Source organism: Nonomuraea turcica (assembly GCF_030718205.1).
In the GTDB taxonomy this organism is placed as follows: Bacteria; Actinomycetota; Actinomycetes; order Streptosporangiales; family Streptosporangiaceae; genus Nonomuraea.
Genome location: NZ_JAUZQF010000005.1, coordinates 53,567 through 284,252, shown reverse-complemented (window position 1 = coordinate 284,252; position 230,686 = coordinate 53,567). Strand labels below are relative to the sequence as shown.

The window sequence follows — 230,686 nt, the reverse complement described above, 5'->3', positions numbered from 1 at the left end:
TCGTCCAAGGGCAACCCACTGGCAGAGGGCTTCAGCTACGCCAAGGAGTTCGAGAAGCTCGAGGTCGAAGCCCTCAAGCAGGACATCATCGAGGTGCTCACCACCTCGCAGGACTGGTGGCCGGCCGACTTCGGCCACTATGGCGGTCTCATGATCCGGATGAGCTGGCACGCCGCGGGCACCTACCGCATCCAGGACGGTCGGGGCGGGGCCGGCGACGGCGCTCAGCGTTTCGCCCCGCTCAACAGCTGGCCCGACAACGCCAACCTCGACAAGGCCCGCCGGCTGCTGTGGCCGGTCAAGCAGAAGTACGGCCAGAAGATCTCGTGGGCCGACCTGCTCGTGCTCGCCGGCCACGTCGCCCTGGAGTCGATGGGTTTCAAGACCTTCGGCTTCGGCTTCGGCCGCGAGGACGTCTGGGAGCCGGAGGAGATCTTCTGGGGTCCGGAGGACGCCTGGCTCGGTGACGAGCGCTACGTCACCGACACCGAGATGGTGCCGCACTTCGGCGCGACCGAGATGGGTCTCATCTACGTCAACCCGGAGGGTCCCCGCGGCAACGCCGACCCGGCTGCGGCGGCGCATTTCATCCGCGAGACCTTCGGGCGGATGGCGATGAACGACGAGGAGACTGTCGCTCTCATCGCCGGCGGCCACACGTTCGGCAAGACCCACGGCGCCGGCGTCGCGGACGACCACGTGGGGCCGGAGCCCGAGGCCGCGCCACTGGAGGCGCAGGGCCTGGGCTGGCTGAGCAGCTACGGCACCGGCAAGGGCGGTGACACGATCACCAGCGGTCTCGAGGTGACGTGGACCGACCGGCCGACGCAGTGGAGCAACCGTTTCTTCGAGATCCTCTTCGGCTACGAGTGGGAGCTCACCACGAGCCCCGGCGGTGCGAAGCAGTGGGTCGCGAAGGACGCCGAGGCGATCATCCCGGACGCCCACGACCCGTCGAAGAAGCACAAGCCGACGATGCTCACGACCGACCTGGCGCTGCGCGTCGATCCGACGTACCAGAAGATCTCCCTCCGCTTCATGGAGAAGCCCGACGAGTTCGCGGTGGCCTTCGCCAAGGCCTGGTACAAGCTGCTGCACCGCGACATGGGTCCGGTCAGCCGCTTCCTCGGACCGTGGGTCGCCGAGCCCCAGCTGTGGCAGGACCCGGTGCCGGCCGTCGACCACGAACTCGTGGGTGACGCCGACGTCGCTTCCCTCAAGACGAAGGTCCTGGAGTCCGGCCTCACGACCGCTCAACTGATCTCCACAGCCTGGGCCTCCGCCGCGAGCTTCCGGTCCACCGACAAGCGCGGCGGCGCCAACGGCGCCCGGCTCCGTCTCCAGCCGCAGCGCAGCTGGGAGGTCAACCAGCCCGAGCAACTCGCGACAGTCCTGGGCACCCTCGAGGGCATTCAGCGCCAGTTCAACCAGGCCGGCGGCGCGAAGATCTCGCTCGCGGACCTGATCGTGCTGGCCGGCTCGGCCGCCGTCGAGAAGGCGGCACGCGAGGCCGGCGTGGAGGTGACGGTGCCGTTCCGCCCGGGCCGCACCGACGCCACCCAGGAGCAGACCGACGTCGAGTCCTTCCGGGTCCTCGAGCCGCGGGCCGACGGGTTCCGCAACTACCTGCGTTCCGGCGAGAAGACCCAGCCGGAGGTACTGCTCGTCGACCGTGCCTACATGCTGAACCTGACCCCGCCTGAGATGACCGTCCTTATCGGCGGCCTGCGTTCCCTCGGAGCCAACTTCGGCGGTACCCAGCACGGCGTCCTCACCGACCAGCCCGGCGTGCTCACCAACGACTTCTTCACCAACCTGCTCTCCCCGGGCGCCCGCTGGAAGGCATCGGAGTCCGAGGAGCATATGTACGAGATCCGCGACGTCGCCACCGATGAGGTGAAATGGACCGCCACCGCGATCGACCTCATCTTCGGCTCCAACTCCCAGCTACGAGCCCTCGCGGAGGTCTACGCCGGTCAGGACGCCCGCGACAAGTTCGTGGCCGACTTCGTCGCAGCCTGGACCAAAGTCATGGAACTCGACCGGTTCGACCTCGCCTGACTCGTCTCCACCCGACGAGCCCGGCCGAGCCACCATGATCGGCTGGGCTCGTCCGCCAGGAATGTGGAGTCAGGCCCCGACAACGCGGCTCTCAGCCACGGTCCGCCCGGCTCGCCGGACGGACGCGGCATCAGCTTCCACCGGGTCGCCTCCCGGCCTCGGGCGGCAGGCGACGAAGCTACGCTGAAGTCCGCTTTACTCACATAGAGAGCCGCAGACGCTGCGCGGCCGCGCGTCACCTGGGCATCAGGCAGGTGACGGCAGCTCGACGTCGACCACGACGGGGAAGTGATCCGAGGCGTCGGTGTTCAGCACGGTGGCCGAAGTCGCCCTGACGTCGGGCGAGGACATGACGTAGTCGATGCGCGTGCGCGGGTTGTCCGTGCTGTAGGTGAGACCGGCGCCCTGGCCGGCCGTGTCCCAGGCGTCGGCCAGGGACTCCTTGAGCGTGACCATCTCGGCGGAGTCCGGCAAGGCGTTGGTGTCGCCGGTGAAGATGATGGGGCCGGGCGACCCGGCGAGCAAGTCCCGGATGGCGGCCACCTGGGCGATGCGCTCGACCTGGGAATTGTGCTGGAGGTGCGTGGTGAGGACGCGGACGTCGACGCCGCGCACCTTGATCCGCGCCGCCAGCAGACCTCGCTGCTCCCCGCCTTGTGGCCGGGGGAGCAGCGTGTTCCGCCACTCGCGGATCTTGTAGCTGGACAGGATGGCGGTGCCGTACTGCTGCCTTTCCGCGCCGGGCTCGGGGGGATCGCGGTCGATGTTCGCGCCGAAGACGGCGTGCATGCCGAGCCGGGTGCCCAGCCACTTCGCCTGGTCCACGAAGTCGGAGCGCACGCTGTGGTGGCGGTCCACCTCCTGGAGGCCGATCACCTGGGCGCCGGAATCCTGGATGACCTGCGCGATCCGTTCGAGGTCCAGCTTGCCGTCGTTGCCCACGCCATGGTGGATGTTGTACGTGGCGACGCGTAACTGCCGGACGTTGTCGGCGTGGGACGGGGTGGCGCCGAGGGACAGGACGGCGATGAGCACGACGATCAGGGCGCGGACGCGGGAGTGTGTCACGGTTCTCCTTGTTGTAGCCAGGCCGCCGTGTCGGGCGGGAGCAGGCCGTGGGCCAGGTCGCCGCTCAGCAGCAGCACCCGGGTGTGCGGGGGTAGTTCGATCGGCGCCCGCGACAGGTTGACCACGCAGGCGAAGCCGGGGTCGCGGGTGAAGGCGAGCACGTCGGGCCCCGCGGGCAGCCACGTCATCGTGCCGTCGCCGAGGGCGGGCTCGTCTCCGCGGATCCGCAGCGCGGTCCGGTACAGCGACAACATCGAGTCCGGGTCACGCTCCTGCGCCGCTACCGTGAGCGCGCGCCACTCCGGCGGCTGCGGCAGCCACGTGCGTGCCGGGCCGAACCCGAACGGCGGGTCCGCCCCCTCCCAGGGAATCGGCACTCTGCACCCGTCGCGGCCGAGCTCCGCCCCGTTCGTACGGCGGGTCACGGGATCCTGTCGCAGCTCCGCCGGGATGTCGAGGACTTCCCACAGGCCGAGCTCGTCCCCCTGATAGAGGTAGACGCTGCCGGGCAGCGCCATGGTGAGCAGCGCGGCGGCCCTGCCCCGCCGGGTGCCCAGCGCGAGATCGGCGGGCTCGTCGCGGGTCCGCTGGGTGTATCCGGTGTCGCTCCGGCCGTAGCGGGTCACGTGCCGGGTGACGTCGTGGTTCGACAGCACCCAGGTCGGAGGCGCCCCCGCGGGCCCGTGCGAGGCGAGCGTGGAGTCGATGACGGCGCGCAGCCGGTCGGCCTCCCACGGGCTGCGCAGGAAGGGGAAGTTGAACGCCGTGTGGAGCTCGTCGGGGCGCAGGTACAGGGCGAAGCGGGCGGGGTCGCTCACCCAGATCTCGCCGACGAACATCCGTTCGCCCGGATAGGAGTCGAGCAGCTTGCGCCACGAGCGGTAGATCTCATGAACCTCCGGGCGGTCGGCGTGCGGCAGGTCCATCGGATCGGGGCCGGGACCGAGGCCGGGCAGGCCGTCCGCCTTCACCAGCCGGTCGGCCACATCGATGCGGAAGCCGTCCACGCCGCGCTCGAGCCAGAACCGCAGGATCGACTCGAACTCCGCCCGCACGTCGGGGTGCTCCCAGTTGAGGTCGGGCTGGGACGAGTCGAACAGGTGGAGGTACCACTCGCCGTCGGGCACCCGGGTCCAGGCGGGTCCGCCGAAGCGCGACGGCCAGTCGTTGGGAGCGTCGCGGAAGTGGTAGCGCTCGCGTTCCGGCGACCCGGGTCCGCCGGCCAACGCTGCTCGAAACCATGGATGCCGGTCGGAGGTGTGGTTCGGGACGATGTCGACGATCACCCGCAACCTGTGGTCGTGGGCCTCGGATATGAGGGCGTCAGCCTCCGCCAGCGTCCCGAAGAGCGGGTCTATGTCGCGGTAATCCGCGACGTCGTAGCCGGCGTCGGCCATCGGCGACACGTACCAGGGGCTGAGCCAGAGCGCGTCCACCCCGAGTTCGCGCAGGTACGGCAGGCGAGCGCGCAGCCCCGCGAGGTCGCCCACGCCGTCGCCGCTCCCGTCCGCGAAGCTGCGCAGGTACACCTGGTAGATCGCGGCGCCCCGCCACCAGCTCACGCCTCCCCCCACAGCACCGTGCGGCCTTCCAGCCGCGATCTCTCGGCCGCGAAAGCCATCCGGTGGCTGTCGAGCGACGCCTCAAGAGAGGTCGCCGGAGCGCCGCCGCCGGTCAGCGATGAGACGAAGGCGTCCATGAGCCCGTCGTCGCCGCCCGAATGGCCGCGATGATCCTTCGTCTCGCCCTCGGCCGGACCGGCGAGCAGCTCGATCGCCTGGTGCCCCAGGGGGCCCCGCCTGCGGCGTACGACGTCTCTGGCGTGGGGCAGCTCGGGCAGGACCGCGGTGGGGGAGAAGAGGTCGATCGTCACCGACCCCGACCGAACGTGTCCCACGATCTCCCCGCTGTTCCCCGTCAGCCGTACCGTCCTGGTGTTCTGTCCGGTGAAGGCCGAGGTCGACAGCGTCGCGGTGAGCCCGCCGGGAAAGGACATCACGGTCTGCTGGTGGTCGACGACGTTGTTGTCGGAGGCGAACACACACCGGCCGTACGGGCCGTGTTCGAGGGCTCGCAGCCGTCCCTCCGGCGAGGTGTCGGCGCCCAGCAGCGTCACCGGGGAGCCGTGCACGTCGCGCAGCGCGTCCACGTAGTAGCGGGGGGCGTAGAACGGGCAGTCGTCCGCGTGCGGGCAGCCGTCCAGGCATCGCTCAGGAGCGCCGGGCGGCGCGTTCTCCGGACGGAAGTAGGTCAGCTCGCCCACGCTGGACACGCTCACCGGAGGGGAACCGGCGAACCAGCGGATCGCATCGAGGTCGTGACAGGTCTTGGCGAGCACCATCGGGCTCGACGTCGAGGAGTTTCGCCAGTTGCCGCGCACGTAGGAGTGCGCGAAGTGCCAGAATCCGATGTTCTCCTCGATGCGCATGGTGACCAGGCGTCCGATCGTGCCGCCCGCCACCAGCTGGTGCAGGGTCTGCCAGAACGGCTGGTAGCGCATGACGTGGCCGACGGAGATGCGCGCGTTCAGGCGGCTGCCGCCGTCGGCGAGTTGCTCCAGCTCCGCCGGCGTCGACGAGACGGGCTTCTCCACGAGCACGGCCAGGCCGCGGCGGGCCGCCTCCAGCGTCGGCGCGACATGGTCGCGGTCGGGCAGAGCGACGATCACCCCGTCCAGGTCCAGGTGCTCGGCGTCGGCCAGCAACGGCTTCCAGTCGTGGTAGCGGCGCTCGTCCGGAACCCCCGCCGCGGCCGCGAGGCCGTCCCGGCGATCCGGGATCGGGTCGGCCACGGCCGCGATCTGCGCCCGCTCGGGATGCCGGACGATCCATCGCCCGTAGGAATCCCTCCCGCGGCTCCCGGCGCCGAGGACGCCCAGCCGAACCGGCATGTCTTTCATCCCTTCTCCGCTCCGGCGGTGAGCCCGGAGATCAACAACCGCTGCGCCAGGAAGAACCCCGCGACCACCGGGATGGTGACCGCGATGGACCCGGCCATCAGCACGGTGGCCGGCACCGAGAACTCGGTGAGCTGCGAGATGCCCAGCGCCACCGTCCAGCGCGGCCGGTCGTGCACGAGGAACAGCAGCGCGAACAGGTACTCGTTCCAGGCGATCATGAAGACGTACAGGGACGTCGCGGCGATGCCCGGCAACGCCATCGGCAGCACGACCCTGCGGATGAGAGCCAGCCGCCCGCAACCGTCGATCATCGCCGCCTCCTCCACGCTCGCGGGCACGGCGATGAAGTAGTTGCGGAGCATGTAAAGCGCGACCGGCACGGTCTGGGCGATGTAGACCAGCACCAGCCCGATCAGGGTGCCGGTCAGGCCCACGCGGCTGAGCAGCACGAACAACGGAACGGCCAGGACGATGCCGGGGAGCATGTAGACGCCCAGGAAGAGGACATTGACGGAGCGGCGCCCGAAGAAGTCCAGCCGGACGGCCGCGTACCCGCCGAGCACGCTGAACAGGACGGCCAGCACCACGGTCGCCAGAGCGACCTGCAGCGAGTTGAGCATGAAGCCGCCCAGCCCGTATTCGTCCATCGCCCTGGGGTAGGCCTCCAGCGTCACCTCCTCGGCCGACGGGATCAGCGACAGCGGCGCCGCGGCCACCGACGCGAACGGCCGCAGCGACAGCAGAAAGCCGTAGACCAGCGGGCCCGCGCACACGATGACCGTCAAGGTGATGACCAGCCATTTGAGCACCCCGAGGATGCGGTCCGCGCGGTTCATGTCCGCTCTCTCCTGATCATCCAGGCGTACACGAACAGCAGCACCAGGAGCATGGCGGTCATCAGGAGCCCGGTGGCCGAGGCCGTGCCGATGTTGGCCCGGGTGACCAGCTCCTCGTACACCCGTACCGCCAGCACTTCGGTGCCGCCCGCTCCTCCGGTGAGCAGGTAGATGTCGTTGAAGTTCTGGAAGGACCAGATGAACCGCAGCACGATCAGCAGGGCGATCACGCCGCGCAGTTGCGGCAGGACGATGTGGAAGAACGCCCTGACCTTGCCCGCACCGTCGATCGCCGCCGCCTCCTCCAGCTCCTTCGGCGAGACCTGCAGTCGCGCGGTGATGAAGAGGAAGGCCAGCGGGAACGTCTTCCACACCTCGAAGGCGATCACGGTCACCAGCGCGACCGGGATCGGGATCCCGCCGAGCTCCTGGCTGCGGGTGGTGAGGAAGGCGATCGGGTCCTCCCAGCCGATCAGCTGCCTGCCGACGGCGTTGACCAGGCCGTACTCGGTGTTGAGCAGGGTCTTCCAGATGGTGGTGGCCGCCACCACCGGCAGCACGTACGGGATCAGCACCAGGGCCCTGACCAGCCCACGACCACGGAAGGGCCGGCGCAGCGCCATCGCCACCACCAGACCGGCCGTGATCGCCCCCGCGGTGGTGCAGGCCGCGTACGCGAGCGTGGTGCCCAGCGCCGACCAGAACCTGTCGCTCCCCCAGGCCGACCGGAAGTTGGCCAGGGTCAGCGTGAGCCGGTCGAGCGACAGCCGGGGGATGTCGACGAGCCGGACATCGGCGAACGCCAGCACGAGGACGGCCAGGAAGGGCAGCACGACGAAGGCCAGCACGACGAGCATGGTGGGGCTGACCAGCAACCTGCCGTGCAGGTCATCCCGCTGGGACCGGTTGAGCGGGCGGCCCCAGCGGGTGAACACCAGCCGGTTCGAGGTCATTCACCCAGGTCCTGCTTGACGGAGCCGACCTCTGCCGCCATCTTCTTCGCGACGTCGGCCGGCGACGTCCCGCTGAACAGCGGCCCGAGCTCCTTCGACAGGGTGCCCTGGGAGAACACCACGCCGGCCAGGGTGGCGTCGTCGGTGCCCCATCCCCAGCGGCCGAACGACGCGGCGCCCTTCGCGAGCTGGTCCACGACGTCCTCGCCATAGACCGCCTTGATCGATTTCTTCGTGGCCGGGTCGTTGCCGACCGGGAGGTCGGCCCACGCGTCGAGGTACTCGGTGGACCCCTTCGCCGGTCCCGGCCGCATCGGGATCCGGCCCTCGGCGGCCGTCGACAACATCTCCACGTATCCCTCGGACATGGCGAAGGAGATGAACTTCTTGGCGTTCTCCACCGACGCGCCTCGGGGGATGGCGTAGTTGGACGTCTGGCCGTACTGCGGAGCCGTGCCGAGAGCCGTCACGAAACCGGTGTTCTTCGCCAGGTACGTCGGGTCCTTCTTGCATTCATCGCACGTGACCGGGTTGTCCTTGTCCAGGCCGGCGACCTCGTCCACAATGTGCGAGGAGAACAGGATCATCGCCGCGTCTCCGGCGAGGTAGGCGGCTCGTGCGGCGCCGACGTCGAGCTCCCCGGTGCCCGCTGCGGCGCCGAGCTTCTGGACGGCGTCCAGGCCGGTGACGCATTCCGGCGAGTCGATGGCGACGGTGCCGTTCGTCACGAGCTGGCAGCCGGCGGCCTGCAGCAGCGACTCCAGGCCCTCGCCGGCGTAGCCGTCGCCTGGTTGGGTGCCCATCGCGATGCCCCGCACACCGTCCTTCGCCAGCTTCTGCGCCGCGGTGACGATGTCCTCGACCGACTCGGGGGCCTCCAGGCCCGCGCTCTTGAACAGGTCCTTGCGGTAGGAGATCACATGCCCCCAGCCGTCGCTGGGCACGGCGCCGAGCTTTCCGCCGACGGTGGCCATCCGGATGGCGCTCTCGGTGAAGGTGCCGGCTCCCAGCTCATCGACGATCTGCTGCGGCGCCTGGGTGTCCATGAGGCCCTGGGCGTTCCAGGCCGCGATCAGGTTGGGGCTGTAAAGGATCACGTCGGGCACTTTGCCGGAGGCGGCGCCGGTCACCAGGCTCTGGCTGGCCTGTTTGGACTCGAGCGGCACGACCTCGACTTTGATGCCGGTCTTGCTGGTGAACTTCGCCGCGACGGACTGCTGGACGGCCAGCCGGTCCGGTGTGGTGTGCGGTGTCCAGAAGGTGAGGGTCGCCGGGGCGGACGACTCCAGAGGTTCCGCGCCGCCACAGGCTCCCGTGAGCAGCAGAGCCGTCGTCGCCACGCTTAAGGTGACTTTCCTCATGGGTTCGTCTCCCGCAGATAGGTCACGCTGGAAAACTCGTACCGGTCACCGCGATACAGCGCGTGCACCTGCTCGACCCGGCGACCGTTCTGGTCGTAGCCGATGTGGGGCACGCAGAGGGCCGCGGTGCCCTCCTTGACGCCGAGGAGCTCGGCCTGTTCCGCGTCCACGTTGACGGCGGTGATCGTGCGCTCGTGCCGGGTTATCCGGATGCCGTAGCGATCGGCGAGCAGCTGATGGAGCGAGCCGGTGAGGTCCTCGTCGATCAGTCCGGGGACGAAGGCGGCGGGCAGGCACACCCGCTCGTAGCTGAGCGGGGTGTCGTCAGCGGTCCGCACCCTGCCGATCTGGTAAACGGCGTCGCCGGGCTTGATCCCGAGGGTGGCGGCGAGCCGCGCGTCGGCGTCGAAGGCGGTCCGCTCGATCACCCGGGATCCCGGCCGCCATCCGCGCTTCTGCGCGTCCTGGGTGAACGACGACAGGGTCGGGCCCTTGGACACCTGCGGAGGAACCACCATGTAGCTGGCCCCGGGCGCCGAACGGATCAGCCCGTCGGCCTCCAGCAGCTTCAGTGCGGCGCGAACGGTCATGCGGGCGACGCCGAACTCCTCGGCGAGCCGGCGCTCCGAGGGAAGCACGGTGGCGGGCCCGGGAACGGCGATGAACCTCGCCTCGATCAGGGTCCTGACCATCTGAGCCTTGTTCGCCGTACGCGCCACAGAAACCCTTCCCTCGGCTTAAGTAGACCATTGGTATACCAAAGGCCGTGACCGAGTCAATGGGCCAGCACCTCGCGTACCTCGAAGTCGTCGGTCATGACTACGAACTCCGCCGCGCGGCCCGCTTCGATGCGGCCGCAGTCCAGGCCGAGCAGCCGGGCGGGCACGGCTGAGGCCGCGGCCGAGGCGACGGTCACCGGCAGCCCGACCTCGCGTACGGCCCGCCGTACCGCCTGCGCCATGGTGAGCGTGCTGCCGGCCAGCGACCCGCTGCCGACCAGCTCCGCGCGCCCCGCGCTCACCTGCACCTGCCGGGCGCCGCGCGCGTACCGGCCGTCGCCCATGCCGGCCCCGGCCGACGCGTCGGTGATGAGGGCGACGCGATCGGGCGCCTGGCGCACGATGAGCCTGACGACGGGATCGGCCAGATGGATGCCGTCGTTGATGACCTCGAGGACGACATCCGGCGAATCGCAGGCCGCGAGGAACGGCCCGGGCTCGCGGTGATGCAGCCCGCGCATGCCGTTGAAGGTGTGGGTGAGCACCCGCGCGCCCGCCTCGAAGGCCGCGCGGCACGTGGCGTAGTCGCCGTCGGTGTGGCCCACGGCGGCGATGACGTCGCACGCCACCAGCTCCCTGACCAGATCCAGGCCACCGGGAAGCTCGGGGGCGACCGTGACCATGCGGACGCCGCCCCGTCCGGCCTCCAGGAGCTTGCGCAGCTCCGCCGTCGCCGGCGCGCGCAGATGATCAGGATCATGGGCCCCGCAACGCAGGCGGGACAGGAACGGCCCTTCGAGATGGGCCCCGGCCAGACCGGGCTCGCGCGCCATCAGGTCGGCCACCCAACCGGCGGCCCGGGCCATCTGTTCCATGGGAGAGGACACCAGGCTGATCAGGGTGCGGGTGGTTCCGTGTAAGCGGTGGAAGGCCACGGTGGCCGCCAGGTCGGCCGGTGAGTCGATCGCCGACACACCGCCTCCGCCGTGCACGTGGATGTCCACGAACCCGGGCAGGAGCCAGCCACCGCCGAGATCGCGGATCGGGGTGCCATCGCGCGGCGGCGCCCCGGCCCCGACGCCGGCGATGCGCCCGCCCCTGATCTGGACCCAGCCTGGTTCGAGTACGTCCGAGGGGGTCACCACGCGGGTGCCGGCGAGAATCTGGTCGGTCATTCCACCACACTCCAGCCGAGGATTCCGGCACCGAGCAGGGACGCGCGGATTCCCAGCGCCCCCCGCGAGATGGGCGGCGGCTCCCGGAACGACAGCCGGGCCGCCAGCCCCTTCGCCAGCGGATCCAGGAGCCGTTCCCCCGCGCCGGCCAGGCCGCCGCCGATCACGATGAGCTCGGGGTCGAGCAGGAGCGTGCACGTGGCCAGACCTGTCGCCAGCGCCTCGATCGCCTCGTTCACCACCCGCTTCGCATGGTCGTCGCCCTGATCGGCGCGGGCCAGGACGTCTTCCGTCCGCAGGCGGCCCCTGCCGTAGCGGCGGACGATCGAGGCGGCCGAGGCGTAGGTCTCCAGGCATCCGCGTCGCCCGCACGAGCAGGACTCCCCATCTGGACGGACCGGGATGTGGCCCGCCTCTCCCGCATGGCCGCCGGCGCCGCCGTACGGCCGGCCCCCCAGGATCATCGCGCCCGCGATGCCCGTGCCGATCGCCAGGAACAGGAAGTTCCGCGCGTGCGCCCCGGCGCCGTAGACGTTCTCGGCGAGGCCGCCCGCCCGCACGTCGTGCCCGAGGGCCACCGGAATGCCCAGCCTCTCGCCGAGCATCGCGGAGATGGGCGCGTCCCGCCAGCCGAGGTTCGCCGCCCGGGAGGCGACGCCGGCCTTCTCGTCCACCAGGCCGGGAACGGCCACACCGGCCGCCGGCGGCGGTACGGGCGCCTGCGCCGCCAGGTCTGCCGCGAAGTCGCCGAGCCTGTCCAGCACGTGCTCCGGCCCTCGCTCGCGTCCGGTCGGGCGTTGCTCGAAGGCCGCCACGTCGCCGTCGCGGGTGACGAGTCCCCCCTTCATCGCCGTCCCGCCCACGTCCACAGCGATCACATGGCTTGTCATGCGCCGATCGTAGGTCCTGCCGATGATCTCGTCCGCCGCCCGCGGGGCAACGCGGCTATCCCATCGAACCTCCAGAGCGAGGCCCTGGGCGGCGCGCTGTCCTGCCCAGCCCGCTATCAGCGGCCACCGCCTGCCGGTACCTACTCCGGCTGCGAGCCCAGACCGTACGTCGTAAGGAGTACCGCGGTACGGGCTCGGAGGCGGACGCGACCGCGGTCCCGCGCGGACCGGACAAAAGCGCTGTCCGGGGGAGTTGTCTGGATGCAGCGAAGATGACAGTGGAACCTGCTCACGGCCTAGGCGAGTTCTGGCCCAGGGTTGCCAGCGGAGCCTTCAGGGAGCCGGACGCCGTGCGCTTGAAGCCGGGAGAGGATCAACTCTCGGAGGTCGCGTTCTTGTGCGGCTGTGTCGTGACGTCCTGTGCGGCCAGCGGCCGCGGCCCAGCGTTCGAGGACGTCGATCGTGAGAAGCCATTGGGTGACCGTGAGTTTGGGTTTCACGATCTCGTCCGGTGGCGGCCACAAACCGGAGCCGGGAACGCCGGGTGTCCAGTGGGCGATCTGATCCCAACCGGCCCTTCGAATGCTGCGCGCTAGCTCGGACCGCTGGCGGTTGCCGTTCACGGTCTCGACGCGCGAGCTCGTCGCGGCCGCTGTAGCCCTCGTTGAAGATCAGGTAAACGACGGCGAGAACCGCATCGAGCCGCTCGCGGAGCAGGTGGCGCGGTGGAACCCGAGACGGGATCCGCGCTGCTTTGATCTTGCGCTTGGCCCGCACCAGCCGCTGCGCCATCGTGCGCTCCGGTACGAGGAAGGCGCGGGCGATCTCGTCGGTGGTGAGCCCGCCGAGGGTCCGCAGGGTGAGCGCCACCTGCTCCTCGACCGCGAGCGCCGGATGACAGCAGGTGAAGATGAGCTCCAGGCGCTCGTCGGAAAGGTCGTGGCGTTCATCTGCACCTCGGCAGCGTTGCCCGCGGCGAGCAGGCCGGACTTGGCGGCGAGGGCCTGTTCGCGGCGGATGCGGTCCGTGGCTCGGTTCCGAGCCGTCGTGATCAGCCAGGCGCGCGGGTTGCCGGGGATGCCGTCGCGTGACCATCGGTCCGCGGCGATCGCGAAGGCCTCCTGCGCGGCTTCCTCGGCGAGGTCGAAGTCGCCGAGGAAGCCGATCAGGGTGGCCAGCACGCGACCCCATCGCTCGCGGAAGACCTGATCGAGTGTCATCACCAATAGGTCTGCGCGGGGCGAATCTCGATGGCGCCGCCGAGGCGGGCCGCCGGGACGCGGGCGGCCACCTCGATGGCCGCGTCGAGGTCGTCGGCCTCGAGGACGAACCAACCGCCGACGGCTTCCTTCATTCCGACGAACGGACCGTCGGTTGTCAGGGTCTTGCCGCCCTCCACGCGCACCGTGGTCGCGTTCTCGGGGAGACCCATGGGAAGGCCAGGGGTGACGCCTGGCGTTTTGTTGATCGCCCCGTAGTCGGCATAGACCTGCTTCTGCTCCTCCTCGGAGAGCGCGTCCCACTCCTCGGAGCTGCCCTGGTAGATCAGCATGACGTACTTCAACGTTCCGCCTCCTCATCCGGATGGTTACACAAGGAGACGAATGCCGAGCCGCGAAATCGACAGGCCGGCACCGGAAATCTTGAGCGACTCACAGCTCGGCAAGGTGGTGACGAGTCTCTGCTTGAACCGGCCGGAACCTGCCCGGGCGCGCCGCGAGAGCTACGTGGCCCCCTGGATGAACCGGGTGCTCGCCGTACGGTGGTCAGCTCGGGATTGCGCTGCCCTCGCAACCTTTGCCGATCTGGCCCGTCTCGAAGTACCGCACCACGTCGGCGGCGCACTTGGGCACCCGGGTGGTCGACACGTGCACGTCGTCGGCGACCGTGTAGACGGTGCCGCCGATGGCGCGCCGTGTCTGCAGCGTCCAGTCGTAGACGGACATGAACTCGTGCAGGTGCCCCGCCAGCACCAGTGACCCGCTGCTCCGCTTCAACGTGGCCTGCTGCACCGGCAGCGGCCAGCCGGGACACATGACAGGCAGTCCCCAGGACCGGCCGGTCGCCGGATGGCGCTTCACGAGCTGCTGGTAGTCACGCCAGGCGGGGTCGAAACCGGCCCGGCTGCTGTCCTCGTTGCACGCGACGGCCAGGTTCATGGTCCTGTTCAGTGTTTCGGGCGCGCCGGGCACGGGCGCCCCCATCATCGGTGCGCCGAGCAGCTCCTTGACGGCGGGCGGGGCGGTGGTGCCCGTCGCCGTCCGCAGTTCGGCCAGCGCCTTGCCCGCGCGCACCCACTCGGTCGAGTTGCGCCTGGCCAGGTCGGCGACGGCCGAGCCGTCGATGGGCCGCTGCAGGTCGGTGTAGGTCTTGGGGCTCTTGTCATACGCGCGGACCAGCTTCGCCACCTCCTCGCGCACCTTCCGTGCGGTGGCACCGAGACCGTAGGTCCCGTCGCGGCGGGCCAGCCAGGCGGCCATGCGCCCGAAGTTGCGCTCGGCCGCCTCCGCGCTGTCCTTGGCGTGCTCGTCAATACGGGTCCACGGCGGCGCCACGCTGTCCAGGAAGGCCTGTCCGGTGTGCCCGGGGAACAGGCTGCGGTACACCATGCCCAGATAGGTGCCCCAGGAGAAGCCGAGCAGGTTGAGTTTGCTCTCACCCAGCGCGGTCCGTACCAGGTCCAGGTCCTTGGCCACGTTCTCGGTGGTGAGCTGTCCGAGGAAGGCGGGGTCAGAGCGTCCGCACTTCTGGTTGGCGGCGACCTGGGCGTCGTATATCTTCCTGGCCGCCTCCTTGGTCAGCGTGCCGGGCTCCTGCGGGCCGTTTGGCGAGAAGGTGCAGGCGACCTTGGTGCTGTTCCCGACCCCGCGCGGGTCGAAGCCGATGATGTCGTATCGCTCGTTGAGCCCCGCCATCTCCTCGTTCCTGAGCGCGGCCCGCAGGACCGGGTCCAGGTATCCGCTGTTGCCCGGCCCGCCCGGCAGGACGGCAGCGGCGCCGAGCCGGTGGGCCTTGTCCGTGGCGGCCAGCCGGGTCACCGCGATGTCGATCTTCCGCCCGCTGGGGTCACGATGGTTCAGCGGGACGCTGACCGTGCCGCACTCCAGGCGCTTCATCAAGGAGCGGAACGCCGCAACCTTGTCCTCCGCCACTCCCATGCTCCGGATCACCTCATCGGAGTAGGCCGGGCAGGATTTCCACTGCACGGACGACACGCCGGAGCTCGAGCTGGGGTTCGCGGTGGCGCTCGCGCTCGCGGCGACGGTAGCGGTGGCGCCCGCCGCGGAAGGATGCGCCGCCAACCCCGCCAGCGCCAGTGCCGTCAGTGAAGTTCGGTACGTCATGCGGATCAGTAGTAGAGCGGCGGTTGTTTCCTTACCGTTTCTATGAGGGTGGTCCGGCGTCGATGGACGTGGCAGCGGGAGTTGCGGCCGACCTGGGCACTGTCATTGAGGTCAGCGTCTGATCAGGGCCACTGAACGACATTCAAAGTGACAGTGCAATCCGAGTGTGGTTCTATCCACTGCCCCGCGATATGGCGCACCTGTCCAGCCCAGCCGTGACCGCATTCCTGGCCTCCGGTGTCCGTTTGGCTGTCCGAGCATTGATCTTTCGGGGTGAGCGGAGGGCTGTGTCGGGCCCGCGGCTCGCGGATGAGGTCCCGAGCAAGGTGTCCCGAGCACCCTGGCTGTCCACTGGCCCGACGGGAGCCCGCGCTCGCTGGAGAGGGCCCTCCCGGTCAGATGACGTTGACCGCGTCCAGGAGGCGGGCGGCGAGTTCGGCGTCGCCGGTGATCGTCACGTCGCTGTCGCGCCAGGACGACCGCTGTGTGCCCCAGTCGGGGAAGGTCAGTGCGGGGGCGGTGACGTGCGCGGCGACCGGGCCGTCGGACGGGGTCAGGACGCCCGCCTCGTCGATCCACCACGTACCGCCGCCGGGGCCGGTGAGGGTCAGGGCGACGCGGGCGTCGAGTCCGGTGAGCGGCGCCTGCGCGACCTGGTTGCTCAGCACGGCGATCATCCAGGTGAGGACCGCCCGCATTCGATCGGCGTCGGTGGACGGCACGGGTCGGCCGAGCGCCGGGGCGAGGTCGTGGCGCAGGTGGGTGTGGTGGTCGAAGACGAGGGCTCCGCCGATCATCAGGCCTAGGGGGAAACGACCGAGTTCGGCGAGCGGTACACGCACTCGGGTGATGGGCGTGCGCCGCACGACCTCGAGGAGCGTGGTGGCTCGCCGGCCGGCGAGCTGGTACTCGGCCATGACCCGCGCCCGGCTCCAGTCGCGTCGCCGGGCGACCGGGTCTTCGTTGAACTGTTCGAGACTCGGGGCAAAGGCCGCGCGCAGCCCGGCGGGTGTGCAGAAGCCACGCGCTGTGGCGCCGATGTGGGCGACGACGTCGGCGATCCGCCATCCCGCCGCGGCACTGGGTGCCGTCCATTCGTCGTCGCTGAGGCTGGTCGTGAAGTCGAGCATCTCGGTGCGTTCCGCGCGGAGGGCGGCGACCATGTTCCGCAGGTCCGCTGCGGGAAGGCGCTCGGTCATGTCGTCTTCCTCTCTTTGGTTTTCCGTGGTTCTCGGGTTCTCTGCGGGGTTTTCCGGGGTCGCCGAAGACAGCGGCGGGCCTGGTGTCGTTCTGGCTCGTCGCGCTGTGATGCCGGCGGGGCCGGGCTTCAGGCCGGGCGGCGGATGGCTCCCACGGCCGCGTCGTAGAGGTCGAACAGGTCGACCTGTCCGCCCAGGCGCGCCCACTCCTCGTTCGCTGCCTGGAGGCAGGTGATCGCCGCGGCTGCGATCGCGCGCGCCTGCAGGGCGCGGCGGTCGGAGTCGGGCAACCGCGGCTCGATCAGCGGCGCGAGCAGCTCCTGCCAGCGACCCTGCTTCTCGGCGTGGCCGGCGCGCAGGGCGTCGTTTCCGAACAGCAGCGTGATCATCTCGAGCCGGCGCTCGGCCGTCATCTCGATCTCTTCCAGCACTTGGAACGCCGCGCGCAGTGACGCCCAGACGTCCTCGTCGGCCGGGCGCTCGGCGAGCCGCGCGGCGATCAGCTCGCCCTGTTCGGAGAGGCCGCCGAGCGCGAGGTCCTCCTTGTTGCGGAAGTAGTTGAACAGGGTCCGTCGGGAGACACCTGCGGCGGCGGCGACCTCGTCGAGCGTCGTGTCGTCGTACCCCTTGGCGGCGAACAGCTCGATAGCGGTCCGGGCGATCAGGGAGCGGACCACGTTGCGGGTCTGCTCACGCAGAGATGTCGGCTTCTGGGTCATGCACGGATGGTACGATATTTCATCCAATGAAGCAATTTGCACTTAGTGCACAAATGTGCGTAGGGTGTATGGCGTGACCAAGATTGATTACCGCCACCAGACCACGATCGTCACCGGGGCCAGCTCCGGTCTCGGCGCGGAGTTCGCCCGTCAACTGGCCGGCCGCGGCTCGGATCTCGTGCTCGTCGCCCGCCGGGCGGACCGACTGGAGAGCCTGGCCGGCGAACTCACCCGCACCCACGGCGTCACGGTGACCGTCATCGCCCGCGACCTCGGCCTGCCCGACGCCGGCCGCACGCTGCGCGCCGACCTCGAATCCCGCGGCATCCACGCCACCGGGCTCGTCAACAACGCCGGATTCGCCACCCACAACGCCCTCACCGACGAGGATCCGGACCGACTGCAGAGCATGATCGCGCTCAACGTCAACGCCCTCGTCGACCTCAGTCGCGCCTACATCGACCCGCTGACCTCCGCCGGCACCGGCGTCCTGATCAACGTCGCGAGCCTGCTGGGCTTCCAGCCGACCCCGTACCTGAGTGTCTACGGCGCCACGAAGGCCTTCGTCCTCAGCTTCACCGAATCGCTGTGGGAAGAGACCCGAGACACCGGTCTACGCGTCCTCGCCGTATGTCCCGGTGCTACGCAGACCGAGTTCTATGACGCCGCCGGCAGCCAGTCGGCCGACTACGGCACGAAGCGAGCCACCTCTGCCCACGTCGTCAGGACGGCCCTCGACACGCTCGACCGCCGCTCCGCCCCCCGTCGATGATCACCAACGGCCGCCGGCTCGCCCTCGTCAGCAAGTTTCTGCCGCGCCGCCTGACCGTCCGGCTCATGGGCCGGATGGCCCGCCGTTAGCCGGAACTGCTCCTTCGTCGCCCTCACCAGCAGCAAAGGAACACCATCATGGCCATCACAGAAGCGACCTCACAGCCCACGGACGCGGAGCGCTTCGGTCGTATCCTCGCTGTTCAGCGCGCCGCCCATCTCCGCGACGGAGCGCCCTCACTGGCGGCGCGGCTCAGCGATCTGAGCAGGCTCAAGTCCGTCCACGTTTCAGTGATCCACCTGCCGGGTCTCGCGAACGAAGCCTCGGATCGAGGTAGCGGTATGGACTCGGACTCGCAGGTGGCGCCTCGAAGTCGCCGAGCAGGGTGCCGGTGATCCCCTGGTCAGCGAATTGACATCCTTCTTGAGAGGAATCGGGATGACGGCCAGCCGGGCAAGTGGCAGCTCAAGCTCAGGGCGCCCTTGGGCTGCCATCTCGATGATCTTGTCATTGACGGGGGTTGTGGTCAGGGTTGTGACAGGTTGAATGAGACGCGGTCCGAAGCTGTCGCATCGAAGGTGGCAGTTTTCTTGGTGTCAGGCTCGGTTTCCCGCTCCCCAGTAGAACGGCCCAGAGGTTGAGTGAATCTTGATGCGCCATCCGATCCGCTCGAGCTGTCGTTCGAGGTCCGGCGGTTGGTGCGGGACTTTGACGATCCGGTAGGCGGTCCCGTCCAGGAGCTGGCGTTGTATGGTCGCGGATTGCTCGCCCTCGATGAGTTCGTCGGCGGTCCGGTAGCCGTCGTCGACGAAGAAGACCCGCCCCTCCGGTTTCAGGCAGTCGGCCACCAGCGACCAGAAGGACGCGAAGCGTTCGGGCGGAACATGTGACAGCCAGAACCCGAAAAAGACGACGTCGTAACGACGGTCCGGCTGCCAGCGGAACAGGTCGGCTGACACGAAGTGCACCCGCTCGTCCTCGCCCACCCGCGCCGAGGCGATGGCGAGCATTTCCGGGGACGCGTCCACAGCGGTGACATCAGCGGCGTGCTGGAGCAGCTGGGTGGTCCATCTGCCTGGGCCGCAGGCGAGTTCGAGCACGCTGCCGGTCGGCCGGAACGCATCAAGCGCCGCCGACAGCTCAGCGGCTCCGGGAAACGGTAGAGCGTGGCGCTCGTATTCCGCGGCAACCGCCCGGTAGTAGACGACCTGTTCGTCGAGTAGTTCTTGCAGGTTCCCGCCATCAGCCGAGTTCATGGATCGACTATCACAAAATCATTCGCCGGGCTGCAACACCGACAACGTCGACCTGTGAGGGCTCTGTCTCTCCTGACGGGGTGCGGGTGCGACCCCCAGTTATAGATGGCGGCTGGGAGTTGACCGATCTGCGGGATTGCGGGAGTTCCCAGGATTTTGTTGGCGGGAGTCCCGAGGTCTTCTTGGCGGCTGCGTACACGATCTTGATGAGGTCGCGTGGTGGGAGTCGCACTACACAGGGCGCCCTCGTGAGAGCTGGCCCGATCGAGACGGTACGGCGCGTCCGCCTCATCGGGTAGTCCTGCGGATCAGGTACGCGGCCAGCGCGGCCAGCCAGGCCCACCCGATGATGATCGTGAGGCGCTGCAGCAGCCCGCCGATCGACGGGATGAGCGGAGGCTGGGCCAGCGCCATGGCGGTGAGCACGAAGCCGGTTAGGAACGCTAAGGCGGTCCCTGCCGAGTAGGCGGCCCACCCCTTGTGCCCGGCCGCGGCAAGGCGGTAGGCGACCACACAGCAGGCGACCGGCAGTCCCAGGAAGACCGGAGTCCCGAAGAGGTCGTGCAGGACGCCGTGCAGCGTGCGGTCCGGCCACACCGGCGTTCCCAGTGGATAGGGATGGGCGGTGGTCACCCCGGCGGCGACCGGGTCGGCGGCGAACACCCCGGAGCCGATCATCCCGATGGCGAACAGCCCGATCAGCACCGGCACCCACCGTCCGCCGCCGTAGCGCCGTAGCGCCGGCCGCAGCCCGACGGAGTATGCCAGCAGCAGCCCGCCGCTGGCGACGAAGCTCGCGCGCTGCACCCACCCGAACTCCCCGAGCACGAAGGCGCTCACCGTGTGCCGGAGCGGGTCGTACCCCGCCGGATGGACCGCACTTGTCACCAGGAACACGGCGACGAAGAGAGCAGGACCGATCACCCCGCACACCAGCAGCCCTCGCTCCCCGCTTGCCGTCGCCCTTGCCCGGGCGTTTCCCTCACCATGCATCGGCCAGTCACTCCATCCGCTGGTAGCGGTCAAGCCCTTCCTTGATGGCGGCCGCCAATTCCGCACCGATCAGCCGCTCGGTGGCCAGGAACAGCCGCGCCCGGCCGATTCGCGCCGTTGCCGTGGGATCGCTCTCGTCGGCACCCAACCGGCGATAGATGTGCCGGGAAAGGATGGCCAGCCCCAGCTCCATGGCCGTGTACACGGCGGCGATGGCCTCCACGTCCTCGCCCTCCGGCAGCCGTATCCCCAGCTTCCCGCCGGTCAGAACGCCGTGGTGCAGCTCGGCCAGTTCGTCGAACCAGCGCGGCGCGGTGGCGGCATCGCTGATCAGCGACATCGCCAGGTACGGCACCAGCAGGGAGACGGTGCGGTGGGTATCGGCCACGAAACCGGCATCGGCCACCGCACCGCCGACCGCGCCGTCGCTCATGGCCGTACGCAGAAACGTCAGGACATAGGCGTCGCACTCGTCGCGTAGCACCTGCTTGGACGGGAAATGATGCTGGACGCGCCCCGGCGAGACTCCTGCCTCCCGCGCGATCCCCCGGAAGGTCGCCCCCTTGAAGCCGTGAACGGCGAACTGCTTCAATGCGGCATCCCGGATCCGGGCTCGCGACTTCAGCTCGACCGGCGCCTGGGGTGCGCCTGGCTGCTCCACCCGACCCCTCCAATACAGATGTATCGCCTATCGCGACGATACATCTGTATTGGAGGGGCGCCAAGGGAATCTCCCGGTGCCGCCGTCACTCACGACCGGGCGTGCTCGTTCCGCCGCCTTCTTCAGCGCACCCCTGTCCATCTGGCCGACGACGCAGATCAGCCGCAGGTGGTGGCCCGCCAGATCGCCTCCATCTTCGTCTGGGTCGAGCTCACCGCAGGCGAGCATCACTTCGCGCCGCGGCCTGTCGAGGCCGCCCAACCCCCAGAAATCCAGCACGCCTGGATGCTCCGGCGGAACACGATCTGGTCGCGGATGCAGCGCGACCGCCCCGGCCTCCACTACCCCAGCCTCGTGATCGAACTCCGCAAGCTGGCCGCATCCCTGGCGAGGATGATCGACACTACCTGATCACGACCTCTACTACTCAGCCGCCAACAAAACCTGGGAACCGCCATCTATGTCTGGGGGGTCGCAGCGGTGAGCCGGATCACGGTAGTTGGAACCGGTGGGCGGCAGTGACCTGCTCAACTCGATTCGGCGGATCAGGCTTGTTGGCACCGACGGCTCACGGTTGTTGGCACCAGCGTGGAGTTCTCAGCCTTCTGGGCACGAGCTTGGGGCGCTGACCTGGCGGAACAGGACCAGGAGCACGTCGACCGCCGAGGTGGTACCAACAACCGTGAGCAGGTTGCATCTAGTGCGATCGGGCTCAAGCGGGGTGGCCAACTACCACTCTCGGATTGGCCACCTACTGCTCACACTGGCCATCTATCGCTCACACGCTCACCCGGGCCGAACCTCCTGCCGTACACGCCGCTACTGCCAACCCCGATGGCCCGCTGCCATGTCCGCTTCCAAATGGCGTGACGCACTTCCATCTGCAAGGCCGTCAGACAACAGTTGTCTGGACCCAGCGAAGATGACAGTAGGACCTGCTCCTGACCTGGAAACTGTCACTTCGATGGGCGTCGAAATGTTAGTGTTCGCGTCATCGAAGTTGGCAGTGCGCAGCCGAAGATCAAGTGCCATGAATGTGCGTCGGTTGGGCACTGGGGCTTCAGGGCTCGAACTTGTCTAGTCTTGGAGCCATGGGGACCGTGGAGGAGGAATCGTCCCTCGCCGCGTTTCTGAGGACCGTGACCGTCGGCGATGTCCTCACCGGGACCGTCGCAGAGATCACGCGATCGGGAACGACCGTGCTTCTCGACGCTTTCGCCGGCGCTCCAGTCGGTGTCATCGGCCCGCTCGATCTTTCCTGGGGGTCCTTCGGGAGCTCGGCCGCCAACATCCTTGAAGTTGGCGGCCGGGTCTCTGCCGAGGTGATCGCCGTTGATCTCCCCGAGCGACAGGTTCGGCTCTCGCGGTCTGCGACCGAGAACCCCCCGCTATGGGCCTATCTGAAGTCACTGCGTCCGGGACAGCGGCTGTCCGGCACCGTGGCGGCCATCGAACGCTCCGGCGTCTTTGTCGATCTGGACGACGGACCCGACCACCCCGTCTTCCCCGGCGTCGGCTTCATCACCATGCCCGAGCTGTCCTGGCGCCGCTTCGAGGTCGTCTCCGTAGGCGAGCGTGTCACCTGCGAATTCCTCGTCTTCGACACCCACAATGGCGAGGCCCGCTTGTCGCTGCGGGCCACCCAGCCCGACCCGTTCGAGCAGTTCGCGCGCCGCGCTCACGTTGGCCAGATCCGGCACGGGCCGGTGACCAAGGTGGTGCCCTTCGGCGTCTTCGTCCGCGTGACAGACGGCGTCGAAGGCCTGATCCACCTCAGTGAACTTGCCGCCACGACTGTTGAGGCATCAGGCGACGCGGTTCAGATCGGGGACGAGGTCGCTGTGATCATCATCGAGATCGATCTGCAGCGGCGTCGGCTCACCCTGTCGCGCCGATCGTCCGGGAAGAACCACTAGCGTCCGACGTCTCCCGGACAGCGAGGAACTCGTCCAGCAGCGCGAAGAGGACCTCGACCACCTTGGCCTCTTCATCATGAGTCAGTTCCCACTGCCCACACCCCTCAGAGAGAGCGATATGGCGCACCTGGCCAGCCCAGCCGTGACCGCACTCCTGGCCCCGCCGAGCCACCAGCCACTCCCGCCAGCCGCTCAGGCCCGGACCTCCATGACGCAGCGCGTGCTGGTCATAGCCGTCCAGGAAACTTTCAACCCCAGCAAGCCTCGACCCCACCACGAACATGCCCAACCGCTTGGCCACGAAGGCGAAGTACTCCCGTTCGCTCATACTCGCCAGGTCTGCCGCCACCGTCCCCTCCTCCTGACACGCCGGCCGCTGTCGTCTTCAAGAGCGTCAGACACGGACTGTCTGGACGCAGCGAAGATGACAGTGGAGCCCGCTCCTAACCTGGGCGCTGTCACTTCGATAGGTGTCGAAATATCAGCGCTCGCGTCATCAAAGTTGGCAGTACCCGGTCGAAGATCGCGTCCCCTTGAGGGAGGGCTATGACTCCGCGCGGAGGCATCAGGGAGTAGGACGCCGAGCGCTTGACCGGGGGATTCTCGAAGCTCGCGTTCTTGGTCCATCCTGCGGAAGAGTCCGCATCGTACATCGCAAAGACTAACTGGCGATCTTGCGATAGGTGGCGCCAGGGTGTAACTATTGCGCCCATCGCCAGGTTGCACACCCGCTGGCCTAGTGAGTCGTCGCCGGATTCGTCAGCGGGCGTTACGCAGGCGAAGGAGATGTCCGGTGATGTGGTCACGGGCCGCGGTGACAGCGCGAACCGCGTGATCGTCGATGCCTTGTGGCGGGCGGGTGCCCTTGAAGAGCAGGGTGGCGTAGCCGTGCGTGGTGGACAGGTGCACGTAGACGAAATCGGCGGTGTCGGCCCAGGAGGTGTCGGCGGGCAGCACGTCCGCGGCCAGGCGCATGAGGGCGGCCGTGAGGTGGCGGCTCTGCTCCTGGACCGTCGGCCGGTGGGGCTCGGCGAAGTCATAGGAGTAGACGAGGTCGAGGCCGGCGCGGTGCTCCAGGACGAAGCGGGTGTAGGCGCCCGCGGTGGCAGCGAGCCGGTCCACGGGATCGGGCCCCGCCCGCTCGGCCGCCTCGACGAGAACCTCGGTGATGTCGCTGATGATGGCGGCTGCGCAGGCGGCGAGCAGTGCCTCCCGATCGGGGAAGTGACGGTACGGCGCGGCCGATGACACGCCGACGCGGGCGGCGACCTTCGCCACGGAGAAACCGGCGACGCCCGACTCGGCCAGGAGCGCGAGGCCCTCGCGGATGAGCTCGGCGCGCAGGTCGCCGTGGTGGTAGCCGCGTTTCTGCGTCGTGGGTCTGGTCACGGCGAACGATTCTCCTCCCTTCTCAATGTTAGAGTACTATCACTTATGTTAGAGCACTCTTACATCTGCGGGAATGAGGACGCATCATGGAGCAACGGACCCTCGGACGGCAGGGGCTGGCGGCGTCGGCGCTGGGATACGGCGCGATGGGCATCTCCCTGGCCTATGGGCCGTCGGATGAGAACGAGGGGATCGCGACGATCCGTCGGGCCCACGAGCTGGGCGTGACGTTCTTCGACACGGCCGAGCTGTACGGGCAGGGCGAGAACGAGCGGATCGTCGGCGCCGCGCTGGCCCCGATACGCGACGAGGTCGTCATCGCGACCAAGTTCGGCTTCGACTTCACCGGCACCAGAGAGGGCGATGTCGACAGCCGTCCCGAGCACATCCGCGAGGTCGTCGACAACAGCCTGCGTTACCTCGGCGTCGACGTCATCGACGTGCTCTACCAGCACCGCGTCGACCCCAACGTGCCGATCGAGGACGTGGCCGGGACGGTCAAGGATTTCATCGACGCCGGCAAGGTCCGCTACTTCGGGCTGAGTGAGGCGGGGGCGAACACCATCCGCCGCGCGCACGCCGTACAGCCCGTCTCGGTCCTGCAAACCGAATACTCCCTGTTCGAGCGGGACGCCGAGATCCTCTTCCCCGTCCTGCGCGAGTTCGGGATCGGGTTCGTCGCCTACTCGCCGCTCGGCCGGGGTTTCCTCACCGGGCAGGCCAAGCCCGGCGCCGAGTACGACCCCACCGACATGCGCACCTGGGACGCCCGCTTCCAGCCCGGCAACTACGAGAAGAATCTGGAGGCCACCCAGCGGCTCGCCGACCTGGCCGCGACCAAGGACGCCACCGTCGCCCAGCTCGCCCTGGCCTGGCTCCTGACCCAGGGCGACGACATCGTCCCCATCCCCGGCACCCGCAGCATCCAGCGGCTGGAGGAGAACGTGGCCGCCGCCGACCTCACCCTCGACGACACCGACCTGAAGCGCATCGCCGAGATCCTCCCGACCGGCGGCTTCGGCGCCCGCTACCCCGAGGGCATGCTCCCCACTTGGGACTGACCCCGCTGACCGGGCACGGCCTTTTCTCCTATTCGGGTACGGCTCGGACACCAGCCGGCAGATAGACGCGATGCCGGGGGCGGGCCACGCAGGGCAGCGGATGCCAGGCGACGCGCAAGACCGGATCAGGCCCGGCCAGGCGCTGGGGGCGGAAGGCCGCGGTATCAAGGGTTAGGGACGCCGCCCCGCCCAGGGCGACCCTTTGCGCGGGGCCCGCCCGATACCTCCACAGCACCACCACACAACGGGCCGCGACAGCGTCAGTCCTGGGCTCCGGCGTCGATGCTGCCGACGGTCAGGTCGGTCAGCGCCGCGATGGCCTCGGCGACGGTGGCCCGCCCCCGGTTCAGCTCCGCGGCGATCGCCTCGGCCGCGCCCAGCGCGCCGACGCAGCGCAGCCGGAGGGCTTCCTGCGTGAGCCCGGAGTACGGCCGCAGGGCGGTGGCCATCAGGTCCGTGTAGCCGTCGAGCAGCTCGCGCTCGATCGCCTCCATCTCCTGGTTCCCCTTGAGCGCGGCCGAGATGGCGGTCCACTCCGGCATGTCGGTGGCGCAGGCGAAGTAGGCGGTGCTCAGGACGCGGGCGATCTCGCGGGGGACGGCCGGGGCGTCACGCAGGGCCTCCTTCGAGGCGGCCCGGTGCCGCTCGTCGAGCCGCCGGTAGAGCGCGATCAGCAGGCCGGAGCGGGTGCCGAAGTGGTCGTAGACGATCGGCCTGCTCACTCCGGCGGCCTCCGCCAGGCTGAGTAGCGTGAGGCTGTCGGTGCCGTGGGCGCGCACGATCGCCATGGCGGTGTCGAGCAGTTGCTCCCGCCTGGCCGGCTTGGACAGGCGAGTCGATCCCGTGGTCATCGTCCTCCCTTGCATTGCCTCCCAGCATAAGCTACAAAATGTAAGTTACAGAATGTAGGTTACAGAATGTAGGTTACAGAATGTAGGTTAGCGAGAGGACATCACCGTGGAGCACTCCGTACTGATCATGGGCGGATCCGGCCAGGCGGGCGCGGGGACCGCAGCCCTCCTGCGCCGGTGGTACCCGGAGCTGCCGCTGACGATCGCGGGCCGCGATCTCGGCCGCGCCCGGCGGGTCGCCGATGAGCTCGGCGGCGCGACAGCCGTGACCATCGATCTGCAGCGAGGCGACCTCGGCCTCCAGGGGACCGACGGCTACTCGGCGGTCGTGGCAACGGTGTGGGACAGCCACCTGAACGGACTGCGTTACGCACAGGACCGCGGCCTGCCCTACGTCAGCATCTCCAGCAGCCTGGTCGACATCGGCCCCGAGGTTGTCGCCGCCGGCCTGCAAGCCGGTGCGGCGCCGATCCTGCTGGCCAGCCACTGGTACGCGGGGCTCGTCGTCCTCGCGGTGCTCGGCCTCGCCAGGGAGTTCGACCGGCTCGACACCATCGAGGTCAGCGGCGTGCTGGACGAACAGGACAGCGGCGGGCCCGCGGCCACGGCGGACATGGCACGCCTGCTGGCCGCCACCTCGGCGGGGCACGTCCGCCGCGACGGCGTCTTCGACTGGGTCAGCGGCCCCGATGCGCAGGTGGAGGTCACCAGCGTCGATGGCGCCGTGCTGCCCGGCCAGATCGTCCCCATCCTCGACGTGCCGAGCCTGGCTGTCGCGACGGGCGCGCCCAACGTCCGCTTCGCGTTCGCTATCGGTGAATCGGCGGGCAGGCGGCGCGGCGGGCCCGGGTCCACGGAGGTCAGGATCGACCTCGAAGGCGTGGACCGCGCGGGCGCACCACTCAGGATGAGCCGCTACCTCCTCCACCCGGAGGGGCAGCGTCCCCTGACGGCGCTCGGCGTCGCCCTCGGCGTCGAGCGACTGCTCGGCCTGTGCGGCGACCCCGTGCCGCCCGGCCTCCACACCCCCGAAGCGTTGATCGACCCCGGCTACGCGGCCGAGCGGATGGCGGAGATCGGCGCCACCCTTACCGGAGCGCACGGCGATCACTGACTCCGCCGATCGAGAATCGCGGGCGGCGCACCCGTGAGATGACCTGGTTCATGATGGCTCTGTCAGGCACGGGCCGCCCGCCGGGCTCGCCTGGGCGTCTCGACACCGAGGACGGCGACCGCGGCCCGACCGCCCCGCCGAGCTCGCGGGTACGGACATCACTTGACGCGCGTACATCCAGCCCTAACGCCTCGGCCATCGTCACGGCGGACATCCGTTCCGCAGTGCCATCCGATCCACCCACGACGCGAACGACTCGCCGTACGCCGGTGCCACCACCAACGCCAGCCGCCGGGGCCAGAGCGCCGCCATCTCCCGAGCCGAACCTCCTGCCGTACACGCCCCCACTGTCACTCCGATGGCCTACCGGCATGTCCGCTTCCAGATGGCGTGACGGACTGTCATCTTAAAGGCCGTCAGACAACAACAGTCGTACGTGCTTTCGATGGCTCTTGACGCATCAAATGAACGGTCGTTTAATTCGCGTATGGGGCGGATCGCAGGTGTTACCGCCGCTGAGACCCGCGAGCGGCTGTTGCGGGCGGCCGCCGAGGTGTTCGCCGAGCGCGGTTACGACGGCACGCGTGTGGCCGACATCGCCGCAGCCGCGGGGGTGAGCAACGGCGCGCTGTACGCGCACTTCGGCTCGAAGGCCGACCTGATCGTGGCGGCGTTGCGCGCCCACGGGCCGCGGCTGCTCGCCGACCTGTTCGCCGCCGACCCGGACCGGCCCATCACCGACCTGCTCCTCGTCGTCGGCCGATGGTTGCCCCGCCGCCGCGAGGCCTGCGGCTACCTCATCGTCGAGGCGCTCGTCGCGGCCCGCCGCGACGAGGACGTCGCCCGGCCGATGCGCGACTACATGGGCGAGCGCGCCGACTGGCTGTCCGGGCTCATGCGCGTCGCGCAGAACGACGGCGAACTCGACCCTTCGCTGTCGGCGGATGCGCTGGTCCACTTCTGCCTGCTGCTGGCGATGGGCAGCGCGCTCGTCACACCCGACCTGCACGCGGTCGACGACCGGGAGTGGAGCGCGTTGCTCACCCGGGTCGTCAGGGCCTTCGCCCCCGCCGGCACCTCAGCACAGAGGGGAGCGTCACAGTGAAAGTGAAGATCGACTCCGAGCGTTGCCAGGGACACGGCCGCTGCTACGACCTCGCCCCCGGCCTGTTCGGCGAGGACGAGGAGGGTTACGGGCAGGTGCTCGGCGACGGCGTCGTACCGCAGGAAGAGGCCCAGGCGGCACGCCTGGCCATGGCCAACTGTCCGGAACGAGCGATCGAGATCCTCTAGGAGGTGTGACATGGCCATCGACGACCGCTTCGCCCAGGATTTCCGGGAGGCGCGCGGAGACCAGCCCTTCGGCACGCGCAATGAGATCGTCACCGGCCCGGTCGCGGACTGGGCGACGGACTTCTCGCACCTCGAGCCTGAGTGGGCGGCCGATCCGTACCCCATCCAGGACGACCTGCGGCAGCGCTGCCCGATCGCGCACACGGGGCGGTTCGGCGGCGGCTGGCTGCCCACGCGCTACGAGGACGTCGCGGCCATCGCCTACGACACCGAGCGCTTCTCGTCGCGGTCGATCATCATGAGCAACTTCCGGCCGCCGCGCGAGCTGGCCCCCGTGGGCGGCACGCCGCCGATCTCGTCGGACCCGCCGTTCCACCACGACGCGCGCAGGCTGCTGCTGCCGGCGTTCACCAAGAGCGCGGTCGCCCGGCGGGAGGCGGCGACCCGGGCGTTTTGCCACGAGCTCATCGACGCGCTGGAGGGTCAGGAGGTGGTCGACGCCGCCGCCGACTACGCCCAGCACATCCCGATGCGGGTCATCTCCGACATGCTGGGCTTCCCGCCCGAGGACGGGCCGCGCTTCCGCGAGTTCATCGAGAACGCCCTCGAAGGCGTCAACCTGCCGCCCGAGGAGCGCATCGTGCGGATGGGGCAGCTGTTCGACTACCTTCTGGCCCAGATCCGCGACCATGTGGACCATCCGCGCGACGATCTGACGACCTACTTGATCAACGCTGAGCTGTACGGCAGGAAGCTCGCTCCCGACCACGTGGCCGGCACGATGGCGCTGCTGCTCATCGCCGGCATCGACACGACCTGGAGTGCGATCGGGGCATCGTTGTGGCACCTGGCCAAGACCCCCGCCGACCGGGAGCGTCTGGTCGCCGAGCCCGGGCTGCTGCCGACGGCGATGGAGGAGCTGCTGCGGGTGTACGCGCCGGTGACGATGGCGCGGCTGGTCAAGGAGGACATGAGCTGGAACGGCGTGGACATGAAGGCCGATGATTGGGTGCTGCTGTCGTTCCCGGCCGCCAACCGCGACCCGGTGCAGTTCGAGCGGGCGGGCGAGGTGGTCATCGACCGCGAGGTCAACCGCCATGTCGCCTTCGGCCTGGGCATCCATCGCTGCGTGGGCTCCCACCTGGCGCGCATGGAGCTGCGGGTCGCGCTGGAGGTCTGGATGGAGCGCATCCCCGCCTTCGCACTGGCCGATCCTTCGGCGGTGACCTGGGCGGCGGGCCAGGTCCGCGGCCCGCGTACCCTTCCCCTCCGCGTCGGCTGACCACCACCCGCCCCCTAACTGAGCCGGCGGGCGTCGACCACGAGAGTGATGGCCACGCCGGTGAGCGCCAGAGCGAGGGCTGGGGCGATCGCCAGGCGGGGGGCTGCGATCAGCAGCGGCACGGCGTCGGTCACCATGCCGCCCCAGTCGGTCACCGGCGGAGGCAGGCCGAGACCGAGGAAGCTCAGCGAGGTGGCCGCGATCAGCGTACGCGCGAGGTCGGCGGTGGCGACCGTGAGCACCGGCCCGGCGATGTGCGGGCCGATGGTGCGGCGTAGCAGGTAGGACGGGGAGGCGCCCAGGGCGCGGGCGGCGAGGACGAAGTCCGACGTGGCCACGCGCCGGGTGGCCGTGTGGGCGATGAGGCCGCAGTTCACCCAGCCGAACGGGACGAGCGCGGCCACCATCGTGCCCGGGCCGGGTGGTAGCACCCCCGCCAGCGCCAGGGCGAGCGTGAGGCCGGGCAGCGCCAGCGCCACCGTGGCCGCGTGCCGCAGCAGCCTCTCCGGCAACCCGCCGGCCAGTCCCGCGGCGGCGCCGGCCAGAGTGCCGAGTGCCGTGGTGATCGCCGTGATGGCGAACGCGGTCACGAAGGAGACCGCGCCGGCCGCCGCCGTCCTGGTGAGCAGGTCGCGGCCGAGCTGGTCGGTGCCGAGCCAGTGCCGCGGGCTGGGCGGCAGCAGGGCGAGGGCCGGGTCGGGCAGGTACGGGTCGTGGGGGGACAGGAGCGGCGCGAGGCCGCAGAACGCCACGATCGCCGCCAGGATCGCGATCCCCGCACGGCCCGTCCCTGGCGACGAACTCCAGAGGCGCCGGGCGGGGTCGGGGCCGTTCATGGGCGGCGCACCCGCGGGTCGGCGGCCGCCAGGCACAGGTCCGCCAGCGCCAGGAGCAGGACCGTCGCCGCCCCGATGACCAGCACGTACGCCTGCACCACCGGCACGTCGCGCTGCCGGATCGCCGAGATCGCCAGCTGCCCCACCCCGGGCCACGAGAACAGCGTCTCCACCACCACGGCGCCCGCCACCAGGTCGGCCAGCACCGCGCCCCCGGCCGTGATCGCGTTCGGCGCGGCCACCCGCAGCGCGTGCACCGTCACGGCGCGCCGCGCGCTCAGCCCCTTGGCGGCGGCCAGCCGCACGAACGGCAACGCGAGCGCCTGAGCCAGATCGGCGCGCAGCAGCCGGGTCAGCGTGGCGGCGCCCGCCAGCCCGAGCGTCAGCGCGGGCAGCACCACGGCGCCCGGCCCGGCGTCGCCCCCGGTCGGCAGCGCGCGCAGGCCGACCGCGACCACGCTGATCAGCAGGATCCCGGCGATGTACGGTGGCACGCTCGCGACCACCACCGTCACCGCCGTGATGACCCGGCCGCCCAGCCCTCGCGGCCGGAGCGAGGCGAGCAGGGCCAGCCCGGCCGCGACGAGCGCCGCCGCGCCCGCCAGCCGCAGCGTCGCGGGCAGGCGGGACAGTATCTCGCCCGTCACCGGGGACCGGTCCACGTAGGACAGCCCGAGGTCGCCGCGCACCACATCGGACAACCACCGCACGTACCGGACCGGGAGAGGCAGGTCGAGGCCTAGTTCGGCACGCAGCGCGGCGACGCTGGCCGCCGTCGGCTGGATCCCGCCGCGGCGCAGGATCTCCTCGGCCGGATCCCCGGGCGCCAGCGAGGTCAAGAGGAAGACCAGCACCGACAGCACCAGGAGCACGAGCAGCGTCTCCGTGGCACGCCGCAGCAGGAACCGCACGTCAGCCCGACGGCGTCAGCTTGCCGAGATCGATGACATACGCCGCATTCTGCACGACCCCGCCGACTTCGGTGGTCGTCACCACGGGATTGTCCTGGTACGCCAGCGGGATCATCGGCCGGTCCGCCGCGAGCAGCCGCTGCAGGCGCCGGTACAGGTCCCGCCGTTTCGCCTCGTCGGTCCCGGTCGCGGCCTGGTCGACGAGCGTGTCGAACTCCTTGCTGCGGTAGCCGAGCTTGCGGTCGACGTTCCAGGCCGCGTCCGAGCGCAGGAAGCGGCGGAACAGGTAGTCGGCGTCCCCGTTCGGCACGCTGTACGCGCTCAGGAAGACGTCGTAGTCCCCGGCCTCCATCACGGCCTTCGTCGCCTCGGCCACGGTCACCTTCGCCGGCAGCCCCGCCTGTTCGAACGCGGCCCGCAGCACCTCGGCGATGTCGGTGTACGGGAACTGCCCGGTCTCGGCGGACGAGATCAGGATCGTGACCGGCGCGGCGGGCCGGCCCGCCGCGTCCACCAGCGCCCGGGCCTTGGCCGGGTCGTAGGCGGCCGCCACGGTCGGATCGGACAGCTCGCCGAAGACCGGCGACAGGAACGCGGCGCCCGGCTTGGCCGTGCCGGCGAGCAGCTTGTCCGCGATCGTCCTGCGGTCGATGGCCAGCTCCGCCGCCTCTCGGAGCCGCGGGTCGGAGAAGGGCTCACGCGAGCCGTTGAACGTGAGGTAGTGCGTCAGGACGGACGGACTGCGGACGACCCGGAACCGGCTGTCGGCGGCGACGGCCGCGACCTGCCCGGACAGCAGCGCCCCCTTGTCGATCAGCCCGTCGACCTCGCCGGCGCGCAGCGCGGCGACCCGCGCGTTGGCGTCCGGGATCACCTTGACCACGATCTTCTTGTACGCCGGCGCAGCCCCGTAGTAGCGCGGGTTGGCCGCCAGCTCCGCCTGCTGCCCCTTGGCCCACCGCGTCAGCGTGTACGGCCCGGTCCCCACCGGGTTCCCGGCGAAGTCCCCGGAGGCGGCGAACGCCTTCGGCGACTGGATCATGCTGTAGAAGCCGGCCAGCCGCCCGGGCAGATCCGCTACCGGCCGCCGCAGCTCGAACGTCACCCGCCCGCCGTCCGCACGCACCTCCTCCAGCTGCCCGTAGGCCACCTCCATCCCGGCGTCGAGGCTGAAGAACGCCGACTGGCGGGGCGCGATCCGCAGGAACCGCTGGACGTTGGCCACCACCGCCTCGGCGTTCAGCGCCGTCCCGTCGCTGAAGCGCACCCCTTCGCGCAGCGTGAATGTCCACCGCCGCCCGCCGTCCGCGCTCTCCCAGGAGGTGGCGAGCGCGGGCGCCGGCCGCAGCTTGTCGTCCACCGTCACCAGCGGCTCCCAGATGCGGAGCGTCTGGTGCGTGAAGTAGGGGTCCTGCGGTCCAGCGACGAGGTCACGCGGAGCCGCCAAGGTCAGGAGGCCGGTCTCCTGTGGGGCCTCGGGCGAGCCGCCACACCCCGACAGGGCCATCCCTAACAGCGTGGCCAGCACCGCGACCGCGGCTCGTCTCCGCACCCTTGTCTCCCCTCAGCCGTCCCACCTGCCACAACGATAATGGTTTTCATCATTGGTGGAAAGCGGGCTGGCGCTTTGAGAAGATCCGCACATGCATGGCTTAGCCAAGGCCGCCCTGGCAGGCTCCTCACGCCTGTCCTGCTGGGACTTCTCCTGAACTCGGCAATGGGACTGGCGGTCTACGTCATGCCGCAGACGGCGGCGACTCCGCAGGCGGCCTGCCACGAACCCGTACCGGATGTCACGCACGGCTCCGGCGGAACCTGCCGGAAGGTGGGGGAGGACGTCTGGGTGCGCACCGAGCCGAGCCGGCCGCGCTGAAGTGACGATCAACCCGGCTCGGCGTCGCTCCGCACGGTCTTGTACACGCCGTACAGGGTCTCCACTCCGCCGAGGACCATCAGGACCAGGCCGATCTTCGACGGCGTGAAGATGAAGATCTCCTCGTCGAGGCCGAACAACCACAGCGCCAGGCCGCCGACGAAGGTGGCCAGGCCGGTGAGGAGCGTTTTACGCGCGGAGGTCATGCCGGAAACGCTAGTGAAGAGCCAGGTCGCCGATCTTCCTGCGCGTTGAGGAGATCGGTGTACATCTTTCGGGTGACGCTCAGCTGCCGAGGAGGCGGGCGGCCTGCTCGCGCATCTCGACCTTGCGGATCTTCCCGGTGACCGTCATCGGGAAGGAGTCCACCACGTGCACGTAGCGGGGGATCTTGTAGTGGGCCAGTCGTCCCGCGCAGAACTCCCTGATCTGCTCGGCCGTCAGCGGCTCGGCGCCCCGCCGCATGACGATCCAGGCCATGAGCTCCTCGCCGTACTTCTCGTCCGGCACGCCGATCACCTGGACGTCGTGGATGGCCGGGTGGCCGTACAGGAACTCCTCGATCTCGCGCGGGTAGATGTTCTCCCCGCCGCGGATCACCATGTCCTTGATGCGGCCGACGATGCTGACGTAGCCGTCGGCGTCCATGGCGGCCAGGTCGCCGGTACGCATCCAGCGGGCGGCGTCGATGGCCTCGGCCGTGGCCTCCGGCCGGCCCCAGTAGCCGAGCATGACCGAGTAGCCGCGGGTGCACAGCTCGCCGGGCTCACCCCGCGGTACGGTCAGCCGGGTCTCCGGGTGCACGATCTTCACCTCGATGTGCGGCATCACGCGGCCGACGGTCTCGGTGCGGCGGGCCAGGCCGTCGTCCGCGCGGGTCATCGTGGAGACGGGTGAGGTCTCGGTCATCCCGTAGCAGATGGCGACCTCGGTCATGTTCATCTCGCTGACCACGCGCTTCATGACCTCGACGGGGCACGGGGAGCCCGCCATGATGCCGGTTCTGAGGGTGGAAAGATTGAAATTTCCGGACACGGCGAGTTCGGCGATGAACATCGTCGGCACTCCGTACAGGGACGTGCACCGCTCCTCCTGCACGGCCCGCAACGTCGCCTCCGGGTCGAAGCCGGGCGACGGCAGCACGATGCACGAGCCGTGCGAGGTCGCGCCGAGGTTGCCCATGACCATGCCGAAGCAGTGGTAGAGCGGCACCGGGAGGCACACCCGGTCCCGCTCGGTGTAGCCGAGGAGCTCGCCGACGAAGTAGCCGTTGTTGAGAATGTTGTGGTGCGACAGCGTGGCGCCTTTGGGGAAGCCGGTGGTGCCCGACGTGTACTGGATGTTGATCGGGTCGTCGAACGTCAGCTCCGCCGCCCGCGTCCGCAGAGCGGCCGGGTCGCCGCGCCGGCCGCTCTCGACCAGCTCGTCCCAGTCGTCCTCGCCGATGAAGATCGCGTCCGCGAAGCCGATCTCGCCGATCATCGCCCGGTAGTCGCTGGTCTTGTGCGTGACCGCGCTGATGAGCAGCCGCATGCCGGACTGCTGGACGACGTACGCCAGCTCATGGGCGCGGTAGGCGGGATTGACGTTGACCAGGATCGCGCCGATCTTCGCGGTGGCGTACTGGACGAGCACCCATTCGGCGCAGTTGGGCGCCCAGATGCCGACCCGGTCGCCCTTGGCGACGCCCCGGGCCAGCAGGCCGAGCGCCACCTCGTTGACGGCGGCGTCCAGCTCGGCGTACGTCCAGTGGCGCCCGGCCGCCACATCCACCAGCGCCTCGCGGTCACCGAACCGCGCCACCGCGCGCTCGAAGTTCTCCCCGATCGTCTCGCCCAGCAGGGGCATCTCCGACCCGCCGGAGGCGTACGAGACCATTGCGTCAGCAACCATGCACGCAGGATCTCCCGGGACCGAGCCCGCCGCCACCCCCGTTCGGGGGTAGCCTGCCGCAGCCGGGCTCGTCCATGCTTGGTGACATGGCCGCACTGCACGTGCCCGCCGAGGCGCTCCACACCGCCGTCGGACGGCTGCGCCGGGCGACGGGGCTGCCCGTCGCGTTCGGCGGGCTGGTGCCGGACGGGCGGCACGGCGTCACGCTGACCGAGTTCAGCGGCACCCTGACCGGCGCCCTGCGCGGTCTGGTCGTCAGCGCGGGCAACGGGCTGGGCGGCCGCGTGATCACGACGGCCCGCCCCGGCGCCGTCGACGACTACGCCGCCGACCCGCGCATCAGCCACGAGTACGACAAACCGGTCACCGTCGAGGGGCTGCGGGCGATCGCCGCGGTGCCGGTCACGGTGCACGGCACGGTGTCCGGTGTCCTGTACGGCGGGATCCGCGAGCCCTTGTCGATCAGCGACCGCGTGCTGGACGCCATGACCCAGGTCGCCGCCCGGGTGAGCTTCGAGGTGACCGTGCGCCGCGAGGTGGAACGCAGGCTGGCCGAGCTGGAGACGGCGGCCATCACCCGGGCCGCCCGTGAGACGCCGACCGCGGGGGAGTGGGAGGCCGTCCGCCTGGCCCACGCCCAGCTCAGGGCCATCACGCAGGAGATCGGAGACGCCGGGATCCGGGCACGGCTGGCGGACGTGTGCGACCGGCTGGCCCGCCCCGGCGGCCGCCCTGCCGACGGCCGGCCGAACCCGCTGTCGCCACGCGAACTGGACGTGCTGGCCCTGGTCGCGGTCGGCTGCGGAAACGCCGAGACGGCCGGCCGGCTGGGCATCCGCCCGGAGACGGTCAAGAGCTATCTGCGTAACGCCATGCGCAAACTGGGCACCCACACCCGCACGGAAACCGTCATCGCCGCCCGCCGCCGCGGCTTCCTCCCCTGAGCTACGTCACCTCGTCGAGAAGGCCGCTGAGGAGGTCTCCCAGGCGTTCGGTGTCGTCGGCGATGGCGATGAGCACGACGCTCACGCCCAGCCCGGGCAGCCGGGCCAGCCGGGCTCGCAGCCCCCACCAGCCACCACCGTGCCGATAGACGCGGTGCCCGGCGTGCGTGCGCACTCCCATTCCCCAGGCGTAGTCGATCGGCGTTCCGTCCTCGAGGCGGCCCGGGGTTTGCAGGAGGGCGGAGATGCCGAGTTCGTCGGCGTTGAGGGCCTGGCTCCACCGCAGGAGGTCTGTGGCGGTGGTCCACACGCCTCCGTCGCCCAAGGACAGCGGTGCCGGATGCCGACGTGCCAGCGGCGCCGCGCCGGGAGGTGCGGGGGCGGGCCCGGGCCAGTAGCACGTGTCGTTCATCGCCAGGGGGGCGAAGAGATGGTGGTGCGCGAAGCCGGGCAGGGGCTGATCGGCCGCCCGTTCCGCTGCGGCGGCCAGGCAGACGTATCCCGCGTTCGAATAGACGTACTCGCTGCCTGGCCTGCCTTGGAGGGCGGGGAAGCGGGTGAGGGCCCGGATGACGCCGTGGCTGGTGCGGTCGCCGTCCATGAGGGCGTCGATCTCGGCGTCGGGTGGCAGAGCCGCGATGTGGTGCAGAAGGTGCCGGAGCCGGACGGCCTCGGCCCATGGGGGGAGCTGGGGCAGCCAGTCCGACACGGCGGATCCCAGGTCCAGCGCGCCCTGCTGGACGAGCAGTGCCGCGCAGGCGGCGGTGATCTGTTTGGACAGGGATGCCGCGTAGACGGGGGTCATGGCGGTGAGGGTGCCGCCGGTGGCCGTGAATCCCTGTGCGTGGAAGAGGGGTGGGGCGTCGCGGTGCTGCAGCCCGAGGACGAGCGGCTCGCCAGGGCGGTAGCCGGCATCGGCGATACGCTGCGGCAGTCGCGGCATGCATCAGACCGTACTCGATGGCGCTCCACGCCGAGCGTCTCCGCGCACCCTCCCCCTCCGCCTCGGCTGACCGCCCCAGCCCGCCAGAGCCGGCGTCGGCGTGAGGCCGTACGGGTCCTGTGGCCCGGCGACGGGGTCGCGTTTTGCGTACGGATGTCCTGCGACTACCGCGCACAGCGCATGCGGTCCGCGAGGGCGGGTAATGACCGCCCACCTAGTGAAGGATGAGTGGCATGCGATGGTGGATGGGGCTGAAGGGCCGGTTCGGGCTCAAGGGGCGGCGGTTACGGGCCACGGCCCGGCAGCGCTTTGGCTGGCAGAAGTTGCGACCGGGCCAGCAGGAGGCGATGGAGCACTTGCTCAACGGGCGTGACGTGCTGCTCGTCATGCCGACCGGGGGCGGCAAGTCGGCAGTCTACCAACTTCCCACGCTGCTGCTCGGGGGACCGACGGTCGTCGTCTCGCCGCTCATCGCGCTCCAGCGTGACCAGGTGACCGCCCTGCTCAAGGCCGACGCGGGCGGCGCCGTGGCGGTGAACTCGACCTCCTCCGTGGCAGCCGGGCTGGAGAAGGTGACGGCAGGGGACGCGGCGTTCGTGTTCCTGTCTCCGGAACAGCTCGCCAAGCCCGACGTCGTCGAACGGCTCGCGCAGGCCGGACCGTCGCTGATCGCGATCGACGAGGCCCACTGCGTCTCCTCCTGGGGGCACGACTTCCGCCCCGACTATCAGCGGCTCGGGAAGGTCATCGGGCGTCTCGGACATCCGCCGGTGGTGGCGATGACCGCCACCGCCGCGCCGAATGTCCGCGAGGAGATCGTCGGGTCGCTCGGACTGGCCGACCCGGTGGAGATCGTCAGAGGGTTCGACCGGCCGAACATCTCGCTGGAGGTCCGGCGGTTCGTCCGAGCGGAGGACAAGAGCCAGGCGCTGGTCGAGCACGCCGCCTCCCGCGGCGGTCTCGGCCTGGTGTACGTCGCCACCCGCAAGGAGAGAGAGGAGTACGCCACGGCGCTGGCCGCGAGGGGACGCCGGGCCGAGCCCTACCACGGGGGCATGCGGGGCGCCGAACGCACCCGCGTGCACGAGCTGTTCACCCGGGGAGAGGTGGACACCGTGGTCGCGACCTCGGCTTTCGGCATGGGCATCGACCGGCCCGACGTGCGCTACGTGCTGCACGCCGAGCCGCCGGAATCGCCCGACGCGTACTACCAGGAGATCGGCCGGGCGGGCCGGGACGGCGCGCCCGCCTCGGCGGTGCTGTTCTACCGGCAGGAGGACCTGGGCCTGCGCCGGTTCTTCGCCGGCGGCCGAGCCGACCGCGAGGCGCTGCTGCGCGTGGCGACGCTGGCTCGCGAGCACGCCGGTACGGTGCCCGCGGGCGAGCTGGCCGCGCTGCTCAAGGTGAGCACGTCACGCCTCACCAGGCTCGTCAACCTGCTGGAACGGGCGGGCGCGCTCTCCGTGACCGACACCGGCGACCTGCGCTACACCGCCGGCAGGATGACGCCGCAGCAGGCCGCCGCGCGGGCGGTCGAGCTGGACGAGGCGCGGCACCGAGTCGACGACTCGCGGATCGACATGATGCGCGGCTACGCCGAGACCAGGGGGTGCCGCCGCCGGTTCCTGCTCGAATACTTCGGCGAGCCGTACCCCCGCAGGTGCGGCGCGTGCGACACCTGCGCGAGCGGTGAGGCGTCCGAGCCGGTGCCCGTGCCCGGCAAAGGGGCGTTCCCCGTGCGGGCGAAGGTGACGCACGCGATGTGGGGGCCGGGGACGGTCATGAGCCGCGAGCATGACCGGATCACCGTGCTGTTCGACTCGGTCGGCTACAAGACCCTGTCGCTGGCGGCGGTGGAGGACGTACTCCGCCGGACGTAGGTCCGGCTCACGCGGCCTCAGTACCCCCGGACCTGCGGCCAGGTCAGTTCGAAACCGTCGGCCGCGAGCTCGTTCTGGAACCGTTCGAGCAGCGCCGGGTCCTGGTGCACCTGTGCCGGTTCGAGCCGGTTGTCGAGGCAGTGGGCGGCGAGCGCCCCGGCCGCCTCGCCGACGTTCCACTCGACCGGGTGCAGGCGGTAGCAGCCGTTGGTGATGTGGGTGGTGCCGATGTTCTTGCCGGCGGCCAGCAGGTTCCGCACCCGCACGGGCAACACCGCGCCGAGGGGTATCTGGAACGGGCAGCCGGCGACGTCGATGTAGTTGTCGCCGCCGGTGGACGGATGAAGGTCGATGCGGTACATGCCCACCCCGACGGTGTCCGGATAGGCCACGGCGCCGTGCTCGCCCCGCACGGCGAGCGACAGGTCGTGCTCCACCACGGTGCGGTGAGCGCGGATGCGCCGGGACTCCCTGATATAGGGCGCCTTCGCCAGTCCGTCCACGCTTCCCATGACGTCGGGGCGCAGGCGCAGCCCCGGCCACCCGGCGCCGCCGTCGGGCCGGGGCGCCTCGGTCTGCAGCCAGTAGAGCATGCTCAGAGCCAGTTGCCGGGCGCCGTCGAGATGCTTGTCCCGCTCCGCGTCGGAGACGCCGATCAGCGGTCCGGGCAGATAGTCGATCATCGGCCAGTTCACCACGGTGACGTCGCTGACCGCGAAACCGGGCGCGAAGAGCTCGCGGGCGAGGATACGCCGGAACACCCACAGGTCCTTGTCCCCGGGATCGCGACTCTGGTCGGCCACGATCGGCCCGGTAGCGGCGTGCGGCACGAAGGTGCGCGGCACCGGTTCCAGCGTGCGCGGGTCCGGCGCCACGAGGCTGAGCAGGCGGTCCGGCCAGAACGGCGGCCGGTAGTCGCGCCAGAACCCATACTGGCTCGGCCGGTCGACGGTGTGGTCCTCACCCTCCCGGTGCTCGACCGCGAACACCCAGGAGAACGCCTGCATGTTGTCCGGCTGGGCGTGCGCGGGGGCGCTCGGCTCACCGGTGTCGGCCCGCGACTCGAACCCGGTCACATGCTCGACCCCGGCGAGCGGCAACAGATCACCCAGCTCGGTCGCGTCCAGGACGTACGGTGCGCTCGCCTCGACGCGTTCGCCGTCCGGCCCCTCGAAACAGACCGACGCCACGCGATCGCCGGCCGCCTCGGCGGACACGGGGCGGTGCCGGCGCCAGATCACCAGCCGGCCCGCCGCGAGGTAGGGGCCCACCATGGCGTCCAGGACAGCGGCGGCGACACGGGGTTCGCAGCAGAGCCGGCTCACCCGGCCGAGCCCGGGATTGAGGTCGGTCACGGCACGGGCCGCCGGGGTGAGCGGATACCAGGTGCGGTAATGGTCGCGGATCGCCTGACGCAGCGCCCGGTAGGAGCGGGTCGCGCCGAACTGCTCGATCCACGGGTGCTCATCCGGCGGCACGCCTTGGCTGGTCAGCTGCCCGCCGAGCCAGTCGCCCTCCTCGGTCAGCAGCACCGTGCGACCACGACGCAACGCCGCGAGCGCGGCGGCGACCCCGCCGAGGCCGCCTCCGACGACCAGAACATCGGCCTTCCAGCCAGTCACGCGTCGATCCCTTCTCCGGTGTTCAACTCGAGCGCCGCGTCGAGCAGGCTGCGGGTGTAGTCGTGGCGCGGGGAGCCGAGGACGTCGCCGGCCGGCCCCTCCTCCACGAGCACGCCGCCGCGCATGACGGCGATGCGGTCCGCGATCTGGTGCACGACGCCGAGGTCGTGGGAGATGAACAGCATCGACAGGCGGTGACGTTGCCGCAGGTCGACCAGCAGCCGCAGGACCTGCGCCTGAACGGACACGTCCAGCGCGGAAACGGCCTCGTCGCACACGAGCAACTGCGGCCTGACGGCCAGCGCGCGGGCGATGCTGACCCGCTGGCACTGCCCGCCGGACAGCTCGCCCGCCCGCCGCTCGGCCACACTGGAATCGAGGCCGACGTCGTCGAGCAGCCGGTGCAGCTCGGCGGTACGGTCGCCGGCCGGGGCCGAGCTCGGATGAGTGCGCCAGACCTCGTTCATCATGGCCGCGACCGTCATCCGGGGGTTGAGCGACGACCGCGGATCCTGGAACACCATCTGCACGGCCCGCTGCAGTGCCGCCGGCCGCCGCCCGGCCGGCCCCAGCCGTTGACCGTCGAGCAGGACGGACCCGGAGTCGGGCCTGACGAGGCCGACGACGGTGCGCGCCACCGTCGTCTTGCCCGAGCCCGACTCGCCGACCAGTCCGACCGTCTCCTCATGGCCCACGGTGAGGCTCACGCCGTCGACCGCGACGACCTGTCTCGACCTGCGCGAGCCGCGCCGGCCGAAGCTGACCCGAAGGTCGCGTACTTCCAGTAGCGGGCTGCCGATGATGTCGCTCATGACCCTCCGGAACTCGATGACGGGTTCAGCTCCTCGGCGAAGTGGCAGGCGCTCCATCGGCCAGGTGCGACCGCCCTGGCCGCCGGCTGCTCGGTGCGGCACCGGTCACGCGCCAGCGGGCAGCGGGGGTGGAACGCGCACCCGGCCGGCCGGTTGGCCGGCGTGGCCGGGGTGCCCGGGAGCGGGTGCGCGATCGCGGTACGTGTCCGGACCGCGGGAACGCTCTCGACCAGCGCGCGCGTGTAAGGGTGGGCGGGCCGGCGCAGGACGGCCGCGGTCGGCCCGCGTTCGGCGACCCGCCCGGCGTACATGACGACGATCTGGTGCGCCACGTGCGCCACGACCCGCAGATCGTGGCTGACGAGCAGCATGGCCAGCCCCTCGACGTCCTGAATCGAGCGCAGCAACCGCAGGATGCGGGCCTGCACGGTGACGTCCAGCGCGGTCGTGGGCTCGTCGGCGAGCAGCAGTGCCGGGCTCCCGGCCAGAGCCATGGCGATCATGGCGCGCTGCCGCAGGCCGCCGGAGAACTCGTGCGGGTAGTTGCCGAGCCGGCGAGCCGGCTCGGGCACCCCCACCCGGTCGAGGAGCTCGACCACTTTGCGGCGGACCTCGTCGCGGCGCCCGCCGGACCTGCGGAGGATTTCCCCGACCTGCCGGGCGATCGTCTGGGTCGGATTGAGCGCCGCCAGCGGGTCCTGGAAGATCATCGCGATCTCGTGGCCCCGGAGCCGTCTGCGCCGGGCCGGGCCGGCCTGGAGCAGATCCTCGCCGCGCCAGCGCAGCGCCCCACCGGTCGTGGCTCCGTCGGGGAGCAGGCCGATGACGGCGTTCGCGGTCATCGTCTTGCCGCTCCCTGATTCGCCGATGAGCCCGACCGTCGTCGCCGACGGGATGTCGAACGACACCCCGTCGACGACACGGACGGCGCCGTCCCTGCCGGGCAGGTCCACGACGAGCTCGTCGACCCGCAGCAGCGGGTCACCGGACGGGCGGGTGGACGTGGTCGCTTGCGCCGACACCGACGTCATGAGCCGTTGACCTGCATGCGGGAGAAGTCCGGCAGCCCGTTCGGGTCCGGCGTGACGCCGGAGAGGCGGCTGTTCCAGGCGTAGGCGTACTTGACCGCCATGGGGAACATGCCGACCGCGTCCTCCCAGATGATCTTGCTGGCCTCGCCGTACAGCCTGACGCGCTCGTCCTTGTCCGGGCTCGCCCCGGCCGCGGCGAGCAGCTTGTCCAGCTCCGGGTTGCAGTAGCCATTGCGCTTGGCCGCGCAGGGGTAGAGCCGGCCGAGCGTGTTGGCCCCGTCGAAGGTGGGGTTGGACAGCTGCTGGAAGTTGATGTCCCAGTTCAGCGCGAGCAGATCCTTGGTGAAGACCGCCTGCTCCTTCTCCAGCAGGTCGACCTTGACGCCGATCTTCGCCAGGTCGGACACCACCGCCTGGTTGAACTGCCGGAACTCGGCGTTGGCGAACTGCAGCCGGAGCTTGGTGTCGAAGTCGAAGCCCGCCTTGGTCAGCGCGGCCTTCGCCGCCTCCGCGTCGTACCCGACCGGCTTCTGGGGCGCGTATCCCAGGGTGATCGGCGAGATCGGAGCGTCGGCCAGGCTGCCGGTCTGCGGGTACAACTGCTTGATGACGGTGGCGAAGTCGACCGCCTGCCACAGCGCCCGCCGCACCTCGGCGTCCTTCAGCTCCGGCGTGGAGGAGTTGAACCACATGGTGAAGACGGCGGTGCTCGGCACCGTCTGGACCTTGAGGTTGGGGTCGCTCTGCACCTGCGCCAACTGGTCGTCGGGGATGCCCCAGATGAGGTCGGCCTCGCCCGTGCGCAGCGCGGTCAGCCGCGCCGCGAGCTCGGGCATCTTGCGGATGGTCACCCGCCCGACCTTGGGCGCGCCGCCGTAGTGGTTCGGGTTGGGCACGAAGACGACCGTTCCCGCGGAGTCGAACTTCTCCAGCTTGAACGGCCCCGAGCCGACCGGGTTCTGGAAGAACGCCTTGTCCTCGCCCGTCACGGTGCGCGGCACCACGTAGAAGATGGCGAGCTTGTACGGGACGGCCGCGTCCGGCTTGGACGTCTTCAGCACCACTTCGGCAGGCGAGGTGGCGGTCATCGTGTACCCGGGGAAGTTGGCCGCGTTGGTGCTCTTGAGATCCAGGAGCCGCTTGAACGAGGCGACGACGTCCTCGGCGGTGAGGTCCGACCCGTCGCTGAACTTCACGCCCTGGCGCAGGGTGAACGTCCACTCGGTGGCGGTGCTGTCGGACTTCCATGAGGTGGCGAGATCACCTTCGAGTGTGCCGTCCGGCTTCGGCCGGGCCAGCCGGCTGAAGATGGCCTGCGAGGTCAGCTGAGTGCCGGTGGCGCTGCCGCCCTGAGGGCTGGCCGGGTCGAGGTTCTCGATCGGATAGGTGCCGGCGACGTTGATCTCGCCGCCCCCGGCGCCCGCCGCGCCGCCGCCGGTGGCCGAGCTGCATCCGCTCAGCGCGACGGCGACGGCGAGCGCGGCCACGGCCACGCGCCGGGTGCTGCGGAGGGCATTACGAAGGGAGCGGAGCTCCCGAGCGGGGAAGAGGGCTCTGGTCATCGATGCCTTCCCTTACTGGGGGTGTTTTTTCCGAGCCGGGCGCGTCACCTGACGACTCCGCGTCCGTAGCGGGCGGTGAGCTGGTCACCGAGGATCGCGATGCTGATGATCAGCAGCGACAGCGCGATGCCCGGCAGAGTCGAGATCCACCAGGCAGTGGCGAGGTACTCCTTGCCGTTCGCGATGGTCTGGCCCCACGACACCGAGGAGTTGGGCAGACCGATGCCGAGGAAGCTGAGCCCGGCCTCGGCCAGGACCACCAGGGCGAACTCCAGCGTCGCCAGAGCCACCACGGGACCGGCGGCGAACGGCAGCACATGGCGCAGGAGGATGAACCTCCGCGGCACCCCGAGGACCCGGGCCGCGTCCACCCAGGCCCGTTCCCTGATGGACAGCGCGACACCGCGGGTGACCCGCGCGAAGGAGATCCAGGCGGTCGCGGACAGCGCCACGACCACGACCACGACACTGCGCTCGAAGGCGCCCGCGATCACGATCGTCAGCAGGATCGCCGGGAACGCGAGCAGGATGTCGATGCCGCGGGCGAGGACGGTGTCCAGCCATCCACGGAAGTAGCCGGCGACGGTGCCGACGGCGGCGCCGATGACGCAGGCGGCCACGACCGTGGCGATGCCGATGATCACCGACGTGCGCGCACCGTAGACGACCTGGGCGAGCACGTCGCGCCCCAGGGCGTCGGTGCCGAGCCAGGCGATCCCGCCGGACGACAGGGGCGATCCCGGGCTCAGCAGTCGGTCGGTCAGCGAGGCGCGAACCGGGTCGTAGTCGATGAGCAGCGGGCCGAGCCCGCCGACCACGGCGAACGCCGCGAGCACCGCGTACGGGGTCCGGCGCCACCACCGCCTCATGACGCACCCTCCAGCCTGATGCGCGGGTCGAGCTGGGAGTAGAGCAGATCGGCCACGAGGTTGAACACCATGACGATCCCGGCGATCAGGAACGTGGCCGCCTGCACCACCGCGTAGTCCCGGTTGGACACCGCGTCCACCACCAGCGAACCCAGTCCCGGCCAGGCGAAGACGTTCTCGACGATGACGGCGCCGCCCATCAGGCCGCCCATGTGCAACCCGACCACGGTGACGACCGGGATGAGCGAGTTGCGCAGCGCGTGGCCGAGCAGCACCTGCCGCTCGGTCAGGCCCTTGGACCGGGCCGTCTGGATGTACGGCTCCCGCATGGTCTCCGCGACACTGCTCCTGGTCAAGCGGGCGACCACCGCGGTGAACGGCAGCGCGAGCGTGACCGCGGGCAGGATCAGGTGGGCGGGTGAGCCGGCCCCGGCGCTGGGCAGCAGCCGCAGCGCCAGCGCGAAGGCGAGGATCAGCATGATGCCGACCCAGAACGTCGGGAACGACTGGAGGGCGATCGCGCTCGCGGACACCGCCCGGTCCACCACCCCGCCGGGGCGTCCGCCGGCCACCAGCCCGAGCGTGAGACCGAGGACGACGGCGATGGCGGTGGAGGCGAGCATCAGGTCGGCGGTGGCGGGCAGGCGCTCCGCCACCGCCTCCATCGCCAGCGCGTTGAGCCGGTAGGAGTCACCGAAGTCCAGCCGGACCACGTCGGCCAGGTAGCCGAAGTATTGGGTGAGCAGCGGCTGGTCGAGACCGAGCCGCGCGGTCAGCTCCGCCACCTGCTCGCGCGACGCGTCAGGACCGAGCATGATCGTCACCGGGTCGCCCGGCGCGACGCGGACGATGAGGAAGATGAGTGAGGCCGCGCCCCACATCACCAGCACGCCGACGAGCAGTCGTTGGACGATGACCCGCATCATGGCCGCGCCCGCCGTTCGCCGAGGGCCGGCGGGCCCACGGTCGCGCCTGGCGTGAGGGGGCACTCGACGCTCTCCTGGCAGGCCGTCTCCTCGGGTGTCTCCAGTAACCGCGCGAGCAGGCGGGTGGCCTGCCGGCCCATCTGCTCCCGCGGGACCACCAGGCCGGTCCAGGGAGTGCCGGACCCGCGTGCGCCGGCGGAGTCGCCCAGCACGACGACGCTGAGGTCTCCGGGGACCGACAGCCCGTGCCGCCGGGCGTGCGCCAGGACCTCCTCGGCGAGCATCTCCTGCTCCGCGACCACACCGGTGATCCCGGCGTGCTGGATCTCCTCCAGCAGGCCCGCCGCGTCCTCGGGGGACTCGAGCGTCCACACCGGGCCCGCGAGCCGCCGGGCCCCGCCGGGCGGCAGCGCCCGCCGGAAGCCCTTCTCCCGGTCACGGCTGGGCTGCGCGTCGCCGTCGCCGATGCGGGCGTAGGCCACGCGTTCGTGCCCCAGCGCGAACAGTTGCTCGGTGAGCTGCTGGGTCGCCCCGGCGTAGTCGGCGGCCACATAGGACACCGGCGGGCCGGACACTTCCCGGTGCCCTACATAGACGAACGGATAGCCGGAGTCGCGGAGCCGCTCGATCTCCTCGACGTTGGGGTCCCGGCCGAGCAGCAGCGCACCGTCGGTGATCGACAGCCGGGTCGACCCGTCGCGGAAGATCTGGCGCTCGCCGCCGGCGCTGGTGAACAGCAGCAGGTCGTAGCCGAGCTCGGCGGCCGCCTGCTCCATGCCGAGCAGGAAGGGGAAGTAGAAGTCGACGCTGGTCGTGGGGAAGACCGGCTCGAACGTGTGCACCCCGATGATCTTGTTGCGTCCGCCGGCGAGGGAGCGGGCCGAGGCGTTGGCGACGTAGCCCCACTCGCGTATGGCGGCCAGCACCCGTTCGCGGGTCGCGGGGCTGATGCGCACCTCCGACTCGCGCTCGTTGAGCACCAGTGACACGGTGGCCTGACTGACCCCGGCGAGGCGCGCGATGTCGGCCTGAGTGGGCCGGCGCACTGGTCCGCGGGTCATCCACGCCTCCTTGGTTATGCGCTACAACGCGATGGACGCTGAGTTTCTGCGCGTTACGTGGCGATGTCAAGAGACCAGGAGAAATCGGTGGTGAATGCGCTGCTCGTAACGCGACGGAAATGCTAATGCCTATTAGCCTCTGGCGTTCGGGCAAGATCCCGGATAGCGTCCGGGGCACGCTTCTGAGGAGGTGACATGGCCATCGCCGCCGCGGGCGTCACCACGCTGATGCTGACCGGCACGAACGGCGAGGGGCCGCTGCTGCCCCCAACCCGCCCTGTCTCCTGAAGGAGAGTCGAGTGAGCACCCCCATCAGCCGCCGCATGTTCACGCTCGGCCTCGCCGCCGGCGCCGGCGCACTCGCCCTTCCGTCCCACGCGCAGGCCCACGCCCGGACGACGGGCCGCGCCGAGCTGTTCTTCGCGGAGACCACCCTGTGGGACTCCGCCGTGGACCCGCTCGCCAGCTACCACGTCCACGCGCTGGCCGTCTTGCCCGACGACACGATCCTGGCCTGTACGGAGGGCCGCCACGAGGTCTGCGACGCCGGCCCGCACGACCTGCTGGTACGGCGCAGCACCGACCGGGGCGAGACGTGGAGCCCGACCCAGACGGTCGCACAGGCGGTCAACGGCGAGATCTGGGCCAATCCCACCTTCGTCGTCGACCACGTCACCGGCGAAGTGTTCCTGTTCCACAACTTGTGCGAGCAACTGCCCGGCAACACGAGCTGCTCGGCCGATTCCAGCACGGTGTACGTCATCTCCAGCACCGACGGCGGCGCCACCTGGGGCGAGCGGCGCAGCCTGGCCGGGATCTTCGACCACTTCCCGTACAACTGGGCGATGCACGGCCCGGGGCCGGGCCACGGCATCCAGCTCCGCTCCGGCCGGTTGCTGCTGACCGTCGGGCACCGGACCGTCATCACCGGCGTGCCGGCCGTGGAGCGCAACTACGGCGCCTCGACCGTCTACAGCGACGACCACGGGCGCACCTGGCTCTCCGGCGGCGAAATACCGCTGGGCGGCGGCCTGCCGGCCGTGGGTGAGGCGCGGCTGGTGGAGCGGGCGGACGGGACGGTCGTCGTGAACAGCCGGCCGGGGTCGGGCAACGACTGGCCCCGTGACACCGCGGTCAGCGCCGACGGCGGCCTCACCTGGTCGAAGCCCAGGATGGACTTCAGCCCCGGGCTCTTCAACGGCGTCGACACCGGCCTGATCCGATACACCGGGGGTCCTCACAGCAGTGAGGTCGACCGGGTGCTGTTCAGCTGGCCCGACGCGCCGATGCGGTGGAACATGACCGTCGCGGTCAGCTACGACGAGGGCCACACCTTCCGCTACCGCCGGTCGATCAGCCCGATCCGGGGGTACTACTCGGACCTCGCACGGCTCTCCGACGGCACCATCGTGCTGCTCTACGGCTGCGACGGCGACCTCGACGGCAGCCCGCGGCGGGTGGCGGTGGCCCGGTTCAACCTGGAATGGCTCACCCAGGGCCGCGACAGCCTGGCCACCGGCCCGGCGCTCACCGAGCACACGCACGACCTGGGACGCCACGCGAAACACGCCACCGTCTCCGGCGGCACCGTGACCGTGGTCGAAGAGGCCACGGCGCGTGACGGCGCCCGCGCCGCGTTCGCCCCCGGCGCGACGGGCGATTTCATCGAGTACACGTTCGTGGTCCCCTGGGGCGGCTGGCACGAGCTGTGGCTGCGCTCCTACAGGTCGGCCGACGGCGGCCTGGTCACGGTGACCGTGGACGGGCGGACCCCGCGGAACTCCACCCTCGACCTCACCGCGTTCCGCGGCGACGGCTACGACGTCGTGCTGCTGGGCAAGATGGCGTTACGGCCCGGCCGGCACACCATCCGGTTCAGGTCTGCCGGCGCCGGGCGGGGCGGCGGCAGGGCCATCGGGCTGGACCAGCTCAGCCTGGTCCGGGCGCCGCACCCGGCGGACGTGCGCGAGGAGGTCACCGTCGACAACGGCGGGCTCGGCTTCCAGGTCACCGGCACGTGGCCCAGCAGCCGGGGCATCCGCGGCTACTACGGGTTCAACTACCTGACCCACGCGAAGGGCGACGGCACCAGCGTGGCGCGGTGGCGACCGGCGTTGCCCGGCGAGGACCGCTACGAGGTGCTGGTGTCCTACTCGGCCGACCCCAACCGGGCCACCAACGCGACCTACGTCGTCCACCACGCCGACGGCGTCACACCGGTCGCGGTCAACCAGCGGGAACGCGGCATGCCCGACGCGCGGACCGGCGAATGGGTGTCGATAGGCACCTACCGGTTCCGTCCCGGCCTGGACGGATACGTCGAGCTCAGCGATGCGGCCGACGGCGTGGTCATCGCCGACGCTGTCCGGTTCCGGCGGGAGCCGCCGCGATGACGACCGAGATCGGCCCCGGGACCGGGACCGAGCCCGGCACCGAGCCCGGCACCGAGCCCGGCACTGAGGCCGGTCTGGTGGCGACGGGCGGCGGCGGGCCGGTGGTGCCGAGCCCGGCTGCGGCGGTCGCGCTGCGCCCGCTGCCGCTGTCCGCCTGCCGCCTGGCCGACGGCTTCTGGGCCCGCCGGATGGCCGCCAACCGGGCGGCCATCCCCGTCGCCTACCAGCGGCTCAGCGAGACCGGTCATCTCGACAACCTGCGGATCGCAGCCGGTGAGACGACCGGCACCGCGAAAGGCGCCGTCTTCTGGGACTCCGACGTCTACAAATGGCTGGAGGCGGTGGCCTGGGAGCACGCGCGCCGTCCCGACCAGGCGTCGCGTGACCGGCTTCGCGAGTTGAGCCGTACCGTCGCCGCCGCCCAGGGCGGCGACGGATACCTCAACTCGGTGATGCGGTTGCGCGGCGAGGAACCGTACGCGCGGCTGTGGATGAGTCACGAGCACTACTGCGCCGGCCACCTGTTCCAGGCGGCGGTGGCGGCGGCCAGGGCGACGGGCGAGACCGGGTTGCTGCGGGTCGCGACCCGGCTGGCCGACCATCTGGCCGGCACATTCGGCCCCGGCGCCCGTACCGAGCTGGACGGGCACCCGGGGGTCGAGACGGCCCTGGTCGAGCTGTACCGGGAAACCGGCGTGCGGCGATACCTGGACCTGGCCCGCCACTTCGTGGACACCCGGGGGTACGGGCACGCCACCAAGCCCGGCTTCGACCCGTCGCACTACGCAGACCCGGCGCACTACGCCGACCGGGTGCCGGTACGCGAGGCCGCCACGGTGGAGGGGCACTCTGTGCGCGCGGTCTACTTCGCCTCCGGCGCGAGCGACGTGGCGATCGAGACGGGCGACGACGAGCTGCTTGCCGCTCTCCGCCGGCGGTTCGACGCGATGCGCCGGCAGAAGCAGCACGTCACCGGCGGGGTCGGGTCCCGGTGGGACGGCGAGGCGTTCGGCGAGCCGTACGAGCTGCCGCCGGACCGGGCGTACGCGGAGACGTGCGCGGCGATCGGCGTCCTGCAGTGGGCCTGGCGGCTGCTGCTCGCCACCGGCGAGTGCGGGTACGCCGACCAGGTGGAGCACGTGCTCTACAACGCGGTGCTGCCCGCGGTGTCGCTGACCGGGGCGGAGTACTTCTACGTCAACACGCTGCACCGGCGTACCGGCGCCAGGGGCGAGGTGCAGCGGTCCCCGGCGCACGGCCGGCGTCCCTGGTTCAACTGCGCCTGCTGTCCGCCCAACGTGATGCGCACGCTGGCCGCCCTGCCCGCCTACCTGGCCACAGGAAGCGCCGACGGTCTGCAGGTGCACGTGTACGCCCCGGGTTCGCTGCGCTCGGGCGAGTTCGCCGTGGAGATCGACACCCGGTACCCGTGGGACGGCCGGATCGCCGTGACCGTGCGCGAAGCGCCACGGCGGCCGGTGGAACTGGCCCTGCGGGTGCCGGACTGGGCCGAAGGAGCGGCTCTGGATGGCCGGCCCGTCGCGGCCGGTGAATACGCCCGGACCCGGCGCGTCTTCCGTCCCGGCGACCGGGTGCTGCTGGAGCTGCCGATGACCGCCCGGCTCCTGCAGGCCGGCCCCCGGGTGGACGCCACCCGGGGCTGCGTCGCCGTCGCCCGCGGCCCGCTGGTGTACGCGATCGAACAGGCCGACCAGTCGCCCGGCGTCGTCCTGGAGGACATCCGCATCGACCCGTCCGCCCCGCTGCGGCCCGAGCACCGGCCGGACCTGCTCGACGGGGTGACCGTGCTGCGCACCCAGGGTCTGGTGGTCGCCGGCGAGGCCGCGACCCCTTACCGCCGGTACGGCGAGCCGGCCGCCGCCGCGAGAGCGGTGCCCGTGACGCTCATCCCGTACTACGCCTGGGCCAACCGTGGCCCGCACGCGATGCGGGTATGGATACCGACCGACCTCGCCACGTGAAGGACCACATGACCGACTACGCGAACATCCAGGCCTCGCTCGCACGGGGCTGGAACACCTGGGACACGCGCAGCGTGCTCACCCAGGTGCTCCTCCCCGACGCGCTGGGCCTGTCACTCGGACTGAAGGAGTACTACCGGGGCACGTCGCTGCGGACCGCGCAGATCGGCCGCCGCACGGAGGGCGCGGAGACCGTCACCCTGGGCCGGCACGCCTACGACGGCGGATACACCGAGGCGAGCGTGACGTGGGCCGGCATCACGATCCGGGTGCAGACCGCGCATGCGGGAGACGACCTGGTCGTGCTGGTGACGCCCACGGCCAACCAGCAGAAGAGCGCCCTGCTGACGGTCGGCGTCGGTTACCTGTGGAACCGGCCGGGCTCCGTCAGCCGCGACGGCGACCGGATCATCGCCACGGGGCCGGGCGGGAGCATCGACGTCCACGGCACCGCCGCGCACGTCGACGACCCTTATACCGACATCGACGGGCCGTACCTGGCGATGGAGCTGACCGGCGCCGTCGGGATCAGCACCGGCCGGGCCCGTGACCTGCGGGAAATCGCGGCGATCGTGGCCCGCGCCGCTGCCGGGATCGGCGAGGCCGGCACGGACCCGCTGGCCCAGCACCGCGAGATCGTCAGGGACGCCATCTCCTGGAACACCATCTACGAGCCGGCCGGGTCCCGGGTGATCACCACGGTCAGCCGGCTCTGGAACGTCGGCAAGCGCGGTGGCTACGCGCTGTTCTGCTGGGACGCGTTCTTCAACGCGCTGCTGGCGGCCGTGTCGAGCAAGGAGCTCGCCTACGTCAACACGGTCGAGATGCTCCGGGCGCTGACTCCGGAGGGCTTCGTCCCGAACGTCGAGCAGGGCACGGGCCGCAAGACGTACGACGGGTCGCAGCCGCCCGTCGGCTCGCTGGTCGCCCGGGAGCTCTACCGCAGGTACGCCGACCGCTGGTTCCTGGAGGAGGCATTCGGCCCGCTGCTGTCCTGGAACCGCTGGTGGTGGCGGGTACGCAGGGACGGCGACCTCTTGTGCGCCGGCTCGACGTACTTCGACCCCGAGTTCCCCTCACCGCAGGACATCCCACGCATCCACCAGCACTTCGGCGCGACCTGCGAGACGGGCTGGGACGGGCACCCGGTCTTCGACGACGTGCCCTTCGACCAGTCGAAGAGCCTGCTCGCCGCCCACGACGTGGGGCTGAACAGCCTGTACGCGGCCGACTGCGAGGCGCTCGCCGACATCGCGGACATCCTCGGCGACCGGGCGGCCGCGACGGAGCTGCGCGCCCGGCACGCGGCCGTCGTGGCGGCGATGGAGTCCCTGTGGGACGAGCCGAGCGGCATCTACCGCAGCAGGCGCACCGACATCGGGCTGCCGACCGAGCGGCTGTCCACGATGAGCTTCTATCCCCTCCTGGCCGGCGTCGGACTCGGCGAGCGGGCCGCGCGGATGGTGTCCGGGCACCTGACGACCGGCGACGGCTTCGGCGGCGAATGGATCCTGCCCTCCTCGCCCCGCAGCGAGCCGGTGGATCTCAGCGAGGGCAGCTACTGGTCGGGCCGGGCGTGGCCGCCGGTGAACTTCCTCGTCTACCTGGGCCTGCTGCGCGCGGGGGAGCGGGACGCGGCCGCATGGCTGGCCGAGGGCAGCTCCAGGCTCGTGCTGAAGGAATGGAACCAGCACCGTCACGTGCACGAGAACTACTCCAGCATCCATGGCGGCGCGTGCGACAAACCCAACAGCGAGCCCTTCCAGACCTGGGGCGCGCTGCTGAGCCTCATCGTCCTCATGGAACGCGGCGAGGTGGACTTCTTCATGAAGGACGGCCTGGCGTGAGCGCGGCGCGCAGCGCGGCGACGTCGACCTCGGCGGGCGGCAGGCCGGCCGCGGCCGCGAGGGCCGCCGCCGTTCCCGCGGCCTGTCCCATGGCCATGCACTGCGCCATCGACCGGACGGACGCGTGCGCGTCGTGGGTGGCCGACAGACACCGGCCGGCGACGAGCAGGCCGGGCACGTCCTGGGGCAGCAGGCATCGGTACGGCACGCCGTAGGTCATCCCGGCCGGCTCGCCCCCGACGTACCGCCAGATGGTGGACGAGCCGGCCGCGTGGTCCTCGATGGGCGCCCCGCATTGGGCGATCTCGTCGGGGAAACGGCGGCCGGACAGGACGTCCTCGCGGGTCAGGACGTACCTGCCGATGAGGCGGCGGCTCTCCCGCACGCCGATGCGGACGGAGACGCCAAGCAGGTACGCCTGCGCGTACCCGGGGACCCTGGCCTTCAGGAAACGCACGTACTCGCGTACCTGACGGCGGCCCTCCCGCTCGGCCGCGGACAACTCCCACGGGTCCAGCGGGTTGACGTCGCTGACGCGGGTCATGTTCGTGTGGACCACGCCCGGGAGAACCGTGCGGTGCGCGGAGCCCTCGGTCCGCGGCAGGGCGAACTCGCCCGACGCGGCCGCCTCCCGCATCAGCCGGTGCAGCTCCGCGGTCGGTGTCGCGGCGAGGTCGACGTTGCCCAGCCGGAAGGTCGCGGTCAGCGGCTGCACCCGCTGGTCGCCGTCGGGGCGTTCGACCGCGGCGCCGGCCCGCCACGCCAGCTCCGCGTCGCCGGTGGCGTCCACGAACACGGCCCCGATGATCCGCCGCGCGCCCGCCTTCGTCTCGGCGACCACCTCGGCGATCCTGCCGCCGTCCATGACCACGCGGCTGACCGTGGCGTGCAGGAGCGTCTCGGCGCCAGCCTCCTCGGTCAGCTCGTCCCAGGCCTGTTTCAACGCCTCCGGCTCGTACGTCACGCCGGTGCCCGCTCCGTAGGTGTTGGGCCGCTCGAACGCCTGCTCCCACGACAGGAGCCGCTCGCACAGCTCCCAGCCGATCCCGCCCACCACGCGATCGGCCCGCCCGGGAGCGTAGAAGCCGTAGAACGTGTCGAGCACCGCGGCACCGGTTCCGCCCAGGAACCCCGACGCCTCGACGAGCAGGGTCCGGGCGCCCGAGCGTGCCGCGGCCACCGCGGCGGCGCACCCGGCCGATCCGCCGCCGACCACCACGACGTCGCCGCGCCACAGGACCGGGACGGCCCGCGCCTGTTCGACGGTCAGCCTCATCGCAGGTGCCACCCTCCGTCGACGGGGACGACCGCGCCGGTCGTACGCCGGGCCGCGGCCGACAGCAGCCACATCACCACGTCCGCGACCTCCTGCGGCGTGCACGCCGTGCCGCCGAGCGGCATCAGCTCGGCCATCCGCGCTGCGATCTCCGGGGAGTCCAGCGCGCGCCGGGCCATCGGGGTGTCCACCAGCCCGGCGGCCACCAGGTTCACCCGCACTCCCGCGGGCGCGGCGTCGAACGCGGCCGAGCGCACGAGCGGGATCAGCGCGCCCTTCGCGCTGGCGTACGCCACGGTCCGGAAGTCCTGGTCCAGCGACGTGGCGAGGGCCGACCCCACGATCACGATCGACCCGCCCCGCCCGAGCCTCGGGATGGCCGCCCTGAGCAGGCGGAAGGCGGACTCGTGGTTCACCCGGTGCACCTCTGCCCACGCCTCGTCGGTGCAGCCGGTGATCGGGCCGTCGCCCAGCCGGCGACCTGACATGCCGATCGCGTGCACGACGCCGTCGAGCCCGCCGAGCGCCGCGTGCGCCTGGGAGATCGCTTCCTCGGCGCCGCCGGGCCGGGTGACGTCCGTCGTGCCGACGTCCACGCCGTACACCTGGCCGCCGGACGCGCGCACCGTTTCCGCGCACGCGCTGCCGATGCCGCCCTCGCAACCCGCCACGAGAACCCGCATCGTCATCTGCCTTCCGCGCGCAGCGTCCCGGCCGCGCGCCGGGCGAAGTCGAGGTACGCCGCCTCGAACAGCTCCGAGCTGCGCTCCTCGCCCACCAGACGGGAGCTGGTGATGACCGGCGGGACGATGCCGTCGGCGGCCAGCAGGCGGGCCGTGCGCACCTTGATCTCGTTCACGATCGCCACCGCGGTGAACGTGCTCACCGGGCCGATCGGCTCGTCCACGCCGCCCACCTGGCACAGCGCGTCCCCGACCGGTGAGCACAGGTCGATGACGACATCCCCGTGGTCGGCCAGGCGGGTCCCACTCGGGTGGCGTGCCGGGCCCGCGTTCGACTCGGCCAGGGACGTCACGACGATCACCGGGAGGCCGGCCTTCCTGGCACCGATGGCCATCTCGATGGGCACGGCGTTCAGCCCGCTGACGCTGAAGACCATCAGGCTGTCGCGCGGCCGGAGCCGGAAGTTGGCCAGGATCTGGTCGGCGAGCCCCTGGACGCGTTCGATGAACATGGCCTGACGCTGTCCGTTCGCGCCGACCACCTGGTTGTGGAAGGTCATCGAGAGCTCGACGATGGGATGGAACCCGGGGAACGACCCGTACCGCGGAAAGATCTCCTCGACGGGCATCCTGGAGTGGCCGGTGCCGAACGCGTAGACGACGCCGTCACCGGCGATCGAGCGCGCGGCCAGCGCGGCCGCCCGCTCGATGGCGGCCTCCTGCGTCCGCCGGACCTCCTCCAGCACCTTCTGCGCCGCGGAAATCCAGCTCATGGTCATCAGGAGTCTCCTTTAGTCCAACCTGTCTAGACTGGTGCCCCGAAGTTAACTTTCGTGCCGATACATCGTCAAGAGATCCGAGGGCCCGGGTACCTGTCTAGACTGTCCGTATGCATAAGGGTCGAGCATCCCGGATGCGGCCGTGACGAGGAGATCGATCCCTCGGCACCAAGCCGTCGAGCGGCACCTGCGCAGCCGGATCGCCAACCTGCGTCCCGGGGACGGGGTGGAGTCGGACGCGGAGCTGTCCGCCCTGTTCGACGTCAGCAGGATGACCGTGCGCCAGGCCACCCAGCGCCTCGTCGAGGAGGGGCTCATCTACCGCGTGCCGGGGGTCGGCACCTTTGTGGCCGAGCCCAAAGTGCATCGCGACATCGCGCGGCTGCGCTCGTTCACCGAGGAGATGGCCGGGCGCGGAGCGGTGGCCCGCTCACGGATCCTGGTGGCGGAGCTGCGCACCGGCACCGCCGACGAGGTCGCCGCGCTCCACCTGCCCCCGCGGACGAAGGTGACGCACGTGCGGCGGCTCCGGCTCGCCGATGACAGACCCGTCGCGATCGAGGACGTCGTGCTCCCCATGTCCTGCGGCGCCGTGCTGAACGAGGACCTCGAACGCGGCTCCTTGCACGACGCGCTGCGGGCCCTCGGCGAGGTCCCCACGAGCGCCACGGGGACCCTCGTCGCCGTCAACGCGGGCGGCGAGGACGCGAAGCTGCTCGAGATCGCCCCGGGCGCGGCGCTGCTCGTCGAGGAGCGCCTCATCCTCAACCAGAACGGCCAGCCCCTGGAGAAGACCCAGACCCGGTACGCGGGCGAGGAGTTCGTCTTCCACGTCACGCTGGCGCGCTAGCGAACGGAGCCCTGACGTGACGGAGGTCATGACGGTCCTCGGGCCGGTGGCGGCATCGGAGCTGGGATACCTCGACGCGCACGAGCATCTCTTCCTGCGCACCCCCGCGCTGCCCGGCGAGGAGTTCTGGGACGAGGCGAAGTCCACCGCCGAGGCGGCCATGGTGCGCGCCAGCGGGATCGGCGCCGTCGTCGATCTGACGCCCGTCGGCCTCGGGCGGCGCCCGGCGGCGCTGGCCAAGCTGGCCGCCGGAACGGGGCTGCACGTCGTGGCGGCGACGGGCTATCATCGCTCGGCGCACTACCCGGCCTGGCACTGGGCCCGCGAGGTCTCCGACGACGTCCTCCTCGACGTCGTCCTCACCGACCTCACGATCGGCATGGACGAACGTGACTGGGCGGGCCCGCGGCCCGTGCCGACGACGGTGCGGGCCGGAATCGTGAAGCTCGGCGCGTCGTACCAGCGCATCACGGCCGAGGAGGACCGATGGTTCCGCGCCGGGGCCGAGGCGGCCCTGCGCACCGGTGTGCCGGTCGCGGTGCACTGCGAGACGGGGACGGCCGCCCACGAGATCCTCGACCGGCTGGCCGGCCTCGGCGTCCCCGCCCACCGGGTCCTCCTGTGCCACACCGACCGCAACGCCGACCTGGAGCTGCACCGCGAGCTTGTCACTCGCGGCGCCTACCTGGTCTACGACACGGTGGGCCGGATCAAGTACGGGCCCGACTCACGCATCCTGGACCTCATCGAGGGCATGGCCGCCGCCGGGTTGGCCGATCACCTCTGCCTCGGCACCGACGTCGGCCGTCGCTCGATGCTCCGCGCGTACGGCGGAGGACCGGGCATGGACGTCCTCGGCCGGGTCTTCCTGCCGCGCCTCGAACGCCGGCTCGGCCGCGCCATGGTCGATGTGATCATGAGGGAGGCGCCCGCCGCCCTGTTCTCCGGCGCCCGGCCGCGTACATGGAGCCGCGGCTGACCGGGCACATCAACGCCGTGCCCAATCGGCCAAGAAAGGTCTTCCAGCAGAGAGGTGTGGCATGACATGCCGTCTGTCGTACTGATCGGCACCCTCGACACCAAGGGTGAGGAATACGCGTGGCTGCGCAACCGGCTCGTGGAGCAGGGCAGCGACGTGATCGTGGTCGACGCCGGCGTCGGCGCGCACGACGCCCTCGTCGACATCACCAACCAGCAGGTCGCCGCGGCGGCCGGGCATGACGTGCGGGCGCTCAAGGAGGCGGGCGACCGGGGCGCCGCCGTGACCGCCATGGGCGAGGGCGCGGCCGCGATCCTGGCCGGGTTGCACGCCGACGGCCGTGTGGACGCCGTGCTGGCGCTGGGCGGCAGCAGCGGCTCGTCCATCGCCGCGCGGGCCGTACGCGACCTGCCGATCGGCGTGCCCAAGCTGATCGTCTCCACGATGGCCTCCGGCGATGTGTCGCCGTACGTCGGGGCCAAGGACGTCACGGTCATGTACAGCGTGGTCGACATCGCGGGCGTCAACCGGGTCTCGCGGGCCATCCTCGGCAACGCGGCCGCCGCGGCGGCCGGCATGGCCAGGGCGTACCAGCTCGCCAAGGCCGTGCGGACCGCGGCCGCTGAGGAGCCGCCGCTGATCGGTGCGTCGATGTTCGGGGTCACCACCCCGGCGGTGGACGCCGCCCGGGAGCGGCTCGGCGAGCTCGGCTACGAGGTGCTGGTCTTCCATGCGACCGGCTCCGGCGGCCGCGCTCTGGAGGCTCTGGCGGCCGGCGGCATGCTCGCGGGCGTGCTCGACCTGACCACCACCGAGCTGGCCGACGACCTCGTGGGCGGCGTGTTGTCGGCAGGACCCGAGCGGCTCACCGCGGCCGGCGCGCACGGCGTGCCGCAGGTGGTGGCGCCCGGCGCGCTCGACATGGTCAACTTCGGCCCCCGCGACACCGTGCCCGCCGCGTTCGCCGACCGCCTCCTGTACGTGCACAACCCGACCGTCACCCTCATGCGCACCACTGCCGAGGAGATGCGCGAGCTCGGCCGCCGGGTGGCCGCCAAGCTGCGCGAGGCGAAAGGGCCGGCGGCGTTGTTCGTGCCCCGGCGCGGGGTCTCGGCACTGGACGCGCCCGGCGCCGCCTTCGCCGACCCCAAAGCCGACGCGGCCTGCTTCGAAGCCATGGAAGAGGGCCTGCGCGGCTCCGGCGTCGCAGTCGACGACCTCGACCTGCACATCAACGACCCCGCCTTCGGCCGCGCCATGGCCGAGCGGCTCCACGACCTGATCATCGGAGGTGCCTCGTGAACAGGCAGGACGTCCTCGACAGGCTCCGCGCCACGGTCGCCGCGGGACGGCCGATCGTCGGCGCGGGCGCAGGCACGGGCCTGTCGGCCAAGTGCGCCGAGGCCGGCGGCGTCGACCTGATCATCATTTACAACTCCGGCCGCTACCGGATGGCCGGGCGCGGCTCGCTGGCCGGGCTCCTGCCGTACGGCGACGCCAACCAGATCGTCGTCGAGATGGCCTCCGAAGTGCTGCCGGTCGTCCGTGACACCCCCGTGCTGGCCGGGGTCTGCGGGACCGACCCGTTCCGCGTCATGCCGCTCTTCCTCGACCAGCTCAAGGCTATGGGGTTCGCCGGCGTGCAGAACTTCCCGACGGTGGGCCTATACGACGGGCTCTTCCGGCAGAACCTGGAGGAGACCGGCATGGGCTACGACCTGGAGGTCGAGATGGTCCGGCTGGCCCGCGAGCGCGACCTCGTCACCGCGCCCTACGTCTTCGACGAGGACCAGGCGCGGGCCATGGCCGAGGCCGGCGCCGACGTGCTGGTCCCGCACGTGGGGCTGACCACCAAGGGCAGCATCGGCGCGGGCACCGCGCTGAGCCTGGACGAGGCGGCCGAGCTGGTGCAGGCGATGCGGGACGCGGCGGCCGCCGTGCGGCCCGACGTGCTCGTGCTCTGCCACGGCGGGCCGATCGCCGAGCCCGAGGACGCCGCCTACGTGCTGTCACGCACCAAGGGCGTCGTCGGCTTCTTCGGCGCCTCGTCCGTCGAGCGGCTGCCGACCGAACGCGCCATCACCGAGCAGGTCCGAGCCTTCAAGTCACTGAGCTTCTGAGGAGTCTGTCATGCACGTCAGCCCCGGCAGCGTGCCCACGATGGCCTTCGAGCCGCCACAACCACCCCAACGCCGAGGAGGGCAGCGTCGCGTCGGGGCTACAGCCCTGCCGCCACTCCAGTCTCCCGGATGAGGCTTGGGTCAACGCGGGACGAAGCCGCGGTAGACGACGCTCCGCCACCGGCGCACCGGCCACTCCCGGTCCCTGATGCCGCTCAGCACGAGGGCGGCGACCCCGCCGGTGAGGACGATGCCGATGAAGATGCTCATGGCGAGCATGAAGGCGATTTCCATGACGATCCCTTCGTCAGACGTTCGCGTCTGAACTTGTGCGCCGTGGAACAGGACCCTTCCGCGCCCTATTCCGTCAGAAGGAGTACGGGCCGAACCGGCCCCAGGCCACGAAGGCGGCCAGTGCGAGCAGCACCACGTTGGCCACGATCATCTGGGGCTCTTTGCGGCGGGCGTGCGTGACCGCCGCTCCGATCATGACCACGACCAGGCCGGCCGCGGCCAGGGGCGTCAGCACCGGCACGATGCCGAGCGCCGCGGGCAGGATCAGTCCGATGGCGGCCAGCAGCTCCAGCGTGCCGATCGCCTTGACGGCGCCGGCGGAGAAGTCCTCGGTCCACGCCAGGCCGGAGGCGGCCAGCTTCTCCTTCGGCTGGCTGATCTTCATCAGTCCGGCGGCGAGGAACAGGAGGGCGAGCAGGCCGGCGACGATCCAGAGGGCGACGTTCATCGGTATTCCGATCCATGGGGGGTTGACTTGAAGATTCAAGTCGAATGTACGCCCCATGGACTTGAAGCGTCAAGCGAAACCCGGATGCGATCACTTGAGAGTTCAAGTTAGAGTGGACGTCATGGACAACGCATCACCGCAGGAGCCGCGCTGGCTGACCGAGGAGGAGATGGAGAGCTGGCTGGCGCTGACCAGCGTGCTGATCAGGCTGTCGGCCGCGCTGGACGGCCAGCTGCAGCGCGACTCCGGGATCAGTCATTTCGAATACCAGGTCATGGCGATGTTGTCGATGACCGAGGGGCGCACTGTGCGGATGAGCGAGCTGGCGGCGCTCTCCGACGGGTCGTTGTCACGCCTGTCGCACGTGGTCAAGCGGCTGGAGAAGCGCGGCTGGGTGCGCCGCGAGCCCGACCCCGCCGACGGCCGCTACACCCTGGCCATCCTCACGGTGGAGGGCTGGAAAAAGGTCGCCGAGACCGCCCCGGGACACGTCGACGCCGTGCGCCGCTACGTTTTCGACGCCCTCACCAAGGCCCAGGTCCGGCAATTGCGTGACATCGGCCGCCGTATCTCCCTCGCCATCGACCCCGACGAGACCTGTCTCGGCGGCCGATGAGCGCGCGCTAGGGCATCGGGAGCAGTCCTTCCTGGCGCACCGTCCAGGTGTCAGGGAAGCCGGGCGCCGGCGGGCCGTCGTCCCAGCCCCTGGCCATGAGCGCGACCGCCGACAGGAGGCCGCCGTTGCCCGGCAGGTAGATGGGGAGGGTGTCCGTCTGCCTGTTGTGCCCGTTCGACAGGTACGTGTTCTTCGCGACCGGCATCAGCAGGGCGTCCACGGCGGTCGCCGGCTCGCCCAGCCGGGTGGCCGTCATGGCGATGGCCGGATAGTCCCAGCCCCAGGTCGTCTCCCAGCGCCAGGTCGCCAGCACCGAGCGCAGTGTCGCCCGCATGGTCTCCCGGTCGATCAGGTGGGTGGGCGGGACGACGCCGAGGGCGTAGAGCATCGATGGGTGGTCGTCCGGCACCGTGTACGGCGGCGCGTCCATGGCCGCGTACACCCCGTCCCGGATCCGGGGCCGGGCCATGCCTGCGGAGACCTCGTCCCACAACGGGTCGGGGGCGAGGCCGAGCAGGCGGCGCCAGTCCTGGGCCACGGCCAGCGCCCAGCACCAATAGGCCAGCTCGAACGTCGGGTTCACGGCGCTCGCCCGCACGTCCGCGTACGACTCCTGCGCCGGCACCAGCGGCGGCCCCAGCCCGTGACCGGCGGGACCTTTGACGGCGAAGGCGGCCATGAACGCGGCCGTGTCCAGGACCACGTCCGCGTACCGCTCCACCGCCCCGCGGCCCCCGCCGGCGCGGCGCACCAGCTCGGCCAGGAAGATCGGGTGCGGTTGCTGCCACACCAGGAACGGCCCGATCGGGCTGGGGCTCTCCCGGCCGTCCGGGCCCACCTGCTTGGGCCAGCGCGCGCCCGGGCAGCCCTGCGCCCTGGCGGTCCCGCGGGCCCGCTGCCGGACGGACTCGTACCAGCCGAGGCTGCGCTCCAGCAGCTCGGGCCGGCCCCACAGCGGGAAGTGGGCGGCGTGCCACCAGTGCATCTCCAGGTGGAAGCGGCCCCGCCAGCTGTTGGCCATCAGCCCGGTCTCGGCCGGCGGGGAGGAGCCGGCGCAGTGGATCGCCGTGAGGTACTGCGACAACACGACCCGGCGTTCCAGCTCGGGAGCGCGGTCGTCCCGGCTCGCCGACAACTCGACGGCGCCGCCCGTGCTCCAGAACCGCGCCCAGTGCCGCGCCGACGCCTCGACGACCTCGCGGTACGCAGGAAGGCCGGCACCGGGCCGGAAGGCGATCACCAGGTCGGCCGCGGGCTCGCGGAACGTCACCAGGAACTCGTGCGGCCCCGCCTGCGTCACCTCCCCGCCGCCGGTCATCGCCACCGCCACGTCGTAGGCGGTGGCGTCGAGCACCCGCTCCACCGTGAACCCGCCCGCCGCGCGCCGCAGCGCCGACGTGTGCGCCTGCGGCCGCGTCCAGTCCGCCGCGTTCCCCCACGCCTGCGACCCGTAGGGGAACGCCACCCGCACCGCCAGCCCGCCGTCCGCCAGCAGCGGCGACTCGACGCGCACGGCCAGGACGTCACGCTCCGGATGGCACGCGGTGGTCACCAGGACCGGCACGCCACGCAGCCGGTAGCGGCTGGTGATCGTGCCGGTCCACAGGTCGAGCCGCTGGCGCACGTCGCCGAGGTCGTCCGGCGTCCACGGACGGCCGCCGGGCCCGGCGAGCCCGACCCGGCCGAGGTCGAGCCGGTGCGGGTTGGCGCGTAGCCACGACTCGGCTGCCGACGCGGGACTCTCGCCCGCGCCGCTCAGCTCGCCGGCCATGTCCACGTACGGCACGGGCCCACGCGGTGTGTCGTACCCGCGGGTCGTCTCGGCCAGCTCGTACGAGCCGGGCACGCTGTGCCAGCCCCATGACGCCATGGTGGCCAGCAGTGTCCCCGGCCCGCCGCCGGTGCGGTCCTCGACCGGATACGACGAGGGGAAGCTCTGCAGGCCCGTGACGTCGACGGTGTAGCAGAGCTCGCCGTTGCCGACCGACAGCGGCGACTCCGGCACGATCCGCGTCACCTCGACAGCGTGCCTGCCGACCAGGGCGCGGCGGTCGATCGTCACTCCTGGATCGCCGCCCCGACCTGCTTGACGAACTCGGCCGCCGCCTCGGACGGCTGCTGCCGGTCGAACAGCACCTCGGCGTTGACCCGGTCCAGGATCTTCGGCGTGTCCGTGGATCCGGCCGGGCCGATGACCAGCGGCGGGCCGGCCTTCGGCGTGAGCGTGTCGATGAACTCGGCCTGGGCCTTCTCGTGCTCGCCGAGCACGCTCTGAATGGCCGTGCGGACGTCGGAGTTGGCCGGGATGCCGCGGTCGGCCAGGATGATCTTCCCCGCGTCCGGGCTGTTGACGAGGAAGTCGACGAACTTGGCCGCCTCCTGCGGATGCTCGCTCTTGGCATTGATGCTGTAGATCTGCGAGGCCTGCAGCCACATGCCGGGCTGCGTGCCCCCGCTCTCGCCGGGCACCCGCACCAGCCGCAGCGGTTGTCCTGCGGCCTTGCTGAGCGCGGTGAGCTGGTTGCTCCAGTCGAACTGCATCGCGGCCAGGCCGCTGCCCATCAGCGACTGCTCGGGCGCGGGCTGGGTGATCAGCTCCGCCGTCTGCGAGGCCGGCGGGGTCGCCCCGGCGTCACGCAGCTCCCGTGTCATCATCCACCAGTCCACGAGCGTCTTCTCGGTGATGCCGACCTTGCCGTCGGCGGTGTAGAGCGCCTCGCCGCGCTGGCGCGCGTACACGTCCAGCATGTCGGTCCTGGTGGGGTCGGCCACCGCGAACGTGCCCTTCGGCAGCTTGGTGGCCAGTTCCCTGGCGATCCGCTTGAAGTCGTCCCACGTCCACGTGTCCTCTTCCGGCAGCTTCACGCCCGCCTTGTCGAACACGGCGGGGTTGACCACGACGGAGATGGCGTTCACGCCGGTCGGCACGCCGTACTGGACGCCGCCGAACTTGCCGTTGTCCAGCGCCGCGGCGCCGATCTTGTCGGTCTTCAGCACGCCGCTCACCTTGGCCAGGTCGAGCAGCGCGCCGCGGTCGCCGTACTCGCGCGGGTAGGCGCCGCCGAGCGTGATGACGTCGGGCGCGCGCCCACCGGCGACCTCGGTGGCCAGGCGGTCGAAGTAGGAGTTGAAGTCGGTGAAGGAGCCCTTGACCTTGATGCCGGGGTTCTTGGCCTGGAAGGCGTCGATGACCTTCTGGGTGGCGGCCGCCCGGTCGTTGTTGCCCCACCAGCCGAACCGCAGCTCGACCGTGCCGTCGTCGGCGCCGCCTGACGAGCCGCCACAGGCGGAGGCGGCCAGCATGACGCCGGCCAGGCAGAGCGCCGCCAGGCCTCTGGATGTTCTCATGGCTTACTCCTCGGCATAAAACGTTTTAATCGAAGGCATTACTTGAAGCCGGTCGTCGAGATGCCCTGGGTGAGGTAGCGCTGGCCGGCGAGGAAGAACCCGAAGATCGGCGCCAGCCCGACGATCGACATGGCGAACAACTGGCCCCAGGCGGTCTCGCCCTGCCCGTCCATGAACGACCGCAGCGCCACGGGCAGGGTCCACAGCTCCGGGTCGGTCAGGAAGATCAGCTGGCTGAAGAAGTCGTTCCAGGTCCAGATGAAGGTGAACAGCGCCGAGGTCGCCAGCGCCGGCACCGACAGCGGCATGATGATCCGCCAGTAGATCCTGATGTGACCGCAGCCGTCGATGCGCGCCGCCTCGTCGAGCTCCTTCGGCAGGCCGCGGATGAACTGCACCATCAGGAAGATGAAGAACGCGTCGTGCGCGAGGAACTTCGGCACGACCAGCGGCAGGTTCGTGTTGATCCAGTCGAGCTGCGAGAACAGCACGTACTGCGGGACGATCAGCACGTGGATGGGCAACATCAGCGTCGCCAGCATCATGGCGAAGAAGAGGTTCCTGCCCCGGAAGTTCAGCCTGGCGAACGCGTAGGCGGCCAGTGAGCACGACAGCAGGTTGCCGGCCACGGCCAGGATCGCGATCACGGCCGAGTTGAGCAGGTAGTAGTGGAAGGGATGGTCCAGCGCCGTCCAGCCCTCGACGTAGTTGCCCAGGTCGAGCTCGGTGGGCCAGATCGACGGGTCGCGGAAGATCGTCTCGGTGGGCTTGACCGAGCTCGACACCATCCACAGCAGCGGATAGAGCATGACCAGCCCGAAGCCGATGAGCAGCACATGTTTCGACAGCCGCCGCGAGCGGCCGCCTGGCAGGCGCATCTCAGTTGCCATAGAACACCCACCGTCTGGCGAAGAGGAAGTTGAGGCCGGTCAGCACGGCGATGACGGCGAGCAGCACCCACGCCATCGCGGAGGCGTAGCCCATGTCGAAGGAGCCGAAGCCGCGCTCGTACAGGTAGAGCGTGTAGAGCAGGGTGGCGTCCGACGGGCCTCCTCTGCCGCCGCTGATCACGAACGCCTGCGTGAAGCTCTGGAAGGCGCCGATCATCTGCAGCACCAGGTTGAAGAAGATGATGGGGGTCAGCATCGGCAGCGTGATGTGGAAGAACCGCGACACCGTCCCCGCGCCGTCGACTTCAGCCGCCTCGTAGTAGGAGACGGGGATCTGGCGCAGGCCGGCCAGGAAGATGACCATGGGGGCGCCGAACGTCCACGAGTTGAGCAGGACGAGCGTGCCCAGCGCGAAGTCGGGGTGGGCCACCCAGCTCACGCCGTCGACGCCGGCGACCGCCAGCAGCTGGTTGACCAGGCCTTCCTTGCCGAAGATCTGCCGCCAGAGAATCGCGATGGACACGCTTCCCGCCAGCAGCGACGGCAGGTAGTAGACCGAACGGTAGAAGCTCAGCCCGCGTACGCCGCGGTTGAGCAGGAGCGCCAGCGCCAGGGCCAGGATCAGCTGGATGGGCACCGACACGAAGACGTAGATGAACGTGACCGCGAGCGACTTGTGCAGCCGCGGGTCGTCCAGCATCTGCCGGTAGTTGTCGAGGCCGAGCCATTCCGGCGGCTTGAGCAGGGTGTACTCGGTGAACGACAGGTAGAGCGAGCCGAGGATCGGCCCCACCGTGAACACGGCCATGCCGATGAACCACGGCGTGAGGAACAGGTAGCCGATCCGGTCTCTGGGTGGTCCGCCTGAGCCCCGGCGGCGGGGTTCGTCGGGTGGAGGGGAAGGTTCCCGCTGTGGCGAGGCCACAGCGGGTTCGGGGGGGTACAAACGTTTGCTCATCGAGAACCCTTCACGGACCAGCGCTGAACTGCGCAGGGCCTGTGAGTAACCAGTTTCTAACATTGCCCACAAGGGATGTCAACGATCGGTGAGTAAGCCGATGAGCTGGCCGGATATCGGAGCATTCGAGCTGGACAGGGTTTCAGCAATCGGTTGTAATGGATTGTGAGAAACCGGTATCTGGCCGTTGGGCGCCTGACCTGGGGGCGTCCGTCGCGGCTCGCGATTTAATGCATGCGAGGACGGGGGCCCGAGCGTGCGGGGAGAGCGGATGAGGGCAGGCGCCGGAGACGGTGATCAGATCCAGGAAGGACCGGCCCGCCCGGCCGGCAGGCGGGGGCCGCGGCCCGCGGGCTCGGCGACCATCAGCCTGGTCGCCGAGGCGGCCGGCGTCTCCCGCGCGACCGTGTCCAGGGTGATGAACGGCTCGACCACCGTCGACCCGGAGCTGGCCGCCCGCGTGCGCGCGGCCGCGGCGGCGCTCGAGTACGAGCCGAGCGTGGCCGCGCGCAGCCTCGCGCTCGGCCGGACGGGCAACGTCTCGCTCGTCGTCCCGGACCTGGCCAACCCGCTGTTCCAGGGCGTGCTGCGCGGGCTGAGCCAGGCCGCGGGCAAGGCGGGGCGGCGGCTGCTGGTGGTCGAGTCCAACGAGGATCCCGAGGAGGAGCTGGTGCTGGCACTGGAGGCGCGGCGCAACTCCGACGGGATCGTGCTGGCCTCGCCCCGCGCGCCGGCCGACCGGCTGCGCGCGCTGCGGGCCAGGCTGGCGCCGTTCGTGCTGGTCTACCGCGAGGTCCCGGGACTGGGCGCGCCGTCGTTGTCGGTCGACAACCAGGCGGGCATGGCCGAGATCGTGGCCCATCTGACCGAGCTCGGCCACCGCCGGCTGGCCTACCTCGCGGGGCCTGAGGGCAGCGCGGCCAACCTCGAGCGGCTCGCCGCGCTGCGGGCCCTGGCGACCGGCGAGCCCGGGTTCGCGCTGACGGTGCTGCCCTGCGGGTCCATGTTCGACGACGGCCACGCCGTGGCCGGGGCGGTGGCCGAGTGCGGCGCGAGCGCGGTGGTCGCATTCAACGACATGGTCGCCTCGGGCGCGCTGACGGGCCTGCACGAGCGGGGCGTACGGGTGCCGGAGGAGATCTCCGTCGCCGGGTTCGACGACATCCCGTTCGCCCGTCACACCAGGCCGCCGCTGACCACGGCATCGATACCGAAGAGCGAGCTGGGCAGGCAGGCGTGGGACCGGCTGCAGGCGCTGATGAGCGGCGAGAGCGGCGGCTACAACGTGCGCTTCCAGCCCCGGCTCCTCGTCCGCGACAGCACCGGTCCCGCACCACGTTAGGGAGAAGCACACATGCGATGGATCGGCGTCAAGGGCGACCGCCTGGCCGACGAGTCGGGGCAGACCGTCACGCTGGCCGGGGTGGGCCTCGGTGGCTGGACGACGCCCGCTACCTGGCCTCGCTGGGGCTGAACTCGATCCGGGTGCCGTTCAACTGCCGCCACTTCGAGGACGACGACCGGCCGTTCGTGCTGAAGGAGGAGGGCTTCGCCCGGCTGGACCGGGTGATCGGCCTGTGCCCGGACGCCGGCATCTACACGATCCTCGACCTGCACGCGCTGCCCGGGCGGCAGAACCAGCACCGGCACAGCGGCAACCCCACCCACTGGGCCGATGGCCGGCTACAACCCGGCCAACGAGCCCGGCGACCCGACCGACACGGTCATCGGACCCTCCTACACGCGGCTGGAGCGGGCCATCCGCGCCGTCGACGGCCGCCACGTGCTCTTCCTCGACGGCAACCGGTATTCCACCGACTTCTCCATGCTGGGCGACCCGTTCCCGAACACGGTCTACACAGCGCACGACTACCTGCGCCGGACCGCGTTCATGCGCCGGACCGGGACGCCGATCTGGATCGGCGAGTTCGGCCCGGTCTACGACGGCGACCCGGAACGCGATCGGTCACGGCTGCGGCTGCTGCGCGACCAGCTCGGCATCTATCGGGAGCATGGGGCGAGCTGGTCGCTCTGGACGTACAAGAACATCGGGCCGTCCGGCACATTCTGGACCCGATCGACCTCGCGCAGCTCGGCGGTCTGCTCGGCGAGTGCGCGGCGTGCCTCGGGGTCGTCGCCGACGCGCCGCAGGAGCAGGGGCCACAGACCGGCGGCCGCGGCGGCGAACAGCTCGAGGTCGCGCCGGTACCCATGGTGCATGACGTACATGCCTGACACGTCGACGGGCCTGGCGGTGGTCGACGAGAGCATCGTCGGCGACGCGGGTCCCGATCCGCTCATGGCGCGCGAGCAGTTCCAGCGGCTGCCGGCCTTCGCGCGAGCGGCGGCGGGCGATCCGGAGATCGCGCAGGCGTGGGAGGAATACCAGCGGCGCCGCTACGCGAACACGCGGGTCATCATGGAGTCCTTCGCCCATATGCTGCGGCCCGGAATGACCGTCGAGCGTGCCACCGAGATCCACTGGGCGGTGACGAACGAGCGGACGGAGTGACATCTTGCCGGTGGGCCGGCAGTGGTCCCACGAGGGAGTTCGCCGACTGGTTGTGTGACGCCATTGACCGCCTTCTGCTCCGGTGAGTTCTGCTGTTCCCGGCAGTCAGGTGAACCTCAGCTGATCTCCTGGAGTTGACGCCGGAGCTCGACGGCGCGGTGGAAGTAGTGGGAGGCCAGCGCGGTGCGGCCGGTCGAACGGTACAGGTCGCCGAGCGTCTGGAACGCGGCCGCCTCGCCGCTGCGGTCGCCCAGCTGCTGGAAGATCTCCAGCGATCGCCGCAACTCGTTGCCGTGCGACCGGTCGCCGCGGGCCGCCCGCAGCCCGCCGAGGCCCTGCAGGGCGTACGCGCCGCAGTGCCGGTCTCCGAGCGTCTCGAAGATGTCCAGCGCCCGCTCCTGGAAGCGCATCGCCTCGTCGGACTCGGCCGTCAGGTCGTGCAGGCGGCCCAGGTGCATGGACACGCAGCCCTCGCGGTGGGCGTCGCCGAGCTCCCCGGCCAGCCGCAGCGCCTCCCCGAGCCATCGGGAGGCCTGCCCGAGGTCCTGCAGCGACAGGTACACCCGGCCGATCGCCTGACGCGCGTAGGCCTCCCCGCTCATGTCACTCACCGAGAGGAACATGGCCAGCGCGTGCCGGAAGTACCCCAGCGCGCGCAGATGCCGGCCGGAGAACTGGTTGACCGCGCCCAGCCCGCAGACAGAGATCGCCTCGCCGCGTGCGTCGCCCAGCTCGCGGAAGAGCACCCGGGCGCGCCGCAGCATGTCGTCCGCCTCGGCGTACCGGTCCTGGTAGAGGCAGACCTGGCCGAGCCCGCGCAACATGGCCGCCTCGCCGCGCCGATCGCCGGCCGCTCGGGCGCTGTCCAGCGCGATCCGGTGCGTGGCCTGCCAGTCGTCGAGGCGGCAGTGCAGGTCGAAGTACGGCACGAGCGTCGCGGCTAGCCCCCACGCCGACTGCGTCAGTCCCGCGCCGGCCGCCAGCCGCACCGCGTCGACGAGCGATTCCCGCTCGGCGTCGAACCACAACAGCGGCTCGGCGGTCAGGTGGCTGAGCGTCTCCCGCTCCAGGCTCCAGCGGGGCGCCGACTCGGACGTCATGCTGAACAGCGTGGTCGGCAGGCGGGACGTGGCGTGCTCGGCGGCCGACATCCAGCCGCCGAGCACCCGGGTGAGCGCCTGGCGTTCGACCTCCCCGTCGGCCTTCTCCCTGGCGGTGCAGCGGGCCAGGTCGAGCAGGCGGTAACGGGGCTGACCGAGCGGGTCGGTGCCGACCAGGCGCAGGAGGCTCACGTCCACCAGCGTGTCCACGACGGCGTCCGCGCGGTGCCGGTCGAGCACGGCATCCGCCACCCAGCCTGGCACGGACCCCGGGCCGAGCAGGCCCAGCGCGCGGAACGCCTGGGCGGCGTCGCCGGGCAGTCCGCGGTAGCTGAGGTCGAAGGAGGCGCGTACCTCCAGATCACCGGCGCGCAGCTCGTCGAGCCTGGTCGTCTCGTCCGCCAGCCGCTGCTGCAGCACGCCCAGCGACCATCCGGGCCGCCCGGCCAGGCGTGCTCCGGCGACCCGGATCGCCAGCGGCAGGTATCCGCACGACTCCAGGATCGCCAGCGCGGCCACCTGTTCCCCGGCCACCCGCTCGGCGCCGGCGATCCTTCCCAGCAGCTCCTCGCCCTCCGCCGGCGACAGCACGTCCAGCTCCAGCAGCAGCGCCCCGGGCAGCTCGGTGATGCGCCGCCGGCTCGTCACGAGCACCGCGCAGCCGCTGCCGGGCAGCAGTGCCCGCACCTGGGCGGCGTCGGCGGCGTCGTCGAGGAAGACCAGCATAGGGCGGTCGGCCAGCAGGGAACGGTACAGCGTGGCCCGCTCGTGCACCGACGCCGGTAAGGCCGCCTCGGCTACACCCAATGCCCGCAGCGCCTCGGCCAGAAGGTCTCCGGGGTCGGCGGGGGCCGGGTCGGTGCCGCCCAGGCACAGGTGGAACTGGCCTTCAGGGTAGTGCGCACGTACGGCGTGCGCGCAGTGCACGGCCAGCGCCGACTTGCCCACCCCGGGCGGCCCCACCACGACGGCGATCGCCGGCGGCCCGTCCGCCGCCTGGTCGCGGGATGACAGGGCGCCCGTGAGCGCGGCGACGGCCTGCGCCCTGCCGGTGAAGTCCGGCACGTCGGCCGGCAGCTGATGAGGCGCGGGAAAGCCGTGGGGGAGCGCCGGCAGACCGGGCGAGTGCGCGGTGGGGCTGGTAGGGCACGCGGTGGGGCCGGTGGGGTGCGCTGTTGGGCCGGAGGCGTGGCCGGCCGGGTCGGATAAGAGCTCGAGCCCGGTCGGTGTCGGGCCGGTCGGATCCTGCGGGGAGTCGCCGGCCAGGACGGCGGCGTGCGCGTCACGCAGGTCCTGTCCCGGCTCGATGCCGAGCTCGTCGACCAGCTGCCGCCGGATCGTCGTGTACGCGTGCAGCGCCTCGGCCCGCCGCCCGGCGCGGTGCAGGGCGAGGATCAGCCGCTGCCACAGATCCTCCCGATAGGGATGCTCGCCGATCAGCTCCTTCAGGTCCTCGATCGCCGAGGTGTACTCCTCGCGGGCCATCTTCGCCGCCACCAGCGCCTCGGCCGCGCCGAGCCGCGCCTGGGCGAGCGCGCGCAGCCGCCCGTCCCACAGCGGGCTGGCCGGCAGGTCGCCCAAGGGGTTGCCGCGCCACAGCGCCAGAGCCGCCCGCAGGTGCCCGGCTGCCTCCCCGTCCCGCCCGGCCGCCCGCGCCCTGGACACCAGGTCCTCGAACAGCAGCACGTCCAGCTGCTCGGTCGCGAGCTCGACCACGTACCCGGAGGGATGGGCCACGATCTGCGCCCCGGCCTCGCCCGCCGCGCCGCGCAAGGAGCTCACGTACGTGCGCAGGTTCGCCACGGCCGACGACGGCGGGTCCGCCGGCCACAACACCTCGATGAGCACGTCCGAGCCGACCACCTGGTTCGCCTCGAGCAGCAACGAGGCCAGCAACAGCCGGGGCTTCTTGCCGGCGATGCGGACGATCTGCTCCGGTGTCCGGACCCGCAAAGGCCCGAGTACGCCGAAATTCGGCTGGTCAACCACTACGAACGCACCTACTCCTCAGTCGGCGGGATCGCGCGGATTCGTCGGGTCGTCGTTCAAGCTGGCTGAGCCTTTATACCGATTTTGGATGTTCTCTGTATGCCGTACTCCCAATCTTGGTCCCCAGCAAGAGCGCTTCACGTGTCAACCGCAGAGAGGACCCGTATGAGACCCAGAGGGGTGCTTACGGTGGGGTTTGTCCTGGTGGCCGGTCTCATGTCGGGCCAGGTCGCGGCGGCGGGGCAGGCCGCGCAGCCGACGCCGTCATCGACGCCGTCTCCCACGCCGGACCCGAACGACCCGCCGGACACCGTCGAGGTCCCGCCCGTGTCGACCCTGGCGACGCCGGCCTTCCAGCTGCCCTTCCCGTGCGGCCAGAGCTGGACGGGCAACTCCAGCAACAGCAGCGCCCACCGGTCGTACGAGATCGACTTCAACCGGGGCAGCACGGCCGACGCCGACCTCGGCGACACCGTCGTCGCCGCCGCGGCCGGCACCGTGGTCATCTCAGCGCACCAGGGCTCGGCCAACGGCTTCGGCAACCTGGTCAAGATCGACCACGGGGGCGGCTGGCAGACGTTCTACGCGCACCTGAACGTGCGCTCGGTGAGCGCGGGCGCCCGGGTCACCCAGGGCCAGAAGATCGGCACGCTCGGCAAGACCAGCAAGCCGGGCAACAACATCAGCCCCCACCTGCACTACGAGGTGCGCCAGGGCACCGGCTACCCCGGCAACATCCGCAAGGCCATCTTCAACGGCGTCACCTTCGGCTACCCGAACCAGACGCTGACCTCCAAGAACGCCTGCGGCGGCGGTGGCACGAACCCGCACACGCCCCAGGAGGTGTGCGGCAGCGGCTACAAGGTGATCGACTCCGCGGCGCTGGGCACGGCGGGCACCGCCTACCTGCTGTACAACACCGGCAACGGCAACAACTGCGTGGCGACGATCAAGAAGACGTCGCTCGGCACCGCCTCGGCGGCCAGCGCCTTCCTGGAGGTCGAGGGCAAGCCCCGGGTGACCGACAGCGGCAACTTCGCCTACTACGCCGGACCGGTCCGCGCGGCCGCGGCCGGCAAGTGCGTCAAGTGGGGCGGCAAGGCCGGCTCGGCCACCTACACCAGTCCGTTCGAGCACTGCGGCTGACGCCCTCAGCCCGGAGCGGCCGCCGTGCCCGCCTGCGCGCGGTGGGCCGCTCCCTCATTCGTTCATCACACCTCGAGGAGAACATCTGTGCAGCCCCGATTCCGCCGCTCAGCCCTGCTGCTGGCCGGCGCGTTACTGCCGCTCCCGCTGCTCATGGGCCAGGCGACCGCGGCCGCCGACCCGATCGCCGGCGCGTTCGCCAAGGCGGCCACCACCTACGACGTACCCCGTGACCTGCTGGTGTCGCTGGCGTACGCCGAGACCCACCTGGACGGGCACGACGGCGCGCCCAGCGCGAGCGGCGGCTACGGCGTGATGCACCTGGTCAGCAACCCCAAGGCGGATGCGCTGGCCCGCGCGGCCACGCTCACGGGCCAGGGCGTCGCGAAGCTGAAGAGCGACGACGCGGCCAACATCGCCGGCGGCGCCGCCGTGCTCCGCGCCCACGCCGACGACCTCGGGGTGAGCGCCGCCGCCCGCAAGGACCCGGCGAAGTGGTACCAGGCGGTCGCCAAGTACGGCAACGCCTCCTCGCCCGACGTCGCCCGCCTGTACGCGGACACGGTCTACGACCTGATGGCCGAGGGTGTGCAAGCCACCACCCCGGACGGCGAGACCGTCACGGTGCAGCCGCGCGCCGTCGAGCCGGAGCGCGGCCCGTACGCGAATGCCAAGGACCTGGACGGCCCCGCCGCGTTGGCCGCGAACACGGACTACCCGGGCGCCAGGTGGGTGCCGGCGCACAGCAGCAACTACGCGGTCTCCAATCGCCCCACCAGCGACACGATCGACCGCATCGTCATCCACGTGACGCAGGGTTCGTATGCCGGGACGATCTCCTGGTTCCAGAACGGTCCCCGAGCGAACCCGTCCTCCGCGCACTACGTCATCCGCTCCTCCGACGGTGCCATCACCCAGATGGTCAGGGAGAAGGACCGGGCCTTCCACGCCGGTAGCTTCAACAGGCGTTCGGTCGGCATCGAGCACGAGGGCTTCGTGGACAACGCGACGTGGTTCACCGACGCGATGTACCGGGCCTCTGCCGCGCTGACCCGCAACATCGCCGACCGGTACGGCATCCCGAAGGACCGCACCCACATCGTGGGCCACCACGCCGTCCCCGGCACCGACCACACCGACCCGGGCCCGCACTGGAACTGGACCACGTACATGCAGTACGTCACCGGCAGCGGCGGTGGCGGCGGCGCCAACCCGCACACACCGGAGTCGGTCTGCGGCAGCGGCTACAAAGTGATCGATTCGGCGGTGCTGGGCACGGCCGGCACCGTGTTCCTGCTGTACAACACGGCCAATGGCAACAACTGCGTGGCGACGATCAAGAAGACGTCGCTCGGCACGGCCACCGCCACCAGCGCGTACCTGGAGGTCGAGGGCAAGCCCCGGGTGACCGACAGCGGCAACTTCGCCTACTACGCCGGACCAGTCCGGGCTGCCGCGGCGGACAAGTGCGTCAAGTGGGGCGGCAAGGCCGGGACGGCCACGTACACGAGCCCCTTCGAGCACTGCGGCTGACCGGCGCGGGCCCGCCGGACACGGCCTTTGACGAGTGTCGAGCAACGCACCTAGAGTCCCGACCTGATGATCGGCTACCGGCCGAAAGTTTCGGCGAGGCCGGACGGAAAGGACACCTCTGACGTGCGCATGTACGACAACCCGGTGATCGGCGGGTTCCATCCGGACCCGAGCGTGTGCCGGGTCGGCGAGGACTACTACCTCGTGTGCTCCAGCTTCGAGTACGTCCCCGGCGTGCCGATCTTCCACAGCCGCGACCTCGTGCACTGGCGGCAGATCGGCAACGTGCTCGACCGGCCCTCGCAGCTCTCCCTGCCCGCTGAGGCGTCCGCCTCCGGCGGGATCTACGCGCCCACCATCCGGCACCATGACGGCCGGTTCTACCTCATCACGACGAACGTCGACGGCGGCGGCACCTTCATCGTGACCGCAGACCGGCCGCAAGGCCCCTGGTCCGACCCCGTCTGGATCGACCTGCCCGGCGTCGACCCCGACCTGGCCTGGGACGAGGACGGCTCGTGCTGGAGCGCCGTCTCCGGGAACCAGGTCGCGCGCATCGACCCGGAGGAAGGCAAGGTCCTGGAGGGGCCGTACCCCATCTGGTCGGGCACCGGCGGGAAATATCCGGAGGCGCCGCACCTGTACCAGGTGGACGGCTGGTGGTACCTGCTGATGTCCGAGGGCGGCACCGAGCGCGGCCACGCCGTCTCCATCGCCCGCGCCCGCTCGCCCCGCGGCCCCTTCGAACCCGGGCCGGTCAACCCGATCCTCACCCACCGCGGCACCGCGCGGCCGATCCAGAGCACCGGGCACGCCGACCTGGTGCAGGCCGCCGACGGCAGCTGGTGGATGGTGCTGCTGGGCACCCGGCCGCGCGGCCACAGCCCCGACTTCCACGTCCTCGGCCGGGAGACCTTCCTCATCCCGGTCACGTGGGTGGACGGCTGGCCGGTGGCGGGACCGGTGGAGGAACGCCTTCCCGCGCCGGCCGCCTGGCACCCGTTCCCCGAAGCGCCGGCCCGGGACGACTTCGACGACGAGACGCCGGCGCCGTGCTGGGTCTCGCCGCGCAGCCGCCCCGACGGCTCCTGGTCGCTGACCGAACGGCCCGGCTGGCTCACCCTGCATGCCACAGGGCCGACACTGGACCGGCCCGGGCACACCTTCATCGGCCGCCGCCAGCAGCACCACGACTGCCGCGTCACCGCCCGGCTCGATCCCGGCCCGTCGTCACGGGCGGGGCTGTCGGTGCGGATGGACGAAGCCCACCACTACGACCTGGAGGTGAGCGACGGGCAGGCGCGGCTGATCGCCCGGATCGGGCCGCTGCGGCAGTGCGTGGCCCAGCACCCAGTGCCGCCGGGGCCGCTCACGCTCGCCATCGACATCCGCACCCGCGACATCCTGCCGCCGACCGCGACCGGGCCGGTCGCCGGACCGGTGGGCGTCGAGGCGCGCGGGCCGGACACCATCGCCTTCTCCGCCAACGACGTGCTGCTCGCCGAGCTGGACGGCCGGTACGTGTCCACGGAAGTGGCCACCGGCTTCACGGGGCGGGTCATCGGCATGTACGCCACCGAGGGCAGCGCCGCCTTCGACTGGTTCACTTACGACGCGGCCTAGCACGTCCACGCGTGACTCCGGAAATGGCAACACCTCGGCACGCACGAAACGGGCAGTGGGGGTAAGTGTGCGAACCGTCACATTGAGCACGACTCGTGGGTGGCGGCCGTGAGCCAGTGATATCCATGATCACACCAATGGCAATCGAAAGGATATTCGTGCGCACACGCAAGCTGGCGACCCTCCTGGCCGGCGCCGCCCTGGCTGCCTCTGCCACGCTGGTGGCGGGCGCCGCCCCGGCCAGCGCGGCTGGACCCTGCGGCAGCAGCTACTCCCGGGTCGGCGTCTACGCCATCCCCCAAAGCGGGACCCGTACGGGCACGCTGGAGGTGTACTACAGCTCCAGCACCGGTAAGAACTGCGCCCTGGCCTACGGCTACGGCTCCACCTACGGCACCACGACGTGGAAGGGCGTCTCGATTTCGAGAGCTGACGGCAGCGGGTATGACCCCGATGCGGACTACTACCAGTACTACGCCGGCCCAGTGTACGTCTCGGCGCCTGGCCAGTGTATTGACGTGACCGGAACGGTAGTGGCCGGGAAGGTCACCGAGCTCAACAACGTGCACTGCGGCTGAACTTCTTGTGACCAGGCGGGGTGCCCACCAGATGGAATGCGGAAGGCACCCCGCAGGATGCTGTGCGGCTGCTCGGCCATGACGGCGGAGAAGGCCGTGTGGCCTTCCAGTCGAAGGGCGCCCAGCACATCCACGGCTGATCCACCCCATCCCCGGCTGTACTTCACGCCGCCGGGGCGCTGGCCTGGAACACCGCGGTGGAGTTCGGCTTCATCCTGCGGTCGCTGCAACGCGAGCTCAGCGAGGCGTATGAGAACGGGTCCCCGGGACAGATCAAGATGTCACAGGAGGACTTGCGATCTTCGGTGCATGCCCCAAACGGAAGCCCGAACGGCTCGAACGGGAGCCGTGCACCATCCGCCACCCCGTACCCGCCACGGCGGAGGACCGCGACGAGCTACGCACCGCCCGCCGAGCCGCCGCCGCGGCGTAACCGCTACCCGCCCCCGGAGGACATGCCGGAGACTGCGGTGGACTACGTGGTGAGGCAACCTGAAGACCGCGTTCCAGAGGATGGGGCGGTCGCTAGTGGCAGCCGCTCCATAAACGCCGGCGTAGGGTGCCGATCGGCGGCACCTCGCTTAGCCCTCCCCCCACCGGTCGCGCGCCCACTGATCTCCGTGCAGCCAGAGTACGAGATAGCTGGGGACGATCCAGGTCGAACACTCCCAGTCGTCCACGTGAGTTGGGGCGGTCGTCATGATGACCGCGCCGCGCCACTCACATGACGAAGCGCCCTGGTTGTTGTTGACGTAGAGATACTCTGAGCGCCACCAGGACTTGGCAGCAGCGGTAGAGGCGGTAGCGGCGGTTCCGCCCGCCGCGACAAGCGTGGCGCCGAGGACTATCGTGCCGATTGCCGATCGTAACCTCATGTCTTCCTCGCTTTCGGATGGTGATGATCCGTTCGCCCTTATTCGGCGATCTCAGGCAATGATCGGCGCAGGCGCCAGGAGTGTCTGGCAGGTTTGCGGCAACATCGCCTGCGGCCCAGGACCGGGATCTGTTTGTGAGCAAGCCTAGAAAAGGCCGCCATACCGCTACCACATCCTCCCCACAAGCGCTTGCTCCGGATCGTCGGCGCCGAACGCCACCAACTCGCCCAGCACCTGGCCGGCCGCTTCACGCGCTGCTGGTGATCGCGGCGGCCGCCGTGCTCGCGACGATGCCGATCGGCACGGCGATCAACGCCGGCCTGCATCTCGCCGCGGTCGTCGCGGTGCTTGTGGCGATGTTGCTCGTCGGCCGCCGTCACCACGCGCGGACGTACGCGGCCGCTTAGGCCGTCGCACGGTCGCCGAGCCGGCCGCTGGCAACATGCCATCCCGATCGTCGGCGCGGCAACTTGTCCCCGGCATGTCCGGACATTATTGCCGGAAAGTTTCCGGCAATTTGTCGTTGAAGGTCGCTCCTATTGAGGCTGTGACCCGCGCGAACGCGGCAAATTGCGTTAGCAACACAACAGCTGACGAACCTCTTGACACGATTCAATGCGCCCCATAAGTTGCCGCAATATTAACGAATCTTCTCGAAAGTTTCGGTGACATCACCGGTCGAAAGGACGGCATGAGGGGCCAGGTACCAAACGACACGAGCCCGGCGACCGGTGAGCCCGCGCCGTGGCAGGACACGCGGCTGTCGCCCGCCGAGCGGGCCGCCGCGCTCGTCCCGCTCATGACGCTGGAGGAGAAGGTGGCCCAGCTCGTCGGCGTGTGGGTCGGCGCCGATGCCTCAGGGGGAGGCGTCGCACCGCACCAATCCGACATGACGGGCGTGGAGTGGAACGAGGTCATCCGTCACGGGCTGGGCCAGCTGACCCGGCCGTTCGGGACCGCGCCGGTCGATCCCGTCGCCGGTGCCCGCTCGCTGGCGGCCTCCCAGGAAGAGATCATGGCGGCCAGCCGGTTCGGGATTCCCGCGCAGGTGCACGAGGAGTGCCTGACCGGGTTCGCCGCCTGGAAGGCGACCGTCTACCCGGCGCCGCTCAGCTGGGGCGCGTCCTTCGACCCCGAGCTCGTCGAGGAGGTGGCCGGGCAGGTGGGCCGGTCGCTGCGGGCCGCGGGCGTGCACCAGGGTCTCGCCCCGGTCGTGGACGTGACCAGGGACTACCGCTGGGGCCGCACCGAGGAGACGATCGGTGAGGACCCGTACCTCGTCGGCACCATCGGCGCGGCCTACGTGCGCGGCATCGAGGGCGCCGGCGTCGTGGCCACGCTGAAGCACTTCGCCGGATACGCCGCCTCCCGCGGCGGCCGCAACCACGCCCCCGTGGCGATGGGCCGCCGCGAGCTCGCCGACACCGTGCTGCCGCCGTTCGAGATGGCCCTGCGCCTGGGCGGCGCCCGGTCGGTCATGAACTCCTACGCCGAGATCGACGGCCTGCCCGTGGCCGCCGACGAGGAACTGCTGACCGCACTGCTGCGCGGCGAGTGGGGGTTCTCCGGCACGCTCGTCTCCGACTACTTCGCGATCCGGTTCCTGGAGCGCCTGCACGGCGTCGCGGCGGACGGCGGGGACGCGGCGAGGCTCGCCCTGCGCGCCGGGATCGACGTCGAGCTGCCGACGATCGACACGTTCGGCGCCCCCTTGATCGAGGCGGTGAAGGCCGGCGACGTCGACGAGACGCTCATCGACCGCGCCCTGCTCCGGGTGCTCACACAGAAGGCCGAGCAGGGTCTTCTCAACGCCAATTGGAAAGCGCTTCCCGAGGACGTCGAAGGCCTGCGCCTCGACGACGAGACCGGCCAGGACCTCGCGTTGCGGCTGGCACGGGAGTCCATCGTCCTGCTCCGCAACACCGGCGGGATCCTGCCGCTGGCCGCCGGGCGGCGCGTCGCGCTCGTGGGTCCGGTCGCCGACGACCCGATGGCGATGCTCGGCTGCTACACCTTCCCGGCGCACGTGGGCCCGCACCCCGAGCACGGGTTCGGGGTGGACATCCCGTCGCTGCGCGAGGCCCTCGGCGAGATGGTCCCTGACCTGGCGTACGCGGCCGGTTGCGACATCACCGGAGACGACACCTCCCGCATCGCCGCCGCGGCCGCCGTGGCCGCCGAAGCGGACGTGTGCGTGCTGGCCGTCGGCGACCGGGCCGGACTGTTCGGGCGCGGCACCTCCGGCGAGGGTTGCGACGCCACCGACCTGCGCCTGCCGGGCGTTCAGCCCGAGCTCGTGCGGGCCGTGCTCGCCACCGGCACCCCCGTGGTGCTGGTGCTGCTGGCCGGCCGCCCGTACGCGCTGGACGCGGAGGCCGACGCGGCCGCGGCCGTCGTCTACGGTTTCTTCCCCGGCCAGCGGGGCGGCCAGGCCCTCGCCGAGGTGCTCACCGGCGCGGTCAACCCGTCCGGGCGGCTGCCGGTCAGCGTGCTCCGCGACGCCGGCGGCCTGCCGTCGACGTACCTGTCGCCGCCGCTGGGCCGGCGATCGGAGGTGTCGTCCGTGGACCCGACGCCCGCGTACCCGTTCGGGCACGGGCTCGGCTACACCACGTTCGACTGGAGCGACGCGGGCGTGCGGGGACCGGCCGAGTGGCCGGTCGACGGCGAGGTCACCGTCGAGATCACGGTGCGCAACACCGGCTCGCGGCCCGGCACGGAGGTCGTGCAGCTGTATCTGCACGACCCGGTCGCGCAGGCGACCAGGCCGGTGGTGCGCCTGGTCGGCTACGTCCGCGTCCCGCTGGAGCCGGGGCGGGCCGCACGCGTGTCCTTCACGGTCCCGGCCGACGTCACGTCCTTCACCGGGGTCCGCGGCCGGCGCGTCGTCGAGCCCGGCGACGTCGAGCTGCGCTTCGGCCGCTCCAGCGCCGAGACGGCGGCGAGCGTGCCGTTGCGCCTGACCGGCGCCGAACGCGAGGTCGGGCACCACAGAAAGCTGCTGGCCACAGCAGGCGTCACACCGGAGGGCGCGGGATGAGCACAACGCTGGAGAATCCACCGCGGGACACCCGCCCGGCCGGCCCGGAGCCCGGCCGGCGCAGGCGGGCCAAGCCGGGCACCTGGCGGCACGCCTTACGCCGCGACTGGCAGCTGTACTCGCTGGCGATCCTGCCGCTGCTGTTCTTCCTGATCTTCCGGTACGCCCCGATGCTCGGCAACGTCATCGCCTTCAGGAAGTTCGAGCCCGGCGGCAGCATCTTCGGCGAAACCTGGGTCGGCCTGCGGTACGTGGAGATGTTCCTGAACGACCCGACGTTCTGGAGCGTGTTCACCAACACGCTCATCCTCGGCGGGCTGACCCTGCTGTTCTGCTTCCCGCTGCCGATCGTGCTGGCGCTGCTGCTCAACGAGGTACGCAACCGGAGCATCAAGCGGTTCCTGCAGTCGGTGTCCTACCTGCCGCACTTCCTGTCGATGGTCATCGTGGCCGCCATCGTCATGCAGATGACGGCCATCGACGGGCCGATCAACCAGATCGTGAAGGCGTTCGGCGGGGAGGCCACCCCGTTCATCCAGAAACCGGAGTGGTTCCGCACGATCTTCGTCACCTCGGAAGTCTGGCAGACGGTCGGCTGGGGCACCATCCTCTACCTGGCCGCGCTGACCACCATCGACGAGCAGCTCTACGAGGCGGCCAGGATGGACGGCGCGAGCCGGTGGCGGCAGATCTGGCACGTCACCCTGCCGGGCATCCGCCCGACGGCCGTCACGCTGCTGATCCTCAACCTCGGCACGTTCATGGCCACGGGCTTCGAGAAGGTCCTGCTGCTGTACAACCCGTTGACGTATCCGACCGCCGACGTGGTCACCACGTACTTGTACCGCATGGGCGTGGAGTCCAGCTCCATGAGCTACGCCGCCGCGATCGGCCTGTTCGAGGCGCTGGTCGGGGTGGTGCTGATCGTGTCGGCCAACTTCATCTCCCGCCGCACAGTAGGGACGGGCCTGTGGTGACGACCGTCAAGAGCCGGGGCTACCGCCTCTTCCAGAGGATCAACGCCGTCATCCTGACCGGCGTCGTGATCGTGACGCTGTATCCCTTCGTCAACATCATCGCGCGCTCGTTCAGCGACGAGCGGTACATCGTCTCCGGGCAGGTCAACTTCTTCCCGCGTGGGTTCAACGTCAAGACGTACGAGCTCGTGATCTCGGACCCGATGTTCTGGACGAACTACCGCAACACCGTGGTGTACACCGTCGTCGCCACGGCCATCGCGATGCTGCTGACCACCTGCTACGCGTACGTGCTGTCGAAGAAACACCTCAAGGGCCGCACGGTGCTGGTCTGGATCGCCATCTTCACCATGATCTTCTCCGGTGGCCTGATCCCCCAGTACGTGCTGGTCAACAGCCTGGGGCTGACGAACTCCATCTGGGCCATCGTCCTGCCCAACGCCATCAGCGTGTTCAACCTCCTGGTCATGAAGGCGTTCTTCGAAGGACTGCCGAAGGACCTGGAGGAGGCCGCCGCCATCGACGGCCTCAACACCTACGGCATCCTGTGGCGGATCGTGTTGCCGCTGTCGAAAGCGGTCATCGCCACGATGGTGCTGTTCTACGCCGTCTCGTTCTGGAACTCGTGGTTCACGGCCTTCCTGTACCTGAACGAGCAGGACTTGTTCCCGGTGACCATCTACCTGCGCAACCTCATCGCAGGGGCCACCGGCGCCGAGTCCGCCGGCGCCGTGATGTCCGAGGTGTCGGCGGCCGCGGCCAACATCCAGGCGGTCACGATCATGCTCACCGTCCTCCCCATCCTTGCGGTCTACCCCTTCGTCCAGCGGTACTTCGTCTCCGGAGTCATGCTCGGCGCGGTCAAGGGCTAGCCGATGATCAACCGAAAGGAACCCCCCATGCAGCACATCTCCCGCCGGCAGGCACTCATCGGGCTGGGTGCGCTCACCTTCGTCGTCACCGGTTGTGGCGGGGACGAGGCCCCGAAGAAGGCCGCCGACTCGGCGAACAAGGCGGGCGCGATGGCCGGCTACGCCGCCGGCCAGCAGTTCAAGGCCACCGAGGCGGTCACGTTCGACATCCTTCACCTCAACAACCCGTTCTACCCGCTCAAGAGCGACTGGCTGCTCTGGCAGGAGCTCACCAAGCGGACCAACGTGACGCTCAAGCCGGTGGAGGTGCCGCTCAGCGACTACGAGAAGAAGCGCGGCCTGCTGGTCGGCTCCGGGCAGGCCCCGCTCATCATCCCGAAGACCTACCACCCGTCCGAAGAGGCGTTCGTCGCCTCCGGCGCCATCCTGCCGGTCAGTGACTACCTCGACCTGATGCCGAACTTCAAGGAAAAGATCGCCAAGTGGCAGCTCGAGCCGGAGCTGAACACGCTCCGGCAGGCCGACGGCAAGTTCTATCTGCTGCCCGGCATCCATGAGAGCCCTTGGGTGGACTACTCCCTGGCGGTCAGGACCGACATCCTGGAAAAGCACGGCCTGGAGATCCCGACGACCTGGGACGAGCTCTACACCGTGCTCAAGGCGCTGAAGAAGGAATACCCCGACCAATACCCCATGACCGACCGGTGGGGCGTGCCCACGCCGGGCGGCAACCTGCTCAAGCTCGTCGCCCAGGCCTACGGCGCCAAGGGCGGCTGGGAGTACCAGCACGCGACCTGGGACTCCGCCGCCGGCAAGTTCGCCTACACCGGCGCCATGCCGCAGTACAAGCAGATGATCGAGTATCTGCGGAAGCTGGTGGATGAGAAGCTGCTCGACCCGGAGAGCTTCACGCAGCAGGACGAGCAGGCCAAGCAGAAGTTCAACTCCGGCAAGTCCTTCGTCATCAGCACCAACGCGCAGTCGATGGTCAACGACTACCGGCCGACGCTCACCAAGCTCGTCCCCGACGCCAAGATCGTCAAGATTCCGGTGCCCATGGGACCGGTCGGGGAGTACAAGATCCAGACGCGGCTCGAGAACGGCGTCATGATCTCCAAGAAGGCACTGGAGAACAAGAACTTCGTCGCCATGATGCAGTTCGTCGACTGGCTGTGGTACTCCGACCAGGGCCAGGAGTTCGCCAAGTGGGGCGTCGAGGGCACGACGTACACCAAGGAGGCCTCCGGCAAGTTCACGCTGGCCAAGGACGTCGACTTCCTCGGGCTCAACGCCGGCGCCCCCAAGCACCTGCAGAAGGACTTCGGCTTCTCCAACGGCGTGTTCGCCTACGGCGGCCCCCTCAAGCTCGTGCAGTCCACCTTCTCCGAGGAGGAGCTGGAGTTCCAGAATGTGATGAACGCCAGGAAGCTCTGGCCGGTGGATCCGCCGCGCCCGTTCAACGACGTGGAGCGCGAGCAGGCCACGCTGTGGGAGACGCCGCTGAAGGACTTCGTCACCCAGCAGACGCTCAAGTTCATCCTCGGCGAGCGCGACCTCAGCGAGTGGGACGCCTACGTCAAGGAGCTCGAGGGCAAGAACATGACCGCCTACATAAACCTCGTCAACACCGCCTACGAGCGGTTCAAGAAGGAACACGGCTGATCGCTGACCGGCGCGGCTCCCGTCGACGGGCACGTCGTGCGGCTGTCGATCCCCATCGCGTACGGTCATGGCCCCGGCCCAGGGAGCTCGACGCGCTGCGGGAGGCCGCCGAGCCGGTCCGCGGCCACCGGGGCCTGCCGGTCGCCGGCGGTAGGGTGGATGTCGATCTCACGCTCGGCCGCCACGAGGTCACCCTGGTCGAGCTGACGCCGGTGGTGGACGAGACGCCGCCGTGGTGGGACGACAGGCGGCTCTTGGGGCAGGAGGTTCTATGAGCGAGGTGACGGCCGTGCGACGGTTCGGCGAAGGACCGCTCTCGCGGGCCGCCGCGCTGATCTACACCCTGCTGGTGGTCGAGGGCATGTTCCTGCTCGCGGCCGTGCCAGGGCTCCTCGCGCTGCCCCTGCTCGGCCAGGACGGCAGCAACGTGCCGCTGGCGGCGCTCTGCGCGCTGCCCCTCGGTCCCGCGTTGTCGGCCGCGCTCTACGCGGTGCGCCACCGCAGCCGGGACCTGGCGGACCTGCACCCGGCGGCGGCGTTCTGGCGCGGCTACAAGGCCAACGTGCGCGGGGTGCTGAAGATCTGGGTCCCGTGGCTGGCGGTGCTGGCCATCATCGGGACCAACTTCGCGAACTTCGCCGCCGCCGGGGTTCCGGGGTGGTGGGCGGTGCTGCTGGTGCTGGTCGCGGTGGCGGCCATGCTCTGGGCCGCCAACGCGCTGGTGATCACCTCGTTGTTCGCGTTCCGGGCCGTGGACGTGGCCCGGCTGGCCGCTTACTTCCTCATGCGCTTCCCCAAGGCGACCCTGAGCAACGTGTCCCTGTTGGTCGTGGCGGCCGGCGTCACCGTGATCGCCACCGAGCTGGCGGCGGCCGTCCTGGCCTCGGCGTTCGCGGCGGCGCTGCTGTGGAACAGCCGGACGATGATCGCCGAGGTCCAGGAGGAGTTCACCGCCTAGGGGATCCGCCGGCCGTGCGCGTCCGGCACCCCCGACTTGCGGAAGAAGTAGGCGTTGACCTGGTCACGCCACTCCTGCGCGCAGCGGAGCTGCTCGTCGAGCAGCTCCTGCACCCGGCTGTGCAGCGCCGGGTCGGCCAGCCCTTCCACCTTGTCCCAGTGCGTGCGCATCTCGGCCACCTCGTCGGCTCCGGCGAAGTGGGTGTCGTAGATGTGCTGGATGACCGTCGCGCCGCCGCGCAGCACATGCCCGTACGGCACGTGGTGGAAGAACAGCAGCAGCTCGTCCGGGCACTGCTCGAGGGACTCGTAGACGTCCGACCACGGCTGCGGATACTGGCCGGTGTAGCCGGTGCCGGTGGCCCGCGTGCGGTCCACGCCGACGCCGTCGCGGTCGGCGAAGTGGTACGTCCCCCATGGCGTGTACTCGTAGCCGTCCACGTCCGGCCCGTAGTGATGGCCCGGCCTGACCATGAAGCCGACGCCGAGCGGGGCCGTGTACCGCTCGTAGGTCCGCCAGGAGCCGTCCATGATCGTGTGCAGCGTGCGCCGCAGCGGCTCGGCGGCGGGGGCGAACGTGAGGTCGATCCACTCGTCGAGGACGGTGTCAGGGGCGAGGCGTGGGTCCCAGGCCAGGCGGCCGAACGCGTACAGGTTGGCCTGGGCGAGCGGGTGGCCGGTCCAATATGCGTCGTCGCCCACGTTGGAGACCGCGACGAGCTCGGTGGCGACGTCGGCCACGTTGCGGCCGTCGCGGCCCCACGGCCGGAAGTCGAGCAGCTCGCGCCACAACGGGGCCAGGTAGCAGACATGCTTCTGCTGGCCGGTGTACTCCTGCGTCACCTGGAACTCCACTGCCAGCCGCGTCTCGGGCATGGCGGCGATCATCGGTGACACCGGCTCGCGCGGCTGGAAGTCCATGGGACCGTACTTCACCTGGAGGATCGCGTTGTCGCGGAAGCTCCCGTCGAGCGGGGCGAAGTGGTCATAGGCGGCGCGGGCGCGGTCGGTGGACCGGTCGCGCCAGTCCTGCCGATGGTTGTAGACGAACGCTCGCCAGTGCACGACCCCGCCGTGCGGGGCCAGCGCGCCGGCCAGCAGGTTGGCACCGTCGGCGTGGCTGCGCCCGTACGCGAACGGGCCCGGCTGGCCCTCGGAGTCCGCCTTCACCACGTAGCCGCCGAAATCGGGGATCGTCTCATACACCCGCGCGGTGGTCGCCGCCCACCACCGTCGCACGTCCTCGTCGAGCGGATCGGCGGTCGGCAGGCCGCCGAGTGCCATGGGGGAGGCGAAGTTGACCGACACGTGCACCCGGATTCCGTACGGGCGCAGCTCGGCCGCGATCGCGGCGACCTCGCCGAGCCGGTCGGTCAGCAGGTGGGCCTCCGTGGCGTGCACGTTCACGTTGTTGATCGCGACCGCGTTGATCCCGCACGCGGCCAGCAGCCGGCCGTAGGTCCGCACCCTCGTCAGGTCCTCGCGCAGGACGCCGTCCCGCCAGAAGATCGAGCCGCCCGCGTAGCCGCGCTCGACCTGGCCCATCACCGGGTGCACGTCGATGTTGTCCCAGTGGTCGAGCATGCGCCGCCGCATCGCCGGCTCGTGCCGCTCCACCGGCCGCGCCGCCCCGAAAGCCGGCTCGCCGAGCCTGACCAGGTGGAACAGGCCGTAGAGCAGGCCGGCCGGGTCGCTCGCGAGCACCGCCGTGACGCTGTCGCGGCGGGCGAGCACGTAACCCTCCTCGCCGATCGGCCCGGCCTCGGCCGCGATCGCCGCCGCGACCGGCGGCAACGGGCCGGCCGTGGTGAGCGCGAGCACGAGGTCGAAGGGGCCGTCACCGGCCCGCTCGGCGCTGCCGCCGTACCGGGCGCAGGCCGCCGCGACCTCATCGTGCACGGTCCCGGTGAGCGCGCCGTCGCCGAGCACGAGGGCCCGGCGCGAGCCGATCGCACGGAACGCCTCCGGCGGCAGCCACGCCGGATGCACGTCGGTCAGCTCAGGAATGGTCACAAGGCTCCTCCGGTCACGGTGATCGTCCCGGACGAATCTATCGAAATCGGCCAGGTGGGTGGAGGTCAGACCAGGCCCACGATAAGCCCCTCATCACGGACTCCCAGGTATGCCGCCGGGCGGAACTGCCGCATCGCCTGCTCGATGACCGGGATGTACTTGGGGTTCGAGCCGAGGGGGAGCCGGTAGCCGTTCTTGACCGTGTGGAACTCCCACAAGTGCTCCATGTCCGGGTGACGCGCCCGGAAGCCCAGGTCGGCGGGGAAGAGGTCGAGCCGGACCATGATCCTGCGCAGGATGTAGTCGGCCGGCTGGGTGCGGACCTGCTTGGTGCGTGAGATGCCCACCCCGGACAGCTCGCCCCACGCCACCGCCCACGGCTTGCCCCGCGGGTCGTCCCAGCGCACGCCGGAGCCGTCGAAGACCAGCCGGCGGGGGCGGCTCAGCCTGCGCCAGGCGGCGATCGGCAGCAGGCCGATGGCGAGGAAGATCAGCCCAAAGACCACGCCGGCCGGTGCGCCGTCCGCGCCGCCCGTCACCTGGCCGGTGGCCGCCCAGTAAAGCGTCATGACCCCGATGACGCCCGCGACCGAGCCGCCGATCAGCGCCTTCACCTTGGCGTCGCGACCGACGTCGATCACCACGGGAGGCGGGGCGTTCAACGGTGGCTGGTGGGGGCCGTAGGTCATAGCTGAGCACGATAGCGGGGCTCTGCCCGCGGTATTGCACGCTTAAGTGGTTTGCGAAGCATCGGGCCCCGCTATCCGGTGATCAGTGCGTTGACGACGAGCGTCTCCGCGCCCGCGGGCCCGTCCAGCCGTATCGACACCTCCCAGGCTCCGGACATGGGGAACAGCTCACCCTCGGCCACGAAACGGCCGGGCGCCGTCTCCCGGGCGGTGAGCTCGGGGGTGGCGTGCCCCATGCCGGGCATCACCGCGGACACGGCCACGGCGTCCGGATCGCCCGAGGCCACCCGCACCTCGACCGGGACGCGGCCCGTCGTCGGCTCGTCGACGACGACGGTGACGGCGTAGCGGGAGCCCGTGCTGCTCACGCGGAGCGGCTCGGCCCCCAGGCTCCGGCCCACGATGAAGATCACGGCCGCCGCGACGACGAGGGCGACGGCGATCAGGATCCGCTTCATCGGGCGGCCTCCGCGACGTCCACGGTGAACGGCACGGTCACGATGCGGTCGGCCAGGGCGTACTGGGCCCAGGCGAGATACCGTCCAGGCTCCGGAAAGCTGAAGGTGAAGTGCAGCCGGGAACCGCCGGAGCCCATCTCGTGCACGTGGCCGAGGAAGTCGCCGTCCCGGCTGCGGATGATCAGATGCCCGCTCATGCCGAGCCACGGCCGCACGGGTCCTGTCGTGTCGAGCTCGACCGTCGTCGGTCGGCCCGCGACAGGAACGGCGGGCTGCGTCCGCGGCGGCGCGGCGGGCTCACCGCCGTCGGAGCCGCCTCCGGGGTCCGTGTCCTCCTCGCCACCGATGCTGAACCGTCCGGTGAGCAGCTGTCCGCCGGAGTCCTCCCGCTCCAGCTCGACATGCGTCAGGTAGGCGCCGGGCCGGTCTGCCCGCAGCCTGACCTCCAGCCGTCCCGGCGCCGTGCGCAGCGGGTGCACGTGCCGGAAGAACCGCCCGTCCTCGCTGGTGACGACCACGTGGGCGAGCGCCTCGTGATGGACCGCGAGATCGTCCACGGGCCGCCCGGTGGATCCGTCGACGAGATCCACCCGTACGGTGAACTCCTCGCCCGGGGCCGGCCGCGCCGGGACCGTCCGCACCCGCCCCTGCACGAACGGGCGCCCGCCCGCCTGTGAGGCGACCGCGGGCGCGGCGCCGTCCGGCGGCCCGGCAGGCAGCATCGGCTCGAACACGATGGCCATGACCGCGACCGTCACCCCCACGGCCGCGCCACCCGATACCGCCATGGCGCGGCCCGGCCGGGACAGAGCCCCGGTGAGCAGGCCGCCCACCAGCAGCAGCCCCGCCACGAAGAACCCGCCGTAGATCAGGAACTCCGCGCCTGACCCGCGCTCCACGAGCACGCGGAACGGCACGACGGCGACGTCGTTCCCCGCCCGCAGCGTGAGCTCGTGGGGTCCGGTCCGCTCCACCCTGAGCGCCGTGTACTGCGGATCGCGCAAGGCAGGACGCGCCACCCCGGTCACCGTGCGGCCGTCCTCCACCGACCGGACCGCCAGCTCGATCGGCGGCCCGGTGACCGGTTCGAAGGTGATGACGCCGATCCGCAGCGGCCCGGGCACCCGCGTGGTGCCCTTGACCACCACGGTGACCTCCATGCCGGCGATCGTCTGGGCGATCCGCAGATCCGCGCCGGCCGAGACGTTGTGCGCCGCGGCCGGCGCGGCGCACGCCAGCAGCAGTATGGCGACCAGGCAGAGCAGCCGGATCATGCCCTGTCGTCGACGGGCGGATCGACCAAATCGCCCTGACCGGTCGCGTTGGGCAGGAACAGCGCCCCGAGCAGCAGCCCGATCAGCCCGGCCACGATCGGCGCGCCGGTCCACATCTCTGGAATGCCGGGCAGCCCGCCGCCCGTCGCCGAGGCGAACCCGAGATACAGCGACCACGTGGCGAAGCTCGACAACCCGGCGAACGCCCAGAAGGCGAAGCGCCTGCCGGCCGACGGGCGCAGCCAGAGGATCAGCAGGTCGGCGGCGAGGCCCCCGGCCACCACGGACAGCAGGATCGGCACGTTGTCGAACGCCGTCTGCGCACCCGGCATGAGCACCGCCAGCGCGTACATGAGGGTCACGCTGCCGAACGGCAGCCGCCACCGGCGCACCAGCAGCAGTACGGGCGCGAGCAGGACGATGTTGGTGAGGGCGATCGTCGTGGCGAGCCGGTCCGCACCCCCGTTGTCCAGGAAGGAGAACGCCTCGACGACGCGGGGGGCGCGCCACTGCAGGGCGTCGCCGTACGACAGGAACAACGACACCAGCGTGGTCGCGAACGCCAGCCCGATCAGCGCCGGCAGCAGCCGGCCGAGCGTCGGCCGCGCGCCCACGTCGGGGGCGTTCCAGGCCGAGCGGAGCGGCGTGGTGATGATGATCAGCATCGACGTGACCAGCCCCAGATGCGACGGGCTGAACAGGATGTCGATGGTCGTCTCGATGCCGAGGAGGGTGTGCCACATCATGTCGGCGAAGCCGAAGGCGGCGAACGCGGGCACCGCCACCAGCCCGGCCAGATACCCCTGGGGCACCGCCGCCAGTCCCTGCCGGCCGGCGCGCACGTTGCGCCACACCTGCCAGATGATCCAGCCGGACACGGCCGCGAATCCCGAATAGAACGCCGCGTGCCACGGCGTGAAGAACGTCTCCAGCTCGCCGTCGAGGTTGGAGTGCGCCCAGGCGTCGATCATCAGCCCGATGCCGAACCACACCCCCAGCACCGCGGTGACGAGGTCAGTACGGAGCGACACCCACGTCCGCGGCTCCCCCGTGTCCACCAATAACCGTCGAATTCCGGCATTTGCTAAAGCCACCTCAAGCCTCCCTTCGCCTGACTTCGATCTTTGCAGACTCGGCATAAAGGCGCAGGGGCGAATTTACGCCGGACGTGGCTTTGAGTAATGGCAATTTCGCGCTGCGTCTTAATGGTGACTCTTTTCGAAGAGACAATGCACGATCGGTGACCGATATTCGGCGTGGACGGTGTGTGACATGTATCACTCTCAAATGTTCGGCCCGCCCGGTCACCTCTTCGCGCCCCGATGCGTCATAGCGGTGGTCCCGGCGGAACGGGACCCAGGCATCTGAAGAGGAGTGCGAAAGATGACGACCACCGACCTGAGAAGCGCCGTCGACGGCCGCGTGCTGCTGCCAGGAGACGACGGGTTCGAGCAGGCGAGCAAAGCATGGAACCTGGCGATCGACCAACGGGTGGCCGCCGTCGTCGAGGCCGCGGGGGCCGGCGATGTGGCGGCCACCGTCGCCTACGCCCGCCGCTCCGGCCTCGCCGTGGCCGCCCAGCCGACCGGCCACGGCGCCTCGGGCGACACCGACGGCGTGATCCTGCTGCGTACGGGCAGGCTGGACGAGCTGCACGTGAACCCCGAGGAGCGCACGGCACGCGTGGGCGCCGGCGTCCAGTGGGGACGGGTCCTGGCGGCGGCCGGGACGCACGGGCTGACCGGCCTGGCAGGCAGTAACCCTGTGGTGGGCGTGACGGGCTACACCCTTGGCGGCGGCGTGAGCTGGTTCGGCCGCAAGCACGGGTTCGCCGCCGACAGCGTGCGGGCCTTCGACGTCGTCACCGCCGACGGCGAGCAGGCCAGGGTCACCGCGGACACCGACCCCGACCTGTTCTGGGCGCTGCGTGGCGCAGGCGGCGACTTCGCGCTGGTGACGGCCATCGAGTTCGACCTGTATCCGGCGCCCAGCCTGTACGGCGGCAGCCTGATGTGGCCGGGGCACCGCACCCGCGAAGTGTTCGACGCCTTCCTGGAGATCACCGCCGAGGCGCCGGACGAGCTGTCCGTCTGGTTCAACCGGATGCAGTTCCCGCAGGCGCCGCCCATGGTCGGGCTCGCCGTCGCCTTCCTCGGCGAGGAGGCCGAGGGGCGGGCGCTGCTGGCCCGCCTCGACAAGATCGACGGCGTGATCGCCGACAAGCGCGGCCCGGTCGCGGTGGCGAACCTGGGCGACATCACCGCCGAGCCCACCGACCCGGCGCCCGCCCGCTCGCGGACGGAGCTGCTGACCAGGCTCGACGACGCGGCGATCGAGATCTTGACGGGCCCGCCGATCGAGCCGCTGGTCGGCCTCCAGCTCCGGCACCTGGGCGGCGCGCTGGCCGCCTCCCGTCCGGGTGCCGGGCCGAGCGGCCCGATGACGGAGCCGTACATGCTCTACCTGCTCGGGCTGGCGCTCAACCCGGAGATGTCCGCGGTCGTGGGCGCCAAGCAGGCGGGCCTGGCCGAAGAGCTCGGCGCGCGGGTCAGTGGGCGCAAGCCGTACACGATGCTGGCGCGGGGCGAGCGGGCGGCGGCGGCCTTCGCCGAGGAGACGACGATCGCCAGGCTCCGGGAGATCAAGCGGGCCCGCGACCCGCAGGGCGTGCTGCGGGCCAACTTCCCCGTGCTGGCCTAACGCCCATCTTCCTGCGGCTCGACCGGCGCCGGCCGGTCGAGCCGCGGGTGCGTGGCCTCAGCCGAGTGGTGCGGCGATCTGAATGAGGTCGATGTCGGGGGCGTAGCCGGCCGAGGCGTTGCCGAACGTGATCGTGTTCGCGCCCGCGGCCAGGACCACGTCGGCGACCGTGGTGCGGTAGTTCGACCAGCCCAGCGTGTTGCGGAAGTAGTGCCTGGCCGGCGCGCCGCCGTTGACGGAGATGTCGGCGTAGCGGTCGACGATGTTGGAGTTGTAGTTGGTGGCGCCCTCGCCCAGCTCGCCGTTGGCGTAGGTGACGACCATGCGGTAGCGGCCGGCGGCCGGGACGGTGACGTTGTTGAAGCGCAGCGTGTTGGCCGCGCCGGCGCCGATGTAGCCGACGTACGCGCCGCCCGACGCCGCGGAGTTGGAGGACACCCTGGCGGCCCCGCTCAGCGTGTTGCCCGAGGATTCCGCCTGGTACGAGGTGATCGTCCCGGTGGTGGGCGTGACGTCGATGTAGTCGATGTTGACCGCGTCCCGGTCGTCGGAGGCGTAGGCGTTGACGTCGACGCGGTTGATGCCGGCGGTCAGGAACACCTTGGTGGTGACGGTGTTCCAGGAGTTCCAGTCGGCGGTGCCGGGCAGCGTCACGGTGGTGAGGTCGGCGCCGTTGAGCCGCATCCGGACCGAGCGGGTGGCCGGGGCGCCGTTGTACGGGCCGGCCGAGTAGCGCAGGGCGACGGCGTAGTAGCCATCCGCCGGTGCGGTGACCACGAACTTGGTGCTCGCTGTGGTGCTGGCGCCGTAGCCCTCGGAGAAGGACGTGCCCGAGTAGCCGGTGTTCGAGCCGTAGGTGACGCGGGCGGAGCCGGCCAGAGCGGCGTACTCGGCCTCGTACCGCTGTGCCGAGCCCGCCTGGGACAGGTCCTTGTCCGGGGTCAGGACGACGTGGTACGCCGACGTGCCCTTCAGCCCCGTCAGCGGGATCGTGATCTGCCCGCCGGAGGCCGTGTAGTCGCTCTCACTCACCCGGTAGGGGCCGGGGGAGGCGTTCAGCCCGGTGCTGTCGACGCCCCACACGGTGGCGTGCACCGTGCCGCCCAGGTAGGAGGGGATGCCCCTGACGACCACGTTCGTGTCGTAGGTGCCGCTCGCCGGGTTGTTGCCGCCGAAGATCACCCGGGCCTGCTTCTTGGCCGGGTCCAGCGCCGCCACGCCCTGGAGCGAGCCGCCGGGCGCGGGCGGGGTCACGGCGACCGTCGTGCCGGTCAGCTCGCCGTACCACTTGTACAACCACCAGCCGCCGGTCGCCTGGTTGTTCCTGGTGACCAGGTCGTTGAGCCCGCCGGCCGTCGTCCAGTACGCCAGGCAGCCGTCGACCTTGCTGTTTTCGAACCTGGCCACGAACTGCACCAGGTTGCCCGGCACGCCGAGGTCGCCGGAGAAGCGGCCGTACTCGTTGATCGAGATCTGGCGCGGCGAGATGCCCAGGCTCGACTCGATCGCCCGGTAGTCGGCGTAGTGTTCGTGCCAGCCGGTGAAGAAGTCGTCGCCCAGCTCGTGCCACGTCGTGACGTCCGGGAGCACGTTGTTGTCGCGGGCGAAGGTCATGAACCTGCGCAGGTCGGCGGAGCGGTAGGCGGCGAAGTTCGGGCCGGCGATGCGGGCGCCCGGGTCGATGGAGCGGATGCGCTGGTAGACGGTCCTGTAGTCGTTGAGGAAACCGGTCAGGTTGCCCGAGTACCAGATCTGGTCGGGCTCGTTGAAGGGGACGTAGACGTAGGAGGTGCGGTACGGGTCGGCGACGACCTTCCTCGTCATCGTGTCCACCTTGGCCAGGTAGTCGTTGATGCCGAGGTTCTCGTACGGCCACTGCTTGTAGATGTCCTGCATGTAGATCTGGATGTCGCGCCCGCCGGCCCGCTTGAACATCGGGGCGATCTTGAGCGCGTCGCCGTTCGGATGCTGTAGGCCGTCGGGCGCCTTCTGGGCCGTGACCTGCGGTTTGAGCGCGGCCAGCATGGTCTCGTTCGGGATGCCCTCGTCGCCGAGCCCATACAGGAATCCGGTGGCGCCGTAGCGCAGGGCGCCGGTCTGGGTGGCGAGGTCGACGACGAGCTGGGACGGCGCCGCGGCGCCGGGAGTCGCGGGTACCACACTGATCACGAGGGCCGCCGCCAAGGCCGCGGACCAAGCATGTCTCCTCCTCATGGCGCTCCTCACAGCGCTCGATGTGATCGGTCACATCTTCCGATGCCTGAGTGTGATCGGTCACATCGATCAGGAAAAGAGCTGTTGCCAGGTTGTTACGAAGCGGCGGCACGGCCAGGCATCCCTACGAGGACGCGGCTGCGGACGGGGGCTTTGCAAGATGGCGTACCTCACACTCTGCCCAAGCGAAAAGTTGTGTACGGTCGTGGCGCTCGCCCTGGTCGACCGCCGGGACTTCGGCGTCGGCCTGATCGCGGACAGGCCGGGACCGGGAATGGCGTCACGCTCGTTGCTGAGCCCGTTCGGACTAGCGTGGCGGCTGAACCGCGGCGCCACACACGGCTGGATGATCGGCAGCGCGGTGTTCGGCCAGGGGATCGGCACCCTGGGCAAGACCGTCAACGACGCGATGACCGCCAACGCGGGCGCCGTCAAGATCCTCGACCAGCTCGCCAGCGCGGGCGTCGCCAACCTGGTGGACACCTTCTACGCCGCGATGATGAAGGTCTACGGCGTCCTGGCGGCGGGCTTCGTGGTTCAGGCGATGCTGCGGCTGCGTTCGGAAGAGGCGGGCGGACCGGCCGAAGCGGTGCTGGCCACCGCGGTGGGTCGGGTCCGCTGGGTGATCGCCCACCTGGCGTTGTTCCGGCGCAGGAGCGTCTGCGATTCTCTGTATTTGCCTCAGGATTTCAGGACATTCCGGGCGGGCGTGGCGCGTGGCGGGCCGTCTGCGTACGTTCCGAGGGGGAGTACGGGGGTGGCTGCGACACGATGGAAGCCGGTCCGGTGGTGAGGATCGCGTACAGGCCCTGTGCGTCCCGCTGGTGGGCGGGTCGTCTGGGGTGCCTGGCCCGCCGGACGCTGTCCCGCCCCGGGCGTGCCGGGGACGGGGGCGGGCACCGTGCGCCGGTCGGGCACACGGCTGAACGTCTTGCTGAAGGTCTTGGCGCGGTTGGTCTGCCGTCGCTTGGGGGTCGGCCGGTCCTTGTTACGAGACCGGGCCAGAGGGCGTGGGTGCAGATCGGTGCGGGTGCGCCGGGCCCGCCGCGCCGCACGGGTGGGCTTGTTCCTGCGGCGCGCCCGGGCGACGTTGCCTTCCACGATCTTGTGGATGGAGCGGGCGCCGGTGCTGGGGTCGGTACGGGTGTGCTGTTGGGCGAGAAGTCCGCGGGCGGCGATCCGCTCGGCCGCGGCATGATCCCGGTCGCACGACAACCCACACCCCGGGCAGTAGGCCCACTTCCAGCCACGCTCACCCAGCCGATCCGGTGCGGGAACGTGGCGCAGCACGCTGCCCCCTTCGCCGCAGCGGGGGCAGTAGCGGGAGGTGCCCCGGGCGGGCACCGTCACCACCGCTATGCCGTCCTTGGCGGCCAGATGCCGGATCGCCTCGACCACCGCGCCGCGCACCTGCCCCGACAACGCGGCGTTGCCGCGACGCACCCCACGCGCCTCCAGCGTGGCCAGATCTTCTACATAGATCACACCAGCGCCGAGCGCGAGAGCCTGGTCGACCGCCCACCTCGCCGCCGACCAGGCCAGCGCATGATCAAGCCTTCTGATCCGGGCGCACACCCGCTCATGCTCGACCTGCAGCACCCGATGCCTGCGCTGCACCGCCACACGGCGGGCATCACCGCCATCACTGCCATCACCGGCATCAGCGGTGTCGCGAGTATCGCCGGTCTCGCGGGTGTCGGTGGCGTCCAGCCCGGACAGCAGCGCCGCGCAGTGCTCGCGTTTGGCGGCCAGGTACTCACGCTGGCCGCGCAGCCGGTGCAGCTTGGCCGAGACCGCGGTGGCGTCGTAGCGCAGCATCCGCCCATCAGAAACCACCCGGTCATCGCGCAGCCGGGCGACCGCGCCGGTCAGCAGGGTGTTCAACCCCCAGTCCAGGCCCAGCGCCACGGTGTGCCCGGTGGCCGGGGCGGCCGGGACCGGCGTCTGGAACGGCACATCGACGCGCACCGTGCCACCGGCGACGCGCACCGTGGGCGTGCACAGTTTCGCCTCACCCGGGACGGTGGGCGGCAGCGTGAACGCGATGGCGTGCCACGCCCAATCCTTGCGTGAGGTCGGAGCCGCCTTCAGTGGCAACTGCACCCGCAACACCGCGCCGCCACCACCGCCACCACGGGCCCCACCGCCGGCACCGCCGGTGGGGCCCGTGCCGCCAGTGACGGTGGCACGGGTCAGGGTGACCAACTGCTTGTCGGCCGCCGCCAGCACCGCCTGCGCGGCCACCCGCGGCGGCTCCTCCACCTCGGTGATGTCGCCCGGCAGCACACCCGTCCGCGCCAGCACGGCGCTCACCTGGCGGGTACGGTTACGGAGCTCCGCCGGGGTGACCCCGTCCGGCAGCGCCGCCCGCAACGCCTTCCACTCCACCTCGCTGCGCCGCCGCGGGTTCTCCGGCCAGGTGGCCAGGATCGCCGCCACGATGCCCCGCCGATGCAGCACCGCCCGCAGCATGCGGGCCGCCTGCTCCTCGGCACAGCGCCGCACTCGATCCGACACATACACCCCACCACCGGCCACTGTGCCGGTCACCTCACCGCCGGTCACCTCACCGCCGGTCACCTCACCGCCGGTCACCGGGGCGGCACACCCCCAGCCCAGCCGGCGCACCGCCATCCACCCCTTGGCTGGCAACACCCGCCCATCGGGCCCGACCCCGGCGGCCAACAGGTCCAGATCCCGCGCATTCCACCGATCCGCGACGATCCCGGCGGTCAGCGTCTGCGTCAGCGCGGCCAGCCAGACCACCCGCTCGGCCAGCACCGGCCCGGCCACCACCTGCCCGGTCGCCTCCAGCACGGCCCGATACCCGCTACAGGTCGCGGTCGCCACGATCACGGCCATGCCCACCCGCCCACCCGGAACCCGTCACATCAACATGCACACACGACGCTACACACCGCCACCGACAATTCCCGGCGCACCACCCACTCGGGCCATCCCCTGCACCGCACCAGCCCGACCAGATGATCCGAAACACATCTCCACTCAGGTTCGCTTAGCCAATCAGGACAACGGCTCATACCCTGGCACTCGCAGGCGACCCAACGTACGTTGGCCTACACTCGTTGTCATGGCGTTCACGGAACGATCGGCGGCCACCCGGACCTCCATCCTGGAGGCCGCCAGGAAACTGCTCATCGAGCGAGGCTACGAGGCCATGACGATCCGGGCCGTCGCCGCCCAGGTCGGCGTCGACCCGTCGATGGTCATGCGTTATTACGGCAGCAAGGCCGGCCTGTTCAGCGCCGCCGTGGACGTGGACCTGCGGCTCGCGCAGGTGCCGGAGCCGCCTGTGGACCGGCTCGGTGAGCTGCTCGTCCGCCACTTCCTGGCCCGCTGGGAGGGCGGCCTGTCCGACGACGTGCTGATCCTCCTGCTGCGCTCGGCCTCGACCAACCCCATGGCCGCCGAGCGCATGAGGGAGGTCTTCCAGACGCAGATCGTCGCGTTCGTGGCCCGGGTGACGGGCGCGGACGACGCCGCGCGCCGGGCCGGGCTGGTCAGCACGCAACTGCTCGGACTGGCCCTCACCCGCTATGTGCTCCAGCTGCCGCCGATGGCCGCCGCCGACCCGGAGAGCCTGGTCCGCGACCTCGGGCCGGCCGTGCAGCGTTACCTGACGGACTGACGCCGCGCCACACGTCCGCGGTAGCGGACGCTATTTCTGGTGTAGCGCCTCCTGATCGAGACGTCGACGACATTCGACCAGGAGGTCTTTCATGACGATTCTCGTGACCGGTGCGACGGGCATGGTCGGCCGCCGGATCGTGGCGCAGCTCGTCGAGCGCGGCGTACCGGTTCGCGCCCTGACCAGGAACCCGGCCACGGCCCGGCTGCCGGCCGCCGTCGAGGTGGCCTGCGGCGATCTGACCGCGCCGCAGTCCCTGGCCCCGGCGCTGGAAGGCGTGACCGCCCTGCACCTGATCACCGTCACCGGCAGCGGCTACTCGGACTTCGCGCCGCTGGAGACCGGTTTCGAGATCGCCGAGCTGGCCGCCAAGGCAGGCGTGCGCCGCGTCAGCGTGCTGAGCAGCTGGGACGAGTGCTCGGTCGAGGAGGCTCTGCGGGCCGGCGACCTCGCCTGGACGCGACTGCTGTGCGTCGAGTTCATGGCCAACGCGCTCGACTGGGCTGCGTCGATCCGCGACGAGGGGGTGGTGCGGGTCTTCGGCAACCACCCCGGGGCCGTGGTCCACGAAGACGACATCGCCGCCGTGGCGGTGGCCGCACTGGCCGAGGACGGGCACGCCGGCCAGTCCTACATGCTCACCGGGCCGGATGCACTCACCCCCGCCGAGCGGGTACGCATGATCGGCGAGGCCGTGGAGCGCGAGATCCGGTTCGAGGAGCTGAGCGAGGAGCAATACCGGGCGTCGTTGCGGGCGGCGGGGGAGAGCGACGAAATGATCGAGTTCGCCGTCCAGCTCGGTGCGAACCCGCCGGACGCGGCTTCGGCCGTGCTGCCCACCGTCGAGCAGGTCACCGGCCGCCCCGGGCGCACGTTCGCCCAGTGGGCCGCCGACCACGCCGCCGCCTTCCGCCCGTAAGCCCGTAAGCCCGTAAGAGGGGAATCTCATGACCATTCGCCCGTTCCGTATCGACATCCCTCAGCAAGACCTGGACGACCTGCGTACCCGCCTGGCCATGACCCGCTGGCAGGATCAGCTCCTCGGAACCGGCTGGGAACGCGGCGTCCCCGTCGCGTACCTGAGGGACCTGGCCGAGTACTGGCGCACCGGCTACGACTGGCGCGCCCACGAGGCCAGGCTCAATGAGCTGCCGCAGTTCACCACCACGATCGACGGCCAGAACATCCATTTCCTCCACATCCGCTCCGCCGACGACTCGGCGCTGCCCCTCATGCTGATCCATGGCTGGCCGGGGTCGTTCGTGGAGTTCCTCGACGTCATCGAGCCGCTCTCCCGCGACTTCCACCTGGTCATCCCGTCGCTGCCCGGCTTCGGGTTCTCCACCCCGCTGTCCGGCCCGGGCTGGGACTCCGCCCGCGTCGCCGGCGCGTTCACACGGCTGATGGCGATGCTCGGCTATGACAGGTACGGCGTGCAGGGCGGCGACTCCGGCGCCTTCGTCGCGCCGGAGATGGGCAAGCAGGACGCCGAGCACATCGCTGGCATCCATCTCAACGCCGTCCTCACCTTCCCCATCGGCCAGGAAGGCGAGATGGACACCCTCACGCAAGAGGAACGGCGCCGCTGGAACGCGATGGAGAACCTCAACGACGGCTACCTCCAGACCCAGTCCAAGCGGCCCCAGACCGTCTCGTACGGGCTGCACGACTCACCGGTCGGGCAGCTCGCGTGGATCATGGAGAAGTTCAAGGAGCTGACCGAGCCGGTGGACGGGCCTCCTGAGGACTCGCTGGATCGCGACCTCATGCTGACGGACGTCACCCTTTACTGGCTGACCGGCACGGCCGGGTCGTCGGCGCAGTTCTACTACGAGAACATGAGCGTCGCCGACTGGAGCGACGGTGAGGCGGGGGAGTGGGACTCCGGTCCGGCGGAGGACTGGGGCGCGGCGGCCCGTGGCACCATGCCCACCGGCGTGCTCGTGTCCAAGGCATGCGACCTCACGATCCGCTCGTGGGCCGAACGCGATCACAACATCGTGCACTGGGCGGAGTACGACCAGGGCGGCCACTTCTTCGCCGCCGAACAGCCGGCGCTCTTCGTGCGGGACGTCGCGGAATTCTTCGCGAAGCTGCGCTGAGGACCGGCGCCGGGGCGGAGGTCTGCGCGCAGTGTCATCGGCGGTGCGCGCAGGGCGCCTGAACCGGGCCTCGCTGATCAGAACCAGCGAGGCGCCGGAGCGGCAGGAGGCGGCTGGTAGCGGCACGTGGCACCGGTGGAGACCGAGGCCCGCAGGTGGGCGGCCAATTCGGGGTGGCGCTGGTCGAGCTGGACTAGCGTGTTGCGGATGCGGTTGGTGACCGCCTTGCGGGCACGCTCGGCCTCGTCGCCCAGCCTGCGCGGCCGCCCGGCGAGACCGGCCGCGGCACGCAGCTCGTCGAGCAGCGCCTGCCGCTCGGCGTCGAGCTCGGCCGCGCGCCGGTCGCGCCCGAGCTCCACGGCCCGGTCGATCTCGTCGTCGAGCTGCTCCAGCCGCTTGCGGTAGCGCGTCCTGGCCTCCTCGTCGAGCACGTCGTCGCCGCCCATGCCGCGCGCCGCGACCACCGCCTCGCCGCCCGACGGGTTGAGCAGCTCGACCGCGGACACGTCCACGCCCGGGCGTTCGAGCAGGATGCGCAGGTCGGCCAGGCCCTTGGAGCCGGGCAGGTGCACGGTCCGGCCGGCGAAGGTCAGGGTCCAGACCTGGCCGTCGAAGTGAAAGGCGTCGCCTCCGGGGTGCGGCAGCCGCAGGAGCATGCCGAGCTCGGCCGCTTCCCGCTCCACCTGCCGGATCAGCGCCGCGGCGTCGTCCCCGCGTGCCTGCAGCGCTTCCGCCAGGCGGGCTCGCGACTCGATCGACCAGGGGCGGGCGCCCAGCAGGTCGGCGGCGCGGTAGGCGGCGGTGAAGCCGGCGATCGCGTCATCCCACCGTCCCTGCGCGGCGTCCAGCACGGCCGCCCAGTGCGCGTAGGGGCCCTCGACGGCCACGGTGGCCGTCACACCCCACTGGCCGACGTAGGGCGTGATCGCGGCCCGGGCGTGCTCGCAGAGCACCGGGTCTTTGGACAGGGCGGCGGCCTGTGCCTGGAACCTGAGCCACAGCGGGGCCATCCAGCGCAGGTATGGCCCGCCCGCGGCCATGATCTCCGCGTGGCGGCGCGTGGCGGTCTCGCCGCCGTTGCCCCGCTGCACCGCCGTGACCGCGTCGTACAGCGGGAAGTGCGGGCTCCCCGCGCGCTCCATCTCGTCGAGCACGTCGTCGGCCGCGTCGAGCCGTCCCCTTAGCGAGGCGGCCGACCAGCGCTGTATCCAGCGCAGATCCCGCCTGCCCAGGCCGGGCTGCTCGCCGAGCTCGTAGGCGGCGTCGATGTGCGTGCCCGCCTCGTCGAAGCCGCCGGCGAGGGTCGCGAACATCGCCCTGAGCACGCCGGCCTCGTGCTGGAACAACGTCAGCTCCGACTGCTCCGCGGCAATGAGGAAGGCCCTCAGCTCGGTCAGGCAGCGCGGGTCGCCGAGCTCCAGCAGACCGCCCACGCGCCACGACCGGGCGGTTAGCTCCAGTTGCCGGTCCCGCGTGCGCTGTGCCACGGCGGCCAGCTCGTCGGTGATGGCCAGCCGCTCGGCGGCGGTGCCCGGCCGCCAGATGGCGCCCAGCCTGGCCAGCAGGCTGAAGCCCAGCGTCTCGTCGTCCTCGCCGCGCCTGGCCAGGTCAGCCGCGACCGCGCTCAACTCCCGCGCCACGCCGTCCAGCCCTGCGGCGCTGTCGAGCTGTGCTGTGCTGTCCGGCTGTGCTGTGCTGTCCGGCTGTGCTGTGCTGTCGAGCCGTGTCCCGACTTCGACCGGCTCCCGCGCTGACTCGGCTGGGTCCGCCGGGCCGAGCCCGTCGTCGTGCAGCAAGCGCCGGTGGGCGTCGTGGACGAAGTCCGTCCAGCGGTCCCGGCCGTGGGAGCAGAGCTCGTGCAGCTTGAGTGCGGCCAGCGCCAGCAACCCTGGATCGTCGAGCCTGCGCGTGATCGCGACGGCCGCCTCCAGCGTACGCACCCCGGCGGCGTCGTCTCCCGCGCGGTGCTGAGCCACGCCGAGATCGAGCCCGATCGTGGCCCGCCGGCGCCACTCGGACGCGGGCGTCAGCTCCAGGGCACGGCGATAGTGCCTGACGGCTTCCTCATCGGCCAGCCGGCCCTCGGCGTCCCTGGCTGCGGCGAGGAGTAGATCGGGCGCATCGGAAACGGCGCCGAGATAGGCGTGATGCGCGCGCGTCGCAGGCGGCGCGAGGTCAAGGGCACACAGCGCGGCCGCGTGGAGAGACCGGGCCCCGGCCTCGTCGAGCTCGCCGTAGAGCGTCTCACGCACCAGATCGTGCACGAAGGCGAATCGGCCCACGCCGAGCGAGGTGACCAGTTTGGCCGAGACCGCCTGGTCGAGTGCCCGGCGCACCACGTCGCGTGACCCCAGCCCGTCAGCGGCGAGGGAGACGGACAGCGCCTCCTCCGCGAACTCCCGCCCCAGCACCGCCGCCATCCGCAGCACCTCGAGCACCGCGCCCGGCAGCCGCGACAACCGCCGCCGCACCGTCGCATCCACCCCCGGCGGGATCGTGGCGAGCGTGCTGCCGCCCTGCCACAGGCGGGCATATTGTTCGACGAAGAACGGGTTGCCGCCGGTCCGCTGGTGGATCTCCGTCACCAGCTCCTCGCCGGGCTCGACCCCTGTGGTCCGCGTGACGAGCCTGCCGACGGCCTCGCGATCGAGCCCGGTCAGCGCCACCGTGACGGCCTTGGCCTCCAGCGGAGGACTGAGCGAGCCGTCCACCTCGGCGTCGCGGTAGGTGCCGATCACCAGCAACCGCTCGAACCAGGCGTGCCGCACCACGAATTCCAGCAGTCTGAGCGAGGCGGCGTCGGCCCAGTGGAGGTCTTCGAGCACGACGACGATCGGCCGCTCCCGCGAGGCGTCCACCAGCAGCCCGGTCACCGCGTCGTAGAGCTGGAACGCCGCCGCGTCCACCCCCGCCAGGCCCTGCGGCGTCGCCCCAGGGTCGAGCTGCCGGACGATCTGCACCCAGGGCCAGTAGCCGGGCGCTCCCTCGCCTTCCCAGCAAGCGCCGCTGAGCAGCCGGGCACCGCCCCGGACGGCTTCCTCGACCGCGCCGGCCACCAGCGTGCTCTTGCCGATGCCGGCCTCGCCGGTGACCAGCACGAGCGATCCGTGGCTGACCAGCGCGCGCTCGACCTCCCCCCGCAGGACGGCCGCCGGCCGCTCCCGTCCGATGAGCATCGCCATACGGCGCACCCTACGAGGAGGGTCCGACAATCTTGGTGGCCCGTGAAACTTTCACCGGTAAGCCGCAGGTCGAGCCCTTGGGCCGACGCGTTCCGGTTGACGGCTGTCGCTGCGCGTGCGATCAAAGCCCGAACAGGGACAGCTGTGCCCGTCATCAGGCTGTCCGCTCCACTCATTCCGGAACGGGTGCTCGTCCGATCGATGGGAAAGCGCTTGCTTCACCAAGCGCAGAAAGGCAGAGAGCGGCCTTGACAATCCAATCCCAGTCCCGTCACGGCTGGCGCCGCCTGCTCGCGACGGTGGCCGCCATGGTGATGGCCATGGCCGGCGCCACCGCCGTGACGCCACCACCGGCGCAGGCGGCCACCGTCGACACCAGCGCCTGGTACGTGCTGGTCAACCGGCACAGCGGCAAAGCGCTCGACGTGTACAACCTGGCCACCAGCGACGGCTCGCCGATCGTGCAGTGGCCCCGTAACGACGGCAACTGGCAGCAGTGGCAGTTCGTCAGCTCGGGGAGCGGCTACTACCGGCTGAAGTCCCGGCACAGCGGCAAGGTGCTGGACGTCTTCGAGCACTCCACGGCGGGCGGTGCCCAGATCGTGCAGTGGGCCGATCTCAACGGCTACAACCAGCAGTTCCGGCTGGCCGACTCCGACGGCGGCCACGTACGGCTGATCAACCGCAACAGTAACAAGGCCCTGGAAGTGTGGGAGTGGTCGACCGCCGACGGCGCACGCATCTCCCAATGGGACGACCTCAACGGCGCCAACCAGCAGTGGCAGCTCGTCAAGATGGGCAGCAGCAGTGGCGGCTCCGGCGGTGACGGCAGCGGCGCCTGGCCGAGCGACACCGGCAGTGTGCATCAGACGACGACCCGCACCACCGGGTCGTTCTTCGACGGCGGCATGAAGCGCTACTACGGCATCGGCGACGGCGGTCAGAGCGAGAGCCAGGATCCGATGTTCGTGGTGCCCAACGGCGGCACGATCCAGAACGTCATCATCGACGCCCCGGCCGGCGACGGCATCCACTGCGAGGGCTCGTGCACTATCCGCAACGTGTGGTGGAACGACGTCGGTGAGGACGCGGCCACGTTCAAGTCCTCCAGCTCGTCGGCGACCTATCTGGTGGACGGCGGCGGGGCCAAGTCGGGCTCGGACAAGGTGTTCCAGCACAACGGCGCCGGCACGGTGACGATCAAGAACTTCCAGGTGCACAGCTCCGGCAAGCTGTACCGGGCCTGCGGCAACTGCTCCACGTCCTACCAGCGGCACGTGGTCATGGACGGCGTCACCGCCCGGACCACCAAGGTGCTGGCCGGAATCAACACGAACTGGGGCGACACCGCACGCTTCAGCCGGATCACGGTGTACGGCAGCGCCGTCATCTGCGAGAAGTACCGAGGCGTGCCCAAGGGCAGCGAGCCCACCAAGATCGGTGAAGGCGCCGACGGCGTGAACTGCCTCTACTCCTCCTCCGACATCACCTACCGCTGACACGTGCCGGGCCTCGATGGAGGCCGCCCTCCTGCGAGGCCCGCGCATGTTAGCGCTACCACCGGGAGAACTCCCATGAGACGCTTGGCAATCCTGCCCCTCCTCCTGATCATCACGTTCTTCTTCCCCGTCCAGAGCGCCCTGGCCGACACCAACGTGGCCCGGTCGGCGACGCCGTCGGCCTCGTACACCTCGCCGTGGGAGAGCGTCGCGGCGATCAACGACGGCATCGACCCGCCCAGCTCGAACGACACCGTCAACCGCCGCTGGGGCACCTGGCCCAACACCGGAACCCAATGGGCCGAGCTGACCTGGAGCTCCGCCCAGACCATCAAGGGGGCCGACGTCTACTTCTTCGACGACGGCGGCGGCGTGCGCGTGCCCGCCTCCTGGAAGCTCCAGCGCTGGACCGGCAGCGCCTACGCCGACATCCCGGGCACCTACCCCGTCGCGGTCAACACCTATAACAAGGTCTCCTTCACGCAGGTCAGCACCACGCGGCTGCGTGTCGTCCTGCAGAGCGGCCAGGCGTCGGTCGGGCTGCTGGAGGTCAAGGCGTGGGCGCCCGACACGGGCGGCGGCACGACGGGCTGGAACCCGCCCGCCCACCTGGTCACCCCGCTCAACGAGGTGTGGCAGCACCAGGAGAGCACGTACCCCAACCTGTACGGTTTCCGCAACTACGGCTGGGACCAGATCATGGCCAACGGCGGCTCGATCAACTACTGCGTGCGCTGGGACACCAGCGCCACGGTGACGGCCGCCCAGCGTGACCAGATCCACGCCACGCTGGCCCGCCAGTTCAAGAAGTGGATGGACGTCATGGCCGGCCACAACGGCTGGCCGTACACGAACGTGCCGGTCAAGGTGGTCGGCTGGGCCGTGCGCGACCGCGCCCAGCTGCAGTGGAGCGACACCTCGGTCGACATCTACGTCAACAACATCCGCGAGAACGCGCCGCAGTGCGCCGAGCCGTGCGGCCGCTTCTTCAACCAGAGCGGCAACTACCCCAACTGCCCGGGCGGCGCCTCGCACCACTACGACATGTCGCTCTGGCTCACCGCGGGCTTCGGCGGCGGCGCCGGTGGTGACTGGGGGCAGCGGATCGGCAGCGAGTACTACATGAGCAACCTCAACGCCGACAACATCCACATCCTGCTGCATGAGATGGGCCACTCGTTCGGCCTGGACGACTTCTACGACTGGACCCCGACCGGCCAGTGCTGCTTCCTCATGAAGGCGGGCAGCGCGTCGTCGATCACGGAGTTCGACGCGTGGATGTTCCGCGACTGGTGGCGGCACCTGAAGAGCCGCTACGGCCTCTGAGTACGACGAGGGCCGGCCGCCCTGTGGGACGGCCGGCCCTCGCTCGGGTCAGCTCACCGTGAGGGTGTACTCACGGGTGAGGGGGGTGCTCAGCTTGTCGTAGTCCCGGAGCTGGACGGTGAACTTGTACGAGCCGCTCGTGGCCGGGGTGCCGGTGACGGCTCCGGTGAACCGGTCGAGGCTCAACCCCTCGGGCAGGGCGCCGCGCACGACCTGCCAGTCGTAGAACGGCACGCCGCCCTTGGCCTTCAGCCGCTGGTCGTACGCGGCCCCGGCGGTCGCCGCGGGCAACGAGGCGGTCTCGATCGAGGGCTTGAGGAACGGGGTGAGGTTGCGGTTGAGCTTCCAGCCGGCGGCCTCCGCGATCAGCAGCGTGAGCTTGGTCAGCTCCCACCGCCGGAGGGGGAAGTGGTGCCGCCAGCCGCCGTTCTGGCCGCTGAGCCGGTCCCAGTACGGCTCGTCGCCGGGCACGTGGTAGCTGGTGTCGAGCGGCACCGGGTAGCCCTGGTAGTCGATGACGTCCTGGTAACCGGCCCCCTTGGCGGCCACGTAGTCGGCCATGCCCTTCCAGTCGCTGTGGAACGCGACCGCGTGGCCGTATTCGTGCATGACCAGGCCGTGCACGTCGATGTACTGGCCGAGGTCGGTCTTGTACCAGTCCTCGTCCTCCAGGGACGTGAACAGCTCCATGAGCTGCTCGTCGTACTCCAGGATCATGCTGGTCGAGCGGTGGTACGGGGTCGGCTTGTTGTTCTGGGTATGGAACTTGCCGTTGATCGTGGGGTAGCCGGTCGAGTACGGCGTCTGGATGCCGCGGAACCACACGTACATGCCGTTGTACGGCTTGGCGTTGGTGGCCTCGACCTCGTTCTGCCAGTCGTTGCCCGGCAGCCGGTTCACCTCGTCGCCGGCCGGGACCGTGTCGAACGGCTCCAGGTCGAAGAACGCGAACCAGTTCCTGACCGCCTTCTCGGCCGCCTTGCGCACACCGGGGTCGGAGAAATAGCCGGTGATCGTGTCGTAGCGGTAGTCGAAGTCGATGGGGATGGTGGGCTCGAGCGGGGTCTTCTCGTCCTGCTGCACCCTGATCGGCATGGTCTGGGTGCGTTTGGCGCCGGTCGCGTCGGTGGTCTTCATGACCCACTGGTGCAGCTCGTCGCTGCCGGCGCCCTGCTTGGAGTGGATGGCCAGCCGCACGATCTCCCGGTCGTACGGCCCGGTCAGGGTGAAGGACTTGGTCGCGCCGGTGGCGGTCAGCTCGCTCGGCAGGTTGAACATCAGCCGGGAGGTGCCCTTGGCGTGCAGGTCCACCTTGAGCGGATAGGTGATGCCGGGCACCCGGGGCGCCCGGACGGTGAGCTCGACGTACGGGTTGGCGAGGTAGCCCTGCCAGTCGACGAGCTGCACGCCGTAGTCGTTGACCTTGCGGAAGAAGATGTCGTACACCTCCAGCTGGGGCGCCTCCTTAGGGGCGGCGAGGCTGGGGGAGGGGAGGGACAGCGCGCCCGCCAGGGCGGCGAGCGCGCCGAACATCGTGACCTTCCTCATGGAAGCCTTTCTAGGAGTTGGCCTTCACTTCCAGCAGCCCGACCGAGGCCTGGCCGCTCTGTAGTGCGACCCGGAGCCTGGTCGTGGTCACGGGGGTGAACGTGACCCGGTTGTAGGCGTTGAGCGCGGTGGGGGAGGCGCCGGGGATGTCGGCGTAGGCGCTGCCGGTCCAGTACTGCAGCTTCCAGGAGGCGGGCAGGCGCACGCCGCCGCCGTCGTCGAAGAAGTACACGTCGGCGGATCGGATCGTCTGGGCGGACGGCCAGGTCAGCTCGGCCCATTGCGCGCCGGTCTGCGGCCAGGTGCCCCAGCGGCGGTTGACGGTGTCGTTCGAGCTGGGCGGGTCTATGCCGTCGTTGATCGCCGCGACGCTCTCCCACGGTGAGGTGTACGAGGCCGACGGCGTGGCGGCGCGGGCGAGGTTCGTCGACCCGCCGGCCCCGGCGTTGAGGGTGAACGTCCTGGTCACCGGCGTGCTGAGCCGGTCATAGTCGCGGAGCTGGACGGTGAACGTGGACGTGCCCGCGGTGGTCGGCGTGCCGGTGATGGCGCCGGTGAAGCGGTCGAGGCTCAGCCCGGCCGGCAGCGAGCCGCTCGTGACCTGCCAGTCGTAGAACGGCACTCCGCCCTTGGCCTCCAGCGTGTGCTGGTAGGCCGTGCCGGGCGTGGCCGACGGCAGGGAGGTGGTGACGATGGACGGCGGCAGGAACGGGGTGAGATTGCGGTTGAGCTTCCAGCCGGCGTTCTCGGCCACCAGCAGGGCCAGCTTGGTCAGCATCCAGCGGCGGGTGGGGAACAGGTGGGTCCAGCCGCCGCTCTGCCCGCTGAGGCGGTCCCAATACCGCTGCTCGCCGGGGATGTGGTAGCTGCTGTCGAGCGGCACGGCGTAACCCTGGTAGGCGACCACGTCCGGGTCGTTGCCGCCCGAGGAGACGTACGAGCGCATGCCGGCCCAGTCGCTGTGGAAGGCGACCGCGTGGCCGTACTCGTGCATGACCAGGCCGTGCACGTCGAGCACCGAGCCCTGGATCTCCGTCCGGTACCAGTCCTCGTCGGCCAGGGAGGTGAACAGCTGCTTGTTCGCCTCGTCGTACTCGAAGATCATCGCGGTGGAGCGGTGCAGCGGGCCGGGCAGCTGCTGGCCGCCCCGGGTGCTGTAGCGGCCGTTGTTGGCCGGGTAGCCGGTCGAGTACGGGGTCTGGATGCCGCGGAAGAACACGTACATGCCGTTGTAGGCGGACTGGTTGGTGACGTTGATCGTGTTCTGCCAGTCGTTGCCCGGCAGGTGGTTCGGCTCCGCCCCGGCCGCGACGGTGTCGAACGGCTGCATGTCGAAGAACCGGAACCAGTCCTTCACCGCCTCTTCCGACGCCGTCCGGAAGGCGGCGTCGTTGAAGTAGCCGGTGATGGTGTCGTAGCGGTAGTCGAAGATGAGCGGGAGGGTGGGCTGCAGCGCGGCCTTCTCGTCCTGCTGCACCCGGATCGGCATCGACTGCTGGTACGTCGCGCCGTCGGCGTCCCTGACGTTCAGCCGGAGCGTGTAACTTTCATCCGGTCCTGGGCCGCGCTTGGAGTGGATCGCCAGCTTGAACGTCTTCTGCTCGGCGGCGCCGGCGAAGGTCAGCGTCTTGGTCGCGCCGGTGGCGGTGAGCTGGCTGGGCAGGTCCATCATCAGCCTGGAGGTGCCCTCGGCCTTCAGGTCGACGGTGACGGGATAGCGCACGTCGGGCGGGGGTTTGACGGTCAGCTCGACGTAGGGATTGGCCAGGTAGCCCTGCCAGTCGACGAGCTTGACGCCGTAGTCGTTGACGGTCCTGCCGAACATGTCGACGACCTGGGCGGTGGGGGCGGCGGCGTGCGCGGCCTGCGGCACGCCGGTGAGTAAGGAGGTGCATAAGAGCGCCGCGACGGACAGACGCGTGCGGCGGAACCCACGGTTCATCGGGACTCCTCCACCAAGGATTGGGAATACCTTTTCCCACGCGCACAGTAAGGTGTAACACAGCACTGGTCAATCACCAGACTTGACGATCTACAATGTAAAGGCGTCAGGACGGGGCGCGCCGCGTGGACTCCCGCAGCACCAGGCTGGCGGGGACGATCGTCACCCCGCCGCCGGACGGCCGGCCCGCGATGACCTCCAGGATGTGCCGGGCGGCCAGCCGCCCGATCTCGCCGAGGTTCATGTCCAGGGTCGTCAGCGGCGGCCGGCAGCCCAGCGCCATCGGCTCCCAGTTGTCGAACCCCACCAGCGCCACGTCCTCGGGCACCCGCCGCCCCCGCTCGCGCAGCGTCTCCGCCACCCCGCGGGCGATCTGGTCGCTGCCGCAGAAGACGGCGTCCACGTCGGGTGCGGCGTGCAGGAGCACGTCGGCGCCCTGCCGCCCCCACTCCTCGCTCCACTGCCCGAACAGGATCTCCCCGGCCGGCTCGAGTCCGGCCTCGGACAGGGCAGTGGTCAGGCCGTGCGCCCGCCGGCGCGCCGCCTGGAACCGCTGCGGCCCGGTGACGTGCCCGATGCGGGTGCGTCCCGTCGCCAGCAGGTGGCGGGCGGCCAGCGCGCCGCCGCCCTCGTCGTCCGGGATGATCGACACGTCCGACTCGTCGGTGGACTGCGTCATGGCGTACACGACGGGAACCGGCAGGTCGCGGCCGATCCCCGGGCGCGGCTCGGTGCGCCGGCCGGTGACGATGATGCCCTCCACGCGCCGGGCCAGCAGCCGCTCGACGTAGTGGCGCTCTCTGATCGGGTCGTCGCGGGTGTCGCACATGAACACCGAGATCTGCCCGGCGCCCAGCGCGTCCTCCGCGCCCAGCATCACGGGGATGCTGAAGCGCCCGAAGCTGTCGCCCGTGACCAGACCCACCGTGTACGTGCGCCCGGCCAGCAGCCCCTGGGCGAGCGGGTTGGGCCGGAAGCCCAGCCGCTCGGCCGCGGCGAGCACCCGGTCGCGGGTCTCGGCGCGCATGCGGCCGCGCCCGTTGAGTGCCTTGGACGCGGTGCCGATCGAGACGTCGGCGGCGGCCGCGACGTCCCTGATCGTGACGCTTCTCGCGATCTTTTCCGAGGGGTTGGCCAACCGACTCCCCTTTCGTGGTCACCACTGTGACCCGCACAGTCTTCCTCTTGACCAGTGATGTATCACACCTTACTCTCCGATTGAGCAAACCTATTCCCAAAGTTTTCTCACCGAGGTCAGGAGCTCAATGCAGCAGATCCCCGGTCCCGCCGTCCCTTCCAGTCGTGCCGTGTTGCGGCCGATCGGCGTTGGCGACGCCGTCATCACCGGCGGGCCGCTCGCGCGGTGGCAGGAGATCAACCACGAGGCGAGCATCCCGCTGGGCCTGGAGCAGATGGAGCGCTCGGGTGCGCTGCCGAACCTCCGGAGAGCGGCGGGGGAGGGCGAGGGTCCCTTTCAGGGGTACCGGTTCCAGGATTCCGATCTTTACAAGCAACTCGAGGCCATCTCGTGGGAGCAGGTCCGCTCCCCGGAGCCCGGCTACGGCGCCTTCATCGAGCAGGCGTCGGCCGTGCTGGCCAGGGCGCAGCGGCCCGACGGCTACCTCAACTCGCACTACCAGGTGGTCAAGCCGGACAAGATCTACGCCGAGCTGGAGTACAGCCATGAGATGTACTGCGCCGGCCACCTGTTCCAGGCCGCGGTGGCGGCCGCCCGCGCGGGCGTCGGCGACAGCCTGCTGCCGATCGCGCGCCGCCTGGCCGACCACCTCGTCGAGGTGTTCCTGACCGGCGGCGACGACGGCATCGACGGCCACGCCGAGGTCGAGACCGCGCTGGTCGAGCTGCACCGGCTGACAGGCGAGCGCGGCTACCTGGACCTCGCGGCCAAGCTGATCGACAACCGCGGCAAGGGCCTCATCAAGGACAGCGGCATGGGCATGCTCTACGCCCAGGACCACCTGCCGGTACGCGAGGCGGACACCGCGGTGGGCCACGCCGTGCGCCAGCTCTACCTCGACGCCGGCGTCGTCGACGTCTACCTGGAGACCGGCGACGAGTCGCTGCTGGAGAGCTCGGTGCGCCGCTGGGAGGACATGGTCGCCACCAAGACGTACATCACCGGCGGCCACGGCTCGCGCCACGACGGCGAGGCGTTCGGCGAGCGTTACGAGCTGCCCTCCGACCGCGCTTACAGCGAGAGCTGCGCGGCGATCGCGAGCATCCACTGGAACTGGCGGCTGCTGCTGGCCACCGGCCACGGCCGGTACGCCGACCTGATCGAGCGCACGCTCTGGAACGCCTTCGCCGCCTCCACCGCGGCCGGCGGCACCCGCTTCTTCTACGTCAACCCGCTGCAGCGCAGGAACGACCTCGTCGAGGACGCCTACCTCGGGCGGCGCAGGGAGTGGTTCGCCTGCGCCTGCTGCCCGCCGAACATCATGCGCCTGGTGGCCTCCCTCGGTGGCTACCTCGCCACCGAGACCGCCTCCGGCCTGCAGCTGCACCAGTACGCGGCAGGCCGGATCGAGGCGGCGGGCGCCCGCCTGCGCGTCGAGACCGACTACCCGTGGGACGGCGTCATCCGCATCACCGTGGAGGAGGCGCCGCCCGGGGACTGGGAGCTCGCCCTGCGCATCCCGTCCTGGAGCGAGTCCACGTACGTCGACGACCGTCCCGCCCGGGCCGCCGAAGACGGATATTTCCGCATCCGCCGCTCAGCCTGGCGCGCCGGCGACGCCGTCGAGCTGCGGCTCGACCTGACGCCCAGGCTCATGCGCCCCCACCACCGGATCGACGCGGTCAGGGGCAGCGCGGCGCTGCAGCGTGGCCCGCTCGTCTATTGCTTCGAGCAGGCCGACCAGCCGGAGGGCGTGGAGGTCGACGACCTCGCGATCGCCCCCGACGCCGTGCCGCGGCCCATCGATCGCGAGATCGAGGGCGTGGGCCGGACGGTGCTGCTCGAGATCGACGCCGTCGTGGTGAGTCAGCCGCGCGGCGGCCTGCCCTACGCCGGCACCCCCCTGGCGACCCGCACGACCGTGACCGCGACGGCCATCCCCTACTTCCAGTGGGACAACCGCGACGGTGGCGCGATGCGGGTCTGGATCCCCCTCGCGTAAGGAAACACGCCGATGAAGAGACGTGATCTGTTCAAGCTCGGCGGGCTCGCCGCCCTCGGCACCGCTGCGGCGGCCTGCGGCAGTGGCGGCGGCGCCGGCTCGGCCGGGAACACGCAGCTGCAGTTCATGTTCTGGGGCTCGACGTTCGAGAAGGCGGCCGTCGAGCGCATGCTCAAGCAGTACGAGCAGAAGAACCAGGGCGTTGCCGTCAAGCCGCTGTTCACCCCCGACGAGTACGACGTGAAGCTCAACACGCTCGTCGCCAGCAACAAGCTGCCGGACGCCGGCTACGTGCCCATGTCGATGTCCTTCCGCCTCGGCGAGCAGGGCAAGCTGGTCAACCTGTTCCCGTACCTGCAGAAGTACCCGCAGCTGGCCGGCTACCTGCCGGACGCGTACCTGTGGACCGGGCAGGACAACCTGCACGCCATCGCGACCGCGAACGAGTCCATGCTGCTGTGGTTCAGCAAGTCCGCCGTCGCCGCGGCCGGGGTCACGCCGCCGGCCGAGGCCGCCTCCGCCTGGACGTGGGACCAGCTCGTGGAGAACGCCTACAAGCTCACCCTCGACCAGAACGGCAAGCGCCCGGACGAGTCCGGCTTCGACCCCAAGCAGATCAAGCAGTTCGGCGTCTCCATCAGCTTCACCTACGGCGCCGCCTGGTACGGGTTCCTGCGCAGCAACGGCGCCGACTTCGCCGACGAGACGGGCAAGAAGTGCCTGCTGGACACGCCCGAGGCGATCCAGGTGTTCCAGAATCTGCAGGACCTGGTCTACAAGCACCGGGTCGCGCCCGGCCCCGGCCAGCTCGCCGCCACCGGCGACGAGGTGCCCGGCACCAACATCCTGCTCAAGACCAAGCGGGTGGCGATGGTGGTGGACGGCCACTGGAGCCTGCTCGACATGAACGAGAGCAAGGTCGACTTCGGCATGGGCGTGCTGCCCAAATACACCGAGCCGTTCACCGCCAGCCAGGTGGCCGGCGCCTCGGCGGTGTTCGCGGGGAGCAAGCACGAGCAGGAGGCCGTGGAGCTGCTCGCCTTCCACAACGACCCGGCGAACGTCGACCTGTTCGCCAAGGGCCTGTGGATGCCGCAGGAGAAGAAGTACTACGAGGACCAGGCGGCCATCGACTCCTGGACCAAGAACGCCCAGCACCCGCCGGAGTTCCGGACCGCGGTCGTCGACTATGCCCGCGACCATGGCATCCCCGACCTCCGCAATCGCGTCAAGAACATGTCCGCCATCAGCAGCGACGTGCTCACGCCTGCCCTGCAGGAGCTCGAGACCGGCAAGCGCCCGGCCGCCGAGATCATGAAGGCCACCGCACCCAAGATCACCAGCATGCTGCAGGGCTGGCACCACCGTCAGGACCTGTGATGCGCCGCCTGGAGACCCGCTGGGGCATCCTCATGGCGCTGCCCGCCATCCTCGGATTCCTGATCTTCACGATCGGCCCGATGGCGGCCTCGGCCTTCTTCAGCCTGACCGACTGGACGATCGGCGCGAGCCCATCGTTCGTCGGGCTGGACAACTACACCGCCATGGCCCGCGACGAGCTGTTCTGGAAGTCGCTGACCACGACCACGTACTACACGCTCGGCTCGGTCCCGCTGGTGCTCATCGTCAGTTTCGCCGTGGCGATGCTGCTCAACGAGAAGGTCCGCGGCCTGGCGATCTGGCGGACGATCTTCTACCTGCCGACGCTGGTGCCGGCCATCGCCAACGTCGTGCTCTGGATCTGGATCTTCAACCCGGACTTCGGGCTGCTCAACTCGCTGCTGCGGCAGGGCGGGCTGCCCGGCTCCCAGTGGATCTACGCCGAGTCCACCGCCGTCCCGTCTCTGATCATCATGAGCACGTGGGGCTTCGGCAACACCATGGTGATCTTCCTGGCCGGGCTGCAGGGCGTGCCGCGGCACCTGTACGAGGCGGTGTCCATCGACGGCGGCGGCCCCTGGCGGCGCTTCTGGCACGTGACGCTGCCGATGATGACGCCGACCATCTTCTACAACCTGGTGGTCGGCGTGGTCGGCACCTTCCAGGTGTTCAACCAGGCGTACGTGATGACCGAGGGCGGGCCCAACCACGCCACCCTCTTCTACGTCTACTACCTGTTCCGCAAGGCGTTCACCGACAGCGAGATGGGCTACGCCAGCGCCCTCGCCTGGACCCTCTTCATGATCATCATGGTGGTGACGTTCCTGATGTTCAGAAACGCCCGCCGCTGGGTCTACTACGAGATGGCAGGTGCCCGATGACCGCCGTGGCGGCCCCGGACCGGCCCCGCGCCAAGGGCGTGGCCCCCACGCAAGGGTTGCGCAAACCCCGCAGGTACGGCCGGATCCTGCTGTACGCGGCGCTGCTGGCGGGGTCGATCCCGACCCTGCTGCCGTTCGTGTGGCTGGTGCGCAGCGCGCTCATGCAGGACGCGCAGATGTTCGTCTCGCCGCCGGAGTGGATCCCCGCGCCGTTCCAGTGGTCGAACTTCAGCGAGGCGCTGACCACGCAGCCCTTCGGCCGCTACTTCGTCAACACGCTCGTCATCGCCGTCATCAGCGTCCTGGGCACGGTGGTGACCTGCGCGGTGGCCGCCTTCAGCTTCTCCCGGCTGCGCTGGCGCGGCCGCGACGTGGTGTTCGCGCTGCTGCTCAGCGGCGTCATGCTGCCGTACGCCGTCACGCTCATCCCGACGTTCGTGATGTGGCAGGAGCTGGGCGCGCTGGACACGATCGCGCCGCTCACCGTGCCGAGCTGGTTCGCCGGGGCGGGCGGGGGAGTGTTCAACATCTTCCTGCTGCGGCAGTTCTTCCTGACGATCCCCTTCGAGCTGGACGAGGCCGCCTACATCGACGGGGCCTCGCCGTGGCGGGTGTTCTGGACGATCGTCATGCCGCTGTCGAAGCCCGCGATCATCGTGGTCACCATCTTCACCTTCATCGGCACCTGGAACGACTTCCTCGGCCCGCTGCTCTACCTGCAGAGCGAGGAGAACTACACGCTGTCGCTGGGGCTGGCGTCGTTCCAGAGCATGTACCTGACGCAGTGGGGCTACCTCATGGCGGCCTCCGCGGCCGTGATCGCGCCCATCATCGCGCTCTTCTTCTTCCTGCAGCGCTACTTCATCGAGGGAGTCACCCTGACGGGGATCAAGAGCTGATCTTCGCCTTTGTCGCGCTTGTGGGGCACCCGCCGAGGAGCGGGTGCCCCACTTTTTTCTGGCTTGCCTGGCGCACCGCCCTCGCCAAGGTCTCGTGAAGATATCGATTCCTCAGATTAGCAAGCCGGCCACGGGGAGTTCTTGACGGTCGGCATGTCGGCTCCTACATTGCTCAGAAATCGATTGCTCGCCCCTGAGCTCTCAACATCAGGAGGATGGTTATGTCGGCCTTCGAGAGGGTGACCCGCCGATCGCTGCTGCGTGGCGGAGCCGTCATGTTGGGTTCGGCCATGGCGGCGCCGCTGCTGTCAGCGTGTGGGGGCGGGGGCAACGGCGGCGGCTCCAAGGAGCTGACGTTCTGGAACTTCTACGGTCCCAATCCGCAGGCGGACGCGCAGAGCAAGTGGTTCACCGACCTCGTGGCGGCGTGGAACGCCAACAACGAGGTCAAGGTCAAGCTCCACTACCTGCCGGTGTCCGAATACCTCGCCGGCACCGCGCTGCAGACGGCGTTCTCCGCCGGCCAGGGGCCGGACATCTTCCTGCTCAGCCCCGGCGACTTCCTCCGCTACTACAACGGCGGGGTGCTGACCGACCTCACGCCGCACCTCAAGCCCGACCAGCTCGCCGACTTCGACGGCGGCGTGCTCGGCACGCGCAAGGTGGACGGCAAGGTCTACGGCCTGCCGATGGAGCAGGAGCCGCTGGCCATGTACTACAGCGTCGACGCCTTCGAGCAGGCCAAGCTGTCGGAGGGCGACCTCCCCAAGACGTGGGACCAGCTGCTCGACGTCGCCGCCAAGCTGACCACCAAGGACCGCTTCGGGCTGCTGTTCGAGACCATCCCGGGCTACTACCAGAACTTCACCTGGTACCCGTTCATGTGGATGGCCGGCGGCTCGGCCGTGCCCGAGAACGGCGCGCCCGGCTTCAACGCGCCCGCGATCCACAACGCGCTCAAGCTCTGGCAGGACGCGATCACCACCAAGGTCGCGCCCCGCAAGCCGCAGGGCGACGGCGCCGGCAACGCGCCCGCCAACCTGGGCAGCGGCTTCGCCGCCATGCAGCAGAGCGGCATCTGGTCGGTGTCGCAGATGGAACAGGACAAGAAGGACTTCCCGTACGGCGTCTTCCCGCTGCCCGTGCCCGACGGCGGCACGTACACGACCGACATCGGCGGATGGGCGTTCGTGGCCAACGCCAAGGGCGCCAACCCGGAGGCGGCGGCCACGTTCATCGCCTGGGCCCTGGCGGCGACCGACAAGGACGGGGTGGAGCGCGGACGGCAGTGGAACACGGTCGTCAAGACGAACCTGCCCGCCCGCAAGTCCGTGCAGGAGGCGGCCAAGGCGGCCGGAGCGTTCGACAAGCCGGCGCTGAAGGTCTTCCTGGACCAGGTCGTCCCCGGTGGCCGCGGCGAGCCCCGCTACACGCCCGAGGTGTACAAGGCGGTTTCCGACGCGATCCAGGCCGCTCAGCTGGGCGGCGTCGCCCCGGCCCAGGCGGCCGCGGACGCCGCGGCGAAGATCGACGCCTTCCTGAAGGGGTACAAGGGTGCCGCGATGCTCTGACCCGGGCACGGCCGTCAGGAAGCCGCCTGACGCCGCACCCCCGGTGTGGACCCGCCGCAGGCGGGAGGCCCTCGCCGGGTACGCCTTCGTGGCGCCCGACCTCATCGGCCTGCTGATCTTCGTCGGGCTGCCCATGGTGCTGGCCATCGGGGTCTCGCTGTTCAGCGTGGACGGGTTCGGCGGCTACACCTTCGTCGGGCTGGACAACTTCCGGCTGATGGCCGGGGACGCCCAGCTCTGGCAGAGCGTCAAGGTCACGCTCACGTACGTGGTGACGTTCGTGCCGATCGGCTTCGTCGTCAGCCTCGGGCTCGCCCTGCTGGTCCGCGACCACTTCCCCGGCGTCGGCCTGGTGCGGACCATGTTCTTCCTGCCGCACGTCATCAGCCTCGTCGTGGTCGGCGTCGTGTGGCAGTTCCTGCTGGTCGACAAGCAGGGCGCGGTGCCGGCCCTGCTGCGGCCGGTCGGGCTGGGCGAGGTGTCCTTCCTGGGCAACCCGGCCCTGGCGCTCGGGTCGCTGGTGGTGATCAGCATCTGGTTCCTCATGGGCTACCAGATGCTGATCCTGCTGGGCGGGCTGAAGGACATCCCCAAGGAGTATGAAGAAGCGGCGCGGGTCGACGGGGCCACCGCCTGGCAGCGCTTCCGCCACGTCATCTGGCCGCTGCTCCGCCCGACCAGCTTTTTCGTGCTCGTCAACTCCACCGTCGGCGCGGTGACCGGGCTGCAGGCCTTCGACCTCGTCTATGTCCTGACCAAGGGCGGCCCGGCAGGCAGCACCTCGACCGTGGTCTTCTACATCTACCAACAGGCCTTCACCTTCAACAACTACGGTTACGCGGCCGCGCTGACCACCGCTGTGGCCGCCTTCCTGGTCGTGGCCACGGGGCTGATGTTCGGCGCGACCAAGGGAGGCAGATTCGATGTCGGTTAGGCTGCGCGCGCTGGCCGGCTACGTGCTGGCGGGCATCACCGTGGCGCCCCTGGTCTGGCTGCTGGTGTCGGTGCTCAAGCCCGCGGACGAGCTGTTCCAGGTGGCGGTGCCCAGCAGGCTCACCCTGGACAACCTGCTCTACGTGCTGACCGAGGTGCCCATCGGCCGCTACATGCTCAACAGCGCCGTCGTGTCCGTGGCGGTCACGGTGGTCGCGCTGGTCCTGCACTCGATGGCCGCGTACGCGCTGGCCCGGCTGCGGTTCCCGGGCCGGCAGGTCATCTTCTCGATGATCGTCTCTACGCTGCTGGTGTCGCTGCCGGTGATCCTGGTGCCCCTCTTCCTGGTCGCGCGGCAGCTCGGGCTGCTCGACACGTACGCGGGGCTGATCCTGCCGGCGATCTTCCACGCGTTCGGGATCTTCCTGCTCCGGCAGTACTACCTGACCATCCCGCGCGAGCTGGAAGAGGCCGCCGACCTCGACGGATGCGGATATTTCCGGCGCTGGTGGCAGGTGGTCGTGCCGCTCAGCCGGCCCATTCTCGCCTCCCTGGCGGTGCTGTTCTTCCTGGCCAATTGGAACGCCTTCCTCTGGCCGCTGACCGCCACCCGCGAGCCGGACCTGCGCATGGTGCAGGTCGGGATCGCCACCCTCCAAGGCCAGTACGGCTCGGCCTGGAACTACGTCCTGGCCGCGACGGTGGTCGCGGCCGTGCCCACCCTGATCGCGTTCGTGCTCGGCCAGCGCCGCCTGGTCGAGGCGATCAAAACCTCGGGATTGAAGTAAGGATCGAACGAGATGACCTATGGCGAGTACGGCAGCAGCCTGCGCGACCTGCCCCGCCTGCGCACCTCCAGGCGCAAGCGGATCTCCAGCTACGACCGCACGGGCGGCAACGAGGACCGGCTGACCGTCCAGGCCGGCACCACGGTGACCCTGGCCGACATCGAGGGACCCGGCTCGATCAACCACATCTGGTGCACCGTGGCGCTGCCGCTCAAGGACGTGCCGGACGCGGTGGACGTCGACTACCTGCGCAGGCTCGTCCTGAAGATCACCTGGGACGACCAGGAGCACCCCAGCGTGCTGGTGCCGCTCGGGGACTTCTTCGGCATGGGCCACGCCAAGACCGCGAGCTTCGTCTCCGCGCCGCTGCAGATGAGCCCGCAGGACGGCAAGAGCTTCAACTCGTGGTTCCACATGCCCTTCGCCGGCCGGGCGAAGGTGGAGCTGATCAGCGAGCTGTCGGCCGAGCCGGTGTTCTTCTACTACTACATCGACTATGAGCTGTTCGACTCCGCCGCCGAGGACCTCGGCTACTTCCACGCCCAGTGGCGGCGCGAGCGGCCCACCGACGGCGTCGAGCAGGGGACGCAGAGCAACCGCGAATACCAGGTCGAAGGCATCAACGACACCGGCGACGGCAACTACGTCATCCTGGAGGCCGAGGGTCGCGGCCACTATGTGGGCTGCGTGCTCAACATCCGGAACCTGCGCGAGACCAGCGACTGGAACTGGTACGGCGAGGGCGACGACATGATCTTCATCGACGGTGAGCCCTTCCCGCCGTCGCTGCACGGCACCGGCACCGAGGACTACTTCAACACCGCGTGGTGCCCGACGCAGACCTACCACGCCCCGTACCACGGCATCACCATGCCCGGCGGGGACAACTGGAGCGGGGAGATCTCCCTGTACCGGTTCCACGTCGAGGACCCGATCACCTTCACCGAGTCCATCAGGGTGACGATCGAGCACGGCCACGCCAACAAACGCTCGGACGACTTCTCGTCGGTCGCGTACTGGTACCAGACGCTGCCTCACCGGCCGTTCGGGATCGCGCCCGTCGAGGAGCGCCTGCCCTTTCCCGCACGGTAGTAAATCGATTTCTCTTTAGACTGGCCAGAGATCATCTCCTGGGCCTGCCTGCCACACGATGGGACGAGGTTGCTCAAAATCCAAGATGTCGCGCGACACGCCGGTGTCTCCGCGGCGACGGTCTCGCGCGTGCTCAACGGCCGCTCCACCGTCAACCCCGAGCTGGCGGCGCGGGTGCACGCGGCGGTCCGTGAGCTCGGATACCGGCCCAACGGGGTGGCGCGCAATCTCCGGCGCAGGCAGACCACGTTGTGGGCGGTGCTGGTCTCCGACGTCGGCAACCCGTTCTTCACCTCGCTCGTGCGCGGGGTGGAGGACGGCGGCCGGCGCTTCGGCTACTCGGTCGTGCTGTGCAACACCGACGAGAACCGGGCCAGGGAGGCCGAGTACATCGCGGTCGCGCTGGCCGACAACATGGCCGGGGTGATCATCTCCCCGGCCGACGACAACACCGACATCAGTGCTCTCGTCGCCGCGGGGACCGCCGTGGTGACCATCGACCGGGAGCTGGCCGAGACCGAGGTCGACGCCGTGCTGGTCGACAACGAGAAGGGCGCCGAGATGGCCGCCGCCCACCTGCTGGAGTCCGGCTACCGCCGCATCGCCTGCATCACGGGGCCGCGCCGGATGTCCACCGCCATGCAGCGGCTGCGCGGCTACCAGCGGGCGCTGCGGGCCTTCGGGCTCCCGCTGGACCGCACCCTGATCCGGCACGCCGACTTCCGGGAGGAAGGGGGGTACGCGGCCATGGCCTCGCTGCTGGACGACGGGGTGGACGTGGACGCGGTGTTCGCGGCCAACAACCTGATGACGGTGGGCGCCGTGGAATGCCTGACGGAGCGGGAGGTGCCGATTCCGGGGCGGGTCGGGGTCATCGGGTTCGACGACATTCCCTGGGCGCGGCTGTTCCGGCCGGGGTTGAGTACGGTGCGGCAGCCCACGTACGAGCTGGGGCGGGCGGCGGCGCAGCTGCTCGCCGACCGGATCGACAATCCGGCCCGGCCCACGGCCCGGCTGGTGTTGCAGACGGAGCTGCATCCCCGCGACAGCTCCCGCCCGCGCCCCGCCTGAGCCGATGGGCCCGCGCCGCACTTCGCACGCGACCCGGGCAAGCCTGTGTGCCGCCGGCGGCATGGAAAGCGTCAAGTGGCTGGTGGCGGGTGTGAAGCGTGTGGGGCTGGAAAGGCTCACTGCACGTGTTCGCTGATGGGGGACGACATGCGGTTGTCGGGCGTACTTCCCACTGCCGGCACGCTGCTCAAGATGCTCCCCCGGCCGGTTCGGGGAATGCTCCGGTGCCCGCGCCTGGTGCGGACGTGCCCGGGCGGGGTGCGCATCGAGGTGTGGAACGTCGGAGGGCCGCGTACCGAGGATGCCGCGCGCGATCTCGAGGAGCGCCTGCTGAGCGCGGGTGTGCACCGAGCGGAGGTGAACGGGGCGCTCGGCTGTGTGTTCGTCGGCTGCGACGTGGACACGGTCGACCTGGACAAGCTCGTGGCGATCGTGGAGAACGTCGACGAGGTCCCGGAGGCCTCCGATGGTGGGAGCCAGGCCTTCGACGGCATGGAGCAGCAGGCGCGCGCCGCGGTGGGTCTTGGTCTGCACCTGGCCGGCACCGCGGTCGCGCTGGCCGGTCAGGTCGCCCGGATCCGCAAGCTGCCGCCGGCGGTGCCCGCCGTGCTGTCGCTGGCCGAGCACAACCCATGGCTGCGCCGCGAGTTGGCCGAACGCGTCGGCCCGCCCGCGGCGGACGTGGTGGCGACCTCGACCCGGATCATCTCCCACGCGCTCGCGCTGCGGCCCGTCGCCCTGATGATCGACACCGTGGCGGCGGCGGGCCGGTACCTCGACTCCTGCGCCGGGCGCCGGGCGTGGGAGCTGCGCGAGGAGGAGTTCGCCGTCGAGGAGGGCGCCTACCGCCACATCCGGACGTCGGCGGCGCCGCGTCCGGAGAGGTTGCCGGGCGGCCCCGTCGAGAGGTACGCCGCCGCGACGACTCCCGGCGCACTGGCCGCGTACGGGGTGACCGCGGCCATCACCCGTGATCACCAGCGGGGGCTCTCCGTGCTCACCACGGCGACCCCCAAGGCCGCGCGGTTGGGCAGGGACGTCTTCGCCAGCGCCGTCCTGCGCGCCCTCGCCGAGCGGGACACCCTGGTGCTCGACGGCCATGCGCTGCAGCGGATGGATCGCATCGACACCGTGCTCCTCGACGCCCACGTGCTGACCACGGGCGCGTGGACCGTCGACAGCATCGTCCGGCTCGACCCCGGCGCCGATGCGGACGAGGTGCACACCAGGCTCTACTCGCTCCTCGATCTCACCGACCCCTGGGCCCGCCGTGAACGCGACGGGTGGGCCGTCGAACCGTTCACGGCGCGGCACGAGCCGGCGCAGGTGTCCCAGTGGCGCGAGCACGGTGTGCACCCGGTCGCCCTCTCGCGCGAGGGGAGCGTGGTCGCCCTGGCCGGCATGGCGCCCGAGCTGCACCCCCTCGCCGAGGCAGTGGTGGCCGCGCCCAAAGGCACGTGCGCGGTGGTGCTGGCCGGGGGAGACGGCGCTCTGGCACGGCGGCTCGGCATCGACCGGGTCGTCGGAGGCGGGACGCGGCTGGCGGCATCGGTACGGGCGCTGCAGGCCGAGGGACACGGCGTCGCGGTGGTCTCGCAGCGGTCGCGGCGCGGGCTCAGCCAAGCCGACCTCGGCATCGGCGTCCTGGATGATCCGCGGCGGCGGGTCCCCTGGGACGCCGACGTGATCGGCGGGCTCGACGGTGTCCACCTGCTGCTGCGCTGCTTGCCGCATGCACGGAAGGCGAGTGAGCGCAGTGTGCGGGTGGCCGCCGCCGGGGCGATCGCCGGGGCCGGGCTGGCGGCCATCGGCCCGAGGCGCAGCGCGCTCGGACCGGCCTACCTGGTGGCCAACTGCACAGCGGTCGCCGCGCTCGTCGCCGGAGAGTGGATGGGGCGTCGCGCCGGAAGGGAGGCGCCGCCGATTCCCGCCGATCCCACGCCCTGGCACGCGATGTCCGCCGGTGACGTCCTGGCCAGGCTCCGCACCTCGCCGCAAGGACTGACCGAGGCCCAAGCCCGGGACCGCAGGACCGCGACGGCCGCATCGCCCGCCAGACACCACCAGACGTTCGTCCGCGCCTGCGTCAGCGAACTGGCCAACCCGCTGACCCCGGTGCTCGCCGCGGGCGCGGGCGTGTCGGCCGCCGTCGGCTCGGTGCTGGATGCCGGGCTGATCAGCGGCGTGATCGGTGTGGGCGGGCTGCTCGGCGGCGCCCAGCGGTGGGGCGTCGAGCGGACCTTGCACCGCCTCACCCACCTCACCGTGGTGCAGGCACGGGTACGCCGGCCCGACGGCCTCGCGATCGGTGTCGCCGGCGACCTGGTGTGCGGCGATGTGGTCGAGCTGCGCGCGGGCGACACCGTGCCGGCCGACGGCCGGTTGATCAAAGCGGTGGGCCTCGAAGTGGACGAGTCCACCCTCACCGGCGAATCTCAGCTCGTGTCCAAAGCCGCCGTCCCGACCGCGTCGGCGGCCATCGCGGATCGCACCTCCATGGTCTACCAGGGCACCTCGATCGCGGCCGGTCGCGGCCTCGCCGTGGTCGTGGCCACCGGGGACGCGACCGAAGCGGGCAGGACCGCCGCGTTGACGGCGGCCGGCCCGCCCGCGAGCGGAGTGGAGCTGCGGCTGCACGCGCTGAGCCGCAGGATCCTCCCGCTCGCCATCGGATCCGGGCTGATCCTCATGGTCACCGAGCTGTTGCGCGGCTCTCGCCTGGCCGCCGCGGTCGGTCCGGCGATCAGCCTGGCGGTGGCGGCGGTCCCCGAGGGACTGCCGTTCATCGCCACCGTGGCCGAGCTGGCCTCGGCCAAGCGGCTGTCGACCCGTAACGCGCTGGTCCGTAACCCGTCCACGATCGAGGCCCTCGGCCGGGTGGACGTGCTCTGCTTCGACAAGACAGGGACCCTGACCGAAGGGCGCATCAGCCTGGGCAAGGTGTCCGACGGGCGAACCGAGCAGTCCGCGGAGGCGTTGACGCCAGAGCTGAAGGCGATCGTCGGCGCCGCCGTCCGAGCCTGCCCGCCGTACGGAGGCGGGCGTGGCCTCGCTCACCCGACAGACCGCGCGGTCGTGGAGGGCGCCACCAAGCTGGGGATCGCTCCCGGGACCGGGCTGAAGGAGTGGCAGCGGGTCGACGAACTCCCGTTCGAGCCCGGGCGCGGTTACCACGCCGTCCTCGGCCTGACCGAGTCAGGACACGTGCTGAGCGTCAAAGGCGCCCCCGAGGTGGTCCTCACCCGCTGCGGCAGCCTGGCCGGCGGCCCGCTGGACGACCAGGCCAGGCGTGAGCTGGAGGAGGAGGTGGACCGGCTCGCCCTGCAGGGATACCGCGTGCTCGCGGTGGCCGAGCGGGACGCCTCCAGCCGCGCCGATCTGGACGAGTCGCGGATCGGCAGGTTGCGCTTCCTCGGTTTCCTCGGCCTGGCCGACCCCGTGCGCCCGACCGCCAAGCGCAGCGTGGAAGGGCTGATGCGGGCGGGCGTACGAGTGATCATGATCACCGGCGATCATCCGAGCACGGCAGAGGCCATCGCGGCCGAGATCAACGCGTTGAACGGCCTGAAGGTCATGACGGGTCCCGAGATCGACGGTCTCGACGACGACGCCCTGGCCGAGGAGCTTCCGAAAGCGGCGGTCTTCGCGCGCATGACGCCCAAGCACAAGGCGCGGATCGTCGCCGGCCTGCGGCGGGCGGGCAAGATCGTGGCCGTCACCGGCGACGGCGCCAACGACGTCCCCGCGATCCGGCTCGCCGACGTGGGCGTGGCGCTCGGACCTCAGGCCACCCCGGCCGCCAGGGCCGCCGCCGACATCGTCGTGATCGACGACCGCATCGAGACGCTCATCGACGCGGTCGTCGAAGGAAGGGCCATGTGGGGGTCGGTCCGCGACTCCCTGAGCATGCTGCTCGGCGGCAACGTCGGCGAGATCGCCTTCACCCTGGGATCCACCCTGCTGACCGGCCGCCGCGCCCTGAACACGCGCCAGTTGCTGCTGGTCAACCTGCTCACCGACATGCTCCCCGCGATGGCCGTGGCCGTACGGCCGCCGCGCGCCGCCGGCCCCGACCGGCTGCTCGCGGAAGGCCCTGAGGCGTCGCTGGGAGCCGCCCTGACACGGGACATCTACCTGCGTGCGGCCACCACGGCCGCGGCGGCGAGCCTGGCGTGGATCCTGGCCCGGATGAGCGGCACCCGCGGCCGCGCGGACACGGTCGGGCTCATCGGCCTGGTGGGGGCCCAGCTCGTCCAGACCCTGATGATGGGCCGGCGGAACCGCCTGGTGCTCCTCGCCTCGCTGTCATCGCTGGCCGCCCTTGGCGCGATCGTCTCGGTCCCGGGACTCAGCACCTTCTTCGGCTGCCGCCCGATCGGTCCCTTCGGCTGGTGCATCGGCCTCGGCTGTGCCGCCGCGGCGGTCCTCGCCGGCGACCTCATCGAACGGGCGGTTGCGCGGCAGTCCTAGTCCGTTCGGCGCGGTGGCACCCTCGGCCACCGTTGCGATTCTGTGACATGAGGCGCCATTGACGACCATGAGGTCCGGATCTAGATTGTGGAAATCGATTTCTGAGCAATCGATTTCTCGAGCCGCATGGAGGAGTGACCCGTGGCACGTATCGGAGTCCTGAGCATCTCGGACGGGCGCGACTTCGTCGCCCGCGACCTCGTGGACCACATCGACGCCGCCACCACCGCCCTGGCGGAGGCGCTGCGCAAGGAGGGCCACGAGGTGATCGTGGCGCCGGAGATCGTCTGGACGAACGAGCTGGCCACGTCCCAGGCCCGCTGGCTCGCCGACCGGCGCCCCGATTTGACGATCTTCAATTACGCCGTCTGGGCGTTCCCGCATTTCACCATGCTGGCCGCGGAGGCGACGCCGGGGCCGCTGCTGCTGATGGCCAACATCGACCCCGCCCAGCCCGGCATGGTCGGCATGCTCGCCGGCGGCGGCGGACTGGACCAGATCGGCCGGGTGCACGCCAGGGCGTGGGGCGACATCGACGATCCCGCCGTCAGGAACCGCGTGCTGACCGAGGTGCGGGCGGCCCAGGCGGTGCGCGGGCTGCGCGGCTCGACCTTCGGCAGGATCGGCGGCCGGCCGATGGGCATGTACACCGCGGTCGCCAACACCGACCAGTGGATGCGCACGTTCGGCGTGGACGTCGAGGAGATCGACCAGTGGGAGATCGTCCGGCGCAGTGAGCACGCCTCCCAGGCACGGGTCACCGAGGCCCGCCAGTGGCTCGAGGCCAAGGGGAACGTGCACTACGACGGCAAGCAGCTCACGCCCGAACTGTTCGAGCGGCAGATCCGCACCTACTACGCGATGCGCGAGCTCATCGACGAGTGGAACCTGGACTTCTCCGGCATCAAGGGCCAGCCCGAGCTGACCACCCACTTCTGCACGATGGACCTCGCCGAGGCCTTCCTCAACGACCCGTACGACTGGGAGGGCCCGAAGCAGACGCACGTCTGCGCGACCGAGGCCGACATGGACGGCGCGCTGACCATGCAGATCCTCAAGCTGCTGAGCGGCGACCCGGTGTTGTTCGCCGACGTCAGGCACTACCACGCCGACAAGGACGTGTGGGACCTGTGCAACTCCGGCCAGCATGCGACGTGGTACGCGGCCAGGTCCGACGACCCGGCCGAGAACCTCGCCAGGACGCACTTCTATCCGGAGGTGTTCTTCTTCCCGGCGGGCGGCGCGAGCGTGCACCATCTGGCGGCTCCCGGGGCGGCCACGTTCGCCCGGCTGACCCGCAGGGACGGCGCCTACCGCATGCACGTGATGCGCGGCGACTTCGAGCTGTACGACGACGCCACCAACGAGGCCATGGCCAAGCAGTCGACGTTCGAGTGGCCGCACGCCTTCACCCGGCTGCACGTCCCGGCCACCGAGTTCCTCGGCCGCTTCGGCTCCAACCACATCCACGCCGTGCCGGGCGACTACGTCGCCGAGCTTCGGGCGGTGTGCGAGCAACTCGGCGTCGCGTTCGAGGGGTTCGGCGATGTGGCGTAAAGCGATCCTGGGAGCGGCCGTCCTGGTGGCGGGCGGGCTGATCGCCGCTCCGGCGCAGGCCCAGCAGGTCCCGGCCGCCGCCACCGCCAAGGGCCCGGTTGGGTGGGACGTCTATCGCAGGCTCGACCGGCTGCCCGAGCTACCGGTCGGCGTGCAGACCAAACAGTTCTCCAGCTTCGACCGCACCGGCGACAACAACGACGGGTTCGACGGCAAGTACTCCTGCCTGAGCACCACCGACCAGGGCTGCGTGATCGCCGAGCACACAGGCGCCGGCGAGGTGCAGGCCATCTGGTTCACCAGGGACGGCGGCGACGTCAGCCGCACCGGCAAGATCACCATCGAGCTGGACGGCAGGAAAGTCGTCGAGACGAGCCTGCAGGACCTGGTGAACGGCAAGCTCGGCGCCCCCTTCGCCTACCCCCTCGTGGGAAACGCCGACCAGAGCTCCGGCGGCGTCTACCTCCAGGTGCCGATGCCGTACTCGCGCTCGATGCGCATCACCACCGAGCACAATCCGCTCTTCTATCACGTCAGCTACCGCACGTTCGCCGACGCCGAGGGCGTGAGCACGTTCGACCCGGCCGACAAGGCCCAGGACGTCATCGACAGGCTCAAGGCGGGCGGCGACCCCAAGCCTCCGATTGCGGGCGGGAGCGAGCAGGACGCCGCGATCGATCTCGCTCCGGGCGCGTCGGCGCGGGTGGCGCGCACGACCGGCTCCGGCCTGCTGTCGCAGATCCAGCTGAAGCTGCCGCAGGCCGTGCAGGTGCTGCCGAAGACCGAGGCCGACGAGGGCCGGGCGTTCGGCGCCGGCGGCTCCAGCGAGTTCACCGTCGCGATCGACCCGGCCAACGACGGGGTGCGGCTGACCCGTCGCATCGACCCGGCCATCGGCAGGCAGGTCGCCAAGATCCAGGTGGACGGGCAGGAGGTCGCGCAATGGCCGCCCAGCAAGCTGGGACCCGCCGGGATGTGGGCCGACGAGGTCGTGGACCTGCCGGCCAGTGCCACCAAGGGCAAGTCGAAGATCACGATCAAGAACGTGTTCGCGTCGTCGGACCTCGACTACAACGAGTTCACGTACTGGGTGGACAGCGCCGGCAAGCGCACCGACACCGTGGACGTCGGCGACGCGGCCAGTGAGTCGGCCCATACCTACAAGATCGTCGCGCAGACCTGGCAGGGCGAGCGGACCTTCGCCTTCCCGATGAACGAGGACCAGCTCGCCAGGATCAGGTCGGCCCAGGAGGTGCTGCAGGGGCTACGGGTGCGCATCAGCTTCGACGGCCGCCGCACCGTCGACTCGCCGGTCGGCGAGTTCTTCGGCAGTGGCCACGCGATGATGCCGGTCGCGTCGCTGATGTCCGCGATCGACGCCAAGACGAGCACGCTCACCGCCTGGTGGCCGATGCCGTACCGGACGGGCGCGACGGTCGAGCTGTACAACGACTCCGGCCGGGCGATCGAGGGCGAGGCGGCGGTCACGTCCACCCACAGCCCCGTAGCAGGAGATATCGGCTATTTCCGGACGCAGTCCCGTGCGGGCGGCACCACCCCCGGCGCGAGCTGGCCCTTCCTGCGCGTCACCGGCGCCCAGGGCAAGTTCGTCGGCGTCAGCCACACCATGCGCGGTCCGACCAACCGCAACTACCTGGAGGGCGACGAGCGCGTCTACGTGGACGGCTCGCGCACCCCGCAGATCCACGGCACCGGCACCGAGGACTTCTACCAGGCCGGCTGGTACTTCAACCGGGAGACCTTCACCACCCCCTTCCACGGCAACACCGCGCACCTGGCCCCCGCGACCGGCTGCCCGGCCGACGGCGACTGCACGGGCGCGTATCGGCTGATGATCGGCGACGCCGTGCCGTTCGGGAGTTCGCTCACCTTCGACATCGAGCACGGCTGGACCAACGACGTCGAGGGCGTCTACTCCTCGACCGCCTACTGGTACGGCCGCGACCATGCGGCGGCCACGCAGACCGACGCTCTCACCGTCGGCGATCAGAGCAGCGAGCAGCAGCACGGCTACACCGGCCAGGGCGAGGTCACGACACTGGACTCGGCGTTCGAAGGCGACTTCAGGAACCCTCTGACGCTGAAGGCCGCCCAGCGCACGACCGACGGCCCGGTGAGCTTCAAGCTGCGGATCGACCGCGGCAACCGGGGCGTCGAGCTGCGCCGCACCGGCGACCAGAGTCTCGCGGGCCAGCACGCCGAGGTCACCGTCAACGGGCACAGGCTGGCCGACTGGGTGCAGCCCCTCGGCAACCGGACCCGCAGGTGGCTGGAGGACGTCTACCAGATCCCGGCGGGCGTCACGAAGGGCAAGAGCGAGATCACCGTCCAGCTCACCCCGAAGACCCCCTGGTCGGCCGCCTCCTACACGGCATGGAGTCTGCGGTGACGACGGTTCTGACGATGCGGGCCATCGGCAAGTCCTTCCCCGGCGTGCGGGCGCTCGACGGCGTGTCGCTCACCGTCGGGGAGGGCGAGGTGGTGGCCCTCCTCGGCGAGAACGGCGCGGGCAAGTCGACGCTGATGAACATCCTGGCCGGGGTGTTCAAGGACTACGAGGGCGAGATCGAGATCGGCGGCGAACCCGCCCGCATTCACTCGCCCAAGGACGCGGGCCGGCACGGGATCGCCATGATTCACCAGGAGCTCAACCTGGTGCCCGAGCTGTCCATCGCCGACAACATCCTCCTCGGCAGGGAGCGCGCGATCCTCGACCGCAAGGGCATGGAGGCGCGGACCGCCGAGCTGCTGCGCGGCCTCGGGCTCGACCTGTCGCCGCGCACCCTCGTCAGGCAGTGCAAGATCGCCGAACGCCAGCTCATCGAGGTGGCCAAGGCCCTGTCGCAGAACGTCCGGGTCCTGGTCATGGACGAGCCCACCTCGGCGCTGGCCGACGCCGAGGTGCACCGGCTGTACGAGGTCATCCGCGACCTCACCGGGCGCGGCGTGGCCGTCATCTACATCTCCCACCGCCTCGAGGAGCTGGAGGAGATCGCCGACCGGGTGGTCGTGCTGCGTGACGGCCGCTACGTCGGCGAGCGCTCGTCCATCGACCGCGACGAGCTGATCCAGATGATGGTCGGCCGGCCGCTGGGCGAGATGTTCCCGCGCGCGAACGGCGGCTCGGACGGCGCGGAGCTGCTGAGGGTGGAGGGCCTGTCGGTGCCCGGTGAGCCCGGCTCGGGCCGCACCGCGCTGCGCGAGGTCTCCCTGTCCGTACGGGCGGGCGAGATCGTCGGCGTCGCCGGGCTGATGGGCGCGGGCCGCAGCGAGCTGCTGGAATCGATTTTCGGCGTCCACCGGGCGGCGGCGGGCCGCATGATCCTGAGCGGCCGGCCGTACCGCCCGCGCAGCCCCAAGCAGGCGATCGCGCGCGGCGTCGCGCTGGTGGCGGAGGACCGCAAGGCGCAGAGCCTCGTCCTCGGCAACACCATCGGTTTCAACGCCAGCCTCCCCTCGCTGAAGCGGTTCCTGCGCTTTGGGATCGTGGACCGGCGGCGCGAGGGCGCGGCCGTCGCCGGGCAGGTGCGCGAGCTGCGCGTCAAGGCGCCGGGCACGCGCTTCACGGTCGGGAACCTGTCGGGCGGCAACCAGCAGAGGGTCGTGCTGGCCAAATGGCTGCTGACCGCGCCGTCGCTGATCCTCATGGACGAGCCGACCCGCGGCATCGACGTGGGCGCCAAGGCGGAGATCCACGCGCTGATGTCCGAGCTGGCCGCCTCCGGCAAGGCCGTGCTCGTGGCCTCGTCCGAACTGCCCGAGCTGCTCGCCATGTGCGACCGGATCCTCGTGCTGTGCGAGGGCCGGATCACCGCCGAATTCGCAAGGGGCCAGGCGACGCAGGAGGCGATCCTCGCGGCCGCCATGGCCAGACAGCAGGTGACGACCCTATGACTCTTCACGCGGACAACCGGATGCGGCGCACGCTGTCCGCCCTCGGCGCCGCGCAGGCCTACATCGGCCTGGTGCTGGTGCTCGCCGTCGGGATCGCCACCAAGGGCGAGATGTTCCTCAACGAGACGAACCTCACCAACGCCATCGGCGCCTTCGCCTCACGCGGCATCCTCGCCGTCGGCGTCACGCTGGTCATCCTGACCGGCGGCATCGACCTGTCCGTCGGCTCGCTGCTGGGCATCGCGTCGATGACGGCCGCGATGATGCTGTCCAAACACTCGCTGGAGCCGTGGCAGATCGTGCCGATCTGCATGGCGGTGGGGGCGTTCTTCGGGTTCCTGAACGGCGCCGGCACCGCCTGGCTGCGCATCCAGTCGTTCGTCATGACGCTGGCCATGCTCTCGGTCGTACGCGGCTTGGACCGGCAGGTCAGCGACAACGTCAGCGTCGGGACCCAGATCACCGGCCCCGACGGGCAACTGACGCCGCAGGCGGAGGCGTTCCAGCTGTTCGGCACGCCCGGGCACAACCTGTTCGGCCGGATCTACTATCCGGTGCTGGCCTTCATCGTGGTCTGCGTCGTCTTCCACCTGATCCTGACGAAGACCCGGTTCGGCCGGCACGTGTACGCCGTCGGCGGCAACCCCACGGCCGCCCGGCTGTCCGGCGTCAACGTCACGGCGGTCACGATCGCGGTGTTCACGCTGTCCGGCATGCTCGCCGGGTTCGCCGGGCCCATCGACGCCGCCTACAGCGCCTCGGCCGACCCCCAGGCCGGGCAGTCCTTCGAGCTGGACGCCATCGCCGCCGCGGTCATCGGCGGGGCCTCGCTGGCCGGCGGCAAGGGCACGATCGCCGGCACGTTCGTCGGGGCCCTCATCCTGACGCTGCTGGACAACGTGCTCGGGCTCAACGCGGTCAGCGACAACTGGCAGCTCGTGATCAAGGGACTGATCGTCGTCGTGGCGGTCGTCCTGCAGCGTCCCGATCTCTTCACGTTCTTCCGAGGAGGGTCTCGATCATGAAGAAGACCATTGCCATCGCGCTGTGCGCGCTGCTCGCTGCGGCGTGCGCGTCCAAGGTGCCTACGTCCATCGCCACCGCGGACGGCGGCGCCGGGAAGAAGAAGTTCGTCGTCGGCTACTCGCAGTCGAACAACGCCGAGCCGTACCGGGCGCAGCTCAACCTGCAGCTGCAGCACTTCCTGAAGAAATATCCGGACATCGAGCTGCTGCCGATCGCCGACGCCAAGCAGTCGAGCGCCACGCAGGTCTCCCAGGTCCAGAACTTCATCACCCAGAAGGTCGACGCGCTCATCGTCTCGCCCACCGAGCCCGCGCCGCTGACGGCGGCCGTGCAGCAGGCGTGTGACGCCAAGATCCCGGTCATCATCCTGGACCGCACGGTCAACACCGACTGCTACACGGCCTTCATCGGCGGCGACAACGTGCTCATCGGCAGGAAGGCGGGCGAGGAGGCGGTCAAGCTGCTGCCGGACGGCGGCAACATCGTCGAGCTGCGCGGCATCCTGTCCAACCAGCCGCAGATCGACCGTGACAAGGGCTTCCGCGAGGCCATCGCGGCCAACCCCAAGATCAAGATCATCGCGGATCGCGAGGCCAAGTGGGTGAAGGAGCAGGCCACGCCGATCATGCAGCAGTGGCTGGCCCAGCATCCCAAGATCGACCTCGTGTACGGGCACAACGACCCGATGGCGCTGGGCGCGTACCTGGCGGCCAAGGCGGCAGGAAAGGCCGAGCAGATCAAGTTCGTCGGCATCGACGGCCTGGCCATCCCGGACGGCGGCATCCGCGCCGTACAGCTCGGCCAGCTGTCGGCCACGTTCATCTACCCGACGGGCGCGCAGGAGGCGGCCGACACCGTCAACAAGATCCTGCACGGCCAGCCGGTGGACAAGCAGCAGGTGCTCGGCACCACGCAGGTCACCAAGGACAACGCGGCCGACCTGTACAAGCAGTTCGACCTGTCCGGGCAGAACTGATGTTCCTCGGCGTCGACATCGGGACCTCGAGCTCCAAGGGTGTCCTCGTCGCAGCGGACGGCACGGTCGTGGCCACGGCCGTACGCGAGCACCGGACCGCCACGCCCCGGCCCGGCTGGTTCGAGCACGACGCGGAGGAGGTGTGGTGGGCCGACTTCGCCGCGATCGCCGGCGAGCTGGCCCGCCCCGGCATCGAGGCGGTCGGGCTGAGCGGGATCGGGCCGTGCGTGCTGCCCTGCACGGAGGACGGCACGCCGCTGCGCCCGGCCATCCTGTACGGCGTGGACACCCGCGCCATCGCCGAGATCGCCGCCCAGACCGCCCGCTACGGCGAGGCCGTGATCCTGGACCGGTGCGGCTCGCCGCTCACGTCCCAGGCGGTAGGGCCCAAGCTGGAGTGGCTCCGCGTCCACGAGCCCTCCGTGTGGGCGCGGACCCGGCGGATGTTCATGGCGCACTCGTGGCTGGCGTACCGGCTGACCGGGGCCTACGTGCTGGATCATCATGCGGCCAGCCAATGCACGCCGCTGTACGACACCCGCGCCCACGAGTGGATCACGGACTGGGAGATCGTGCCGGAGCTGGAGCGGCCCGCGCTCGCCTGGAGCGGCGACGTCGTGGGCACGGTCACCTCCGGCGCGGCCGCCCTGACCGGGCTGCCCGCCGGGATCCCGGTGGTCGCGGGCACCATCGACGCGTGGGCCGAGGCGCTGAGCGTCGGGGTGACCTCACCGGGCGACGTCATGCTCATGTACGGGACCACCATGTTCCTCGTCGAGGTGCTCGCCTCGCGGGCCGCCTCCCCGCAGCTGTGGGGGACCGTGGGGGTGGCGCCGGGGACGTACAACCTGGCGGCCGGGATGGCCACGTCGGGAGCAATCACCGCATGGCTCCGTGACCTGACCGGGGCCTCGTTCTCGGACCTCACGGCGGAGGCTTCCGCCGCGGGGCGCGGGGCGGAGGGGCTGCTGATGCTGCCGTACTTCGCGGGGGAGCGCACGCCGCTCTTCGACCCGGACGCCCGGGGGACGATCGCCGGGCTGACGCTGCGGCACGGGCGCGGCCACCTGTACCGGGCCGCGCTGGAGGCCACGGCGTTCGGCGTCCGGCACAACCTGGAGGCCATGCGGGAGGCGGGCGGGTCCGCCAAGCGGCTGGTGGCGGTGGGCGGCGGCACGCGGGGCGGCCTGTGGACGCGGATCGTCTCCGACGTCCTCCAGCAGCCGCAGGTCGTGCCCGCCCACACGGTCGGCGCCGCCTTCGGCGACGCCATGCTGGCGGCGCAGGCGGTGGGGGTGTCATGCGAGGGATGGAACCCGGTGGCGTCCGTGGTGGAGCCGGACCCTGCCGCCGCCGCGGATTACGATCGTCTGTACGCCCTCTACCGCGACCTGTACCACTCGACGTCCCACATCACCCATGCCCTCACCTGACCCGCGCCGGGGCGCACCAGACCCGCGGCGGGACGCACCGGGCCCGGGTCGGCACGCACCCTGCCCGCGCGAGAACGTACCCGACCCGGTCCGGGTGCGGTGCGGGACGAGACCTGGGCGCCGCGGGTCAGCGGGCGCTGCTCTGGCGGGGGCGGAGCTCGGCGGGGAGGACGACCTTGGCGGGTTTGGCGGCCGGGGTGGCGATGCGGTCCACCAGGAGGCGGGCGGCCATGCGCCCCAGCTCGTACGTCGGCTGCGCCACCGTCGTCAGCGTCGGCCGGACGAGATCCGCCCACGGGATCTCGTCGAACCCGACCAGCCCCATCTCCCCGGGCACGTCCACACCCCGATCGGCCAGACACCGCAGCGCCCCCACCGCCATGAGGTTGTTGGCCACGAACACCGCGTCCGGACGATCGGAGGAGGACAGCAGTGAGGTCATGGCGTCGTATCCGCCCTGCTCGCGGAAGTCCGTGCGCACCACCAGCGGCTCGCCCGGCAGGGCCCCCGCGTAGCCCCGCAGGCGCAGGTCGGCGGTGCTCACGCCCTCGGGCCCCGTGATGCACGCGATCCGCCGGTAGCCGGCCGTAAGGAGATGCTCCGTGGCCGTGCGCGCGCCCGCTTCGTTGTCCACCACGACCGTGTCCACCTCGCCGCGCGGGAGCTCGCGGTCGATGGCGACGACGGGGACAGGCGACTCGAGCAGGGTCTTGGCGGCCTTGACGCTCCCCGACGAGGAGATGATCACGCCGGCCATCTGCTCGCTCAGCGCCGCCGCGACATACGTCTCCTCCTTGGCCGGGTCCTCGTCGCTGTTGCACAGCACGACCGAGTAGCCGGCCTGCTGGGCGACGTCCTCGATCCCGCGGACGGTGGCGGTGAAGAACGGGTTGCCGATGTCCGAGATGATCACCGCCCAGAGGGTGGTGCGGCTGCGCCGCAGGTTTCTGGCCACCGCGTTGGGGCGGTAGCCGAGCTCTCGGACGGCGGTGAGCACGCGCGCGACCATGGCGGGGTCGACCGTGCGGGCGCCGTTGAGCACGCGTGAGACGGTGGCGGCGGATACGCCGGCCTCGCGGGCGACATCGTAGATAGTGGCCATCGAACCAAGTTTCTACCATCGCGGAGACCTACAATGCCGCCGCTCTGCGGCCGCCTACGGCGAGCGCAGCAGCACGCTGTCCCTCATACCCCGACTGAAATCTCGACAACTCAGGGCTTGACGGCTGTCAGGCGGCGATTGTACCTTCCGTGAGAAATCGATTGCTCACAGCTCTTCTCCCTTAACCCCCCACCCTCGCGACCCCTGACTGCCGCGCGCTCAGGGGCCACCGGACTGCCTGGAGAAGTCATGTATTCGACCCTTCGACGACGCCTGGGCGCGGGCCTGGCGGCCCTGCTCGTCGCGGCCGCAATGACGGTTACGGGAGCGGCCCCAGAGACGGCCGGGGCGGCGACGTCGCCGCCGCCCAGCACGTTCTTCTCGACGGTGCAGGTCGACTCGGCCGCCTCGGTCGGCGCCCCGGCCGTCGGCGACAACCGCAACCACGGCGACCTGTGGCCGAACTGCTGGTCCGACGACGACAACGTCTACACCGCCTACGGCGACGGCATCGGCTTCGCCAACACGTACAGCGACATCGGTGTGGCCCGCATCTCCGGCATGCCGGGCAACCTGACCGGCGCGCAGCTGCCCATCGGCGACAACGTCGGCCAGGTGTGGACGGCGAACCACACGCGCAAGCCGACCGGCATGGCCTGCGTCGACGGCACCCTCTACCTCGCCGTGCAGGACCTGGCCCTGGACTTCGACGACGCCCCCGCGGCCACCATCGCCAGGTCCACTGACCACGGCAGGACGTGGACGTGGGACCGGTCGGCGCCGATGTTCGGCAACGGCGTGTTCACCACGATCATGTTCCTGGACTACGGGAAGGCGTACGCCAACGCGCCCGACGGCTACTTGTACGCGTACGGGATGGACCACAACTGGCGCGACTCGTTCGCGAACCGTGTGCCCGACCCCGTGGACGTGTGGCTGGCCCGCGTGCCCAGGGACTCCGTGCAGAACCGGTCGGCCTGGCAGTTCGTCAGCGGCTTCACCGCCTCCGGCACGCCCACCTGGTCGTCGGACATCGGCCGGCGCGTTGCCGTACTCCACGACGACCGGCGCCTCTACCCGGACATCTACACCGCAGGCCGGGTCAGGAACCTGAGCGTGATCAGCCAGGGCGGCGTCGTCTACAACAAGCCGCTCGACCGCTACATCTACACCTCGTGGACCGAGTACACCTTCGAGTTCTACGAGTCGCCCACGCCGTGGGGCCCGTGGAAGCACGTCGCGAGCAAGGACTTCGGCGGCTATCCGTGGACGAGGACCAAGCACGGCGGGTACGCCACGACGATCCCGTCGAAGTACATCAGCGCCGACGGCAAGTCGATGTGGCTGCAGTCGAACGTCTGCCCGTGCGGCGGCGGCTACCCGGCGGGCGAGCACTGGGCGTACACGTTCTCGCTGCGCAAGATGCGCCTGGAGCCGCACACCGACACGACACCGGGCAACCAGCCGGACGGCGGCAGGAACCTGGCCAGGGAGCCCGGCACCGTGGGCGTCGAGCGGGCCATGCACTACGGCACCACCGCGTTCTACAACGACGGCAACAGGTCCCACAGCGAGGACGACTGGAACGACGAACGCAAAGGCGCGAGCTGGTGGGGATACACGTGGCCGCGCGAGTACCTGATGAACAAGGTCGTCTTCACCAGCGGGCAGATGTTCGGCGACGGCGGCTGGTTCGCCGGGAACCTGCGGGTGCAGGTGCGCCGGGACCACCAGTGGGTGGCCGTGAGCGGGCTGCGGATCACGCCGGACTACCCGTACAACAACACGGCGGGGCCGAACCGGGCGTACGAGCTGGGGTTCGACCCGGTGGACGGGGACGGCGTGCGGATCATCGGCGCCCCCGGCGGCACCCGAACGTTCACCTCGATCGCCGAGCTGGAGGTCTACTACACGGGCGCCTCGGGGAAGATGTTCGGCGGCTCGCCGGCCGATGTCACCGGTGACGGCAAGGACGACGTCGTCACCTTCGCCCACGGGGCCAGCGAAACCACCCTGTCAACGACCCAGGGCTGAGGCCCTGGGCTTGCGCCTCTCGGTCCGGTCTGGGTGACCGGCTCGGGACGCACTGAGCCCGCTTGCCACGGCGGGCTCGTTGGGCATGTTGACGAATGCCCACACCGCGCTGGCCCGCCTTGCGACGTTGAGCGCGGCGATGTGGTCGGCCGGTCCAGCGAACCCGCACGACCCGCAACGAAAGCTGTCCCTGGTGGGACGGTTGCCTCGCGCGGTGTGCCCGCACCACCGGTTCGGGCACATCTGCGAGGTGTAGGCCGGATCCACCTCCACGAAGGCGACACCGGCGCGGCGTGCCTTGTAGGCGAGGAACTCGCCGAGTTGGTGGAACGGCCAGGACGAGAGCGTGGCCCGCTGGGATGGCCAAAGCCGTACCCGGTCGCGGATCCCCGCCAGTTCCTCGACGGCGATGCCGCGTCCGGTGCGCTGCGCATCGGCCACGATCTCGTTGGCGATCACATGATTGGTCTGGGTGGCGAAGCGGCGCTCCCGCTTGGCGCGCCGCTTCAGTTTCCGGCGGGCGGACTTGGTGCCCTTGGCCTGCAACTCGGCCCGCACCCGGGCCATCTTGCGACGGTAACCGGTGAGTTTCTGCCCGCTGTAGTTGATCCCGTCGCTGGTGGTGGCCAGGTTGACGATCCCCCGGTCCACCCCGATCCAGCCGTCCGGATCGGTCTCGAGCCGAGCCTCGGGGATCTCGCAGGTGGCGATCAGATACCAGGTCCCGTCGCGCAGCAGCAGGTCGGACTCGCCCTGCCGGTAGGCGGCGAGAGCCTTGAGCTGGTCGGGCGAGCCGGTGAAGGTGATGTCCTTCACCCGGCCCCGCACTGTCCAGATCGACACCGTGCGGGCATCGTGCAACCACGACAGGCAGCGGTCATCGAACGGATGGGCCGCCTTCGGCCGGAAGATGATCGGCTCGGACTCGGCCCTCCGCCGCCGCCGGCCCGTCAGCCGGCCGTTACGGATCAGCCCCCGCAGGCTCGTGTAGGCGTCGACCACCTTTTTGATCACATGCTGGGCCTGTTGTGCTCCGAGCCCGGTGGCCTTCAGCTCACCGTAGACCCGGCGGCGCAGCCCGTGCACTCCGAGTGTCTTGGTGTGGAAGGCGAGCTGGGAGACCTGGGAGGCGGCCTGGTTGAGCTGATGCAGGGTCGACTCCAGCGCCTCGGCCTGCTCAGCCGTTGGCAGCAGTTTCACCTGCACCACCAGTTTCACATCGAACATACTATCGCGTGATCCAGATCACTGCTGTGGGAAGCCTCTACTGATTTCCGAAGGTGTCGAAGCCTGGTCAGCCTCGCCATAGGCCGCGGCTGGCACCGCGGTGTCCATCGGGTCGAGCATGTGGCTATCCGGGTCCGAGTCCGCATCTGGGAGCAGTCGCGCGCACTCGCGCACCCGCCCTGCGATCCCTCCTGCACCGGCCGTCCCACATCCAGCTCTCGCTGATGCGATGACATGATGCCCATCACATTGCGAATGCAGATCTACTGCCTTCTTCTGGTTGGCATGTGCGGTAGATGGTGGTGCCTTATGACGACGTTCCGGATCAGCGACGTCACGGATGCGTCCCTGACGAGCGCGCCGGTCACGTTCGCGCGGAACGACCTGCAGATCGCGGTGCCGGGCGGCAATCCGGCCAAGGTCGACGAGCTGAAGGACCTCGCCGACCCCAAGGTGAAGGTCGCGCTCTGCGCCGAGCAGGTGCCCTGCCCGCGGCCAAGGCCCTCGCCGCGTTCGTCGACATCACCCCGGCCGCCCTCGACCTGGCCCCTGGCCAGTACATCTGAGCCTCGGTCAAGATCGCTGAGACCCACGCCTACCCGGCTTAGACGATCGCCACCCGCGATCCCGTACGCGCCGACTCCAGGGCCGCCGTCACCATGGCCACATTTCGGATGTTGTCGTGGCAGTCGCCCTGCGGCGGCCGTCCCGTCCGCAGCCCCGTCACGAACTCCTCCTGCCCTTCGGCGAGGCCGGCGTAGCGGCTGCGACCGGGGTGCGGGTCGGGCTCCTGCTTGTACGGCCGCAACACGTGCCCCTTGGCCGGCTCCGCGGTCGGATCGCCGTCCCAGCAGGCGGTGCCGCGCGTGCCGCCCGCCCGCCAACTGCCCGTCCACGACGTCGGCCGGCCCGGCGCCGACCAGCGCCCAGTGAAGGTGTAGCGCAGCTCGCCGGTCATCTCGAAGATCGCGGTCGCCGAGCAGGCGGCCGGATATCAGGTCCAACGACTCGCAGTAGACGGACACCGGATCGGCGCCGGCCACCACGCCGCGTAGCGGCCGGTCCGCGTCGATGGTCGCGAACGTCATGCGTTTCCTATCACTGGGCCTACCACTGGATGGAGGTGTGGGCGTTCTGCGGCGGCTCGGTGACGCCGTGCTCCGGGGCGGCCCACAGGACGGCGTTGGCCAGCACACGGCGCACATCGGGGTGATGGTAGACGGGATATTCCTGGTCACCCGGGGCGAAGTAGAAGATCCTGCCCAGCCCTCTGCGGTAGCAGCAGCCGCTGCGGAACACCTCACCGCCGCTGAAGGAGCTGATGAAGACCAATTCGTCGGGCTCCGGGACGTCGAACGGCTCGCCGTAGGTCTCCTGGCGGTCGATGATCAGCGGGCGGGGGATGTCGCGGGCGATCGGGTGGCCGGGGGAGACCGTCCACACCAGCTCGCGCTCCCCGGCGTCCCGCCAGTTCAGGGTGCAGGTGGTGCCCATCAGCGAACGGAAGATCTTGGAGTAGTGGCCGGAGTGCAGCACCAGCAGGCCCATCCCGCCGAGCACGCGCCGCCGCACCCGCTCCACGACCTTGTCGTCCACCTCCTCGTGCGCCATGTGCCCCCACCAGGTCAGCACGTCGGTCTGGGCCAGGGTCTCGTCCGTCAGGCCGTGCTCGGGGTCCTCCAGCACGGCGGTGCGGACGCGGACGCGATCGCCCAGCACCTCGGTCAGCCCGGCCGCGATCGCGCCGTGGATGCCGTCGGGGTAGCGGCGGCGTACGTCCTCCTCGCGGGGTTCGTGGTAGTTCTCGCTCCAGACGGTGACGTTGACGGCCATCCGCGCTTCCCTCCGGTACGTGTCGTGCGTCATCGCCCTCGTACCCGCGAGATCACCCGTTCAGCACGTCCAGAGCACGATCGACGTCGTCGGCGGTGGTGTAGACGTGGAAGCTGGCCCGCACCCGGCCCGCCCGCACGGCCGCGCGGATCCCGGCGGCCTCCAGCCGCTCGCCGGGCGCGTCCACGGACACGATGGCGCTGTCGCCCGGCTCCAGGCCCAGGCCGGTGCGGAAACGGTTGGCCAGGGCCACGTTGTGGTCGTGGACCCGTTTGACGCCCAGCTCGTTGAGCAGCTCGATGGCCGGGGCGGCGCCCACGTAGGAGAACCACGCCGGTGACAGGTCGAACGCGCGGGCGTCGGGGGCCAGGCGCATCGGCAGGCCGTAGTACGCCTCGCCGGCGCCGGCGTACCAGCCGGCGGCCAGCGGGCGCATGCGCTCGCGCACCCGCGGCGACAGGTAGCCGAAGGCGGCGCCGCGCGGCGCCATGAGCCACTTGTACGCCGCGCACGCCAGCACGTCGAGGCCCTCGTCGACGTCCACGGGCAGCCAGCCGCACGCCTGAGACCCGTCGGCGATGACCAGGGCGTCGTGGGCGCGGGCGGCGGCCACGATGTCGGCGAGCGGGGCGACGGATCCGGTGGCGGACTGGACCAGGCTGAAGGCCACGGCGGCGGTCGAGCCGCTGATCGCGTCGGCCAGCCGGTCGGCGGGGACGGTCTCGACCTCGGCCGCGACGGCCCACGGGAACAGGTTGCTGGTGAATTCGATGTCCGGGACCACGACGCGGGCGCCCGGCGGCAGCGCCGTGGCCACGACGGACATGATCTGCGAGACGGTCGAGCTCACGGCCACGTCCGCGGCCGGCGCGCCGATCATGCGGGCGAACGCGGCGCGCGAGCGGCCTACGCGGGTGTCCCAGGGCGTCCAGTCGCTGGAGCCGTGCCGCCAGTCGGCCAGCACGGCTTGGAGCTCCTCGAAGGCGCGGCGCGGGGGCAGTCCGTAGGAGGCGGTGTTGAGCCAGCCCGGGTCGGCGTCCCAGAGCCGGCCTGCTGTGGCGATGTCCATGAGGCAAGGGTAGGACGCCCAGAACTTAATCTACAACGTAAAGGCGCCCGTTTCAGGCGGCCCTTTCCAGGTCGTCGTGTGTCACCTGGTACACCAGCGGCGACCCGGCGATCAATCGTTCCAGCTCGTCCACCACGGCGGTGCCCATCCGGGCGAGTTCGTTGCCGTGGGAGCCGGCGATGTGCGGGGTGAGGAAGGCGTTGGGCAGGTCGAACAGCGGCGAGTCCGCCGGCAGCGGCTCCGGCTCGGTCACGTCGAGGACCGCGGACAGCCGGCCCGACTTCAGCTCGGCGATGAGGGCGTCGGTGTCGACCAGCGATCCGCGCGCGGTGTTGATCAGCACCGCGCCGTCCTGGAGCAGCGCCAGCCGCTCGCGATCCAGCATGTGCGTGGTCTCCGGGGTGGCGGGGGCGTGCAGGCTGACGATGTCGCTGGTGCGCAGCAGTTCCTCCAGTGACACCTGCCGGACGCCGGGGACCAGGGTGTAGGGGTCGTAGACGCACAGGTCCAGGTCGTAGGGGGAGAGCAGGTCGATCACCTTGCGGCCGATGCGCGAGGCGCCGACGATGCCGACCGTCCGGCCGTTGTTGCCGATGGACGGCTGGATCTCGGCCAGGGTGAAGGTGCGTTCGCGCTGGTAACGCTCGTTCAGGGCGAAGATTCCCTTGCCGGCCATGAGGACGGCGGCGACGGTGTACTCGGCCACCGGGACGGCGTTGGCCTCGGCGGCGGAGGAGATCAGCAGGCCGCGCTCCCAGCAGGCGGGTGTGACCAGGGATTTCACCGAGCCGGCGGCGTGCAGCACGCCGCGCAGGCGGGGCGCGCGGGCCAGGACGGCCTCGTCGAGCGTGGGGCAGCCCCAGCCGGTGATGAGGATCTCGGTCTCGGACAGGTCCAGGCGCGGATCGTCGAAGTGCTCGGCGACCAGCGTCACGTCGATGTCGGCCAGTGTGTCCAGCCGCCGCAGCAAGGGCGCGGGGAAGAGCAGCGCGAGATGTTCCTCGCGCATGGCGAACAGCGCCTTCGGGCGTGGGGACACGGAGGAGCCTCCATTCGTAGGGATCGGTTTCTAACCGTAGAAGCACAGCGGGTTGATGGTCAATGGTGCGGCCCTGGTGACGCGAGGCGGCACGTTCGCGCACTAAAAGAGTGCCTTGGGCGGACTGGGAGAGACTTGTCTGTAACGTATCCGTAACGCCGCCTTGTGGTGAATGCCGCTCGCACGTAGCGTTCGCAGCTACCGGTTTCTATCCAACTTCGCGGCCATCTTCTGCCGCCTCAGACGGGACTTCGGGTGATGAGCAGCACGCTTAAGGCGAGGCAAGAGCCTCAGACGAGACCTCCGACCGGGCCACCCCGGCGCCGGCGCCGCAGCAAAGGCGTGGCGGCCCGCAAGGGCTGGGTGGTCGGGCTGCTCGCGCTGCCGGCGGTCGTCTTCTTCTTGGTCTTCAACTACCTGCCGATGGCCGGCCTGGTGGTGGCGTTCAAGGAGTTCGACGTCAACCTGGGCATCTTCGACAGCCCGTGGAACGGGCTGGAGAACTTCACCTACTTCCTGGAGTCCGGGGACGCGGCGAGGATTCTGTTCAACACCCTGTTCCTCAACGTGTTGTTCCTCGGGGCGACGCTGGCCGCCGGGATCATCCTGGCGATCATGCTGAACGAGATCCGCAGCACCTTCTTCAAGCGGGTCTCCCAGTCCGTCGTCTTCTTCCCCTACTTCGTGTCCCCGGTCGTGATCAGCATCATCCTGCAGGTGCTGCTCGCCGGGGCGTCCGGTGGGGGAGGGGCGGTCAACGACGCTCTGAGCGGTTTCGGATTCCCCGCGGTGGACTGGTACACCGAGCCGGGGCCGTGGCCGTGGATCCTGACCGTGGTGAAGATCTGGCAGCTCGGCGGCTACCTGAGCGTGATCTTCCTGGCCGCGATCACCGGCATCCCCGAGGAGGTCTACGAGGCCGGGATGATCGACGGAGCCTCGCGGGCGCAGATGGCCTGGCGCATCACGCTGCCGCTGCTGAAGCCCACCGCGGCGGTGCTGCTGGTGCTGGGGGTGGGCCGGATCTTCTACGGCGACTTCGGCACCATCTACGCGATCATCGGCGACAACGGCACGTTGTTCGACAACACCGACGTCATCGACACCTACGTCTTCCGCGCCCTGCGCCAACTCGGCGACTTCGGCACCACCGCGGCGATCGGCCTGTTCCAGTCGGTGGTCGGTTTCATCCTCGTGGTGATCGCGGTGCTGATCCAGCGCAAGTACTCGAAGGAGACGAGCATCCTATGAGCACCAGAAAGCTGGAGCCGTTCACCGTCGTCAGCGTGATCGGTGTCTCCCTCGCCGTGCTGGCGTGCGCCGTGCCCTTCTGGATGATCATCTCGGGGTCGTTCACGAGCGAGACGCAGCTGGCCACCACCGGCTACAGCTTCTTCCCGGACTTCGACTTCACCGCCTACAAGATGATCTTCACTGGGCCGGCGGTGCTGAACGCCTACGTCGCCAGCCTCTTCATCACCTTCGTGGGCACGGCGCTGTCCCTGGCGGTGACCTCGGGGCTGAGCTGGGTGATCGCTCGCCGGGTGCCCGGCATCAGCCGGCCGCTGACGATCTACTCGTACCTGCCGATGCTGTTCTCCGGCGGCCTGGTGCCGCTCTATCTGCTGGTGACGCAGTACCTGCACTTGCAGAACAGCTACTTCGCGGTCATCCTGCCGCTGCTGGTCATGCCGTTCCTCGTCTTCGTCCAGGTCAGCGCCTTCCGCCAGCTGCCCGAGTCGATTTTCGAGTCGGCCAAGATCGACGGCGCCGGCGAGCTGCGCATGTTCTTCACGATCGCGCTGCCGCTGTCCAAGCCGATCCTGGCGGTCGTCGGCCTCTTCTACGCCGTGCACTACTGGAACGACTGGTTCATGGCGTTGCTGTTCATCGACGACGTGCACAAGTTCCCGCTCCCGCTCGTCCTGCAGAACCTGATCTCCAACATCTCGTTCACCGCGATGCTGCCGCAGCTGGCCGAGGCGGCCACCCCCGTCTACCAGCTCCGGCTCGCCCTCACCACCGTCGCCATCGGCCCGATCCTGCTCGCCTACCCCTTCGCCCAGCGCTACTTCGTCAAGGGCATCACCCTCGGTGCCACCAAGGGCTGAGTCAGTTCCCCCCATTTCAGGAGTTACCGTGTCCAACCCCATGATGTCGCGGCGCGGCCTGCTGGCCGCCGGCGGCGGTCTGTCCGTCGCCGCCTTCCTCTCTGCCTGCTCCAGCGGCTCCTCGCAGCCCCAGGCGAGTGGCGGTGCGAGCAGCGCCGCGCTCACGCTGAGCCTGCTGCTGCCCGGCGACGTGCCGGTCGGCTGGGACCCCGTCCTGGCGGAAGTCAACAAGAAGCTTCAGGCGGACCTGGGCTTCACCATCAAGCCGCAGTTCATCCCGTGGACCAGCTACGGTCAGCAGGCGCTGCTGAAGTTCACCGCCGGGGAGAAGTTCGACACGGCGCTGCAGGCGCGCTGGCTCAACATGACGCAGCTCGCGGCCAGTGGCTCGATCGTCGACCTGAGCAGCCTGCTGTCCAGCGGCAAGTACCCCAACCTGACCGCCACGATCGACCCGAAGATCATCGAGCTGAACCGGTGGAGCGGCAAGCTCTACGGCCTGCCCCAGATCAACTCCGTCGCTCGATTCCACCACTTCAGCATCCGCCAGGACCTGGCTGACAAGCTCGGCATGAGCGACATCACGGACTTCGCCGGGCTGGAGAAGTTCTGGTACGACGTCAAGCAGAAGAACAAGGACATCATCCCCATCGGGGTCAGCTCCCGCATGCCCAAGCTGATGGTGGCGTGGAACCCGGTCGGCTGGCTCAACCCCTACATGTGGGACAACCCGACCATGAGCATCGCCTCCTTCACGGGCGACTCGTTCAACTTCGTCCTGGCCGCCGACGGCAAGACGACCGGCTCGTCCAACCCGATCCCGTGGTGGGAGGCCCCGGGCATGGTGGACGCGCTGCGCCTGATCCGGAAGTACTACCAGGACGGGCTGATCAACAAGAACGCCCTCACCCTGGACTCCAAGGCGCTGGACTCGCAGTTCAAGGCCGGCCGCGTCGCCAGCGGCTGGGCCATGACCGACGGCCTGTCCTCCACGGCGCTGCCCGAGCTGACCAAGAACGTGCCGGGCGCGATGCTCGCGAACGTGATGCCGCTCAAGGGCGGCGAGAGCGCCAAGCCGTACCAGACCTTCCAGAGCGACAACTTCGTCGTGCTCAACGCCAAGGGCCAGAGCAACGAGAAGGCCATGCAGCTGCAGGACTGGGTGTCGATCAAGGAGAACCACGACCTGCTCAACTACGGCATCCCCGGCAAGGACTGGAACCCCGACGGCGACGACAAGTACGAGAAGGTCTCCACCTACACCTTCCCGGGCTTCGCGCTCGCCTGGCGGGCCAAGCTGGAGCGCCGGATCAAGGACATGACCGAGTCCGAGACCAAGTGGTTCGACTGGGCCCAGAACATCGACAACTTCACCGTCGACCCGTACGCCGCCTTCGTCCCTGACCCCGAGCCGGTGAAGCGAGAGAACACCCAGGTCACCGCCGCCCTCACGCAGTTCGCCAACCCGCTGTTCATCGGCGCCGTGGACGTCGACCAGGGCCTGGACAAGCTGAAGAAGGCCCTCGACAGGGCGGGCCTGGCCAAGCTCCAGGCGGAGATGGCCAAGCAGGCCGACGCCTACCTCAAGGGCCAGTAAGAGCCGGCACGCCGGGAAAGGAACGCACCCCCCATGAAGCCCGAACTGTCCCGGCGTGCCCTGCTCCGCGCGAGCGGCGCCGGAGCCGCGGCCGCCGCGAGCTGGAGCCTGCTGTCCGGGCCCGCGGCGGCCGCCACCGCCCGCCCCGGCCGGCCACTCGACGAGGTGATCTTCGGCGACGCGGCGTCGGAGGCCGCGCACGCGGTCACCCCGGCGGGGTCCGACGTGGTGGCAGGGGCGCTCGGCCAGAGCGCCCGTGTGCTCAACCCCCAGACGCCCGCGAGCGCCTGGGGCGGCACCGTCGCCTGCACCGTCAAGTGCGTGCCTGACGGCACCACGTACGTCACCATCAAACTCTGGGGCGGCGACCGCGCCCCGACCGAGGCCGACCAGTCCCGGCTGCAGCTCTTCTGCGAGGGCGAGCAGGTCGGCCACTACCACCTGGGCGCGGTCGACCCGCTGGACATCCTGAGCCTGGACGCGCACGCGCCGGGCCGTTTCCACTACCACACCCTGCCGTTACCCGAGGCGATGACCAGGGACAAGGAGCAGGTCACGCTGGAGATCCGGGCGATGGGCCGGGTCTGGGGCTACGGCCAGAACGCCGCCGAGTTCTACCGCACGCTGAACAAGCCGACCCGCCCCTTCTACCGGATCTTCACGCACAAGGAGCCGTACTTCCCCGGAGACGGCATCCAGGGCCCCGCGCCCGAGGCGCCCGTCCGGCCCGAGCCGGGACCCGAGGTCCTGGAGACGATCAAGGCCAGGGTGGTCAGAGAGCACCGCAGCTGGCTGGGCGGCAGCGCCGCCTCGATGGACTCCTGGGCCTACCTCAGTTTGGCCGAGGGCTACTTCTACCCCGGCAGCCCCGCCTACCAGAACCCCGAGGCCATCGACCAGGTGCTGGCCGCGATCGACGCCCGCTACACCAAGTGGCTCACCGACCCCACCGTGCTGACGGCCTCCGACCAGCAGTGGGAGGGCTTCGGCAAGGTGGGTCACGTGCTGGTCCTGCTCAAGGACGTGCTGGGCGACCGCCTGGAACGGAAGATCGGGGCCAGGGCCGTGGGCGCGCCCAACCCCGGCTTCGAGCGCGGCGGCACGGCTCCGGCCGGCTGGACGAGCGCCCGATGGGCCGGCACCGCCACCTGGCTCTGGGACGACGCCGTCACGCACGGCGGCTCCCGCTCGGTCAAGGTCGCCGCCGACGCGGGCGCCGTGGCCGGGTGGAGCACCTCGCAGAACCGTACGCTGATCGGCCAGGGCAAGCACCGCTACAGCGTCTGGGTCAGGACCGAGAACGTCGCCGCCCCCGGCGCGTACCTCAACGTGCTCTTCTACGACCCGGCCGGGAAGATCGTCGGCACCGACCAGAGGGTCTTCGCGCCCACCGGCACCAACGACTGGACCCAGATCACCACCGAGCTGACCACCCCGGCCACCGCCGTCGAGCTCCGGCTGGACGTGCGGGTCCACGGCGGCGGCACCGCCTGGTTCGACGACGTCGAGGTCACCCCGCTGGCCGGGGCCACCGAGCCGGACCAAGGGGATCTGCCGGTCCGCCGCGCCGCATATACGAAGATGATGACGGAGTCCATCGCGTACTGGCGCCGGCACATGCCGCACTACAGCAACCAGGTGCAGATCTGCGCGCTCGGCATCTACCGCTGCAATCGCGGCCTGATGCTGATAAATCCGGATAAGGCCCCGCTGGCGGAGGAGAAGGCCCGCGACTACATCCACCAGGCCGTCGGGCTCAAGCCCTTCCTCGGCAGGGAGGACGCCTCCGGCACGCCGAGCAAGCCGCTGGGCGAGCACTTCTACCAGGCCACGCGCAAGGGGCTGACCAAGGAGCTGGGGTACGTCGGCAGCTACGGCGAGGTCACCTGCTGGCTGGTGCTGCTGTATGAGGCGGTCACCCGCTTCGACGGGGTCAAGGATCCCGAGCTCGAGGCCCAGCTGGTCAAGATGATCAACGCGCGGGCGGTGTTCCGCTACCCCGAGGTCGACAACGACGGCTACCGCACCATGCGCCTGGAGGCGGCGGTCGGCTGGCGCGACGACCACTATCCGGGCGTCGTCACCTACGCCCAGCGGGTGGACTGGGACGGCCACCCGCTCATGGCCTCCGCGGTCTTCGACGATCCCGCCCTGGTGGGCCGCGGCCAGCGCATGGTCGGCGACAACCAGTTCTTCGGCGGTCTCGACCTGCTTCAGACGCACTCCTGGTCGCGGGTCGGGGTGGTCGCCCTGCGCCTGCTCGCGCGGGACTGGCCCGCCTTCACCGCCCGTACGGCGCGGCCGCAGGCCTTCCCCATGGACTGGGACGCGCCCTCGTTCGTCTTCACCGACGAGGAGAACGGCGTCGTCGCCATCAAGAACGGCCAGGAGATCCTCTACGCCTGCCTCTATTGGCGGGCGAGGCAGGCCGTGAACAACCTGGCCCGTGTCCACCACATCACCCCTGACACCCACCGGGTCGCCACGCTCCGCCAGCAGTGCTCCGTCATCCCGACCGGCGAGATCTGGACGGAGCAGGACTGGGTCTGCTCCAATTTCGCCATCAACGACCCGGCCGCCTCCCACATCCCGCCCGGCGGCTTCCCGCCGCCCGGCTCCGAGCTGCACCAGGCCTTCGCCGGTGAGGTGCTCAAAGTCGCGCCGCATCCCGCCGACGTGCCCGACCCGGCGCTCGGGGTGGACTTCCCCGGCGTCGAGAAGCTCTTCGTGGGCAAGGCGCAGTTCTACCGCTGCTCCTACGGCCGCTACCTGATCGGGATGAACACCGACGGTGAGCGCACCCGCCGCCTCTACACCACCGGTCCCGGCACGGCCCGCGACCTGGGCACCGGCCGGCAGGTCAGGCTCGGCGGCTCGATCGAGGTCGAGCCGCTCAGCACCGTGGTCCTGTACCTGGAGGACTGACGCCGATGAGCGTGCACGTCCAGACGCGCGGGTCCGCCGGCCCGCCGCTGCTGCTGGTGCATGGATGGGGCGGCGACCACCGCGTGTGGGACGCGCTCGACTTCGGCGAGCGCCGGGTGATCGCCGTGGACCTGCGCGGCCACGGCAGGTCCCCGGCGCCGGCGACCGGTTACACCCCCGCCGACCTGGCCGGCGATCTGCTGCCGTGGATCGAGGAGCCCGTGGTGGCCGTCGGGCACTCCATGGGCGGCCAGGTCGTCACCGCGCTGGCGGTCGAGCATCCTTCGACGGTCCGCGCGATGGTCGTGGTCGCCCCGGCCTACGGGGCGGACGAGGCCGAGGAGCGGCTCATCCCCGGCCGCCTGGCCGCGCTGCGGGCGGACGGCGCCGAGGCGGCGTCGCGGCAGCTCGGGCCGCTGCCCGCGCCGGTGGCCGAGCAGCTGCTGGCCACGCCGGGGCACGTGCTGGCCGAGTGCTACGCCGGCATATACACGCTGCCGGGGGCCTTCGGGGTGCGCCGGGCCTCCGAGCGGTATCTGGCCAGGCGGGTCTGCCCGGTGCTCGCCGTCCACAATGTGCCGGAGGCGGCGTGCTGGGAGGCGGGGTTGCCGGCGCATCCGCGCTCCACGACCGTCGTGTGGCCGGAGGCCGGGCATTTCCTGCACCTGGAGCAGCCCGCGAGATTCGCCGACCTGGTGTCGTCCTGGTGAGCCGCCCGGTCAGACGTCGACGCGCCCGGCACGCAGGGCGGGGAGGTGGGCGGCGACCGCCGCGGTGAGGTCCGCCCGCTCGGCGAGATCAGGGGCGCCGGTCAGGCGCAGCAGCCGCGCCACCACCTCGCCCGGGCCCGCCGCACCCCGGTGGCAGCCGGCCAGCGCCTGCGCCTGAGGGTCGGTCATGCCAAAGCTCAGGCCGTCGGGGCCGGTGGCATTCACCCAGGCGGCCAGCGCCAGTTCGAGCATGGGCGCGGGCCGCAGGGCGCGCAGCGGATCGAACCAGCGTTCGGGGATCTTCGCCGAGCCGTCCGATCCGATCTGCCGCAGCAGGTGGCGCAGCTCGGGGTTGCGGAAGCGCTCGACCAGCTGGTCGACGTAGGCGGCCGCCTCGGCTGCGGGGCCCGGCAGCGTCGCGGCGACCTCCGCGCCGAAGGCGCGCACGAACCGTTCCCCCCACCCCGTCTCCAGCACCTCCGCGACCGTGCGGCAGCCGGCCGCGGACCCGAGGTAGGCCATCGCGGAGTGCGCCCCGTTGAGCAGACGCAGCTTGCGCAGCTGGTAGGGCGTGACGTCGGCGACGAAGACCGCGCCGCCGAGCTCCCACGGCGGGCGCATCGCGGCGAAGCGGTCCTCCAGCACCCACTGCCGGTACGGCTCGCCGAGCACCGGCACGGCGTCGCGCAGCCCCAGGGCCGCCGAGACCTCCCGCTGATCGCCGGGGGTGGTGGCGGGCACGATCCGGTCGACGACCGTGTCGGGGAAGGCGACCGAGGCCTCCATCCAGTCGAGCAGCCGCTCGCGGTCCGGCCAGGGGGACGCGGCGACGAAGTCACGCACCACGGTGGCCAGCACCCGGCCGTTGCCGGCCAGGTTGTCGCAGGAGACGACGCTGATCGGGGCGCCGCCGTGCCGGTAGCGCCCGGCCAGTCCGCCGGCGAGCCGGCCGACGACGTCCGCGCGGCGGTGGTACGCCTTTTCCGTGACGGTCAGCGTCACGACCGGGACCTCCTCCGAACGGAGCAGGTCCCGCAGCCGCGCGCCGTCCGCGCGCATCAGCAGCGCCTCGACGATCGCACCGGCCACCCGCGGACGCAGCGGGCCGGGCGCCCGGTCGGTCACCGTGTACAGGCAGTCCTGCGCGCGCATCGCCTCGACCGTGGCCGCCGAGCGCGGGGCGACGGCCGCGATGCCCCACGGCTCGCCCGAGCGCGCCGCGGCTTCCTCGGTGGAGAGGGCCTGGTGCGCCCGGTGGAACGCGCCGAGACCGACGTGCACGATACGCGGCCGCAGCAGGCGCGGATCGACGCGGGGCCGCCGCGCCTCATCGACGCGGTCCAAGGTGGCCAGGCTGAGCTCGGCGTAGCCCATGTACTCCTGAATACCAAAACTCGGCACGGTCATGCCGAGGGGCCGCCCCGGCCGCGCCCGGCCGGTCGGATCCGCAGGTCATGGCGTCAGGCGGCATGCAGCGGGCATGTACCGGGGTGGGGGACAGCGAGGGGGCACGTCCATGAGCGCGTGGACTTTCGAGGGGCAACCGGAGGCGTTGGGAGAGACGATCACGCTGGTGGAAGGCGGTTCGTTCTGCCTGTGCCAGCGTGGCGGCGACATCATCCACGGCGCCGCGCAGGGTGTCTACTATGCCGACACCCGGCTGTTGTCGCGGTGGGTGCTGAAGGTGGACGACTATCCCGTGGAGCCGCTGCAGACGATCTCGGCCGCGCCGTATCATGCCACGTTCGTGGGCAAGGCCCGGCCGCGGCCGGGCACCGTGGAGAGCACGTTGCTGGTCGTGCGAGACCGCTACGTCGGCGGCGGGCTGCGCGAGGACCTGGTGCTGCGCAACATGTCGGAGGAGCCGGCGGGGTGCGTGGTGACCGTCCAGGTGGGCGCGGACGTGGCCGATCTGTTCGAGGTGAAGGCCGAGCGGGTCCGGCCGGTCCCCGATGTGGAGATGACCCCCACCGAGTCGGGGCTGGAGGTGTTGTCGGCCAGCCGGGCGCGGGGCGCGCGGATCGTGGTCGAGCCGCCGGGCACGCCGGTGGTGGCGACGCCGGGGCTGCTCACCTTCCAGGCGGTGGTTCCCCCTCGTGCGGAGTGGCGGACGAAGCTCGTGGTCAATCCGATCATCGAGGGTGTGGAGACCTCCGCGTGGTTCCCCGCGGACCACTCCATCGAGCATGCCGAGCCGGCCCGCCGCCTGGCCGCGTGGACCCGCGAGAGCCCGGTCCTGACCAGCACCAACGCCGACCTCGTCCAGGTCATGCGCCGCTCCAGGCAGGACCTGGGCAGCCTGCGGCTGTTCGACCGGCACCATCCGCAGGAGCCGCCCGCGATCGCCGCCGGGGCGCCGTGGTTCATGACCTTGTTCGGCCGCGACTCGCTGCTGACCTCCTGGATGTCGCTGCCGCTCGACCAGTCGATGGCGCTGGGCACGATGCGGCGGCTGGCCCGGCTGCAGGGCACCAAGGTCGATCCCCTCTCCGAGGAGGAGCCGGGGAAGATCCTGCACGAGCTGCGCTACGGCGTGCAGGACGGCGCGTCCCCGTACGGCGGCCAGGCCTACTACGGCTCGGTCGACGCGACGCCCCTGTTCGTCATGCTGCTCGGCGAGCTGCGCCGGTGGGGCCTGCACGCCGAGGCCGTCGAGGAACTGCTGCCCCATGCCGACGCCGCGCTGACCTGGATCGAGGAGTACGGCGGACCCGACGGGCTCCTGTGGTACCGCCGCAAGACCGACCGCGGGTTGATCAACCAGGGGTGGAAGGACTCCTTCGACGGCATCACCTTCAGCGACGGGACCATCGCCCGCCCGCCCATCGCCCTGGCCGAAGCGCAGGGGTACGTCTACGCCGCCTACCTCGCGCGCGCCCATTTCGCTCATGAGCAGGGCGACGAGGCGATGGAACGACGTTGCGTGGAGCGGGCCATGGCGATCAGGCGAGCCTTCAACGAGCGCTTCTGGCTTCCGGACGCCGGCTACTACGCGATGGGCCTGGACAGGCGGGGGAGGCCCATCGACGGCCTCGGCTCCAACATGGGCCACTGCCTGTGGAGCGGCATCGTGGACGAGGCCAGGGCGGCCTCCGTGGCGGAGCATCTGCTGTCGGATGAGATGTTCACCGGCTACGGGGTGCGCACCCTGGCCACGTCGATGGGGGCCTACAACCCGATGAGCTACCACAACGGCTCGGTGTGGCCCCACGACAACGCGATCATCGCGGCCGGGCTGATGCGGTACGGCTTCATCGAGGAGGCCCAGCGGATCGCGATGGGGTTGCTGGCTGTCGGGCAGGCGTTCGGCGGCCGGTTGCCGGAGCTGTTCTGCGGGTTCGACCGGGCAGAGTTCTTCGAGCCCATCCCGTACCCGACGTCCTGCTCGCCGCAGGCCTGGGCCGCCGCCGCGCCCATCCACCTGCTGCGTACCCTGCTGCGGCTGGACCCCTGGGTGCCGTACGGGAAGATCTGGATCGTCCCGGCGCTGCCGGACGGCTTCGGCGAGCTCGAGATCAGGGACCTGCCCGTGGCGGGCGCCCGGCTCACCGTCAGCGTCGGGAGGGACGGGCGGACGGCCGTCGTGTCCGGCGTGCCGGAGGGCATCGAACTGCTCACCGAACCCCGCTCGCCCACCAGCGGCGCCGGCGTTGCCGATCGCACCTACGGGCTGGCGACGCCATGACCGCCGCCGACGGGCGCCTGGAGAGGGCCCAGCAGAGCCGGCGGCCGGGCGGCCGGCTGCGCATCACCATGATCGCCCCGCCCTGGCAGGACGTGCCGCCCCGGGCGTACGGCGGCATCGAGGAGATGCTGGCCGGCCTGATCGGCGGGCTGGACCGGCGTGGGCACGAGGTCACCCTCATCGGCGCCGGCCACACCACGGCGCCGGCGAGGTTCCTGCCCACCTACGCGCGGCCGCCGTCCGAGCGGATCGGCGACCCGCTGCCCGAGCTGCTGCACGCCGCCCGCGCCCGGCGGCTGCTGGCCGGACTGGACGCCGACATCGTGCACGATCACTCGCTGGCCGGCCCCCTGACCGCGGCCTGCCGCGCCGTGCCGACCGTCGTCACCTGCCACGGCCCCGCGGACGGAGAGCTGGGAGAGTGCTACCGGGAGCTGGGCGCCGACATCTGTCTGGTGGCCATTTCCGAGGCCCAGCGCCGGCACGCGCCCGACCTCGGCTGGGTCGCTACCGTGCACAACGCGCTCGACGTCGACACCTACCCCTTCCAGCCCGGCAAGGAGGAGTGGGTGTTGTGGCTGGGCAGGTTCCACCCGTACAAGGGCGCCCATCTCGCCATCGACGCCGCCCGCGCGGCGGGCCGGCGCATCATCCTGGCCGGCAAGCTCACCGAGCCCGCCGAACACGCCTGCTTCGACGCCTACGTCCGGCCCCGGCTCGGCCCCGACGCCACCTACGTCGGCGAGGCCGACGCCGCCCGCAAACGCGAGCTGCTCGCCGCCGCCCGCTGCCTGCTGTTCCCCATCCAATGGGAGGAGCCGTTCGGCATGGTGCTCATCGAGGCGATGGCCTGCGGCACGCCCGTCGTGGCGCTCGGCAGAGGCGCGGTGCCGGAGGTCGTGGCCGACGGCCGCACCGGCTACGTCCTGCAGACCGTCGCCGAGCTGCCCGAGGCGATCGAGTCGATCGAGCGCATCGACCCGCACGCGTGCAGGAAGCACGTGGAGCAGTGCTTCAGCGCCGAGATCATGGCCGCGGCCTACGAACAGGTGTACCGGCAGGTCCTGCGATCCGGCCCTGCCCCGGCCGCAGGGGGAGTCGTCAGCGTTTCCTGACGGCGAAGGCGTTTCCCGCGGATGAGATCCAGGTCACTTTTCCACTGCGGATGTCACATCTCGACCCCTTTGCGGGCTCAAGGCAGCAGTCACACAGAGAGGGGGCCGGTGATGCCCGATGCCACCCAGGTGTTCGCCGACCATCGTGAGCTGCTGTTCTCCATCGTCTACAACATGCTCGGCAGCGTCGCCGACACCGAGGACGTGCTGCAGGAGACCTGGCTGTCCTGGTCGTCGGCGAGCCGGGAGCGCGTCGACCACCCGCGTGCCTACCTGGTGCGCATCGCCGTCAACCAGGCTCTCGCCCAGCAGTCGGCCCTGCGCCGGCGCCGCGAGACCTACGTCGGGCCCTGGCTGCCCGAACCCCTCGTCACCGCGGCCGACGCCGCCGACCACGCGGTGCGCGCGGACACGCTCTCGCTCGCGCTGCTGGTGGTGCTGGAAACGCTGACGCCGCTGGAGCGGGCGGTGTTCATCCTGCATGAGGTGTTCGCCTACCAGCACACCGAGATCGCCGCCATGATCGACCGCAGCCCCGCCGCCGTGCGCCAGCTCGCCCACCGGGCCCGCGAACACGTCCAGGCCCGCCGCCCCCGCACTCAGGTCGACGTGCACCTCCAGAAGCAGGTCACCGAGCGGTTCGTGGCCGCCGCCTTCGGCGGCGACCTCCAGGCGCTCATGGAACTCCTGGCGCCCGACGTGACGCTGTGGTCCGACGGCGGCGGCAAGTCGGACGCCGGCGGCCCGCGTCCCATCCGGGGCCGCGACAAGGTCGCCCGCGTGCTCGTTTCCAGCGCCGCCGAGACTCGTGACGGCCTCGACCTCCAATACAGCCAGGTCAACGGCGATCCCTGCGCGGTGCTGTTCGTGGAGAACGCCCCGTACGCGGTCATGGTCGTCGACCTGAACTCCGACGGCTCTCAGGTCCGCGACATCTACACCGTCAGCAATCCCGACAAGCTTGCCCACGTCCCCGAAAGGTCCGCCGAATGATCATCAGATCCAGCCTTCCTCCCAGGCCCGGTGGGCGGCCGCGTGGCGGGAGCTGACGCCGAGCTTGGCCATGGCCGCCGACAGGTAGTTGCGTACCGTGCCCGGCGCCAGATGGACCTGGGCGGCGATCTCCCTGACCGAGGCGCCCGTCCGTGAGGCCCGCAGCACCTCCAGCTCCCGGTCGCTGAGCGGGCAGTCGTCCGCGGTCAGCGCGGAGGCGGCGATGTCGGGATCGACGTACCGTCGTCCGGCCGCGACGTCGCGGATGATCTCCGCGAGCCTGGTGGCGGGTGTGGTCTTGGGCACGAACCCGCTCACCCCCGCCGCCAGCGCGCGGCGCAACACTCCCGGCCGGGCGTGCCGCGTGACCAGGATGATCTTGATGGACGACTCCGCCCTGATCTCCTCGGCGGCCCGCAGGCCGTCGGCCGGCGGCATCTCCAGGTCCAGCACGGCGATGTCGGGCTGGTGCGCGCGGGCCAGGCGCACGGCGTCGGTGGAGGTGGCCGCCTCGGCGGCCACGGTCAGGTCCTCCTCCAGCTCCAGCAGCGCCGCCAGTGCGCCCCTGATCAGGTCCTCATCGTCGGCGATCAGCAGCCGGATCATCGTGCCCCCACCGGCAGGGTGGCGGTCACGACGAAGTCGTCGCCGTCATGCCGCCAGGTCAGCTCGCCGCCCGCGGCCCGCAGCCGCTCAGCGAGGGCATGGAGGCCGGTGCCCAGACCGGGACCGGCGTCTCCATCGACGCCGGCCCTGGCCCCGCCGCCGGTGGCCGGACCGGGGCTGGTACGCGGACCGGGCGCGCCGTCGTTGCCGATCCGCAGGCAGGCCAGGCCGCCGGTGATCCGGTAGGCGATCTCCGCGTGCCGGGCGCGGCTGTGGCGCAGCACGTTGGTGGTGGCCTCCCGCATCACCAGGCCCAGCAGATGCCTGCCCGGCTCGGGAAGGACGCCGGAAGCGGCGGCGGGGTCGAGCTCCATCCGGGCGTCGATGCCGGCCGCGGCGAGCACTCCGGCCGCGTTCGCGATCTCCTCCTCCAGCGTGACCCGGCGGTAACCCTGGACGACGGCGCGGGTGTCGCGCAGCGCGTCCGTCGCCAGCCGCCGCACCTGCGTCATCTCCTCGGCCGCCCGAGCCGGGTCGGCCGGCGCCAGCCGGGCCGCCAGCTCGCTCTTGAGCGCGATCACCTGCAGGTGGTGGCCTTGGATGTCGTGCAGGTCGGCGGCGAAGCGCAGCCGCTCGTCCTTGACCGCCAGCTCCGCCGACAACCGGCGGGCCGCGTTCAGCCGCTCCGCGACGTCCCACGCCCACAACATTCCGAGCATGACCCAGCCGGTGAAGACGACCAGCCCGGCCGGGAACGCCGCCGCGAACACGACCGCGTGCTCCGAGACCGCGGCCGTGACCCCGCCGAGGACCGCCGCGACCGCCGCCGCCGTGGCGATCAGCAGCCATCGGCGCCGAGCCGGCAAGAACATCGCGACGATCGAGATCATCATCGCCGGGCCGAACGACCACAGCCCGTAGTCCCGCAGGGCGAGCAGGATCCCGCCCAGCACCACCGCGCCCGCGCCCCCGGCCACCAGCCACCGCACCGCTGGCCGCCCGGCTGGGTCCTCGCCGCGCGAGTCGAGGTCGGCCCGCGGGAGGCGGCGGCTGATCGACACCGCGATGGCCGGCAACGCGACCGTCAGGGCGCCCACGGCGGCGAGCCGGGCCGCGACCGGCACCGCCGGGTCCGTGATCCGGCTCCTGACGCTGAAGATCAGGAAGAACGCGGTGACGCCGAAGAGACTCCACCACGTGTAGCGCCGGAAGTTGGTCAGCCCTGTCCCGGGATCGACCGGCAGGTCACGCACGGGGCCATTGTCGCAGCAATCCACCGCGCCGGCCCGCCGTCGCCGTACCCCGACCCGCTGATGACAAATGTCACGCGATCGTGTGACACGTCCACGCGTGGACGTGCGGTTTCGGCGCTACCGATGGGGTGTACGCGTCGGCGAGCCTGGAGTCGTCCATACCTCACCCCCGTATCAAGGAGGCCTTCCATGGAAGCCGCCACCACCGATCCCACCCCCAGGCGCTGGATCGGCGTACTCAAGGGCCGCTGGCCGGCCGCGGTCGCCATCGGACTGACGTTCCTGTCGTTGAGCAGCGGCAGCGGCCTGAGCGAGGAGGTGGAGAGCCTCGCGCAGGCTCTGCCCGCCCTGCCGCTGCTGTATCTCGTCGTCGCCAAGCTGCGCAGGCCCGAGCTGTCGTGGCCGCTGCTGGGCGTGGGCATGGTGATCATCGTCGGGGCGCGGCTGCTGGATCTTGTCGCGCCGTCCACGGTCCTGCTCGCCCTGGCGCTGGTCGTGCTGGTCTGGGGCGTGATCGACGGGCATCTGCGCCGACCCGGCGAATTCAGGCTCCAGGCGATCGGCATGATCGGGTTCGGCGCGCTGGCGCTGGCCGGGCTGGTCGTCGACCCGGAGGCAGGCCGTTACGTGGTGGCGGCGGGATGGTTGCTGCACGGCGTCTGGGACTTCGTGCACCTGCGCCGTGGCAAGGTGGTGGCCCGCTCCTACGCCGAGTGGTGCGGCGTGCTCGACGTGCTGATCGGGCTCGAGTTGATCTTCCTGGTGTGACGCGTGACGCTCAGCGATCAGGAGGTCGTCGTGGGCGAGGAACTCGGCGAGGAGCTCGGCGAGGGGGAGGAGGTCGGCGGCTGGCCGGGCCGGTGGTCGCCGTGCCAGCGGCCGCCCTTGCCGCGCCAGCCCTGCCCGTCGCGCAAGGCCGCCTCATGGATCGCGACGGCCGTGGCCGTGCCGCCGTCCACCTTGGCGGTGACCATGACCTTCTCCCCGGTCGTCACCGCGTCGACGCCCTCGCTGCCGCGGTTGATCCGGGTGTCTGCGTTGACCACGTACTCCTTGGTGTACCCGTCCTCGCTCTTGACCGTGATCGAGTCCTGGTCGACGGCCGTGACGTCGCCGTACTGGGAGGCGACGGTCACGTACGCGCCCGTGCCGTCCTTCACGACGTACTCGCCGTGAAGGGGCATACCGCCGAAGCCCATCTTGCGGCCCCAGCCACGGTCGCGTCCCGGTGCCTGGTCGGACGGCGTACCGGACGGGCTCGCCGACGGTGCGGCAGTGCCGGTGGCCGTGGGCGTTGGCGACGGCGACGGCGAGAAGGCCGCTGCGGCGGCGACGCCGGCGCCCGCGACGAGGACGACCGCGGTCGTGCCGGCCAGCAGCAGGGAACGGGGGAAGCGGCGCCTGGGCGGCTCGTTCCCCAGGGTTTCCGCGGTGCTGAATCCGTCCGGCTCAGAGCTCATGGTGTTCCTCCCCGATAGGTATGCAATGCGATAACAGTGCATCAAGCCGCCTAAGACCGCCGTAAATGCCGTTCGTCCCCAGATGTGCACTCTCCGTGCGGAACGGCCCACCCCATCGCCGCAGGACCGTCATGGGCCGCTAATCGTCAAGAGGGTCGTACAAGTCCAGGCCGCTGTGCTCGGTGAGCAGGGCGGGCGCGATGGCCTTCAGAGGCTGTTCGGTCCAGATGCATTTGCCGGTGGCGGTGTAGCGGGTGCCCCAGCGGTGGGAGATGGCGGACACCAGCTGGAGTCCGCGTCCGCCCTCGTCGGTTTCTGCGGCGCGGCGGATGCGGGGGGTGGTGAGGCTGCCGTCGGAGACCTCGCAGGTGAGGACGTCGCTGCGCAGCAGGCGAAGCTGAATGGGGCCCTTGGCGTGCCGGACGACGTTTCCGACCAGCTCGCTGGCCAGCAGTTCCGTGGTCGTCGACAGGGCGTCCAGGTTCCAGGCGCTGAGCTGGGCCCGGACGTGTTCGCGGGCCTGGCGCGCGGCCTTGGGGTGCTCGGGCAGCGGCCAGGAGGCCATGTCGTCGCCCGGCAGGGCGTGGGTGCGCGCGATCAGCAGGGCGGCGTCGTCGGTGGTGCCGTCCGTGGGCAGCAGGGTGGTGGTGAGTTTGTCGCACAGGGCTTCGAGGCATGCGGCGCAGCGAAGCCCCGTCGCGTCCGGAGCGGCGGCATGATCGCGGTGCGGGCACGCCGTGCCGGGCAGAGTCTCGCGGACGGCGCTGGTGAGGGCCTTGGCGAGATGAGCCATGCCCTGGTCGATGTCGAGAGTGGAGGATTCGACCAGGCCGTCGGTGTACAGCACCAGCAGACTGCCGTCGGGCAGGTCCAGTTCCACGGTGTCGAAGGGCGGGGTGGCGGCGCCGAGGGGCGAGTTCGGGTCGGCGTCGGGGAAGTGCACGCTGCCGTCCGGGTGGACGACGGCGGGCGGGGGATGGCCGGCGCGGGTGAGGACGCAGCCGCGGGTGGTGGGGTCGTAGACCAGGTACAGGCAGGTGGCGTAGAAGTCGTCGCCGAGGTCGCTGACCAGGTCGTTGAGGTGGGTGAGCAGTTCGTCGGGAGGCAGCTCCAGGTCGGCGAGGGTACGGACGGCGGTGCGCAGGCGGCCCATGGTGACGGCCTCGGACACGCCGTGCCCCATGACGTCGCCGATGACGATGGCGACCCGGTTCGCCGACAGCGGGATGACGTCGTACCAGTCGCCGCCCACCTCCATCTCTGTGCCGGCGGGCAGGTAGCGGGCCGCGGAGGTGACCGCGGGCAGCGGCGGCAGCTCGCGCGGGAGCAGGCCGCGCTGCAGTTCCTTGGCGCGCGTGTGCTCCCTGTCGTAGAGGCGGGCCCGTTCCATGGCCTGGGCGACCAGCCCGCTGAGCGCGGTGAGCAGGTTGCGCTCCTCGCCGGTGAACTGGCGGGGCTCGGCGAAGGAGACGACACAGCTGCCCACCGGGCGTCCGGAGGCGATCAGCGGCAGGAAGGCCCACGCCTTCTTGCCTCCCGCCGCGGGCAGGAAGGCCGTCTTCGGGTAGCGCTCGATGTACTCCTCGACCGAGGTGATGAACAGCGGGCTACGCTGACGCAGGACCTCCGCGATCGGGAGTCCCGAGCCGGCCGGTATCCGGGAGATCCGCTCGATGAACTCCGCGGAGTATCCGGTGAACCCGACCGGCCGCAGGTGGTCGCCCTCCCGGAAGGCGAGCATCAGTCCGGCGGCGCCGAACGACGGCAGGATGTGATCGGCGGTGGCGTCCACCACGTCCTGCACCGTGACCGCCTCGGCCAGCGCCCTGGTCAACTGGCTGATGCGGGAGGCCCGCTCGGTGGCCGCGCGCTCGGAGTTGTGCGCCTGCGGACCGGTGACCGTCCCCAATGCCTCGTGTGTCCGGGTGACGTCCCACAGGGTGCCGACCATGCGTGCCGGTTCACCGTTCTCATCGACGACCAATCGGCCGCGGACCCGTACCCAGCCGGTCGTCCCGTCCGGGCGGCACACCCGATATTCGGTGCTGTACATCCGTCCCAGGCGGATCGCCTCGTCGATATCGGCCAGCACCCACGGCAGATCGTCAGGGTGGACGGCGCCCAACCAGGTCTCGATCCGGCTGTCGAAGGTCTCAGGAGCGATGCCGAACGCGGTGAGCGTCGCGTCGTTCCAGGTGACGTCACCGGTCCGGATGTCCCAGTCCCAGGTGCCGACCGCCGGCAGATCCTGCGGGAGACGCGAGCCAGTGGGCTGTTCCTGGCTCCCCGGGAGGCTCGAAACAGGCGGAGGTCCGGAGGGCTTGCTCAGGCGTTCGCCGGCCCATCGGCCCAGCATGTCGAGAAAGGCTCGTTGCCCGGCCGACGGCTCCTGCGAGGAGAGCGTCACGACCGACAACGTGCCGACCGGCCGGCCCGGGCCGAGCAGCGGGACCGCCGCCATCGCCGTACCGGCCGGCCACGCCCGGGACTCGCCCGCCGTCGCGTCAGGTTCGCGCATGCCAGGGACGAGGTTCGCCAAGGGCGCCCACACGAACGCACTGTCCCGGAACGCGCGCGCCGGGGCGAGCGGGCCGCTTCCGTCAATACGCTCCCATTCCTGGGCGAAGGCCGGAGGCAGGCCGCTGGTCACCACCAGGCGCAGCCCGCCGCCGAGGCCGGGACGGCCCAGGTGCACCATGCCGCCCAGCCCGGCAAGATCGGCCACCGCCTGCTGGATCGCGAACCGCAGGAGCTCGATCCCCCACAGATCGTCACCCACCCCGGACAGCAGCCGTTGCCGCTCCTCCGAGATCCGGCCCGCCCCTGTGAACCGCGGACCGGGCGCATGCTGGTCGTCGCCCATCCCCATCCCCTGCCCTTCACCACGTCGCCAGGGTCGTCACCAGGGTCAAGATGGGGGAATATGTACACAGTATAGCTACAGAGCGCACACAGACCATCGCTCGACTCGCACGGGGGAGCACGGCCGGCGCGCCGAACTCGCCACGCTGACCGGCCACACCGGCTCGGTCCATGCGGTCGCCTCCAGCCCGGACGGCAAGGCGCCGGCCGCCGCGTCCAAGCCCGCCATCCGGACGGCCCGTCACGCCATCGAAGAGACGGACCTCGCCCGCGGTTGGCTAAACTTGTACGGTTCGTTGTCTTGAACTATTCGCGTTTATGCCTATAGGTTTGGCCCATGACCGCACCCCAGACCCCGAGCGCCGCCGAGGAGCTGCGCGGGGCAGGCCTGCGGGTGACGGCCGCCCGCGTCGCGCTGCTCGACACCGTCCGGCAGGGTGACCACCTCGACGTCGAGGCGATCGCCTCCGGGGTGCGCGATCGCGTAGGCCACGTCTCCCTCCAAGCCGTGTACGAGGCCCTCCACGCACTCACCGCGGCGGGACTCCTGCGCCGCATCGAACCGCAGGGCAGCCCGGCCCGGTTCGAGGGACGCGTCGGCGACAACCACCACCACGCCGTGTGCCGGTCGTGCGGTGTCGTCGCCGACGTCGACTGCGCGGTCGGCGAGGCGCCCTGCCTGACGGCGTCCAACGACCAAGGTTTCGTGATCGACGAGGCCGAGGTCATCTACTGGGGCCTGTGCCCCGACTGTTCCAGCGCCCGCAATCTCCTGAGCACCGATATCGCATAGTCCGGAAGGATTCCCATGGCTGAGAACCCTGATGCAATCGTCACAGACGCGAAGACTGAGGGCGAAGGCGGCTGCCCGGTCGCGCACACGCGCGCCCCGCACCCGACTCAGGGTGGCGGAAACCGCCAGTGGTGGCCGGAACGGCTCAACCTGAAGATCCTCGCCAAGAACCCCGCCGTGGCCAACCCCCTCGGCGAGGAGTTCGACTACGCCGAGGCGTTCAAGAGCCTCGACCTCGCCGCCGTCAAGCAGGACATCCTGGAGGTGCTGACGACCTCGCAGGACTGGTGGCCGGCCGACTTCGGCCACTACGGCCCGTTCATGATCCGGATGGCGTGGCACAGCGCCGGCACCTACCGGATCAGCGACGGCCGCGGCGGCGCCGGGGCCGGCCAGCAGCGCTTCGCGCCCCTCAACAGCTGGCCGGACAACGGCAACCTCGACAAGGCCCGCCGCCTGCTGTGGCCGGTCAAGAAGAAGTACGGCCAGAAGATCTCCTGGGCCGACCTCATGATCCTCACCGGCAACGTCGCCCTGGAGTCGATGGGCTTCAAGACCTTCGGCTTCGCCGGCGGCCGCGCGGACGTCTGGGAGCCCGACGAGGACGTCTACTGGGGTCCCGAGACCACCTGGCTCGGCGACGAGCGCTACACCGGCGACCGTGAGCTGGAAAACCCGCTCGGCGCCGTTCAGATGGGCCTCATCTACGTCAACCCGGAGGGCCCGAACGGCAACCCCGACCCGATCGCCGCGGCCCGCGACATCCGTGAGACGTTCCACCGGATGGCGATGAACGACGAGGAGACGGCCGCCCTGATCGTGGGCGGTCACACCTTCGGCAAGACCCACGGCGCGGGCCCGGCCGAGCACGTCGGCCCCGACCCCGAGGCCGCCCCGATCGAGGCGCAGGGTCTCGGCTGGAGCAACACGTTCGGCACCGGCAAGGGCGCCGACGCGATCACCAGCGGTCTCGAGGGCATCTGGACGAACACCCCGATCACGTGGGACAACAGCTTCCTCGAGATTCTCTACGGCTACGAGTGGGAGCTGTTCAAGAGCCCCGCGGGCGCCTACCAGTGGCGGCCGAAGGACGGCGCCGGGGCGGGCACCGTCCCCGACGCCCACGACCCGTCGAAGCGCGTGGCCCCGACGATGCTGACGACCGACCTCTCGCTCCGGTTCGACCCGATCTACGAGCAGATCACGCGGCGCTGGCTGGAGCACCCCGACGAGCTGGCGGACGCCTTCGCCCGCGCGTGGTTCAAGCTGACCCACCGCGACATGGGCCCGATCGTGCGCTACCTCGGCCCGGAGGTCCCGGCCGAGACGCTGCTGTGGCAGGACCCCCTTCCCGCGGTGACGCACGAGCTCATCGACGCTGAGGACGTCGCCGCCCTCAAAGGCCAGATCCTCGCCTCGGGCCTGTCGGTGTCCCAGCTCGTGTCGACGGCGTGGGCGTCGGCCTCGTCCTTCCGCGGCAGCGACAAGCGGGGCGGCGCCAACGGCGCGCGCATCCGCCTCCAGCCGCAGAGCGGGTGGGAGGTCAACGACCCCGACCGGCTGGCGACGGTGCTGGGCACCCTGGAGGGCATCCAGAAGGCCTTCAACGGCGCCCAGACCGGCGGCAAGCAGGTCTCGCTCGCCGACGTCATCGTGCTCGCCGGCTGCGCGGCCGTCGAGAAGGCCGCCAAGGACGCCGGCTCCGACGTCCAGGTGCCCTTCACGCCGGGTCGTGCGGACGCCTCGCAGGAGCAGACCGACGTGGAGTCGTTCGCCGCGCTCGAGCCGGCCGCCGACGGGTTCCGCAACTACCTCGGCAAGGGCAACCGGCTGCCGGCCGAATACCTGCTGCTCGACCGGGCGAACCTGCTGACCCTGAGCGCCCCCGAGATGACGGTCCTCATCGGTGGCCTGCGCGTCCTGGGCGCGAACTACCAGCAGTCGCCACTCGGCGCCTTCACCACGACCCCCGGGTCGCTGACCAACGACTTCTTCGTCAACCTGCTCGACCTGGGCACGACGTGGAAGGCGGTGTCGGAGGACGCGAACACCTTCGAGGGTCGCGACAGCGCCACGGGCGAGGTCAAGTGGACCGGCAGCCGCGCCGACCTCGTCTTCGGATCGAACTCCGAGCTGCGCGCGCTCGCCGAGGTCTACGCGAGCGACGACGCGAAGGAGAAGTTCGTGACCGACTTCGTCGCGGCGTGGGACAAGGTGATGAACCTCGACCGGTTCGACCTTCGCTGAGCATCACGCCCGGGCCGGCCGCGAGGCCGGCCCGGGCGTTTTCGCGAAATAAACAAGTGTTGAGATTTGCCCCCGGTCCTCCTAGCCTGAAGGCGACAGGTCAGCGGACATGACAGGGGACGTCGACATGCTCAAGGTCATCGGCGCGGGTCTTCCGCGCACCGGCACCACCTCGACCAAGGCCGCCCTGGAACGGCTGGGTTTCGACCCCTGCTACCACATGGCCGAGGTGATGACCCACCCCGACCATGTCGACCGGTGGCTGTCGGTGGCCGCCGGCGAAGTGAAGACGCGCGAAGACTGGAGCCGGGTGTTCGCGGGCTACCAGGCGACCCAGGACTGGCCCGCCAGCCACTACTGGCGGGAACTGGCCGACGCCTTCCCCGAGGCGAAGATCGTGCTCACCGTACGCGACCCGCGCAAGTGGTATCCGAGCGTGCGGATGCTCCTGTCCGGTGAGAACCGCCCGGACCTGTCGGCGGAGCTGCCCGCGGACCTGCCCGAGGCCGTCCGCCAGATCTTCGCCTCCATGGAGCGGATGCGGCCGGCGATGGACCAGATCGGCCAGGCCTACTTCGGCTCCGACTGGCACTTCGGGGGAGACATGGTGGACGAGGACGCGGCCGTGGCGGTGTTCGAGCGGCACGTGGCGGCGGTGAAGGAAGGCGTTCCCGAGCAGCGGCTGCTGGTGTTCGACGTGCGGGAGGGGTGGGAGCCGCTGTGCGCCTTCCTCGGCGTGGACGTGCCCGCTGGGGAGCCGTTCCCGCATCTGAATGACGCCGAGTCGATGCGGCAGGCGTTCGAGCGGATGCAGGAGGGCGACATGTCGGCGTTCCCGTTCGGCGAGCCCGGCCACTGACAGGCCGGGGCCGGGCGCGCTCGGCGGTAGCATCGGCCTGCACGGGAGAGGTGACCAGCAGTGACCAGTGCCGCCGAGCAGGCCGGGGGCCCGGAGCGCAAGGGCGAGCGCACCCGCCGCCGCATCCTGCAAGCGGCGCGGCGGGTGTTCGGGAGAGTGGGCTACGACCGCGCCACCGTCCGTGCCATCGCCGCCGAGGCGCACGTGGACAAGTCCTCGGTGATCCAATACTTCGGAACCAAGCAGCAGCTCTTCCGCGAGGCCGTCGCCTTCGACCTGGAGGTCGACGCGCTCACCGTGGGGGGTGATCCGGCCGCCTCGGCGGAAAACTACCTGCGTGCCATGCTCCAGCGCTGGGCCGCCGACCCCGACAGCCCCATGGCCGTGCTCCTGCGCACCAGCCTGACCAGCGAGGAGGCCGCCGAGCTGCTGCGCAGGCACGTCACCACCGAGGCCATCGACCGGATCGCCCGGCGCCTGGAGGGGCCGGATCCGCGGCTGCGGGCGGCGCTGGCCGGGGCGATCATGTTCGGCATCACCACCCACCGCTGCGTCCTGCGCACTCCGGACCTGGCCGGCGCTCCGCTGGAGGACATCCTCCGCCTGGCCACACCGCTGATCCGCGTCCTTCTCGCGCCGCCGGAAAACCCGGGCGCCTGACAGGACCTGCGGCGCCGAGGTCAGGCACCCGCCGCCCACCGCAGGCGTACGGAGCCGAACAGGCCGGTGACGCGCTGGCCGGGGAAGACGAAGTGCGTCGGGCTGACCTCGTCCAGGTAGGGGCCGAGGGTGCCGAGCACGAGGATCTCGACCGTATTGTCCCCGCTGTCCAGGCGGACGTCGAAGGTGTAGGGCGAGCACACCCGGATGCCGCACGGCCGCCCGTTCACCGTCACCTCCGCGGTGCCGCGTACTCTGCCGAGATCGAGGAGGCCGGGCCCGGCCGCGGCGGTGACCGTGGTGCGGTAGCGGACGCCGCCGCTGTAGCCGGCCAGCCCGCGTTCCTCCCAGTCCCCGAGCCGCATCCGGCCGGGACCGCAGGTGAAGCGCACCGGACCGGCGAGCGCCGCGCCTGACTGCGCGCCGGGCGCCGTCGTCACCTCCAGTTCGGTGCCGCCGGCGATCCGGACCGTGGCGCCGGATGCCGCGTCCACCTCGATCCCGGTCACTCCGGGCGGCGGATCCAGCAGGAAGCGCTCGGTTCCCGGCCGGGCGCCGGGCACGGCGAAGGTGGCGGGCAGCGCGGCGGGGTGCCCGTCGAGCCAGCCGGCCGCCGGAAGGGGGTGCGGCCGGGGGCGCAGGTACAACGCGGCGGGGTCGCCGTGCTGGCGGCGCCGTACCCGCGGGCGCGACGGCCAGTGCGGGCCCGAGACCACCAGCCCGTCCACCAGCACCCAGCCGTCCGACACCACCCGGATCGTGTTGTCGCCCCGCCGGAGCAGCCCGGAGACGTCGTAGCGGCGCACTCGCGGGATGTCGGCGTCCGCGTAGGGGTCGAAGCCGCCCTGCCTGCCCGCCTCCTCGCCGTTGACCAGCACGCGGCAAGGCGACGTCGAGGCCACCTGCAGCACCTCGTACGGCGGCGCCCCGAGGCGCACGGTCGTCTCCAGCAGCGAGCCGCCGATCCACTCCGGCCGGGCGGCGTCGGCGGGATCGGCGACCAGGCACGCGTAGGCGCGCAGGTCAAGCTCCTCGTCCGGGACGAGGAGCAGCTCCAGCACCTGCTCGCCGGGCGGGAGGGGCGAGCGCGAGACGGCGGCGTACCCGGCGTCGTCGAGCGGCTGCTCGGCGCCGTCCAGCCAGACGGTCTTGGCGGCGCCCGCACCCACCGCGAGCCATCCGCCACCGGGGGGCACGGTGAGCAGGCTGCGGAAGCGGGCCCGCTCGCCCGCCCGCACGCGGCCGAAGGCGAGGAACTCCGCCGGCACGTGGCCCTTCGGCCCCAGCGTGTCGCGGTGGATGGGGTCCTTGCGCAGCCCGCGCGAGGCCGACCACACCGAGGGCGTCCACGGGGCGTCCCCGATCCGCTGCTCGCCCCGCGGGCCGAAGGTGGCGTGCACGTGCTCGCCGCCGGGTGTGCGCAGCGTCCAGCGTTCGACGGTGGCGCTCGTGGTGCCGAAGTCCGCCCAGGTGTCGTCGAGGGTGGGCACGAGTTCGACGTCCCACTCCGCGCCGAGGTCGAGCTCGTGCCGGTAGGCGGGGGGCGGCGGCACGGGCTCGGCCTCGGTGCCGTCGAAGATCAGCAGCGCGGCCGGTCCGTCGTCGAACGGCACGACGACCTCCACGGCGTCGCCGTCCGCCCGGTACGGCAGCGCCCTCGGCTCGCCGCCGCCGAAGAGGTCCGCCAGCAGCGGCGTCCCCGAGACGCCCCGCACCGTGATCCGCATCTCGCGTGCGTACCTGCCGGGGTCGAAGTCGATGGCGGCGTCCAGCCAGCCCAGGTCGACGCCGCGCGCCTCGGGCCGGCCGACGCCGATCCTGCTGGCCATGGGGAACGCGGCGGTCAGGAACACCACCGTGGTGTCGCCGATCTCGCGGACCAGCGGCGGGACCGGCGCCTCCACCCGCCGCTCGAGCCCCGCCAGCGCCTGCCCGAGCTGCTCGCTCGACGGCGCGAACACCGCGCCGCCGCCGCTCGCGAAGCGGGCGCGCAGCCGCGGTGAGTCCGGCAGCGCGGCCACGGCGACCAGCAGCCCGCCGGCCGCGGCGAACGCGTCGAGGCGGGCGGCGACGTCCTCGTCGATGGCCGTGACGGCGGGCAGGACGATGGCCCGGTAGGCCTCGGTGGAGACGGCCAGCCGCCCGCCGGCCACGTCCGCGCGCCGCACAGAGTCCTCGTCGATCACGTCGGCGTCGAGACAGAGCCGGTCAAGGGCGCCGGGTGCGGCCGCGAACCAGGCCATGTCGCCCACGATCTCCCGGTAGACGCGCTGGGCCCGCGCCGCCGCGCCGTCCGGCTCGGCGGGCCGGTCCGCGGGCGTGCCCGCCCGCGCGGTCGTGGCGGGCAGCAGGACGGCGACGTCGCAGGCGTGCCGCCCCAGCGACAAGGCGGCGCACAGGCGGGTGACCGCGTCGGCGAAGACCCGGTGGTGCCGCCAGTACGGCTGGCGCCAGTCGGTGGACGGCGGCGCCCACTCCCACCAGCCGCGCCTGGTGGTGTAGTAGACGGCATGCGGGTTGTACAGGGTGGCGCCGGCCCGCAGCCAGGGCAGCAGCCAGTCGAAGGTCTCCTCCAGCGTGCCGCCCCACCCGCTGGAGTGAAACGCCTCGATCCAGGTGCGCGGCCTGCCGTAGAGGTGGGCGAGGGAAGAGTGCAGGCGCGCGTCCCCGTGGTGGTCGGAGCCCGGCGCGCTGAACCAGCGGTGGGTCCGCGCGTAGTCGGCGTAGAGCCGCACCCCGTCGACCGGATGGCCGGCCCGGGCCGGATCCTGCTGGTCGCAGCCGTGGAGCAGGCCGTGGCGCCGGTGCCAGTCCGCAAGCGGCCGGAAGAACGCCTCCTCGGCCAGCTCGGCGCGGGTGAGCTGGTACGCCTCCCAGTCGGGGTCACCGATCGAGAACGGCCCGCCGCGCCTGGCCGCGTACTCCTCGGCGAACGTGGCCGACCAGGTGGGCAGGGTCGGCAGCTCATCCTGGAACGACCCCGCGATCACCCGGCCGAACCAATGCCCGAGGCGGCGCTCGAACTCCCCGTGCACCCGGTCGAGCAGCACGGCGCAGGCAGTCGGGGACAGGTAGTCGAAACCGCGGCTGGAGACCGACCCGTCGGCCGCCAGCCACTGCCCGGCGAACTCCGGATGCTCCTGGACGAGGCGGGCCTGCAGGCCGGCGCCGGAGAAGCCGAGCTGGTCGTAGAACCACAGGAAGGCGCCCAGTTCGAAGGCGTCGCCGCAGACCCCGTCCAGCAGCTCCCACCACGCCTCGGACAGGAACGGCGGGTCGTCGGCGTCCGAGCCGAACAGCGGCCCCGACGGCGCGAGGTTGAGGATGACGAGGTTACGGACGCCCCCTTCGACCAGGCGCTCCATCTGCCAGCGCAGCCGGTCGCGGCGCAGCGGCTCACCGCTCCACCACCAGATGGCCGCCGGCGAGTGCGAGGCGGGCGGCTCGCGGAGCACATCCCGGAGGTTCATCCCTTCAGCCCGCTCGAGAACCCCTTGATCACGTAGCGCTGCAGCGCCAGGAACACCACCACGATGGGCAGCGCGCCCAGCACGAGCCCGGCGAAGACCAGGCCGTGGTCGGAGACGTACTGGCCGACGAAGGCGAAGACGCTGACCGGGACCGTCTCGAAACCGGAGCCGCCGAGGTACAGCAGCGGGGTGAAGAAGTCGTTCCAGATGAACACCGCGTTGAGGATCAGCACGGTGCCGGTGATCGGCCGCAGCAGCGGGAAGACCACCCGGGTGAACGCCGTCAGGTGCGAGGCGCCGTCGATCTGGGCGGCGCTGGCGTACTCGCCGGGCAGCGCGCGGATGAAGCCGGTGTAGAGGAAGACGGTGAAAGGGAGCTGGATGCCGGTGTAGAAGAGGATCATCCCGGCGTGCGTGCCGATCAGCCCGAGGTCGGTGACCAGCTGGTAGAGCGGGATCATGCCGAGCTGGAAGGGCAGCACGATGCCGAGCAGGAACAGGATGTACAGGCCGTAGCCGAGCCGGGTCTGCACCCGGGCCAGGAAGTAGGCGGCGAACGAGCCGAGCGCGATCAGCGCGATGAGGCTGACCACGGTGATCACCGTGCTGTTCACCAGGGACGGGCCGAGCGCCGCCGCCGTCCAGGCCTTGCCGAAATTGTCGAGCGTGGGCGGGTTGGGCAGGGCCAGCGGCGCCTGCGCGATCTGCGCGGGATCCTTCAGTGACAACGAGATCAGGCTGTAGACGGGGAAGAGGAACGCCACCGCCACCGCGATCATGACGATCTCCAGCAGGAACGTCCGTCTCACGCGGTCACCTCCCGGCGCCGCAGGTGGTAGACCTGCACCAGGGAGACGGCCGCCACGAACAGTCCCAGCACCAGCGCGATCGCGGTGCTGTAGCCGAACTTGCCGAACACGAACGCCTGCTTGTACAGCACCGTGGACAGCGTCTCGGTGGCGTAGCCGGGGCCGCCGTTCGTGGCCGCGAAGACCTGGTCGAACAGCTTGAGCCCGCCGATCGTGGAGAGCATCAGGTTGATCGTCACGGCGGGCGCGAGCAGCGGCCAGGTGACGTAGCGGAAGCGCTGGAAGGCGCCGGCGCCGTCGATCATCGCCGCCTCGTGCAGCTCCTTGGGCACGCCCTCCAGCCCGGCCAGGAAGATGACCATGGAGTAACCGGCGTACTGCCACACCACCATGCCCGCGATCGACCACAGCGCCACCGACGGGTCGCCGAGCCAGTCGACCTCCAGGCCCAGCAGCCCGTTGAGGCCGGCCGACGGGTCGGGGTTGTAGACGTACTTCCACAGGAAGGCCACCATCACGGGGCTGACGACCACGGGGGCGAAGAAGATCACCCGCAGCAGCGCCCGGCTCTTCAGCTTCGCGTGCACGCCGAGCGCCAGCAGCAGCCCGACGCCGTTCTGCACGATCACGATGGCCACGGTCAGCAGCAGCGTGTTGCCGATCGAGCCCATGGCCTGCTCGTCGCCGAGGAGCGTGCCGAAGTTGGCCAGCCCGACGAAGGACATGTCCTGGCCGATCCCGCTCCAGTCGGTGAAGGCGTACACGATGCCGCCGGCCGCGGGGTAGAGCACCACCAGCGCGTACACGACGAGAGCGGGCGCGGCGAACAGCCACGACGGCGAGGTGAGCCGGGAGCGCCGCCCGGCCGCGGCCGGGCGGGTGCGGGCTGGTTTGGTCGCGGTCACCAGGGTCACTTCCGGTAGGCCTCGTCCATCTTCGTCAGCGCCTCGTCGATCGTGGACTTGCCCGCGAGCAGCTCCTGGACGACCGCAAAGTGCACCGGCTGCACCTCGGCGTTGGGCCAGCGCTGATCCATGAACGGCACCGCCCTGTCCTTGGTGAACGGCAGGAACGACTCCACGGCCGGATCGATCGTGGACGAGGCGTCCTGGGTGAGCGGGATCGCGGAGATCGCCTTGGCCCAGGCGTTGATGTTCTCCTGCTTGCCGAGGAAGTCGATGAACGCCTTCGCCTCCTCGACGTTCTTGCCCTTGGCGGCGGCGCCGAGCCCGACGACGACGCCGGCCGGGATCCACACCGAGGCGGCGTCGTCGGCCCCCGGCACCGGGAACATCGACAGGTCATCGGGCGCGGAGGCGGACTTGCGGAAGTCGGGCAGCACCGCCGAGACCTGCACGGCCATGCCCGCCTTGCCGGTGGCCACCATGGAGATCTGCTGTTCGAACGTGGTGCCGTTCGGCTTGTCGTTGAAGAAGCCGCGCTTCTGCAACTCCAGGTACATCTCCATGGCCTGGCGCCAGCCCGACTCGGCGAAGGTGGTCTGCCCCGCGAGCTGCTTGTCGTCGAACGTGGGGTCCTTGGCGTAGACCGTCGAGGGCACCAGCGCGTACGTGATGAGCTGGGTGACCCACGGCGTCTGCGCGCCGAGCGCGATCGGCGCGACACCCGACTTCTTCAGCTTGTCGCAGACCGCCAGGAACTCGGTCCACGTCGTCGGCGGGGCGTCCACGCCCGCCTGCTCGAAGACCTTCTTGTTGTAGATGGCGCCGATCACCGACGACCCGGCGGAGAAGATGTAGGTCTTGCCGCCGAGCTGGAAGGCCGGTTTGAACCCTGCGGGGATCGTCTGGGTCCACGGCTGGGCCGACAGGTCCGCCAGCAGCCCGGCCTCGGCGATCTGGGTCATCGACATCGCGCTGCCGTTGCCCGGGTAGACCACGTGCAGATCGGGCGCGTTGCCCGCGCCGAGCTGGGTGCGCACCGAGGTCTGCACCTGGTCGGTGGGGGCGTAGGAGGCGGTGACCCGCACCGCGGGCTTGACCTTCTGGTAGGCGGCCAGCAGCTCGTCCATGGCGGACTTCTGATCGGCCACGCCGATGAACTTCAGCTCCGTCGCCGCGGCCCCGCCGCCGGTCGTGGCGGTGGTCTCCGGCTTGGTGGAGCACGCGGTGGCGGCCGCCGCGACCGCCAGGCCGCCCATCATGCGGAAGAACTGGCCGCGGCTCACGCGGGCGTCGCGCAGCAGGTCGGTCATGTCATGACTCCTCGGTCGTGCGGAAGAAGCGGTCCCCCGAGGCACCCGGCGGGTCTGCCCGCCGGGCAGGCGGACGGCGGCGGCCCTCCCACCTGCCCAGGCCGATGCGAACGTTTTAATCACGGTCATGCGACAGCGTTCGGAGCATGCCAGGCGACGGATTGTTAAATTAACAACAAGTTCTGTTAAATCGATGGATGGGGGGAGAGTATGAGTCGCCCAAGCGGAGTGTCAAGGGTAGGATTCGCGACCGTCCAGGCGAGGGTGGGAGCTCAGGTGAATTCGCGGCAGCACACCTCAAGCAGGTCCGCGCGGTGGCGGGACATGGCGGAGCTGATCGTGCGGCAGGGCTCGGCGACGGTGACGGAGCTCGCGGAGGGTTTCGCCGTGAGTGTGATGACCGTCCACCGCGACCTCGACGAGCTGGAGCGCCAGGGCATGGTGCGCAAGGTCCGTGGCGGTGCCACCGCTCAGGCGTCCAACATCTGGGAGAGCAACATCGCCTACCGCCTCCAGGCGCACACCGCGGCGAAGGACGCGATCGCGCGGGTGGTGGCGGGCATGATCGAGCCGGGCAGCTCCGTCATGCTGGACGACTCCACCACGGCGCTGGCCGTGGCCAGGCGGCTGAGCGCGATGGCGCCCCTGACCGTGGTGACCAACTTCCTGGAGGCGATCAGGCTGCTCGCCGGCACTCCCGACATCCGGCTCATCGCGCTCGGCGGCGAATATCACGCCACCCACGACTCCTTCCTCGGCCTCGGCTGCGTCGACGCGGCCGAGGCGGTGAGCACCGACGTGGTCGTGGTCTCCACCTCGGCGATCTCCGACCAGTACGCCTTCCATCAGGAGCAGGAGATCGTCCTGGTCAAGCGGGCGATGCTGCGCTCGGGCACGCGCCGCATCCTGGCCGTCGACGGCTCCAAGCTGGCGCGTATGGCCCTGCACCGGGTCGCGCCCCTCGACGATTTCGACGTCATCGTGGTCGACTCCGACGCCCCCGCCGAGATGCTGCAGCGGCTGCGTGACCGGCACCGGCACGTCGAGGTGGCACAGATGTAACACCGTGGCTCGTTATTTGTAACTTGACCCTTGTTAAGACTTTGGCTGCTTGCTACAAAGTGAGGGCTTTCGCCCTGCCCCCCGCACTGTGAGGAAGCAGCATGCCCGACCTCGCCCGCCGTTCCTTCTTCGGGCTCGGCGGCTCCGCACTGGCCCTCGCCTTCACCACCAACCTGGCCGATCCCTGGACCGCGCCGGCCACGGTCAAAGGCGACTACCCCTTCCAGCTGGGCGTCGCATCCGGGGACCCGCTGCCGGACCGGGTCATGTTATGGACCCGCCTGGCCGTCAAGCCGCTCGAACCCCTCGGCGGCATGCCGTACAACAAGATCGCGGTCGACTGGGAGATCGCGGAGGATGAGGCGTTCACCCGGCGCGCCCGGCACGGCACCGCCTGGGCCACCCCCGAGTACGGCCACTCGGTCCACGTGGACGCCAAAGGCCTGCGTCCCGGCCGTGAGTACTTCTACCGCTTCCGCACCGGCGGCCAGATCAGCCCGGTCGGCAGGACCAGGACGGCGCCCGCGCCGGGCAGCAGCCCCGAGAGCCTGAAGCTGGCCTTCGCCTCCTGCGCCCTGTGGCAGGACGGCTACTACACCGCCTACCGGCATCTCGCGGAAGAAGAGCCTGATGTGGTCTTCCACCTGGGCGACTACATCTACGAGTACGGCATCGTGCCCTCCGGCGGACTGCGGCAGACGCCGGTGCCCGAGCAGTTCAGGGTACAGTGCGACACCCTCGACCGCTTCCGCGTCCAGTACGGCCTCTACAAGAGCGACCCCGACCTGCAGGCCGCGCACCAGCGGGCGCCGTGGATCGTCACCTGGGACGACCACGAGGTGCTCGACAACTGGGCGGGCCCGCACGGGCCGGGCGGCGAGGTGAGCGAGCAGGACTACCTGGTCATCCGCGCCAACGCCTTCCGGGCCTACTGGGAGAACCTGCCCATCCGCGTGCCTGCCGTGCAGGGCCCCGACGCGCGGATCTACCGCAGGTTCACCTACGGCGATCTCGCCGAGTTCAACGTGCTCGACACCCGCCAGTACCGCGACGACCAGGTGTGCGGCGACGGCCAGCAGGTCGGCTGCGCCGAGCGCCTCGACCCCGCCCGGCAGATGCTCGGCGCCGAGCAGGAACGATGGCTGCTCGACGGCCTCGGCGCCTCGCGCGCCAAGTGGAACGTGCTGGCCCAGCAGATCGCCATGATCCAGCTCGACTTCGACGCCTCGCCCGCCCAGCGGCTCAGCATGGACCTCTGGGACGGATACAAGGCCGCCAAGGACCGCGTGCTGACCGGCATGGCCGAGCGCCGGGTCAGCAACCCCGTCGTGCTCACCGGGGACATCCACTACAACCTGGCGGGCGAGCTGAAGACGAACTTCGACGATCCCGCCTCGCCCACGGTCGGCGTGGAGTTCGTCGGCACCTCCGTCAGCAGCGGCGGCAACGGCAACGCCGCCGCCGGCCTGCCGCCCGGCGGCCGCGACGCCGTCAACCCGCATCTGCGTTTCTCCAGCTACCAGCGCGGCTACGTGTCCTGCCAGGTCACCAGGAGCCAGTGGCAGGCCGACTTCAAGGTCGTCCCCTACGTCGACCGGCCGGGCGCGCCGGTCTCCACCAGGGCCAGTCTCGTGACGCTCGACGGCGTTCCCGGCCTGAACGCGCTCTGACAGGAAGGAACGATCATGCGTCATCTCACCGCCGCGCTCGCCGTCGCCGGCGTCGCCGCCCTGCTGGCCGCGCCGGCCGCGGGAGCCACCCCCCGGCGGCAGGACCCCTCTCCCGCCGCCGAGCAGCCCGCGACGGTCCCTTCGGTACGGGTCAAACCGGGCACCTCCAAGGGCACCGGCGAGCTGACCCCCATCGCGGGCGCCGACCGGCTGCTCGCCCCGCTCGGCGTGGACGCCGCCTGCCCGGCCAAGATCGAGATCGGCCTGCGCAGCGACGCGAAGAAACCCGTCTACGCCGACCTGTTCGTGGAGATCGACCAGCCGCTGTCGGCCTCCCGCTCCATGCTGTCCAGCTACCTGCCGCCCGGCTACGAGCTCGGCGCGAAGCTGCTGGTCGCCGTCCCGCCCACCACCCCCGAGGGCGAGTACGGCCTGCGCCTGCGCGCCGGTCAGCGCACGCTGGCCGTGCCCGTCGAGGTCGTCACCCTGGACCGGCTCGACAACGGCGGCAACCTGGCGCTGCTGCGGCCGGTCACGGCCTCCTCCCAGCACACCAACGCCAATTACCCGCCGTGCAGCGTCGCCGACGGCGACACGAGCTCCAACGGCTGGGCCGGCGGCAACGGCTGGAACGACGCCACGGGCCGGACCTGGCCCGACACCGTGTCCGTCGCGCTCGGCGGCGCCAAGCAGGTCTCCCGCGTGGACCTGTACACCCTGAACACCGAACGCTACCCCGCCGCGACCTTCGGGCTGCGCGACTGGGACGTCCAGACCGGACTGAACGGCCAGTGGCAGACGGTCGCGCAGGTGCGCGGCAACGTCGCGGGCAGCGTGCGCTCCGACTTCGCGCCCGTCACCGCCGACGCCGTCCGCATCGTCGCGCTGGCCTCGAACGGCGCCAACGACTACACCCGCATCATCGAGGTCGAAGTCCGCTGACCGAAGGGAGACTCTCATGAGCACACTCACCCGCGGCACGCCGCCCCGCACCAAGGTGGGCCTGGTGGCAGGCGGGCTCGGAGCCTACTGGCCGCAGTTCCCCGACCTGCTGCCGCAGCTGGAGCGCTCCTCCGCCCGGGTCGCCGAGCGGATGACGGCACTGGACTGCGAGGTGGTGGACGTCGGCTTCATCTCCGACGCCCAGGAGGGCGCCGCGGCGGCCGAACGGCTGCGCGCGGCGGGCTGCGACCTCATCGTCGGGTTCCTCACCACGTACATGACCGCCACCATGCTCGTGCCGATCGCCCAGCGCAGCGGCGCGCCGGTGCTGCTGATCAACCTGCAGCCGACCGAGTCCATGGACCACGCCGCCTTCGACACCGGCCAGTGGCTGGCCTACTGCGGCGCCTGCCCGCTGCCGGAGATGGCCAACGCCTTCATGCGCTGCGGCGTCCCGTTCCGCTCGGTGTCCGGCTACCTCGAGGACGAGCGGGCCTGGGAGAAGATCGGCCGGTGGGTGCGCGCGGCGGGGGTCAGGGCGGCGCTGCGACGCGGCCGGCACGGCCTCATGGGCCACCTGTATCCGGGGATGCTGGACGTGGCCACCGACCTCACCTTGGTGAGCGCCAACTTCGGCGGGCACGTCGAGGTGCTCGAGTTCGACGACCTGCGGGTACGCGTGGAGAAGGTCACCGACGCCGAGACCGACGAGCGGACGAAGCTGGCCCGCGAGGTCTTCGAGCTGGCCGACACCGTCAACGAGGACGACCTGTCGTGGGCGGCCCGCGTCTCGGTCGGGCTCGACCGGCTCGTGGCCGACTTCGAGCTGGACAGCCTGGCCTACTACCACCGCGGGCTGGACGGGGAGATCCACGAGCGCCTCGGCGCCGGCATGATCCTCGGCGCGTCCCTGCTCACCGCCCGCGGGATCCCGGCGGCAGGCGAGTACGAGCTCCGCACCTCGCTCGCCATGCTGATCATGGACCGGCTCGGCGGCGGCGGCTCCTTCACCGAACTGCAGGCGCTCGACTTCGCCCGCGGCCACGTCGAGATGGGCCACGACGGGCCCGCCCATCTGGCGATCAGTTCGCGCCGGCCGCTCCTGCGCGGCCTCGGCGTCTACCACGGAAAGCGAGGCTGGGGCGTCTCGGTCGAGTTCGACGTGGCGCGCGGGCCGGTCACCGCGTTCGGCCTGCGGCAGCGTCACGACGGGGCCTTCGGCTTCGTCGTCTCGCAGGGGGAGGTGGTGGGCGGCCCGCTGCTGCAGATCGGCAACACCACCTCGCGGGTCGACTTCGGATGCGATCCCGGCGAGTGGACCGACGCCTGGAGCGCCAGCGGCATCTCCCACCATTGGGCACTCGGCACCGGACACCGCGTCGCCGACCTGCGGGCGGTCGCCGACCTGCTCGGGGCCGAGCTCGTGCACGTCCAGCCCTGACCCGCTGCGGTCAGCGCCGGACCACGCTCCCGCCGGGCCGGGCTCCCCGCTCGGCAAAGACCAGGAAATGATCACTGTCACCGGGCTACAGGGCGCAGCGGCCGGGGTAGGCCCACACGGGCAGAGCCCGTCACCGACGAGCGGGCGCGCAAGCTTGCTCGACGGGGGAGTCGCCGGTGAAAGTCGTCGTCGATCTGACGCGCTGCCAGGGCTACGGGCAGTGCGCCTTCCTCGCGCCGGACGTCTTCACCATGCGAGAAGAGGCGCTGCTGTACGACCTGGACCCCGGCGACGAGCGGCGCGAGCACGTGCTGCGGGCGGCCGCCGCCTGCCCGGTCCAGGCCATCCATCTCGACTGGGCGGCGACCCGGCACGCCGCCGAGCAGGCCGGCCCGCCCGCCCCGGGGCAGGGCGACGGCCGCATCGTCATCGTCGGGGCCTCGCTGGCCGGAGCCCGGGCCGCCGGTGTGCTCAGGAGGGAGGGCTTCGCCGGATCGCTGACCGTGATCGGCGACGAGCCCGACCAGCCCTACGACCGGCCTCCCCTGTCCAAACAGGTCCTCACCGGGCAGGTGCCGCCCGACCACACCATGCTGCCCCGCCTGCGCGAGGTCGAGGCCGAGTGGCTGTGGGGGACCCCGGCGACTGGGCTGGACGTGGCCGGCAAGCGGGTGCGGCTGGCCGACGGCCGCGAGATCGGTTTCGACCGGGTCCTGCTGGCCACCGGCACCCGCGCCCGGTCCTGGCCGAACGAGGCCGAGGCCGCGCTGGAGGGCGTGCACACGCTGCGCACCGTCGCGGACGCCGCCCGGCTGCGGCAGGCGCTGGCCGCCGGCCCGCGCCGGGTGCTCATCCTAGGCGCCGGGTTCACCGGCTCGGAGATCGCCTCCGTGTGCCGCGAACTGGACCTGCCGGTGACGGTCGTCGAACGCGGTCCCGCCCCGCTCGTCGGCGCGCTGGGCGGCGTGCTCGGCGACGTGGCGGCGCAGCTGCACCGCGAACACGGCGTGGACCTGCGGTGCCACACGACGGTCACGGCCCTGGAGGGCGACGCGGACGGGCGGCTGCGCGGCGCACGCCTGTCGGACGGCAGCACGGTGGAGGCCGACGTGGCCGTCGTCGCACTCGGCTCCATCCGCAACGTCGAATGGCTGCGGGACTCGGGCCTGGCCGCCGGCGTGTGGGGCGTGGCCTGCGACGCGGGCTGCCGCGCCGTGGACAGCAACGGCCTGGTCACCGATGACGTCTTCGTCGCCGGCGACATCGCGCGCTTCCCGCACCCGCTCTACCAGTACCAGTTCATGACGCTGGAGCACTGGGGCAACGCGGTCGCCCAGGCCGAGATCGCCGCCCACAACATGATCAGCGACCAGGCGCACCGCTGGCCGCACCTGTCGGTGCCGGTGTTCTGGTCCAGCCAGTTCGGGGTCAACATCAAGTCGGTCGGCGTGCCCACCTTCGCCGACGAGGTCGTCATCACCCAGGGCTCGGTGGCCGAGCGACGCTTCGTCGCCGTCTACGGATACCAGGGCCGCGTCACGGCGGCGGTCACCTTCGATCAAGGGCTGTGGCTGGAGTTCTACCAGCGGCTGATCGAGCAGGCCGCGCCGTTCCCGCCCCGCTTCCGCCACGTCGACCAACGCGAGGCCGCCGAGCCTGTGCCCGCACGGGTCCCCGAGCGGCTGGTCGCCACGGCGGGGGCGACGGTCGTGGTGACCGGTCACGACCCGGCCGAACGCCGCGCCTCGCTGGTGCAGGCGCCACAGAGCTGAACGCCCGGCAGGAGAGAGCGCAGACCATGACCTCGCACAGCGTCTTCGAGCGGATCCTGGACCCGTCCGGCCGCGCGGACCCGTACCCGCTCTTCGGCGAGCTTCGCGACACCCCGGTGGCGCGGCAGGAGGACGGCACGTATGTCGTCAGCACGTACCGCGCGATCGTGGCGCTGCTGCACGACCCGCGTGTCAGCTCCGACCGCCGCAATCTCCGCTCCGCGGCCGAGGCGCCGGACCTGGCACTGTCGTTCATCGGGCTCGACCCGCCCGAGCACGACCGGCTGCGCCGCCTGACCATGCGCCACTTCGGACCGCCGCACTCACCCGGCACCGTCGACGCGCTGCGCCCGGCGATGCTGGCCATCACCAGCGACCTGATCGACGCTCTCGCGGGCAAGCGCCGGGCGGACCTCGTGGACGAGGTCGCCTACCCGCTGCCGGTCGCGGTGATCTGCCGGCTGCTCGGCGTACCGGTGGAGGACGAGCCACGGTTCCACGCCTGGGCCGACCAGATCATCGAGACGCTCGGCCCAGGCGAGGAGGACCGAGCCGAGCGAGAGCGGGAACGCCAGGCCGTGGCGCACGAGCTGAAAGGCTACCTCGCCGGACTCGCCGAGGACCGCCGGCGGCAGCCAGGGGAGGACCTGCTGTCGGGGTTCGTCACCTACCGCGGTCCCGAGGGCGGCATGACGCCGCAGGAGGTCGTCGCGACCGCGGTGCTGCTGCTGATCGCCGGCCACGAGACCACCATCAACCTCATCGCCAACGGCATGCTCACCTTGCTGCGCCACCCGGACCAGCTGGAACGCCTGCGCGCCGAGCCCGGCCTCATCGTCCCCGCCGTCGAGGAGCTGCTGCGCTACGAGCCGCCCGTGCAACTGGTGTCCTCACGGGTGGCCCTCGACGACATCCCCATCGACGGCACCACCATCCCGGCCGGATCGCCCATCGTCCTGGCGCTGGCCGCGGGCAGCCGCGACCCCGCCTACACGGCCGATCCCGACCGCTTCGACCTCTGCCGCGCCCGCAACGAGCATCTGGGCTTCGGCGGCGGCGTCCACTACTGCTTCGGCGCACCGCTGGCCCGGCTCGAGACCCAGATCGTGCTCGCCGAGCTCGTCCGCCGGCTGCGCAATCCCCGACTCGCCGCCGACCCGCCTCCCTACCGGCCGAGCCCCGTCCTGCGCGGGCCACGCCACCTGCTGATCGACTACGACGGCGTCGAACCCGCGTGACCGCCTGGCTCGGCGGTCTGCTCCCACATCGACTTCATCTCGGCGAAACCCTGCTCCATGATCCCCACCATGGCCTGCCGGGCCCGCTCGCCGTCGCGCCGCTGGATCGCCTGGGCCACATCGGTGTGCAGCTGCAAGGCCTGCTCGTCCGGGTTGTGCGGCATCAGGTGGTAGTGGTGCCGGCCGGCGAGCACCTCGGCGACGATCTGGTGCAGTTTGGCGAACATCTCGTTGCCGGAGGCGAGCAGCACCCGCCGGTGGAAGTCGATGTCCAGGGTGAGGAAGCGCGCCTCGTCGCCGGCCTTGCCGGCGGCCCACATCTTGGCCGCGAGCCCGACCAGCTCGCTCGCCTCGTCGTCGTCGATCCGCTCGGCGGCCAGCCAGGCGGCGTACGGCTCGATCGCGGTCCGTAGCTCGGTGATCGAGCGCATCTGCGCCATCCGCCCTGCCGAGGCGAGCCGCCAGCGGATCACCTGCGGGTGGAAGACGCTCCACACCTCCGCGGGCTGGATCATGATCCCCACCCGGCGCCGGGTCTCGACGAGCCCCATGGATGCGAGCACCCGCAGCACCTCGCGGATCACCGAGCGGGAGACCTGATAGCGGTCGACCAGGTCGTCGATGCTCAGGACGGAACCTGCGGCCACGTCGCCGCTGCAGATGGCGGTGCCGAGGTGGTCGAGGACGCGTGCGTGCAGCCCAGCCTCGACGGGGGCCTGCTGCAAGGGTGCGACCCCGGGGGCGGACTGATTCACGCCACAGAGCATATCAGTGGAGACTCCACCCTTGAATAAGTCAGCTTTATTGTCCTAGCATCACCGCATTAAGCAGATGTTACGACAATGTGGCGCTCATCCGGGGGGGCGGCGGCCATGACAGAAGGGAGACCTGACGTGCGACGTCGATCGATATTCGGTACGTCTCTGGCCGTGGTTACCGCCATGAGCCTGTCCGCCTGTGGCGGTGGCGGTGACGGCGGCGGCGCGTCCACGACGGTCCGGGTCACCCTGGCCAACCACGTGTGGACGGAGAACGTCAAGCAGGCCCTGCCCGAGTTCGAGAAGCAGACCGGACTCAAGGTCGAGATCACCCAGCTCGGCGAGGACCAGCTCTCCGACCAGTACAACGTCAAGCTGAACGCCGGCTCGTCCGACATCGACGTGATGATGTACCGCCCCCTGCAGGAGGGCAGGCTCTTCGCCAAGAACACGTACTTGGACGACCTGTCGGATCAGGTGAAGGCCAATGCGGGCTGGGACTTCAGTGACTTCCAGGCCGGCCCGGTGGAGGCCACCACGTACGAGGGCAAGCCGGTCGGTGTCCCGATCATCACCGAGCAGGAGGTCCTCTACTACCGCAAGGACCTGCTCGCCAAGGCCGGTCTGAGTGCCCCGCCGAAGACGCTCGACGAGCTGAAGGCCGCCGCCGCCAAGATCAAGGCGGCCGAGCCGGACATCGCCGGCTTCGTCGCCCGCACCGGCAAGTCGCCGGCCGTCACCCAGTTCTCCAGCTTCCTCTACAGCTTCGGCGGCGACTTCGTCGACGGCAGCGGCAAGGCCGCGGTCAACAGCGACGCGGCCAAGCAGGCGTTCGCCTACTACGGCGGGCTGATCAAGGACTCCGGCCCGGCGAACGTCAGCACCGACATGGGCTGGCCCGAGGCGATGGCCATCTTCACCCAGGGCAAGGCCGCCTTCTACACCGAGGCGAACTCCCTCTACAAGAACGCCACCGACCCGGCCAAGTCCAAGGTCTCCGACCAGGTCGGCTTCGCGCCGTTCCCGGCCGGCCCGTCCGGTTCGAAGCCGTACAACATTCCGTCGTGGGCGCTGGGCATCAACTCCAGCTCGGAGAACCAGGCCAACGCCTGGAAGTTCATCGAGTGGGCCACCAGCAAGGAGCAGACGCTCGCCCAGCAGAAGTCCGGCGTGCCGGGCGCCCGCAGCTCGGTCTGGGCCAATCCGGAGAGCACCTCGACCTTCCCGAAGGACCTGGTGGAGGCGATCGCGGCCAGCACCAAGGCCGGGGTGGGTCATGACCGGCCGCTGGTCGTGAAGGTCGCCGAGGCCCGCGAGATCGTCGGCCAGCCGATCGTCGACGCGATCACCGGCAAGGACGCCGCCGCGGCGGCCGACACGGCCAACGCCGCCTTCCAGAAGTTCCTGGACGACGAGGCCAAGTAGGCACCTCATGGCAACGATCACCACCACCAAGGCGCCGCACAGCGCCCCCACCGCCCCCGGGACGCCCGGCTGGGTGCGCTGGGTCAACGACCACCGCAAATGGCTCTTCGCCGCGCCCGCGATGACCTTCGTCGCCGTGCTGCTGGTGTTCCCCCTGGCCTGGACCGGCTACCTCAGCCTGACCGACGCCGAGGGATCCGTCCGCGCGGAGAGCGAGTTCGTGGGCGTCGAGAACTACCTCGACGTCCTGTCCGACACCGAACGGTTCTGGCCCGCCGTCGGACGGACCGTCACCTTCACCGGTGTCGCGCTGCTGTTCGAGGTGGTCCTCGGGATGGCGATCGCCCTGCTGCTCTGGCGGCCGTTCAAAGGGCAGAAGTGGGTCCGGGTGGCCATCCTGATGCCGCTCGTCGCCACCCCGGTCGCGGTCGGCATGATGTGGCGGCTCATCTTCGACCCGAACATCGGCCTGGCCAACCAGGCCCTCGGCTGGGTCGGCATCGGGCCGCAGCCGTGGCTCGCCGGCCAGCACACGGCCCTGCCCACTACGATCTTCATCGACGTGTGGCAGTGGACGCCGATGGTGGCGCTGATCCTGCTCGCCGGGCTCACCTCGCTGTCGGACGAGCCGCAGGAGGCGGCGCGGATCGACGGCGCCAGCACCTGGCAGCGTTTCCGGCACGTCACCCTGCCGCTGCTGATGCCCACGCTGACCGTGGCGATCCTGCTGCGCGGCATCGACGCGCTGAAGACCTTCGACATCCTCTACGCCACCAAGGGCCGCGGTGGCGGTTCGTTCCACGAGGTCGAGACGCTGAACGTGTACGCCTACGGCCTCAGCTTCGACTACAACGACTACGGCGTCTCCTCCACCGTTCTCATCCTCTTCTTCCTGATCATCATCGGGGCGATGTGGGCCCTGACCGCCCGGCGCAAGGAGGCGCAGCGATGAAGCCCCGACCCACGTACCGGGTGTTCCGGGTGGTGGCGCTCACCGTCGTGGTGCTCACCCTGCTCGCGCCGCTGCTCTGGATGATCGCCGCGTCGTTCAAGACCAACGTCGACATCTACGACCCGGGCAAGGCGCTGGCCTTCTCGCCCACCGTGGACAACTACGTCAAAGTGCTCCAGCAGGCCAACTACGTCCAGTTCATCGGCAACAGCCTCTGGGTGGCGTTCGCCGCCACCGTGGCGTCGCTGGTCCTCGGCCTGCCGGCCGCGTACTCGATGAGCCGGTTCACCATGAAGAAGTCCGCCCTGGTGGTCCTGATGGCCCGGGTCATCCCCGGCGTCTCGCTCCTGGTGCCCTGGTATTACGTCTTCTCCAACCTGAAGATGGTCGGGGGCTTCGGGGTGCTGATCATCAGCCACATGTTCGTCTCGCTGCCGCTGGTGGTCTACATCATGATGGGCTACTTCGACAGCCTGCCCGAGGAGTTGGAGGAGGCGGGGCTGGTCGACGGGCTGACCCACATCGGCGCGTTCCGCCGCATCATGCTGCCGCTGTCCGTGCCGGGCATCGCCACCTCCGGGATCCTGTCCTTCATCTTCTCCTGGAACAACTTCATGTTCGCGCTCGTGCTCTCCGACGCCGACACCAAGACCTTGCCCGTGGCGATCTTCGACTTCGTCGGTTACGCCAGCATCGACTGGGGCGGCCTGATGGCCGCGGCCACCGTGGTCACCGTACCGATCATGGTGATCGCCCTGTTCGTGCAGAAGTACGTGGTCTCCGGCCTCACCGCCGGCGCGACGAAGGGCTGAGCGGCATGACGACCATCGCGCGCATCGAGACCTTCCTGGTCGCCCCCCGCTGGCTCTTCGTCCGGGTGGAGACCGACTCCGGGATCGCCGGCTGGGGCGAGGCCACCTGCGAGGGGCGCTCCGAGACCGTCCGCGCCGCCATCGACCAGCTCGCGGAGCTGCTGATCGGCCGGGACGCGCTGCGGATCGAGGACCACTGGCAGGTGCTGACCAAGGGCTCGTTCTACCGGGGCGGCCCGATCCTGGCCAGTGCCGTGGCGGGGCTCGACCAGGCCCTGTGGGACATCGTCGGCAAGCACTTCGGCGCCCCGGTGCACCAGCTGCTCGGCGGTCCGGTCCGGGACCGGATCCGGGTGTACGGCTGGGTCGGCGGCGACGAGCCCGGCGAGGTCCGCGACCACGTCGCCGCCCAGGTCGAGGCCGGGCTCACCGCGGTGAAGATGAACGCCTCCGGCAGGATGAGCCCGCTCGCCTCGGTCGCCGAGCTGAACGGCGTGGTCGCCCGGGTGGCCGCCGCCCGCGAGGTGCTCGGCGAGGACCGCGACGTCGCCGTCGACTTCCACGGACGGTTCACCCTGGCCAACGCCCGCCGGGTGGCGCCGCTGCTGGAGCCGTACCGGCCGCTGTTCCTGGAGGAGCCGGTCGTCCCGGAGAACTCGCACCTCATCGGCGAGTTCGTGCGCTCGACCACCATCCCGGTCTCGACGGGGGAGCGGCTCTACAGCCGGCAGGAGTTCCTGCCCGTCCTCCAAGCCGGCATCGCGGTCGCCCAGCCGGACCTCTCGCACGCCGGCGGCATCACCGAGGTACGCAAGATCGCCACGCTCGCCGAGGTGTACGACGTGCAGCTCGCCCCGCACTGCCCGCTCGGCCCGATCGCCCTCGCGGCCTGCCTGCAGGTCGGCTTCGCCACGCCGAACTACCTGATCCAGGAGCAAAGCATCGGCATCCACTACAACCGCGGCGCCGAGGTGCTCGACTACTGCCTCGACAAGAGCCCGTTGACGTTCGTGGACGGACACGTCGAGCGGCTCACCGCCCCCGGCCTGGGCATCGAGGTCGACGAGCAGGCGGTCCGCGCCGCCGGCCAACGAGGACACGCCTGGCGCAGCCCCATCTGGCGGCACCGGGACGGCTCCTACGCTGAATGGTGACCATGACCCTCGAGCTGACCCTTCGCCCGCTCCACCTGTGAGAAAGGCACCTGCGTGAAGATCATCGCAGCGGACGTCGTCGTCACCAGTCCCGATCGCAACTTCGTCACCCTCAAGATCACGACGGACGAGGGGATCACCGGGCTGGGGGACGGCACCCTCAACGGGAGGGAGCTGGCGGTCGCTTCGTACTTGGCCGACCACGTTGTTCCCCTGCTGATCGGGCGTGACCCGCATCGCATCGAGGACACCTGGCAGTTTCTCTACCGCTCGGCGTACTGGCGGCGAGGGCCGGTCACCATGGCGGCCATCGCGGCCGTGGACGTGGCGCTGTGGGACATCAAGGCCAAGGCCGCCGGGATGCCGCTCTACCAGCTGCTCGGCGGAGCCTCCAGGAACGGGATCATGGCGTACGGGCACGCCTCGGGCCGGGACCTGCCCGAGCTGTTCGACTCGATCCGCCGGCACCTGGAGATGGGCTACCGCTCGATCCGGGTGCAGACCTCCGTGCCGGGCATCGACGCCGTCTACGGCGTGGCCGCCCAGCCCAGCGTCGACGGCAAACGGTACGACTACGAGCCGGCCCAGCGCACCGCGCTGCCCGCGGAAGAGGACTGGGACACCCGCGCCTACCTGCGCCACCTGCCCGGCGTCTTCGAGGCGGTGCGCAACGAGTTCGGCCCCGAGCTGCCGCTGCTGCACGACGGGCACCATCGGATGACCCCCATCCAGGCCGCCAAGCTGGGCAAGGCCCTCGAGCCGTACGACCTGTTCTGGCTGGAGGACTGCACGCCGGCCGAGAACCAGGAGGCACTGCGCCTGGTCCGGCAGCACACCACCACCCCGCTGGCCATCGGCGAGATCTTCAACACCGTGTGGGACTACCAGACGCTGATCCGCGAACAGCTCATCGACTATGTCCGGTCCGCCGTCACCCACACCGGCGGGATCACGGCCATGCGGAAGCTGCTCGACTACGCCGCCCAGTACCAGATCAAGTCCGGCATCCACGGCCCGACCGACATCTCACCGGTCGGCATGGCCGCCGCCCTGCACCTGGACCTGGCGATCCACAACTTCGGCATCCAGGAGTACATGCAGCACGGCCCGGCGACCAACGAGGTGTTCCGTCAGTCGTTCACCTTCGCCGACGGCTACCTGCACCCCGGTGAGCTGCCGGGGCTCGGCGTGGAGCTCGACGAGGAGGCCGCGGCGCGCTTCCCGTACCAGCCGGCGTATCTGCCGTTCAACCGGCTCAAGGACGGCACCGTCCATGACTGGTGAGCACCGGCCCACCCGGCACATCGTGGTCATGGGCGTGTCGGGCGCGGGCAAGACCACCGTGGCGCTGGGGATCAGCGAGCTGACCGGGCTGCGGTTCGCCGAGGCGGACGAGTTCCACCCAGAGGAGAACGTGGCGCGGATGCGCGCCGGCATCCCGCTGGACGACGCCGACCGCTGGCCGTGGCTGCGTGACCTGGCCGCCTGGATGGCCGCCCGGCACGCCGAGGGCGTCTCCACGGTGCTGGCCTGCTCGGCGCTCAAGCGCGCCTATCGCGACGTGCTCCGGCAGGGCCCGCCGGAGGTGGAGTTCGTCCACCTGGACGGCTCCGCCGAGCTGATCCGGGACCGGATGACCCGCCGCACCGGCCACTACATGTCGGCCGGCCTGCTCGACTCCCAGCGGGCGATCCTCGAGCACCTCGGCCCGGAGGAGTCCGGGATCGTGGTGGAGGTGGCGCTGTCGCCGGCCGAGCTGGTGGCGGCGATCGTCACCCGGCTCGGCCTGCCGGCCGCACCGGTCAGGTCTGAGTGAGCCGGCCGCGCGCCCACTGCCGCAGACGATGACAAGCCACCTCCAAGCCGATGCCGCCATCGTGGAGGCCATGAGGAAACGCCGTCGTGCGGGCACGAGCAGACTCCGTCGCTACGGCCCGAGCCACACCCGCCCGCACGGCGAGGACACCGGCCACCGTCCTCCCCTTGCCCCCGCCTCCCGTGGCCGGGCCCCTGGACGGATCGGCAAGGCGCTGATCGTGCTGATGTGGGCGGGCGCCTTCGTGGTGCCCATCCCGCTGTCCGTGCCGTCCATCCGGCTGGCGGCGGGTGCCGTCGGCACGCCCGGCACGCTCACCGTGGACGCGTGCGTCAGCCTCGGCCGGGGACGTTACGACTGCCAGGGCACGTTCGTGCCCGGCGACGGCGGCCCCGCGATCCCGGTCTCCGCCCCGCCCGACCTGGAGGCGGGCGACACGGTGACGGCCCAGCTCACCCCTGAAGGCGACCGGGCGGCCGTGGCGGGGCCGCGCGGCGTGCTGACCGCGCTGATCCTGCCCTTCCTGTGCGTCGGCGCGCTCGGCTTTCTGCCGTACGTCGTCCTGTACTGGAGCTCTCGCGCCACCCGCCGCCACCTGCGTGCGGCCGCGATCGGCGGCGGCGTCCTGACCACCGCAGGCCTCGCCGGCGTCACCACCGGGCTGATCGCGATCTACTCGGTGTGATCCGCGCCCGTCCGACCGACAGGCGAACACGCACGAGGTCATGATGGTGTCCGCACGCGAACGCCTCCCACCGGGCGCGGGCGTCACGGCCATCGTCGCGTTCAACGACCGTACGGCGTTGGGGCTGCTCGAGGCGCCTACGCGGATCTGGCGCTCGCTCCAGCCCTGAGCCCGTCAGTGTGCGGTGTAGGCGCCGCCTTCCACACTCAGCCGCTGGAAATGGACCTGCTGCAGGAAAACTCTCCGGGCACGGGACGGCCGCTGACCGGGACCGGTGCTAGGGGCCCCCGCAGGATCAGGCGGCCTTCACCAAGACCAGGTGGGCACGTGCGTGTCGACGAATCGTTCGATGTCGTGCCGGCTGATGACGGCGAGCTTCTGAGCCAGGTCGTTCAGTGCGCGGGAGACGGCGAGTTCGTCGCCGATCTCCGCCATGGGCGGGTCGGCTGGGTGGCGCCGGGCCTGGCCGATTCCGGCCAGGTGGGCGCCGCCGCCGGTGAGGGTCGCCCGCGCCGTGGTTTCCGCGCCTTCCTCGGTGATGTCGATCTCGACGGACCATCGCTTGGATTCCATGAGGTCCTCCTGCGGCTGAGCGGAGTGCAGGCTTGCGGCGATCATCCAGGCAGGCGAGGCCGAGCATGGCCTGGACGAAGACTCCGCCTCTGGGGCCGGGGCTGAGGCCGCCCCAGCAGGAGCAACTTCCCGAGCAGGGTGAAAGTGAACCTGGCCTGGGCGAGGGGTGTCGGCGGGTGCCGGAAAAACAGGAGTTACCCGTGGTGGTGACGTTCTGTCCGGCGCCCGGACGGCTCGCTCACCGTCGCCGCGCTCGAAAAGGACGGGCACGACGTCGTGCGCATCAGCTGTTCCCACGGCGTGGACCTGTCGACCGGTGACGGTCTCGACGACGCCCTCACCGGCGCCACCACGTGCTGCTGTCGATCGTGGGCTTCATCGTGTCGAGGGCAACCCTCACTACGCGGGCAAGCGCGAGCAGGAGCGCCTCGTGGCCGCAGGGCCTGTGCCGTGGACGATCGTCCCCGCCACGCAGTTCCACGACTTCGCCGCGATGGTGGTGGGTTGGACCGAGCGGGAAGGAGTGGCCACCGTCCCGCCGCTGCTCGTGCAGCCGATCGCCCCCCGCGGACGTGGCCGAGGTCCTCGCCGAGATCGCGACCGGCGAGCCGAAGGGGCGCTGCGTGGACGTCGCCGGGCCCGAGCCGCAGGACCTCGTGGACATGGCCCGGCGCACGAACGAGGCCCGCGGCCGAAAGGTGAAGCTCGTGCCCACATGGTCGGGGCCGCTGGGCGCGGGGATGGCCGGCAACGTGCAGCTGCCCGGCGAGAACGCCCGCATCGCGCCGACCACATTCGACGAGTGGCTCGCGGGCCGGCGATAGCGCCAGGACCCATCGCGCCGGTCCCGCCGCCCCGCACACCCCGGATGCCGGACAACTAGGTTGCCGCACTGCTGGAGCGCCTGCGCGGCACCACTTCTGACCACGGGGGGAGTCTCCGAAGGCCGTCGCGGAAGGGACCCGTGTGCGGTGTCCGAAACGTGAATTTCATCACATACACTGTGTCCAGCAGTTTCGCGGTGGTGACTGGATCGGGCCCGCCAGCGACCTGCCCGGTGGGAAGGACCCGGCGCTCGGCACGTTCGTCAGCGCGCCATCCTGACCGCCCTGCTCAACAGGCCTGAACCTGCTGCCGATCTCAGTGTTTCGGCAACGGGCCGTGCACGGTGGTGACCGCTCGCGGTCTTCCTTGACACCCGACGGCGCAGGCCACGAACCGGTAGGAAGAAAGGTCATGCGGGTTTTCGCGATTCTCATATTCGGCGGCGCGTTCGGTCTGGCCGCCTGTGGCTCGCCGGTCGCAGACAACGTGTCGGGGGATCTCGCGATCGGTATGTCGGTGTCAACGCTGAGCAATCCCTATTTCGTTCAGTTCCGTGACGGAGCGGAGGCCGCGGCGCAGCGTTCGGGGGTCAAGTTGATGGTCACCGACGCCCACAACGACAGCTCCCGGCAGGCTGGCCAGGTCCGAAACTTCACCAAACAACGCGTCAAGGCGATCATCCTCAACCCGGTGGATTCCGACGCGGTCGCCCCCGCGGTCAAGGCGGCCGGTCAGGCCGGCATCCCGGTGATCGCGGCCGACCGCAGCGTCAACGGCTCCGAGGCGGCGCAAACCGTGACCTCCGACAATGTGGCCGGAGGCAAGCTGGGTGCGCAGGAGCTGGCCAGGCAGCTCGGCGGAAAAGGCAACGTGGTGGTCCTCCAAGGTACGGCCGGTACCTCAGCCTCCCGTGACCGCGACCGGGGTTTCACCGTCGGCATCGCGGCGTACCCGAAAATCAAGGTTATCGCCAGGCAGCCGGCCGACTTCAACAGGGCCAAGGGCCAGGACGTCATGACGAACCTGATTCAGCGTCACCCCGAGATTACAGGGGTGTTCGCGAGCAACGACGAGATGGCGCTGGGCGCGATCCAGGCGCTGGGGAACAGAGCAGGGCGACAGGTCAAGGTAGTAGGCTTCGATGGCACGCCGGACGGGATCAAGGCGGTGCAGGCCGGCACGATCGCCGCCACGGTCGCCCAGCAGCCGAGGCTGATCGGCTCGCGAGCGGTTAACGACGCAATCAAGGTTGCACGGGGGCAGGCCATCGCGAAGTCGGTGGCGGTTCCCATCAAGCTGGCGACCAAGGACAACGCGCATGAGTTCTGGACTTTCTAAGGTGCACGGCCGTCAATAGAGCACCCTCGGTGCGCAGCCGGCATCGTTCCGCCCGGGCTGGGCCTGGTTGAGCTTAGATGGCGGCGGGAGCGGAGGGAGTCGGCTCGGTGGGTGGTCAAGCCGTCACGGTGTGCCGTACCCCCTGCTGGCAGGAGCCTCGCCAAGCCGACGGTGTGTGGCCGCTGGCGCGTTTGAAGGCGACGCTGAACGCGAACGGGTCACTGTAACCGACCTGGTGGGCCACGGTGGCCACGGTCTGCTGGGTGTCGCGGAGCAGGTCGGCGGCGATGGTCATGCGCCAGTCGGTGAGGTAGCCCAGCGGTGGCTGCCCGACCAGGGCGGTGAAGCGCTGGGCGAAGGCGGCGCGGGACAGGCCGACCTTGGTGGCCAGGGAGGCGACCGTCCACCGGTGGGCGGGGTTGTCATGCAGCAGGCGTAGCGCCTCGCCGATCGACGGGTCGGTCAGCGCCTGGTACCAGGCAGGCGGCGACGCCTCCGGCCCGGTGCACCAGGCCCGCAACGCGATCACGAGGAGCAGGTCCAGGAGCCGGGCGAGGACGGCGTCTTGGCCCGGCTCGTCGCGGGCGGTTTCGGTGGCGAGGAGGTCGAGGGCTGCCTGGGTACGGGGGCCTGAGGGGACGACCGCCAGGGGCGGGATGAGGGCCAGCAGCCTGGAGGCCGAAGAGCCATGCAGGTCGTAGACGCCGCGGAGCATGACGGTGGCGCCGGCAAGGCCGTCGCCGTAGGTGCGGGGAGAAAGCGTGGGGTGGAGGTCGGCGGGGGCGCCGGTGGGGAGGTACTTGCGGCCGTCGCGGATCAAGAACTGAGGCGCGGTGCCGGGCTCGTCGGTGATCGTGTAGCCGCCGGGAGCCGTGATGAGGGCGATGTCACCCGCGGCGAGGCGGAGGGGGGTGGTGTCGCCGAGCCGGATCCAGGCGTGGCCGCCGAGGGTGGCGGCCACGGTGAGCGGCGGGGAGTCGGCAAAGGTCATGCCCCACGGTGGCCGCTGAATCAGCTGTCTGACCAGGGCGTTCTGGGCGCGGGCCCGGTGCAGGAGGTCCGTCAGCACGTCCATCTCTCAATCCTAGACGATCGCAAAGGTAACCAAGCTAATCACCCATGGATCGTCCAGACGATGTGCGGTTGGCTCGGTGCCATGACGAAATCCATCGCAGTGTTCGGAACCGGCCCGGGTGTCGGTCAGGCCATCGCCCGGCGATACGGGAAGGAGGGGTACGAGATTGTCCTGGTCGCTCGGCGCCAGGGGCCGTTGGACGCATTGGCCCGGGAACTGGCCGCCGAGGGAATCACCGCCCACGCGGTCACCGGCGATCTGGACCAGGCTGACGCCGTCGCGGCGCTGGCTGAGCGGATCCGCGAGCGGGTCGGTGACCCCGCGGCCTTGTACTACGGCCCGGCGCCTGCCGGCCTGGCGTTCGTGCCCGCCGCCGCGCTCACCCCGGAGTTGGTGCAAGACCGCTTGCCGATCACGTTGTACACGCTCATGGCGCTGGTCAGGGAGTTCCTGCCTGCCATGGTCGAGCGGGGTGATGGTGCCATCCTCACCGCTCAGGGGGCCGCTGCCGTGGAGGGTCGGCCGTACATGAGTGGATGGCCGCCGGTCCTGGCCGCGCAGCGCAACTACCTGCAGTCGCTCGCAGGCGAGGTCGCCGACCGGGGCGTCTACGTCGGGAGGCTCTACATCGGCGCCCGCATCCTGGGCACCCCGTTCGAGGCCGACTACCAGCGGCGCCTGGCCGAGGGCGAGCCCGTGTCCGACCTGCCCGCGGCCGACCCGGCCGAGCTGGCCGACATTCTCTGGGACATGCACTCCGCGCGAGAGCGGCAGGAAGCCTTCATCGGGTAGCCAGGCGCAGGCGATGCAGGCCCCGATCCCGGCGAACTCCGCATGATGCGTTGTCACCCTGCTCGGCCGCCGATCTGGCATGGGCACGGTCGAGTTGACGGCGACCTGCGCGCCGGCCGACCGTCAAGAGTTGCCGCCCGGGCGACCCGGCCCGTGCACGGCATCATTGGGCCACATCAGAGGCATAGTCGTGGGTCCCGGAACCGCCGGGGAGATGGGGAGCGGTCTTCGTCACACGGCTCTGCGAGGCCTGGTTACACTTCCGGGGTGACCCTGGCCGAAGAAGAAGATCCCCAGGTCTGGCACCGGATTCGTCCCGATTCGACGGAACGGCGGATGCTGGAGGGCCTCAGCACGAGGTTTGACGTCCGGCTTCGTCCGCGGACGCTCGTCCTGCCGGACGGGAGCCGGGTGGAGGTCGAGGGAGTCGACGCGGATAACCGGTTCCTGGTACAGCTCGTCGCCAACCAGGGGACGTACAAGTCGCATCATCGCAACAAGGTCATGGCGGACATGTTCAAGCTCGTGTGGCTCAGCCGCTCGATCCTGCCTGGCGGTCGAGCCATCCTGTGCGTGAGCGAAGCAGTGTCCCAGGCATTTTCGGGCTGGGTCGCCACCGCCGCTCGGGACGTGGGCGTCGAGGTGCTTCTGTTCCGGGATGACGAGGACATTGTGCCGCTGGTCGAGCGATGACCCCCACGGGAAGTCGTAACACCCTGGCAACAGAAGTGTCGAAGCCACGCAATGTGGCCTCCCTAGCGTCTTAGCTACTCGGATTTCCGCGGTGCAGATACGAACTCGCGCCGCACGCTCTCCGGCGTTCGAAGTGGTGTGAGTGTGGGGAGAGCGTCATGGTTCGTGGTATGCCCTTTTGTCGTCCCGAGCGCCTGGTCGTCGCATGAGCGCGGCGGCGATCGAGGTGCGCGGCGCCCGCCGGGTCTACGGTTTCGGAGCTTCGGCGATGGTGGCGCTCGACGACGTGGGCCTGTCCATCGAGCCCGGCCGGTTCGTCAGTGTCATCGGCCCCAGTGGCTGTGGGAAATCCACGCTCCTCCGCTTGGTCGCCGGGCTGGAGCCGGCCGACCGGGGTGAGGTCAGCATCTACGGGGTCAGCCCGGAAGCAGCCTGCGCGGCGAAGATGGTGGGGCTCGTGCCGCAGACGCCGGCCCTTCTGCCATGGCTCTCGGTGTTGAAGAACGTCACGCTGCCCCAGAAGGTCAACCGGGCCGCGGGCCGGAGACGGTCGGCTATCGGCCAGGCCGCGCATCGCGACACTCCAACGTGTCCCGACATGACAGAGCTTCTTCGCAAGGCGGGTCTCGCCGAAGCCGCGCACAAGCTGCCGGGCCAGCTCTCGGGTGGGATGCAGCAGCGGACCGCGATTGTCCGGGCTTTCGGTCTGCAGCCCGACGTTCTCCTGATGGACGAGCCCTTCTCGGCGCTCGACGAGTTCACCCGCGAGAGCCTGCAGGAGCAGCTGCTCGATCTTTGGGATGAGCTGAAGACGACCGTCGTGTTCGTGACCCACTCGGTCAGCGAAGCGGTCCGGCTCTCCGACATGATCGTCGTCATGGCGCCGAAACCCGGCCGCATCACCGACGTCGTCACCGTCGATCTGCCCAGGCCACGAGGGCGTGACCTGCTCAAGACGCCAGAGTTCCACCGATTCGAGGATCTGATTCGAGAAAAGTTGCGTGGCGCCTGGCACACGCACGTCGCGTGACGGGAGGAGTACCGACATGACTTCCCTTGACGATGTCGTCGCCACCTTGCCGGAAGCCGAGCAGCCTGTCGCAGAGCCCGCTGCCGAACCGTCTCGCTACAGCCTGCGCCATCCGAGATCGCGGATCGGTTTCGTGCGTCCGAAGATCTGGCTCCCGCTCACTGTGATGGTGTGCGTGCTCGGCGTCTTGTGGGAGTGGGGCGCCCGCTCGATGCCGTATCTCCTGCCGGAACTTTCCTCGGTCGGAGAAGCGCTGGCCGAGGAGCCGGACTACTACCTCCACAACGCCTGGGTCACCCTTCAGGAGGCGCTTCTGGGGCTTACCCTGGGATTCGTCACGGCGTTCGTCCTGGCGATCGTGATCAGCGAGTTTGCGTGGGCGCGGCGGGCGATCATGCCGGTCGCGGTCGTCCTCAACGTGACACCTCTGGTCGCCATCGCGCCGGTTCTCGTGGTGGCCTTCGGTTTCGGGCCCGAGCCCAAACTGATCGTCACCGGCCTGATCTGCTTCTTTCCGATCCTCATCAACACCTCCGTCGGGCTGCGGGCGGTGCCGCTCTCGGTCGTGCAGGTCTACCGCACGCTCAACGCGTCGCGGCTGGAAATGTTGTGGCGTGTCCGGGTGCCGAGCTCGCTGCCGTACCTGTTCGCCGCGCTGCGCATCGTCTTCCCCCTGTCCATCGTGGGTGCCGTGGTCGCCGAGTTTTCCGCCCCCGGCGCGGCGGAAGGGCTCGGCACTGCGATCAGTGTGGCCTCGACCATGAATCGGCTTCCCGTCGTGTACGCGTCGATCGCGGTCCTGGCCCTGATGGGTTCGGCGCTGCTCCTCGTCGTCACGATCGCCGAACGCAGGGCCCTGCACTGGCACGAGAGCACCCAGGGCGCGGCCGGCTGACGTCCCCGGCCGCGACCGAGCGGCCTCGTCGACGTCTGCTTCACCTCTTCCCGGCGCAACGGAGCCGGGCGAAACCTCACCCTTTACCCGTCATGCGCTGCGCGCTTGGCACATGCGAGGAGTCATTCATGGAGAAACGCTTGCTGCGTGTCCTTGTGGCCGCCGCCTCTGTCGTTGTCGCCGCTTCCGGGCTCACCGGGTGCTCCGATGACACGAGCAGCGCCGACGGCGCGCCGGTCGGAGCCACCAGCAGCGCCCAGGGCACGTCGGGCGGAACCGCCATTTCCGCAGCACGCTGCGCCCAGAACAAGGCAGCCGGCAAGATCACCTATTTGACTGGCTACTTCTACCAGGCTTCGGCGTCCATTCTGGAGTACCTCGCCGCGGACAAGCTGGGCTATTTCGACGCCCTGTGCCTCGACGTCGACATCAAGCCCGGAACCGGCAACACCAGTCAGAACGCCAAGCTCCTGGCCAGCGGGCAGGTCACCATCAGCCCGGTCAGCGAGCAGGACGTGATCCAGGCCCGCGACAACGGGATCAGCATCCTCGGCATCTCCGCTTATTCGAATGCCGGCCTCGAGGTGCTGATGACGATGCCGACCATCACCGATCTCAAGCAGCTCAACGGCACCACCCTGGGACAGAAGGGCAGCCTGTCGGTCGGGGTCAGTGCCATGCTGACCCAGGCGGGCGCGGACGTGCCCTCCATCAAGCAGGTCGTCGTCGGCTACGACCCGTCCGTTCTGCCTCGTGGCCAGGTCCAATCCCTGACGGGGTTCATCTCCAACGAGCCCAACCTGCTCGCGGCCGCCGGCAAGCAGGTGAAGGTGTGGCGGCCCTACGACTACCACGTTCCCGGCTCGCTCGGCGGTATGGCGGCCAACCCGGCCTTCGCCGCCGAGCACCGGACCGCCGTCGAGGATTTCCTGCGGGCCGGCCTGCACGCCTACGACTACTGCTCCACCAGGGGTGAGGAATGCGTCGGGTACGCCGCCGACCTGTCCGACGGAGGATACGACAAGGCGCAGAACCTGAAGATCTGGCAGACCGAGGTCGCGCTGGTGCAGCAGACCAAATCGCCGGATGCCCCACTCGGCCTCATCGACATGGACAACGTCACCGCACTGGCCGAGTTGCTGGCCAAGCATTCCATGCTGAAGAAGACGAGCCCCGCCGACGCCAAGTCCTTCTTCGACTCCTCGTACCTTACGGCCCTCTACCAGTCGGGTCAGCTGGCGTGGCCGGCTCCCTGACGTCAACACGCATATCGGAAGGCGGCATCGTGTCCCCGAAAGAATATGGAATCTTCCTCCCCATCGGCAGCGGAGGTTGGATGCTCTCCACCACCGCGCCGCATCCCGAAGCCACTTACGCGTACAACAAACGTGCGGCGCTGCATGCCGAAGCCATCGGTCTGGATTTCATCATGTCCATGGCGAAGTGGCGCGGCTTCGGCGGCACCACCGACCATTGGGGCGAAAGCCTGGAGTCGATGACGATGATGTCGGCCCTGGCCGAGGCGACTGAGCGCGTGAAGATCTGGGCGACCATGCACGCGAACATCCATCACCCCGCGATCGCGGCCAAGATGTTCACCACGCTGCAGCAAATTTCCCAGGGCCGTGCCGGGATGAACATCGTCAACGGGGCGTACGCGGCGGAGTTCGAGCAGTTCGGTCTCTGGGACGCCGACCTGTCCCACGCCGAGCGTTACCGGATGACCACTGAGTGGACGCAGGCGGTGACGCGGTTGTGGTCGGAGCACGCGGTCACCATGAAGAGCGACTTCTTCACGTTGAACGACTGCGAATCCCGCCCTCATCCCGAAACCCGGCCGACGCTTATCAGCGCCGGTCGTTCGGCGGGCGCGAGGGAGTTTCAGGCCGCCTACGCGGACGGGGCCTTCCTTGGAGCCGACAGCCTCGAGGAAATGCGGGACCTTTCCCGGGACGTCCATGAAAAGGCCGCGAAGCTGGGCCGTACGGTCAAGACGTACTCGATGCTCACCGTGGTCCAGGACGAGACGGACGCCGCCGCCGAGGAAAAGGTTCGCCGGTGGGGCGAGGGCGTGGACCGCGAAGCGCTGGCCGCCATGCGTGCCTCCTGGGGCATAGCGGAGCACCAGGCGCGTGCCTGGGCGAAGGGAGCCACCGGTGAGGCGGCCTTCCAGACCCCGTACGTGAGCGGATCCACCGAAACCATCATCGAGCACATCGCGACGGTCGTGCGGGAAGGTGAGTTGGACGGGCTGATGCTGATCTTCCCGGAGTACGACGAGGACATGCTGCTCTTCGGCGAGACCGTGCTTCCCGCCCTGCGGGCGATGGACGAGGCATCCGCCTGATGGAAAGCCTCCGCCCCCAGCACCTGTCCTTTCTGTCCTCACCCGGCCACCGACCGGCGCTGCTCGTCGTCGACGTGCAGCGCTCCTTCGGCGATCCCGCGTTCCTGACCCCCTACGGCCTGGACGAGCACGCTTCCGCACTCGTCGAGGCCGCCATCACCGAAACCTCGCGACTGGTCGAAGCCGCCCGCGAGGCTGGGGTGCCTGTGGTGTGGATCGAACTGGCGAGCGACCCGGAGAACCCGTGGCGGTCCAGCGCATGGTTCCGCGGTGGTGACCTCGATGCGCCACCCGGTCCCGACGAACCCTGCGTCATCGGCACGCGCGGCGCCGAGTGGTACCGGGTCGCGCCGGCCGAAGGGGAGCCGCGCGTGGCCAAGCGCCACTACAGCGGTTTCATCGGCACCGACCTCGAGACCCGTCTGCGGGCCGAGGGAATCGACTGGGTCGCGGTCGCCGGCCTGACGACCGAATGCTGTGTCACCGCCACCGCCACGGACGCCTTCCAGCTCGGCTGGCCGGTCGTCGTTCCCGTCGACGCGGTGGCGGCCTATGACACGCGCCTCCACAACAACGCCCTCGAGCAACTCGCGCTCAACGTTGCCGTGCTGTCCACAGCGGCCGACCTCGCCGCCCTGTGGAAGGACCGGGAGGCGGCGAACGACCTGGAGATCCTCCGATGAGCGGCATTCACATCGCCTTCGACCTGTCCTTCACCCACACCGAGGGCCGCTGGGCGTCCGCGGGTTCATGGGTGGGGCGCGACTTCCCCGACGTACGCATGTTCATGGAACTGGCGCAAACCGCCGAGCGTGCCGGCGTCGACATGCTGTTCTTCGGGGACGGCAGTGGCATCCCGGACACCTGGCGCGGCTCGATCGAGCCGGCCGTGGAATGGGGAATCCAGTGGCCGAGACACGACATGGCCCCGGTCATCGCGGCCATGTCCACGGTCACCTCGTCGATCGGCTTCGGCCTCACCTACTCCTCGACGTTCATGCACCCCTTCTACGTGGCGCGCCTGCTGAACTCGCTCGACCACGTGACGGGTGGCCGCATGGCGTTCAATGTGGTCACCTCCACCCGCAGCGCCGATGCGGCCAACTATGGCTACGACGAGCTTCTCGAGCATGACGTGCGCTACGCACGCATGGAGGAGTTCGTCGACGTCTGCCAGGCGTTGTGGGATTCGGTCGCGCCGGGCGCCATCGTCCGCGACCGGGACTCCGGCCGGTTTGCCGATCCCGCGAAGGTCTCACCGATCCATCACCGTGGCCAGTTCTTCACCGTCAAGGGACCGCTGCCCGCCGTACCAAGCCCGCAGATCCGCCCGGTGCTGGTGCAGGCGGGAAACTCGCCCCGCGGTATCGCGGCATCGGCCCGGTTCGCCGACGTGGTCTTCGGTTTCGGCGCGAACCTCAGTGGCCAGCTCCGGCACCGGCGGATGCTCGACGAGGCGCTGGTCGCCGAAGGGCGCAAGCCGGAAAGCGTCGGCATTCTCTGGGCGACACAGGTGATCGTCGGGCGAACGGAGGACGAGGCCCGCACCCGGCGCGCGGAAGTGCTGGACTTCTGGGACGAGGAGGCGGTCGGCGCGTACCTCTCCCACAACATGGGATATGACCTGTCCACGCTTCCGGCGAAATTCCTGCTCGGTGACCTCCGCGACCAGCTCCACGCCGCGCAGGCCAGCCAGGCGGGGCTCGTGTCCCGGCTGGTGGGGGAGTACGGGGACGGCTACCGCATGGGCCGGGCAGAGTTCTTCGAGCACGGCTGGAAGAGCGCCACCGGTATCGACCACACGATCACCGGAAGCCCGGGCGCCGTCGCCGACGCGCTGCAGGAGAACTTCGCCGCGACCGGCTCCCGCGGCGGTTACATGCTGTCCAGCCCGCTGGGCATGCCTGCGGGGCTCAACGACGTCGCCGAGCTGCTCGTCCCGGAGCTCCGTCGCCGTGGCGCACTCGCCCCCCGGTACGCCGGCCGCACGCTCCGCGAGAACCTCGCCCCATGACCCGGTCCGCCCGCTCGGGACCCACCGAGCCCACCATCCGGCAGGCGGTGCCGGCCCAGGCTCCGATGCGCCGCCACTGGCCGGCCCTCGCCGCCCTCTGCGCCGGATTCTTCCTGCTGCTCGTGGACAGCACGATCATCTCGGTGGCGCTGCCGGCGCTCATGAAGGATCTCGGGGCCGGTGAGCAGGCCGGGATCTGGGTCAACAGCGCCTACCTCTTCGCCTATGCCATCCCGCTCCTGGTCGCAGGCCGGCTCGGCGACCGGTTCGGGGCGCGCGGCATCTACCTTCTCGGGCTGGGGCTCTTCACAGCCGCCTCGCTGTTGTGCGCGCTTTCCCCGACCGCCGGGATCCTCATCCTGTGGCGCGTCCTGCAAGGGCTGGGAGCAGCGCTCATGACGCCGCAGAGCATGACGATCATACGAAGGATCTTCACCCCTCCGGCACTCGCGACGGCGCTGGGAATCTGGGCGTCGGTCGGGGGAACCGCCGCGGTCAGCGGGCCGCTCCTGGGCGGCGTCCTGGTGGGGACGTGGGGCTGGCAGTCGATATTCCTGGTCAACGTGCCCATCGGGATCGCGGCCTGGATTGCGGCCTGGCGCTGGGTTCCGCGTTCCACCCGCCTGCCCGTCTCGATACCGCTCGCATCCGTGCTGATCAGCGGCGCCGGGGCCTTCGCCATCGTCGCGGGAATCCACGAGGGTGCGGCCTCGCCGGGCGGCGTCGTGCTGGGGCTCATGCCGGCGTGGCTCCTTCTGTGCGTCGGCGCGGTGTTCGTCGGTGGCGTGGTGTACGCCCAGCGTGGCAGGCCGGATATCGCGTTGCTGCCGGTCGTGCTCTTCCGCGACCGCCGATTCGTGATGGCCGCGGCCGGCAGCGCCGCGGCGTCCTTCACCGTCGGCGCGGCCATGATCCCCGTCATGATCTACCTCCAGGAAGACCGGGGACTCGATCCCATCGAGGCGGCCCTCACACTCGTCCCGATGGGCGTCGTCGCGGCGCTCGCCGCACCGTTCGCCGGCCGCTCGGTGAACGCGCGGGGAAGCCGTTTCACCGCGATCGTCGGCTCGGTCTCCCTGACCGTTTCGATGGCGGCCTCCGCCGTGCTCGTGCTGGCGGAATCGAACCAATGGACTCTCTCCGGGGCTTTCGTGCTCTACGGTTTCGCCAACTCCTTCATCTGGGCACCGCTCTCGGTCGCCGCGCTGACGGGGATACCGGACAGGCTCATGGGTGCTGCCGCGGGTGCCTACAACGCGGTGAAACAGGCAGGTGGGGTCCTCGGAAGTGCCGCGACCGCCGCGCTGCTCGCCGCCGCCTCCGAAGGTACGGCCCTTGCGGTGCTCGCCGTGTCCACGGCGCTGTGCGTCATGGCGGCCGCGATGCTCGGTCCTGCGGTGGGCTCATCAGAGCCCGGCCATCCGGGGAGAAAGGGCCATGATGTGCTGGAATCGAACTCCGGCAGCTTCCTTGGCTACGCCACCGGCCCCGTCGTCCACGGCGAGGGGAGGGGGAAGAAGCTGGGCTTCCCCACGGCGAACATCGACGTCGACCCGGCCACCAGACTTCCAGGGGACGGGGTATACGCGGGACGGTTGACGATCCTCCAGCCTGCCGACCCGGATGACGCCAGGCCTTCGCCCGAGTCGCTTGCGGCGCTCGTCTCGATCGGGCCGAACGCCACGTTCAACGCCACGACGCGGACGATCGAGGCGTACATCCTCGACTTCGATGAGGACATCTACGGGTGCCGGGCCGAAATCTCGGTCGAATGGTTCATCCGTCCCCAGATCACATTCGAGACCGTCGACGACCTCATCGCCCAGATGAACCAGGACGAGGTGCGTGGGCGGGAGTACTTCCAGTGCAAGAGAGACGAGGTGACCGATGAGTGACGACCGGATCGTGGCCCTGATCGGCAATCCGAAGCCGGCTTCCCGTACGAGGGACGCGGCGGAGAGGCTGGCACGGGGGCTGGGCGAGGAGATAAGTGTCATCGAACTCTCGCAGTTCGGTGCGGCCCTGCTGGACTGGACGAACGCCGAGGTGCAGGCGGCGGTCGACACGGTGGCCAAGGCCGACCTGCTCATCGTGGCCTCTCCCACGTTCAAGGCGACGTACACGGGCCTGCTCAAGCTCTTCCTCGAGCGGTTCCCCGGTCAGAACGGGCTGGCCGGCGTCGTCGGGGTTCCTGTGATGCTCGGTGCGGCGCCCATGCATGCGATGGCACCGGAGACGCACCTCAAACCGCTCCTCGTCGAGCTGGGTGCGAGCTGCCCGGCTCCGTCCCTCTATCTGATCGACAGCACCTACGGGACCGACGGTTCCCTGGAATCCTGGTTGAAGTCGTGGCGAGCGGTCGTCCTTCGCGGCGTCGGCGGGAGGGAGCGGTCATGATCAGACCCTACGTTGGCGATGTCCAGGCTCTCCGCAAGGTGTTCTCGGGATTCCCCTCCGGCGTCGCGGCGCTCGCAGCAGTCGTCGACGGCGACCCGGCCGTTCTCGTGGTCTCGTCGTTCAGCGTGGGAGTGTCCCAGGATCCCCCACTTGTGCTCTGTGCGGTCCAGCGATCTTCGACGACCTGGCCTCTGCTCGCGAAGGCCACGGCCATTGGCGTGTCCGTGCTCGGCGAGGGCCATACGGAGAAGGCCCGCCAGCTCGCGTCCCGGGAGAAGGACACCCGGCTCGACGGAATCGACACCCTGGTCTCCTGTTCCGGGTCGGTCTTCCTGCACGGCGCGGCGATCTGGCTGGAATGCTCGATCGAAGCCGCGCACGACGCCGGCGATCACGAGATCATCGTCCTGCGCGTGCTGGGATTCCGGGACGATTTCCCACACCGGCCCCTGGTCTGGCATCGCTCGGCGTTCATGACGCTGACGTCCAGCGCCTGAACGGTCAGGCCTCAGTGGTCATGAGCGACGACAAGCCCGAGTTCGGTACCGCCGTGCTGATCAACTACAGCGTCGGTACCTTCGGGCCGCGCGCTTGCGGCGGGCGGGGCCGGCAGCATGGCATGCACATGCTGCGGCACTTCTTCGCCTCCACACTGCAAATGAGCGGAGTTGCGTCGGACGCATCATTCTGCAAGATCTGCGAATGCTCGCTACCTGCACGGCAGTGTACGACCGCCGGGGGCGAACCCACCGCCCTCGATCTGACCTGGCATGACAGTGTTCATGGTGTCGCATCGGTTGGCAGGGTCTTTCGTGCTCTCACGGCCCACAGACGGCCCACGGCGGCACAGGGTAGAGGCGGTCGTGTGGTCGCCCGGGGCGGCGCCCGCGGGCGATGACGTCAGTCTCGGAAAGTCCGAGTCAGGCATTGCCGACATCGCCGCTACCACACCTACCTGCTACTTTATGTAATGGAGTGATTGCAATACGTGTCGTAGGGGGCTGGTGTGAAGGTTGACTGCGTCGGCGGCGGCCCCGCCAGCCTGTATTTCGCGGTCCTGATGAAACGAGCGGACCCGTCCCACGACATCACCGTCTACGAGCGATACCCGGAAGGCTCCACGTACGGCTGGGGAGTGACCTACTGGGACGATCTCTACAACAATCTCCACTCCGCCGACCCCGAGTCCGCCCGTGCCATCGGCGACGACTCGGTCCGCTGGGACACCTGGGTGGCGCGCGTGCACGGCTACCGCCCGCCGTGCCTGGTGGAGAGCATGGACGTGGGCTTCGGGATCAGCCGGAGTCGGCTGCTCGCCATCCTCGCCGACCGCGCCCGCTCCCTCGGCGTCCGCATCGAGTACGAACGGGAGGTCACCAGCGAGGAGGAACTGACCGGCGCCGACCTGATGGTCGCCGGCGACGGCATCAACAGCGCGCTGCGCCAGCGCCACGCCGGCCACTTCGGCACGGAGGTCACGGCCGGCCGCAACGTCTACCTCTGGCTCGGCACCACCAAGGTGTTCGACTCCTTCACCTTCGCCTTCGTCGAAACCCCGCACGGCTGGATCTGGTGTTACGGCTACCGATACAGCAATGAGCGCAGCACCTGCATCATCGAGTGTTCACCTGAGACCTGGGCGGGGCTCGGGTTCGACCAGGCGAACGAGGCCGACAGCCTGGCCCTCCTGGAAAAGCTCTTCGCCGACATCCTGGACGGCCACCCGCTGATCGGCCAGGACAACGCCGGCGAGAGTGCCCGCTGGCTGAACTTCCGCACGCTGACCAACGAGAGGTGGCACCACGGCAACCTCGTCCTGATCGGGGACGCCGCGCACACCACGCACTACTCCGTCGGCGCGGGCACCGCACTCGCGTTCGGCGACGCCGCCTTCCTCGTCTACGCGCTGCACGCCAAGCCGCAGCTCGAGCCCGCACTCGAGTTCTACGAGCGGGAGCGCCAAGCCGAGATCCGGCCCATGCAGAAAGCGGCCCGCAACAGCGCCCGCTGGTACGAGAGCCTCCCACGCTACGCCAACCTCCCATCGGAACAGCTGCTCGCCCTGCTCGCCCAGCGGCACTCGGCGCTGCTCCCGTACGTGCCGCCACGGCTGTACCACCGGTTCGACCAGGCGCTCAAGCACGCCGCGTGGCTCTGGTCGAAGATCGCATCCCGCCGAACGCCCGGATGAGCCGATCACGCGGACCTGGGCAGGGACTGGCGGCCGCGGTGGTACGACAGATAGGCGATGACGCCCTCCTGAGGCAGGCGCCGTGCCTCCCTGCACTGCGGCGCGTCGCACGTCGCGGTCACGTACGCCCCATCGCAGTCCTGCTCAACCACGCAGGGCCGGGCACGACACCGGGCCTTTATCAGCCACGTGCCGGACGGCCAGGTGGCCGAGCTGCTGAGGCGCATTCGCGGCGGACATCAGATTGCGGGGGTGCTTGGCCAGGGTGATCTTCCGCCGGATGCGTTGACGCGCCGAAGTCCGTCGCGGAATGGATGGGGCACACCGACGGGGGTGCTTTGCTGTTGAAGGTCTATGCCCATCTCATGGCGACGGAGCAGCGGATGCGGCGGGCCGTCAACGCGGCGCTGGGACGGCCCACCGCCGCGGCTGACGGCCCAGGAGATCATTTCGGAATGGGTGAGCTCACCTCACGTAGATGTCCGGCCTGGGGGGAGTGGGCATGCGGTCGCCGATGAAGAAGCTCGTGTGCGGAGGCTGGTTGTAGGCGGTGTTCTGCCAGGCGATGGAGACCCGGTAGAGGGGGTCGTGCATCAGGGTGTAGATGCGGCGGTCGGTCGGTGTGGGCGTGGCGTAGACGCGCAGCGCGCGGTTGTCGCTGGTGGGCCAGACGACCTCCTCGCGCCAGTCGCCGAACAGGTCTCCCGACAGCGACGGCGTGGCCTTGGTGCCGTTGTTGGAGTGCACGCCCGACGCGGTCAGCAGGCGGGTGTCGGCGCTGGTGCCGTACTTGTCGATCCTGGTCTGGTCGAGCAGCTCCCGGACGGGGTCGCCGTCCCACCAGGCGAGGAAGTTGATGGAGGAGGGCTTGCGGCCGGCGGTGTTGCCGGTGACGCTGCGCAGGTTCGCGTCCGCGGCCGACCAGAACTCGCTCGCGATCCTGACGGTCGAGATGTCGCCCGCCACGCCGCGGCCGTTGTCGCTGCCTGCCGGGGTGGACCACAGGATCTGGCCGTTGCGCGGGTCGATGTAGAGGGAGCCGGGCTGAGAGGTGGACTCGCTGACCTTGAAGTACTCCAGGCCGGCCCGGGCCGGGTCGAAGTCGCCCAGATGCTGGGCGTCGCCGTGGCCGGTGCGCGTGGTCCACATGCCGGTGCCGTTGTCGTTCACGGCCATGGCGCCGTACACGATCTCGTCACGGCCGTCGGCGTCGATGTCGCCGACGGACAGGCTGTGGCTGCCCTGGCCGGCCCACTGCGAGCCGGCGGAGTTGCTGTCGAACGTCCAGCGCTTGGTCAGCGTGCCGTTGCGGAAGTCCCAGGCGGCGATCACCGAGCGGGTGTAGTAGCCGCGGGCCATGATCAGCGATGGGCGTTCGCCGTCCAGGTACGCCGTGCCGGCCAGGAAGCGGTCCACCCGGTTGCCGTAGTTGTCGCCCCAGGAGGAGACCGTGCCGCGCGGCGGGTCGTAGCCGACCGTGGACATCGCGGCGCCCGTCAGGCCGTTGAACATGGTCAGGTACTCAGGGCCCGCCAGGATGTAGCCGCTGGAGTTGCGGTGATCGGCGCTCGAACTGCCGATGACCGTGCCGGCGCCGTCCCTGGTGCCGTCGGCGGTCTTCATCGCGACCTCCGCCCGGCCGTCGCCGTCGTAGTCGTACACCTGGAACTGGGTGTAGTGCGCGCCGGCGCGGATGTTGCGGCCCAGGTCGATGCGCCACAGGCGGGTGCCGTTGAGCCGGTAGGCGTCGACGTACACGTTGCCGGTGTAGCCGGACTGGGAGTTGTCTTTGGCGTTGGAGGGGTCCCATTTCAGGACGAACTCATACTGGCCGTCGCCGTCGAGGTCGCCCACACTGGCGTCGTTGGCGCTGTAGGTGTACGCGACCCCGTCCGGCGTCGTGCCGCCCGAGGGCGGCTGGATCGGCACGTCGAGGTACGAGCCGCCGGTGAAGCGGAGCGAGGCGGGCGAGGCGGCCTGTTCGACGCCGCCGACCACCGCCCGGACCGTGTACGAGGCCTCGGCCGCGGCGCCGTTGTCGAGGTAGTTGGTGGACGTGGTGAGTCCGGTGGCGACCCTGGTGGAGCCGCGGTACAGGTTGAACGAGACGCCGTCGGGGTCGGTGCCGAGCAGCCGCCAGGAGACGAGGTTGCCTGAGCCCGACCGCACGCTGATCAGCCCGCGGTCGAGGTCCTCCATCTGCTTGGTGGGCGGGGCCGCATGAGCGGGGGCTGCGGTCGTGGCGGTCGCCGCTGCGAGGGCGAGCACGACGGCCGCGCCGGCCTTTCTTAAGCGCATCGCGTGATCCTCTCCTAAGTGGTAAGCGCTTTCCCGGCGGGCAAAAGAAAGTTTCATGGGGTCGGATGGACGGGTGTTAGCGTTAACGTCACTGTTCCGACGCCTCGGAGGCGGGGCTGACCTGCGGGGACAGTCATGTGGCCTCCTCATCGGCGACGGGGTTTCGGGCAGCCGGGGCTCGGCGTATTAAAGCCCTCCTCACTCCCGGGCCGCAAGCGTCTGTGAAGACGAGGCCGGAGGGGTTGCCTTGACGCCGGTGGCAGGGTTCTAGCGTGGCCGGGACCTGACTGCCGGAACGCCGGAGGCGCGCATGAGGATGACATTCGGGACGACCTACAACACGGCCCACTTCGGCGCCGATCCCGAGGGGATCGTGGAGTTCGCCCGGCATGCCGAGGAGTGCGGCTTCGAGTCGCTGTACCTGCCCGAGCACGTGGTCCTGTATCCGGGCGCCAAGGTCGGGCCCTTCGCGCTCCCGCCCTCGCTGCCGTACGTGGATCCGCTCGACTGCCTGAGCTTCGTCGCCGCGGCCACCCGGCGGATCCTGCTCGGGACGGCGGTGCTGCTGCTGCCGTACCACCATCCGGTGACCCTCGCCAAGCGCCTGGCCACCGTCGACGTGCTGTCCAAGGGGCGGATGCGGCTGCTGACCGTGGGGCTGGGCGCCCTGCCGGGGGAGGCCCGGGCGGTGGGGGTGGATTTCGCCACGCGGGGGCGGCGCGCCGACGAGGCGATCGACGTGCTGCGGCTGCTGTGGGGCGGCGGCGAGGACGGCGTGGGCTTCGCAGGGGAGTTCTTCGCCTTCGACGACCTGTGCAGCTTCCCCAAGCCGCACGGGGTCGCCCGGTTGCCGATCCATGTGGGCGGATCGAGCCGGGCGGCGGCGCGCCGGGCCGGGCGCCGCGGCGACGGCTACTTTCCCGGTGGGGCGCTGGACGCGAGGGAACGGGCCGCGCAGTGGGAACTCGCCCGGTCGGCCGCCGTCGAGGCCGGGCGGGATCCGCAGGCGCTGGAGTACACGCGGTGGGGGGCGATCGACATGACCGAGGAGGATGTCGAGAGGCTGGCAGGGCAGGGGGTGACCCGGATCGTGGTGAGTCCTGCCGCCACGGAGCCGCAGGCGCGACGTGATGAGCTGTCGGCGTTCGCCGAACGCTTCGGTCTCCGGGCTTCCGCGGTGGTCGCCGGGTGACGAGCGGGCAGAGCGCGGCCACGTCCGGGCGGCGGGTGCCCGGTGGCCCCCGTGCCTGGGGAGGGGTTCCAGGGCGGCGCGGGCGGGTACACGTACGGCCTGCGTGAGAAGGGCCGGGTGCGCCGATGATCGGAAGGCTGGCGGAGCTGGGTGGCTTCGGCATCGAGGCCGTGGTCACGCTCACCCGCAACGGGCTCTTGGCGCCGGTGCCGCCTGCCGCGCTGGCGCGCATGGTGGAGGCGTACCGGCACTTCCACGTGAGCCCCGCCGCGGGCGTGGCCATGGCGGCGGCGCGCTGGCCGGAGCGGCGGGCCGTCGTGGATGAGGCGGGGTCGCTCACGTTCGCCGAGCTGAACGAGCGGGCGGCGGCGCTGGCCGCGGGCCTGCGCAGGCGCCATGGTGTGGGTCCTGGGCGGACGGTGGCGGTCATGTGGCCCAACGATCGCGGCTTCGTGACCGCGGTCGCTGCGGTGTCGCGGCTGGGTGCGGACCTGCTGCTGCTCAACACCGGGCTGGCCGGGCCGCGGCTGCGGGAGGTGCTGCGGCGCGAAGGTGCGCACGCGCTCATCGCGGCGCCGGACCTGCCGCCGGTCGACTTCGCCGGCCCACGCATCACCGACCTCGACGAGCTCACCCGCGAGGGCGGCCTGAGCGGGGCCGGCCCGCACGAGCCGCCGCGCCGGGCCGGGCGGCTGGTGCTGCTCACCTCTGGCACCACCGGCACGCCCAAGGGCGCGCCGCGCTCGTTGTCGCCGGCCGGGCTAGCCGAGCCGTTCATCTCCATGCTCGCCACCGTGCCGCTGCGCAGCGGTGAGCCCCTGCTCATCGCGCCGCCGCTGTTCCACGGTCTCGGCCTGCTCTGGTACGGGGCCGCGCTGGTGCTCGGCTGCCCAGTCGTCCTGCTGCGCCGCTTCGACGCCGGGGCGGTGCTCAACGCACTCGCCGCCGAGCGGGCCGGTGCGCTGGTGGCCGTGCCGATCATGCTGAAGCGGCTGCTGGCCTGCCCGCCGCGCCCGCTGCCGGACCTGCGGGTGGTGCTCTGCGGCGGTTCGGCGCTCCCGCCTGCCCTGGGCACCGCCTTCATGGACGCCTATGGTGAGGTGCTCTACAACCTGTACGGCTCGACCGAGGCCGGCTGGGCCTCCCTGGCCACGCCGGCCGACCTGCGTGCCGCCCCCGGCACCGTCGGCCGGCCGCCACGCGGCGCCACGGTCCGCGTGGCGGGCCCGGACGGCGCCGAGCAGCCGCCGGGCGAGGTGGGCCGAGTGCTCGTGGCCGGCGGCCTGACGTTCACCGGCGCCGCGGACGGTCTGCTGATCACCGGCGACCTGGGGCACCGCGACGACAGCGGGCTGCTGTTCATCGACGGCCGCGACGACGACATGATCGTCTCCGGCGGTGAGAACGTCTTCCCGCAGGAGGTCGAGAACCTCCTGGCCCGCCGGCCCGGCGTCGCGGATGTGGCCGTGCTCGGCGTACCGGACGACGAGTACGGCCAGCGCCTGGCGGCGTTCGTGGTCCTGGAGGAGGGGGCGGCGCTGTCGGCCGAGGAGCTCAGGCAGGCGGTCAAGGCGGAACTGGCCGGGTTCAAGGTGCCACGCGACATCACGTTCGTGGACTCCGTGCCGCGCAACCAGACCGGCAAGGTGGACCGGCTCAAACTCGTCCCTCGCGCCTGACGCAAGAAATCTACAATGTAAAGGCGCTCGCTTGAGCGTCGTTACTCATACGGTGCGCCCGGCGCGGCAACCGGCTCCACCTGGGTGGCGGCCAGTACAGGCACGGCCGTCCCGGCGGCGGGGATCCAGGTCCCCGTGACGCGTACCCAGGTGTCGGCCGCGGGTGCGGGCGCGCCTTTGACGGTGACCTTCATCGTCTGGGCGTCGGCGGCGCAGCAGGCGATGCGCAGGCGGGCGAGGTGCCATCCGCCGGCCGACGGCACGGCGAAGCCGGTCAGCCGCACCTTTTTGCCCTTCAGTGAGGCAGGCGCGGACCAGGCGCGGCCGGCGAACTCGCTGATGGTCACGTCGTTGACCCGGCCGGTTTTCAGCGGTGGCAGTTCGGCGTCCACGACGGACGGCGGGGGAGGGGCTGGGGCGTGCTCGGCCCGCTGGACGGCGTACGAGCCGAGCGCGGGCGGTGCGATGAGGAAGATCACGGCCACGGGGAGGGCCAGCAGCCATGCCACCCGGACCTGTTCGCGGTGTTCCGCGTGGGCCGCCGGCGAGCTGGGGATCGCAGGGTCGCGGCCGAGCAGTCGTGCCAGGTGCAGCTCTTCCTCGAGCAGGGCCGGGGCGATCGCCGTCCGGCGTCGGCGCCGCCGTTCCGCGGCCGGGACCGCCACGCCGAGGACGGCGAGCACGGCGCCGGCGACGATCAACAGTGGCCGGAAGCCCGGCTTGACGTAGTTGGCGAAGTCGGCCGAGAAGACGGAGATCCACAGCAGCGCCCCGCCGAGCAGGAGCAGGAGCGAACTCTGGGAGGAGCGGTTCACGTGGGCTCCTCGTACGGTTCGGCGGGTGGTTCGATCCTGACGACCTCGGTCGCGGCGATGGCAGGCGGCACGTAGTCGGAGGGGATCCCGTCTTTCCACGGCACCCACGTGCCGGTGACGCGTACCCAGGAGTCCTCGGGCGGGGCGGGCGCGCCGTTGACGGTCACCTCCAGGGGGAGTGCGTCGGCGGCGCAGCAATTGATCCGCATCCTGGTCAGGTGCCAGCCGCGTCCGGAGGTCACGACGAAGCCGGTCAGCCGGATCCGCCGACCGGCCAGGGACGCGCCGTAGGCGCGGCCGATGAACTCGCCGAGGGTCAGGTCGGCGGCCGGTGGTCCGGCGTAGGCGGTCGCGGGTGGGGGAGGGCCGCTTTGGCGGCGGGCCGCGTACGAGCCGAGTGCGGGCGGCGCGACCAGCACGATCGCGAAGACCGGCGCCGCGAGCAGCCAGGCCACCCGGGGGGCGTGCTGGCCGGGCCGCCGCCGGAAGGCGGTCGCCAGGCCGAGCGCGATCAGCACCGCGCCGGTCGCGATGAGCGCGGGCCGGAAGCCGGTTCTGACGTAGTTGGCGTACATCGCCGAGAACGCCGACACGCTCAGCAGGGTCGCGCCGAGCACCACGAGCAGCCACCCCTGGGCCTGGCGGCTCACAGCAGTGCCCAGCCCGTGACGAAGCTGACGATGATCGCCAGGGCGAGCGTGAGCGGCAGGAACCGCCAGGCGAAGGCCCGGCCGAAGGTGCCGGCGTGCAGCGCGATCAGCTTCAGGTCCACGATCGGCCCGACCACCAGGAACGCCAGCTTGGCCGTCGGTGAGAACGTCGTGAGCGAGGCCGCCACGAACGCGTCCGCCTCGGAGCAGATCGACAGCAGCACCGCCAGGAACGCCAGCACCAGCACGGACACCACGGGTACTCCGCCGAGCGCGGTGAGCCATTCGCGGGGGATCACCACGTTCAGCGTCGCCGCGGCGAGGGCGCCGATGACCAGGTATCCGCCGGCGTGCAGCAGGTCGTGGCACATGGCGTCGAGGAAGGCGCTCCACCGGCCCTGTCCTGGTTCGGCGTGGCGGCGTGGGGCGGGCAGCCAGGCGGCGCGACCGAGCCGCGCCCAGATCCAGCCCGCCAGCACGGCCACGGCCAGCGAGGCGGCGAAGCGGGCCACGACCATCGACGGGTCGCCGGGGAAGGCGACGGCGGTGGCCACGAGCACCACGGGGTTGATCGCGGGGGAGGCCAGCAGGAACGCCAGCGCCGCCGGCGCCGCCACGCCCCGCGCCATGAGCCCGGAGGCCACCGGCACTGACGCGCATTCGCAGCCCGGCAGCACCGCCCCGGCGATGCCCGCTACCGGCACCGCCGCGTAGGGGCGGCGCGGCAGTGCCCGTGTCCAGAATGACGCGGGCACGAACGCCGTGATCGCCGCCGACAGCGCCACCCCGAACACCAGGAACGGGATCGCCTGCACGCAGACCGCCACGAACACCGTTGCCCACGTTTGCAGCGCCGGGTCGCTCAGGTGTGGCGCGAGCAGGAACCTGCCGGCCACCAACAGTCCCACCAGCGCGAGAAACGCCCAGGGGAGATTGAAGGCCGGGCTGGAGCGTTCGCGGGCCGGCCGGTCGGTTGCCGCGGTCATCTGCTGGTCGCCCTCCGTGGCCGGTTTTCGGAGGGTTCAGTATGGCATGCGGGGGTGACAACCGTTTTCAGGGTGTGAAGTGTCGGGCGTGCCCCCGTACCCACTGCTCGAACGTGCGCGGCTCCCGGCCGGTGATCTCCCGCACCGTCGGCACCACCGTGTAGGCCTCCGGTGGCGGGTCGCGCCGCTGCCGGGCCGTGTACGGCTGCGGCCCGGTCAGCGTGTACGCCTTGCCGCCATGCCCGCCGCGGGCGAGTGTGTTGGTCATGAAGTCCACCGGCTGCAGGCGCGTCCATTCGCCGTCGCCGCGTTCGAACGCCTCCTCCACGGGGCCAGGCCGCCCGTTCCACAGCAGTCGTCGCCCAAGGTCAGCAGGTGCACGCCGGTGACGCCGCGCAGCGCGGGCCGTACGCTGTCGGGGTCTGTCAGATCGCCTTCGGCCACCTCGACCTGGCGCGGAAGCCGCCGGGCGCGGTTCGTGGCCCACCGCGGAGCGCATGCGGGCCACGGACGTCGCCGCGTCAGTGAGCCTCCGCTGACAGGTCCTCCCATTTGGCCCAGAGCTTGAGCCGGTCGGCGTAGGCCAGCTGGGTCATCCGTAGGCCCTCGGTGCCGAAGAACACCCGCAGTGGTGGATCGTTGGAGTCGGCGAGCTTGAGCAGCGCTCGGCCCGCGGCGGCCGGGTCTCCGACGTCGAGGGTTTTGGCGAACGCGACGAAGCTCTCCCGGACACCGTCGTAGAGCGGGTCGGCCGCTGAGTTGACGGCGCCGGCGGCCCCGTCGGTGGCGTAGAAGCTGGGCTCGACCACCGTCACCTTGATGCCGAAGCCCGCGACCTCCTGGGCCAGGGAGTCGCTCAGGCCCTCCAGCGCGAACTTGGAGGCGTGGTACCCGCCGCCGAGTGGCAACGAGACCTGGCCGCCTGTGGAGGAGATCTGGATGATGTGCCCTCCACCCTGCTCGCGCATGATCGGCAGCGCCGCTTGGACGACCCACAGCGGCCCGAACAGGTTGGTCTCCAGCTGGTCGCGCAGATCTTTGTCGCTCAGCTCCTCCACCGCTCCGAACAGGCCGTAACCCGCGTTGTTCACGATGGCGTCGAGGCGGCCGAAGTGCTGCCTGGTCTGCCGCACGGCATCGAAGACGGCGGCCTTGTCGGTTACGTCGAGCTTGAGGGGAAGCACCGCGTCGCCGTAGGCGGTCAGCGCGTCGAGGCTCGCGACGTCGCGTGCGGTCGCGGCGACCTTGTCGCCGCGCGCCAGGGCGGCCTCGGCGAAGCTGCGGCCAAGGCCGCGGGACGAGCCGGTGATGAACCAGACCTTGCTCATCAGTTGGAACCCTTCACGTTGTGGTTGGCGGCGAACAGGTTGGCGGGGTCGTACTCGCTCTTGACCGCCGCGAGCCGCTGGTAGGTGGCGGACGGGTAGACCGCGGCGACGTCCTTGTCGGTGGCAGTGGTCAGGAAGTTGGCGTAGGCGCCGGTGACGTGCGGGGCGAGCTTGCCCCAGACCGCGTCGAACGCGGGCTGGCCGGCGGCGATGACGGGCTCAGGGCCGACGGTCGTGGTGATGACCATCAGTTCCGCCTGGCGGTGGGCGTAGGCGGTGGCGTCGTCGGGGACGCGGGAGACGGCGCCGCCGACGCTGCGGATGGCGATGACCGGCGAGCCCTGCGCCGTCGCGATCTCGGTCAGGGTCCGCAGGGCGCCGGGCACCGACGTAGGTCCGACGAAGGCGCTGCGGGTGACGAGCTGGATGCCGGGCGGCGGGGTCGCGCCGTCCACGAGCACGTCGCCGTAAGGCATGAGCGTGACATCGTCAGAGAGCACCGTGCCCAGCGCCCGGATCGGGTCGATGACCTGGGCCGCGAGCTCGGGGTCGTCGCCGTCGAAGGCGACCTGGATCTCCACCGGCGCCTCGGGGCCGCCCGCGAACGGGTTGGCCAGGGTGGCGATGGAGGTGAGCTCCTCCGGCGCGGTACGCAGGTAGTTCGCCCAGCCCTGCAGCACCGCGGCCGTCTCGGAGGCCGGGAAGGTGATCTTGCCGAAGATGACGTCGGTGGTCGGGTGGGCGGCGAACTCGAAGGCGGTCACGACACCGAAGTTGCCGCCACCACCGCGCAACGCCCAGAACAGCTCCGGGTACTCGGTCGCGCTGGCGCACACGAGCTGCCCGCCGGCGGTGACCACATTCGCCGCGACCAGGTTGTCCAGCGCTAGGCCGTACTTCCTGACCTTCCAGCCGATGCCGCCGCTCAACGTCAGCCCGCCGACACCGACGCTCCTGGTGTCACCGGAGGAGATCGCCAGCCCGTGCGGAGCCAGCGCGGCCACGACCTGGCCCCAGGTGGCGCCGCCGCCGATCCGCACCAGGTGCCGATCCTTGTCGATGACCTCCACGCTCGACAGCCCGCTGAGATCGATCACCACACCGCCGTCATTGGTGCCGAAGCCGGCGAAGGAGTGGCCGCCGCCACGCACCGACAGCACAAGTCGCGCGTCGGCGGCGAATCGGACAGCGGCTTGCACGTCGGCGGCGCTCTTGGGACGCAGCACGTAGGCCGGGTTGCCGGAGGCCAGTATCGAGCGACTGGCCGCGGCGTAGTCGGCCGCGCCCGGTTCGATGATGTCGCCGCCGAAGTCACGTCGAAGGGTTTCAGGTGCTGAGTTCATGACATGGTCCTTTGCATTGGCTGAGCTGGTCGGACATGAGATCCCGGTGGCCCACTCCTTGTGACACGTGCAGTCACGTGACGTGCGCCACATGCCGGCTGCCTCAGAGGTGCTTGTGGCGGGGCGAGGGCGGTATGGGCGGCGTGACCCTCGGCCTCGGATGGCAGCGCCGTCCGGCTGCGCAGCATCGCGTTGCGGTCCTCGATCTGCTGCCAGGTGCGCAGGGCGACCACGCCGCCGCCCTCGGTGCAGAGCTCGAACTCCTTTGGAAAGGATCAGGCGCCAACCGTGGTACGAACGAACACCGTGCGCGGGCGGCGAACCGAGCGAGCCAGCACCAGCGCCAGCACCAACCCCACCACGGAGAGGATGAAGGTCAGCACGGAGAACCCGAACACCGGGATCGGCACGCCGCCGACAACCAGGCTGATCCCGGCGAGCTCACCCACCGCGGCAACGGCTGCGGTCGCCGCGCCGGCGACCACCGCGGCGATCAAGCCACCGATGACTAATCGGAGGAGTGCATGCGGTCTGCAGCTGCCTGGAGCGTTCAGCGTCCTCTGCGGATGTAGGCGCGGAGCGACAGCGGGATGAAGATCACCAGCAGCGCGGCCGACCAGAGCAGGACGGCGGTCACCGGATGCGCGAGTGGCCAGGCCACGTTTCCGGACGGGGCGCCCGGGTTGCCGAACAGCTCCCGTGAGGCGGCGGTGAGCGCGCTCACCGGGTTCCAGTCGGCCAGGAAGCGCAGCCAGCCCGGCATGCCGTCGGTTGGGACGAACGCGTTCGACAGCATCGTGAACGGCAGGCCCAGCGGCACCATCGCGTCGGCGACCTGGTCGTTCTTCACCGCCAGGCCCACATAGACGCCCATCCAGCTCAGCGCGTACCGCAGCACGATCATCAGCAGGAACGCCTGGGCCGTGGGGGTCAGGCCGCGGTGCGGCTGCCAGCCCACCAGCAGGCCCGCGCCCACCATGATGGCCAGCATCAGCAGGCCGGTCAGCAGGTCGGCGCCGGTCTGCCCGAATGGCACCGCCAACCGCGCCATCGGCATGGAGCGGAACCGGTCCATCACACCGCGGGAGGCGTCAGTGGCCACCCGCGTCATGACCCCCATCCACGCGGAGAAGGTCACCATCGCGAACAGGCCGGGCATGAGGTACTCGCGGTAGTCGCCGCCGCCCGGCACCTGGATCGCGCTGCCGAAGACGTACCCGAACAGCACCACCATGACGACCGGGAAGATCAGCGCGGCGATGATCTGCCCGGGTTCTTGCCGTAGCCGGCCCAGCTCGCGGCCGACCAGGGTCAGTCCGTCGGCGAAGGTCCAGCGCAGGCGGTGGCTCAGCGGTGGGGTGAGGGCGGTCATCGGACGGGCTCCTTGCGGTCGGTGAGGCGCAGGAACACCTCGTCGAGGCTGGGGCGGCGCAGGCTCACGTCGGCGGCGGCGACTCCGGCGTGGTCGAGCTCGCGCACGATGTCGGCGAGGCGGAGGCCGGTGGCGGGCAGGGCGACGCTGAGCCGGTCGGCGTCGGTCGTCGTGGGTTCGGTGCCGGCCAGGGTGTTCAGGACGGTCGCCGCTGCAGGCAGTGCGGCGGGGTCTTCGAGGGTGATGTCGAGGTGGTCGCCGATCGTGGCCTTCAGCTCGTCGGGCGTGCCCGTGGCGATCACCTGCCCGTGGTCGACGACGGCGATGTCGTCGGCCAGCTGGTCGGCTTCGTCCAGGTACTGGGTGGTGAGCAGCACCGTGGTGCCGTCGGCCACCAGCTCGCGGATGCTGTCCCAGATCTCGCCGCGGCTGCGCGGGTCCAGGCCGGTGGTGGGCTCGTCCAAGAAGAGCACGTCGGGGCGCAGGATGAGGCAGGTGATCAGGTCGAGCCGGCGGCGCATGCCGCCGGAGTAGCCGGTGACCGGGCGGTCGGCGGCGTCCACCAGGCCGAAGCGTTCCAGCAACTCGTCGGCCCGCTGGTGCGCCTGGCGGCGGGACAGGTGGTAGAGGCGCCCGAACATGCGCAGGTTGCCGCGACCGGTGAGCTTCTCGTCCACGGCGGCGTACTGGCCCGCGAGCCCGATCCGCTCGCGCACCTTGCCGGCCTCGCGGACGACGTCGTGTCCGGCGATGCGGGCCTGCCCGGCATCAGGGTCGGACAAGGTCGCCAGGATGCGCACCGCGGTCGTCTTCCCCGCGCCGTTGGGCCCCAGCACCCCGCAGACCGTTCCTTTCGGGACGCTCAGGTCCAGGCCCCGTAGTGCATGGGTGCCGCCGAAGGACTTGTGCAGCCCCTCGGCGACCACGATCGGATCCGCCATGTTCCCTCCATTGGGTACGTTGTACGCGTTCGTGGCGGCCAGACTAAGCGAATGGGTACTATGTACGCAACCGGGAGGGGTGGAACGGTGACCGACGCCGAGTACGTGAACATCTGGATGCGGCCCGAGCGCCCGGCCTATGGGCGGAAACCGGCCTACAGCCGTGCGCAGATCACCGAGGCGGCGATCCGGATCGCCGACGCCGAGGGGCTGGAGGCCGCCACGATGCGGCGGATCGCCGCCGAGATCGGTGCGGGCGCGATGTCCCTCTACCGGTACGTCCCGAGCCGAGACGACCTCGTCGAGCTCATCGCCGACCGGCTGCAGGGTGAGATCGACGTCGAGGGCATGCCCTCGGGCGACTGGCGCGCGGATCTGACGCGCTACGCCGACGGGCTGCGGGCGATGTGGCTGCGGCACCCGTGGATCGCCACCGTGCAGCGGTCACTCCCCAGCTTCGGCCCCAACCAGCTGCTCGTGATCGAACGGGTGATGGGTGCCCTCGACGCCCACGTCTCCATCGACGAGAATCTCGGCCTCATGGCCATGCTGAACGGCTACGTCGAGGGCGCCGTCCGCGAGGAAATCGGCTGGGCCGAGGAGGTCCGCCGCAGCGGGCTCAGCGAGTCGGAATGGATGGTGCGGAGCGGGCCGCGCGTCGAGCAGCTGCTGGAGAGCGGGGAGTACCCGATCTTCAGCAAGATCGTGATGGAGGCGCGCCGGCTGCACCAGAGCCGCGACGACCAGTTCCGGCACGGACTCCAGCGCGTCCTCGACTGCATCGCCGCGGCCCTCCCGTCAACGGCCGAGTCTCCGATGTCGGCGCACCGAGAGGGGCGGAGCCATGCCTAAATGCCACACCGAAAGGGCACAGCGGCGGCCGCGCCTGGTCACGGGTGGAGTCCGGGGCTTGCCGATGCCCGGGGTATTCCCCGACGGGGGGCCTGCTGGCCGACGGCCACCTGGTCATGGCCTCGGTCCACAAGGAGATCCGCCTCCCCGAGCAGCCCACCCTCGGCAGGGGCGGGCACTTGGTCCTGCTCACCGGCCACACCGAGGCTGCCCGCCGCGCCATCTTGCCCATCGAGGTGTTCACGACCTTCTTCGGCGGCCGAAGCATCGCTGTTGCCCTGACGTAGCTCAGCGCCACGGCGATCCTCCGGCTGCGCCAAGGCCATGGGCGGTCAAGCAGGAACCAGACGGCACGGGGTCGCTGACCTGGAAGCAGGCCACAAGGCAGAAGCCACCTGCATCGATGTGACAGGGAAGTGACCATTCCCTGTCACATACAAGATCCTTCCCTGATTCCCGCCGGCAGTTCCGCCGGGCGCCTCCAGGATCGAAGGCAACACGTTCTCTGTCACAGAGGAGACCGCCGGTGATCCCCGAACCCGCACCAGGCCCCGCGCGCTTTTCCGCGTGCGGGAGGTGGTCAGGTGGTGATGGTCTTGTGCCCCTGAGCCTTCCACGTGCCGCGCTCGCCCCAGTATGACGAGGCGGTGAGGGTAATGCTGACGTTCTCCGTGCTGGTCAGGTTCCAGCAGGTGCCACCCGAGTGGCCGTAGTAGTTGTTCTTGTCCGTAAAGGTGACCGAGTTACTGGTGCCGGTGGGCCTCCACAGCACCTTGATCTGGCGGGCGCCCTCGGAGTCGTACGCCCGAATGCAGAACTTGTTCCCGCTGTCGGCATAGGAGACGACGCCGTCGCCAAAGGTCCACGAGAGGTTGCTCGCCATCGCCGGCTGTGCCATCACGGCACCGGAAGCGATCACGGCGGCGCCGACCACAGCGGCCTTGAACAGATTCTTCATCCTGATTTCCTTTCGTCCGGGCGGACCTGATTCCGCCCGAAACGGAGCCTGCGGCAAGGCCAGGGCCCGACGATAGACATCCTGAGCACAGTTCGCCGACTGTCCGCGCAGACGTAGATCGCCGGTCGCCGGTTCGTCGAGAATCTAGCCGCCGGCTAGCTGCGGACTAGCTGCTGGCTAGCGCCCCACTAGCGCGGCGGCCCTGCCGTTCGGCACACGTTGCGTACCTCTTCCACGGCGGTCTCAGGCGCCGGTCTCCACCCGGCGCAGGAGACAGAGGCACTCATGCTCGGAACCGCTCGCCTCGCTCTCGGACTGCAATCTCCAACCGGTCCACACTGCCCGGGCGAGCCCGCGCGCCCGGGCAGGTGTGGCCGGACATCGATGGTTATCTAGGGTTGGAGGACCCTTCCAGCAGGTCAGAGGACGATGATCTCTTCTTTCACGTAGGCCAAGTTGACCGAACGCAGCCCGGACCCAAGAAGAACCGAGCGTGCGGAGAGCCACCGTGGCCCAGCCCTTGGCGGGGCCACGGTGGCGCGATTGTGGTTAAGCCTTGATTGTTGCGGCCGCCCTGGCGGCCGCTTCGATCTTCGCGCAGTAGGCTGCACGGGCTTCCTCGTCGATCTGCTTCTCGTGTTCGGCGCGCAACCCGGTCCGGCCGTCGAGGCCCTCGCGCAGGATATCGGCGTGCCCGGCATGCCGGATGGACTCGCCGAGGACATGGACCATGACGGCGAACAGGTTCGTGTCGGCATAAGGCTCCGGCCACCACGGCACGTGGCCGGGGGCGTCGAGGGGAAGCGCGTTGATCGTCGCGTCCGAGTGTTCCCACGTGCGCCGATAGAACCCGATGATCTGCTCGCGGGTCTCGTCCTCGGTCGCCCACAGATCGCTGCCGTCGGAGTCCTGCCACCGGGGCAGCGGTTCCGGCGAAGGGCGGTCGAAGACCTCGCCGAAGTACCGGGCCTCGACGCTGGCCACGTGTTTGACCAGGCCGAGGAGGTTGGTCCCGGTCGCTGTCAAAGGTCGGCGGGCGTCGTATTCGGACAAGCCGTCGAGTTTCCAGAGCAGCGCCTTGCGGTCCCGCCGCAGTCTCCCGTGCAGGTTGTCTTTCGCGAAATCGTCGATCATGGGTCACGATTCTGTCAGGCTGCGCCGGTGGGCTCAGGTTGCGAGCTGCCTGGCGTCGGCTCCGCCAACTATCGCTCACAGCCACACTGCTTGCCGAGGTCCTCGCAGCGATCGTCGCAGAGGACGGGATCACGCTCCCCGCGCTGCCGGAGATTCGTGATCAGTGAAGATCACTGCCCGGGACTTAGGGTCCCGCAGGGCAGGAGGCATCATGCAAGGAGTGCACTACGCTCTTTGCCGTTTTGGTGTCACAACAGGGCAGGGTCCGGCGTCTTGTGGGTGACACCGTTGAGAGCCGGCAGACAGGAGCCACCCATGGCCAGCGTTGCGGACAGCGCCGGAGGTCGCGGCGGGGACATGAACGAGGAAGGCAGCTCGGACCCCGCTACTGACGCGTTCGTCGCCTACCGCAGCCTGCTGTTCACCGTCGCCTACGAGATGCTGGGCTCGGCCGCCGACGCCGAGGATGTCCTGCAGGAGACCTGGCTGCGGTGGGCGGACGTCGACCTGGACACGGTGCGGGATCAGCGGGCGTACCTGGTCAAGATCGCCACTCGGCAGGCGCTGACGCGGCTGCGTACGCTGGGCCGGCGCAAGGAGTCCTACGTCGGCCCTTGGCTGCCGGAGCCGTTGCTGACCGCGCCGGATGTGGCCGAGGATGTCGAGTTGGCCGAGAGCGTCTCGATGGCGATGCTGCTGGTGTTGGAGACGCTCACGCCGGCTGAGCGGGCGGTGTTCGTGCTGCGCGAGGTGTTCGATCTGGGCTATGACGAGATCGCGGAAGCCGTCGGCAAGAGCGCGTCCGCGGTCCGGCAGATCGCTCACCGGGCGCGGGCTCACGTGGCGGCGCGTCGGCCGCGTGGTGTGGTCTCCTCGGCCGAGACGCGTGGTGCGCTGGAGGCGTTCCAGCGGGCGGTCGAAACGGGTGATCTGCAGAGTCTGCTGGAGATCCTCGCCCCCGACGTCGTTCTCCTGAGTGATGGTGGTGGGGTCAAGCAGGCCGTGCCGCGGCCCATCGTGGGGGCCGACAAGGTGGCTCGCTTGTCGGCGGTCGGCCTGGGCAGGGTCGGTGCCGCGATGTCGCTTGAGCTGGTGCAGGTCAACGGCGGTCCGGCGTTGCTCGTCCGGCTCAATGGGGAGATCGACGGTGTCATGGCTGTGCGGGTCGAGGACGGTTTGGTCACTGGGCTCTACTATGTGCGCAATCCTGAGAAGCTGTCGCGGGTGGAGCGGGAGATTGCGGTGAGTCGCTGACTCCGGGATGTGATCGGGTTCCGCTGGCATCGCGGGCGATGACGTTCGCCGCCCGATCTGTCGTCGTACCAGGACTGGGCTTACTGCGGCCAGCTTGCTGGAATGTTGCACGGGTGCCGCATGCGTGAGAGCGGCGCGATCATGTGGGCTGCAGTCGCCGTGCAAGCGGCACGTGATCAGCTACGGGCATCGGAACAGGCAAGGCGGGCCTGTCAGGCTTCGCGTATCAGCGTGGGGATGGACGATGGCATCGATCGTCTTCGGGACACTCGCCGTCATTGCATTGATCGTGGGCGTGGTGTTGTTCCTCATGTTGAGGAGGAAGCCGCAGACTCGGGTCGGGGCGTATGTCAGCGCGTCGTTCCTTCTTCTGGGTGCGGGGGTGCTGACGATGGGGTCGATTTCGTTCGCGAGACTGGAATCGGCTGCGCTGCAGACCTTTACGCCGGAGGAGCGGGAGGCGGCGGTGCCGTGCAAGGCGGTGGTCCTCGGGGCCGAGGAGACGTCCAACAAGCTGAACGGACGCTACATCTGGCTGTTGCGGCTCCGCGTGACCCCTCAGGCCGGCAGCCCGTATGAGATCGAGCGCACGGCCCGGCTCACCTCGTCTATGGGGGAACGCCTGGAGCGGGGGGACATCGTGCTTTCCTGTCTGGTGGCCCCTGCCGACCACACCCGGATCGAGATCTCGGCCCTGGCCTGAGCCGTCCGGTTCGGGATGGCCTAAATGCCGTCCGGCCGGGGCCACGGGGGGCGGCACCCTTGGCAAGGGCATCCGGCCGTGTTTGCATCGGGGGCGGCGAGGGAGAGCTTGATGTGGAGCACGATGAAGTGCTCGCCGCCGAGCGCGTCAGGGTTACCGTGGGCGTGCCCGCCCCTTGATGAGGTCATGGAGAACAGCGGGGGGCTGCTCGACATCCCGCCCGCCGGTCTCTTGACGGAGGGGATCGCGGCGGGGCTGGCGAAGGCGGACAAGCGTCCGTTGTGGCTGCGGCTGGTGTCGGGCGATGGCGACCCGGCCGTGTTTCTGATGTCGATGGCCGGCATGCTGGCCGCGCGTGCGGGGCGGCAGGGCTCGGTCATGGCCGATCTCATGCGGGCTCGCCCTGGACCGGTCCAGGGGTGGACGCCGTTGTTCGACGCGTTGGCGGCCGAGCTGCGTGATCTCGCGGGCGGTGATGCGGTGGTCGTCTTCGAGGACGTTCAGAACTTGAACGGCGGGAGCGGCACGCTCGATCTGGCCGCTCAGCACCTGCTGCGCACGGGCGTGCCGCATATTCTCATCGGCCGGGTCGCCTATCGGCACCGTTCGACGCTCCATGGCATGGTCCGGGTGCAGCGGGAGAGCTTGCGGCTTCCCGCGCAGACCGCTGTGGAGTTGTTGGCGCAGCACGCGCGGGGATTGTCTGTGCAGGGTCTGCGGCGTGCGGTCAGGCTGGCGCAGCGGTTGCCGGGGCCGCTGCATGCGATGTGCTCGGTGTGGCCGTTGCTGAGTCCTGTGCTGGCCGAGCGTGCGCTGTGGCGTGCGAAGGGCATTCATCCGTTGCTGACTGCTTTGGCCCGGCCGTTGGTCGCCATGCTGCCTGCCGAGGCGCGGGTGGCGCTGGCTGTGGCGGTGCGTGTCGAGTACGCGAGCCGTCCGCAGGAGGCTCCTGGGCCGTGGTGGCAGGAGCTGGACGACGGTTGTGCGCGGCTGCGGCCCTTGTGGCGGGAGCCGTTGCGCGGCGCGCTCGGTGAGCTGGGCGGTGCCGGTAGGGAGGCGTTGCGTGCGGCCGCTGTTGAGCTGGCGGAGGAGGGTGACGCGGATCGGGCGATCGCGTTGTTCATGGAGCTGGGTGAGGAGGACAGTGCCGCCGGGGTCATCATCCGTGTGGCGGGCGGGCTGTTGGATCTGGGGCAGTGGCACACCTTGGATCGGTGGCTCAACGGGTTGCCGGCGGCGGTGATGAGGGAGCAGCCGGAGCTGATGTTCCTGCGGGCGGAGCTCGAGTCGGGGCGCGGGGCGGGTGCTGCGGCTCGCCGCTGGTTCGGTTTGGCGGCTGCCCGGTTCGAGCGGGCGGGGCACGCGGAGGGGGCGTGCCGGAGCATGCTCGCGGCCAGTTTTTCCGCGGCGCGGGTGGGTGACGTGACTGGCGGTGCCGCCAGTGCCGCGAGGGCCGAGGTGTTGGCGGAGCGGGGCGGGCTGCCGTTGTATCGCATGTGGGCCCTTTGGCAGCGCGGTGCGCTGAGCATGCGCTGCGGGGAGGTGGATCGGGCGTTGGCGATGTTCGAACGCGCGGGTACCCTCGCCTACCTGTCTGGCGAGCGGCCGGATGCTCCTGCCGCCGACGCTGCGGAGGATGGCGGCGTGCGTGCGGGCGTCGTCGCTGGGGGTGCGGGTGTGTGGGCGGGGGTGCTCGCCGGGTCTGTCGGCGGTGGTGTGGGGGAGCGAGGGCCGGCCGGGTTCGCCTTTCCGGTGGTGTCGGCGGCCGAGCATGCCCGTCGCATCGCCGAGTTGCGCAGAGAGCGTCAGGCCCACCATGACATGCAGGCGCTGCTGGCCCGCGCGGAGGAGGAGGAGATCCGCCTTCTGCTGGAGGGTGTCACCCCTCCGGTGCGGCCGTACGTGTCTGCGGGACGGGCACCCGGGGGGCCTTCTTTGTCGTTGTCGTCGCCGTCGGTGGGGGTACGTCATCCTGCGCCTGTGCGGCGTTTCCTGGTCCGCCGGGTCGCGCTGCCAGCGGCTTCGGTGGTCCCTGCTGGGCAGGATGACAGCGGGCCGTCGCTGGTCGTCCATCTTCTGGGGTCGTTGCGGGTGGTGGTGGACTGCGCGCCGATCGGTACGTGGCCGAGCGGGCGGCACGGCTCGTTGTTGGCCTTTCTGGTGACCCATCGGCATCCGCGGCCGTCGCGTGAGGCGCTCATGGAGGCGTTCTGGCCTGGCGCCTCTCCTGAGGCGGCGCGTAACAACCTTCAGGTGGCGATTCACGGCATACGCAGGACGCTGCGGACGATGACGCAGGCGCCGGTGATCGAGTTCGCTCAGGGCACCTATCGGCTGCACAAGTGCGTCCGGCTGAGGCTGGACTTTGAGGAGTTCGAGCGGAATGTCGAGGAGGGCAGGCGTCTGGAGGACAAGGACGCCCTGTATCCCGCCGCCACTGCGTACGAGCATGCTGCGGCCCTCTATCAGGGCGATTTCTTGGCCGACTACCCGTATGAGGATTGGCCCTCGTTGCCTAGGGAGCATCTGCGTCTGATGCTGCTCGACGCGCTCGATCGGCTCAGCTCGATTTATTTCAAGCTTGGCCGGTATGCCTCGTGCTCGGGCTTGTGTCAGCAGATCATCGAACGTGATCCTTGCCGGGAGGATGCGCATCGCCGGTTGATGCGGTGCTACAGCCGCCTGGGGCAGCCGCACTTGGCGCTGCTGCATTATCGGGATTGTGTTCGGATCCTGGCGAGGGAGCTCAGTGTCGAGCCTGATCCGGCCACGACCCAGCTGCATGACCGGATCAGGCGCCATATGCAGGTATGACGCGCTTAGCGGACGATCAGGCCGTGGTTAAGCGCCTGGGCGCGGCCTGTTAAGCGGTGCTCGCCATAACGAAGGCGTCCATTGTTGTCTGCACAGGAGCCGAGCATGCCAGGACAGCCGCAACTCAATCCGGCGGCCATACCGCCGCAGTTCATCGGTATAGACGCGAGCAACCTCGTCACCCGCCAGTCCGGTACGCCCACCATCTTCTTGCGGCGCGGCCAGGCCACCGAAGTGTCCTTGCGCTTCCAGCTCGGGGGGAGCGCGGCGGACTGGCTCTCCCGCATTCCCGGGATCACCTTCTCCATCGTCTATGCCTTCGAGGGGCAGGGTCCGATCGGCGAGCCCCGCTTCGTCATGGCGGGCAACCTCGTGGCGGGCAAACTCGTCTACGACCACCCGGAGACCCGGGCCACGATTCCGGCGAACACCCTCCAGGCCGGCCTGTACAAGCTCAGCGGTTTCGTCAACTTCCCCGGCGGGCTGACGTTGCTCGCCTTCTTCGAGGGCTTGCTCGTCGAGGTCAGTGACTGATCGGCCGTTCCACGGGGACGGCGCGCGGCGCCGTCCCCGCCGTCATGACCTCAGAAGGGAGTCCCAGCGTGTCCGGCGAATTCCACGACGCTCCGCCAGACGACGATCTCACCCGGATCAGCGGCATCGGCCAGGCGACCGTGCGGCGTCTGCACGAGAGCGGGATCCGCACCTTCGCGGATCTGGCCGCCCAGTCTTCCGAGCACCTCGCCAAGATCCTCAACGACAGGGGAGGGCTGTCGGTGAGTCAGATCGACGCCTGGCGGGCACGAGCCATGGAGCTGGTCTCCGAAGCGGGGGGTGATGAGGGTTCCGCGCAGCACTACGAGAGTTTCATTGTGCGGGTGCTGATCGACGACGCGGGTGCCGGGGTTCGGACCACCACCATCGAGCATGTTCAGACGAAGGAGGTGATGCGGTGGCCGTCGTGGGACCCGGCCGGTGTGCTGGCTTTCGTCTCGGCCCGCGCCGATCTTCCGTCCGCCGGGCCCGTCCCGGTCCAGCGCGAAGAGGCCCTGTCCGACTCCGAGCCCACCGCCACGATCCCGGCACTCCCGCCGTCACCGCCGCCGTCACCGGCACCCTCCTCGCCTGTGGCGCCGGGACGCGCGGCCGTGTCGTCCCCGGTCGCGTCGCTTCTGGCCGGGGAAGGTTTGGAGGAGGTGCGGGCGTCTGGGACCGCTTCGCAGGCGCCGACGTCTGCGGCGGCCGTACCGGCGGTGCCGCTCCTGCTGGAGCTCGGCGCCTCGGAGGTGCGCGCGTACACGCCCATCGATTTCTCGATCAGGCTGGGCCTGGATGCCCTGGGTGAGCGTGGCAAGCGGCTGGCGTACTCGGCGGCGGTCGATGCCAAGCCTGTCGGGGGCGGCCCGAGGGTGCTCATGGCGCGGGGGGATGGCTTGGTGTCCGCCGACCTGCCGACCATCCGGATCGTGGGCGATGGCGTGCCTGCCGGCACCTACCGCGTCCACGCGGCTGTCACCCTGCGTGAGCTCGGTGGGACTGGTCCGGCGGAGTTCGCCGCCTTCGTCGACGGCGGGATGCTGCAGGTCCGCTGAGAGCGCGGCGCCGTCAGCCGGTGGCGTCCCAGTCGATGCCGTTGTCGCGCAACCAGTGCTGGTCGCGTGCTTCCGCGTCGGGGGTGATCTCCGGCGCGGGGGCGGCCGAGAGCAGGTCTATGGTGATGTCGCCCTGGGTGCCGGTGTGGATGGCGGTGTCGTCCCCGGGTTCGAGGACCAGCCGCTCGAAGTGGGGTGGCCAGCGGATCAGCAGGCGCCGCCCGCAGGACGGGCAGCTCCACTCGTTCGTCTCAGGATCGATGGCCCGGGTGTAGACCATCTCGTGAGTTGTCTGCACCGTACGGCGATCCTTCCTGGGCCGTCCTGCGAGGATTCCAGTCGGAAGGCTTCCCCGTGGCCCGGCCGCCTAACGGGCGCAGAGGACACAACGGCCATCCTCTGCGGAGCGCCGACGGAGACGTCGGCCGAACATGTCCGGGTCCGAGGTGGCCGGGTTGCTGACTGCTACCGCTCGACGGTTTGTGCTTGAACGCTCGATCGGGGTGCGGGCCTGCGCGGCGAGACTGTGCTGCAGGTGCGTTGAGAGCCAGGATCCGGTCAAGGACGCGGACGAATGCCCATCGGTGTGTGCGGAGGCGCCACGATGGGTGTGAGCATGCGCGGGCCTTCCTCTGGCTCTGGCTGCCTGTACGGGGCGCGATGAAGAGCTGGGTACGCATCGCGTCGGGCAGGTCCACGTCGTGGACGGGGATGACGTCGGAGGTCGATCAGAGAGCCGACAGCCCAGGCGCTGACCTTGCCGATGTTCGCCCAGCTTTGCGGGGTCAGCGACGAACGGGAGCTGGCCTGAGAGTCTTGGCGCGCCGTCACCTGCCCTGTGGTGAAAGTGTACGGGTGACGCTCGCTTTGTGGACGTGGTCGGTGCCGATGCGGCCGGCGGTGGGGCCCGGTCCGGCGCAGTGCGACGTTCCGGACTGGCGTCATCCGATCCGGACGATGCTCTTTCCGCGGGTCGCTCCGCCGGCGAGGTCGGCGATGGCGGTCTCGACGTCGGCCAGCTCGTATTCGGCGGTGATGTCGATGTCGACCTTGCCGTTCCCGACCAGTTCCAGCGCGTGGCGTGCACTGTCGGCGAGCCGCTCGGGATGGGTCTGGCTGAGCAGGTTGCTGTTGTAGGTCAGCATCGACGTGCCCTGCATCAGCAGATCGTTGGCCGAGACCGAGACCGGCTCGAAGGTGGCGATGTTGCCGTAGACCACGATCCGGCCGTGTGGTGCCAGGCGTTCCAGGTTGGCCAGCCGGGTCTGGCCGCCGATGGGATCGAGGATCACATCGAAGTGCTCCCCGTCCAGTGCTTGGAGGAACTCCTCGCGGCTGAGCACCTGGTCATAACCGCGTTGCCGCGCGTAGTCGACCTGCCCCGCATTGCCCACGACGCCCACGACTCGCCCCGCGCCGGCGACCCGGGCGAACTGCCCCGCGAGCGTGCCGACCCCGCCGGCTGCCGCGTGGATCAGGACGCTCTGGCCCGGTTGGACCCCCGCGACGGTGTTGATCAGGTCGTAGGCGGTGGAGGTGACCCAGCCGAACGCGGCGGCGGTCCGCGAGTCCACGGTGGGCGCCGCGATCGCCAGCACCGAGGAAACGACGACGACGTCCGCGAAGCCGCCTGAACTGGTCAGCGCGATGACGTGCTCACCGACACGTGCCGGATCGACACCCTCGCCGACCGCGATGATCTGCCCGGATGCTTCGAAGCCGGGCACGAAGGGGCGAGGAGTCGGGAAGTGGCCGTCGCGGATCAGCACATCCCCCCACTGAACGCCCGCGTAGGCGACACGGATCGCCACCTCCCCATGCCCCGCGGTGGGCTCGGCGATCTCGGTCACATGGAACTGGTCGTCAGCGGCGAGCACGACAGCCTTCATAGTTCACAACCTTCGTGGTTGACTCAGTATCCTGATACTCAGACGCTAGCGAGTCTCAGGACACTGAGTCAAATGAGGAAACTGTGACAGCCATGGCCGACGTGCCCGCCGAGGAATATCTGTGCACCAGGATCCGCCGCGCCGAACAGGCCCTGATGGCCCATCACGAAGCCGCCCTGCGTACCTATGGGCTGACCATGACCCAATACACGGTGCTGCTGACCCTCTCCCGCGATGACGGCATGTCCGGCGCCCAACTGGCCCGCGCCTGCGGCGTCACCCAACAGAGCATGGCCACGGTCCTCACCGGCATGCAGGCCAAGGGCCTCATCGACCGGAAGCCATCGCCCGTGCACGCCAAAGTCATGATCGCCACCCTCACCGACGCCGGCCGGCACCACCTCGACGGGGCCTACCAAGAAGTCAACGCGCTCGAGAAAGCCTTCATCGACACGTTCACGCCAGCCGAGCACCGGCAGTTCTGCGACCTCCTCGATCGAGCCACCGAAACTCTGATCGAACAGACCCCCCGACCCGCTAAGTCACCCTCCCCTCGCCCCCCAACGACCTGAGCCGAGCCGGGGAGAACCGCTGTCCGCCAACGTGTTACATCCCGTGTCCGCAGCTGGGGAAGGTCTTCTGTCCGCGAACATGTCACGGAGGAGGTCAGCCCACATAAGCCCAGAACCCACATTGGGATGATCTTGAATGGGCGGGGTGAGCCGGGAGGCACGTGCGGTGACGCCGTCGAGCGGACCGCCTATCGGGTTCCGCGCTTGATGATGACGCGAGAGCTGTACCTCTTCTACTCCCCCTCGCAGGAGGAGCTGGCGTGGGCGCGGGAGAAGACCGACACCGATGAGCACCTGCTGGCGCTGACGCTCGCGCTCAAGTGCTTTCAGCGGCTGGGCCGCTTCGTCAAGGCCCGCGAGATGCCGCCCGTGGTGGTGGAGCACTTACGGCGCTGCCTGGAGCTGGGTGAGGGCGTCGCGCCGGTGTATGCGTCGCCGCGTACGGCGGAGTCTCATCGGGTGCTGGTGCGGCGCCGGGAGGGGGTGGCGTACGCGCCGGGCAAGGCCCGCAAGATCGCGGCCAAGGCGATGACTCGGGCGGCTTGGGTGAAGAACCATCCACCGGATCTGATCAACGTGGCGTTGGAGCGGCTGGCGCAGGCACGGTTGGAGCTGCCGGCGTTTTCGACGCTGGACAGCATGGAGTCGACGATCCGTGGCCAGGTCAACGGCCAGATCTTTCAGACGATCTGGCGGTGGCAGGACGCCGAGGA

194 protein-coding genes and 3 pseudogenes (2 of these 197 cut by a window edge) are annotated in these 230,686 nt (G+C 70.3%); 110 read left to right on the top strand and 87 right to left on the bottom strand.

Annotated elements, in window-relative coordinates; all coding sequences use genetic code 11:
- Window positions 1-2,061 carry the 3' portion of a catalase/peroxidase HPI gene (gene katG, locus Q9G87_RS15670; protein ID WP_305917070.1) on the top strand. 216 nt of this gene lie to the left of the window's left edge, so only the last 2,061 of its 2,277 coding nucleotides appear in the window; the start codon falls outside the window, past its left edge; its stop codon occupies window positions 2,059-2,061.
- A gap of 246 nt (window positions 2,062-2,307) precedes the next feature.
- Here katG (Q9G87_RS15670) and Q9G87_RS15665 read toward each other — a convergent pair whose 3' ends face one another.
- The 15 genes and pseudogenes from Q9G87_RS15665 to Q9G87_RS15600 all read right to left on the bottom strand — a co-directional run bounded on the left by Q9G87_RS15665 (window position 2,308) and on the right by Q9G87_RS15600 (window position 17,224).
- Window positions 2,308-3,129, bottom strand: coding sequence for an endonuclease/exonuclease/phosphatase family protein (locus tag Q9G87_RS15665; protein WP_305917069.1), 822 nt, complete (start codon window positions 3,127-3,129; stop codon window positions 2,308-2,310).
- The gene (locus Q9G87_RS15660) at window positions 3,126-4,691 is read right to left on the bottom strand and encodes a glycoside hydrolase family 13 protein (protein WP_305917068.1); all 1,566 of its coding nucleotides are present in this window, start codon (window positions 4,689-4,691) and stop codon (window positions 3,126-3,128) included. Before Q9G87_RS15660 ends, Q9G87_RS15665 begins: the two co-directional genes overlap by 4 nt.
- Window positions 4,688-6,019 (bottom strand): Gfo/Idh/MocA family oxidoreductase, encoded by a 1,332-nt coding sequence (locus tag Q9G87_RS15655; RefSeq protein WP_305917067.1) that lies wholly within the window; start codon window positions 6,017-6,019, stop codon window positions 4,688-4,690. Before Q9G87_RS15655 ends, Q9G87_RS15660 begins: the two co-directional genes overlap by 4 nt.
- A gap of 5 nt (window positions 6,020-6,024) precedes the next feature.
- On the bottom strand, window positions 6,025-6,864 hold the full coding sequence (locus tag Q9G87_RS15650; RefSeq protein WP_305917066.1) for a carbohydrate ABC transporter permease: 840 nt from the start codon (window positions 6,862-6,864) through the stop codon (window positions 6,025-6,027).
- Window positions 6,861-7,817, bottom strand: a complete 957-nt coding sequence (locus Q9G87_RS15645) for a carbohydrate ABC transporter permease (protein WP_305917065.1) — start codon at window positions 7,815-7,817, stop codon at window positions 6,861-6,863. The genes Q9G87_RS15650 and Q9G87_RS15645 overlap by 4 nt, the downstream gene beginning before the upstream one ends.
- Complete coding sequence (locus Q9G87_RS15640) at window positions 7,814-9,178, bottom strand: ABC transporter substrate-binding protein (protein WP_305917064.1); 1,365 nt, start codon at window positions 9,176-9,178, stop codon at window positions 7,814-7,816. The genes Q9G87_RS15645 and Q9G87_RS15640 overlap by 4 nt, the downstream gene beginning before the upstream one ends.
- The gene (locus Q9G87_RS15635; protein WP_305917063.1) at window positions 9,175-9,870 is read right to left on the bottom strand and encodes a GntR family transcriptional regulator; all 696 of its coding nucleotides are present in this window, start codon (window positions 9,868-9,870) and stop codon (window positions 9,175-9,177) included. The genes Q9G87_RS15640 and Q9G87_RS15635 overlap by 4 nt, the downstream gene beginning before the upstream one ends.
- A gap of 83 nt (window positions 9,871-9,953) precedes the next feature.
- On the bottom strand, window positions 9,954-11,072 hold the full coding sequence (gene nagA / locus Q9G87_RS15630; protein WP_305917062.1) for an N-acetylglucosamine-6-phosphate deacetylase: 1,119 nt from the start codon (window positions 11,070-11,072) through the stop codon (window positions 9,954-9,956).
- The gene (locus tag Q9G87_RS15625; RefSeq protein WP_305917061.1) at window positions 11,069-11,962 is read right to left on the bottom strand and encodes an ROK family protein; all 894 of its coding nucleotides are present in this window, start codon (window positions 11,960-11,962) and stop codon (window positions 11,069-11,071) included. The genes nagA and Q9G87_RS15625 overlap by 4 nt, the downstream gene beginning before the upstream one ends.
- Window positions 11,963-12,295: 333 nt before the next feature.
- The gene (locus Q9G87_RS60680; RefSeq protein WP_371825780.1) at window positions 12,296-13,057 is read right to left on the bottom strand and encodes a sigma factor-like helix-turn-helix DNA-binding protein; all 762 of its coding nucleotides are present in this window, start codon (window positions 13,055-13,057) and stop codon (window positions 12,296-12,298) included.
- A pseudogene (locus Q9G87_RS60675) lies at window positions 13,027-13,182 on the bottom strand (RNA polymerase subunit sigma-24); the annotation flags it as partial. The pseudogene Q9G87_RS60675 and the gene Q9G87_RS60680, both read right to left, overlap by 31 nt.
- On the bottom strand, window positions 13,182-13,514 hold the full coding sequence (locus Q9G87_RS15615) for a YciI family protein (protein WP_305917059.1): 333 nt from the start codon (window positions 13,512-13,514) through the stop codon (window positions 13,182-13,184). The gene Q9G87_RS15615 and the pseudogene Q9G87_RS60675, both read right to left, overlap by 1 nt.
- A 214-nt stretch (window positions 13,515-13,728) precedes the next feature.
- Complete coding sequence (locus Q9G87_RS15610) at window positions 13,729-15,306, bottom strand: alpha/beta fold hydrolase (protein WP_305917058.1); 1,578 nt, start codon at window positions 15,304-15,306, stop codon at window positions 13,729-13,731.
- A gap of 395 nt (window positions 15,307-15,701) precedes the next feature.
- A complete protein-coding gene (locus tag Q9G87_RS15605; RefSeq protein WP_305917057.1) occupies window positions 15,702-16,505 on the bottom strand; it encodes a maleylpyruvate isomerase family mycothiol-dependent enzyme in 804 nt (267 codons plus the stop codon).
- Window positions 16,506-16,633: 128 nt separating this feature from the next.
- Window positions 16,634-17,224 (bottom strand): TetR/AcrR family transcriptional regulator, encoded by a 591-nt coding sequence (locus Q9G87_RS15600; RefSeq protein ID WP_305917056.1) that lies wholly within the window; start codon window positions 17,222-17,224, stop codon window positions 16,634-16,636.
- A 73-nt stretch (window positions 17,225-17,297) separates the two neighbouring features.
- Here Q9G87_RS15600 and Q9G87_RS15595 point away from each other — a divergent pair, with 73 nt between their 5' ends.
- Entirely contained in the window at window positions 17,298-17,996 is a 699-nt protein-coding gene (locus Q9G87_RS15595; protein ID WP_305917055.1) for an SDR family NAD(P)-dependent oxidoreductase, read from the top strand.
- 596 nt (window positions 17,997-18,592) lie between these two features.
- On the opposite strand, the gene Q9G87_RS15590 is transcribed toward Q9G87_RS15595, so the two are convergent.
- The 3 genes from Q9G87_RS15590 to Q9G87_RS15580 form a co-directional block, all read right to left on the bottom strand.
- Window positions 18,593-19,252 (bottom strand): class I SAM-dependent methyltransferase, encoded by a 660-nt coding sequence (locus tag Q9G87_RS15590; protein WP_305917054.1) that lies wholly within the window; start codon window positions 19,250-19,252, stop codon window positions 18,593-18,595.
- Window positions 19,253-19,540: 288 nt separating this feature from the next.
- Complete coding sequence (locus tag Q9G87_RS15585) at window positions 19,541-20,245, bottom strand: DUF998 domain-containing protein (RefSeq protein ID WP_305917053.1); 705 nt, start codon at window positions 20,243-20,245, stop codon at window positions 19,541-19,543.
- Between the two features lie 7 nt (window positions 20,246-20,252).
- Window positions 20,253-20,906, bottom strand: a complete 654-nt coding sequence (locus Q9G87_RS15580; RefSeq protein ID WP_305917052.1) for a TetR/AcrR family transcriptional regulator — start codon at window positions 20,904-20,906, stop codon at window positions 20,253-20,255.
- Window positions 20,907-21,077: 171 nt separating this feature from the next.
- Here Q9G87_RS15580 and Q9G87_RS15575 point away from each other — a divergent pair, with 171 nt between their 5' ends.
- Together Q9G87_RS15575 and Q9G87_RS15570 are read left to right on the top strand one after the other, a co-directional pair.
- Window positions 21,078-21,317, top strand: coding sequence for a hypothetical protein (locus tag Q9G87_RS15575; RefSeq protein ID WP_305917051.1), 240 nt, complete (start codon window positions 21,078-21,080; stop codon window positions 21,315-21,317).
- A 680-nt stretch (window positions 21,318-21,997) separates the two neighbouring features.
- Window positions 21,998-22,822, top strand: coding sequence for a S1 RNA-binding domain-containing protein (locus Q9G87_RS15570; protein WP_305917272.1), 825 nt, complete (start codon window positions 21,998-22,000; stop codon window positions 22,820-22,822).
- Here Q9G87_RS15570 and Q9G87_RS15565 read toward each other — a convergent pair.
- Window positions 22,785-23,171, bottom strand: a complete 387-nt coding sequence (locus Q9G87_RS15565; RefSeq protein ID WP_305917050.1) for a hypothetical protein — start codon at window positions 23,169-23,171, stop codon at window positions 22,785-22,787. The genes Q9G87_RS15570 and Q9G87_RS15565 overlap by 38 nt on opposite strands.
- Before the next feature lie 410 nt (window positions 23,172-23,581).
- Window positions 23,582-24,211 (bottom strand): TetR/AcrR family transcriptional regulator, encoded by a 630-nt coding sequence (locus Q9G87_RS15560; RefSeq protein ID WP_305917049.1) that lies wholly within the window; start codon window positions 24,209-24,211, stop codon window positions 23,582-23,584.
- Between the two features lie 86 nt (window positions 24,212-24,297).
- Between Q9G87_RS15560 and Q9G87_RS15555 the strand changes: the two genes are divergently transcribed.
- On the top strand, window positions 24,298-25,272 hold the full coding sequence (locus Q9G87_RS15555) for an aldo/keto reductase (RefSeq protein ID WP_305917048.1): 975 nt from the start codon (window positions 24,298-24,300) through the stop codon (window positions 25,270-25,272).
- 260 nt (window positions 25,273-25,532) lie between these two features.
- Here the strand turns inward: Q9G87_RS15555 and Q9G87_RS15550 are convergent, their stop codons facing one another.
- A complete protein-coding gene (locus Q9G87_RS15550; RefSeq protein ID WP_305917047.1) occupies window positions 25,533-26,123 on the bottom strand; it encodes a TetR/AcrR family transcriptional regulator in 591 nt (196 codons plus the stop codon).
- Between the two features lie 106 nt (window positions 26,124-26,229).
- On the opposite strand from Q9G87_RS15550, the gene Q9G87_RS15545 reads away from it, so the two are divergent.
- From Q9G87_RS15545 to Q9G87_RS15530, 4 genes are all read left to right on the top strand, one after another.
- A complete protein-coding gene (locus Q9G87_RS15545) occupies window positions 26,230-27,237 on the top strand; it encodes a saccharopine dehydrogenase family protein (protein WP_305917046.1) in 1,008 nt (335 codons plus the stop codon).
- Between the two features lie 487 nt (window positions 27,238-27,724).
- Window positions 27,725-28,342, top strand: coding sequence for a TetR/AcrR family transcriptional regulator (locus Q9G87_RS15540; protein ID WP_305917045.1), 618 nt, complete (start codon window positions 27,725-27,727; stop codon window positions 28,340-28,342).
- Window positions 28,339-28,530: a ferredoxin gene (locus Q9G87_RS15535; RefSeq protein WP_305917044.1), complete on the top strand. Its 192-nt coding sequence runs from the start codon at window positions 28,339-28,341 to the stop codon at window positions 28,528-28,530. Before Q9G87_RS15540 ends, Q9G87_RS15535 begins: the two co-directional genes overlap by 4 nt.
- A 10-nt stretch (window positions 28,531-28,540) precedes the next feature.
- Window positions 28,541-29,812, top strand: a complete 1,272-nt coding sequence (locus tag Q9G87_RS15530; protein WP_305917043.1) for a cytochrome P450 — start codon at window positions 28,541-28,543, stop codon at window positions 29,810-29,812.
- A gap of 14 nt (window positions 29,813-29,826) precedes the next feature.
- Here the strand turns inward: Q9G87_RS15530 and Q9G87_RS15525 are convergent, their stop codons facing one another.
- From Q9G87_RS15525 to Q9G87_RS15515, 3 genes are read right to left on the bottom strand one after another with little or no spacing between them, the layout of a single operon-like run.
- Entirely contained in the window at window positions 29,827-30,648 is an 822-nt protein-coding gene (locus Q9G87_RS15525; protein WP_305917042.1) for an ABC transporter permease, read from the bottom strand.
- Window positions 30,645-31,559: an ABC transporter permease gene (locus Q9G87_RS15520; RefSeq protein ID WP_305917041.1), complete on the bottom strand. Its 915-nt coding sequence runs from the start codon at window positions 31,557-31,559 to the stop codon at window positions 30,645-30,647. Before Q9G87_RS15520 ends, Q9G87_RS15525 begins: the two co-directional genes overlap by 4 nt.
- A gap of 1 nt (window position 31,560) precedes the next feature.
- Window positions 31,561-33,111 carry an ABC transporter substrate-binding protein gene (locus Q9G87_RS15515; RefSeq protein WP_305917040.1) on the bottom strand — a complete coding sequence of 517 codons (1,551 nt, stop codon included), beginning with the start codon at window positions 33,109-33,111 and terminating at the stop codon, window positions 31,561-31,563.
- Between the two features lie 165 nt (window positions 33,112-33,276).
- On the opposite strand from Q9G87_RS15515, the gene Q9G87_RS15510 reads away from it, so the two are divergent.
- On the top strand, window positions 33,277-33,432 hold the full coding sequence (locus Q9G87_RS15510; RefSeq protein ID WP_305917039.1) for a hypothetical protein: 156 nt from the start codon (window positions 33,277-33,279) through the stop codon (window positions 33,430-33,432).
- Between the two features lie 8 nt (window positions 33,433-33,440).
- Here the strand turns inward: Q9G87_RS15510 and Q9G87_RS15505 are convergent, their stop codons facing one another.
- Together Q9G87_RS15505 and Q9G87_RS15500 are read right to left on the bottom strand one after the other, a co-directional pair.
- Window positions 33,441-33,638 carry a DUF5708 family protein gene (locus Q9G87_RS15505; protein WP_305917038.1) on the bottom strand — a complete coding sequence of 66 codons (198 nt, stop codon included), beginning with the start codon at window positions 33,636-33,638 and terminating at the stop codon, window positions 33,441-33,443.
- Window positions 33,639-33,717: 79 nt separating this feature from the next.
- A complete protein-coding gene (locus Q9G87_RS15500; RefSeq protein WP_305917037.1) occupies window positions 33,718-35,325 on the bottom strand; it encodes an AMP-binding protein in 1,608 nt (535 codons plus the stop codon).
- Window positions 35,326-35,411: 86 nt separating this feature from the next.
- On the opposite strand from Q9G87_RS15500, the gene Q9G87_RS15495 reads away from it, so the two are divergent.
- Entirely contained in the window at window positions 35,412-36,269 is an 858-nt protein-coding gene (locus tag Q9G87_RS15495; RefSeq protein WP_305917036.1) for a LuxR C-terminal-related transcriptional regulator, read from the top strand.
- Window position 36,270: 1 nt separating this feature from the next.
- Here Q9G87_RS15495 and Q9G87_RS15490 read toward each other — a convergent pair whose 3' ends face one another.
- Entirely contained in the window at window positions 36,271-37,212 is a 942-nt protein-coding gene (locus tag Q9G87_RS15490) for a serine hydrolase domain-containing protein (RefSeq protein ID WP_305917035.1), read from the bottom strand.
- A gap of 233 nt (window positions 37,213-37,445) precedes the next feature.
- Between Q9G87_RS15490 and Q9G87_RS15485 the strand changes: the two genes are divergently transcribed.
- Entirely contained in the window at window positions 37,446-39,092 is a 1,647-nt protein-coding gene (locus Q9G87_RS15485; RefSeq protein ID WP_305917034.1) for a RecQ family ATP-dependent DNA helicase, read from the top strand.
- Between the two features lie 17 nt (window positions 39,093-39,109).
- Here Q9G87_RS15485 and Q9G87_RS15480 read toward each other — a convergent pair whose 3' ends face one another.
- From Q9G87_RS15480 to Q9G87_RS15450, 7 genes are read right to left on the bottom strand one after another with little or no spacing between them, the layout of a single operon-like run.
- Window positions 39,110-40,714 carry an FAD-dependent oxidoreductase gene (locus Q9G87_RS15480; RefSeq protein WP_305917033.1) on the bottom strand — a complete coding sequence of 535 codons (1,605 nt, stop codon included), beginning with the start codon at window positions 40,712-40,714 and terminating at the stop codon, window positions 39,110-39,112.
- A complete protein-coding gene (locus Q9G87_RS15475; protein WP_305917032.1) occupies window positions 40,711-41,526 on the bottom strand; it encodes an ABC transporter ATP-binding protein in 816 nt (271 codons plus the stop codon). The genes Q9G87_RS15480 and Q9G87_RS15475 overlap by 4 nt, the downstream gene beginning before the upstream one ends.
- Window positions 41,523-42,557: an ABC transporter ATP-binding protein gene (locus tag Q9G87_RS15470; protein WP_305917031.1), complete on the bottom strand. Its 1,035-nt coding sequence runs from the start codon at window positions 42,555-42,557 to the stop codon at window positions 41,523-41,525. The genes Q9G87_RS15475 and Q9G87_RS15470 overlap by 4 nt, the downstream gene beginning before the upstream one ends.
- Entirely contained in the window at window positions 42,554-44,119 is a 1,566-nt protein-coding gene (locus Q9G87_RS15465) for an ABC transporter substrate-binding protein (RefSeq protein ID WP_305917030.1), read from the bottom strand. Before Q9G87_RS15465 ends, Q9G87_RS15470 begins: the two co-directional genes overlap by 4 nt.
- A gap of 44 nt (window positions 44,120-44,163) precedes the next feature.
- Entirely contained in the window at window positions 44,164-44,988 is an 825-nt protein-coding gene (locus Q9G87_RS15460; RefSeq protein ID WP_305917029.1) for an ABC transporter permease, read from the bottom strand.
- Window positions 44,985-45,914 carry an ABC transporter permease gene (locus Q9G87_RS15455; RefSeq protein ID WP_305917028.1) on the bottom strand — a complete coding sequence of 310 codons (930 nt, stop codon included), beginning with the start codon at window positions 45,912-45,914 and terminating at the stop codon, window positions 44,985-44,987. The genes Q9G87_RS15460 and Q9G87_RS15455 overlap by 4 nt, the downstream gene beginning before the upstream one ends.
- Complete coding sequence (locus tag Q9G87_RS15450; RefSeq protein WP_305917027.1) at window positions 45,911-46,975, bottom strand: LacI family DNA-binding transcriptional regulator; 1,065 nt, start codon at window positions 46,973-46,975, stop codon at window positions 45,911-45,913. Before Q9G87_RS15450 ends, Q9G87_RS15455 begins: the two co-directional genes overlap by 4 nt.
- A gap of 299 nt (window positions 46,976-47,274) precedes the next feature.
- Between Q9G87_RS15450 and Q9G87_RS15445 the strand changes: the two genes are divergently transcribed.
- The 3 genes from Q9G87_RS15445 to Q9G87_RS15435 are packed head-to-tail and all read left to right on the top strand — an operon-like array spanning window position 47,275 to window position 53,197.
- Window positions 47,275-49,368 (top strand): golvesin C-terminal-like domain-containing protein, encoded by a 2,094-nt coding sequence (locus tag Q9G87_RS15445; RefSeq protein WP_305917026.1) that lies wholly within the window; start codon window positions 47,275-47,277, stop codon window positions 49,366-49,368.
- Window positions 49,365-51,350 carry a glycoside hydrolase family 127 protein gene (locus Q9G87_RS15440; RefSeq protein WP_305917025.1) on the top strand — a complete coding sequence of 662 codons (1,986 nt, stop codon included), beginning with the start codon at window positions 49,365-49,367 and terminating at the stop codon, window positions 51,348-51,350. The genes Q9G87_RS15445 and Q9G87_RS15440 overlap by 4 nt, the downstream gene beginning before the upstream one ends.
- An 8-nt stretch (window positions 51,351-51,358) precedes the next feature.
- Window positions 51,359-53,197, top strand: a complete 1,839-nt coding sequence (locus Q9G87_RS15435; protein ID WP_305917024.1) for an MGH1-like glycoside hydrolase domain-containing protein — start codon at window positions 51,359-51,361, stop codon at window positions 53,195-53,197.
- Here Q9G87_RS15435 and Q9G87_RS15430 read toward each other — a convergent pair.
- From Q9G87_RS15430 to Q9G87_RS15420, 3 genes are read right to left on the bottom strand one after another with little or no spacing between them, the layout of a single operon-like run.
- Window positions 53,175-54,473 (bottom strand): FAD-dependent oxidoreductase, encoded by a 1,299-nt coding sequence (locus Q9G87_RS15430; RefSeq protein ID WP_305917023.1) that lies wholly within the window; start codon window positions 54,471-54,473, stop codon window positions 53,175-53,177. The genes Q9G87_RS15435 and Q9G87_RS15430 overlap by 23 nt on opposite strands.
- Window positions 54,470-55,162 (bottom strand): SDR family oxidoreductase, encoded by a 693-nt coding sequence (locus tag Q9G87_RS15425; RefSeq protein ID WP_305917022.1) that lies wholly within the window; start codon window positions 55,160-55,162, stop codon window positions 54,470-54,472. The genes Q9G87_RS15430 and Q9G87_RS15425 overlap by 4 nt, the downstream gene beginning before the upstream one ends.
- Window positions 55,159-55,935 carry an SIS domain-containing protein gene (locus Q9G87_RS15420; RefSeq protein WP_305917021.1) on the bottom strand — a complete coding sequence of 259 codons (777 nt, stop codon included), beginning with the start codon at window positions 55,933-55,935 and terminating at the stop codon, window positions 55,159-55,161. The genes Q9G87_RS15425 and Q9G87_RS15420 overlap by 4 nt, the downstream gene beginning before the upstream one ends.
- A 142-nt stretch (window positions 55,936-56,077) precedes the next feature.
- Between Q9G87_RS15420 and Q9G87_RS15415 the strand changes: the two genes are divergently transcribed.
- From Q9G87_RS15415 to Q9G87_RS15400, 4 genes are all read left to right on the top strand, one after another.
- Window positions 56,078-56,785, top strand: coding sequence for a GntR family transcriptional regulator (locus Q9G87_RS15415; RefSeq protein WP_305917020.1), 708 nt, complete (start codon window positions 56,078-56,080; stop codon window positions 56,783-56,785).
- 16 nt (window positions 56,786-56,801) lie between these two features.
- Window positions 56,802-57,764, top strand: a complete 963-nt coding sequence (locus Q9G87_RS15410; RefSeq protein WP_305917019.1) for a phosphotriesterase family protein — start codon at window positions 56,802-56,804, stop codon at window positions 57,762-57,764.
- Between the two features lie 66 nt (window positions 57,765-57,830).
- On the top strand, window positions 57,831-59,066 hold the full coding sequence (locus tag Q9G87_RS15405) for a Tm-1-like ATP-binding domain-containing protein (protein ID WP_305917018.1): 1,236 nt from the start codon (window positions 57,831-57,833) through the stop codon (window positions 59,064-59,066).
- Complete coding sequence (locus Q9G87_RS15400; RefSeq protein WP_305917017.1) at window positions 59,063-59,884, top strand: phosphoenolpyruvate hydrolase family protein; 822 nt, start codon at window positions 59,063-59,065, stop codon at window positions 59,882-59,884. The genes Q9G87_RS15405 and Q9G87_RS15400 overlap by 4 nt, the downstream gene beginning before the upstream one ends.
- Window positions 59,885-60,025: 141 nt before the next feature.
- Here the strand turns inward: Q9G87_RS15400 and Q9G87_RS15395 are convergent, their stop codons facing one another.
- A complete protein-coding gene (locus tag Q9G87_RS15395) occupies window positions 60,026-60,178 on the bottom strand; it encodes a hypothetical protein (RefSeq protein WP_305917016.1) in 153 nt (50 codons plus the stop codon).
- 73 nt (window positions 60,179-60,251) lie between these two features.
- Complete coding sequence (locus Q9G87_RS15390) at window positions 60,252-60,626, bottom strand: DoxX family protein (protein WP_305917015.1); 375 nt, start codon at window positions 60,624-60,626, stop codon at window positions 60,252-60,254.
- Window positions 60,627-60,747: 121 nt separating this feature from the next.
- Between Q9G87_RS15390 and Q9G87_RS15385 the strand changes: the two genes are divergently transcribed.
- Window positions 60,748-61,242, top strand: a complete 495-nt coding sequence (locus tag Q9G87_RS15385) for a MarR family winged helix-turn-helix transcriptional regulator (RefSeq protein WP_305917014.1) — start codon at window positions 60,748-60,750, stop codon at window positions 61,240-61,242.
- Window positions 61,243-61,249: 7 nt separating this feature from the next.
- Here the strand turns inward: Q9G87_RS15385 and Q9G87_RS15380 are convergent, their stop codons facing one another.
- Genes Q9G87_RS15380 through Q9G87_RS15365 form a run of 4 tightly spaced genes read right to left on the bottom strand, consistent with a single transcriptional unit; the run spans window position 61,250 to window position 66,438 of the window.
- On the bottom strand, window positions 61,250-63,304 hold the full coding sequence (locus Q9G87_RS15380) for a hypothetical protein (protein WP_305917013.1): 2,055 nt from the start codon (window positions 63,302-63,304) through the stop codon (window positions 61,250-61,252).
- Window positions 63,301-64,590 carry an ABC transporter substrate-binding protein gene (locus tag Q9G87_RS15375; RefSeq protein ID WP_305917012.1) on the bottom strand — a complete coding sequence of 430 codons (1,290 nt, stop codon included), beginning with the start codon at window positions 64,588-64,590 and terminating at the stop codon, window positions 63,301-63,303. Before Q9G87_RS15375 ends, Q9G87_RS15380 begins: the two co-directional genes overlap by 4 nt.
- 38 nt (window positions 64,591-64,628) lie before the next feature.
- On the bottom strand, window positions 64,629-65,480 hold the full coding sequence (locus tag Q9G87_RS15370) for a carbohydrate ABC transporter permease (protein WP_305917011.1): 852 nt from the start codon (window positions 65,478-65,480) through the stop codon (window positions 64,629-64,631).
- A complete protein-coding gene (locus Q9G87_RS15365; RefSeq protein ID WP_371825776.1) occupies window positions 65,470-66,438 on the bottom strand; it encodes a carbohydrate ABC transporter permease in 969 nt (322 codons plus the stop codon). Before Q9G87_RS15365 ends, Q9G87_RS15370 begins: the two co-directional genes overlap by 11 nt.
- A 271-nt stretch (window positions 66,439-66,709) precedes the next feature.
- Here Q9G87_RS15365 and Q9G87_RS15360 point away from each other — a divergent pair, with 271 nt between their 5' ends.
- From Q9G87_RS15360 to Q9G87_RS15350, 3 genes and pseudogenes are all read left to right on the top strand, one after another.
- Window positions 66,710-67,780 (top strand): LacI family DNA-binding transcriptional regulator, encoded by a 1,071-nt coding sequence (locus tag Q9G87_RS15360; protein WP_305917010.1) that lies wholly within the window; start codon window positions 66,710-66,712, stop codon window positions 67,778-67,780.
- A gap of 143 nt (window positions 67,781-67,923) precedes the next feature.
- Window positions 67,924-68,001, top strand: a pseudogene (locus Q9G87_RS15355) (hypothetical protein); the annotation flags it as partial.
- A gap of 112 nt (window positions 68,002-68,113) precedes the next feature.
- Window positions 68,114-68,950 carry a glycoside hydrolase family 5 protein gene (locus Q9G87_RS15350; protein ID WP_305917009.1) on the top strand — a complete coding sequence of 279 codons (837 nt, stop codon included), beginning with the start codon at window positions 68,114-68,116 and terminating at the stop codon, window positions 68,948-68,950.
- 116 nt (window positions 68,951-69,066) lie between these two features.
- Here Q9G87_RS15350 and Q9G87_RS15345 read toward each other — a convergent pair whose 3' ends face one another.
- The gene (locus tag Q9G87_RS15345; protein WP_305917008.1) at window positions 69,067-72,039 is read right to left on the bottom strand and encodes an AfsR/SARP family transcriptional regulator; all 2,973 of its coding nucleotides are present in this window, start codon (window positions 72,037-72,039) and stop codon (window positions 69,067-69,069) included.
- Window positions 72,040-72,228: 189 nt separating this feature from the next.
- On the opposite strand from Q9G87_RS15345, the gene Q9G87_RS15340 reads away from it, so the two are divergent.
- The 10 genes from Q9G87_RS15340 to Q9G87_RS15295 all read left to right on the top strand — a co-directional run bounded on the left by Q9G87_RS15340 (window position 72,229) and on the right by Q9G87_RS15295 (window position 85,303).
- Window positions 72,229-73,185, top strand: coding sequence for a M23 family metallopeptidase (locus Q9G87_RS15340; RefSeq protein ID WP_305917007.1), 957 nt, complete (start codon window positions 72,229-72,231; stop codon window positions 73,183-73,185).
- A gap of 87 nt (window positions 73,186-73,272) precedes the next feature.
- The gene (locus Q9G87_RS15335) at window positions 73,273-74,718 is read left to right on the top strand and encodes an N-acetylmuramoyl-L-alanine amidase (RefSeq protein WP_305917006.1); all 1,446 of its coding nucleotides are present in this window, start codon (window positions 73,273-73,275) and stop codon (window positions 74,716-74,718) included.
- Window positions 74,719-74,847: 129 nt separating this feature from the next.
- Window positions 74,848-76,341 (top strand): glycoside hydrolase family 43 protein, encoded by a 1,494-nt coding sequence (locus Q9G87_RS15330; RefSeq protein WP_305917270.1) that lies wholly within the window; start codon window positions 74,848-74,850, stop codon window positions 76,339-76,341.
- Between the two features lie 158 nt (window positions 76,342-76,499).
- A complete protein-coding gene (locus tag Q9G87_RS15325; RefSeq protein ID WP_305917005.1) occupies window positions 76,500-76,919 on the top strand; it encodes a hypothetical protein in 420 nt (139 codons plus the stop codon).
- Window positions 76,920-78,054: 1,135 nt separating this feature from the next.
- The gene (locus tag Q9G87_RS15320) at window positions 78,055-78,201 is read left to right on the top strand and encodes a hypothetical protein (RefSeq protein ID WP_305917004.1); all 147 of its coding nucleotides are present in this window, start codon (window positions 78,055-78,057) and stop codon (window positions 78,199-78,201) included.
- A 284-nt stretch (window positions 78,202-78,485) separates the two neighbouring features.
- A complete protein-coding gene (locus tag Q9G87_RS15315) occupies window positions 78,486-80,834 on the top strand; it encodes a beta-xylosidase/alpha-l-arabinosidase (protein ID WP_305917003.1) in 2,349 nt (782 codons plus the stop codon).
- A complete protein-coding gene (locus Q9G87_RS15310) occupies window positions 80,831-81,811 on the top strand; it encodes an ABC transporter permease (protein WP_305917002.1) in 981 nt (326 codons plus the stop codon). Before Q9G87_RS15315 ends, Q9G87_RS15310 begins: the two co-directional genes overlap by 4 nt.
- Entirely contained in the window at window positions 81,805-82,683 is an 879-nt protein-coding gene (locus tag Q9G87_RS15305) for a carbohydrate ABC transporter permease (protein ID WP_305917001.1), read from the top strand. Before Q9G87_RS15310 ends, Q9G87_RS15305 begins: the two co-directional genes overlap by 7 nt.
- A 27-nt stretch (window positions 82,684-82,710) precedes the next feature.
- Window positions 82,711-84,345: an ABC transporter substrate-binding protein gene (locus Q9G87_RS15300; RefSeq protein ID WP_305917000.1), complete on the top strand. Its 1,635-nt coding sequence runs from the start codon at window positions 82,711-82,713 to the stop codon at window positions 84,343-84,345.
- 271 nt (window positions 84,346-84,616) lie between these two features.
- Window positions 84,617-85,303, top strand: a complete 687-nt coding sequence (locus Q9G87_RS15295; protein ID WP_305916999.1) for a DUF624 domain-containing protein — start codon at window positions 84,617-84,619, stop codon at window positions 85,301-85,303.
- Here the strand turns inward: Q9G87_RS15295 and Q9G87_RS15290 are convergent.
- From Q9G87_RS15290 to Q9G87_RS15270, 5 genes are all read right to left on the bottom strand, one after another.
- Window positions 85,300-87,315, bottom strand: coding sequence for an alpha-glucuronidase (locus tag Q9G87_RS15290; protein WP_305916998.1), 2,016 nt, complete (start codon window positions 87,313-87,315; stop codon window positions 85,300-85,302). The two genes, Q9G87_RS15295 and Q9G87_RS15290, sit on opposite strands and share 4 nt — an antisense overlap.
- 65 nt (window positions 87,316-87,380) lie before the next feature.
- Entirely contained in the window at window positions 87,381-88,004 is a 624-nt protein-coding gene (locus Q9G87_RS15285) for a hypothetical protein (RefSeq protein ID WP_305916997.1), read from the bottom strand.
- Between the two features lie 71 nt (window positions 88,005-88,075).
- On the bottom strand, window positions 88,076-88,462 hold the full coding sequence (locus Q9G87_RS15280; RefSeq protein WP_305916996.1) for a FixH family protein: 387 nt from the start codon (window positions 88,460-88,462) through the stop codon (window positions 88,076-88,078).
- A complete protein-coding gene (locus tag Q9G87_RS15275) occupies window positions 88,459-89,736 on the bottom strand; it encodes a hypothetical protein (protein ID WP_305916995.1) in 1,278 nt (425 codons plus the stop codon). The genes Q9G87_RS15280 and Q9G87_RS15275 overlap by 4 nt, the downstream gene beginning before the upstream one ends.
- The gene (locus Q9G87_RS15270) at window positions 89,733-90,767 is read right to left on the bottom strand and encodes a hypothetical protein (protein WP_305916994.1); all 1,035 of its coding nucleotides are present in this window, start codon (window positions 90,765-90,767) and stop codon (window positions 89,733-89,735) included. Before Q9G87_RS15270 ends, Q9G87_RS15275 begins: the two co-directional genes overlap by 4 nt.
- Before the next feature lie 352 nt (window positions 90,768-91,119).
- Between Q9G87_RS15270 and Q9G87_RS15265 the strand changes: the two genes are divergently transcribed.
- Entirely contained in the window at window positions 91,120-92,436 is a 1,317-nt protein-coding gene (locus tag Q9G87_RS15265) for an FAD-binding oxidoreductase (RefSeq protein WP_305916993.1), read from the top strand.
- 57 nt (window positions 92,437-92,493) lie between these two features.
- Here Q9G87_RS15265 and Q9G87_RS15260 read toward each other — a convergent pair whose 3' ends face one another.
- Entirely contained in the window at window positions 92,494-94,650 is a 2,157-nt protein-coding gene (locus Q9G87_RS15260; RefSeq protein ID WP_305916992.1) for a carbohydrate-binding protein, read from the bottom strand.
- Here Q9G87_RS15260 and Q9G87_RS15255 point away from each other — a divergent pair.
- Complete coding sequence (locus Q9G87_RS15255) at window positions 94,649-95,443, top strand: hypothetical protein (RefSeq protein WP_305916991.1); 795 nt, start codon at window positions 94,649-94,651, stop codon at window positions 95,441-95,443. The genes Q9G87_RS15260 and Q9G87_RS15255 overlap by 2 nt on opposite strands.
- On the opposite strand, the gene Q9G87_RS15250 is transcribed toward Q9G87_RS15255, so the two are convergent.
- Entirely contained in the window at window positions 95,332-97,512 is a 2,181-nt protein-coding gene (locus Q9G87_RS15250) for a zinc ribbon domain-containing protein (RefSeq protein WP_305916990.1), read from the bottom strand. The two genes, Q9G87_RS15255 and Q9G87_RS15250, sit on opposite strands and share 112 nt — an antisense overlap.
- 229 nt (window positions 97,513-97,741) lie before the next feature.
- On the opposite strand from Q9G87_RS15250, the gene Q9G87_RS15245 reads away from it, so the two are divergent.
- The 3 genes from Q9G87_RS15245 (at window position 97,742) to Q9G87_RS15235 (ending at window position 100,401) form a co-directional block, all read left to right on the top strand.
- Entirely contained in the window at window positions 97,742-98,299 is a 558-nt protein-coding gene (locus Q9G87_RS15245; protein ID WP_305916989.1) for a TetR/AcrR family transcriptional regulator, read from the top strand.
- 91 nt (window positions 98,300-98,390) lie between these two features.
- On the top strand, window positions 98,391-99,218 hold the full coding sequence (locus tag Q9G87_RS15240; protein WP_305916988.1) for an SDR family oxidoreductase: 828 nt from the start codon (window positions 98,391-98,393) through the stop codon (window positions 99,216-99,218).
- 28 nt (window positions 99,219-99,246) lie between these two features.
- On the top strand, window positions 99,247-100,401 hold the full coding sequence (locus Q9G87_RS15235; RefSeq protein WP_305916987.1) for an epoxide hydrolase family protein: 1,155 nt from the start codon (window positions 99,247-99,249) through the stop codon (window positions 100,399-100,401).
- A 77-nt stretch (window positions 100,402-100,478) separates the two neighbouring features.
- Here the strand turns inward: Q9G87_RS15235 and Q9G87_RS15230 are convergent, their stop codons facing one another.
- Complete coding sequence (locus Q9G87_RS15230) at window positions 100,479-103,583, bottom strand: ATP-binding protein (protein ID WP_305916986.1); 3,105 nt, start codon at window positions 103,581-103,583, stop codon at window positions 100,479-100,481.
- 248 nt (window positions 103,584-103,831) lie between these two features.
- Between Q9G87_RS15230 and Q9G87_RS15225 the strand changes: the two genes are divergently transcribed.
- Both Q9G87_RS15225 and Q9G87_RS15220 read left to right on the top strand, forming a co-directional pair.
- Window positions 103,832-105,082, top strand: coding sequence for a pectate lyase (locus tag Q9G87_RS15225; protein ID WP_305916985.1), 1,251 nt, complete (start codon window positions 103,832-103,834; stop codon window positions 105,080-105,082).
- A 75-nt stretch (window positions 105,083-105,157) separates the two neighbouring features.
- Entirely contained in the window at window positions 105,158-106,408 is a 1,251-nt protein-coding gene (locus Q9G87_RS15220; protein ID WP_305916984.1) for a hypothetical protein, read from the top strand.
- A 48-nt stretch (window positions 106,409-106,456) separates the two neighbouring features.
- Here Q9G87_RS15220 and Q9G87_RS15215 read toward each other — a convergent pair whose 3' ends face one another.
- The 3 genes from Q9G87_RS15215 to Q9G87_RS15205 form a co-directional block, all read right to left on the bottom strand.
- Window positions 106,457-107,956, bottom strand: coding sequence for an Ig domain-containing protein (locus tag Q9G87_RS15215; protein ID WP_305916983.1), 1,500 nt, complete (start codon window positions 107,954-107,956; stop codon window positions 106,457-106,459).
- Between the two features lie 10 nt (window positions 107,957-107,966).
- Window positions 107,967-109,898, bottom strand: a complete 1,932-nt coding sequence (locus Q9G87_RS15210; protein ID WP_305916982.1) for an Ig domain-containing protein — start codon at window positions 109,896-109,898, stop codon at window positions 107,967-107,969.
- A 106-nt stretch (window positions 109,899-110,004) separates the two neighbouring features.
- Complete coding sequence (locus Q9G87_RS15205; protein WP_305916981.1) at window positions 110,005-111,036, bottom strand: LacI family DNA-binding transcriptional regulator; 1,032 nt, start codon at window positions 111,034-111,036, stop codon at window positions 110,005-110,007.
- 127 nt (window positions 111,037-111,163) lie between these two features.
- Between Q9G87_RS15205 and Q9G87_RS15200 the strand changes: the two genes are divergently transcribed.
- The 16 genes from Q9G87_RS15200 (at window position 111,164) to Q9G87_RS15125 (ending at window position 135,030) form a co-directional block, all read left to right on the top strand.
- On the top strand, window positions 111,164-113,038 hold the full coding sequence (locus tag Q9G87_RS15200; RefSeq protein ID WP_305916980.1) for a glycoside hydrolase family 127 protein: 1,875 nt from the start codon (window positions 111,164-111,166) through the stop codon (window positions 113,036-113,038).
- A gap of 12 nt (window positions 113,039-113,050) precedes the next feature.
- A complete protein-coding gene (locus Q9G87_RS15195; protein WP_305916979.1) occupies window positions 113,051-114,418 on the top strand; it encodes an extracellular solute-binding protein in 1,368 nt (455 codons plus the stop codon).
- Entirely contained in the window at window positions 114,418-115,299 is an 882-nt protein-coding gene (locus tag Q9G87_RS15190) for a carbohydrate ABC transporter permease (protein ID WP_305916978.1), read from the top strand. The genes Q9G87_RS15195 and Q9G87_RS15190 overlap by 1 nt, the downstream gene beginning before the upstream one ends.
- A complete protein-coding gene (locus tag Q9G87_RS15185; protein WP_305916977.1) occupies window positions 115,296-116,198 on the top strand; it encodes a carbohydrate ABC transporter permease in 903 nt (300 codons plus the stop codon). Before Q9G87_RS15190 ends, Q9G87_RS15185 begins: the two co-directional genes overlap by 4 nt.
- A gap of 221 nt (window positions 116,199-116,419) precedes the next feature.
- A complete protein-coding gene (locus Q9G87_RS15180; protein ID WP_305916976.1) occupies window positions 116,420-117,769 on the top strand; it encodes an ABC transporter substrate-binding protein in 1,350 nt (449 codons plus the stop codon).
- The gene (locus Q9G87_RS15175; RefSeq protein ID WP_305916975.1) at window positions 117,753-118,703 is read left to right on the top strand and encodes a carbohydrate ABC transporter permease; all 951 of its coding nucleotides are present in this window, start codon (window positions 117,753-117,755) and stop codon (window positions 118,701-118,703) included. The genes Q9G87_RS15180 and Q9G87_RS15175 overlap by 17 nt, the downstream gene beginning before the upstream one ends.
- Window positions 118,693-119,490, top strand: a complete 798-nt coding sequence (locus Q9G87_RS15170) for a carbohydrate ABC transporter permease (protein ID WP_305916974.1) — start codon at window positions 118,693-118,695, stop codon at window positions 119,488-119,490. The genes Q9G87_RS15175 and Q9G87_RS15170 overlap by 11 nt, the downstream gene beginning before the upstream one ends.
- 12 nt (window positions 119,491-119,502) lie before the next feature.
- On the top strand, window positions 119,503-120,582 hold the full coding sequence (locus Q9G87_RS15165; protein WP_305916973.1) for a glycoside hydrolase family 172 protein: 1,080 nt from the start codon (window positions 119,503-119,505) through the stop codon (window positions 120,580-120,582).
- A gap of 69 nt (window positions 120,583-120,651) precedes the next feature.
- Entirely contained in the window at window positions 120,652-121,653 is a 1,002-nt protein-coding gene (locus Q9G87_RS15160) for a LacI family DNA-binding transcriptional regulator (protein ID WP_305916972.1), read from the top strand.
- A 135-nt stretch (window positions 121,654-121,788) separates the two neighbouring features.
- Window positions 121,789-126,123, top strand: coding sequence for an HAD-IC family P-type ATPase (locus tag Q9G87_RS15155; RefSeq protein WP_305916971.1), 4,335 nt, complete (start codon window positions 121,789-121,791; stop codon window positions 126,121-126,123).
- 141 nt (window positions 126,124-126,264) lie between these two features.
- Entirely contained in the window at window positions 126,265-127,680 is a 1,416-nt protein-coding gene (locus Q9G87_RS15150) for an L-fucose/L-arabinose isomerase family protein (RefSeq protein ID WP_305916970.1), read from the top strand.
- Complete coding sequence (locus Q9G87_RS15145; RefSeq protein WP_305916969.1) at window positions 127,670-130,090, top strand: glycoside hydrolase family 172 protein; 2,421 nt, start codon at window positions 127,670-127,672, stop codon at window positions 130,088-130,090. The genes Q9G87_RS15150 and Q9G87_RS15145 overlap by 11 nt, the downstream gene beginning before the upstream one ends.
- A complete protein-coding gene (locus tag Q9G87_RS15140) occupies window positions 130,087-131,595 on the top strand; it encodes a sugar ABC transporter ATP-binding protein (RefSeq protein WP_305916968.1) in 1,509 nt (502 codons plus the stop codon). The genes Q9G87_RS15145 and Q9G87_RS15140 overlap by 4 nt, the downstream gene beginning before the upstream one ends.
- Window positions 131,592-132,620: an ABC transporter permease gene (locus tag Q9G87_RS15135; protein WP_305916967.1), complete on the top strand. Its 1,029-nt coding sequence runs from the start codon at window positions 131,592-131,594 to the stop codon at window positions 132,618-132,620. Before Q9G87_RS15140 ends, Q9G87_RS15135 begins: the two co-directional genes overlap by 4 nt.
- On the top strand, window positions 132,617-133,597 hold the full coding sequence (locus tag Q9G87_RS15130; protein WP_305916966.1) for a substrate-binding domain-containing protein: 981 nt from the start codon (window positions 132,617-132,619) through the stop codon (window positions 133,595-133,597). The genes Q9G87_RS15135 and Q9G87_RS15130 overlap by 4 nt, the downstream gene beginning before the upstream one ends.
- A complete protein-coding gene (locus Q9G87_RS15125) occupies window positions 133,597-135,030 on the top strand; it encodes an FGGY-family carbohydrate kinase (protein ID WP_305916965.1) in 1,434 nt (477 codons plus the stop codon). Before Q9G87_RS15130 ends, Q9G87_RS15125 begins: the two co-directional genes overlap by 1 nt.
- A 127-nt stretch (window positions 135,031-135,157) precedes the next feature.
- Here Q9G87_RS15125 and Q9G87_RS15120 read toward each other — a convergent pair whose 3' ends face one another.
- A complete protein-coding gene (locus Q9G87_RS15120) occupies window positions 135,158-136,132 on the bottom strand; it encodes a LacI family DNA-binding transcriptional regulator (RefSeq protein ID WP_305916964.1) in 975 nt (324 codons plus the stop codon).
- A 249-nt stretch (window positions 136,133-136,381) separates the two neighbouring features.
- On the opposite strand from Q9G87_RS15120, the gene Q9G87_RS15115 reads away from it, so the two are divergent.
- On the top strand, window positions 136,382-138,166 hold the full coding sequence (locus Q9G87_RS15115) for a hypothetical protein (protein WP_305916963.1): 1,785 nt from the start codon (window positions 136,382-136,384) through the stop codon (window positions 138,164-138,166).
- On the opposite strand, the gene Q9G87_RS15110 is transcribed toward Q9G87_RS15115, so the two are convergent.
- Entirely contained in the window at window positions 138,149-139,393 is a 1,245-nt protein-coding gene (locus Q9G87_RS15110; protein WP_305916962.1) for an RNA-guided endonuclease InsQ/TnpB family protein, read from the bottom strand. The two genes, Q9G87_RS15115 and Q9G87_RS15110, sit on opposite strands and share 18 nt — an antisense overlap.
- A 234-nt stretch (window positions 139,394-139,627) precedes the next feature.
- Here Q9G87_RS15110 and Q9G87_RS60670 point away from each other — a divergent pair.
- Window positions 139,628-139,855, top strand: a pseudogene (locus Q9G87_RS60670) (substrate-binding domain-containing protein); the annotation flags it as partial.
- Window positions 139,856-139,997: 142 nt separating this feature from the next.
- On the opposite strand, the gene Q9G87_RS15100 reads toward Q9G87_RS60670, so the two are convergent.
- From Q9G87_RS15100 to Q9G87_RS15085, 4 genes are all read right to left on the bottom strand, one after another.
- Entirely contained in the window at window positions 139,998-140,351 is a 354-nt protein-coding gene (locus tag Q9G87_RS15100; RefSeq protein ID WP_305917278.1) for a hypothetical protein, read from the bottom strand.
- Window positions 140,352-140,500: 149 nt separating this feature from the next.
- A complete protein-coding gene (locus Q9G87_RS15095) occupies window positions 140,501-141,259 on the bottom strand; it encodes a ThuA domain-containing protein (RefSeq protein WP_305916961.1) in 759 nt (252 codons plus the stop codon).
- Window positions 141,260-141,278: 19 nt separating this feature from the next.
- Entirely contained in the window at window positions 141,279-142,295 is a 1,017-nt protein-coding gene (locus tag Q9G87_RS15090; protein WP_305916960.1) for an aminotransferase class V-fold PLP-dependent enzyme, read from the bottom strand.
- A gap of 52 nt (window positions 142,296-142,347) precedes the next feature.
- On the bottom strand, window positions 142,348-143,334 hold the full coding sequence (locus tag Q9G87_RS15085) for a hydroxyacid dehydrogenase (protein ID WP_305916959.1): 987 nt from the start codon (window positions 143,332-143,334) through the stop codon (window positions 142,348-142,350).
- 342 nt (window positions 143,335-143,676) lie between these two features.
- Between Q9G87_RS15085 and Q9G87_RS15080 the strand changes: the two genes are divergently transcribed.
- The 5 genes from Q9G87_RS15080 to Q9G87_RS15060 are packed head-to-tail and all read left to right on the top strand — an operon-like array spanning window position 143,677 to window position 150,677.
- On the top strand, window positions 143,677-144,585 hold the full coding sequence (locus Q9G87_RS15080) for an ABC transporter permease (RefSeq protein ID WP_206641543.1): 909 nt from the start codon (window positions 143,677-143,679) through the stop codon (window positions 144,583-144,585).
- Window positions 144,582-145,445 (top strand): carbohydrate ABC transporter permease, encoded by an 864-nt coding sequence (locus Q9G87_RS15075; RefSeq protein WP_305916958.1) that lies wholly within the window; start codon window positions 144,582-144,584, stop codon window positions 145,443-145,445. The genes Q9G87_RS15080 and Q9G87_RS15075 overlap by 4 nt, the downstream gene beginning before the upstream one ends.
- A 28-nt stretch (window positions 145,446-145,473) precedes the next feature.
- A complete protein-coding gene (locus Q9G87_RS15070) occupies window positions 145,474-147,042 on the top strand; it encodes an extracellular solute-binding protein (RefSeq protein WP_305916957.1) in 1,569 nt (522 codons plus the stop codon).
- Window positions 147,043-147,075: 33 nt separating this feature from the next.
- The gene (locus tag Q9G87_RS15065) at window positions 147,076-149,967 is read left to right on the top strand and encodes a carbohydrate binding domain-containing protein (RefSeq protein WP_305916956.1); all 2,892 of its coding nucleotides are present in this window, start codon (window positions 147,076-147,078) and stop codon (window positions 149,965-149,967) included.
- Between the two features lie 5 nt (window positions 149,968-149,972).
- Window positions 149,973-150,677, top strand: coding sequence for an alpha/beta fold hydrolase (locus Q9G87_RS15060; RefSeq protein WP_305916955.1), 705 nt, complete (start codon window positions 149,973-149,975; stop codon window positions 150,675-150,677).
- Window positions 150,678-150,686: 9 nt separating this feature from the next.
- On the opposite strand, the gene Q9G87_RS15055 is transcribed toward Q9G87_RS15060, so the two are convergent.
- The gene (locus tag Q9G87_RS15055; protein WP_305916954.1) at window positions 150,687-152,051 is read right to left on the bottom strand and encodes a mannitol dehydrogenase family protein; all 1,365 of its coding nucleotides are present in this window, start codon (window positions 152,049-152,051) and stop codon (window positions 150,687-150,689) included.
- Between the two features lie 142 nt (window positions 152,052-152,193).
- On the opposite strand from Q9G87_RS15055, the gene Q9G87_RS15050 reads away from it, so the two are divergent.
- The 3 genes from Q9G87_RS15050 to Q9G87_RS15040 all read left to right on the top strand — a co-directional run bounded on the left by Q9G87_RS15050 (window position 152,194) and on the right by Q9G87_RS15040 (window position 156,470).
- Window positions 152,194-154,362 carry an amylo-alpha-1,6-glucosidase gene (locus Q9G87_RS15050; protein ID WP_305916953.1) on the top strand — a complete coding sequence of 723 codons (2,169 nt, stop codon included), beginning with the start codon at window positions 152,194-152,196 and terminating at the stop codon, window positions 154,360-154,362.
- Window positions 154,359-155,477 (top strand): glycosyltransferase family 4 protein, encoded by a 1,119-nt coding sequence (locus Q9G87_RS15045; protein ID WP_305916952.1) that lies wholly within the window; start codon window positions 154,359-154,361, stop codon window positions 155,475-155,477. Before Q9G87_RS15050 ends, Q9G87_RS15045 begins: the two co-directional genes overlap by 4 nt.
- 111 nt (window positions 155,478-155,588) lie before the next feature.
- A complete protein-coding gene (locus tag Q9G87_RS15040; RefSeq protein ID WP_305916951.1) occupies window positions 155,589-156,470 on the top strand; it encodes an RNA polymerase sigma-70 factor in 882 nt (293 codons plus the stop codon).
- Between the two features lie 3 nt (window positions 156,471-156,473).
- Here Q9G87_RS15040 and Q9G87_RS15035 read toward each other — a convergent pair whose 3' ends face one another.
- Entirely contained in the window at window positions 156,474-157,076 is a 603-nt protein-coding gene (locus tag Q9G87_RS15035) for a response regulator transcription factor (protein ID WP_305916950.1), read from the bottom strand.
- Complete coding sequence (locus Q9G87_RS15030; protein WP_305916949.1) at window positions 157,073-158,329, bottom strand: sensor histidine kinase; 1,257 nt, start codon at window positions 158,327-158,329, stop codon at window positions 157,073-157,075. Before Q9G87_RS15030 ends, Q9G87_RS15035 begins: the two co-directional genes overlap by 4 nt.
- A gap of 189 nt (window positions 158,330-158,518) precedes the next feature.
- Here Q9G87_RS15030 and Q9G87_RS15025 point away from each other — a divergent pair, with 189 nt between their 5' ends.
- A complete protein-coding gene (locus tag Q9G87_RS15025; protein WP_305916948.1) occupies window positions 158,519-159,097 on the top strand; it encodes a hypothetical protein in 579 nt (192 codons plus the stop codon).
- A gap of 17 nt (window positions 159,098-159,114) precedes the next feature.
- Here Q9G87_RS15025 and Q9G87_RS15020 read toward each other — a convergent pair whose 3' ends face one another.
- Window positions 159,115-159,789 carry a hypothetical protein gene (locus Q9G87_RS15020; protein ID WP_305916947.1) on the bottom strand — a complete coding sequence of 225 codons (675 nt, stop codon included), beginning with the start codon at window positions 159,787-159,789 and terminating at the stop codon, window positions 159,115-159,117.
- 139 nt (window positions 159,790-159,928) lie between these two features.
- Window positions 159,929-162,652 (bottom strand): SpoIIE family protein phosphatase, encoded by a 2,724-nt coding sequence (locus tag Q9G87_RS15015; RefSeq protein ID WP_305916946.1) that lies wholly within the window; start codon window positions 162,650-162,652, stop codon window positions 159,929-159,931.
- A 336-nt stretch (window positions 162,653-162,988) separates the two neighbouring features.
- Here Q9G87_RS15015 and Q9G87_RS15010 point away from each other — a divergent pair, with 336 nt between their 5' ends.
- The 4 genes from Q9G87_RS15010 to Q9G87_RS14995 all read left to right on the top strand — a co-directional run bounded on the left by Q9G87_RS15010 (window position 162,989) and on the right by Q9G87_RS14995 (window position 167,210).
- Entirely contained in the window at window positions 162,989-163,444 is a 456-nt protein-coding gene (locus Q9G87_RS15010; protein WP_305916945.1) for a Fur family transcriptional regulator, read from the top strand.
- Between the two features lie 15 nt (window positions 163,445-163,459).
- Entirely contained in the window at window positions 163,460-165,691 is a 2,232-nt protein-coding gene (gene katG / locus Q9G87_RS15005; protein WP_305916944.1) for a catalase/peroxidase HPI, read from the top strand.
- Window positions 165,692-165,800: 109 nt separating this feature from the next.
- Entirely contained in the window at window positions 165,801-166,550 is a 750-nt protein-coding gene (locus Q9G87_RS15000) for a sulfotransferase family protein (protein WP_305916943.1), read from the top strand.
- A 60-nt stretch (window positions 166,551-166,610) separates the two neighbouring features.
- Window positions 166,611-167,210, top strand: coding sequence for a TetR/AcrR family transcriptional regulator (locus Q9G87_RS14995; RefSeq protein ID WP_305916942.1), 600 nt, complete (start codon window positions 166,611-166,613; stop codon window positions 167,208-167,210).
- A gap of 20 nt (window positions 167,211-167,230) precedes the next feature.
- Here the strand turns inward: Q9G87_RS14995 and Q9G87_RS14990 are convergent, their stop codons facing one another.
- From Q9G87_RS14990 to Q9G87_RS14975, 4 genes are read right to left on the bottom strand one after another with little or no spacing between them, the layout of a single operon-like run.
- Window positions 167,231-170,680, bottom strand: a complete 3,450-nt coding sequence (locus tag Q9G87_RS14990) for a hypothetical protein (protein ID WP_305916941.1) — start codon at window positions 170,678-170,680, stop codon at window positions 167,231-167,233.
- The gene (locus Q9G87_RS14985) at window positions 170,677-171,489 is read right to left on the bottom strand and encodes a carbohydrate ABC transporter permease (RefSeq protein WP_305916940.1); all 813 of its coding nucleotides are present in this window, start codon (window positions 171,487-171,489) and stop codon (window positions 170,677-170,679) included. The genes Q9G87_RS14990 and Q9G87_RS14985 overlap by 4 nt, the downstream gene beginning before the upstream one ends.
- Complete coding sequence (locus Q9G87_RS14980; protein WP_305916939.1) at window positions 171,486-172,394, bottom strand: carbohydrate ABC transporter permease; 909 nt, start codon at window positions 172,392-172,394, stop codon at window positions 171,486-171,488. Before Q9G87_RS14980 ends, Q9G87_RS14985 begins: the two co-directional genes overlap by 4 nt.
- 5 nt (window positions 172,395-172,399) lie before the next feature.
- Window positions 172,400-173,704, bottom strand: coding sequence for an extracellular solute-binding protein (locus tag Q9G87_RS14975; RefSeq protein WP_305916938.1), 1,305 nt, complete (start codon window positions 173,702-173,704; stop codon window positions 172,400-172,402).
- Window positions 173,705-174,028: 324 nt separating this feature from the next.
- Here Q9G87_RS14975 and Q9G87_RS14970 point away from each other — a divergent pair, with 324 nt between their 5' ends.
- The 6 genes from Q9G87_RS14970 to Q9G87_RS14945 all read left to right on the top strand — a co-directional run bounded on the left by Q9G87_RS14970 (window position 174,029) and on the right by Q9G87_RS14945 (window position 181,829).
- Window positions 174,029-174,766 (top strand): DeoR/GlpR family DNA-binding transcription regulator, encoded by a 738-nt coding sequence (locus Q9G87_RS14970; RefSeq protein ID WP_305916937.1) that lies wholly within the window; start codon window positions 174,029-174,031, stop codon window positions 174,764-174,766.
- A 101-nt stretch (window positions 174,767-174,867) separates the two neighbouring features.
- Window positions 174,868-176,436, top strand: a complete 1,569-nt coding sequence (locus tag Q9G87_RS14965) for an alkaline phosphatase D family protein (protein WP_305916936.1) — start codon at window positions 174,868-174,870, stop codon at window positions 176,434-176,436.
- Window positions 176,437-176,451: 15 nt separating this feature from the next.
- Complete coding sequence (locus Q9G87_RS14960; protein ID WP_305916935.1) at window positions 176,452-177,378, top strand: discoidin domain-containing protein; 927 nt, start codon at window positions 176,452-176,454, stop codon at window positions 177,376-177,378.
- A 16-nt stretch (window positions 177,379-177,394) separates the two neighbouring features.
- A complete protein-coding gene (locus Q9G87_RS14955; RefSeq protein ID WP_305916934.1) occupies window positions 177,395-178,819 on the top strand; it encodes an L-fucose/L-arabinose isomerase family protein in 1,425 nt (474 codons plus the stop codon).
- 176 nt (window positions 178,820-178,995) lie between these two features.
- On the top strand, window positions 178,996-180,591 hold the full coding sequence (locus tag Q9G87_RS14950; protein WP_305916933.1) for an FAD-dependent oxidoreductase: 1,596 nt from the start codon (window positions 178,996-178,998) through the stop codon (window positions 180,589-180,591).
- Between the two features lie 26 nt (window positions 180,592-180,617).
- A complete protein-coding gene (locus Q9G87_RS14945; RefSeq protein WP_305916932.1) occupies window positions 180,618-181,829 on the top strand; it encodes a cytochrome P450 in 1,212 nt (403 codons plus the stop codon).
- On the opposite strand, the gene Q9G87_RS14940 is transcribed toward Q9G87_RS14945, so the two are convergent.
- On the bottom strand, window positions 181,805-182,584 hold the full coding sequence (locus Q9G87_RS14940) for a FadR/GntR family transcriptional regulator (RefSeq protein WP_305916931.1): 780 nt from the start codon (window positions 182,582-182,584) through the stop codon (window positions 181,805-181,807). The two genes, Q9G87_RS14945 and Q9G87_RS14940, sit on opposite strands and share 25 nt — an antisense overlap.
- A 138-nt stretch (window positions 182,585-182,722) precedes the next feature.
- Between Q9G87_RS14940 and Q9G87_RS14935 the strand changes: the two genes are divergently transcribed.
- From Q9G87_RS14935 to Q9G87_RS14900, 8 genes are all read left to right on the top strand, one after another.
- Window positions 182,723-184,012 (top strand): ABC transporter substrate-binding protein, encoded by a 1,290-nt coding sequence (locus tag Q9G87_RS14935; RefSeq protein ID WP_305916930.1) that lies wholly within the window; start codon window positions 182,723-182,725, stop codon window positions 184,010-184,012.
- 7 nt (window positions 184,013-184,019) lie between these two features.
- The gene (locus Q9G87_RS14930) at window positions 184,020-184,964 is read left to right on the top strand and encodes a carbohydrate ABC transporter permease (RefSeq protein WP_305916929.1); all 945 of its coding nucleotides are present in this window, start codon (window positions 184,020-184,022) and stop codon (window positions 184,962-184,964) included.
- The gene (locus tag Q9G87_RS14925; protein ID WP_305916928.1) at window positions 184,961-185,776 is read left to right on the top strand and encodes a carbohydrate ABC transporter permease; all 816 of its coding nucleotides are present in this window, start codon (window positions 184,961-184,963) and stop codon (window positions 185,774-185,776) included. The genes Q9G87_RS14930 and Q9G87_RS14925 overlap by 4 nt, the downstream gene beginning before the upstream one ends.
- Before the next feature lie 5 nt (window positions 185,777-185,781).
- Window positions 185,782-186,930: a galactonate dehydratase gene (gene dgoD, locus Q9G87_RS14920; protein ID WP_305916927.1), complete on the top strand. Its 1,149-nt coding sequence runs from the start codon at window positions 185,782-185,784 to the stop codon at window positions 186,928-186,930.
- A 54-nt stretch (window positions 186,931-186,984) separates the two neighbouring features.
- Window positions 186,985-188,214 (top strand): D-mannonate dehydratase ManD, encoded by a 1,230-nt coding sequence (manD, locus tag Q9G87_RS14915; protein WP_305916926.1) that lies wholly within the window; start codon window positions 186,985-186,987, stop codon window positions 188,212-188,214.
- Window positions 188,204-188,746: a gluconokinase gene (locus Q9G87_RS14910; protein ID WP_305916925.1), complete on the top strand. Its 543-nt coding sequence runs from the start codon at window positions 188,204-188,206 to the stop codon at window positions 188,744-188,746. The genes manD and Q9G87_RS14910 overlap by 11 nt, the downstream gene beginning before the upstream one ends.
- Window positions 188,747-188,816: 70 nt before the next feature.
- Window positions 188,817-189,431 (top strand): hypothetical protein, encoded by a 615-nt coding sequence (locus Q9G87_RS14905; RefSeq protein ID WP_305916924.1) that lies wholly within the window; start codon window positions 188,817-188,819, stop codon window positions 189,429-189,431.
- 40 nt (window positions 189,432-189,471) lie between these two features.
- The gene (locus Q9G87_RS14900) at window positions 189,472-189,600 is read left to right on the top strand and encodes a hypothetical protein (protein ID WP_305916923.1); all 129 of its coding nucleotides are present in this window, start codon (window positions 189,472-189,474) and stop codon (window positions 189,598-189,600) included.
- 137 nt (window positions 189,601-189,737) lie between these two features.
- Here Q9G87_RS14900 and Q9G87_RS14895 read toward each other — a convergent pair whose 3' ends face one another.
- Window positions 189,738-190,004 carry a dsRBD fold-containing protein gene (locus tag Q9G87_RS14895; RefSeq protein ID WP_305916922.1) on the bottom strand — a complete coding sequence of 89 codons (267 nt, stop codon included), beginning with the start codon at window positions 190,002-190,004 and terminating at the stop codon, window positions 189,738-189,740.
- A gap of 572 nt (window positions 190,005-190,576) precedes the next feature.
- Here Q9G87_RS14895 and Q9G87_RS14890 point away from each other — a divergent pair.
- Together Q9G87_RS14890 and Q9G87_RS14885 are read left to right on the top strand one after the other, a co-directional pair.
- A complete protein-coding gene (locus tag Q9G87_RS14890; protein ID WP_305916921.1) occupies window positions 190,577-190,828 on the top strand; it encodes a 14-3-3 family protein in 252 nt (83 codons plus the stop codon).
- 412 nt (window positions 190,829-191,240) lie between these two features.
- Window positions 191,241-192,167 carry a D-ribose ABC transporter substrate-binding protein gene (locus tag Q9G87_RS14885; protein WP_305916920.1) on the top strand — a complete coding sequence of 309 codons (927 nt, stop codon included), beginning with the start codon at window positions 191,241-191,243 and terminating at the stop codon, window positions 192,165-192,167.
- A gap of 115 nt (window positions 192,168-192,282) precedes the next feature.
- Here the strand turns inward: Q9G87_RS14885 and Q9G87_RS14880 are convergent, their stop codons facing one another.
- Window positions 192,283-193,242: an AraC family transcriptional regulator gene (locus Q9G87_RS14880; protein WP_305916919.1), complete on the bottom strand. Its 960-nt coding sequence runs from the start codon at window positions 193,240-193,242 to the stop codon at window positions 192,283-192,285.
- Window positions 193,243-193,323: 81 nt separating this feature from the next.
- Here Q9G87_RS14880 and Q9G87_RS14875 point away from each other — a divergent pair, with 81 nt between their 5' ends.
- The 12 genes from Q9G87_RS14875 to Q9G87_RS14820 all read left to right on the top strand — a co-directional run bounded on the left by Q9G87_RS14875 (window position 193,324) and on the right by Q9G87_RS14820 (window position 205,601).
- Window positions 193,324-194,034 (top strand): SDR family NAD(P)-dependent oxidoreductase, encoded by a 711-nt coding sequence (locus Q9G87_RS14875; protein WP_305916918.1) that lies wholly within the window; start codon window positions 193,324-193,326, stop codon window positions 194,032-194,034.
- A gap of 267 nt (window positions 194,035-194,301) precedes the next feature.
- Window positions 194,302-194,727, top strand: coding sequence for a hypothetical protein (locus Q9G87_RS14870; RefSeq protein ID WP_305916917.1), 426 nt, complete (start codon window positions 194,302-194,304; stop codon window positions 194,725-194,727).
- 205 nt (window positions 194,728-194,932) lie between these two features.
- On the top strand, window positions 194,933-195,757 hold the full coding sequence (locus Q9G87_RS14865; RefSeq protein WP_371825775.1) for an ABC transporter ATP-binding protein: 825 nt from the start codon (window positions 194,933-194,935) through the stop codon (window positions 195,755-195,757).
- A gap of 16 nt (window positions 195,758-195,773) precedes the next feature.
- Window positions 195,774-196,652 carry an ABC transporter permease gene (locus Q9G87_RS14860; protein WP_305916916.1) on the top strand — a complete coding sequence of 293 codons (879 nt, stop codon included), beginning with the start codon at window positions 195,774-195,776 and terminating at the stop codon, window positions 196,650-196,652.
- 128 nt (window positions 196,653-196,780) lie between these two features.
- A complete protein-coding gene (locus Q9G87_RS14855) occupies window positions 196,781-197,908 on the top strand; it encodes an ABC transporter substrate-binding protein (protein ID WP_305916915.1) in 1,128 nt (375 codons plus the stop codon).
- The gene (locus tag Q9G87_RS14850) at window positions 197,893-198,999 is read left to right on the top strand and encodes an LLM class flavin-dependent oxidoreductase (protein ID WP_305916914.1); all 1,107 of its coding nucleotides are present in this window, start codon (window positions 197,893-197,895) and stop codon (window positions 198,997-198,999) included. The genes Q9G87_RS14855 and Q9G87_RS14850 overlap by 16 nt, the downstream gene beginning before the upstream one ends.
- Window positions 198,999-199,682, top strand: a complete 684-nt coding sequence (locus tag Q9G87_RS14845) for a cysteine hydrolase family protein (protein ID WP_305916913.1) — start codon at window positions 198,999-199,001, stop codon at window positions 199,680-199,682. Before Q9G87_RS14850 ends, Q9G87_RS14845 begins: the two co-directional genes overlap by 1 nt.
- Complete coding sequence (locus Q9G87_RS14840; protein ID WP_305916912.1) at window positions 199,679-201,013, top strand: NtaA/DmoA family FMN-dependent monooxygenase; 1,335 nt, start codon at window positions 199,679-199,681, stop codon at window positions 201,011-201,013. The genes Q9G87_RS14845 and Q9G87_RS14840 overlap by 4 nt, the downstream gene beginning before the upstream one ends.
- A complete protein-coding gene (locus Q9G87_RS14835) occupies window positions 201,010-202,908 on the top strand; it encodes an MDR family MFS transporter (RefSeq protein ID WP_305916911.1) in 1,899 nt (632 codons plus the stop codon). The genes Q9G87_RS14840 and Q9G87_RS14835 overlap by 4 nt, the downstream gene beginning before the upstream one ends.
- Entirely contained in the window at window positions 202,901-203,410 is a 510-nt protein-coding gene (locus Q9G87_RS14830; protein ID WP_305916910.1) for an NADPH-dependent FMN reductase, read from the top strand. Before Q9G87_RS14835 ends, Q9G87_RS14830 begins: the two co-directional genes overlap by 8 nt.
- Window positions 203,407-203,907, top strand: a complete 501-nt coding sequence (locus Q9G87_RS14825) for a flavin reductase family protein (protein ID WP_305916909.1) — start codon at window positions 203,407-203,409, stop codon at window positions 203,905-203,907. The genes Q9G87_RS14830 and Q9G87_RS14825 overlap by 4 nt, the downstream gene beginning before the upstream one ends.
- Before the next feature lie 509 nt (window positions 203,908-204,416).
- On the top strand, window positions 204,417-205,601 hold the full coding sequence (locus Q9G87_RS14820; protein WP_305916908.1) for an FAD-dependent monooxygenase: 1,185 nt from the start codon (window positions 204,417-204,419) through the stop codon (window positions 205,599-205,601).
- A gap of 465 nt (window positions 205,602-206,066) precedes the next feature.
- Here the strand turns inward: Q9G87_RS14820 and Q9G87_RS14815 are convergent, their stop codons facing one another.
- Window positions 206,067-207,899 (bottom strand): rhamnogalacturonan lyase, encoded by a 1,833-nt coding sequence (locus tag Q9G87_RS14815; protein ID WP_305916907.1) that lies wholly within the window; start codon window positions 207,897-207,899, stop codon window positions 206,067-206,069.
- A gap of 310 nt (window positions 207,900-208,209) precedes the next feature.
- On the opposite strand from Q9G87_RS14815, the gene Q9G87_RS14810 reads away from it, so the two are divergent.
- The gene (locus Q9G87_RS14810) at window positions 208,210-209,091 is read left to right on the top strand and encodes a TIGR03619 family F420-dependent LLM class oxidoreductase (RefSeq protein ID WP_305916906.1); all 882 of its coding nucleotides are present in this window, start codon (window positions 208,210-208,212) and stop codon (window positions 209,089-209,091) included.
- Window positions 209,092-209,216: 125 nt separating this feature from the next.
- Complete coding sequence (locus Q9G87_RS14805; RefSeq protein WP_305916905.1) at window positions 209,217-210,770, top strand: AMP-binding protein; 1,554 nt, start codon at window positions 209,217-209,219, stop codon at window positions 210,768-210,770.
- A 41-nt stretch (window positions 210,771-210,811) separates the two neighbouring features.
- Here Q9G87_RS14805 and Q9G87_RS14800 read toward each other — a convergent pair whose 3' ends face one another.
- From Q9G87_RS14800 to Q9G87_RS14760, 9 genes are all read right to left on the bottom strand, one after another.
- Window positions 210,812-211,585: a TIGR03943 family putative permease subunit gene (locus Q9G87_RS14800; protein WP_305916904.1), complete on the bottom strand. Its 774-nt coding sequence runs from the start codon at window positions 211,583-211,585 to the stop codon at window positions 210,812-210,814.
- A complete protein-coding gene (locus tag Q9G87_RS14795) occupies window positions 211,582-212,235 on the bottom strand; it encodes a TIGR03943 family putative permease subunit (protein ID WP_305916903.1) in 654 nt (217 codons plus the stop codon). The genes Q9G87_RS14800 and Q9G87_RS14795 overlap by 4 nt, the downstream gene beginning before the upstream one ends.
- The gene (locus tag Q9G87_RS14790) at window positions 212,232-213,221 is read right to left on the bottom strand and encodes a permease (protein WP_305916902.1); all 990 of its coding nucleotides are present in this window, start codon (window positions 213,219-213,221) and stop codon (window positions 212,232-212,234) included. Before Q9G87_RS14790 ends, Q9G87_RS14795 begins: the two co-directional genes overlap by 4 nt.
- Window positions 213,222-213,288: 67 nt before the next feature.
- Complete coding sequence (locus tag Q9G87_RS14785) at window positions 213,289-213,549, bottom strand: hypothetical protein (protein WP_305916901.1); 261 nt, start codon at window positions 213,547-213,549, stop codon at window positions 213,289-213,291.
- Window positions 213,550-213,742: 193 nt separating this feature from the next.
- Window positions 213,743-214,549 (bottom strand): SDR family NAD(P)-dependent oxidoreductase, encoded by an 807-nt coding sequence (locus Q9G87_RS14780; RefSeq protein WP_305916900.1) that lies wholly within the window; start codon window positions 214,547-214,549, stop codon window positions 213,743-213,745.
- Complete coding sequence (locus Q9G87_RS14775; RefSeq protein ID WP_305916899.1) at window positions 214,549-215,892, bottom strand: FAD-binding oxidoreductase; 1,344 nt, start codon at window positions 215,890-215,892, stop codon at window positions 214,549-214,551. The genes Q9G87_RS14780 and Q9G87_RS14775 overlap by 1 nt, the downstream gene beginning before the upstream one ends.
- 275 nt (window positions 215,893-216,167) lie before the next feature.
- Complete coding sequence (locus Q9G87_RS14770) at window positions 216,168-216,398, bottom strand: DUF6069 family protein (protein ID WP_305917268.1); 231 nt, start codon at window positions 216,396-216,398, stop codon at window positions 216,168-216,170.
- A gap of 44 nt (window positions 216,399-216,442) precedes the next feature.
- Entirely contained in the window at window positions 216,443-217,264 is an 822-nt protein-coding gene (locus tag Q9G87_RS14765) for an ABC transporter permease (RefSeq protein ID WP_305916898.1), read from the bottom strand.
- On the bottom strand, window positions 217,261-218,205 hold the full coding sequence (locus Q9G87_RS14760; RefSeq protein ID WP_305916897.1) for an ATP-binding cassette domain-containing protein: 945 nt from the start codon (window positions 218,203-218,205) through the stop codon (window positions 217,261-217,263). The genes Q9G87_RS14765 and Q9G87_RS14760 overlap by 4 nt, the downstream gene beginning before the upstream one ends.
- An 87-nt stretch (window positions 218,206-218,292) precedes the next feature.
- Here Q9G87_RS14760 and Q9G87_RS14755 point away from each other — a divergent pair, with 87 nt between their 5' ends.
- A complete protein-coding gene (locus tag Q9G87_RS14755) occupies window positions 218,293-219,057 on the top strand; it encodes a TetR/AcrR family transcriptional regulator (RefSeq protein ID WP_305916896.1) in 765 nt (254 codons plus the stop codon).
- Between the two features lie 116 nt (window positions 219,058-219,173).
- On the top strand, window positions 219,174-219,344 hold the full coding sequence (locus tag Q9G87_RS14750) for a hypothetical protein (RefSeq protein ID WP_305916895.1): 171 nt from the start codon (window positions 219,174-219,176) through the stop codon (window positions 219,342-219,344).
- Window positions 219,345-219,637: 293 nt separating this feature from the next.
- Here the strand turns inward: Q9G87_RS14750 and Q9G87_RS14745 are convergent, their stop codons facing one another.
- Together Q9G87_RS14745 and Q9G87_RS14740 are read right to left on the bottom strand one after the other, a co-directional pair.
- Entirely contained in the window at window positions 219,638-220,015 is a 378-nt protein-coding gene (locus tag Q9G87_RS14745) for a hypothetical protein (protein WP_305916894.1), read from the bottom strand.
- 549 nt (window positions 220,016-220,564) lie between these two features.
- The gene (locus Q9G87_RS14740) at window positions 220,565-221,149 is read right to left on the bottom strand and encodes a DinB family protein (RefSeq protein WP_305916893.1); all 585 of its coding nucleotides are present in this window, start codon (window positions 221,147-221,149) and stop codon (window positions 220,565-220,567) included.
- Between the two features lie 357 nt (window positions 221,150-221,506).
- Between Q9G87_RS14740 and Q9G87_RS14735 the strand changes: the two genes are divergently transcribed.
- From Q9G87_RS14735 to Q9G87_RS14715, 5 genes are all read left to right on the top strand, one after another.
- Window positions 221,507-222,403 (top strand): RNA polymerase sigma-70 factor, encoded by an 897-nt coding sequence (locus Q9G87_RS14735; protein ID WP_305917267.1) that lies wholly within the window; start codon window positions 221,507-221,509, stop codon window positions 222,401-222,403.
- A gap of 244 nt (window positions 222,404-222,647) precedes the next feature.
- Window positions 222,648-223,106 (top strand): hypothetical protein, encoded by a 459-nt coding sequence (locus Q9G87_RS14730; RefSeq protein ID WP_305916892.1) that lies wholly within the window; start codon window positions 222,648-222,650, stop codon window positions 223,104-223,106.
- Between the two features lie 186 nt (window positions 223,107-223,292).
- Window positions 223,293-225,920: a BTAD domain-containing putative transcriptional regulator gene (locus Q9G87_RS14725; protein WP_305916891.1), complete on the top strand. Its 2,628-nt coding sequence runs from the start codon at window positions 223,293-223,295 to the stop codon at window positions 225,918-225,920.
- Between the two features lie 105 nt (window positions 225,921-226,025).
- The gene (locus Q9G87_RS14720; RefSeq protein ID WP_305916890.1) at window positions 226,026-226,454 is read left to right on the top strand and encodes a hypothetical protein; all 429 of its coding nucleotides are present in this window, start codon (window positions 226,026-226,028) and stop codon (window positions 226,452-226,454) included.
- Window positions 226,455-226,522: 68 nt separating this feature from the next.
- The gene (locus tag Q9G87_RS14715; RefSeq protein ID WP_305916889.1) at window positions 226,523-227,512 is read left to right on the top strand and encodes a helix-hairpin-helix domain-containing protein; all 990 of its coding nucleotides are present in this window, start codon (window positions 226,523-226,525) and stop codon (window positions 227,510-227,512) included.
- A gap of 13 nt (window positions 227,513-227,525) precedes the next feature.
- On the opposite strand, the gene Q9G87_RS14710 is transcribed toward Q9G87_RS14715, so the two are convergent.
- Complete coding sequence (locus Q9G87_RS14710) at window positions 227,526-227,810, bottom strand: hypothetical protein (protein WP_305916888.1); 285 nt, start codon at window positions 227,808-227,810, stop codon at window positions 227,526-227,528.
- Between the two features lie 643 nt (window positions 227,811-228,453).
- Window positions 228,454-229,401: a quinone oxidoreductase family protein gene (locus Q9G87_RS14705; RefSeq protein ID WP_305916887.1), complete on the bottom strand. Its 948-nt coding sequence runs from the start codon at window positions 229,399-229,401 to the stop codon at window positions 228,454-228,456.
- A gap of 92 nt (window positions 229,402-229,493) precedes the next feature.
- Between Q9G87_RS14705 and Q9G87_RS14700 the strand changes: the two genes are divergently transcribed.
- The gene (locus Q9G87_RS14700; protein WP_305916886.1) at window positions 229,494-229,973 is read left to right on the top strand and encodes a MarR family winged helix-turn-helix transcriptional regulator; all 480 of its coding nucleotides are present in this window, start codon (window positions 229,494-229,496) and stop codon (window positions 229,971-229,973) included.
- A 126-nt stretch (window positions 229,974-230,099) separates the two neighbouring features.
- On the top strand, window positions 230,100-230,686 hold the 5' portion of the coding sequence (locus tag Q9G87_RS14695) for a DUF4158 domain-containing protein (RefSeq protein ID WP_305916885.1). Its footprint extends 226 nt past the window's final position; the window shows 587 of its 813 coding nt (coding positions 1-587); it begins with the start codon at window positions 230,100-230,102; its stop codon lies beyond the right edge, outside the window.

Coding starts and splice junctions, on each gene's coding strand:
- Q9G87_RS15655 (WP_305917067.1), bottom strand. CDS start 6,019: ATGCCGGTTCGGCTGGGCGTCCTCGGCGCCGGGAGCCGCGGGAGGGAT.
- Q9G87_RS15650 (WP_305917066.1), bottom strand. CDS start 6,864: ATGAACCGCGCGGACCGCATCCTCGGGGTGCTCAAATGGCTGGTCATC.
- Q9G87_RS15645 (WP_305917065.1), bottom strand. CDS start 7,817: ATGACCTCGAACCGGCTGGTGTTCACCCGCTGGGGCCGCCCGCTCAAC.
- Q9G87_RS15640 (WP_305917064.1), bottom strand. CDS start 9,178: ATGAGGAAAGTCACCTTAAGCGTGGCGACGACGGCTCTGCTGCTCACG.
- Q9G87_RS15635 (WP_305917063.1), bottom strand. CDS start 9,870: ATGGTCAGGACCCTGATCGAGGCGAGGTTCATCGCCGTTCCCGGGCCC.
- nagA (WP_305917062.1), bottom strand. CDS start 11,072: ATGACCGACCAGATTCTCGCCGGCACCCGCGTGGTGACCCCCTCGGAC.
- Q9G87_RS15625 (WP_305917061.1), bottom strand. CDS start 11,962: ATGACAAGCCATGTGATCGCTGTGGACGTGGGCGGGACGGCGATGAAG.
- Q9G87_RS60680 (WP_371825780.1), bottom strand. CDS start 13,057: ATGGTCACGCGACGGCATCCCCGGCAACCCGCGCGCCTGGCTGATCAC.
- Q9G87_RS15615 (WP_305917059.1), bottom strand. CDS start 13,514: ATGCTGATCTACCAGGGCAGCTCCGAGGAGTGGGACGCGCTCTCCGAG.
- Q9G87_RS15610 (WP_305917058.1), bottom strand. CDS start 15,306: ATGACGTACCGAACTTCACTGACGGCACTGGCGCTGGCGGGGTTGGCG.
- Q9G87_RS15605 (WP_305917057.1), bottom strand. CDS start 16,505: ATGACCGAGCGCCTTCCCGCAGCGGACCTGCGGAACATGGTCGCCGCC.
- Q9G87_RS15600 (WP_305917056.1), bottom strand. CDS start 17,224: ATGACCCAGAAGCCGACATCTCTGCGTGAGCAGACCCGCAACGTGGTC.
- Q9G87_RS15590 (WP_305917054.1), bottom strand. CDS start 19,252: ATGAACTCGGCTGATGGCGGGAACCTGCAAGAACTACTCGACGAACAG.
- Q9G87_RS15585 (WP_305917053.1), bottom strand. CDS start 20,245: ATGCATGGTGAGGGAAACGCCCGGGCAAGGGCGACGGCAAGCGGGGAG.
- Q9G87_RS15570 (WP_305917272.1), top strand. CDS start 21,998: ATGGGGACCGTGGAGGAGGAATCGTCCCTCGCCGCGTTTCTGAGGACC.
- Q9G87_RS15555 (WP_305917048.1), top strand. CDS start 24,298: ATGGAGCAACGGACCCTCGGACGGCAGGGGCTGGCGGCGTCGGCGCTG.
- Q9G87_RS15550 (WP_305917047.1), bottom strand. CDS start 26,123: ATGACCACGGGATCGACTCGCCTGTCCAAGCCGGCCAGGCGGGAGCAA.
- Q9G87_RS15540 (WP_305917045.1), top strand. CDS start 27,725: ATGGGGCGGATCGCAGGTGTTACCGCCGCTGAGACCCGCGAGCGGCTG.
- Q9G87_RS15530 (WP_305917043.1), top strand. CDS start 28,541: ATGGCCATCGACGACCGCTTCGCCCAGGATTTCCGGGAGGCGCGCGGA.
- Q9G87_RS15525 (WP_305917042.1), bottom strand. CDS start 30,648: ATGAACGGCCCCGACCCCGCCCGGCGCCTCTGGAGTTCGTCGCCAGGG.
- Q9G87_RS15510 (WP_305917039.1), top strand. CDS start 33,277: ATGGGACTGGCGGTCTACGTCATGCCGCAGACGGCGGCGACTCCGCAG.
- Q9G87_RS15505 (WP_305917038.1), bottom strand. CDS start 33,638: ATGACCTCCGCGCGTAAAACGCTCCTCACCGGCCTGGCCACCTTCGTC.
- Q9G87_RS15500 (WP_305917037.1), bottom strand. CDS start 35,325: ATGGTTGCTGACGCAATGGTCTCGTACGCCTCCGGCGGGTCGGAGATG.
- Q9G87_RS15495 (WP_305917036.1), top strand. CDS start 35,412: ATGGCCGCACTGCACGTGCCCGCCGAGGCGCTCCACACCGCCGTCGGA.
- Q9G87_RS15490 (WP_305917035.1), bottom strand. CDS start 37,212: ATGCCGCGACTGCCGCAGCGTATCGCCGATGCCGGCTACCGCCCTGGC.
- Q9G87_RS15485 (WP_305917034.1), top strand. CDS start 37,446: ATGCGATGGTGGATGGGGCTGAAGGGCCGGTTCGGGCTCAAGGGGCGG.
- Q9G87_RS15475 (WP_305917032.1), bottom strand. CDS start 41,526: ATGAGCGACATCATCGGCAGCCCGCTACTGGAAGTACGCGACCTTCGG.
- Q9G87_RS15470 (WP_305917031.1), bottom strand. CDS start 42,557: ATGACGTCGGTGTCGGCGCAAGCGACCACGTCCACCCGCCCGTCCGGT.
- Q9G87_RS15465 (WP_305917030.1), bottom strand. CDS start 44,119: ATGACCAGAGCCCTCTTCCCCGCTCGGGAGCTCCGCTCCCTTCGTAAT.
- Q9G87_RS15460 (WP_305917029.1), bottom strand. CDS start 44,988: ATGAGGCGGTGGTGGCGCCGGACCCCGTACGCGGTGCTCGCGGCGTTC.
- Q9G87_RS15455 (WP_305917028.1), bottom strand. CDS start 45,914: ATGATGCGGGTCATCGTCCAACGACTGCTCGTCGGCGTGCTGGTGATG.
- Q9G87_RS15450 (WP_305917027.1), bottom strand. CDS start 46,975: ATGACCCGCGGACCAGTGCGCCGGCCCACTCAGGCCGACATCGCGCGC.
- Q9G87_RS15440 (WP_305917025.1), top strand. CDS start 49,365: ATGACGACCGAGATCGGCCCCGGGACCGGGACCGAGCCCGGCACCGAG.
- Q9G87_RS15435 (WP_305917024.1), top strand. CDS start 51,359: ATGACCGACTACGCGAACATCCAGGCCTCGCTCGCACGGGGCTGGAAC.
- Q9G87_RS15430 (WP_305917023.1), bottom strand. CDS start 54,473: ATGAGGCTGACCGTCGAACAGGCGCGGGCCGTCCCGGTCCTGTGGCGC.
- Q9G87_RS15425 (WP_305917022.1), bottom strand. CDS start 55,162: ATGACGATGCGGGTTCTCGTGGCGGGTTGCGAGGGCGGCATCGGCAGC.
- Q9G87_RS15420 (WP_305917021.1), bottom strand. CDS start 55,935: ATGACCATGAGCTGGATTTCCGCGGCGCAGAAGGTGCTGGAGGAGGTC.
- Q9G87_RS15405 (WP_305917018.1), top strand. CDS start 57,831: ATGCCGTCTGTCGTACTGATCGGCACCCTCGACACCAAGGGTGAGGAA.
- Q9G87_RS15395 (WP_305917016.1), bottom strand. CDS start 60,178: ATGGAAATCGCCTTCATGCTCGCCATGAGCATCTTCATCGGCATCGTC.
- Q9G87_RS15390 (WP_305917015.1), bottom strand. CDS start 60,626: ATGAACGTCGCCCTCTGGATCGTCGCCGGCCTGCTCGCCCTCCTGTTC.
- Q9G87_RS15385 (WP_305917014.1), top strand. CDS start 60,748: ATGGACAACGCATCACCGCAGGAGCCGCGCTGGCTGACCGAGGAGGAG.
- Q9G87_RS15375 (WP_305917012.1), bottom strand. CDS start 64,590: ATGAGAACATCCAGAGGCCTGGCGGCGCTCTGCCTGGCCGGCGTCATG.
- Q9G87_RS15370 (WP_305917011.1), bottom strand. CDS start 65,480: ATGGCAACTGAGATGCGCCTGCCAGGCGGCCGCTCGCGGCGGCTGTCG.
- Q9G87_RS15365 (WP_371825776.1), bottom strand. CDS start 66,438: ATGAGCAAACGTTTGTACCCCCCCGAACCCGCTGTGGCCTCGCCACAG.
- Q9G87_RS15360 (WP_305917010.1), top strand. CDS start 66,710: ATGAGGGCAGGCGCCGGAGACGGTGATCAGATCCAGGAAGGACCGGCC.
- Q9G87_RS15350 (WP_305917009.1), top strand. CDS start 68,114: ATGGCCGGCTACAACCCGGCCAACGAGCCCGGCGACCCGACCGACACG.
- Q9G87_RS15330 (WP_305917270.1), top strand. CDS start 74,848: ATGTACGACAACCCGGTGATCGGCGGGTTCCATCCGGACCCGAGCGTG.
- Q9G87_RS15315 (WP_305917003.1), top strand. CDS start 78,486: ATGAGGGGCCAGGTACCAAACGACACGAGCCCGGCGACCGGTGAGCCC.
- Q9G87_RS15310 (WP_305917002.1), top strand. CDS start 80,831: ATGAGCACAACGCTGGAGAATCCACCGCGGGACACCCGCCCGGCCGGC.
- Q9G87_RS15300 (WP_305917000.1), top strand. CDS start 82,711: ATGCAGCACATCTCCCGCCGGCAGGCACTCATCGGGCTGGGTGCGCTC.
- Q9G87_RS15295 (WP_305916999.1), top strand. CDS start 84,617: ATGAGCGAGGTGACGGCCGTGCGACGGTTCGGCGAAGGACCGCTCTCG.
- Q9G87_RS15285 (WP_305916997.1), bottom strand. CDS start 88,004: ATGACCTACGGCCCCCACCAGCCACCGTTGAACGCCCCGCCTCCCGTG.
- Q9G87_RS15280 (WP_305916996.1), bottom strand. CDS start 88,462: ATGAAGCGGATCCTGATCGCCGTCGCCCTCGTCGTCGCGGCGGCCGTG.
- Q9G87_RS15275 (WP_305916995.1), bottom strand. CDS start 89,736: ATGATCCGGCTGCTCTGCCTGGTCGCCATACTGCTGCTGGCGTGCGCC.
- Q9G87_RS15265 (WP_305916993.1), top strand. CDS start 91,120: ATGACGACCACCGACCTGAGAAGCGCCGTCGACGGCCGCGTGCTGCTG.
- Q9G87_RS15255 (WP_305916991.1), top strand. CDS start 94,649: ATGGCGCTCCTCACAGCGCTCGATGTGATCGGTCACATCTTCCGATGC.
- Q9G87_RS15260 (WP_305916992.1), bottom strand. CDS start 94,650: ATGAGGAGGAGACATGCTTGGTCCGCGGCCTTGGCGGCGGCCCTCGTG.
- Q9G87_RS15250 (WP_305916990.1), bottom strand. CDS start 97,512: ATGGCCGTGATCGTGGCGACCGCGACCTGTAGCGGGTATCGGGCCGTG.
- Q9G87_RS15245 (WP_305916989.1), top strand. CDS start 97,742: ATGGCGTTCACGGAACGATCGGCGGCCACCCGGACCTCCATCCTGGAG.
- Q9G87_RS15240 (WP_305916988.1), top strand. CDS start 98,391: ATGACGATTCTCGTGACCGGTGCGACGGGCATGGTCGGCCGCCGGATC.
- Q9G87_RS15235 (WP_305916987.1), top strand. CDS start 99,247: ATGACCATTCGCCCGTTCCGTATCGACATCCCTCAGCAAGACCTGGAC.
- Q9G87_RS15230 (WP_305916986.1), bottom strand. CDS start 103,583: ATGGCGATGCTCATCGGACGGGAGCGGCCGGCGGCCGTCCTGCGGGGG.
- Q9G87_RS15220 (WP_305916984.1), top strand. CDS start 105,158: ATGAGACGCTTGGCAATCCTGCCCCTCCTCCTGATCATCACGTTCTTC.
- Q9G87_RS15215 (WP_305916983.1), bottom strand. CDS start 107,956: ATGAGGAAGGTCACGATGTTCGGCGCGCTCGCCGCCCTGGCGGGCGCG.
- Q9G87_RS15210 (WP_305916982.1), bottom strand. CDS start 109,898: ATGAACCGTGGGTTCCGCCGCACGCGTCTGTCCGTCGCGGCGCTCTTA.
- Q9G87_RS15200 (WP_305916980.1), top strand. CDS start 111,164: ATGCAGCAGATCCCCGGTCCCGCCGTCCCTTCCAGTCGTGCCGTGTTG.
- Q9G87_RS15195 (WP_305916979.1), top strand. CDS start 113,051: ATGAAGAGACGTGATCTGTTCAAGCTCGGCGGGCTCGCCGCCCTCGGC.
- Q9G87_RS15190 (WP_305916978.1), top strand. CDS start 114,418: ATGCGCCGCCTGGAGACCCGCTGGGGCATCCTCATGGCGCTGCCCGCC.
- Q9G87_RS15185 (WP_305916977.1), top strand. CDS start 115,296: ATGACCGCCGTGGCGGCCCCGGACCGGCCCCGCGCCAAGGGCGTGGCC.
- Q9G87_RS15180 (WP_305916976.1), top strand. CDS start 116,420: ATGTCGGCCTTCGAGAGGGTGACCCGCCGATCGCTGCTGCGTGGCGGA.
- Q9G87_RS15170 (WP_305916974.1), top strand. CDS start 118,693: ATGTCGGTTAGGCTGCGCGCGCTGGCCGGCTACGTGCTGGCGGGCATC.
- Q9G87_RS15165 (WP_305916973.1), top strand. CDS start 119,503: ATGACCTATGGCGAGTACGGCAGCAGCCTGCGCGACCTGCCCCGCCTG.
- Q9G87_RS15155 (WP_305916971.1), top strand. CDS start 121,789: ATGGGGGACGACATGCGGTTGTCGGGCGTACTTCCCACTGCCGGCACG.
- Q9G87_RS15145 (WP_305916969.1), top strand. CDS start 127,670: ATGTGGCGTAAAGCGATCCTGGGAGCGGCCGTCCTGGTGGCGGGCGGG.
- Q9G87_RS15135 (WP_305916967.1), top strand. CDS start 131,592: ATGACTCTTCACGCGGACAACCGGATGCGGCGCACGCTGTCCGCCCTC.
- Q9G87_RS15130 (WP_305916966.1), top strand. CDS start 132,617: ATGAAGAAGACCATTGCCATCGCGCTGTGCGCGCTGCTCGCTGCGGCG.
- Q9G87_RS15125 (WP_305916965.1), top strand. CDS start 133,597: ATGTTCCTCGGCGTCGACATCGGGACCTCGAGCTCCAAGGGTGTCCTC.
- Q9G87_RS15120 (WP_305916964.1), bottom strand. CDS start 136,132: ATGGCCACTATCTACGATGTCGCCCGCGAGGCCGGCGTATCCGCCGCC.
- Q9G87_RS15115 (WP_305916963.1), top strand. CDS start 136,382: ATGTATTCGACCCTTCGACGACGCCTGGGCGCGGGCCTGGCGGCCCTG.
- Q9G87_RS15110 (WP_305916962.1), bottom strand. CDS start 139,393: ATGTTCGATGTGAAACTGGTGGTGCAGGTGAAACTGCTGCCAACGGCT.
- Q9G87_RS15100 (WP_305917278.1), bottom strand. CDS start 140,351: ATGACCGGCGAGCTGCGCTACACCTTCACTGGGCGCTGGTCGGCGCCG.
- Q9G87_RS15095 (WP_305916961.1), bottom strand. CDS start 141,259: ATGACGCACGACACGTACCGGAGGGAAGCGCGGATGGCCGTCAACGTC.
- Q9G87_RS15090 (WP_305916960.1), bottom strand. CDS start 142,295: ATGGACATCGCCACAGCAGGCCGGCTCTGGGACGCCGACCCGGGCTGG.
- Q9G87_RS15075 (WP_305916958.1), top strand. CDS start 144,582: ATGAGCACCAGAAAGCTGGAGCCGTTCACCGTCGTCAGCGTGATCGGT.
- Q9G87_RS15065 (WP_305916956.1), top strand. CDS start 147,076: ATGAAGCCCGAACTGTCCCGGCGTGCCCTGCTCCGCGCGAGCGGCGCC.
- Q9G87_RS15060 (WP_305916955.1), top strand. CDS start 149,973: ATGAGCGTGCACGTCCAGACGCGCGGGTCCGCCGGCCCGCCGCTGCTG.
- Q9G87_RS15055 (WP_305916954.1), bottom strand. CDS start 152,051: ATGGGCTACGCCGAGCTCAGCCTGGCCACCTTGGACCGCGTCGATGAG.
- Q9G87_RS15050 (WP_305916953.1), top strand. CDS start 152,194: ATGAGCGCGTGGACTTTCGAGGGGCAACCGGAGGCGTTGGGAGAGACG.
- Q9G87_RS15045 (WP_305916952.1), top strand. CDS start 154,359: ATGACCGCCGCCGACGGGCGCCTGGAGAGGGCCCAGCAGAGCCGGCGG.
- Q9G87_RS15040 (WP_305916951.1), top strand. CDS start 155,589: ATGCCCGATGCCACCCAGGTGTTCGCCGACCATCGTGAGCTGCTGTTC.
- Q9G87_RS15035 (WP_305916950.1), bottom strand. CDS start 157,076: ATGATCCGGCTGCTGATCGCCGACGATGAGGACCTGATCAGGGGCGCA.
- Q9G87_RS15025 (WP_305916948.1), top strand. CDS start 158,519: ATGGAAGCCGCCACCACCGATCCCACCCCCAGGCGCTGGATCGGCGTA.
- Q9G87_RS15020 (WP_305916947.1), bottom strand. CDS start 159,789: ATGAGCTCTGAGCCGGACGGATTCAGCACCGCGGAAACCCTGGGGAAC.
- Q9G87_RS15015 (WP_305916946.1), bottom strand. CDS start 162,652: ATGGGCGACGACCAGCATGCGCCCGGTCCGCGGTTCACAGGGGCGGGC.
- Q9G87_RS15010 (WP_305916945.1), top strand. CDS start 162,989: ATGACCGCACCCCAGACCCCGAGCGCCGCCGAGGAGCTGCGCGGGGCA.
- katG (WP_305916944.1), top strand. CDS start 163,460: ATGGCTGAGAACCCTGATGCAATCGTCACAGACGCGAAGACTGAGGGC.
- Q9G87_RS15000 (WP_305916943.1), top strand. CDS start 165,801: ATGACAGGGGACGTCGACATGCTCAAGGTCATCGGCGCGGGTCTTCCG.
- Q9G87_RS14990 (WP_305916941.1), bottom strand. CDS start 170,680: ATGAACCTCCGGGATGTGCTCCGCGAGCCGCCCGCCTCGCACTCGCCG.
- Q9G87_RS14975 (WP_305916938.1), bottom strand. CDS start 173,704: ATGACCGACCTGCTGCGCGACGCCCGCGTGAGCCGCGGCCAGTTCTTC.
- Q9G87_RS14970 (WP_305916937.1), top strand. CDS start 174,029: ATGGCGGAGCTGATCGTGCGGCAGGGCTCGGCGACGGTGACGGAGCTC.
- Q9G87_RS14965 (WP_305916936.1), top strand. CDS start 174,868: ATGCCCGACCTCGCCCGCCGTTCCTTCTTCGGGCTCGGCGGCTCCGCA.
- Q9G87_RS14960 (WP_305916935.1), top strand. CDS start 176,452: ATGCGTCATCTCACCGCCGCGCTCGCCGTCGCCGGCGTCGCCGCCCTG.
- Q9G87_RS14955 (WP_305916934.1), top strand. CDS start 177,395: ATGAGCACACTCACCCGCGGCACGCCGCCCCGCACCAAGGTGGGCCTG.
- Q9G87_RS14945 (WP_305916932.1), top strand. CDS start 180,618: ATGACCTCGCACAGCGTCTTCGAGCGGATCCTGGACCCGTCCGGCCGC.
- Q9G87_RS14930 (WP_305916929.1), top strand. CDS start 184,020: ATGGCAACGATCACCACCACCAAGGCGCCGCACAGCGCCCCCACCGCC.
- Q9G87_RS14925 (WP_305916928.1), top strand. CDS start 184,961: ATGAAGCCCCGACCCACGTACCGGGTGTTCCGGGTGGTGGCGCTCACC.
- dgoD (WP_305916927.1), top strand. CDS start 185,782: ATGACGACCATCGCGCGCATCGAGACCTTCCTGGTCGCCCCCCGCTGG.
- Q9G87_RS14910 (WP_305916925.1), top strand. CDS start 188,204: ATGACTGGTGAGCACCGGCCCACCCGGCACATCGTGGTCATGGGCGTG.
- Q9G87_RS14905 (WP_305916924.1), top strand. CDS start 188,817: ATGAGGAAACGCCGTCGTGCGGGCACGAGCAGACTCCGTCGCTACGGC.
- Q9G87_RS14900 (WP_305916923.1), top strand. CDS start 189,472: ATGATGGTGTCCGCACGCGAACGCCTCCCACCGGGCGCGGGCGTCACG.
- Q9G87_RS14895 (WP_305916922.1), bottom strand. CDS start 190,004: ATGGAATCCAAGCGATGGTCCGTCGAGATCGACATCACCGAGGAAGGC.
- Q9G87_RS14885 (WP_305916920.1), top strand. CDS start 191,241: ATGCGGGTTTTCGCGATTCTCATATTCGGCGGCGCGTTCGGTCTGGCC.
- Q9G87_RS14880 (WP_305916919.1), bottom strand. CDS start 193,242: ATGGACGTGCTGACGGACCTCCTGCACCGGGCCCGCGCCCAGAACGCC.
- Q9G87_RS14875 (WP_305916918.1), top strand. CDS start 193,324: ATGACGAAATCCATCGCAGTGTTCGGAACCGGCCCGGGTGTCGGTCAG.
- Q9G87_RS14865 (WP_371825775.1), top strand. CDS start 194,933: ATGAGCGCGGCGGCGATCGAGGTGCGCGGCGCCCGCCGGGTCTACGGT.
- Q9G87_RS14860 (WP_305916916.1), top strand. CDS start 195,774: ATGACTTCCCTTGACGATGTCGTCGCCACCTTGCCGGAAGCCGAGCAG.
- Q9G87_RS14855 (WP_305916915.1), top strand. CDS start 196,781: ATGGAGAAACGCTTGCTGCGTGTCCTTGTGGCCGCCGCCTCTGTCGTT.
- Q9G87_RS14845 (WP_305916913.1), top strand. CDS start 198,999: ATGGAAAGCCTCCGCCCCCAGCACCTGTCCTTTCTGTCCTCACCCGGC.
- Q9G87_RS14840 (WP_305916912.1), top strand. CDS start 199,679: ATGAGCGGCATTCACATCGCCTTCGACCTGTCCTTCACCCACACCGAG.
- Q9G87_RS14835 (WP_305916911.1), top strand. CDS start 201,010: ATGACCCGGTCCGCCCGCTCGGGACCCACCGAGCCCACCATCCGGCAG.
- Q9G87_RS14830 (WP_305916910.1), top strand. CDS start 202,901: ATGAGTGACGACCGGATCGTGGCCCTGATCGGCAATCCGAAGCCGGCT.
- Q9G87_RS14825 (WP_305916909.1), top strand. CDS start 203,407: ATGATCAGACCCTACGTTGGCGATGTCCAGGCTCTCCGCAAGGTGTTC.
- Q9G87_RS14815 (WP_305916907.1), bottom strand. CDS start 207,899: ATGCGCTTAAGAAAGGCCGGCGCGGCCGTCGTGCTCGCCCTCGCAGCG.
- Q9G87_RS14810 (WP_305916906.1), top strand. CDS start 208,210: ATGAGGATGACATTCGGGACGACCTACAACACGGCCCACTTCGGCGCC.
- Q9G87_RS14805 (WP_305916905.1), top strand. CDS start 209,217: ATGATCGGAAGGCTGGCGGAGCTGGGTGGCTTCGGCATCGAGGCCGTG.
- Q9G87_RS14790 (WP_305916902.1), bottom strand. CDS start 213,221: ATGACCGCGGCAACCGACCGGCCGGCCCGCGAACGCTCCAGCCCGGCC.
- Q9G87_RS14780 (WP_305916900.1), bottom strand. CDS start 214,549: ATGAGCAAGGTCTGGTTCATCACCGGCTCGTCCCGCGGCCTTGGCCGC.
- Q9G87_RS14775 (WP_305916899.1), bottom strand. CDS start 215,892: ATGAACTCAGCACCTGAAACCCTTCGACGTGACTTCGGCGGCGACATC.
- Q9G87_RS14765 (WP_305916898.1), bottom strand. CDS start 217,264: ATGACCGCCCTCACCCCACCGCTGAGCCACCGCCTGCGCTGGACCTTC.
- Q9G87_RS14760 (WP_305916897.1), bottom strand. CDS start 218,205: ATGGCGGATCCGATCGTGGTCGCCGAGGGGCTGCACAAGTCCTTCGGC.
- Q9G87_RS14750 (WP_305916895.1), top strand. CDS start 219,174: ATGGCCTCGGTCCACAAGGAGATCCGCCTCCCCGAGCAGCCCACCCTC.
- Q9G87_RS14745 (WP_305916894.1), bottom strand. CDS start 220,015: ATGAAGAATCTGTTCAAGGCCGCTGTGGTCGGCGCCGCCGTGATCGCT.
- Q9G87_RS14740 (WP_305916893.1), bottom strand. CDS start 221,149: ATGATCGACGATTTCGCGAAAGACAACCTGCACGGGAGACTGCGGCGG.
- Q9G87_RS14735 (WP_305917267.1), top strand. CDS start 221,507: ATGAACGAGGAAGGCAGCTCGGACCCCGCTACTGACGCGTTCGTCGCC.
- Q9G87_RS14730 (WP_305916892.1), top strand. CDS start 222,648: ATGGCATCGATCGTCTTCGGGACACTCGCCGTCATTGCATTGATCGTG.
- Q9G87_RS14725 (WP_305916891.1), top strand. CDS start 223,293: ATGGAGAACAGCGGGGGGCTGCTCGACATCCCGCCCGCCGGTCTCTTG.
- Q9G87_RS14720 (WP_305916890.1), top strand. CDS start 226,026: ATGCCAGGACAGCCGCAACTCAATCCGGCGGCCATACCGCCGCAGTTC.
- Q9G87_RS14705 (WP_305916887.1), bottom strand. CDS start 229,401: ATGAAGGCTGTCGTGCTCGCCGCTGACGACCAGTTCCATGTGACCGAG.
- Q9G87_RS14700 (WP_305916886.1), top strand. CDS start 229,494: ATGGCCGACGTGCCCGCCGAGGAATATCTGTGCACCAGGATCCGCCGC.